This window comes from Bacillus cihuensis (genome assembly GCF_000504145.1).
GTDB lineage: Bacteria > Bacillota > Bacilli > Bacillales > DSM-1321 > Peribacillus > Peribacillus huizhouensis.
This window is the reverse complement of record NZ_KI632497.1, coordinates 493,599-724,284: the sequence shown is the minus strand read 5'-3', so window position 1 is coordinate 724,284 and position 230,686 is coordinate 493,599. Positions and strand designations below refer to the sequence as shown.

Here is a 230,686-nt window from a genome sequence, read left to right as displayed (position 1 = left end):
TCTACAACAGGAGATGGTTTCTCAAAAGTTGACATATTCTTTGAAGCAGGATCGGATATGAAGCAAGCCAAACAAGACGTTCAAGATGCATTAAATCGTGTAACAATGCCTCCAAATATATCAAAGCCTACCGTTTCGCAACTTAATACATCTATGATTCCCATTGCTAATATAGCCGTAACTTTTGAAGATGGAATGACGCCAGATAATATGGCGTTAGCACGGGAAAAACTCCAACCGTTATATCAAGATATAAAAGGTGTCTCGAGCGTTGATTTGTATGGGATTACAGATTCCATCATATCCGTCAAAATTAATAATGATAAATTAGCTGAAAAACAAATTTCACTGCAAGCAGTTATGGGTGTTCTTCAAGGTCAAAACACAGCCTTGTCCGTCGGCGAAAAAATCATTGATGGAAAAACAAGCAACATTAAGGTGATTGGTGACATAACTAGTTTAGAGAAGTTGAAAGGATTAATGGTAGCTCCAAATGTAACGCTAGGAGATATAGCAGCGATTACAGAAACAAAGAATGCGAATTTCATTAGTCGTTTTAATGGGAAAGATAGTTTAGATATAAGCATTACGAAGGATAGCCAATCAAATGCAGTGACAATAAGTAAAGAGGTAGAAAAAGTAACGAAGGAAATAAATGAAATATATGATCAACAAGAGTCTGTTGTTTACATATCATCTGCTGACATGGTACAGACCTCTGTACAGACAATGATGAAAGAAGTCCTGCTTGGTGCACTTTTCGCAACCATTGTCATTATGGTATTTTTACGAAATATCCGGTCTACTTTTATTACCATTGTATCGATTCCACTATCACTTTGTTTTACACTATTCTTGCTGTCGTGGTCTGGTATTACATTGAATATTTTAACACTTGGCGGAGTCGCTGTTGCAGTAGGGCGACTTGTTGATGACAGTATTGTTGTCATCGAAAACATTTTTCGAAAAATGCAAACAGAGAAATTTTCTGTTCAAATGGTCATTGATGCAACTAAGCAAGTAGGAGTTGCTATTACCTCCTCAACATTAACAACAGTGGCTGTTTTCTTGCCGATGAGTTTGTTGAATGGAGGACTTCAAGAATTTCTTTTACCATTTGCTTTAACGGTCACGTATTCCTTGCTTGCTTCCCTCATCGTCGCATTGACCGTTGTACCTTTAATGAGTGCGGGTTTACTGAAGAATACAAAGCTTCCTGAACATAAACCGGCAGTACATTTCCCCAAAATGGTTACTTGGTCATTAAATCATAAATGGATTGTATTCTTGATTTCATTCCTTCTTTTTATCGGTTCGATCGGAACTTATTTTGTCATCCCTAAGGGTGCGGTTGATAATTCTTCTGCTGACTATGTCGTTGCTACACTAAGTTATCCGAATGATACACCTATTGAAGAAGTAAAAGAAAAGACGATTGAACTAGAATCATGGGTAAGTGGAATGGATGAGGTCAACTATGTATTCTCACAAGTAGGGTCTCCGGCTGAAGCAGCTCAGTTCGGCTATGTTGGATCACCTACCGAAGCGACCTTAAGTATTTTGTTACATGATAAAGAAGACACAGAAAAGATACTAGATAAAGTGGAAAATAAGAAAAATGAATTTCCTGATGCTCAGTTAGAGGTATTCGCTTCCTCGTTTATGATGGGAGGAGCTAGTACGAATGTCACAATCGATGTAATCGGGGAAAATGTAACTGACCTTGAAAAAACAGCCGACGCTATTAAAGAAAAAGTAGAAAAAATTGATGGCGTGGAAGAAGTGACAACCAATCTAGATGAAAAGAAAACTGTTTATTCCTTAACAGTAGACCCTTCAAAAGGGAATACAGAACAAATCGCTCAACAAGTTGGTATAATGTTAAATCAAACACCAATTGGAACGATCAATTTGAATGACAAACAAACACCAGTGTTGTTGGAGCCTATTCTTGATACGAAAACAACTGAAGAATTGAAAAATATTCCGATTTCTACAGCTACCGGGCTCGTACCAGTATCGTCTATCGCTTCATTACAAAGTGAAGAGCGTTCAACTAACCAGTTCCATAAAGACGGAGAAACCTACTTACGGGTAACGGCTTCTGTCGATCCTGCAAAGCTGTCTGAAATATCAAGCAAGGTGAATCTTGAGATATTCGGGGATCAAAAGGATCAAGTAGGGATGGACCTTCCAGAAGATGTTGACGTTTTAATTGGAGGCGCTAGTGCTCAGCAAGCAGATGATTTTATGGATTTATTTCTCATTATGCTTGTTTCCATCGGTATTGTATTTTTAATTATGGTCATCACCTTTAAATCGGTTAAAGCACCCATTGCTATTCTCTGCTCTCTTCCGCTTGCAGCAATCGGAGCTGTTTTAGGAATTGTCATAAGCCGAATATCAGTAGATATAACTGCACTTCTAGGGGCATTGATGCTCATAGGAATTGTCGTGACAAATGCAATTGTTCTTTTAGATCGCGTTAAACAAAACGAACAAACGATGATCATTCGGGAGGCGTTGGTAGAAGCAACAGCTACTAGAATGAGACCGATTTTTATGACAGCAATCGCCACAATCTGTGCAATGATTCCATTATTATTGAAAGAAACTGAAACTGGAAGCTTAGTCTCACAAAGTCTAGCCATTGTGGTCATTGGAGGCCTAGCCATGGCGACCTTACTGACACTAATCGTCATCCCATGTATTTATGAGCTACTTTATTTTAGGAAATCAAAGAAACAACGGGCTGTTGAAAGTGTTGAACAAGAAATTTCATTATAATTAATGGTGTCCTAATAGGGTTTGACCTCGCACTCTAAATACGGTATATAGGAGCAAAATTTAAAATACTAACTATAATCTGTATATAGCAGTTGTGAGGCCAAACCCTTTGCATAATTAATCCATTTAGTGTTGTGTTATTAAATCGGTTTTTTTGATAGATAAGCTACTTTCAACGTCATTTAAGATGGTATCAAGCAGAAGGTGAGCATCTTTATGCAACTACATAGTTCATTTTATTAAAAGTAAATTATATCCTTTTGGTTATAATTGTAACTTCTATATTTATGTATAATTGAATATAATTTGTTAGTGGCATAAGTAAAGGAGGACACATCTATGATTGAAAACCAAGCAGGATTTTGGGTGCGTTTTGGCGCACAGGTGATTGATGCACTTATTTTTATCGTATTAGGATTAATATTAGGAGCAATTTTTTCGAATGGGACATCTGAATGGTTGAGCAATATTATTTCATTTTTATACGCTTTATTGCTTCCTATCTTTTGGTATGGTTATACAGTTGGGAAAAAGGCACTTGGTGTTCGGATAGTGAAGCTTGATGGGAGCCAGGTCACATTCTGGACGATGATTAAGCGTTATGTCATTGCAGGGATTGTATATGGACTGCCTTCATTTCTAGGGATAATTGGCTTTATTGTATCATTTGGTGTTTCTGGATTTGATGTCTTCATGAGTGAAGATCTGATGTCGGATGCGGTAGTAAGTGAATTATTTAAAGGGTTTGCTTGGCTATTCATTGGCTTGTTACTTTCAGGTGTTCTCTATGTAATTAGTGCTTTCATGATTGGACTACGAGAAGATAAGCGCGCGATTCACGACTTAATTGCTGGCACATATGTAACGAAAAATAAGCCGTAATTAAAAATAATCGATTGGATCAAAATAAATGAATTGATTATATTTTATTGTTATCACTTTAACATTCCAAAGGAAGAGGATCAGGCAGTTAATGTCTGGTCCTCTTCTTATTCGTGAAACTACATGAAAGGCCCATTTCATTGATCGATACACATCTAGAGAATGTTCATCCTGTCTCGCCAATTTGCTTTCTGGGGTATATTACTTGAAAGTATTCAGTTGGCTACTTGGAGATATACGAATTTCCTGTAATCCAGAAACGCCATGGATAGTCCTTTGCTTCACCACTGTTTCCGATGCCGATTCTAGGTCCACTAGAAATATGTTTGGGTAATATACCTGGTGTAATATAAATCGGTGGTTTCGTATAGCACAAGCCGTAGTCCTGCATCGTAATCCCAAGTGCCTTTGTTAATTTCCCGGGGCCATTCGTCAGCTTCTTCTCAGTTTGCAAGCCACGCCTTTGCTGCATCAATTCAATCCCCTCGATTGGTTCCAAAGCTCGAATGAGGATGGCTTCGGGTTTATCAACTCCACCACTCGTGACATTTACCAGTGTATGAGTATGCATTTGGTACGTATATACCAATCCAGAATGGCCAAACATTATTTCTGTCCGCTTCGTTCGCCGATTGTTAAAACTATGGGCGGCGCGATCTTCAGGTCCTATATAAGCTTCTGTCTCGACGATATATCCTGAACAAATGCCTTCAGATGTCTCTTTTACCAATAAACAGCCAAGTAAAGATTTTGCGAGATCCAAGGTTGATTTTTCATAAAAATCTATGGCTAATGCGTGAAAATTTGTCATATGTATTCCTCCACTGGTTAGCAGTTTTTAAAAAAGGCTGTTTTCACATACTTTGTTGCTTTTCAATCATTTTCACACTAATAACCCGGGTTGATTTCCGTTGTAGAGGCGGTCTCAGAAGCCTCCTCAGTGCTTTGCACTTGCGGGGTCTCCCTCAACACGCTTTTCCCGCAGGAGTCTCGCACCTGTAACGAAGATCAACATCTGTTCGAATTGGTTTCTTGCTAAAAACAACAATCTTTACGAAAAGAGCCTTAAAAAACAATTTAATTTCATTTATCCCACATTAATGGGTCAGTAAAACCCCCACTGATAGAAGTGCACTTTATTGAAATGTATTTATGAAAATATCTTAATTGCTAAATAATAGCATAGTTCATTTAAATCATCTTATAATAAAGTGAACCTTCCATCATTGGTTTTTGTTTTCAATGATGTATTGTTAAACTGGATCGTAAAGAATATTCAAATAGGATGTGTCTTACATGAATAAACAAATAGGATTTATTGGCTGTGGAAAAATGGGACAGGCGATGGTTTTAGGGATGATTACAGCGGGTGTTGTTCCAGCTGACTCAATAAAGGTAAGTACAAGCTCAGAAAATACGTTACGAATGGTTAGGGAAAAACTTCATGTTCAAGGATCGCTAAATAATCAAGAGATTGCCCAGTTTGCAGATATCTTATTTTTAGCAGTTGAACCATCAAGTTATGCGAAAGTGATCGAAGAAATTAAATATGATGTGAAAGAAGAGGCTATTATTATAATGATTGCAGCAGGCATTTCCATTCAAACGGTGGAGTCTGCTTTCGGTAAGGCAGTTAAATTGGTAAGGACGATGCCAAATACACCCTCATTAGTTAGAGAAGGAATGACGGTATTATCCATCAATGAATTAATCACTGAAAAAGATTTGGCGGATGTAGAAGAAATCTTGAATGCGTTCGGAAAAACAGAACTGCTGAAAGAAGAATTAATGGATGCAGTGCCTGCTATTAGTGGTTCTTCACCCGCCTACGTCTATATGTTCATTGAAGCATTAGCTGATGGCGGAGTCAGAGATGGTATTCCGAGAAAGCAAGCGTACAAATTAGCTGCCCAAGCTGTACTCGGAGCTGCGAAAATGGTGCTTGATACCGAAAAGCACCCTGGAAGTTTGAAGGATGATGTATGCACACCAGGAGGATCAACGATTCGAGCTGTAGCTGCATTGGAAGAAAGTAATTTCAGGGCATCGATCTTGAATGCTATGAAAGCATGCACTCGGAAAAGTAAAGGATTAGATGACGAATAAAGAATGGGAGAAAAGCCAGTTGCGATTGGCTTTTTTTTTTCGAGCAAACTATACGAAGTTTATTTCTATAACAGGAGTGTGAATATATTTAATTTTCCGTTAATATGAATTAAGATTAAGTTGGACAACGATTAATGAAGGGGAGAGACATTATGGTAGATTACGTGAAAGTACTGAAAAGTCTATTAGCAGAAGACCGGGTAACGATTAATCAAACGGTATTGGAGCAGCACAGCCGGGATGAGTCCTATCATACTCCACATTTACCAGATGTCGTCGCATTTCCAGAAAGTAAAGAGGAAGTAAGTGCATTATTAAAATTCGCAAATGAACAGGAAATTCCTGTCATTGCTTTTGGACTCGGCACAAGTTTGGAAGGGAATGCGATTCCTTCTAATGGTGGCATTTCACTGGATATGTCACTGATGAACAAGGTGATTGAAGTACGAGAAAAAGATTTTTTAGTCAAAGTTCAGCCGGGGGTTACGCGCACACAACTCAACAAGGCTCTAAAGAAATATGGACTGTTCTTTTCGGTTGACCCAGGTGCAGATGCAACTCTTGGTGGGATGGCAGCGACAAATGCTAGTGGAACAACTGCGGTTAGATACGGGATCATGCGTGATCAAGTTCGTGACCTTGAAGTAGTATTAGCCAATGGGGAAATCATCCATACCGGAAGCTTGGCAACGAAATCTTCGTCAGGGCTACATTTAAATGGGCTGTTTGTCGGTTCAGAAGGGACTCTAGGTGTATTCACCGAATTGACTCTTAAAGTGTATGGCATTCCTGAAGAAATTGTCGCAGGTAGAGCCTCATTTCCTTCAGTAAAGCAAGCGCTTTCAGCTGTGAATGGAATTATGTCTGCTGGCATTCCAATTGCAAGAATTGAACTAGTTGATGCGCGTTCAATTACACAGGTGAATACCTATATGAACAAGTCTTATGAAGAAAAACCGACTCTATTCCTTGAATTTCATGGCAACGCAGCAGGCTTAGCTCAAGATGTAGAGTTTGCAAAGGACATTGTTCGTGATTTAGGTTGTGAGAATATTACGTTTGAAACTGATTCTATCGCTAGAAATGAATTATGGGAAGCGCGGCATAAGCTGGCATATGCTTTGATTCATAGTTCACCTGGAAAGAAGCTTATGTCTACTGACGTCAGTGTTCCACTACATGAATTATCGGAGGCGATTTTGAACACTCGCGAAAAAATTGACCGATCGAAAGTAGAAGGAGCCATTGCCGGTCATGTTGGGGATGGCAACTATCATGTGCTCTTTATGTTGGATTTGACAGATCCAATTGAAGTAGCCGAAGCGAAGCGGTTAAATGCAGAAATTGTTGACTATGCACTTAGTCGTGGTGGAACATGTACAGGTGAACATGGGGTTGGAATAGGCAAAAGGATTTACCAGCGTCGCGAACATGGAAATGCATATGATGTCATGTTAGCGATTAAGCAAGTTTTAGACCCGAAAGGGATACTAAATCCAGGAAAAATATTTTTGGATTAAATAGAATAAACCATCTCGGCTTCTAAATAATGAGTGATCTTAAAGTCAGGATAACTTTTCGTGCGGTTGTTTCTCATTATATTCATAAATATAGGAGTATAGGATAAGGTAAAATAAATGCGTTTAACCTTATTCATGATAGGAGCGAGAAAGATTCATGCATGACGAATTTATGCAGCTTGATCACCGACCTTTTCCATTGCCTTCTTTACCTTGGTTATTGAGCCAAGTGTGGGAGGACTTATTATTTATCCATTATCCAATGGATCCGAATGTTTTAAGGAATTACGTACCACTTGAACTAGAACTTGATGTTTATCAAAATAGGGCATGGATCACGATTATTCCATTTAGGGTCACAAAAATGAAGGGAAGGGGAATACCATCCCTTCCATTGCTGAATGCCTATTTGGAGATAAATGTGAGAACATATGTAAAGTATAAAGATATCCCAGGTATCTATTTTTTCAGCCTAGATGCGAATCATCCCCTCTTTGTGATTGGACTAAAAACCGCGATAGGGCTTCCTTATAAACATGCCAATATGGAATTTAAGCAGATGAAAAATGCTTTCCAATTTAAGAGCTATAGGCTATCAGATAAAAACACCTCAGAAAAAATAAATCTAACTTATCAGCCGGGAAATGTGTTGTTTGAAACACTGCCAGGAACTTTAGATCACTGGTTGTTAGAGCGATATTGTATGTATTCGTTTTTGGGGAAATATCTCATTAGAGGAGATATTCATCATGATCAATGGAAGGTGTCAAATGCGACAGCAACCACTTCAATCAATACAATGATATCCTTTTTATCTGCTGATAACTGTCCGAATACTCCTAGTTTACTGCATTACTCAAAGCAAAGAAGAGTTTTCTGCTATCCACCGAAGAGGGTAGGAGAGAGATTGAAGTAAGTAAAAATCTAAAAAAATGGGAAATAGCATTGTAGTCGAGCGAACAAAAAACAATCTTCGCTAAGTAGAATTCAATATAAACATCTAATGATGTCGTTTATTGATTATTCGAATATCAACATAGTAAAACAGTTACTATAAAAAGGCTATATTAAACCTCATTGTTGATTTTTGCACTCTGTTGATTAGAATGAATGCCTTACGTTCCAATCAACAGACAAGTTTAACAAAGCAAAAAAAGAAAGCTTCCACCCCAAAAATGGGAAACTTCCTTTTTGTAATTTCTTGCATTTCTTAAAGAAGATGATCAATGACTATTTTGAAGATACGCTTCGAACATATCGATAATTTCAATAAACCTTTCTGCTTCCCTAAATACATGATCAGCTAGAAGAGGGTGGATATTACTTTTTATCCGGCATGCTTCGATTAAATCTCGCGCTGTTTTCTTGAAGTCCCTTAGTGAAACGACGGAAACTCTGTTTTGGTCTAGAAGGGCAGGGCAGGTGTTTCAAATTCTGGTCTTATATGCTCCAAATCCATTGCTTGGTACATCAGTTGATCAAAATCATGACTAAAGTCTAATGACCTAGTTACAAATTCATTTGCCATTATCCCCCCTTTTTTTTATCACAAGCTACTTTCATCTATATGTGATACTTCTGGAAGTCATTCATTTTAGCAGGGGGGTCCAATATTTTGCTGGATAAATGAACAAAGGCACTTAATGAACAGTGACGGCCCCGCTTGAAACTTGTAGGTTCACAGGATGTTTGCCAGAGCCATACGTTCCCTCAAATTTCTTATCTGATGTTATTTCGTTTTTTAACTGAAAGTTATTATGAATGACACCACTGCTAACTTTGCCATGAAGAGTAAAATCCGCGTCTTCAGGTAAATCTAATTTGACGGAACCTGAACTTACTGTAACATCAGCTGGACCGGTTAATTCATCAAGTTGGATATTAAGCAGGCCAGACGAAACCTCAGCTTGCAGTTCACCACTATAATGTTTGACAACCAGTCTACCAGAGCTCACGTCAAAGTCTCCAGCATTTGATGTAACAGAGTTCACTTCAAAATTTCCAGATGAAACTACGGAAGTAAAGGTATCTACCGTAAGATTGGATAAATCTGCGTGTCCTGATCCGATGTTTATTGAAAGATCTTTAAGTTCCATTGGATGATTCTTTGAGTCACCAGCAAACTTTAAGCTGCCAGATGACACGGAAATGTCCATGCTTTTATTGTAATCTTCAGGAATATAAACCGTAAGTTTAGGGGAACTGAAAAATCCAATTTGCTCAAACCATTTACGCTTGTATTCTATTATTATTTTATTCCCTTTTTGTCTCACGTTGACAGTACCCTTGCCACTTAACTTAGCTTGTATATTTGACCTTTTTTCTGGGACGACTATCGCCTCTACACTTGAAATGTGAAAATCAAGTGTATCTATTTCTTTTGTTATTTTTGCCTGATTTGATTCCGCATGATTAAAAAGCGATGGAATTGTATTGGATATTGTAAATAATAGGCCAATCCCGATAATCACAAGAAAAATCATTAGATAATTTTTCACAATAAAACCTCCGTTAGCGATTTGTTTTCGATAAGTTTATTTTAGGGAAATACTGTTGTTTAAACAATGAGCGGAGGAATTATTTATTGCTAAGACTTGAGGCGTATTAATCAACTGAAACTTCCATCATTGTTTTTCACTGAAGGTTAATTAGATTGGGATAAACGTAAAACTAAAGATGAACGTAATAATCTATCGATAAATATCAAATTTTTGAAAGAATGTTCAAAACAAAAGGGTCCGGACCCACATCTACTATAAATCGTTTAAGACGTGAACATGTCACGATAAACGGTGTATAGAGTGTGAAGCCAGACCCTTTGAGCAGACTCTTATCACTGTTTTTTTCATTTGTGAGTAGTTCTAAGAGGGTTTTGATGTTTTAGGTCGTTTATGCATTAATATTTTCGTTTTTTAATGCGGTTTCAACGTGTACGTACTTAAAGCCGAGGTCTTTGGCTACTGCCTCGAAGGTAATTTCGCCGTTTGCGACGTTTACTCCTTTTGCCAGAGCTTCGTTTTCAAGAATGGCTGTCACGGCTCCTTTATTGGCAATCTGCAGTGCGTACGGGATTGTTACATTTGTTAAGGCAATTGTTGAAGTAGTTGGGACAGCTCCAGGCATGTTTGCGACGGCATAATGGACTACTCCATGCTTCACATATGTCGGTTGATCGTGAGTGGTAATTTTGGTGACCGTTTCAAAAATTCCACCTTGGTCAACTGCAACATCAATGACAACAGAACCAGGAGACATCGCTTTTACCATTTCTTCTGTAACAAGCTTAGGTGCCTTTGCCCCAGGAATCAATACGGCACCAATGACTAAATCAGATTCAGATACAGCTTGTGCTATATTATATGGGTTAGAAATTAATGTGGAAATTTGATTACCAAAGATATCATCTAATTGACGAAGACGGTCAGGGCTGAGATCAATAATCGTGACATCTGCTCCTAAACCGACGGCTATTTTCGCCGCATTCGTACCGACAACTCCACCACCGATAATTGTTACTTTTCCACGTTTTACACCAGGAACACCACTTAATAAAATTCCTTTACCGCCATGAGGTTTTTCTAGAAATTGAGCGCCTATTTGTGCAGCCATTCTACCTGCAACTTCACTCATTGGCGTCAATAATGGCAGCGTGTTGTGCACGGAAACTGTTTCATAGGCAATTGCCAAAACACCACTATCTTTAAGCGCTTTAGTTAAATTATAGTCCGCAGCTAGGTGTAGATATGTGAAAAGAATTAAATCTTTTCGAAAATATTGATATTCTGACGCGATAGGTTCTTTTACTTTAAGAATCATTTCCGATGTGGACCAAACATCTTCGGCTGTTTCAGCAATAATAGCTCCAGCAGCTAGATAAGATTCATCTGAAAAGCTGCTTCCTACACCAGCATTTTTTTCAACATATACTTCATGACCAGCGTTACGTAAAGCGACAACACCGGCAGGAGTAATAGCAACACGATTTTCGTTGTTTTTTATTTCCATAGGGATTCCAATTCGCATAATTAAATCACTCCATTTCAAAAGAAAATTACTCTTTGTACACAAATTATAACTGCATCAGAAAAAATATGATATGTGAAATTAGAAAATTCTAAAATGAATATTTGTGGAATTTCACAAACACTCAATGAATCTGTTTTTGCTTTGCTTCTAATCGCAGCAAAATCCGGCGTTTCCGATAAAGCATATTACCAACTTCAGCTACGTCTGCAATCATGCTCCGATTGGTAAAAGCTCCAAAGACCATCCCGGCAATCGGAATCATTTGCAGGAGTTTCTTCCAACCAAATTGATCGCGATATGTATAGACGACTTCACGCCAACCTTGAAGCTGACTTACCATTTCCTTCCGACCAACTTGTTCATTGCTGTGAAATGAGGATAAATCATTTAATATCGCTTCTTTGCCAACGATATCTGCTGTCGCAAATTGCAAGCACTTAACAATAAAAACTCGTTCTTCTTTATCTTTCGGATCAAAACCATATGCTAGTGAGATATCCTGTAAGGTTTTTAAAGACAAACTTAATAATAAAGGGACGTCAATGGTCAGCGTGAAAATCCCTCCAATTCCAGTAGATGCCCCTTGTACTGTTGCAAGCTTGCTATTGGTTTTTTTTATGTCTTCGCTTACAGAACTCATGACATGTAGCGAAACATTTGCGCACTCTTCCACAGATTTAATGGATTTTCCTGGGATATAACCTTCAATTCGCTTAAAGACGGACTGTTCTTTCGTTAAATACTGCCCGCCACTTTGAACGAAGCTTCCTAATTCATCCAGAAAGAGAGCGATCTTGTCTTGAATAAATGCCGGGGTTGCTTTATCAAGTAACTTAAAGGGTAAACGTCCAATTTTCTCCCAAAACCATAACCCTTTTTGCTCCTTTTCCCATTTGTTTATAATTTGCAGTTCTGATTCTAAATATTCTTTTGATTCATTGTTCAAGGATTATCCCATCCTTTTATTTTTTTCTTAAAAAGTCTTTATAATGCCTAATTTTTAATTCGAGAAAGATGGTCATTTTTTGCATAGGATCATTCAGACGAACATGTCCAATTTCTACAATTCGTTTCAAGCGATAGTTAAGTGTATTTACATGGATATGCAGCTGTTTTGCGGCATCATTTTGGCTGCAGTCTCTATCAAAATAAACTTCAAGCGTCCGCAATAACTCGGTCTGGTGTTTTGAATCATATTTTTCTAATTTAGTTATCGAGGGATGCACTTGTTGAACAGCTGATCTTTGTTGTAAAAAATAATCGAACTCTTTGTATAATCCCAGGTCTTCATAATAAATAATCGAGGTGGTATCCTCAGGAAATGCCATTTTAATTTTTAAGGTATAAAGGGCTTCTTGATAGCTATTAATCCCGTTGGAAAGATGAGAGTAGGAAAGGCCTGAGCTGCCTAGAATTCCTTCCACACCGAAGCGGCTTTTCATTTCCCTAATGAAGAAAGGAATAAATGAATGTACCGAAGTAGAAAGTTGTTCGACATCGTCTGTAACATTCAATAAAATGAGCTTGTTCTGATCAGTCATAAATAAGTACACTCTAATCTTTTGCGTGATAGTAAGCATATAAGAAATATGTCGTTCAACTTTTTCATCAATGATTTCTGGAAATTCGAATACGATGATGGAAAAGAGGGTTGGTATCGGAAGCGAATACTTAGATAGGGCTTCTTTAATATCATTTTCTCCTTGGAAATGGCCGGTAAGAAGTCTCCATAAGAATTCCTTATTATTTGCATCTTTCTGTTGTTTCTTTAATTGATGCTGTAGCAGCTGATTTTTGGCTTCCTGGGCTGCTAATTGTAGAAATTGTAAATCTTCTCCTGTAAATGGCTGATTCACTTCAAGAACCCATATAAACCCTAGTACATCTTTGTTTTTCCGTATCGAAACAGCAGCTCGATTCCCGAGACCAACACCTTCAATAGAGCTGACTTTAATAGGAACATCCCCATCTAAAAGGGCAGGAATGACGCCCTCATTCCATAAGCGATTAATTACCTTTTCAGGCACTCTTCTGCCAAGTATTGTAGAAATTCTCGCTAAATCGGTCGTATCTTCATGCCTACTATAAGCTAGTAATCGATGGTTGCCGTCTTCGATGGTAACTGGTCCGCCCAGAACGGAACTGATTCGGTCAGCAAATTCCATCATATCACCAAATAACCCTTTGAAAATGTCTCGATTTTTCTCCCCACCATGCATATGATTAATTTCCCCTTAATAAAAAGTTATTTTTCATATATTTAATTTTAATCTACTTTTTGACATATAAGAAAGAATTAGTTTTATAAAAAGGGGGAAGTGAAAAAATTGGCAATAAAAAAACCCTTCCGCTTAATAGCACGGAAAGGAGCTTAAAAGTATTATAAAAATAAATGAAGGATGAAGTAAATCAAACCTGCAAGCGTTGCTGAAATCGGTAATGTGATAAACCAAGTAATAATCATGCTCTTGGCAGTACCCCATTTCACACCTTTAATCCGGTGAGCAGAACCGACACCGAGGATAGATGAAGAGATAACATGAGTTGTACTAACCGGTAAGTGAATAAGTGTTGCTCCGAAGATAATGGCAGCACCAGTTAAATCGGCAGCAACTCCATTTACAGGACGGATTTTCATGATTTTTCCACCAACAGTTTTAATGATTTTCCAACCACCGACTGATGTACCAAGACCCATTGCCAGCGCACAAGAGAATTGTACCCAGAATGGAATGTCACTGGATGTTGTGTAGCCATTTGTTATTAAAGCAAGAGTGATAATTCCCATAGCTTTTTGAGCGTCATTTGTTCCATGTGAGTACGATTGAAGGGCTGCCGTAGCAATTTGAATCGTACGGAATTGCTTGTTAGTTTTTGTTAAATTATTATTTTTAAAGATCACTTTAATAATGGAATAAACGATAAATCCAACCGCAAATGCGAGAATTGGTGAAATGATTAGAGCTTGAAGGATCTTTAAAAATCCGCTCCATTTAATTTCTGTAAAACCAGCCGCTGCAATCGCTGCGCCTGCAATTGAACCAATCAAAGCATGAGAAGAACTGCTAGGAATTCCGTAATACCAAGTGATTAAATTCCAAGCAATGGCTGCAATAAGGGCAGCAAGAATGACAGTGGAACCATTCGGTATGGTAAACGGGTCAACGATGTCTTTTGTTATGGTTTTGGCAACGCCTGTGAATGTCATAGCACCAACGAAGTTCATTGTTGCAGCTAAGATAATCGCATGGCGTGGTTTAAGAGCTTTCGTTGAAACAGAAGTTGCAATGGCATTGGCTGTATCATGGAAACCATTGATAAAGTCAAATCCAAGTGCAAAGATGACGATTAATAACGTTAATAGAAATAAACTATCCATATGTGGAAGACTCCTTACGCGTTTTTCATGATAATAGTTTCAAGTGTATTGGCGACAGTCTGACAATGGTCAGCAATTTCTTCAAGGCTTTCATAAATTTCTTTATATTGGATAATACGAATTGGATCTTTTTCAACTGAAAACAGATTTTTAATGGATTGACGTTGAATTCCATCACAAACTGATTCCAAATCTTTAATTTTAATCGCGTGTTCACGAATATCTAATAATTTTTTTGTTGTTAAAAGGTCAACAGATTTTTCAATTTCATACGTACATTCTTTAATCGCTTCGACAAACTTCAACATATATTCATCCGCATGGATAATTGAATACATTTCAAACAAAGCAGCGCAGTGTTCAAGGCCATCTAACACATCGTCCATGCTCATTGTTAGTAATAGGATATCTTCACGCTCAATTGGCGTAATGAAGGCATTGTTTAAGTCTGTAATAACGCCATGGACCATATCATCGCCTTTATGCTCATACTCTTTCATCATTTCTGAGAAAACCTTAAGATCGCTAACATTCTTCAATTTAAAATCATGAAAATAATCAGCGCTCTCTTTTAAATTTTGAGAAATATTAATAAGAGCATGTGCGAACTTGTCTTTCTTTGATTTGAAAACCATTTGAAAACCCCCATAAAAGCAGAATTGGTATAGATTTAACATTTAAAAGGCAATAGCCTATGTATAGTATTAGCGAACTTATTGTAACGAATTCTATTAGTTATAGGGAAGATATTTCGACGAAAATTTACAAAAACTTAACAAAACAAATACAGAAAATTTAAAATACATTATAATGTGTGCTTTCTACATCAATAAAGATCAATTATAATATAAGGTTATGCATTTCTTGGGAAATGGATATAGACAAAACGGTTCTTTTCTTTTACCTGTATTAATGGACAGAAAACCCCCGATTAGTGAAATACAGTGAAACTTATCGAGAGTTACGCAGAGGTATAGTTTGCGCCAACAGATTGTGGGGCACAAAGAAGAAGACATGAGGACGCGGTGTACATAATCTGTGAGTATTGAAACTTAGATCTAGAGTCGATTTATCTACGCTGTGCGGAGATAGTAACGACTATAGAACGGGAATAACAATCAGTACGAGTGAAGAACTCCCTCTGCTACTGAATTTCACTTTATCTAAACCATTTCTTTAGAAGAAGAAACCAGTTAATGGTATAATCTTTGTAATTATAGAGGAGGTTATTCGATGATCAAAAGTATAAGCGAAACTATCACATTACATAACGGTGTAGAAATTCCACAGCTCGGTTTTGGTGTTTTCAAGGTTGAAAATGGAAGTCAAACTGTTGAATCAGTAAAGAAAGCGTTAGAAGTAGGATACCGTTCCATCGATACTGCTGCTATTTATAAAAATGAAGAAGGTGTGGGGCAGGCAATTAAAGAAAGCGGAATTCCTCGTGAGGAACTTTTCATCACATCTAAAGTTTGGAATACGGATCAGGGGTACGAATCAACCTTAAAAGCATATGAAGCAAGCCTTGAACGACTTGGACTTGATTATTTGGATTTATACTTAATTCATTGGCCGGGGCAAGATAAATATATTGAAACTTGGAAAGCACTTGAAACTCTTTATAAGGAAGGCCGTGTACGTGCCATCGGGGTAAGTAACTTCCATGTTCATCATTTGGAGAACTTATTAGCAAATGCAGAAATTAAACCAGTTGTAAATCAGATTGAGCTACATCCACGTCTTTCGCAGCCTGAAATTAGAGAGTTTTGTAAAAAGCATGATATTAAAGTTGAGGCATGGGGTCCGCTTGGTCAAGGACATCTTATTGATGAACCAACCATCAATCACTTAGCTAAAAAACATAATAAATCTGCCGCGCAAGTCTTAATTAGATGGCATTTACAGCATGGTACGATAGCTATACCTAAGTCAATTACTCCATCTAGAATTGAAGCGAATGCTAAATGTTTTGACTTTGAATTAAGCTTGGACGAGATGAACAAAATTGATGCATTAAATCTCAATGAGCGTTATGGATCAAACCCTGACGAAGTGAAGTTTTAAATAAAGTGAAACTTTAATCAGTGGGGTTACACAGCCCGTTAATGCGGGATAAAAACCTGTAACAAGCAGATCGTTGCTTGTTTCAGGTTTTTTTATGTTTGAGGGTTTGACTTTAAAACTCGGTTCTAGCTCAAAGAGGGAAATTAGCTATACCCGCTTTGCTCAATAATAATCATTGAAATAATTACATTTTTTTATTCAAATTTTTTTGGTTTTAGAATGTGAAAAGGGGGAAAGTAACTATATAAGACGGCAAGTAATGATTCGGTATTAATTATCCGAGTGGGGTGAAGGGTGACTTTGCAGTTGATTAGTTTAGAACAAGGATATTATTCAATATTATAGGAGTAGGTCACCCGAATTTGATTGGACCCTAAAAAGCTGCCGTTCAATAAAAGTAAGAGAAAACTTTAACTCTTAGCTTTTAGAATAAAAAAATTTAAGGAGGAATTAAATAATATGAGTTTTCTTTGGTCATTAATTATTGGTGGGATTATCGGTTGGTTGGCAGGAATGATTATTGGACGTGATGTGCCGTTTGGTATTATCGGAAATATTATCGCAGGTTTCGTGGGTGCTTGGTTAGGTTCATTAATTTTAGGTAATTGGGGACCTGTTGTCTCTAACTTCGCGATTATTCCATCATTGATAGGTGCTATCGTCTTCGTATTTATCTTAAGTCTAATCTTGCGTGGTACACGTCGCGCTTCATAGACCTATCACCATATAAAAAAGGGATGCCAATTTGGCATCCTTTTTTTATATGGTAAAAATAGGCAGTTCATCTAAATAAGGTGCAGGTATACATAGTTTTTCTTCAGTAATAGGATGAATAAATTCAATTTTTCGGGCATGTAAAGCTTGTCGATGGTAAGTTTTCTTTCCCCCATACAATGTATCGCCTGCTAATGGGTGTTGAATATGACTAAAGTGAACCCGTATTTGATGGGTCCGTCCACTGTCTAATGTACAGCTTACCATTGTTACATTTTTTTTAGGAAAAAATTTTAGAACTTTATAATGAGTGATTGCTGTTTGTCCAGTTAGGGATGCTCTTCTTCTGGTTGCGTGATGGCGGTCTCGGCCTATCTTTGCATCGATGCAACCTTGTTCACTATTCATTTTCCCTTCTACTAAAGCAACATAGGTCCTAGTTATTGTACGATCTTCTAACATTCGATCTAGAATTGCACCAACAAAGGGGTTTTTCGCAAACAGCACTGCACCTGTTGTATCTTTATCAAGGCGATGGATATGTTTGATAAACGGCTTTTGATTCGTTATTGCTACATGATATGCAACTCCATTGAGGAGTGTATTAGTTTGTTTGGGGTTTGTTGGATGGGTATCCATACCTGCCCGTTTATTAGCAACTAAGAGGTGATCATCTTCATACAAAATATCGATTTGGAGATCATTCGGCACCGGTAAATCAGTGAGAGGACATTCGAATACGGGAATGCCAAGCATATCACCTTCCTGTAGAGGTTTAGTCCACTGAGCCGTTTCTCCGTTAATTGTTACCTTTTTACTCATTCGCCATTCATGTACCAGTTTTTTTGGTGCTTTCCAATAGTCTTTCATAAGTTTTTCTATTGTTAATTCATTCCATTTTTGAGGTGCAGTAATTACCAAATTATCTTGATTTCGCTTATTATTAAGCACTTTTTCCACCACTTTCGACATATTAATAAATAATTCGACATAATACAACATTTTCTGACAGGCTAATGGGATTTTTATGAATCTTTCTACCTAGAAATAAAAAATAAGTGGTGATATTTCCCTCCCTTTCTTCCTGATTCTTATGGTATTCTATTGGAAGAAACTGAAACCATTATCATACTTATTGATTTACAAGGGTGGGTTGTTCGTGAAGATTGTTTACTCTTCTACTTATGAACAAGAACAAAGAATAGAGAATCTTGTTTCATATTTTTTTGATTTTGTTTTTCCGAAGTATTTTCCAGAAACTGAAATCGCACATTTTAAAAAAATTGGAGTGCTGAAGTCTGAAGCATATGCAGAGACGTTAAAAAGAGCGTACCAGATTATGACTAGTTTGCAAGTTATCATCACGATTCTAGAGAGAAATGGAAAAAATGAACAGCGTTCGGTTAAAACGAAAATGGAATTACTATTAAGCAAAAATATTCAATTACTTAATGAAAACGGTATGTTTTTCCCTTTTTTTAGCAATCACTTTCTACAATCAAATGATGTAAATGAAGAAAACTCTTCAATGCTTTATGAAGAGCCGACAAGACAATTTTTAAACTAGTCATTATCCTTCATTTTACCTAAATAAGAGGCTGACGCAAATTCGTCAGCCTCTTAATCATTTTGCAAAGGAAAAAATCTTAATTATCTTTTAGTGTATTATTAGTGAACAAGTACTTAAAAAGGAGCTTCTTTTCATTAATTAACGCCATTGTTTTCAAACCATTGTTTAAACGTTGCTTCATCATTTTCACCCATGATGCGGGCTTGTTCCACGCCATTTTTATAGTAGACAATTGTTGGTGTTGCCTTTATATTGTAATCATTCCAGCCTTGTTCGAATTCAAGAAGATTGTATTGAACAAGGTCGATGCCCATTTCTTCAGCGAGTGGAGCCACAATGGGAGTGGTTCTTTGGCAATGTTCGCAAAGAGGACTGAAGTAATAAACAGCCACATCCTCTTTTGCTTCTAGCTTCTTATTTAATTGCGCTGGAAGGATGATGTTTTGATAGTTTGGATCATCCAATTGATCTATAGTTGCTGGCTCAAGCTTGTCCGTACCATATGGATTATCTGTTGCCTTTAATTTTTCGTCTTTTTGCATAGTCGTTACAATTCCTAATGTTGCGAACAACGCTAAAATAACGACTAGAAAAATAATGATTTTTTTCATGCGTACTCCTCCTTGGATTTTTTCCAGATGATAGTGCTACAGATGAAGATTAGGACGAATGCAGTCAAAGCAAGGAACGGTATGGTAATAAAGCCGAACCAGTTAATATACTGCCCTGTACACGGAACCCTTCCACAAGAAACGGCATGATCTCCGAAGAAAGAAACTTTTTGAATTAAATAATGATAGCTTGAAATAAGAGCTCCAATCCCGGATAGAATCATGGTATATAAACTAATACGATAATCTTTTCTTGCAACCGCAATCCCTAATAAGACAGTAAATGGATACATGACAATTCTTTGGAACCAACATAGGCTACATGGCTCATATTGTTTAATCTCGGAAAAGTACAAGCTGCCAAGCGTTGCGATGACAGATACTGCCCACGCAAAGAATAAATAGTTTTCACGCTTATCTTTTATCATTTTTCATCTTCTCTCCACCTATTGTTTTTTCATAAAAATTATAGTATGTCCAAAGCCCTTCTGTAAAATAAATATACTTACTAAAAGTTATTAAGCAATATTGCTTGTACGAAAGCGGATTGATATTTAAGGAATTAGGGGTATCGAAACCAGTTGAACAAGTTTTCAAATGAAGTGAATGGTGCGATGACTAAACAAGAAGAGAGGTCTAGAAAAGGTGTGCTTTGAGATTCTAAATCAGTAGAAAAAACATCTTTGTTTGCTGCCTTTTTTAGTTGTAATGGGCTTTGATCACTACTTTGGAAACTGTCGCTTTTTCTACTTCTTTTTTTTATACAAATGTGGTACGGTAAAAAGGAAATATATCCAAATTCGAATTTTCTAAATATTATCCATGTAATTGAAAAGGGGACTGTGCCTGTGAATTGGAGAGATACATACGTAAAATGGATAGAGGATCAAAATTTAGACAATGAATTACGAGTTTTGCTTGAGCAATTAGAAGGCGATGATGCGTTACTTGAGGATGCGTTTTATAAAAACCTTGAGTTTGGGACAGGTGGAATGCGTGGGGAAATTGGCGCAGGAACGAATAGGATGAATGTCTATACAGTTCGCAAGGCAACGTTGGGACTAGCTCAATATATAGAATCATTTGGTGAGGAAGCGAAAAAGCGCGGTGTAGTCATTGCCTATGATTCTCGTCATAAGTCACCAGAATTTGCCTTAGAAGCAGCCAAGACCCTTGCGACTTCTGGAATTAAAGCCTACCTCTCAGATGAACTGCGCCCAACTCCAGAATTGTCCTTTGCCGTTCGAGAATTAAATGCGACAGCGGGAATTGTGATTACTGCAAGCCATAATCCACCTGAATATAACGGTTATAAAGTATATGGTCCTGATGGTGCTCAATTGCCACCAGCTGAGGCAGATAAAGTTATTCAATATGTGAATGCAATTGAAAATGAACTTGTTCTTCAAGTTGGAGATACTGAAATATTAAAGGAAAAAGGGCTTATCGTTTCCATTGGAGAAGAGTTAGATACAGCTTATAATGAACAATTGTTAAGCATTCCAGAAAGTCCATTACTTGCAGCGGAAACGGATATTTCAATTGTCTTTTCACCGCTTCACGGTACAGCTAACAAATCTGTGCAACGTGCATTGAAAGATCTAGGATATAAGAACGTTCACGTTGTAAAGGAACAAGAGTTTCCTGATCCGAACTTTTCTACTGTTTCCTCGCCAAATCCAGAGGAACCAGCGGCATTTGAATTGGCCATAGAGCTTGGTAGCCAAGTAAATGCGGATCTATTAATAGCCACCGATCCAGATGCTGATCGTCTAGGAGTCGCTGTGAAAGACTTGGATGGAAAATATGTGGTTTTAACTGGAAATCAAACGGGTGCATTGTTCTTGGACTATTTATTAAAACAAAAACAACTAAAAGGTACATTGCCTGCAAATGGCGTTGTATTGAAAACAATAGTGACTTCTGAAATCGGCCGTACAATTGCTGCCAGTTATGGGTTAAAAACCGTAGATGTCCTTACTGGGTTTAAATTCATTGCCGAGAAAATTGGTCAATATCATCAAACAGGTGAACACCAGTTTTTATTTGGATATGAAGAGAGCTATGGCTATTTAATTAAAGATTTCGCTAGAGATAAAGATGCCATTCAATCTGTTGTTCTAGCTACAGAGGTGTGTGCGTATTACAAACAACAAGGCATGACATTGTATGAAGGGTTATTAGAAGTTTTTGGAAAATACGGCTTCTATTTGGAAGGATTACAATCACTTACTCTTAAAGGAATTAATGGGGCTAGACAAATTCAAGGTATATTGAATGAGTTTCGTGAAAATCCACCAAAAGAAATTGCTGGTAAACATGTAGTTGTACAAGAAGATTACCAAAGCAGTCAAAAGTTCTTTTTATTAAAAAATGAACAAACTCCAATTGACCTACCTAAATCGAATGTACTAAAGTATTTTTTAGAAGATGGCACCTGGGTATGTTTACGACCATCAGGTACGGAACCGAAAATCAAATTTTACTTTGGTATTCAAGGAAAGACGATGAAAGATGCGGAAGAAAAATTGTCAGTAGTGATGGAAGACTTCATGACAAGTATTCAACAATTGATTTAATGAGCGTTTAGGTAAAGAAGAGAGGATGTCTTATAAGGGTCTGACTTCGCACTATAATCAGTATTAGTGTCTCATACACTTAATTAATACTGGATTTAGTTGCAAGGTCTATCTCTTTAGGACATCCTCTCTTCTTGTATATATTTTTCCAATTTGCAGAAGCTATTGCAAAACTAGCTTGGAAGCAACTCAAAATAATCTGTTGTATTTTCAGCTGCGTGATCGAGATAACGAAGTAATGTATATAAATGTGTTTCAATAAGCCTGTAGTCGTGATTAAAGTGGTAGGCGTGTAAAAAACGTTCAATCTTTTTTGAAAGAAAATGATCTTTCGTACGGACCATTAAAATAAGCAAATTATCCCATTCTGATCTGTGTGTGTAAAACAAAGCTCTGTCATAATCCGTTTTAGTCATAAAAGTTCCTCCTTACTAAGGAGCTATTTGTAGTTTGTGTAAACGCGCTCGTTCATTACAATGTAAAATGTGGAGATGTCGCTGAAACGGGATTGTTGCTTTTTACCTGGTTAAAGAAATTTTTGCACCATTAAACTGTCACATCAGTAATATTCCCTTATTAAAATTGAGTAGGTGGGGTTACCACCTGATTAAACGTAGGTGGTGCATGTATGAAAAGATTCATCGTATCCATAGTAGGAACCTTGATTTTGCTTAGTTATCCCCTTCAAGTTGAAACAAAAACAAAAACTCCTGTTTATTCTGTTTTGCAATATGAAAAAGAATTAATGGATTTGAAAAAGCGCTACCATCTTAACTTGATGTCGATTGGTCACTCTGAAAAGGGAAAGGATATTTGGGCAGTTAAGCTAGGAAAAGGAAAAAAATCTATTTTGATTAATGGCTCGCATCATGGCAGAGAATGGCTCTCTACCTTATTAATCATGAAAATGATCAAAGCATATGCTAAAGCTTATGAATATAATGTAACCATTGATGGGTATCCCACAAATATATTAGATGAAGTCAGCCTTATATTTGTTCCTATGGTAAACCCAGATGGTGTTCAAATCCAACAGGGGGATTTATCCGCATTTGACCTCAAGGAAAAATGGGCATTGTTTAGGATGAACAACTTTAGCACGAACTGGTCAAGGTGGAAAGCGAACGCAAAAGGGATAGATTTAAACCGTCAATATCCTGCTGGGTGGAATGAAGTGGATACAAATACACAGACACCACAATATCAATTTTATAAAGGAAAGAAACCACTAGAAGCTTCTGAAACAAAAGCTCTCTACCTGTTTACTAAACAAATTAAACCAATACTTGCTGTTTCTTATCATACTTCAGGACGAGAAATTTTTTGGTATTACCATAATAAGCCGGAGAATATCTTACGTGATTATAATCTAGTGAAAAAAGTGACGGCCCAAACAGGATATAAACTGTCGATTCCTAAGGAAAATGCCAATGGAAGTGGATATACAGATTGGTTCATTAACGAGTTTGAACGACCAGCTATGACGATTGAGTTAAGCCATCTTGTCGATGAAACGAGCCCTCCTATTGATGTGATTTATGAAGAATGGAATCGCAACCGTTCTGTTTTATTGATGCTTGCATCAGAAGCATATTCAACACTTTAGAATAAGGAGAAAAATATGATCCATACTATAAGATATACCATTGTAACAGGAGGGAAAAGATGAAGAAAATCATAGGAATACTTATATTCATTCTCAGCTTTAGTACGTTCCAACCAGTTATGGCACAAACTCCAGATTATGAAAAATACGGTAAAATCGCGATTGCTGTTGTTCAAGAAAATTATCCGGCTGAAGAAGTCACTGACTATGAATATAAAGGCCGAAAACAATTGGAAAAAGATGTAGTCGAAGATGATTTTCTTTTCTTGGTAGCTGAAGGTGGAAAAGAATTCAATGTGCTTGTGAAAATCAAACATAGCCTAGCTAATAATAAGCTATTAAATTTAACAGTTGAAGAAAGTAAATAAAGAGAATTGTAAGACATAGCTGGAAGCTGTGTCTTTTTGTATTGAGGACACAGGATTAGTGAATTTTTCCTTTGCGTTATGGTCACTTGTTTGGAAAAAAGTGAAAGGCTTTTAATTAGAGCCATGCCAACTTCCGTCATGTTCCCTCGTTTTTTTCATACATTAATATAAGGAAGAAAAAAGGGGGAGAGGCGGATGAATACAGCTGATCAGAAAGCCTTGGAAAATGCGATAAGTGAAATTACAGAGATTGCAGAGGGGTTCGGATTGGATTTCTATCCGATGCGGTATGAAATTTGCCCGTCAGAAATCATCTACACATTTGGTGCGTATGGGATGCCAACTAGATATTCTCATTGGAGCTTCGGAAAACAATTTCATAAAATGAAGATTCAATATGACTTTGGATTGAGTAAAATATATGAATTGGTAATAAATTCGAATCCTTGCTATGCATTTTTGTTAGATTCAAATTCACTCATACAAAACAAATTGATTGTTGCGCATGTTCTTGCTCACTGCGATTTCTTTAAAAATAATGTACGATTTCAGAATACGAAGCGTGATATGGTCGAAAGCATGGCAGCCACGGCTGATCGGATTCGTCAATATGAGATTCTACATGGTAAAAAAGAGGTTGAAACCTTTCTAGATGCAGTATTGGCCATTGATGAACATATTGATCCGTCTTTAATCCGGCCAAAACTATCTTGGTCCAAGGAGGACGAAGACAATGATGAGGATGAAATTAAGCCTATTGCCTCCGCATATGATGATTTATGGTCTTTGGATCATACTGAAAAACCAATCCGTAGTGTTGGGAAGAAGAAAAAGAAATTCCCTCCACAGCCAGAAAAGGACATCTTACTATTCATTGAACAATACAGCCGCGATTTAACAGAATGGCAAAGGGATATATTAACAATGATGCGTGAAGAAATGCTTTATTTTTGGCCACAGCTTGAAACAAAAATTATGAACGAAGGCTGGGCATCTTATTGGCATCAAAGAATCGTTAGAGAATTGGATTTGACAACGGGAGAAGCTTTGGAATTTGCCAAGCTAAATGCCGGAGTGGTTCAACCGTCACGTACAAGTATAAATCCATATTACCTTGGGTTGAAAATTTTTGAAGATATTGAAGAACGATATAATAATCCAACTGATGAAATGAAGAAACTTGGCGTCAAGCCGAATTCTGGGCGTGAAAAGATGTTTGAAGTTCGAGAAATCGAAGCGGATATATCATTTATAAGGAATTATTTGACAAAAGAATTAGTGACAAGGGAAGATATGTATCTGTTCCAAAAACAAGGAAAAGATTACAAGGTAGTAGATAAAGCATGGGAGCATGTGCGGGATCAGCTCGTTAGCATGCGAGTAAACGGTGGCTTTCCATATATTACGGTTAATGATGGTGATTATTTGAGAAACGGTGAGCTTTATCTGAAGCATTGGTATGAAGACATTGAGCTGGATTTGAAATATTTAGAGAAGGTTCTTCCTTATATTTACCAGCTTTGGGGACGCACTGTTCATTTGGAATCGGTAATGGAGAAAAAAGAAGTACTCTTTTCGTATGATGGAAAAGGTGTTCATCGGAAATATTTATAAAGTGAAACTTCAATCAGTAGGGGTTTTACTGCCCGTTAAAGCGGGATAAAGGGTAAGGATGTCTTATAAGGGTCTGATCTCATTCTAAATCAGTATGAAGTGTTTCTTATACTTATATCTTAAACTGATTTTAGTTTTGCTGGTTCTGACCTTTTGGGACATCTTTTGTTATTTAGCCAAATGTAGAATTATTAGAAGTAGATGTATTGATTCAGTTCTTACAAATTAAAGAAAGATTGCCAATAGGGCTTGTTATCTTGAAACCAGGAGCTTACACTTTACCTAACTTGCAGGGGAGGGATAAAAAAATGAAAGCTAAATATTTAATAATTATGATGATCTGTATTTTGCTTGGGTTAGTGTCAGCGTGTTCAAATACCACTATGGAAGAAAAGAAAAATGATAACGAAGAAGAACATGTTGGACATGTTATTGGCGATATTCGGGAAGAAACAACTGGAGTGAACGAATTGCCAAAATTTTTGGATGATAAGCCAGATGATATGAAATTAATCTATACCGCCGTTGCCAATCATAAAGAGTTGCTTGAAAAAATTCCTTGTTATTGTGGATGTGGTGAAGCAGTAAACCATAAAAATAACTATGATTGCTTTATTTTTGAAAACAAAAGTAATGGTGCAATTACTTGGGATGATCATGGAACAAAATGTGGTGTCTGTTTAGAAATAGCTTCACAATCGGTGATTGATTATAGCGAAGGAAAGTCTATTAAAGAAATTCGAAAAGCCATTGATAAAAAGTATGAGAATGGATACGCTAAGCCCACACCAACTCCAGAAGTTTAAAAATGAGACCATCCATCTATCATTTACCTGCCATAAATGCTTGATGGAAGGTCTGCTTTTTTTTGTATCGAAAAAGTGGCTGAAATTTAATAACATTCAAACAATTATTTGACTATTGAAATCATGCTTTATATACTAATAATCAAACAAACATTTGAATAATGGGGGGTGGAAAAATGAAGCAAACAGATGTATGTGAAGTAACTTGTGTCGATGAGCCAAAAGTAAAAAGAGTTAAAGAATCTGTATCTAATCAAAATACAATGGCTGTCTCACAAATTTTTAAAGCGTTATCTGATGATACAAGAATTAAAATCGCGTTATCGTTATGTGAAGAAGATGAATTATGTGTGTGTGATATTGCCAATATTGTTGGATGTACAACAGCAACTGCCTCACATCACTTAAGGCTACTTCGAAATTTAGGATTAGCTAAATATAGGAAAGAGGGTAAATTAGTCTTCTACTCTTTAGATGATGATCATGTTAGGCAACTAATCCAAATTGCATTTACGCACCAAAAGGAGGTGGAAGTGCATGAATCATAAATTAGACATTTCAGAAGAAAAAACAGTATATAGAGTTCAGGGCTTTTCTTGTGCAGGCTGTGCTGCAACATTTGAAAAAAACGTCAAGAACTTGGATGGGGTAACGGATGCGAGTATAAATTTTGGAGCATCGAAAATCACGGTGATTGGTAAAACCTCAATCAAAGCGCTAGAAAAAGCGGGTGCGTTTGAAAATTTAAAAGTGACGCCTGAAAAACAACGAATTGAAGTTGTTAAAGAGCCTTTTTTGAAAAAGCATTCAACTGTTATCGGTTCGCTGGTCTTTTTATTATTAGGATATCTTTATGGACAATTGAACGAGGTAGAAAGTGTGCCGACAATATTAGCTTACGTAATTTCTATGATTATTGGTGGTTATCGTCTATTTACCACAGGATTTAAAAACTTGATTCGTTTTCAGTTTGATATGAAGACATTAATGACGATCGCGGTAATAGGCGCTGCTGTTATTGGGGAATGGGGGGAAGGAGCTACCGTTGTCATTCTTTTCGCAATCAGTGAAGCATTAGAATCCTATTCAATGGATAAGGCTCGCCAATCGATTCGCTCCTTAATGAATATCGCCCCGAAAGAAGCGTTAATTCGCAGAGGTACTAAGGATTTCTTAGTAGAAGTGGATGACATTAAAATTGACGATATTATGATTGTTAAGCCGGGCCAAAAAATTGCGATGGATGGAGTCGTAGTAAACGGTCAATCGACTATTAATCAAGCGGCTATTACAGGTGAATCGGTGCCTGTTGCTAAAGAGGTGGATGATGAAGTATTTGCAGGAACATTAAATGAGGAAGGTTTGCTTGAAGTACGGGTTACTAAACTTGTGGATGACACAACGATTGCTAAGATTATTCACTTAGTTGAGGAAGCACAAGCGGAACGAGCCCCTTCTCAAGCTTTCGTGGATCGATTTGCAAAATACTATACACCCGTGATTATGTTAATAGCCTTAGGGCTAGCTGTTATTCCGCCGCTAATGTTGGATGCTGATTGGAACAAGTGGGTTTACCAAGGATTAGCTGTATTGGTGGTAGGCTGTCCTTGTGCCCTAGTTATTTCAACGCCTGTTTCGATTGTAACAGCAATCGGAAATGCTGCCAGAAATGGTGTCTTAATTAAAGGAGGAATCCATTTGGAGGAGATGGGCTCAATTAAAGCCATCGCTTTCGATAAAACGGGGACATTGACGAAAGGTGTACCTGTTGTAACGGATTATCTCCCACAAACAGATATGAACTCGGATGAGCTTCTAGCCATTACTGCAGCTTTAGAGAACGGGTCTCAACACCCATTAGCCTCAGCTATTATGAAAAAGGCAGAAGATGAAAGGATCTCTTATAAAGAAATTAGTATCAAAGACTTCATAGCCATTACAGGGAAGGGCGTAAAAGGACAGATTAAAGATGAGACGTATTATGTAGGAAGTCCCTATTTATTTAGTGAAATAATTCAGCAAGGAATCCCGGAAACAATGGAAGAAACGATCACTGAATTGCAAAATCAGGGGAAAACAGTCATGTTGTTTGGTACTTCAAATCGTGTGTTAGCCTTGTTAGCGGTCGCGGATGAATTGAGGGAAAGCAGTAAGGCGGTTATAGAAAAGCTTCACTCACTAGGTATTCAGAGAACGATTATGTTGACGGGGGATAATGTAGGTACAGCAAAGGCAATTGGAAACCAGGTTGGTGTTTCTGAGATTGAGGCTGAGTTACTTCCCCAAGACAAATTAGCTTTTATTAAGGATCTGAGAAGTAAATATGAAAAAGTAGCTATGGTTGGAGATGGTGTAAATGATGCGCCGGCACTTGCTGCATCCACGGTCGGAATCGCAATGGGCGGTGCTGGAACTGACATTGCTTTAGAGACGGCGGATGTCGCCCTAATGGCAGATGATTTAGAAAAACTGCCATATACGCTAAAACTCAGCAGAAAGGCTTTATCAATTATCAAACAAAACATCACATTTTCATTAGGCATCAAGCTAGTAGCTTTATTATTAGTAGTACCTGGATGGTTGACACTTTGGATCGCTATTTTCGCAGATATGGGTGCTACAATACTTGTTACTCTCAACAGCTTACGGCTTCTTAGATTAAAAGACAAATAAATGAGAAAGATGCTTCAGAGGGATGATACTACAGATAGTTTAAATGTATTGTAAGGGGAGCTTGCGCTACGTTGAATAACAAGTGGAATATCTTTATTTATAAGTGGTGGGCACCAGTATATGATTACGTCTTTAATACGGGATTGTTTTTAAGAGCGAGAAAAGAAATTTTTGATGTAGTAAGTCCTGAACAAGGAAGTAAAGTTCTAGTTATTGGTGTTGGAACCGGAGCGGACCTTCCTTACCTTCTCAATAAGGGATATAAGATTACTGCAATTGACTACTCTACAGATATGTTGAAACAGTCAAAAAAGAAATTTGCTGATCCATCGATAACATTTAGAGAAATGGATGCGCAGCAGTTGCTGTTTGAGAATGAAACATTTGATTTTATCGTCGCTAACTTAACTCTAACAGTTGTACCAGATGCGAAAAAAACTATAAAAGAGATGGTCAGAGTATTAAAAAAGAATGGAAGATTCTTAGTGTTTGATAAGTTTGTACCAAAAAATAAAAAGATGAGTATAGGGCAAAAAGTATTGCGTCCAATCATTAAAGTAATCGGTACTGATATCGGGCTAGATTTTTATGAAGTTTACAAAATTGTCGAAAATGCTTGCGAAATTATCGAGGATAAACATGTTATGATGAAAGGGTTGTATAGAAAAATATTAGTCAAAAGAAAGGATCGATAATGAAAAAGTTACTCTTTATATTGATATGTATGTTCATATCAATCCCTACAATGGCAAGTGCACACACTAAACTAGTTTCATCCAATCCTAAAGAAGGTCAAATTGTGACCGACGAACTTAAAGAAATCACGCTCGACTACGCAGGAACGGTTGAAAAACTAAGCACCATGAAGGTATTGAAAGATGGAATAGAAGTACCACTTTCTCAAATCCTAGTACAAGACAAGCAAATGGTTGGAACACTATCTGCACCACTTGAGAATGGTTCATATATCATTGATTGGAATATTGTGGGGGAAGACGGGCATCCCATAACTGGCAAGGTTTCATTCACTGTACAAATAGAACAAACGAGTGATAGAAATGAAACAACATCACCAAAAGTAGAAGAAAACAAACAAGAGAATGAACAGCAAGATAAAATAGAGACTCAAACAGAAGATCAAACAAAAGATCAAACAAAAGATCAAACAAAAGATCAAACATCTACCAAAACAGTAACAACAATTATTACAGTACTTCTTTTAGCCATTTTAATCATGGGTCTAGTTGTATTGTTCAAGAAGAAACGTAAATGATGAATATACTAATTCCGATTTCGGAATTTGGAAATTATCTGATGTTTTCGATTTTGGCCGGACATATCGCATTGCAGTTTGTACCAGAAGAAAGTAAGCCAAAGCTGAATGTCTCTAAATCTGTATTACTACTTTCAACTCTTGGTGTCATTATTTTTACTTTAATGCCGATTGTGAAAGTCATCTCCTATTTTACGGACAGTGTAGGGATGCAGCAGGCGACCATGACAGTACTAACTGAATTTCAGATTGGAAAGTCGTGGGTTTTCATAGGTTTTATGGCAACGTTTTTGTGGATGACCATCTATGTAAAAGGATCTAAATATTTACAAGCATTGTTGTTATTCTTAATGATTCTGGGAGTAGGATATGCTAGCCATAATGCATCGCTGTCTTTTTGGAAGGGGCTATTCTCTCATACGACACATTTTTTAATCGTTTCTTTATGGACAGGTATACTCATACATATTTCATGGTTTTCAAAAAATCATTCCTCTTGGTTAAAATTTTTGCGCTGGTTTACACCATTTGCTATCGTCTGTTTAGTCGTAATTGTACTAAGTGGATTTATGTTGATGATACCTATTGTAGAACCGAAAGATTATGTGAAATCTTGGGTCTTACCCTATGGACAGATGCTGTTGCTAAAACATATTAGCATTATACCTGTCGTTGTTTTTGCTTTTGTTAATGGATTTCTAGTGAAAAAAGCAATGAATCATTCTTCTTTCAACCCACGTCCGTGGTTAATTTGTGAAAGTATTTTATTAATGTTTGTATTCTATTTCACCGCTGTAATGGGGACATTATCGCCCCCTCATGCGATTGATATGACAGTTATTTCTGAAGGTGCCTCTACATGGGTAGAATGGATATTAGGTAAAGATATTGTTGTTCCGTTGCATGTACAGTTCATACCATTTTTTCAAACTATATTGTTAATCATTATGTCATGTGTATTTTTGGCGATGATTATTGTAAGTTTTAAAAATAGAAAACCATATATAGGATTGCTATTCGGAATAAGTTTTATGGTTGCCATGTATATGGGATTGATGTTATCAATGACAGTATAGATCCATATACAAATATGTTGTTATTATTTCTAAATGTATTTCAAAGTCATCTTCTTGTTAAAGGAGGATGGCTTTTTCTTGTAATTTAATGTTTAGGCTATGTTAAAGCTCATTGTTGTTATTGGGACTATGTTGATTGCAGCGCAAGACGTGAGACACCTGTGGGAGATACGAGTCTCCCGGACCGCCCGCGGAAAGCGGACGCCTTTCGTTTCAATCACCTGGCAAGTATAACATACCCAATTTTTAAGACCACATAGCCTATTTAAATGAAAAGTTCTGGTGAAAGGATATTTAGATTGTCGATGCTACACATTTAGTTGGAGTTATTTCCAATAGGCTATGGAGAATGAAGCGAATTTTGAATGGGATCATGTATAATAAATATTACCAATATGTATTAGGGAGAATGTGAGTAAAGATGATTATTTATACGATTGCTGTTTTCTTACTTGCTGGATTAGCAGAAATTGGAGGAGGTTATCTCATTTGGCTATGGCTTCGTGAAGGAAGGCCCTTTTATTTGGGAATGTTAGGTGGACTTGCTCTAGCTTTATATGGAGTTGTTGCTACGTTTCAAACATTTCCTTCGTTTGGTCGCGTTTATGCAGCCTATGGGGGGGTATTTATTATACTATCAGTTTTATGGGGATGGGGAGTCGATAAAAAAACTCCAGATTTGTACGATTGGGTAGGTGCTGTCATTTGTTTAATTGGTGTGTCTGTTATGTTATGGGCACCAAGGCAATAATGGGTCAAGCAAAGAAAACGAATATAAGGTATAAAAAAGTAATATTAATTAAATTACATAACTGTTGTATGAAGCAGGGGATGTAATGAGTAACAAAAAATTTTAGCTTAGATTGACTTTTTCTTCCGAAGTTTCAAATAGAAATACATTATAACATGCAAAATTACAGCTTTTGTCTAAAAAATGATTGAAGTTCGTCTTGTTCTATGTTTTTTTCTTGTATAAGTAAGAATACTATTTATGGATAACACCTATACAATTGAGAAACAATATCTTTGTCTCCTTTGTCGCGACAAAGTTAGCTTTCTTCGTTATTGAATGCTTGAGACTCGTCCTTTACCATTAAATCATGATAATAATGAAGGGAAGAGAGAAAATGGCTCAACTTAATATAAAAGTAGCTGTACAAAAGTTCGGTAATTTCCTTAGTTCGATGGTCATGCCGAATATTTCAGCTTTCATAGCGTGGGGGTTAATTACTGCACTTTTTATTCCTACAGGGTTCTTTCCAAGTGAAAGCTTGGGTCAGATGGTTGACCCAATGGTTAAATACTTGCTGCCTCTATTAATAGGGTATACAGGCGGTAAGATTGTACATGATCAGCGCGGTGGTGTTGTTGGGGCTATTGCAACAATGGGTGTCATCGTAGGCGCAGAGATTCCAATGTTCCTTGGTGCCATGGTTATGGGGCCGCTTGGCGGTTATGCGATCAAGAAATTTGATCAGTGGACTGAAGGGAAGGTCAAAGCTGGCTTTGAAATGCTTGTTAATAACTTCTCAGCAGGTATACTTGGTGGAATTCTAGCTATTCTATCTTTTAAAGCAATTGGACCTGCTGTTACTGTGTTTACAGGATGGTTAGTCAGTGGCGTTGATGGGCTCGTAGCGGCAGGATTATTGCCTTTAACAAGCATCATCATTGAACCTGCTAAAGTCTTGTTCTTGAATAATGCAATTAATCATGGTGTTCTTTCACCAATTGGTATTGAACAAGTTAAACAGACTGGACAGTCGGTATTATTTCTACTTGAGGCAAACCCAGGACCTGGTATCGGCGTCTTGCTTGCTTATAGTATTTTTGGAAAAGGGACAGCTAAGAAATCAGCACCAGGAGCTGCTATTATCCAATTCTTTGGCGGAATCCATGAGATTTACTTCCCATATATATTAATGCGTCCGATGTTATTTTTTGCCGTTATACTGGGCGGAATGAGTGGCGTATTTACATTAGTTCTTTTAAATGGAGGACTATTCGCTCCTTCATCACCTGGTAGTATTCTAGCAATTGCCGCGGTTACTCCACATCATACAAGTGCGTTTATTGCGAACTTTGCAGGCGTCATAGTAGCTGCAATTGTATCATTTATTATTTCTGCTTTTGTTCTGAAAACAGGTAAGCAAACTGAAGAAAGCCTGGAAGATGCAGCAAAAAAAATGCAAGAAATGAAAGGCAAGAAAAGTTCGGTTGCAGATGTATTTGTCTCACAAGGTACGATGCCGGATAACGTGAATAAAATCTTCTTTGCATGCGATGCCGGAATGGGGTCTAGCGCAATGGGGGCTTCTCTTCTTCGCAAGAAAGTGAAGGAAGCAGGAATGGATATCGCTGTTACCAATACAGCTATTAGTAATCTCCCGTCTGATGCACAAATTGTCATCACACAAGAAGAACTGACACCAAGAGCACAGAAACAAGTACCGAATGCTTATCACATTTCAGTGGATAATTTCTTATCAAGTCCAGAATATGATCGATTAATCAGCCAATTAAAGTTTCCTGCCAATGCAGAGCTTCATGAAATCGTTGAAGAGGCTGAAGAAGTCGTACCTGGTAACCCTGATAGTGAGAATGACAATGATAGCTTACTTCGTCCGGAAAATGTATTTCTTAATCAAGAGTTCGCTAATAAAGAAGAGGCCATTCGCTTCGCTGGACGAGCATTAGTGAACGCTGGATATGTTGACGAAAGTTATATTGAAGCCATGATTGCTCGAGATGAAATGACTTCAACCTATATGGGAAATGATGTTGCGATCCCACATGGTACTGAAGAAGCGAAGAAAGCGGTCCTTAAATCGGGCTTTACCGTTTTACAAGTACCAAATGGAGTGGACTTTGATGGCCAAAAAGTACGATTGATTTTCGGAATTGCAGGAAAAGATGGTACACATCTTGAGATATTATCTGGAATAGCTGTGACGTGTTCCGATATGGAGAATATTGAAAAGTTAGTTGAAGCGAAAACAGCCCAAGAATTAATGGATATTTTAGGTAAAGAATAAATAATTTTATGTAACGTATTAGAAAAGTGTCATGTATATGCGCTTTTCTATTCCCTTTTATCCCGCATTAACGGGCAGTAAACCCCTGCCTCAAAACTTAGAGGAATCGAAGAAGATTAGGTAGGGGATAACTGCCCGTAAAAGCCGGATTGGTTCAACTAATATTCAGTTTGAAACTGAACACACTGATTGAAGTTTCACTTTATTTATGAGAAATGATTCTTATAACAAGTATGGTTTCTAGCGCAAGGCGGCGATCGGCTCTGGAGTCACAAGACAAACAAACTGGGGAGCAGAACACTCCCAATGCAGCTTGCTAAGTCTTGTGCTTTTCGCCGGAACCTGCGCCTGGCGCTTTTCTAATGAAATGAGCTGGTATCATGTATATTACCTCAAGGGAAAAAGCAATTATTGAATTAATTATTAAAACATCTGGAAAACATACTGCTTTTTCTATTGCAAATTATTTAAATGTAAGTGTCAGAACCATTCATCGCGATCTAAAAGCGATCGAAAAAATTCTCCAGTCATATAAGCTTGATTTAGTCCGTAATTCAGATAAGGGACTCATGATTGAGGGAAAGAATGAACAAATATTTCGACTGATCCAATACTTAATGGGGATCCAGACAATTGATGAAACACCAGAGGAAAAAAAACTGCAGCTGCTCATTGCACTTTTGCAAGAAGAATCATATAAAATCCAGTCGTTAGCCGCTAGTTTAGGTGTCAGCATTACAACATTGACTGCCTACTTGGATGAATTAACAGAGTTACTAACACATTCAGATGTGCAAATAACAAGAAAAAGAGGAGTAGGGGTTGAGCTTTTCGGAACGGAAGTAAATAAACGAAAAGCCTTGGCAAACTACTTCTTACTGTATTTTAGTGAAGAACTTATTGAGAATTTATTTTTATTGCAAACTGGGAAATACTCGAAAGAAATGGTCTTGTATTATTTTCTTCCTGAGTATTTTCTTACTATTGATCGTTTAGTTATGGCTACTTTAAATCGTTTACAAACACGTCTTGCAGATGGCGATTATATCGGATTAATTGTTCATATGTGTATTACGATGCAAAGAACAGAAGCTGATTATCTGTTAGAAGATTATATAGACTATTCTTATGAACTAACTGAAGAATATAATTTAATCGTAAACATATGTAAGGAATTAGAAAAAACGTACTCAGTAGTATTTACAGAATCTGATTTCATTTATTTGGCAGTTATTCTTAAAGGTTCCAAGCTTCAAGCAGCTGATACTATTCCTTATGATAGTGTTGTACTTAGTCAAAAGGTAAAAAGTTTCATCCGAAATGTGTCTTCAAAGTTACATGTAGATTTAACCAAGGATTTTTCTTTGTATCAAGGGCTTCTCGCTCATATGGAACCTTCTTTGTTTCGGCTTAAACAACAAATGAGACTTTTTAACCCGCTTAAAGAGGAAATCAAACAAAAGTATCCGGTTCTATTTATGGCCGTACAAAATAGCGTAGAAAAGGAATTTGCAGAAATTGATTTTTTCCCTGAAGATGAGATTGCGTTCATTGTCTTGCATTTTGGATCAGCTCTCGTTATGAGAGAAGAAGCAATATCAATAAAAGCGCTAATCGTATGCCCAACCGGTATTGGCACTTCCAAGATGTTAGCAAGCCGAATAAAAAAGGAAATTGCAGAGATTGATACAGTAGAAATAAGTTCGATTAAAGATCTTCAGAGGCATGGAAACTTAAAAAACTTTGATGTGATTATCTCCACCGTCCGGCTTCCTTTTATCGACATTGATAATATTCTAGTATCTCCACTGTTAACTGAAGAAAATATATTAACAATCAGGAAGTTTTTACGGAATAACATCGAGAAATTAACAAAAAATAAGCATTATAAAACATCGGCGCCAACAGAATCTTCCACGCCCCGTGTAGCAAAGGGTGGGATTAGGGAAATCTTACAAGAGTTGAAGGACGTACAAGAAAGTATCCTTGCTGTTCTAAATCATTTTCGAGTGTATCGGAAACCTCATTTAAAAGGCTATGAACAAGTCATTGAAGAAATGGTATGGATGGCGGCAGAGGAAAACCTTTTAATTCATCCAAATGAAGTGTTTGAATTGTTAATGGATAGGGAAAGAAAAGGCGGGCTTGGTATTCCGAACACAGGAATGGCGCTTTTTCACTGTAGGAGTGAGAACGTTCATGAGCTGATTTTCCAAATCGCCCATTTAGAAGAGCCTTGTCTAATAAAAGGGATGGACGGCAATGACATGTTTATGAAGAATCTGCTGTTAATGTTAGCTCCAGAGGAATTAAGTGTAAGTAAGCAGGAGATCGTCAGCTTGATAAGTACAAGTTTAATTGAAAATAACGAATCAATTATGATTTTCTCCTCGTCGAATGAGGACATGATACGCGAAAAATTAGAGACCGTTTTTCTAGATTATTTACATACTAATTTAATAAGGGAATGATATGAATGAAACAAGTAGTACATTTTGGAGCAGGAAACATTGGAAGAGGATTTATTGGAGCTCTTTTTTCACAGTCTGGTTATCATGTAACGTTTATTGATCTTGCGGATCAAATCATTAATCAGTTAAATGAGAAGAAGAAGTATCAGGTTAAATTGGCCACAGATCAGAAAGAAGCTGTAACGATAGAAAATGTATCCGGATTAAATAATATGAGACAAGAAAATGAAGTTATTGAAGCGATAAAAGGTGCGACTTACTTAACGACTGCAATTGGACCGAATATCCTACCACGTATTGCGCCATTGATCGCAAAGGGCTTGGCTGCTCGAGTTAAAGAAAATGATGAAAAAATCTATGTAATTGCCTGTGAGAATCAAATCTCGGCAACAGACTTATTAAAAGGCTATATATTAGATAGTTTAGATGAAGAGACTAAAGAAAATTTATCTGGAAAAGTCTATTTCTTTAATTCTGCTGTTGACCGTATTGTTCCAATCCAAAACAATCAAGATTCTCTTGATGTTTTAGTTGAGCCTTATTATGAATGGGTTGTAGAAACAAGTGAAAGCATTCCGCCAATTGAAGGGATGACTATTGTTCCAGAACTTGCACCATTTATTGAAAGAAAGCTTTTTACAGTGAATACGGGGCATGCTGTAATTGCGTATCTTGGTTATCTTGAGAATAAGTCGACGATTGACCAAACATTGGTCGATGAAAGGATTTTCGAACAAGTTCTAGCAACTCTTGGTGAAACTGGTGCCTATTTAATCAAGCGATATGGTTTAAATCCAGAGGAGCATCAACAATATATTAATAAAATTATTAATCGCTTTAAAAATGCTTATTTAAATGATGATGTGACTAGAGTGGGACGCTCACCTCTTCGCAAGCTTGGAGCAAATGACCGTCTAGTGCGCCCAGCTACTGAAGCAAAAAAAGCTGGATTATCTTACACGAATCTTACGAAGGCAATCGCTTCAGCCTTGCTTTTTGATAACAATGAAGATGAAGAAGCAGTACAATTGCAAGCTATGATTCAAGAACATGGTGTCGGGCATGTGCTAAAAGAAGTAAGTGGATTAGATGAAAATAGTGAAATTACGCAGGAAGTTATTAAGCATTACAATGTATTAAAAAAATAAATATATGTTTAGTTTTTTCTATCATGGCTATGTTAAAGTTCGTTGTTGATTTTGGCAATATATTGATTGGAGCGGAAGGTGTGAGACTCCCGCGGAAAGCGAACGCCTTACGTTTCAATCAATAGGCAAGTTTAACAGAGCCTTAATCCTAAAATTTTCATTATTAAAACACCGTTCTAACAAGGACGGTGTTTTTAATAGGGTAAGACGAAAACAGTATGTTAAATTTTCGGTTTAATAATACTATTATTAAACTGAGTATAATCCCACTTTTTATTACTTGTAGCAATTATGTTGCACGAAGTAAACATTTTTCGAATACTCTATATAAAAAGGAGAGGGAAAGAGATGTCTTATTCACAGCGAACTCAAAAGAAAATAGTTGGGTATTCAGCGATCTTTAGGAAACTTGGAATTATTACTGAACAAGAATATAATCAAATTAAGCAAACTTATGTTGTCAAGAATGCTGATTAAAGTTTGTCAAATAAAAGGGATAATAAGGGCCAGGCTTAACACTCTAAATCAGTATGAAGTGTTTCATACACGTATCTTACTTTGTTTAGTTGTTCTGAAGTCTAACCCTTTTATTCTTATGTAAATCTCAAGGGAATGACAAAGATTACATAAAAAAATCCAACAAAAGTTGCTGGATTCAGATAAGGAGAAAAAGGTAAGTTGCTTATTCTTTATAGTATATGATAAAGATGAATAAATTATGAATAAAATGAGAAGATTCTATGAAAATAGCTCTCTAGAACTTGTTCTAGTAATTTGGATTTGACGGAAAGACTTGTATATTATACTCTAATTAGAGTATAGACTGGTCGTATCGTAGAAGAGTAGATTGGCTAACAATTGTTTTATAGGTGACAGTTACTTGTCAGAATGAAACGGATGCCATTGTCTGGTATCCTTTTTAGTATGTAGGACATGGAGACAGGGCTTCCCGACCTACTTAAATAGCCAAATCTACTGTGTAAATATACTACCTTTATTAAGAAAATACTCCAAAATCCTGCTCCGCACCACCACCATTGAGATTAGGTGAGTGTAGGGTGCTGATGGATCTTCATAGTAAATGAATGGTGGCGTTTTAACGCCATAGGGGGTTAATATGCAATTGTTAGAAGATGGAGGTATTACAAATGGAATCCATGATTATGGATATGATCGAGGCTTTTAAAGGTTTGGGCTATTTTGGAATCATGCTTGCTTTGACCTTTGAATTTGTACCAGCAGAGCTTGTGTTGCCGCTTGCAGGCTATTGGGTGTACGAAGGAGATATGAATCTTTATATGGCAATTTTCGCGGGTTCGATTGGCGGTGTGTTAGGACCTTTAACATTATATGCATTAGGACGTTATGGCGGTAGACCGATTGTTTTGAAATTCGGTAAATACTTTCTTGTGAAAGAAGTACATATTGATAAAGCAGATCATTTTTTTAAACAATACGGTGGGAGTGTGGCTTTTTTCGGACGATTTATACCGGGTGTCCGAACAGCTATATCTATCCCATGTGGTATGATGAAGATGAATATTTGGAAGTTTATTGTATATACCTATGTGGCTATGCTACCTGTCACAGCTATTTATGTTTATCTAGGCTATAAGCTCGGTCCTCAGTGGGAAAAGGCCGGTGCAATCTTCGGTCAATATGCAAACCTTCTTCTCATCCCAATTGCAATTATCATCATTTGGATGTTTGTGAAGGCAAAGAAAGTGAAGAGAGCAAACTAAATTGAAACATTAGCTTGTTGAGAGAGTCATTTTTATCTCTGCAAGCTTTTTCCTTTTTCTAACAGACTATCTTAGAAGCATTTTTACCCATATATCATAAGTGCCCTTCAAATGGACTTAATTCATACGACGAAACAATAATTAGATTTAGAGCGAAACACAATGAAGAAAGGCGCGTATACAAGCGCCTTCCATGATTATTTAAGTTTATTTCGCATTTATGGGAAGTCAAGGCCCACACCTCATGCTTATGAGGAACAAAGAAGGTAGGTGGGGGACTAACAATCATTGGAATGAATCCCAATGCATATTGAAGTTTCCCTTTATTAGCAGCCATAGCCTCCTGGGTAACCCCCTGAATAGCCTCCACCAAAGCCGCCGACGAATCCACACCCTATAATAATTAAAAGAATAAATAACACAATAATTAAAGCAAAACCATTATTGAATCCACCGCAATCGCGATCTTCTACGCAAGACATAGTAAATCCTCCTCAATATTGAAAAGCTTTATAGTGGCTTAGTAAACTTAAATGATCTAAGCTAATTCATCATATGTCTAATACCCAAAAATGTTTGTCTGTTTTAAAATTGGCGTTGGATGATGCTGTTCAAGACCGGTTGACCTATAGTAGATCAAAAGATTTCATTTAGGATTAGTCTTTTTCGATGAGGATTCCGATTAAGTTGCGAATCTGTATAAACGCAAATTCCAAGAGAAATCGAAAAAAGTATGTTTGGGGAATAATAGTAACAAACTTATAGAAATTATATTGCAGATTCGTTTTGTGCAATTCCGTTGAAACAAATTCTCTTTTCATCCATACTAAACATGATTGGATTTATCCCGCATTAACGGATGGTAAGCCCGATTTAGATGGGCATCTAGCGTCCGTAGCTGTAATTTATTTAATATAAGGCTCTGTTAAATTTACCTGTTGATTGAAACAAAAGGTGTTCGCTTTCCGCGGGAGTCTCACGCTTTCCGTTCCAATCAACATAGTGTCAAAATCAACAAAGAGCTTTAATATGGCCTAATAAAAATATGTTTTTTAGGGATAGGAGGATTTAGTATGGGGCATCACCACGGACATTCACATGATCACGGTCATCACCATCATCACTCAGCAAACAAGAAAGCATTACTGAGTTCATGTTTATTAATTTCCATTTTTATGGTGGTGGAAGTAATAGGAGGATTTATCACGAATAGCCTTGCGCTATTATCGGATGCTGGCCATATGCTTAGCGATGCTGCTGCATTAGGGTTGAGCTTTGCTGCGATTAAACTTGGTGAACGAAAAGCGACACAATCAAAATCATTTGGGTATAAGCGATTTGAAATTATCGCGGCTGCTTTAAATGGTCTCACATTAATCGTAATCTCTGTTGTTATTTTTATTGAAGCAATTCGTCGTTTTCAAAACCCGCCTGAAGTTCAAAGTGTCGGCATGCTGACAATTGCTGTGATAGGGTTGATTGTAAATATTATCGCCGCTTGGATATTAATGAGCGGTGATAAAGAAAATCTAAATGTCAGAAGTGCTTTTTTACATGTTATCGGTGATTTGCTCGGTTCGGTCGGGGCCATTGTTGCTGCTCTGATCATCTATTTCTTCGGTTGGGGCATTGCTGATCCAATTGCAAGTATTATTGTTGCGATCTTAATCATTATTAGTGGCTGGAGGGTCGTAAAGGAATCATTCCATATATTAATGGAAGGTACACCTGCTCAAGTGAATGTAAAAGAAGTAAAATCTGCATTATTAAAAATTGCCCATGTTAAGGATGTACATGACTTGCATATTTGGTCTATTACATCTGGCTATATGAGTTTGAGTTGTCATATTGCTATAGACAAAACAGTTGGTCATGACACCGTACTTCATGAAGCGCAAAAATTGCTACATGATCAATTCAGTATTGAGCATAGCACACTACAAGTCGAATGCTATGATAAAGGATGCCCAACCCCACATGAAACATGTAATTGATTGGCTGAAGATTGTCTCGCGAAGGGTCTTGCCTACATTTAAAAATCGTAATGTATGGGACAACACTTTAGTGTTGCGGTAACAGGGAAGTCCTATCTCTTGCTAGCTTTTTTCTTTTTTATCTGATGTTGTATAAAAGGTTTTGATTTTAACATCATACTGACACATTTGTCCTATATACTGTCTTAAAATGATCCATCAGAGCGAAGTTTTCTGATGGATTTTGCTATAGTCTTAGGACTTGTGACCAACGACTAGCACTTCGGTGATAAATTCACTATACTTTTATTCAAGGAAGTGAAGAAGGTAATGAAAAAGATATTAATTGTAGAAGATGAAATCGCCATTTCAATGGTGTTGAAAGCATATATGCAGCGAGCAGGATATGAAGTCATTCAAATATACGATGGCTCGCATGCTTTAACGGCATATAAGGAGCATGAACCTGATCTTGTACTCCTAGATGTCATGTTACCTGGAATGGATGGGTGGACAATATTGGATAATATCCGTGAGAGTAGCTCTTGTCCGGTTATCATGTTGACAGCACTTGGAGATGTGGATTATCGCTTGTCTGGATTTAAATCTGGTGCAGATGATTATATAACAAAGCCCTTTGTAGCTGATGAGGTTGTTGCAAGAGTACAGGCAGTACTTAGAAGATCCCCCGCTTTTGTTGATGAGGAAACTGCAAATTTTAAACAAATAGGAAGCTTGAAGATTGATTTTAATTCCTACCAGGTTCATTTAAATGAAGAAGAGATACCTTTCACCCCGCGTGATCTATCATTATTCATGTTCTTGGTGAAACATCCTAACCACATTTTTACGAGAGAGCAATTACTCGATCAGGTTTGGGGGATGGATTACGACGGTAGTGATCGAGCTGTTGATCTTGCAATTAAGCGAATAAGGAAATCACTTGAAAACTGGCCCGATACAGAAGGGGAAATAAAAACATTACGCGGAATGGGGTATCAGCTCCTTGTCTATGAAAATTAAGAAAAGAACGACACTTATACGCTATTGGACAACAAGATACTTAATAACACTGACAACGGGTTTGCTTATATTATCAGCTGTTTCGTTTTGGTGGATGGAAAAGACTGCTTTAGAATATAGGCTCAATTTGTTGAAGTACTTAGCTGAAGAAACAGCAGACCGTGCAATAAAAGGAAACGGACAAATCGTTGTTGGGCCGGTTCTGGCGAAAGCGATTGAAGAACGGGAAAAAATGATTAATCTAAATAAAACACCGATTATTTACATTGTAGAGCCAGATGGGGAAATTATTTCTACCATACCTCAAATTTATATTGATAGCAGTTCAAGTAAACTTCCAGCTGCTATAATGACTCATAAACAAACGGTTCAGAATGTAAAATTTGAAAAAGAAAACGAAGTATATATCGTGAAGTCTCCAATCATAGATCATGATGAGATAAAAGGATGGGTGATTATCGCCCAGGAAGAAGCATCTTTAAATGAAATTAACACCGATCATGGTCTACTTGCTGTAATGATGTGTGGTCTGTTGATTCTTGGTTGGGGTGTTATCTATGCCCTTTCTCGAAAAATCTCGATACCGATTCAACATGTAGCGAATGCTGCGGCGCAAATTCGTGAAGGGAATTATGATATCCAACTAAAAGAAGAAGAGATACGAGAAGAGGAAATTTATGAGTTGGTCGAATCATTCAAAGAAATGACAAATCGGTTAATTCAAATGGAGAAATTACGAGCCGAATTACTTGCAGGGGTTACACATGATTTAAAAACGCCAGTCACATCTATTAGTGGCTTAATTCAGGCAGTCAAGGATGATGTTGTGACGGGGGAAGAAAGTAAGGAATTTTTGGATATATCGCTTAAAGAGACCCATCGATTGCAAAGAATGATTGAAGATTTACTCGATTATAATTCGCTTTCAGCTGGATCATTTACTATGCTCATGGCAAATACCGATATTAAGGAATTTCTTCGAGAAATGGCGTATCGCTGGAAAATGACACAAGAGGAACAAGACTTTGATCTACGCGTTCAAGTGCCTGATCAAGCTGTAATTGGCAATGTTGATTCCTTCAGGCTCCAACAAATTATTATCAATCTGTTGAATAATGCAAAACAAGCGTTAGTAGAAAATGGGAAAATAGACGTTTGCTTGTATGAAGAGGAAAATGAAATTCGAATTGATGTGAAAGATAATGGACGAGGTATCCCAATACACGAGATAAATTATGTCTTTGAGCCTTTTTACAGAGGTGAGAAGAAGAAGCTCAAAGTAAGGGGATTAGGGTTAGGTCTACCATTCAGTAAAATGCTATCCAAAGCGCAAAAAGGAGATATTACACTAAAAGAGAGCGATGAAAACGGTACGACCTTTACGATTCATCTTAGAAAAGCGGAGACATAAGATTTAGAAAAGGTTGAGACTTGTCTCATAACCAAAGGGTCAGATCTCAATCTACTTTATAACGTTTTAATAGCATAATAAACGGTTGTAAAGAGTGTTTGCGGTCTAGGACATCCCAAATGCCATCTTTACGGATAAGATTTCGAAAACGAAACAATTGAAAATGTTTTAAACATGAAAAGAGGCTGTCTACTAAGACAGCCTCTTTAATAAAAAGTTAGGATTAATTGATCAAACTAATTGCTCTCCATAATTGAATATGGCGAACTTGGCGAGGCAGGAAACGTCCCATTTCTTCTTCATTATAGCCGGCATGTAAATTCTTTTCATCAAAGATAATAGGTCGGCGAAGTAAATCTGGGTTCTTTTGAATGATCTTGCAAAGTTCATTTAATGGTGTTGTATTAATATCAATATTTAAATTTTTGAATTTTTTTGAGCGTGTTGAGATTATTTCATCTGTGCCACCTTCAGTTTTACGAAGGATTTCCTTAATTTCTTCAACGCTTAATGGTTGTGCATACAAATTGCGTTCTGTATAGGTAATATCGTGTTTGTTTAACCATGATTTTGCTTTTCTGCATGCTAAGCTGCTTGGAGTAGTATAAATAGTAACCAATTCAATCGACTCCTTCTAGAAAATTTAATAGTTTTAATTATTCAATGTATAGTTGTTGTTTGTTTAATGATGAAGTAACTGTTAAATTACGAAACTCTCATCGGAAAAGTACGTTACCTTTTTCACTAAGTTCTACGGTGAGAACATTGATTTGCTTTTCTTGATACTCTTACTTTACCGTTTGTTTGTGTCAGCTACATGTCAGACTTCTATATTTTTTAGAAAAATTATTTTTGCTACTTTTCTCCTGTTTTAATAGCTTGTATAATCCCCGCCTTAAAATTGTGAAGAAATAGAAGGGAGAGAAAACAATCTAATCTAGCTGTGACTCCTAGTCTGTCAGAGGAGCATAAGCATTAATACTCTGTGGCATATGCTTGGCTCGGACTGTCAGAGGATGTGAGCGAGCTTACGAGACGATCCTACACCAGTCGGCAGTAGAACGGGTCTAACAATCAGTGGGTGATGAAGAAAACCCTTATTGATTGAAGTTTCACTTTATAGAAAATTATTCTTTCATCTTCATTTATGGTATAATCGACGAACACTATTGAATGAATGAAATGAGGAACGATTTTGTTAACCTTTGAAGAAAAATTAAAGATTATTGAAGCATTTCCAGAATTAACAAGAAAAAATGTTTCGCTTGGACGAGTGAATTTTCATTATGAAGAAAGCTTGCATGAGAAAAAAATTGTAGTGCAGCACTTACATCCGAATGGAAATGGATTTGTGTTTGCAGGACATTTGCCTAGGAAAGAGAGAGGGCCGAAAGGGTTCGTGAACATTAGAGATTTTTCTGAGGACGAGTTGAAGAAAATTATTGCATCAAGCCTTCATTACTTATCAGAACCGTTTGCTGAAGTGGAAGAAGCAGAAGAGGAATTTGCCCACCTTGAAGGTACCTGGATTGGTCGTGACAAACACGAGCTTACTTTAGTTCATGAGGACTTGTTATGGAATATTTATTCTGGAACTAATATCGAGGAATGCTTTGAATCTCCGATTGAGGCAGAGCGTTATTTAATGGAAGAACGCTTCAGGAAAAAGAAGTAAGTTAGATGTAGAAAAATAGGAGAAATTGTCGATAGTTTTTTTGGCAATAGCCTTGTTTTTTAAAAGAAATACATGGTATACTATAATCAATTATTTTTGTTCGGAATAAGATTCATAGAAGGAAGTACCTATATGGTTTCCTCTTGAAGACATTATCCTAGATCAAGAATAGTAATAAAAGGATTTTTTCCAAACAGGAGGCACTATACATGGTACAAGGTAAAGTAAAATGGTTTAACGCAGAAAAAGGTTTCGGTTTCATCGAAGTTGAAGGTCAAGACGACGTATTCGTACACTTCTCAGCTATCCAAGGAGAAGGCTTCAAAACTCTTGAAGAAGGTCAAGAAGTTTCTTTCGAAATCGAACAAGGCGCTCGTGGACCACAAGCTGCTAACGTTCAAAAATAATTTTTGAATTCTCTAAGAAAGAGGCTCCGGTTTGGAGCCTTTTTCGTGTTTGAAGAACTTGTTAAAAATGTGGCAGCTCATCCAAGTTATTTTCTTTTATCCCGTCCGGTTCACTTCGTAAGATATCTCGTCCATATTTATGAAATACATCTACATGAGCAAGTTTTCCATTCTTTGCTTCAGATAGAGCGGTAGGGTAATCTAACTCTCTGCCAGTATTTGTTTTGACAGCTATGATATTACCATCATCGTTTTTCCGAACGGCTTCAATAAACTCCTTGCCATCATCAACCTCTACATTTATCAGATTATCTGTAGTTTCTTGCTGCCTATATTGATTGTATGCATCTTCAAAACGATCCATTTTGAAAGCCACCTCCTATACACATAGAATAAACAAAGACAAAAAATGTATACATAGGAATATAGCAAATTCGCATTTGTATATCCCGCAATAACGGCTAGTATGACTCCCAGCATCCAGGTTGGGAGGAATAGCAACTGTCTATTTCTATTCTAGTTGCGGCCACTAGAACGACAGAGGATATAGTATTACAAGCTTATGCACGGACTATCACAGGTTTTGATGGCGTTTCTGTTGCTCACGGGACATGAGCAACGGAGACGATCCTACATCAGTCGCCTCATATTTTGAAGTATAAGCCCGATTGGTGAGGCGCAATGAAACTGGCTGATAGTTTACGCGGGTTTAGGGGGCTTCCCATAACGAAAGAGTCAAACCCTGCAACTACAATTGATAGGCTATTTTAAGCGGAAGTAGCCTATCAATTGTGGTTAGAATGCGTGATTTGACTCTATCGAAAAAACTTTATTTTACAAGCTTATTTTGTTGAACTCTTAATTTCTCTTTGTAAATTTCCGTGAATTTTTTTATTCGCGATAGATCAGATTCTTGATACATCTGCTCAATCTTCAAGGTAACGGCTAATTGTGTGTTAGCGAAGAGCATGTCACGGAAACGGTTTACAGCTCCGCAAAAATGATTGTAGTTTGTTTCACCTGTGCCAAATACCCCTGTGACTAATTGCGATACTTGAGCAATTTCTAATTCCTCATACAATGGGCTGATTTTTGCAGGTAAATCGCCATCGCCCCAAGTATAGGTACCAACCAATAAACCTTCATATTGAGAAATTGTGCTAAGGTCAAAATCCTTTACTCTGAATAGCTTCGCTTCTGGCAAAAAGGAATAAATGGCTTCTGCGAGAGCTTTTGTATTTCCGCCCGCAGAATGGTACACAATTGCTGTTTTCATAGTTCATCGAAGCCATTACTTGCATTGACCTGGCTATACGTTCTAGATTTTTGTTCAAAGAAGTCTGTCTTGGTCAATCTAATTGATTCATCATCAAAAGTCTTAATCCAAGGCATTGGATTTTCTGGATATTCTTTGTAGAGATTATCCAATCCAAGCATGCGCAATCGTTTATTAGCAATATACTCAATGTATTCGTAAAACTCTTCTAAATCAAGATCTGCTTTTCCTTGAATGTCTTCAAGCATGTATTCAGACCACTCTTTTTCTAGATCAACAGCTTTTTCCAAAGTTTCATAAATAAATTTCGTGTTGCTTTCATTGTTCAGCTCTGGATATTCATACATTAAAATTTGTATCAGCATTCCGACAAAGTCAAAATGAACCATCTCATCACGATGAATATAGGAAATCATCGTCGCAGAACCAGTCATTAAGTTTTGGCGGCCTAAGTTGTAATAGAAAGCAAATGCAAGATAGAAATAAATGCCTTCAAGATTCGTAGAATGAACTAAAGCTTCGAATAAATGTTGTGGGCTAGGTTCATCAACGAACTTCTGATAAGCATCTACAATTGGTTTATTTCGTTTTATAACCTGCGGATGTTGTTTAATTCGATCAAACAATTGCTTCTGCTTATCAAGAGGGACTAATGAAGCAAGAATGTAAGAATATGATTCGTTATGAATGGACTCTTGTTGCGCCATGTTTGCCAGGATTGCTTTTACCGCAGGATCCTTAACATATCGTAAAAATTCGATCAATGTCGGTGTTTGTAAACTATCTAGACCTGCTATCATCGTGATAATATCCAGAAATGCATCTTGAATATCTTCGTCTAGCTCGCCCCATTGCTTCTTGTCTTGAATCATACTTACACTTGATGGCTTCCAGAAGTTGTTGATTAATTGTGTATATATATCATAAAATTTCTCGTACTGAATATCATTCCACAGGAGGAAACCTGAACCTTCCCCTTTGAATACACCAGTAGCCTTTGTAGGATATGTAGGTTCTAACAATCGGATCTTATTAATGTGGTATGTCATGTAATCGCTCCTTTGTTATTAGAGGGTGTTCAAAATCCCAATAAAAATTCTTAGTAAAAGAAAAAGACTGCATCGAAATACAAGTTGACGAATGTTTAATGCTAGACTTTGTAGATGATTGCTCCTTGAATTTATTGGCATGGATCTTTCTTATTGAACACTCATTGATAGGGAATATAAGTTCGTATTAAGCTCGTATAAAAAGGTTGTCCCAAAAGGGTCTTGACCTCACTCTCTATACACCATTTAATGTGTCTTTTACAAGTCATATAAACGATATATAGAGGGTGAGATCTGACCCTTTCGTTATGGGACAGCCTCGAATGTGTACTAATATGTTGCTGCCGATAAAACTCAAATAGCTAATAAATGTTCCTTGAGACAATCAGCAGGCATACGCTTTTAACTTAACTTGAACAGCTTTCGCAAGCATTATCATATTCAGAAGAAGTGGAACGAACATAGTAAGTTGACTTCATTCCACTGCTCCATGCGCTCATGTGTATATCAAGTAAATCTTTTGCTTTAATCGTGTTATGGACGTAAAGGTTAAAGCTGATCGCCTGATCGATATGACGCTGACGAGCTGCGTTATGACGGATGCTTTCTTTTTGCGATAAGTGGAATCGAGTTTTTTTATAGTATTCATAGGTTGATGGCGTTAATCCTGGAGCCGTTACCTTGAACTTAAAGTTTTTCTTTTCTTCGTAAAATTCAATTTCATAAAGCGGGTCAATCCCATCTGTTGAATTCCCGATTTTCGCCGTCGAGGAATTCGGGGCAATTGCCATCAAGTATCCATTTCGGATGCCGTGCTTTTGTACTTGTTCTTTTAAAGCTGTCCATGATTCATCTTGGTAGTTTCTAAGTTCGAAGTAGTTCCCAGTATTCCAGTCAGAACCTTCGTAATATGGATAGCTACCTTTTTCTTTTGCTAGCTCATTTGATGCTTTAATTGTAAGAAAAGCAATTTTCTCATAAAGTGTGTCAGCAAACTTAACAGCTTCGTCTGACTCCCAGTAAATATTTTTCTCTGCAAGCAGGTGATGCCAGCCAAATGTACCTAGACCAATCGCGCGGTACCGTTTGTTTGAGATTTCTGCTTGTTTGACAGGAAGATTATTTACGTCGATTACATTATCAAGCATTCGTACTTGAATTGGGATAAGTCGGTCTAGAACATCATCTAAAACAGCGCGTGGCAGATTGATAGAAGAGAGGTTACATACAACGAAATCACCGCTCTTACGAATCATGACAACATCGCCATCTTCTGTCTCGTATTCTTCAGTAATTGAAGAAGGGCTTAAGTTTTGCGCGATTTCTGTACAAAGGTTCGAACAATAAATCATACCTTTATGTTTATTTGGGTTTTTTCGGTTCACTTCATCCCGATAAAACATGTAAGGAACGCCTTCTTCTAACTGAGAAATCATGATACTTTTCATAATTTCAATTGCGTTGATTTTCTCAAAAGCATAGTTTGGAAGTACACCGTTTTTGGCTGCTTTTACAGCAAGTGCGTAATGATCACGGAAGCTACCTTCGCCTTTTTTCTCATCATAAAAATCTTCAAGAGAGAAGCCAAGTGTTTGTTTAACCGTATGTGGATCAAACAAATACCATTCATCGCGATTTTCTACAGCTTCCATAAAAAGATCTGGAATGCAAATGCCAGTAAAAATATCATGCGCTTTCAGACGATCATCGCCATTTTGTGTTTTTAAATCTAGGAAACTCATAATATCTTTATGCCATGCATCAAGATAGATCGCAATTGCACCTTTTCTCTGTCCGAGTTGATCAACGCTTACTGCTGTTTGGTTAAACAGACGAATCCAAGGAGTCGTTCCTGAACTGTTTCCTGAGAAACCACGAATGTCTGAACCGAGTGAACGGATTTTACCGACATAAAGTCCAACTCCGCCGCCAAATTTTGATACTTTTGCAGCATCATAGTTTGATAGATAAATACCGTCAATAGAGTCTTCAATTGCGTCGATAAAGCAAGAGCTTAACTGTCCGTGTGTTTTCCCCGCGTTCGAAAGAGTCGGTGTTGCAACGGTCATATAGAGGTTTGACATCGCCCAGTATGCTTCTTTGACAAATTGCAGTCGATATTCTTTCGGTTCAAGACGCATAATTTCCATTGCAATAATCATAAACCGTTCTTGGGGCAACTCATAGACAGCGTTGTTCGTTGGGCGTGCAAGATATCGATCGTTTAACAAATAGAGACCGATATAAGAGAAGAGCTTGTCTTTTTCAGGATCAATGGTTGAGCCTAATTCGTCAATTTCTTCTTTTGAATAAGCGTCAAGCAATTCAGCTTTATAAACTGGGTAGCGTTGCCCGTCTTGGACACTTGACATTAAGTGAATCAATTCGTAAAGTGAGCCGTATTTCATTCCTTTATAGCCTCGATTAGCCTGTGCTTCACGATACATGGCGTTCAGTAACTCAGCTGCTGCGACGAACGTCCAGTCTGGAGAGTCAATGTCGACACTCTCAAGTGCCATTTGGATGAGTTTTTTTGAAGTTTGCTCTTCTGTAGGCCCATCTTGGCGATCAAGCCACTTCATAAAGCGTTTCTTATATTTGTCCATGTCCAGCTTGCCTTCAAATTCTTTAGACAGGTGGTTCAACTGTAGTGAACTTTCATCTTCTGTTAAATTTTCCACATCAGGAAAGGCAAAAGAATTATTAATTGGTAGGTTCATAGAAAGTGCTCCTCCTTAAATACATCAAAAAATCGTAGCGTTATTTGTAAAAAGCCGATTCGTAATTTCTCACATGGTGAGTGAATCAAAAAATCTCGCAAAATAAAAAAAAGTTAGTTTGCAGACGATCTTTTCATTTACTCACATAAGTTAGAGAGTCACTATATCTAGTTAGGTGAATTTGTAAGGTTCTGTCGAATGTACTGTCCGGTTCTGGGTAACTGGATTTTAGCATCAAAAGCTTGACATCTATATATAGATATTTCTTAGGTTTTCAATATCTATATATTGTGATTCGCTATTTAATATCGTAATGGATAAATAAAAATAAATCAAATCTTGATTTTTATAAAAAGTATAATTCTTGCTAAAATAATTGTTGAATAAGTGCTTGAATGGCTTATTCTATCAAATGGTTGATAGAATGAGCAAGGATGATGTTAGGCTTAAAAAAATAAATTTATATGAAATAGCGGAATGTACAGCACAACAAATGTTTTCAATAAATTAGGCAGGCGAAATTAAAAAAACTTGCAATTTTGAAATGTGTTTTGCACAAGACTTTATGCTAAAATAAAAGAACTGAAATAATTTTAATTTAAAGGAGCAATAACGTGGAAAAAGTACTTGTTTTCGGACACAAAAATCCAGATACTGATACAATTTGTTCAGCAATTGCCTATGCTGATCTAAAAAAACAATTAGGTATGAATGCTGAAGCCGTTCGACTAGGCGAAGTAAACGGTGAAACGCAATATGCACTTGATACATTTAAATTCGAAGCACCTCGCTTAATTGTAGCAGCAAAAGGAGAAGCTTCTGATGTGATATTAGTAGACCATAATGAACGTCAACAAAGTGTAGATGACATTGATCAAGTTCGAGTTATTGAAGTAATTGATCATCATCGAATTGCTAATTTCGAAACGAGTGATCCGTTGTACTATCGTGCTGAACCAGTTGGTTGCACAGCTACGATTCTAAATAAAATTTATAAAGAAAACAATCTTGAAGTTCCAAAAGCAGTTGCAGGGCTGATGCTTTCTGCGATTATTTCTGATTCATTATTATTTAAATCACCAACATGCACAGAACAAGATGTTGCGGCTGCCATGGAATTAGCAGAAATTGCTGGAGTTAATGCGGAAACATATGGTCTTGAAATGCTTAAAGCAGGAGCAGATCTTAGTGATAAAACAATTTCTCAACTCATCTCGCTTGATGCTAAAGAATTCACAATGGGAGATGCTAAGGTTGAAATCGCCCAAGTAAACGCAGTCGATGTGAATGAAGTGTTAGTACGCCAAGCAGAATTGGAAACGGCAATTGAGGCTGTCATCGCAGACAAAGGATTAGACTTGTTTCTATTTGTCGTAACTGATATTTTGACAAACGATTCTGTCGGACTTGCACTAGGTGCACAAGCTCAAGCTGTGGAACGTGCGTATAATGTCACATTGAATAATAAAATTGCTGTACTTGAAGGTGTTGTATCACGTAAGAAACAAATCGTGCCTGTGTTAACAAACATTTTCACGAATTAATCAATAAAAGAGAGGCTGCCCTAAAGGATCAGGACCTCACATCGCCTATATATCGTTTATATAACGTGTACATGACACAATAAACGGTGTATAGAGTGTGAGTCTGAACCTTTCAGGCAGCCTCTTTGTTTGGATTAATGTACTGTCTCAACTTTATCTGCAGCTAGTTTCTTTAGCAGTTGTGAGCTTTCTGTATCAAGACCTTTAAGTTGGACCGTTTTACCATGTGCTCGGTATTTCAAAATGATCTTATCCACCGCTCCTACTGCAGAATCGTCCCATACTTTCGAGCGGCTAAAATCAATTACAACATGATTGGTTGCTTCTTTTAGGTCAAATTGTTTCACAAAATCTTGTACGGAAGCAAAGAATAAAGGGCCACTTACGTGGTATAAGGTTTCTTTGCTGTTTTCACCGGCTATCTTTTCAACTTGCACTTTAGAAGCTTTTGCTGAAAAGAAAATCATGCTTAAGATTACACCAGCAAATACGCCCTTGGAAAGATCATTTGTGTAAAGAACAACGATTACTGTCACCAGCATGACCAATGTGTCCGTGATAGGTGCAAGATGTAGCTTTGTTAGTGATGACCAATCAAATGTCGCGATCGAAACCATGATCATTACGCCAACCAGGGCAGCCATTGGAATTTTCACAAGAACATCATTTAAAAGAACAATTAAGGTTAACAAGAAAACCCCAGCAACAAAGGTAGAGAGTCTGCCGCGACCGCCAGATTTAATATTAATGCCAGATTGTCCAATCATGGCGCAACCAGCCATACCACCGAAGAACCCACTAACGATATTCGCGATTCCTTGACCTCGTGCTTCTGTGTTCTTATTACTTTCCGTGTCCGTTAAATCATCTACAATTTGAGCAGTCAATAAACTCTCTAATAGTCCTACAAATGCTAATGCAAGTGAATAAGGAAAAATAATCATGAACGTATCCATCGTAAAAGGAACGTCAGGAAGGAAAAACGTTGGTAAAGCTTGCGTAAGTACCCCCATATCTCCGACAGTCCGAACAGTAGCTCCTGTCATAACAGCAATGATAGTTATGACAATAATAGCGATAAGTGGTGAGGGTATGACTCTAGTTACATAAGGAAATAAATAGATAATCGCAAGTGCGAAAGCAGTCATCACGTACATCACCCATGATTCACCGACAAAGTGAGTCAATTGAGCAGAAAAAATTAAGATTGCCAGTGAATTGACGAAGCCAACCATAACTGGTCTTGGAATAAATTTCATCAGTTTTCCAATTTTAAATACACCAAGGAAAATCTGGATGATCCCAGTCAAAATAGTCGCAGCTAATAAAAACTGCAGGCCGTGATCTTTAACCAAATCAACCATGACCAGTGCCATTGCCCCAGTCGCGGCTGAAATCATCCCGGGGCGGCCGCCCACAAAGGCAATAACAATTGCAATACAAAACGAGGCATACAAGCCAACCATTGGATCTACTCCTGCAATGATTGAAAATGCAATCGCTTCGGGAATTAAGGCCAAAGCAACAACAATGCCCGAAAGAATATCTCCGCGTGTATTGCCAAACCATTCTTGTTTTAATCTAGCGGTATTCAAATAAACACTCCTTATATAAAAAATAACTTGATTAAATAGTAAACATGTGGATTACAATAAAATTGATTATAACATGTGACTATGTTAATGAATAGAGTTCATGTCACTTCATATCCTTTTATCCCGCGTTAACGGGGTAAAACCTTCACCTCATGTCTTAGGGAGGCGAAGAAGCGTAGGTGGGGGATAACTGCTGGCTATTAGCACGTCTGAGGTTATAAGCTGTTTCTCTGTGGCAGAGTACACCATTATGCTTGTCAGGGCTGGGCAGTCGCCTCGCTTTTTGAAGTGAAATACCGGTTGGTGAGATACAGTAAAAGCTACCAATGCTTGAGCAGGAGTTTAGTTGAACTTTATAGTGAATTGCTAGTTGTTTCAAAAAAAGTCAAAGTATAATCTTCTAAAGTAAAAACTCAATTGTTGTTTCTTAGAAAAGTCGACTCTTATCTTAATAGTAATGTTATACAACCACTTACATTACGTAGCTTAATTTTTGCTAAGTGCCCCTGGCAAATGATATTGTTGATTCTTGTTGTTAATCATGTGGGATGATTTTCAATCAAACTGATACAAACATGGAATGGAATTTCAGCAATACATCATAGAGGACAATGTAAGAATATCTTATGAAATTCAGCAGGAGTTTTCCCGATCACTGCTGAACTGATAAAGTATAGAAATCGAGGGGGAGAGAGTCGATGGGGAAAATTTTATTAACATCAGCTGGCTTTTATACAGATGCAATTAGAAGTCGTTTTTTGCATTGCATTAAAATCAATCCTGAAGATGCGAGAATTTCCATAATAACGACTGCTTCAAATACAGAGAAGTGGAATAACGAGTTTGTTTTAAAGACATTGCGAGATTTTCACGAAATGGGAATGAAGAATGTTCGTATTGTAGATATTGAGTTTGAAGAACCTGAGATACTTCGCCAATCAGATGTTATATTTTTGAATGGAGGTAATCCATTTAATTTACTGTATCATCTCAAGGAGAGCGGGGCTGATAAGATTATTCGAGAGTTTGCTGAAAATGGTGGACTTCTTGTCGGGGTGAGCACTGGTTCGATTGTTCTTGGCCCTGATATTAAACTGGTAGAACATTTCTTTCCAGAAGAAGCAATAGAAGGATTAGAAGAATTAACAGGGTTAGGAATAACGGATGTGCGTGTATTTCCACATTATGGTGATGAAAGATTGTATCCAGATAAACAAGGAAGAAAAATTGAAGAACGTTTGTTGGAGTTTGAACGGGCGCATCGTTGCTCTGTTAATCGTTTAAGAGATGACGGTGCCATTGTTCTTTAATGTGGATCATGAATAAACTTTTATGGAATGTAAATGTTATGTAAATTAGTTGAAAATAATGATCTTTCTATTATATGCTTTATTAATAGAAGTAAAGTGCTTTCTATATTGGTTTTAAAGGAGGATAAATAATGAATGTGCGTCAAGGGTTTGAAGAAGAGCTTTTTTCACTTAAAAATTTGGTGCTTGAAATGGGTACAAGAGCAGCAAATGCTTTGCATGAATCCATAGAGGCTTTAGTCGCACAGGATATTAATCGAGCGCTAAAAGTTATTGACAATGATTATAAAATTAATCGAATTAATCAGGAAATAAACGAGAAAGTTATTTGGTTGATTGCTAAGCAACAGCCTGTTGCATCAGATTTAAGGAGAATTATTTCAAGCATTAAGATTTCTACAGATTTAGAAAGAATAGGTGATTTAGCTGTAAATGTTGCAAAATCTACTATTCGCATTGGCGAAAAGGAATTATTTAAACCGTTATATGACATTCCTTTAATGGCTGAGAAAGCAGCTACAATGTTAAATCAAGTTATGCTCGCCTACGATGTACAAGATGAAGAGAAGGCAAGAGAAACGGCAGAGCTCGATAATGAAATTGATGAAATGTATGGTCGACTGATCCAGGAATTGCTAGAATATATCGCGCAAAACCCTGAACTAACGTCCCAAGTTACACAATTATCATTCGTTTGTCGCGATCTAGAAAGAGTTGGTGACCACGTAACCAATATTTCCGAAAATATTGTTTTCATGGTAAAAGGACAATTGTACGATTTAAACAGTTAAGTCTGTATAATAATTCCGAGAAATTTATAGAGGGAACATTGTAAGGCGTGTGAAATGGCACACGTCTTTTTTTGATATCTCACAAATAATGTTTTCATAATAATGCGAAAATGATAAAATTATAATGTGAAAATTAGTGGATGAATGGTTGCTGATATTTTCCAATAAGAGGCAAGCAAGAATCTTGCTCCTAACAGAGAAATAAAGTGATTCGGCTAGAAAAATATTGAAATCTGTCATATTTCATCTAAATTCAACATGATCGCGGTACAAATAATACTTTGAGCAAATTTCTAAAGCTAAATATATGTCAAGATACCTGACAGCAAGAAGCATATGAATACGCTTGGGATGGAAAAGGAATGACAAGTGGAATTATGTGAATGAAATAATACATATGGATGAATGAGACAATAATTTTGAATCATAACGGAGGATGTACAATGAAGATACGCGAGTTTACATTAGGAGACTATGTAGAGGTAGCAAATGTTTGGGAACAGGCAGGGATTACATTATCAGTTTCGGACTCATTAAAAGGGATTGTACATAAAGTAGGAAGGGATTCAGAGCTATTTTTAGTTGCAGAAGAAAACGAGAAAATTATTGGATCTGTAATGGGCTCGTATGATGGACGCCGGGGCTGGATCAATCATTTAGCTGTTCATCCTGATTATCAAGGAAAACGAGTAGGTAAATTGATTATGGAGGAATTAGAACAGAGGTTAAAAAGAATCGGTTGTAAAAAGATCAATCTTTTGATTGAATACGATAACTCCAAAGTCATTGGCTTCTATGAAAATCTTGGGTATAACACAGATGAATTGGTATTTATGGAAAAATGGATTAAGTAAAGAATGATTCACATAAAGAAATACTAATGATGAGGGCTGTCCCGAAACAAAAGTGTCAGATACTTTTGGGACACCCTCTTTTATTTGTTTCTCTTTTTCATTGTCTGGTGCTAAAAAAACAGCTATTTTATGATACGTAATTAACTTATTAATAAATCATATTCCAAAGTAGAAAAGAAAATGCTTATAATTTGGGGATTGAATGCAATCATATAAAGCATTAAAATAAATGAGTCTTTTGTTAAGCGCACCTAGAAATGAGGTTTAAGAATGTCGAAAGTGAAAGAAGTTATACCTGGTTTAGTTTTATGTATCGTAATCGCTTGTTTTTCCATTTTAGTCGCAAATAAGTTCACTTTATTTGGAGCAGGAACTTTTGCGATTATTGCCGGGATTATTGTCGGTAATATTGGTACTGGCAAGATTAAGCGGTTCAATGCAGGAACGAAATATTCAGAATCTAAATTACTATATTATGCAATTATTTTATTAGGCGGTACTATCAGTTTTCATTCTATTGTAGAGATTGGTTTATCTGGAGTGATTTTTATTCTGTTACAAATGGCTGTAACGCTTTTCGCTGCACTTTGGATTGGAAAAAAGTTAGCACTACCAGAAAACTTTCGACTATTAATGGCGAGCGGGAATGCTGTTTGTGGATCTTCAGCGATTGCAGCAACGGCTCCTGCTATTCAAGCTGAGGAAAAGGAGAAATCACTTGCCATAACAGTTGTCAATTTAACCGGCACTGTCCTTATGTTTATTTTGCCTCTTATAACAACTCTATTATATAAAAATGAGATGCAGCCTTCGTCAGCGATGATTGGAGGAGTGCTTCAGTCAGTTGGACAAGTTGTAGCAAGTGGAAGTATGGTAAGTGAAGTTGTAAAGGAAGAAGCTGCCGTTTATAAAATGGTAAGAATCTTATTGCTTAGTGTTGTCATTTACGGGTTGATGAGATATAGCAAGAAAGCCCCTGTTGGGAAGAGTAAAAAAATAAAATTGCCAATCCCTTGGTATATTTCAGGATTTTTGCTTCTATGTGCATTACATAGCATATTTGCTTTTCCGATTCTCTTGCAGGGAATAATACAAAATACTGGATCCTTTCTTGAAGTAATCGCTCTTGCGGGAATCGGATTAAGAGTTCAACTGAGAGATTTAGTTGAACAAGGTGGGAAGGTTGCCATCTATACTGGTCTATTGACCATCGTCCAAATACTAGCGGCTGCGCTTCTGATTGCATGGCTTATTCTCTAGAAAGAAAAGAAACTTGATTTAAGATTGCCAAACAAATGGGGAAATCTCTACTTGTTAGTCCGATTAAATGGAGGATATAAAGTAAAAATGAGGAAAGGATCTGATCCCTTCCTCATTTTTATATTATGAAACGATTTCAGTAGAAGGCTGTGCCTTTGATTGTTTATGCACTTGGGCATGTTGAGGAAACTCTTTCACTTCGTTTGCTGCCTTTACTGTTTTGTAGATTTCTATATAACGGATGTGATGGTCTTCCATATCTTTTATTTTGAAGCAATACTCTTCATGTTCGATGATGTCACCTTGTTTGGCCTCGTAATTCTCTGATAAGATCCAGCCGCCGATTGTATCCATATCTTCATCGATGATTTCAAGTCCAATCAAATCATTCACTTCACTTATTAATACTTTGCCATCAAGAATATAATGATCTTCCTTCATTTTCTGAATCTCAGGAATTTCGTCAAGGTCAAACTCGTCTCGAATATCGCCCACAATTTCTTCTAGAATATCTTCAACTGTCACTAATCCGGAGGTTCCGCCGTATTCATCCATTAAAATGGACATATGAACACGTTCTTTTTGCATCTTTACTAGTAAATCGTGAATGGGTATTGTATCAATCACTCGAATGATTGGACGGATGTACCGTTCTATCGTTTGAGTAGGCTGTGTTTTATTAGCAATCATTTCGGTGAAAAGTTCCTTAATATTAACCATCCCAATAACATGGTCTTTATCGCCGTCAATCACAGGATAGCGGGTATATTTCTCTTCTGACATTACGCTAAAAAATTCTTCTATCGTATCATTAATCGATAAGGTAACAATCTCAGTACGAGGTACCATAATTTCTTTGGCGATCCGGTCGTCAAATTCAAAAATTTTATTCACATATTTAAACTCTGATTGGTTAATTTCGCCATTTTTATAGCTTTCAGACACGATTATACGAAGTTCTTCTTCTGTATGAGCCAATTCATTTTCTGAAACAGGCTCGACTCCAAACATTTTTACGAGCAATCTAGCTGAACCATTTAAAATCCAAATAAATGGATACATGATTTTATTAAATAAAATCAATGGTCTGGCTACTAGTAAGGTTATTTGCTCAGCTTTTTGAATGGCTACAGTTTTCGGTGCCAATTCGCCAACTACCACATGAATAAAGGTAATAAAAGCGAAAGCAATGGCAAACGATATGAAATGTGAAACAGAAGTTGGAATGTCAAATTGCGTCAATAAAGGTTTAAGTAGCTCTACAATCGTCGGTTCACCAAGCCACCCGAGTCCGAGAGCAGTGACAGTAATTCCTAGCTGACAGGTTGAAAGGTATTCATCTAGGTTGGAAATAACATGTTTAGCTGGAACTGAATTGGTTCGTCCTTCATCAACTAACTGATCAATTCGTGAACTTCTCACTTTCACAATTGCAAACTCCGAGGCTACAAAAAATGCCGTCAAAGCAATTAAAATGGCTATGAAAACCAAGTTTATTATGTCCAAATAGTCTCCCTTAACTCGTCATGAAGACGAATAAGGAGTCCACCTCCTAAAATAGTAAAGAATAAGTTGTTTAGTAACTTCATTTGTTTTGCACCGTGCAAATTAAGCGCAGGGACCAGTGGCATACGGACGGGAAATCACGTCGACCTGTCTGCCGATAAAAATGTTTCTACCAGCAAATTGGTCAAGGAAAAATTGCTTGTTTATTCGTCCATTAATTAATACCCCATCATATCACCCCTGCTTCAAAATTAAGTAAATATGTTCATTATAGAAAAGGAAAGTCAAATCGTCAAACTGTAAAAAGGACCGAATTTCGTCATTATTTCAGCTATATGACTGTTTATAAACAAATATTAGCGCTTTTTAAGGGATTTCATATATATTGGGAATAAAAGAGTCTGAATTTTATTACTTTAAACATGTGTATAATTCAATGACAAATGGAAACTATTGCTTAAAGTATGATACAAAATGAAGAGTCAGAAGACCTGATTAAAAAAGTAGTAATAAGGGCATCAATATGTATGGTATTGGAAACTACTCAAAAGTTATGCGGGATCATAGTCGTATCTGGACATTTGAAGAAGCGGGAAAATATTACGTTGTTGTTCATGTAACGATAAACAGCTTGCCAGTGATTGAGATTGCAAGTAAATAATGAGATGGATATGAATATAATCGGTTTGAACTGGGTATTAGTTGCAATATAACATATTACGGAAAATCCAAGTGAGGTGAATTCAGATGGTAAATCATTGTATTTTGAAATTTAGAAGTAAAGGTATCAAAATTGCCAAAACGAAATCTCGTCATGATATTTTCTCGAATTTATACGAAGTAGATCCGAGTTTGTTAGATTTAAGTACCCAGAAAGATCAATCCTCACAGTCAAATGATATCATTAAATAAGCCGAGGCTTAAGCTCGCCCATAGAAAGGATATTACCCACAACAACTATATTTTGTTTATCCCGCTATACCGGACAGTAAAACCCCGATTAGTGAGATACAGTGAAACTTATCGATGATTTTTAGCAGAGGTAAAGTTTGAGGCTGGACCCTTTGGGGAAAGCCTCTTTTTTCGTTGCGTTCCTAGAATAAAAATAGAGCCAAGCTTATATACTATGAATAAAACAATGAAGACTAGGAGTTAATTATGTCAAATTTTATTATGAATATATTAACGTTTTTTCAAGAAATGGGTTACGTAGGCATTGCATTAGGCTTAATGATTGAGATTATTCCTAGTGAGCTTGTGCTAGGGTTTGGGGGTTATTTAATTGGTACTGGTGTAATTAATTTTTGGGGTGCACTGCTTGCTGGTGTCATTGGGGGGACATTCGCACAGTTGTTTTTGTATTGGGCCGGTTATTTTGGAGGTCGGCCATTTTTACTGAAATATGGGAAGTATATTTTCATAAAAGAAACACAAATTGATGCTGCAGAACAATGGTTTGAGAAATATGGAGTAGGTGTCGTATTTACTGCGCGCTTTATCCCAATTGTTCGCCACGCAATTTCGATTCCAGCAGGGATAGCTAAAATGTCATTCGTGAAATTTACTGGCTATACGATAGCTGCTATGATTCCATGGACGGTCCTGTTTTTATTACTAGGTAATATGTTAGGTGAGAATTGGACTCAGATTAAACATATTGCTCAGCCGATCATTGTCCCTATTATTATTGTTGCGGTAATCGGAGGCATAATTTATACGATATGGAAAAGAAAACAAGAACCACCAATCGTCATTGTAACTAAAAGGAAATAAGTGAAACATCAATCAGTGGAGGCTTTCTTCATCCCCCACTGATTGTTAGTCCCGTTCTACTGTCGCTAAGATCGCAGCGACAGCTTCAATCAATCGAGAGTACGAACCCGATTTAACGAACTCAGCCTAAGTACGCCGCGTCCTGCGGCAACGTCTGAGTGACCCACATCCTGTGGGCCTCAACTAAACCTCTGCCACACGCATCGGTAAGTCACTGTAACTGACCGTTAAAGCGGGATAAAGCTAAATCAAAGGGTCTAATTCCCTGATAGAGTAGATCCTTTGAGATAGCCTAAACAGTACAAGTGCTATGGTGTTTTTAATATTTCATTGGACATTTGAACTTCTATCGGGACTCTTTTTATTTCAATATAGCGAATCATATGATCTTCCATTTTATTTACTTTGAAGATAAAGGATTCTACCTCGATTACATCACCTGTTTGGATATCGTAATTTTGAGTTAGCATCCATCCGCCAATTGTATCGATATCATCGTCTTCTAAGTTAATCCCAAGTTTATCATTGATTTCAGTAAGAAGGATTTTACCGTCAACGATAAAATGGTCTTCTGTTATTTTGCGGACAGGAGGGATTTCATCAACATCGAATTCGTCGCGGATTTCACCGACAATTTCTTCTAATATATCTTCAACGGTTACCAATCCTGCCGTACCGCCGTATTCATCCATCAGTATTGCCATTTGAATCCGTTCTTTTTGCATTTTTATGAGCAAATCTTGAATTCGGGTATTTTCTATCACCCGGATTATAGGACGTGTAAATGATTCTAAAGTGACGCCTTTCACGTTTTTATTTTTAGTAATATGAGAAAAAATTTCTTTTATGTTCACCAGTCCAACAACATGATCCTTGTCCTCTTCAACAATTGGATAGCGGGTGAATCTTAAGTCTTTGGCATGTTGAATAAATTCTTGTAGCATATCATCTTTTGAAAAACTGATAATCTCGGTACGAGGAACCATGACTTCTCTAGCAGTTCGGTTGTCAAAATTAAAGATGTTATTCACGTATTTAAATTCTGACTGATTTATTTCTCCGCTTTTGTAACTATCGGATAATAATAATTTCAACTCTTCTTCTGAGTGTGCAACATCGCTTTCTGAGGCCGGCTTCATACCGATAATGCTAGTAATAAAACTTGCTGAATGGTTTAATACCCAAATAAACGGAAACGCAATCTTATGAAACCAAATGAGTGGTTTTGATACGAACAGACTTACCTGTTCAGCTTTTTGGATAGCGATTGTTTTCGGTGCCATTTCTCCAACGACAACGTTTAGAAAAGTGACGATTGAAAACGCGATAAGAAAGTTTAGAACATGAACGAGTTGCTCTTGTACATGGAGTACGTCAAGGATAGGTTTGAGAATATGCCGCATCGTTGGCTCCCCAAGCCAGCCTAAACCTAAGGCAGTAATAGTAATCCCCAGTTGGGTAGCGGATAAATATTCGTCTAAATTAGAGATAACCTGCTTGACTGCTGGTGCTTTTGGGTGCTGATTCTCAATTAATTGATTAATTCTTGAACCACGAACACGGATAATAGAAAATTCTGAAGCCACAAAAAAAGCGGTTAAAATAATCAGTATGATCACAAAAAATATTTTTACAATGTCCAAAAGTTAAGGAACGAAAAGAATTCGTAAAGATGTAATAAAACTTGTTTAAACTCACGTATTACTAGATTGTACGAATTATTTCGTACCTGTCACCTCCCAAAAAATAATATAAAAATGAAAAAGAAATCTCTGGCGGAAATAAATAATTAGGAAATAATTCCACCCATATTGTTTATCCCAAATTAACGGGCAGTAAGACCCGCACCTCAAGGCTTGGAGAGAATCGAGGAAGCATAGTAGGGGAATAACTGCCAGTTAACGCCAGATTGGTGAGATAAAGTGAAACTTACCGCTGTGATGTTAGCGACAGTAGAAAGGGATTTACAATCAGTGGGGAATAAAGAAAACCCTACTGATTGAAGTTTCACTTTATATATAGCTATTACCTATTTCTAACGATACCTAACTTTATTTTATAAAAAAAATTGATATTCTCAAAATTAAACGGACGATTTCAGTCGTCGTATGATGACAGAATAAAAAAAAGGATATCCCAAAAAAAGATGCCCCAGCACTGATCATACAGTTTATCCCGCATTATCGGGCAGTAAAAACCCCACTGATTGAGGTTTCACTTTAATTTGGTGCCAATATTTTACATAAACTGTAACTAGTAGTTATGGGGTCTTATCTTTATGGAACTTCCTCAATTAGATATTCGGAAATATAATGGTATCATGTGGTAATAATTGTTAGTCAAACACAAGGAATTCTAATCGTAAATGTTGTTAGTTCATCATTCGAACTGCATGACAAAGAACCTTGATTTTTTTCAATGATTTCTTTGCATACAAATAATCCGAGACCTGTACCACGTTCCTTGGTTGTAATGAACGGTTTGAAAATATCACGAATTATATCCTCTTGAATTTTTTGTCCGTTATTGGAAATATTCATGGTCAATTGTTTCGAGATTTCTTCTGTTGTAGAAATATTAATGATAGGATTCGAATTCTCAAAGGATAATACATCTAATGCATTTAAAATAATATTTAAAAGAACTTGACGAAATTCTTCTTTAGAACCAGAAATAAAAATATTGTCCGCAAGATTCGTAGTAACCTTGGCATTTACTTCTAGAATACTTGGGTAGAGGAATTCAATCACGTCATAAATTAAGTGACCAATATTGAAGATATGTTTTTCTGCTTCGTTTGTTTCCTTTTTTGAAATATCTAAGAATTGAGTGATCCTCGAATTTAGCTGTTGAAGTTCAGATGAAATAATGTCCAAATATTTTATGTCTGGTGTTTCAGCTTGAAGGAGCTGAATAAATCCCATGATAGAAGTAAGCGGATTTCTAAATTCATGAACAAAACTGGACGTCATTTTGCCGAGAAGAGTTAATCTTTCTTTATGAGTTTGACTAAGAGTCTCACATTGCCCCATATTTAATTCGGAGTTTAATTCAGTATAATAGGAAATCGAATCGTATAAAAACTGATCAATACAAGAATTGACTAATTTTAAGATAGATTGATTTTCTGCTGAAGACATGTTCTGGAGCAATAAATGATGAATAAGGATGGCGCGTCCGCTTGAAACATGATTAATAAAATCCACAAATGGTGTTTTAGCCTGTATTCGTTCTGCTGCTACGATGTGTGCAAGTTGTTTTATCATCTTATCTGTATGAGCATCTTTGTGCATAAAACTTTGGATTAATAACTCAATAAAATGTTCAAAATGTAAGGAATTTTTATCGGAAAAAGGATCTTCAGGTGAAAGGATTTGTTCATTCCATTCATTGATGATTTTGTTTTTGTTAGTTATAAGAAAGTCAATCGCTGATTCTTTAATTGATAACATTTAAACCTCCAATTAAAAAAATCCGACATAATATATGTAAATTTCGCCAATAGATTTAAAAATCCTTTTTTTTACTTGATTGTCAATTAAAAAATTACCTTTTATTCATATAAATTGATAGGAGATTTTAAAGGTTATCCCGCATTAATGAGCAGTGCGACCCTACCACAGGGCTTAGATGTATCGAGAAAGCGTAGGTGGGGGACAACTGCTCGTAAAATCCCGATTAGTGAGATTCAGTGAAACTTACCGCTGTGAACTTCAGAGGTTTAGTTGAGGTCCGCAGGATATTCGTCACTCAGACGAAAGACTAAAGGACGCGGCATTATGTTAGGAGGAATAAATGAAAGATTTGTTCACTAAAATACTCAATAAAAACAATTTGTTCTTTTTTTATCATACCGGTCTCATATTATTTTCCGCAGTTCTGCTTTTCATTATTTGTGTGCTAACTTTTTACAAACCTGATATTAGCCTTTTAACAACAGAGCTTAAGCGTTCAACAGAAATTTATGATGTGGAGTTAAAGCTTGCTAGTAAAATAACCGCTAATAAAACAGAAGGAGTTTCGATAGACGATATTCCTGAACATGTAAAAAATGCTGTAGTCGCCATTGAGGATCATCGGTTTTATAAGCATACTGGTATTGATTATCAAGCGATTTTTCGCGCCGTGTATGTGAATATGAAAGCAGGCAAAGTAGTTGAAGGCGGAAGTACAATTACTCAACAATTAATAAAAATTGCTTTACTAGAACAGAATCGTACATTTAAAAGGAAGCTTGAGGAATTTTTTATAGCGAGAGAAGTAGAGAAGGAATACACCAAAGATGAGATATTAGAAATGTACTTAAATCAAATTTACTTTGGTCATGGCGCCTGGGGGATTAAAAAAGCAGCTCAGATTTATTTTGGTAAAGATGTGAATGACTTATCATTATCGGAAGGAGCTATGCTTGCAGCTGTTATCAATATCCCGACAAAGCTGGATCCATATAATCACTATGATGCTGCACTAAAACGGAGAAATCTTGTTCTGTCGAGGATGGCAACGAATGGATATATCGATGCAGAGCATGCAAAACAAGCTAAAAGTGAAGAAATTGTTTTATCCCATAATCAAAAAGGAGATCAAGTAAAAGGGAAATATCCTTATTTTGTCGATGCGGTGCTAACAGAGGCTTCGCAAAAATACAATTTGGAAATCGATGAACTACTGAGAGGTGGTTATAAAATATACACAACACTTGACCAACATATCCAGCAAGCAGTTGAAGAAGTATATGAAAATGATGGAAACTTTCCAAAAGGAGTGACGGATGCTCTTGTTCAAAGTGGTATGGTGTTGATCAATCCGAAGACGGGCGGGATAAATGCTTTAATAGGAGGAAGAGGGAAGCACCAATTCCTCGGTTACAATCGAGCGACTCAATTAAAGGCATCACCGGGATCTACGATAAAGCCGTTAGCTGTGTATACACCAGCTCTCGAGGAAGGATATCAGTTAACTGATTTATTAGTTGATGAAAAAATGAGCTTTGGAGGATATGAACCATCTAATGCAAATGGTCAATATTTAGGTGAAGTTCCGCTATACGAAGCACTAATAAAGTCATTGAATGTTCCAACCGTCTGGCTTGTGCGAGATTGGGATCGAAAAATCGATTCATGCATTAGAACGATTTGCCATTCCGTTAACTGAAAACGATCGGAATTTATCACTAGCACTTGGTGGAATGGAAAGGGGAGTATCGCCACAGGATATGGCTGAAGCCTATTCTACCTTTGCGAATAAAGGCAAACGATTTGAATCTCACACTATCGTGAAAATAGAGAATGCACAAGGTCAAGATGTTGCGGTATGGAATGAAAAAAGTACGAAAGTTATCGAGAAAAAAGTCGCAGACCAAATGAACCGATTGCTCTTAGGAGTCGTTGAATATGGCACGGGAAAGAATGCCGCAGTTGACGGCTATGAAATTGCCGGTTAAACGGGCTCTGTTCAAGTGACAATTCCTGGTGTCAAAAGTGGTGTAAAAGACCAGTGGTTCGTAGGGTACACACCTTCATTAGTCGGAGCGGTCTGGGTGGGGTATGATCGTTCAGATAAAGATCATTATTTAACCACGCATAGTAGTCAAGGAACAGCACTTATTTTTCAAAAAGTTATGTCGAATGTTCTTGAAAATCAGCAAGCGGAATCTTTTCGTGTAGAAAGTTTGGAACAGTTAATAGAGGAACGAAAAAAAGAACTCGAAAAACAAGAACGAGAACAATATTGGCGTGATAAAGGAAACGAACTAAAGGATTCTTGGAAAAAATGGTGGGACAATTTGCTAAAGTGATAAAGTAAAATTAATCTCTAGGTTTTAAAGATCAAGGGAAACTTCAATCAGTGGGGGCTTCATCCCCCATTGATTGTTAATCCATTTCTACTATCGCTAAGATCTTCGCTTTCGCATCGATCAATCGACAGCACGAACCCGATTCAATGAATCACAGCTAAGTATGCCGTGCCCTTTAGTCTTTCGTCTGAGTTACCCATCCTGTGGGCTCACAAACTACATCTCTGCTCATGCATTGGTAAGTTTCCCTGTATCTCACTACTCGAGCTTTTACGGGCAGTTATCCCCCATCTAAGCATATTTGAAATCTCTAAGCCTTGAAGTGGGGGGATTACCCGTTAATGTGGGATAAACGGTGTAAAGATTATGACCCTTTTGGGGAACCCACCTATTAAATAATGAGATAATTTGTTGAAATTGTATTGAAAAATTAGGTTAATAAGAAAACCAATTACCACGATGGCACCAATAATCATTAGAATTGATCTCATTCACTTCCTATTATCATTATCGAATACTAAATGTTAATGTATCGTAAGAATGTGATTTAGCGACAATAGAACGGGACTAACCATTAGTAAGGGATGAGACAGCCTCCTATGATTGAAGTTTCCTATTATTATTCAAGTAAATCTTGTATGAGGTTTCTCGATGTTGTTGGCTAGGCTGACAACAATTATTAATTTTGGCTAGGACATACTGAGTATGGTTACCGGATATATGTATTGTTAGTTGGTTGCACTCTTTTAAAGTAAGCATGAAAGAAACAAGTTTAGATAAACGTTCTGGTTCCACAGTGCGCGTTTCACATTGGAATGTAATCGAGCCGGAATAGTCTTTTATGATTTGGAACAAATCCATAATTTGTCGGATATTGAGTTGTTTGTTAATCGTAATTTGAGATTTAGTTGGTTTCATAATTAAAGCCTCCTTTTATGGAATTATTTAAGTTAAGTTTTGTTCTTCGATTTCCCATTGTTTATATTGGATATGATAGGTATGTACCCCTGGTTCTATTAAATAAAACCTTTTAAGTGGGTATTTTATTAGGAGAACCTAGTTTTTAGAATCCTGAAATTCTATGTTGGTTAAGGGATATTATAGGTTGTTAGCTAAATGTTAAAAAGTAGTAGTTATATATAGAAAGGAAGACATTCATGTTAACTTTAATAAAAAATGGTGAAGTGTATGCTCCAAATTATCTAGGGAAAAAAGACGTTTTGTTGGTAGGGAAGCAAATCGGTTTCGTGCAAGATAAAATTGAAAAGCCAGAACATTTCGTTGAAATGGAAGTAATCGACGCCACTGGAAAGTTAGTCGTTCCAGGATTTATCGATGCACATGTTCATCTCATTGGCGGTGGTGGAGAAGGTGGTTATAAGACGCGAACGCCGGAAATTCAGTTAACAGATGCTACCCTTGCAGGAATTACAACATTAGTCGGAGTTATTGGAACGGACGGGACGACGAGGACGATGCCCGCATTATTGGCAAAAGCGAGAGCGCTTGAAGAGGAAGGCATCACCTGTTTTGTCCAAACAGGCTCGTATCAAGTACCTGTAAAAACATTGACAGGTAAAATAGAAGACGACCTGATATTAATTGATAAAATTATTGGTGTTGGGGAAATTGCGATTGCTGACCATCGTTCATCGCAGCCGACTGTGAAAGAAATGGCTAAACTCGCTTCCCAAGCTAGAAATGGGGGCCTTTTATCAGGGAAATCAGGTATCGTGAATATCCATGTAGGAGATAGCCATGATCATTTACAGGTAATCGAGCAAGTAGTGGAAAAAACAGAACTGCCAATCAGTCAGTTTTATCCTACACATATCAATCGTAATCGTCACCTATTTGAAGCAGGGATCAAATATGCCAAAAAGGGCGGTTATATTGATTTCACAACAAGCACAGTCCAACAATTCTTGAATGATGGAGAAGTGAAAGCAAGTACAGCTTTAAAACAAGCGTTGGATGCAGGAGTCGATCCTAAGAAGATTACGTTTACCTCTGATGGCCAAGCGAGCCTTCCGAATTTTGATGGAGCTGGAAAGTTGCTAGGGCTCAATGTCGGAAAGTGCATGTCTCTTTACGAATCGGTTGTAGATGCAATAATTGAGGACGGTGTGTCGATAGAAGATGCGATCAGAGTTGTAACTGAAAATCCAGCAAATATTTTAAAATTACAGGGAAAAGGGCGCATTGAAGAAGGCTTGGATGCGGATCTTTTGTTAATGAACAAAATGACTTACAAAATTGATACGGTTATTGCAATGGGAAGAAAAATGGTTGAAAATGGTGAAGCGATTGTAAAAGGTACTTTTGAGAATTGAGAGGACTAGAGCAAGTGTGCGAATCCACTTTTTAATATTTATTCATTTACTTGTGTCACTTACCTAATTCAAACATACAATAAAATCAACCCATGAAAGTACCTCCGAAAAAACAAAAAGGAGATGTTTGAGTATGTCAGGTTGTGTAGATGGTGGTTTTGGATTTGGTGGAGGTTTCGCCTTTATCGTTGTTTTGTTTATACTTTTAATCATTGTTGGATGTAGTTGTGCCGGTGGCTTCGGCGGCGGTGGCTTCGGCTATGGGGGCGCTCCAGGATACGGATATGGTGGACATGGTGGATACTGCTGATAAAACATTAATAAAAAACCGACCTAATTTTGGGTCGGTTTCTTCAATTCTTATTTTAAGACTCTGTTAAATTTTAATGTTGATTTTTTGATAAAATTTTGGAGGAACTCTTATTTTTGCAAGTTCCCCTATACTTATAAACAAAAGTCTCTTAGTTGAATATAATTCTACAATTTAATCCCATTATTTTTTGATTGGATAATGTAGTGGTTATTCGATTCCCACTTATAATGACCTACATTAAATTCGTTTAGGTTTATTAAATCCTTGAAATATTTTGGGATAGTGCAATCCCAACTTAAATTTTCTATTTTAAGCGGGAAATTGTCATCATTAGGATTAGGAGTGTGGATATAGACTGCATCTAAACCTGCATCTTCATCAACTAATCCAATCCACAATTGATAAGGTTTATCGAATGTTCGGAGCTTTTCTAATAAACTGTTATATAAAACTATATGTGCTTTTATATACTCTCTTCTTATTTTCACACTATTATTCCCAAACCCGTAAAAATCAAGATGGGTATGCCAAGTATCAAACCAACCTTCCTGCCCAAAGTCTAAATCATATTGCTCTACATCTAACTCTCGCCACAAGTTACGAAAATAACGCTTTTTTCCACGAAACTTTTTCAATGATAGTTTCCCCCTATTTAACAAGTTTATATTTGCTTATTTTGGACAATTGAAAAGGACTACACATTGAATTTTGACATCCGCAAACTATCATATGTGTCTGTCATTTCAAATACAAATGATGTTAATATGTTGTTTTGTGCTTTCGTTACTACGACTATCGACAAATAAAAACCAAGCAAGGTAATTATCAAGATATTTTGTAGCCACACCTTTAAAACGGGAATGGAGACCATTGACATTTTTGGATGTGATACAAGCCCTTAATAACGTGTTTGCCACCGTCTGATTTAATTCGGTAATTTTCTAAACCTTTTTCTTTTGCATTGGTTTTGTAGGCTCTCCAAGCATCTGTGACAAGCACGTTTATTTAGTTAATTTAAAACCAATTAAAGTTTCGACTTTTGTTTTTACAATTCGCCCCATACAAGCAATTTTGGAGACAGTTGCTTTTGTACGGTCTGAGAACACAAACCTGTTTGTGGCTTATTCCCCTATGTTTGGACTTTCCGCCACGTTTGCGAGGTTTGCGTTAATTAATGCGCCTTTGTCCCTTTTGAGAGTATAGGAAATAGGTTTCGTCAATTTCAACGATACCTTCAAAATGTTCAACATCCAACATCCATTTGCTTTAAAGCGTTCAGCGATTTGTGTCTCCAATAAAAAAGCGTAACCCAAGTAACCCCTACGATTCCAGCCGACTTTCGCAGGGAATACCCTTTGAACATACAATCAACAAGGTAATCCATTCGTTGCCCTTCCGAGTACGGTACAAAACAGTGTCGGTGAAGGTTATACCACAGCATTTACAGTGATACCGTTGCCGACCATTATATTTCCCGAACCGAACAACGTGTTCTGATGAACACTGGGGACACTCAAATCCTTCCTTGAAGGATTAAACGCCCACCAGCAAAGGAAGAAGGTTCAACATAGCGTTTAACCCATTGATAGATTTGTTCTTTATTGGTGTGTGGTAATTTGTCGATATACTTTAACAAGTTGCTAAACGCTTGCTCACCTTGACCCCCCGAATACTTGTTCTTGTGTTGATTATATCAAGATTTCGGACAGGACAGAGCCTATTTTAAAAGAAGCACATTGATTTGATACATGGTAGTCCGAATAGAGGGAAATTAGGACTGGAATCGCATCCATAAAAAGTAAAATTCCTAAAAATACATAGATGTGGAAAAGTTAAAACCCTTTGACATAAAAAAACAGGAGCATTAAACTCTCGTTTGAGATAGTATGTACGTATATATATATATTAAAAGAAGAAAGGGATTGGGATGAAGATGAAATGTATTTCAATTGATTTAGATGGGACGTTGTTAACTTCTCGAGATGAAATTACCGAAGGAAGTATAAGGGCTTTAGAAGAGTTAACTGAAAAAGGTTATCAGCTCATTTTGAATACGGGCCGTGCTCATGCGGATGTAGTGAAACTAGAAGCTGTACAGAAGTTGGTTGTCCCGATTTTTTGTGTTAATGGTTCTGTTCTATATTCAGAAAGCGGTGAGATATTATATGAAGCAACCCTTTCTATTTCGACATATAAAAAGATATTCTCTGTTTTACAAAAATTAGACGTGGGTATTCTTGTCTATACGAATTATGGTGGGTTCCCTTCTACATTGCCACCTCTACATCATAAGAGCAAAGAAGAACTAAATACTCTATTTCAAGAATATAATTACGATGACATTTTAAAATATGACAATCTTAAAATCTATAAATTAATTGCATTGGTCCACCAAGAAGATGTGGAAAGAATTGAAGAAGTAACAAAGGCATTAGCGGGTATCGATGACGTTACGATGGCTTCTTCATTCCCCAATAATTTAGAAATTACTTCACATGAAGCACATAAGGGGAAAGCGTTGTTTCGATATCAAGAAATTATGAACCTATCGTTTGATGAGATTTATGCTTTTGGAGATGGGGGCAACGATCTTGCCCAATTTGAGGTAGCAACTAAATCAGTTGCGATGGGAAATGCTCCCCTTCATATTCAACAAAAAGCGGATTTAATTACAAAGACAAATGATGAAGATGGGTTTGCTTATGCAGTGCGTCATCTTTTAAAATTAATAAGTACAGAAGAGGAAATAGTCGTGTAATAGCAAAGTTTAAAAATATATATGATTAAATAATGAGGATGTCCCATAAAGGTCTGACTGCGCACTCGCCATCTAGCTTGTAGAGAAATTTACATTTTATGTAAACTGTTGGATGAATTGCGGAGTTTTCCCTTTTACGGGACATCCTTATTTTCGTGCTATCTAGATATTTGGTCGAAATTGAAGAACAATCGGAAATTACTTGTAAACAAATAAATCGTTTAGAAAGATAAAGAGATTCTAATGTATTTAGGCGTCAGACGCTTAGACTTGCCTTCAGGCGTAGATACTTATAAAGTGATGTACAATATGGTCGTTTATATGACATAAGGAGTCGACGTAACATTTTGATTAACATCTCAATGCGAGAATTCAGCACTAAACAAGGGGAAAAATAAAAAGTCAACAAAAGATAAAATGTACTTTCAAATCCAACTAATATTCTTTATGATAGGGGATATGAAAAACACCGAAGGGATATGTAATCAATGTGGAGTAACGTAAGAAGCAGGCTGGAGAAACTGTCACCTGCAAAGATTATTACAGGCTATTATCTAATGGCCGTAACTGTATCAATTCTATTATTCAGTATTCCAGCGGTCCATAAGCCTGGGGTTGAAGTGGCCTTTATCGATACTGTCTTTACAGCTGTCAGTGTGGTAAGTGATACAGGTTTAACTGTTTTTAATATTTCTGAAACATATAGTGTATTTGGATATTTTGTCATTATGATCGTCTTGCAGTTCGCAGGACTCGGCATTATGGCGATTAGTACATTTCTCTGGATGATTTTAGGTCGGAAAATTGGATTGCGTGGACGTCGTCTTATAATGGCCGATAATAATCAGTTAGCATTATCAGGACTCGTTAAATTAGTAAAAGATATTTTAAAGCTCATTCTTCTTATTGAGCTTTTAGGGGCACTTGTTTTAGGGGTGCATTTCTTAAACTATTATCCAACTTGGAAAGAAGCTTTTCTCCATGGTTTGTTTGCATCTGTAACTGCGACAACTAATGCTGGAATGGATATAACTGGTCAATCCCTTGTTCCTTATGCGAGTGATTATTTTGTACAATTGATAACCATTATACTAATCATTCTTGGGGCAATTGGATTCCCTGTTTTAATTGAAGTAAAGGAATTTTTATTTAGGAAAAAGACGGAACTTGAAAATCCTTTCCGTTTTTCACTATTTACAAGATTGGCGACAACAACATATGGAATTCTTCTCGTGTTGGGGACAATCCTTATTTTGATCATTGAATACCAGCATTATTTTAAGGGTATGACATGGCATAAAAGCTTTTTCTATGCTTTATTCCAAGCAGCAACGACTAGGAGTGCGGGATTATCTACAATGGATGTTACTGAATTTACGATGCCTACGCTTTTAGTCATGAGTGTTTTAATGTTTATTGGTGGATCGCCGACCTCGGTGGGGGGAGGTATCCGAACAACGACATTTGCTTTAAATATATTATTTATTTATCATTTTGCTAAAGGAAATCGTGATATTAAAGTGTTTAATCGAGAGCTTCATCAAGATGATATTATGAAGTCACTGGCCATTTCTTTACTGGCTCTTGTCATGTGCTTTATGTCGGTTGTCGCAATCAGTATTTCGGATAGTCAAAATCAGCTTATTGCCATAATATTTGAAGTTTGCTCGGCCTTCGGTACGGTAGGCTTATCGATGGGGATTACCCCGGATCTTAGCATTTTTGGGAAATTTGTTCTAATGATATTGATGTTCATAGGAAGAATTGGTCTTACTTCATTCTTATTTATTATTGGCGGCAAGAAAAAGGAAGCAAATTATCATTATCCGAAAGAAAGAGTTATTATAGGTTGATAGAAAAATTCGGGGACCGTTTTTAGGAGACCCGGATTTTTTTATTTGAATCCAAGAAAAAAGGGAGCTTTCTAATATGGGCTTAAAAGATTTTGCTCATTGTTTCACAACCATACTTTTTGGTCATTGTGATCCAGAAGTTGAATTTGCGCGCCATACTGTAACCGTTGTCGCTATTAATAAATAGACTATGTTAAAGTACATTGCTGAATTTGGTATAAGTTGATTGGAGCGAAAGACGTGAGACTCCTGCGGGAAAAGCGAGACCTCACAGGCGCACAGCGCCGAGAAGGATCCCGATCCGCCCGCGGAAAGCAAACGCCTTTCGTTTCAATTAACAGACAAGTTTAACAGAGCCAAAAAATAAATCCTATATTTACAAATAAAACAGATTAGTGTAGTATTTAGTTAAATACTTAAATGAATTCGAAAGGAAAAAACCTATGAATAATGCGTTTAAGGCCCTTTCTGATCCAACCCGAAGAAAAATCTTGGACTTATTGAAGGATCGAGATTTAACGGCAGGGGAAATTTCCGATCATTTTAATATGACAAAACCGAGCATTTCTCAACACCTCAAATTATTGAAAAATGCCGATCTTGTGCAGGATGAAAAAAAGGGTCAGTTTGTTGTATATTCGTTAAATACGACGGTGTTCCAGGAATTAATCAGCTGGGCACTGGAGTTTATTGACAAAGGAGATGGACAGAAATGAAGAAGCATCTTTTACCTGGATTATTGATTGCGGCCACTGCTATCTTATGGTTTGTTTTCTATCAACAGTTGCCAGCGCGAATACCGATTCATTGGAATCTCAATGGAGTCGCAGATGGGTATGCAACGAAATTTAATGCACTGTTAATAAATCTAGGCATGATGATCTTTCTACACGTATTGCTGATTTTTTCACCTAAATTTGATCCGAAGAGGAAGAATTATCAGAAATTTTCAAGACCTTATTCTATGATTACAATGGCGATTTTATTTTTTCTTTTTTTGTTAAATGCCCTCGTTATTTTTACTGGAATAGGCTATGACATCCCTATTGGAAAGGTGGTTCCATTTATCGTTGGCATCTTGTTTATCGTGCTGGGAAATTATATGCATTCTGTCAAACCAAATTATTTTATTGGGATAAGAACACCTTGGACATTAAGCAATGATACCGTTTGGAAAAAAACGCATCGCTTTGGGTCACGAATCTTTATTCTAGCTGGTGTATTATTTATGCTTATTCCTTTTTTACCAAGTCTATTGGTTGGAAAATTCATGTTTTCCGTTATTTTTCTAATCATCCTTCTACCTATTGCTTATTCGTATTGGATATTCCGAAGAACGGATCTAGGGTAGTCCTTTGTGACTCCTTGGAACAGTCCATGAATGAGCGATTCTAATTGCTCACGTTAGGCTTCATTGTTCTCTTTTATTTAGTTGTAGTATTATACTCTGAGAATATCCGTGATAAAGAAGATGCAATGGAACTGTCTGTAAATGCTAATGCAGTTAAAAAAACACAAGAAACCATGCAGCAATTTACATGGTTTCTCTCATCACTTGTCTAAGATAAAACTACCTTCGGTTAGATCCTCCATACCGATCTTCCCAATTAGAACATTCATATAATACATTATCCATGAAATTATCCCAATAACAATGGCTATACTTGTGACAGCAATTTTTATTCGAATGCTTGCAAGAATGATTCCTATTTCCGTGACTCATGAAAACACCTCCTCTACACAGATATAGTATATTCTTGGTTCGAAAAATTGATTGGACAAGTCGACATATTAGACTTATTTCAAACATGTATGAATTTAGGATGAAAGGGGCTTCCATTAATATAAAAAAAATAACGGATTTTACAATCGTTTCATATAATTAATTATTTACCTAAATAACTAAATGAGAAGGAGAGAGGCATTATGGAATATATTCAACTATTATTTCCAATTATTATTTTTGAACTCATTTTAAAAGGGATTTCAATCAGGGATTTACTCAAACGAGAGAGGGGCGAGGTGAAGGGGAAGAATAAACTCGTTTGGGTGCTAGTAATTTTACTGATTAGCACGATTGGACCGATATTCTACTTAATATACGGAAGAAAAACTGATTGAGATTCGGGAGGAGAGAGGTATTATGATATATTGTGAGAATGTAACGAAAAAGTATAATTCATTTCAGGCGCTAAATGGAATTAGTTTTACAATTGAAGGAAATGGCTGTTTCGGCTTTCTCGGAAGAAATGGTGCTGGAAAGACGACAGCAATCCGAATCTTGGCAGGTCTTTTAAAGCCTACCTCGGGAATTGTGAAAGTGAATGGATTGGATGTGGAACAGGAGAAAGAAAAATTAGCTGAAATAATGGGTTATTTGCCTCAGCATCCTGCATTCTATGAATATATGACAGGGAATGAATGGATGCAATGGGTTGGCCAGCTATTTCGTTTGGAGAAGAAGACGGTTGAAGAGCGGACAGAAAACTTATTGAAGGATTGTGGAATATGGGAGGCTCGCAATCGGAAAATTTCAGGATACAGCGGAGGCATGAAACAAAGATTGGGGCTCGCTCAAGCATTAATGAACCGGCCTAAATTGTTAATTCTTGATGAACCTGTATCTGCTTTAGATCCTGTTGGGCGTCATGAAATGTTAACAATGATCATGAAGCTAAAGGAAGACATGATGATTTTTATGTCAAGTCACATTCTAGAAGATGTTGAAAAAATAGCTGATCACATCATCATGATTGATAAAGGAGAGATCGTTTTGTCATCTTGTATGCAAGAACTAAAATCAACATATACAAGTCCAGTCATTCGATTTTCCCTTTCGGAAGCAAAGCAAGAATTAACAAAGGTACTAAATGAACAGGAGTGGGTCATGGATATTCAAGTGAACATGGCAGACTATATCTTGCATGTGAAGGATATGACAATAGCAAGTGCCCAATTGCCAAATTTAATTTCATATTCAGGTGCCATGCTAGTTTCTTATCAGGTAGACACACCATCTTTGGAAGATATCTTTTTAAGGAAGGTGCGTTAATATGACGACTTTCATAAGTATGTTCCAAAAAGAATGGAAAGAACTGATGTGTACGTACAAAATTATTTACGTACCGATTGCCTTTGCTATCTTAATGATTAGTTTCCCACTATCAATGAAACTTTTACCCGATTTATTAGCGAGTGAAATGCCTAAAGGGGCTGTCATTGAAATACCAGAACTACCAACATCAGAAATGATGTCAGCTGCATTTAGTAATTTTGAACTGATGGGTGTCATCATATTAGTTCTTATTTCAATGGGAAGCATTGCCGGTGAAAGAGAAAAAGGAGTAGCTGCGATGGTGCTTGTCAAACCAGTCAGTAGAGCTGTTTACTTACTCGCAAAATGGTCAGCATATTCATTGTTAGCTGTTGGGAGCTTTATCTTCGGTATGCTGTTAACTGCTTATTATACGAACTTATTATTCTCAGAGAAACTAATTTGGGCAAATGCTACCGCTGGCATCCTGCTTTATCTACCGATTATCGTTTTAATTATCACATTTTCAATCAGCGCATCATCGATTTCTAAAACTCCGGTTACAGCTGGGTTTACCGCTGTGGTCCTGTATTTGCTGACCATGAATATCCCTAAACTTTTTCAATCATCCTGGGCAAACAATTTGCCGCATGGTTTGGTGAATGGAGCTAATGAGTTTATGAAAGGGAACATAATTGAATTAGCAGGACCTTTACTTGGTACAGTTTTGTTAATCTCTCTTGTTTTAACTGTTGCCATTACTCAATTAAAAAGGCAGGAAATATAATAGAGAAAGTATGAGGATAGCCTAGGAAGCTGTCCTTTTTCATGTTTATCCCGCATTGACGGTCGGTAATTTCCCCTACCTCAAGGTTTAGTGGAATCGGAAGCGTTGGAGGGGATACCTGCCTAATCTAGTTTCCGCTCCTAGCCTTCTTAAGGTCATAAGATAATCCTCTGTGGCAACGCTGTATTCCGTCTGACTATCTCAAAATGTGATGGCGTCTATGTTGCTCACAGGCCATGAGATCTTAGCGACTGTAGAACGGGATTAACAATCAGTAGGGGATGGAGAAAACCAAAGTTTCACTTTATTAAGTAATGAATAAAAGGGACCTTAATAAACAGGTAGGTTAAGTAGATTATTCGGGGTTTAAGGCGATTGAAAAGGACTAAAGTAATATAGACGGAGCTAATCAATTTTCGATATTCTATTTGTAATCGTTTCCAAATAGGAAGTTTTTTCTTAATTAGGTAAGAATATGAATTACTATTAAGGAGGAGGAGTGTAATGAGTCAAAGTATGAAAATGATTTGGATGTATATGGTGACTATTGTAATCCTTATTTCTCAACTAGTAGTAGCAAGTCCTGTTCTAGCAAAGAAAAAGAATACTATGGTCCAAGACTTGATTATTTTTCAAAATATTCCTCAAACTGAAACGATTGCAGGGAATCTATTTGTATTAAAAGCGATTTATAAATATGAAGATGGTCACTTTGAACACACAACTTCAGAGGTAAAGTGGCAATCAACGAATCCGAAGGTAGCAAAGGTTGATCAATTGGGGAACGTAGAGTTTACGGGAACGAAGGGTAGTGCTCAGATTAAAGTCTCGAAAGGAAAATTAAAGGATCAGATTGGTGTTCGGTACAAGGAGCAAGGTGAGCTGGTGAAGAAAAAAGGGAAAAGATATGACGTTATCGATCAAGCCATAAAAAAAATGACTTTGGAAGAAAAGATTGGACAAATGTTGATGCCAGACTTCCGAACGTGGAAAGGTAGTGATGTAACGAAAATGCTTCCAGAGATTGAAGCACTTGTTAAGAAGTATCATTTAGGTGGGGTTATCCTATTCCGAGAAAATGTCGTATCAACTGAACAAACAGCGAGACTTGTTGCAGATTATCAAGAAGCAGCTGATAAATATGGAATGCTTGTGACAATTGATCAGGAAGGTGGGGTTGTTACACGGCTACAATCTGGAACTGATATGCCTGGAAATATGGCATTAGGGGCCACTCGTTCTACTGAGTTAGCTTCAAGGGTTGGACTTTCGATTGGAGAGGAATTAGCTTCACTCGGCATCAACATGAACTTTGCTCCTGACCTAGATGTGAATAATAATCCTGATAACCCAGTGATTGGTGTTCGATCATTTGGAGAGAATCCAAAGCTTGTCGCCAAACTTGGGACTGCCTATGCTAAAGGTTTGCAAGCAGCTGGAGTTGCGGCCACGGCCAAGCATTTCCCGGGGCATGGAGATACCGCAGTCGATTCTCATCTTGGTCTACCTGAGGTACCCTATGACAAAGAAAGGCTAAAAGAGGTTGAACTTTATCCTTTCCAAATAGCAATGGAGGCAAATATAGATACGATTATGACGGCGCATGTTACCTTCCCAAAAATCGATGATACAAAAGCCATTTCGCAAAAAACGGGAGAGGAAATTGCGCTCCCTGCAACATTGTCCTACAAAGTCTTAACAGAATTGATGAGAAATGAAATGAAATTTGAAGGAGTTATCACGACAGATGCGATGAATATGAACGCCATTGCCGAGCATTTCGGATCAGTCGATGCGGCAATTCGTGCTGTAAAAGCGGGCACTGATATCGTCTTAATGCCTGTTGGCTTGGAGGATGTTGCCAGTGGTTTAGTTAAAGCGGTAAAAACGAAGGACATATCAGAAAAACGAATTGAACAATCTGTTGAAAGAATTCTCACTTTGAAATTGAAGCGGGGAATTATGAAGGAAGAATCCCCACAGCCAATTGAAGAAAAAATCGCTTATGCACGGAGTATTGTTGGCTCTCTAGAGCATAAACAAATTGAAAAAGAAGTTGCTGAACAATCGATAACGCTTGTAAAAAACAATTACGTATTGCCGTTACAACTTAATGAAGGGGATGAAATTGTCGTCCTTGGACGAACATATCTCATTGATTTAGCAAACGCGGTTAAAAAACACCATCAACATGTAACGGTTGTTGAGGCGAATGCAGACTATACTCTATCACCTGAACAATGGAAAAGGATTCGTGATGCTAAAGTCGTTATTATAGGATCACTTACATCGACAGTGGCAGGTCGTTCAATTGATAATCCACAAATGAGAATGATTAATCACGTAATTGCTGAGACAAGTGCACCAGTAATCGGAATTGGCATCCGTAATCCATATGATGTTATGGCATTTCCGGAGATTGATTCGTATCTCGCCATGTACGGATTTAGACCGGCAAGTTTTGAAGCCGCTGGAGCAGCTATTTTTGGGAAAATTACTCCTCAAGGAAAGCTACCAGTCTCTATTCCAACACTAGACGGTGGAATGCTATATGAATATGGTCATGGACTAACCTTTTAAAGGAGGAGGGGGAATGTTGAAGAAAAGGTTCATTGCGATTTTGACCATGGCTCTCGTTCTTTCATCATTATCCTTTACCTGGGCGGAGAGTGAAAAATCAAACAAGGATAAAGGAATAACAGATAAAAATTTCAAATTAGGCGTTGAAGTATTGCTTTCAGAACAAAAGAAGTTACTGCAAGGAAAAAGAGTGGGACTGATCACGAACCCAACTGGAGTGGATCAAGAGCTTACTAGTATTGTTGATCTCTTAAATGAAGAAGATGATATTAAACTAACTGCTTTATTCGGACCAGAACATGGTGTCCGTGGCTCTGCACAGGCTGGCGAATATGTGGAGTTTTATACCGATGATAAAACAGGTATCCCTGTTTATAGCTTGTACGGTCAAACACGAAAGCCAACACCTGAAATGCTAGAAAATATTGATGTGCTTTTGTTTGACATTCAAGATGTCGGAACACGATTCTATACGTATATTTATACGATGGCATATGCAATGGAAGCAGCAAAGGAAAAAGGTATCCCATTCATCGTTTTGGATCGCCCAAATCCATTGACCGGATCTAAATTTGAAGGGACCGTGTTAGACATGAAGTATGCTTCTTTTGTAGGGAATTACTCCATTCCACTAAGGCATGGGATGACAGTAGGGGAATTGGCGCGGCTGTTTAATAGCAAGTTCAAAATCGGTGCGGATTTAACTGTTATCAAGATGAAAGGCTGGAAGCGGGACATGTATTATGATGAGACACCTTTGCAATTTGTCCTGCCTTCGCCAAACATACCTACACTTGACACTGCTATCGTCTATCCGGGCGCAGCTTTGTTTGAAGGTACGAATATATCAGAAGGAAGAGGTACAACAAAGCCTTTTGAACTAATTGGAGCACCATTTATCGATGGAACGGAGTTAGCCGAGCAGTTAAACGCGCTCAAATTATCTGGGGTAACTTTCAGGGCGGCATCCTTTACACCGACAACTTCTAAATTTGCCAACCAATTATCACATGGGGTACAGATCCATATAACAGATCGGAAGAAGTTTCAATCATTTGAAACAGGTGTTCATATGGTAAAGGCTGTTCATGATTTATATCCAAATCAGTTCCAATTCCGTGCACCTAATAGCACAGGCATCTCATTCTTCGACCAACTTGTTGGCAATGGTTGGATTCGACAAGGAATTGAAGAAGGGCGAAGCGTGAAAGATATGAAGAAGCAGTGGGAAAAAGGATTAAGTGACTTTAAGAAAATAAGATCTCAGTATTTACTTTATTAATAGTAAAAGGCTCAATAAATGAAAGGTCATCCAATCATAATGAGGATGGCCTTTATTTGTTATGTATGAATCTGGAAATTTTTCTATTTAAGTAATGTAAGAAACTTTTTTTAAAAGGAGCGATATTCTCTAGACCTTTCGCGTATAAAGTACTACTTGAGGACCGGAGAGACAGTGCTTTGATGCCATTTGCTATAAGTATCCACATTTCATCATATAAATAAGAAGTTTTTTAAATGTGTAATAAAAGATGTATCGTGCAAACTTGGAAAGGTGGGTTCATGAATTTCAACATAAATGTACGCTGGCGCGCAATTCTCAAATCTCGCTCGAAAAGTGCAGATTCTGGCACGAAAACCTTTCATTCTGGAGCGCAAATTTAATTACCGGATTGAAATGTTTGAAAAGGAAGGGGGATGCCCACGCCAATTCCGATGTAGCCTCTAATAATCGCCAGCACCGCAACAATTAGTTACGATTTTTTATAAAAACCGTAATAAAGGGCGGATCGTACAAATTTAGAAAGGTAGTTTAATGAATTTAGGTGTAAATTTGGCTCAGGCTAGCAAATCTCAAACGATATTCAACTTTCGCTTCTTCTTACAATTGTAATATTAAGATTTTTTCGACATATTTTCAAAATCTTAATATTATTCGAAAAAAAGAATGGTAAACTTAAAGTAATGACTGGGGAAGGGGGGATTTGATGAGCTTTAATCAAGTTAAGAGTGAAATTGTATCGTGTCTCAAAGCGTGTGTAATTGCTATCATGATTGTTATAATTTGCCGTACCTTTCTATTTACACCCACTTTGGTGAGTGGTGAATCCATGATGCCCAATTATCAAGATGGTAACTGTGTAATCATCAGTAAAATGAGTGAGATTGATAGGTTTGATACAGTCGTCTTTCAAGCGCCTAGCGGGGATGGAAACTATGTGAAACGAGTAATCGGTCTGCCAGGGGATAGAGTGGAAATGAAAGATGACCTTTTATATATTAATGGAGCACCGCATCCTGAATCCTATTTATTGAAAGCAAAGGAACATCTTAATGGGACAACAGTGCTTACGGGAGATTTTACATTGCAAAGTGTGACGGGACTTTCGACAGTCCCTGATGGCTATGTATTTGTTTTAGGAGATAACCGTTTGATTAGTAATGATAGCCGGTATTTTGGATACATTCCCACGAAATCTATTATTGGAGAAGTGAAATTCAAAGTGTGGCCACTTCAACAGAAGGAATAGATAATTGATCATGAAGATATTTTTTCTTCTTGTGTAGTCAGGCCACCCTTTATGGTATAAATATTTCTAAAAAAACTTACAATTGCAAGCCATTTCTCGGGATACATGCCAATAAAACGGCTCTGCGTATTCATGGAATAGAGAAGTAGACAATCCAAGACACCTTCCTTCATATTATTTAGGTCATAAAGAAGAGCGTGGGGAATCGTGTAGAAAGAATGTATTTGGTAAGGGTTTAATATAGTATATTGTAAGTTGTTCTCTTCTGCGTACTTGGATAATAATGTTTTCTGAATGATAAAGCTTTCCTGTCGGCTTGTATCATTAATAGCATAATTAGGGTTTATGAGAATAATACCGTTCATTTTTCCACCTCGAGTTTTTAAGACTTAGTTTTACCTGAGTAATGATATTTATACAGATAAGAAAGTACTTCGTAATAAATTTGTTAATAATATACAAAAAATCAAAAAATAAATTGACAAAAAATTTTACCGGTAGTAATCTAATTAACATAAATGTATAAAAAATCCAATGAATGGGAGGCGATCGTGATGATGACAATAGCTATGCGAGTCCATAAACGTATCTATTTGAATACAATCACAGCCTACCCATGTACTTTGTCTTGACGTTTTGACAGAGTTATTAACTGGTGCTTAAACAAGTGCAGGCTGCGAGATTATCGTGGCTTGCGCTTTTTCTATGGTTTGCGTTCTTGTTTGAACGTAAAGATATGTAAAAGCTTTCGCTAAGTGGCGGGAGCTTTTTGTTTTTTGAATAAGGTGCATTCGCATCCTTTCAATATAAGCAAGATCAACCTTAAGGAGGGACAAAAATGAAAGTACTTAAAAAGGTGAGACAATTCAATGTAGGAGATCCAGAAAGCGGTTAGACAAAGCAGATTTAACAACAAGGGAGGAAAATAGATGTTTTCGATTTTTAGAAAATTATCCTGGTACTTTAAGGAACAATGGAGACGATATTCAATTGCGATTTTCTTTTTATGCTTAGTAAATATTATGGAGGTCATTCCGCCAAAGCTGATTGGGATGGTAATTGATGACATTAATAATGGAGTATTAACGAGTGAAGGGATTATTCGATATATCGTTTATTTAATAGCAGTTGGGATGGCAACCTATGTCTTTGGCTATTTATGGAGTTACTTACTGTTTGGTGGCGCTCACTTGGTCGAACGTAAGTTAAGGACTGGATTTATGGGCCATCTTTTGAAAATGACCCCTACATTTTATGAAAAAAATAGAACAGGCGATTTGATGGCCCGAGCTACCAATGATTTGAAAGCTATTTCCATGACGGCCGGATTTGGGGTCTTAACTCTTGCTGATGCTGTATTGTTTACTTTAACCATTCTGCTTGTGATGGGCGCTACGATCAGCTGGACGTTAACACTCACAGCCGTTTTACCTCTTCCAATTATGGCAATCATGTTGCAAGTATATGGCAAAAGAATTCATAAACGTTTTACAGATGCACAATCTGCTTTTGGTCATTTAAATGATAAAGTACTTGAATCCGTTGCGGGAGTTCGGGTAGTTCGGGCTTATGTGCAGGAACGAGAAGATGAACTCAGTTTCAATAATATGACGGAAGAAGTCTATAAGAAGAACCTAGAAGTAGCGAAAATCGATTCACTGTTTGACCCGACTATTTCTATTCTTATTGGCATTAGTTATTTGATTGGTCTTGGATATGGCGCTTATATGGTGTTCCAGCAGCTGATTACACTGGGTAACCTAGTAGCCTTTAACGTTTATCTCGGCATGTTAATTTGGCCTATGATTGCGATGGGCGAACTAATTAATATCATGCAACGTGGGAATGCATCACTTGATCGACTCATAGAAACGATGTCCTATGAAGTAGATGTTAAAAATGATCCTAGTGCAAGGATAATTGGTCAGCCAGAAAATCTATCATTTGATTCTGTCCATTTTATGTATCCTTCATCTGAAGTAGTGAACCTAGACAATGTATCTGTAACAATTGAACGTGGTCATACATTAGGCATTGTCGGTAAAACAGGAAGTGGGAAAACGACATTTGTTAAACAACTTTTACGGGAATACCCGCTTGGCGAAGGGGTACTTTCGATTGGCGGTTTGCCATTGAATCAGCTAAAGATTGAAGAACTTCGGAGCTGGATTGGCTATGTACCACAAGATCAATTTCTTTTTTCAAGATCCATAAAAGATAATATTTTGTTTGGCAAGAAGGATGCAACTGATGAGGAGTTAGCGAAGGCTATTCGTTTGGCAGATTTTGAGAAAGACCTTGAAATGCTACCTGAAAAGCTTGATACACTTGTTGGTGAGAAAGGGGTTGCTCTATCAGGCGGGCAAAAACAACGGATTTCGATTGCCAGGGCATTGATTAAAGATCCAGAGATTTTGATTCTCGATGATTCACTGTCTGCTGTGGATGCGAAAACAGAAACAACCATCATCGAAAATATTCAAAGTGATCGTACCGGAAAAACGACGATCATCACAACCCATCGTCTGTCTGCTGTTGTGCATGCCCAATGGATTATTGTTCTTGATAACGGTAAGGTGATTGAAGAAGGTAGGCATGAAGATTTACTTGCTTTAGACGGTTGGTACAAGGAACAATTTGAACGTCAACAGGTAGAGGCGGGAACTGGGGTGAATGTATGAAAGTTGTAAAAAAACTATACCAGTATGCAATTCTATATAAAAAATTAATTATTGGCGCGCTTATCATGTTATCTATTTCCGTAGCCGCGGATTTAACAGGACCTTTCGTTGCAAAGAAAATCATAGATTCCCATATTCTTGGTATAGAATCGGAGTGGTACGAAACAGAAAAAAGTAAAGACGCCGTATTTTACCAAGGGAATTGGTATAAACGAGACGACTATTTTAATAATCAAGAGACGAGAGGAAAGGAAATCAGGGTACTACAGGTTGGGACTAAATTTGTCTTTGTTGAGGACATTGTACCGTTTGAAGGTAGCCGGAAGTTGGATGGGGTGACTTTAACAGTTACGAAAAATGGGCAATCTGAGAAATATCCTGCAACTGTTTTAGGAAAAGAAGATTTGTTTGCCTTTTATCAACCGGAGATTGCTAGAATTCTCATGCTCGTCGTTTTTTATTTCAGTCTCGTCTTAATCTCCTCGTTGCTTCAATTTTTCCAAAGCTATTATTTAAAAAAATCAGCAAATCGAATTATCCAACGGATGCGTAATGACCTGTTCACACATATGTCAAGGCTGCCGATTCGCTATTTTGATAACTTACCAGCCGGGAAGGTTGTTGCAAGGATTACAAATGATACAGAAGCAATCCGTGAACTGTATGTTACGGTACTGGCGAATTTTTTCTCAAGTACGATTAATATTGTCGGTGTATTCACTGCCTTATTTATTTTGAATCCACCAATCGCAATGACAGCTCTCGTTCTTGTTCCAATCCTTATGATTTGGACAATAATTTATCGGAAGTTTGCTTCGAAATATAACCATATCATTCGAGCAAGAATCAGTGATATTAATGGTATGATCAATGAATCCATTTCAGGGATGACGATCATTCAAGCATTTAACCAAAGAAAAGCTGTAAAAGAATCATTTGAAAAATTGAATCACGAGCATTTTACGTATCAAAATAAAATGTTGAGCTTAAATTCACTCACTAGTTACAATTTAATTGGCATATTAAAAACCATTGCATTAGTACTGTTCATCTGGTATTTCGGTGGGATGTCAATGACCGCTTCAAGCGCCATTTCTTTAGGAATGCTGTATGCGGTTGTAGATTTTATCAATCGTTTATTACAGCCAGTACAAGGAATCGTCAATCAGTTCGCAAACCTGGAGCAAGCTTTGGTGGCGGGAGAACGGGCTTTCGGCTTGTTGGATGAACCAGGAATTTCAGTTGAGGATGAAAGCATGCCGCGTTACAAAGGAAATGTAGAATTTAAGGATGTATCATTCGGCTATAAAGAAAATGAATATGTGTTAAAAAATATTACGTTCCAAGCGAAGCAAGGGGAAACCATTGCCTTGGTGGGACATACTGGATCAGGAAAAAGCTCTATTATGAATTTACTATTTCGGTTCTATGATACGAATAAAGGACAGATCATGATAGATGGGAAAAATATTCAAGAAATTCCTCATCAAGCTTTAAGGGAGCACATGGGTATTGTGCTCCAAGATCCTTATTTGTTCACAGGCACAATTGCCTCCAATATTAACCTTGAAAATGAAGCGATTACTCGAGAAGCAATTGAAAAAGCACTACGTGATGTTGGCGGCGATAAAGTATTAAGTCATCTATCGAAAGGATTAGATGAGCCAGTGATTGAAAAAGGCAGTACGCTTTCTTCTGGACAGCGTCAGCTCATTTCATTTGCCCGGGCACTTGCCTTTAACCCAGCCATCCTCATTTTAGATGAAGCGACTGCAAGTATTGATACTGAAACAGAAGCAATTATTCAATCTGGCATGGATGTCTTGAAAAAAGGTAGAACAACCTTCATCATTGCACATCGACTCTCAACGATCAAAAATGCGGATCAAATTCTTGTCCTTGATAAAGGACGCATTTTTGAAAAGGGGAATCATGATGAATTGATTGCTCTGAAAGGAAAGTATTTTCAAATGTATGAATTACAGCAAGGCCAGAAGAATGAGGTTGCAGGATAACAAGAATTATCGAATAAACGGTTTTTTGCTAAATGGCTCCTCTTAAATAGGTATGGAGCCGTTTTTTAATCATTAACAGGCAGTAAAACCCCCACCTCAAGGCTTAGGGAGATGAAGAAGCGTAGGTGGGGGATGAAAGAAACTCTCACTGATTGAAGTTTCACTTAATATAAATTGAATAAAATAGCGGCAAGATTGTAGATATGCGTTAAAACAAAAAAAGCATTTCTATTTAGTCATACCTTCTTATTTTCAGCATATATAGCATGTAATTGCTACTTAAAAAGAATCCATTGTATTTCCTTTAATTGTGTAGTATTTTCATATAAAATGGAAATAAACAGGATTGGTAGAAAAAGAATCCAATTGAATGCAGTGAATGGAGCGGTTTGATGACTCAACCGATATTATTAATCGCACTATCTTATGCTTTTGGCTGTATAAATGGAGCCTATTATTTTAGTAAATGGAAGATGGGAAAAGATATTCGTAAACTAGGGAGCGGGAATGCTGGTGCAAGAAACGCAGGACGGCAACTAGGAAAAAAAGGTTTTTTTTTTACGGTAGTCATTGATGCTATAAAGGTGTTTATGGCTTTGTTCATCGTTAATACCCTAATAGAAGAAAGTGAATTGGTCATGCTAATATGTGCTTTTTGTTTATTGATCGGACACATTTGGCCAATCCAGCTCCAATTTCGTGGCGGCAAAGGAGTCGTCGTTTTTTTAGCCGTTACCCTTTATCTTGTCCCAGTCGCTATTTTGGTGACAGGAATTGTTATGGGAATCGGATATGTAATGTTTCGTAGAATTACAATTCCTGGATTAATCTCAATGATGACAATTCCGATTACTGCTTATGCAACAGGGCATTCATGGACTTATTCAATAGGCTTTCTGTGTATGCTGATTATTGTCCTACTCGTTCATATACCGAACAGCAGGAAGAAGAAAACTAAGAACGACATAGGAGAGTGAATATAGTGGAAGTTGTTTATAAAATCGCTTCAGAGCAATCTGAGTTCGAGCAAATTTATAAACTTAATTATCAAACATTTGTGGAAGAAATTCCTCAACATAATCAAAACGAACAACAGCGATTAATTGATCGTTTTGACAAACAAAATACCTACATAATTGCCAAGAAAAATCAGGAAGTCGTTGGGATGATCGCTGTTCGATCCAATCGACCATTTTCATTGGATCAAAAACTGACGAATTTGGACGACTATTTACCGAGCGATGCTAATCCATGTGAAATAAGACTACTTACTGTAAAAAATGAATTTAGGAAAAGCCCCGTTTTTTATAAATTGGTTGAATTGCTAGTTAGCTTTTGCTTAAAGAAAAAATATAATATGGCGCTTATATCAGGTGTTGAACAGCAAATTCCTTTATACAAAAGAATGGGATTTAAAGCATTTGGTGAAATGGTCGGGACAGAACAAGCTAAGTTTCAGCCGATGTATTTGACAGTTGAGCAATTTGAAAACTCAACAAAGGTTTTCAAAAGACTCATAGCCAGGAATTCCAAAGTAGCTAGCAAAATTTCGTTTCTTCCTGGTCCGGTACAGCTTCATCCTGAAGTAATCAAGGCTATCGCTCTACCTGCTATCTCACATCGCTCAAGCGGATTTATGAATCAAATGGACAAGATACGGAACGTTCTTTGTAACATGACAAACGCTAAGTATGCAGAAGTTGTTGTTGGGACTGGCACATTAGGAAATGATATAGTGGCTGCACAGCTTTCTCAGATCGAAGGGACTGGTTTAATTTTGGCAAATGGGGAATTCGGTTACCGGCTAATTGACCATGCCTCACGCTTTAATTTGTCATTTTTAACGATTGAAAAAGAATGGAATAAGCCCATTTCGATTTCCGAGATCGAACATTGCTTAAGAGAAAATCCAAATATTAAATGGGTCTGGACCGTGCATTGTGAAACCTCAACCGGCTATTTATATGATTTGAACAAAATCGAGGAGCTTTGTCTGAAGTTTGGTGCTGAATTATGTGTTGATGCATGCAGCTCGGTTGGTGTTGTCCCTGTGTCCTTTAAAAATGTATTAATGGCCACGACTGTCAGTGGTAAGGCTTTAGGATCCTACCCCGGCTTAGTCATTGTTTTTCACCGGGATAAGCTACGTCATAATGATAATCTGCCAAGATATTTAGATATGGGAATGTATCAGGAGTATGATGGTACCCCATTTACACATTCTTCTAATCTATTAAACGCATTACATGTTGCATTGCAAAAAATAGATTTCAGCATAATTGAACCAAAAGCGATATTCATTAGAAAGTTTTTAAAGGAAAATGGTTATAACTATTTAGGAAACGAAATGTATTCACCAGGTATTATCACGATCAATTTACCAACTTATCAATCTTCAAAAACATTAGGTGATTTCTTGAAAAGTAAAAACATCCTAACAAGTTATGAAAGCCACTATTTATTAAAGCGCAACTGGCTCCAAATTTCGTTAATGGGTCATCATAGTGAAGAATCAATTCGTCTTCTACTTTGTGAGTTGACGTTTGCGAAAACAGACTTTGCTAGTAAGGTGTGATGAAATATGACGATGAAAGAGACGAGGGTGACTCCGAAACTACTGTTTTTATTTGCGTGTACATGTATGTGGTTGAAGACCGTTATCGTTTCATTTATTGGTTTTGATATTGCCATTCATTCTTGGTTCGATGCTCTGCTTCTTATTGTCAATCCAATCGGTTCACTGCTTTTATTAATCGGATTTAGCATTTACTTTACAAAAAGACTTCATATGAAGTGGCTTTTAGTGATTATGCTATTCATAACAGGATTGCTTTATGGAGATTTATTGTATTACCGTTTTTATATTGATTTTGTGACCGTTTCTATATTGTTTCAATTTAAAAATGTCGGGGGAATTGGTCCAAGTACGTTTGAGTTGATGCAAGTGTGGGATTTACTCTTATTTGTAGATGTATTAATCATTGCCCTTTTTACAAAAAAAATCATCAACCAACCGAATGAGATAAGTGCCCGATTTAAAAAGCGGTTTATTGGCTTCAGTACATTACTACTTATTTTATTAGCAGGACTTGGGTGGCTTCGGTCTCCATATCTTTTTTCTGCCTCGTTTAACAGAGAACTGATGGTTAAAAGCATCGGTCCTTACAATTATCATCTGTATGACATTGCGATGGGGCTTCGTCCTACTATTGATCGTGCAGTGGCTACACATGTCGATACTGCGAAAATCGAGGAGTACATGGCGAGTAAAAAGGATGATACCACGGATTTATTCGGAATAGCAAAAGGAAAGAATGTTGTGTTAATCAGTATGGAATCTACACAAAACTTTGTAATCAATCGAAAAGTGAATGATCGAGAAATCACACCATTTTTGAATGACTTGATAAAGGAAAGCTTTTATTTCAATCAAATTTATGATCAGACTGCACAAGGGAAAACATCAGATTCCGAGTTTATGATTGATACGAGTCTATACCCGCTGTCTGGAGGGTCTGTCTTCGTTCGACGTCCAGGTAATACGTTTACAAGTCTACAACGTCTTTTGCGAGAGAATGGTCAATATTATTCAGCTTCCTTTCACGGAAATGACGCATCCTTTTGGAATCGCGAAAAAATGTATGAGAACCTTGGCTACGATCGCTTTTTTTCCAAGCAAGATTATGTGGTAACCGATGAGAATTCGGTTAATTATGGTATTAAAGATATTCCTTTTTTTGAGCAATCTGTGGAGCTTATGAAAACAATGCCTGAACCGTATCTGGCAAAATTGATTACATTAACGAATCACTTTCCATTTTTGTTGGATGAAACTGACCAGCTAATTGCAATGGGAAATACTGACGAAGATGTCGTAAATCGGTACGTGACAACGGTTCGTTATCAGGACGAAGCAATTAAGCGGCTATTTCAAACACTTAAGGATCATGGAATGTATGAAGACACAATCTTTGTGTTATATGGGGATCATTACGGGATTTCAAAAAAATATGAAGTGGCGTTAAGTCAAATGCTAGGTGATGAATATTCGCCAATTAATCACATTCAATACCGCCAAGTACCAGTGATTATCCATATTCCTGGTGAGCGCGGGAAAACGATTTCAGTCCCAGGCGGAGAAATTGACATTCGGCCAACTCTTTTACATCTCTTAGGAATAAAAACAGAACAAACAATATCGTTTGGTCACAACTTGTTTACAAGATCTCCAAATCATCCCGTGATTTTCAGAGATGGCGGTTTTGTAAATGATACGTATATTTTCCAAGATGGGGTTTGCTATCGTAAAGGATCGGGGGAACAGTTGAATAATGCTACATGTGAACCATATCGGCAAACTGTATATGATGAATTAGGGTTGTCTGATGAGATTATATTTGGAGATTTATTGCGGTTTACCAGTACAAAAGATTAAAAAAAGAAGGTGTCCAAGGGTCAGGCCTCGCAACAACTAAATACAGTATATTAGGATACTATGAAACATTCCATACTGATTTAGAGTGAGAGGTCAGACCCTTTTGACACTCTTCTTCAAGAAAAAATTTATTAAACGGTAAGTACCAGTTTACTTTTTTCCAAGGCTTCCGAAAAATCTTTAATCAGGTCATCTGGATTTTCAAGGCCCGCTGAAAGACGAAGTAAGCTTTTCGTGATGCCTCGTTTTTCACGTTCACAGTCAGGCATTGCAGCGTGTGACATCTTCGCTGGATAAGATAAAATCGTTTCGACAGCACCAAGGCTTACAGCAAAAACTGGTAGAGTAACATTAGAAACAAAGGAGCGTAGCACATCTTCATTTTCTAATTCAAACGAAAATACTGCACCAGCTGATTTCGCTTGTTGCTTTTGCAAAGCAAATTGTGGATGGCTGTTAAGTCCTGGATAATGAACTTTTTTTACAAGGGGATGGGATTCCAAGAATGCCGCGATTTTTTGAGCGGATTGCACAGAGTGCTCCATTCGAACATGCAATGTTTTCAGACCTCGCATGACAAGCCATGCATCTTGTACGCCAAGAACAGCTCCGAATGAATTTTGCAGAAATCTGAGTTTTTCTGCTATTTCTGGATCCCGTACGACAGCAAGGCCGGCAACGACATCGCTATGTCCTGATAAAAATTTAGTCGCGCTATGAAGGACTATATCTGCTCCCAATGTTAGTGGCTTTTGCAACGCTGGCGTTAGAAATGTATTGTCAACAAATGTTAATGCACCAATTTGTTTCGCAATACAACAGATTCCATGAATATCGGTTACCTTCAAAAGGGGATTGGAAGGAGTTTCGATATAAATGGCTTTCGTATTAGGTTGAATGGCTGACTTCACATTTGCTATGTCAGTCATATCAACAAAGCTATGTTCAATATTAAAGCGGGAAAGTACTTGTGTGACCATCCGAAATGTTCCGCCATACACGTCTTCAGATACGATCACATGATCGCCAGCTGATAAAAGCATTAAAGCAGTAGAAATAGCCGACATTCCTGATGCGAAGGCAAATCCATTTGTACCTTCTTCTAGTCCTGCAATGATCTCTTCTAACGCTTCGCGAGTGGGATTCCCGCTTCGGCTGTAATCATATTTCCCAAACTGGTCACAATCAAATTGATGGAAAGTGGAAGCATGCTGAATCGGCACGCTAACTGCTCCGTTTCTTGAATCAAATTTATGGTTATTATGGAGAAGCAATGTTTCAAAGCTGAAATGGTCGGCTGTCATGCTAAAACCTCCTTTTTCATCTTAGCGAATGCTTGATCTAGATCATGGATAATATCTTCCGATGCTTCAATACCTACAGAGAATCGAAGCAGCCTATTACATATACCATTTGCGAATCTTATCTCTTCAGGGATGTCTCCATGTGTTTGTGTGGCAGGGTAGGTAATAAAACTTTCCGCTCCGCCAAGGCTTTCAGCAAATGAGATAAGGTTCAAGCTTTGCAAAAATGAATTCACATATTGTTCATCGCTTACTCGGAAAGAAAGCATTCCGCCTTTTCCTGGATAGAGAACATCTGTAATGGATTCATGGGTAGAAAGATAATCTGCAAGTTTCCGTGCGTTTTCTTGATGTCTTTCCATTCGCAAAGAAAGTGTCTTCATACCACGCATTAACAGCCATGAATCGAATGGACTTAGTACTGCACCTGCACTATTATGGTGATGTGCTAGAGCTTCAGAAAGATCTTTACCTTTTGATACTATGAGTCCGGCAAGTACATCATTATGTCCGCCTAAATATTTTGTAGCACTGTGAATCACAATATCGGCGCCGTTTTCTAGCGGTTTTTGCAGAAGAGGTGTATAGAATGTATTATCCACGATTAATAAGACATCGTACTGTTTTGCAATAGCTGACACTGCATCAATATCTGTTTCCTGCATTAGCGGATTCGTAGGCGTTTCAAGAAAAATCGCTTTTGTTTGAGGGGAAATACTGTTTTTAATCTCGGCTATGTTATTTGTATCAACATATGTACATGTTAACCCCCATTTTTTAAAATCCTTTTCCAGCAATCGATAGGTGCCGCCGTATAAATCATTGCTGACAATCCATTCATCACCAGACTGGAAAAGGGAAAGAACTGTGAAAATGGCAGCCATTCCAGAGCTGCAAGCAAATCCTTGATCGCCACCTTCAAGATTAGCTATCGCTTGTTCGAGCAGCTGACGAGTTGGGTTTCCTGACCGAGAATAATCATATCCAGTTGATTGGCCAATGCCATTATGGCGATATGCAGTAGAGAAATATACAGGAGGACTTACTGTACCAGTTACAGTTTCACTTCGATTCCCTAATTGAGCTAATTGTGTATCAATTTTCACTATCGTTCACGGCTCCTTTTCTAGAAAATAAAAAAAGTCTTCTTTAAGAAGAAGACTTTATAAGCGCATAAGTATGCAGTCTCTTCTTATCTACCAAGCATAAATAGCTTGATGGAATTAGCACCTTGGCAATATGTTATTATTGCTGGTTGCTGAGGCGTCACAGGGCCATTCCCTCGACCTCTCTTGATAAGAAATCCTGATTATTTAGTTAATTATGAATTTACTATACTTTATCTTTAATGTCAATTAAAAGCAAATCCATATTTATGTATTAAGAAACGATGGACAGCTTTTTTTTTATTTGCTTTTAAATGCAAAACATTTGTACAATAATAATGTATGTAGAATTTTTAAAAACTAAAGCGCTAACAAAATAAAGGGGATTCCTACTAAGTAGGACTGTATTAGCGTTATAACAGAGATTTGGAGGAGAAGAAATGGAATACAGAATTGAGAAAGATACAATGGGGGAAGTAAAGGTTCCTTCTGACAAGTATTGGGGTGCACAAACTGAAAGAAGCCGTAACAACTTCAAAATAGGCTATGAAAAAATGCCGATTGAATTAATTCATGCGTTTGCTTATGTAAAACAAGCGGCAGCTAAAGTGAATTTTGATCTTGGTGATTTATCTGAAATGAAGAAAAATGCCATAGTAAAAATATGTGGAGAAATTCTTGAAGGTACATTGGACGAGCATTTCCCACTCGTTGTCTGGCAAACGGGTAGTGGTACACAAAGTAATATGAACGTAAATGAAGTCATCGCAAACAAAGGAAACGAATGGTTGAAGGAAAATGGCAGTGATGAAAAGCTTCATCCAAACGATGATGTGAACAAAGGGCAAAGCTCAAATGATACATTCCCAACTGCGATGCATATAGCGGCGTATGTTGAAGTAGCAAGCAAATTGGTTCCTGCGATCAAAGTGCTCAGAGATACATTTGCTGCGAAAGAACAGGAATTCGCGGATATCGTAAAAATCGGTCGTACACATTTACAAGATGCTACACCAATCACACTTGGGCAAGAAATCAGCGGCTGGAGAGCGATGCTTGATAAATCACTTTATATGATTGAGGAGAGCAGCAAGCATATTTTGAATTTGGCACTTGGTGGAACAGCCGTCGGAACAGGAATTAACTCTAAACCAGAATTTGCTGCACTTTCTGCACAACAAATGGCAGCTGATACTGGATATGATTTTGTTACCTCGGATAATAAATTCCATGCATTAACAAGTCACGATGAAATTGCCTATGCACATGGTGCCATCAAAGCACTTGCTGCAGACTTGATGAAGATCGCAAACGATGTAAGATGGTTAGCGAGCGGTCCAAGAAGTGGTATCGCAGAAATCGCAATTCCTGAAAATGAACCAGGAAGTTCAATTATGCCTGGTAAAGTAAATCCAACTCAAAGTGAAGCATTAACGATGATTGCGGTACAAGTAGTCGGAAATGATACAGCTATCTCATTCGCTGCAAGCCAAGGAAATTTTGAATTGAATGTATACAAGCCTGTAATCATTTATAACTTCTTACAATCGGTAAAACTATTGACTGACGGAATTCACTCATTCAATGATAACTGTGCAGTAGGAATTACAGCAAACTTAGAAAAAATTAAAGAAAATGTTGAACGTTCATTAATGCTTGTAACCGCACTTAATCCACATATTGGTTACGAAAAAGCAGCTGAAATTGCAAAAACTGCATTTAAAAACAACTCAACATTAAAAGAAACAGCTCTTAAACTAGGTTACCTAAACGAAGAACAATTCGAAGAGTGGGTAAATCCGCAAAATATGGTGAATAACTAAGTAGGTAAAAGTGAAGTAGCTGAGACAATGAAAACAACCAAGTTAGAGATATATTAAGAGGGGTCTAGCCACGTACTCAATACTCTGTACCAAGAGTATTATCACTTATTATTTCTGTATATATGAGTGCGTGGTTTGACCCTTTGGTTTTGATTCGATGAAAATAGGAGGAAATGAATATGACATTATGTCCGCTTTGCAATGGACTACGAAAGATTTATGTTGCATGCCCAGAATGTGATTCCGAAATGAAGGATATGGGAAAAGCAATGGACTATGATGATAAGTATAGCGCATATATGGACATAGATATCTTAAAGCAAAATGATGGTTTTCCAGAATCATTAAAAAAAGGTCAGTGTCCACATATAATGAAATGTTTGAAATGTCAACATGATGAAGTTATCTTGGTTAAGGAATAAATAAAAAAGCGAATCGAGCTTTCGGTATGAGAGAGTCGATTCGTCAGAAACAGCATACTTTATTCTACTAGACCTTATCTTATTTATGAATTACTCATTTTCGCATGATTTGTTCTTGGGCTATTTTTATCATTTCTTTGACCATATTGCCACCAATCGTTCCACCAATTTTCCCTGCTTGTTTTGAAGTAAGTTGGCCATTGTATCCTTTTTTTAGTGGTATTCCTTGTTCTTCGGCGATTTCGAATTTTACATTGTCAGGTTCAGTCATATTCACATCGTATCCCTTTGCTTTCATGATACGACCTTTTAGTTGATCTAAACCTTCTCGTGCTTCGGGAACTAAAATTTTTTTATTTCTGGCCATTTTTTATCCCTCCTCATATCTAAGGTTCCCATAAAGAGAAGGTTCACTCAGCAGAAATTTATAGTAAAGCTACTTTTGCCGGATCGGAAAATCCATTGAATAAATACATGACTAATTTTGTTACAACGTATGAAATATGGTACAAGGTGAACGGGAGTATTAGATTCGTAGTTCATGTTAACTGCAATAATTCGATTTAAGGGTGTGTTTATCATAACAACTTATATAAATAATATTCATTAACGGGTTCTCCATTAATAATTAGCGAATGGACTTTCTCACCTTCCAAGACAAAACCCATCTTTCGATATAAATTGAATGCTTTGATGTTGTCTTTAATAACCGTTAATCCTAATCTTGATATTTCATTATTTTTTGCCCACTCGAATATTTGATTGAATAATTTAGATGCGAAACCTTGCCCTTGAAATTCTTCAAGGACACCTAACACGAGATAAGCGGAATGTTGATTTCTTTTTAGATTTCCGCCAAATGCTGCGATAAAACCTACGAGATTATATTCACTTTCGGCAACAAAGATGATTGATTTCTTTTCAGATAATATTCTTTCGATGAACTTGCTCTGTTGTTCGAGTGTTGTGTTTCTTTCACCAGGTTCAAATAACATAAAATTAGAGTCATCAATTTTTTTACTTAATTCGATAAAACTTTTTGCATCAGGTACTTCAATAGGTCTAATCACCACATATTACTCCTCTCTAGCTTTTAAAACAGGTTCAATTAAGAATTCAAAGGGAGAATTATTTCAAATATTTTTATTCCATTTATTAAAGAAGGCTCTATTAAACTTGCCTGGTGATTGCAAAGAGAGGCTTCCGCTTTCTGCGGGCGGTCCGGGAGCCTTCTCGGTGCTGTGCGCCTGTGGGGTCTCGCATTTTTCGTAGGATCGCTCCAATCAACATAGTGCCAAAATCAATAATGAGTTTTAACATAGCCTAAAAGAAACAATAAAACAAAAGAGGGTGACCCATAACGAAAGAGTCAGACCCCACAACCACCATATACAGTTAAATTGAGTGAAAGTACAATAATGAACTGTATATTGTGTGTATGGTTAGACATTTCAGGGACACCTTCTTTATGTTCATTTTATCCCGCATGTTCGGGCAGAACCCCACTGATTGCGGGTTCACTTTATCTTAACAAAAAATTATAGTATTTTCCTATCTTATGCTAATTGCTGCTCAGCGAATTCACGGTATAATTTATGCGATTGTGTTAATTCATGATGGGTTCCGATGCCTGTTACTTGTCCTTTTTCGATGAAAATGATTTTATCAGCATCGACGATTGTTGATAATCGATGGGCGATGACGAATGTAGTTCGTCCTTCCATTAATCGTGTTAATGCTTGTTGTACAACACTTTCTGATTGGCTATCTAAGCTTGCTGTTGCTTCATCCATCATGAGAATTTTAGGGTCACGTAAAAAAGCACGGGCGATAGCGATCCGTTGTCTTTGGCCACCTGATAGTTTTACACCACGCTCGCCAACTTCTGTGTCCAATCCTTTCGGGAAAGCTTCAATAAATTGATCGGCGTATGCCATTTTGGCTACTTCCCATAGACGTTCATCAGTTATTTGTGTTGAATCGTTCAAACCATAACATAAATTATCGCGAATTGACCCAGCCATCATGGCACTTTCTTGGGATACATACCCAATTTGACTACGCCATGAATCAAGTGATAAGTGATTAATTGGCGTGTTACCGATTCGTATTTCTCCCGTAGTAGGTTCGTAAAATCGTTCGAGTAAGCCAAACATCGTTGTTTTTCCGCTTCCGCTCGGTCCGGCAAAAGCTATCATTTCACCAGGACGAGCTTGAAGTGAGATATTTTCAAGAACAGGCTCATCCTCACTATAAGCAAATGCCACGTTTGAAACTTGTATTGTCTCATTTGTAATATCCATTTCTATGCCCTCTTGCCCAGACTCCAATGGTAGTTCCAAAATCTCGATAATTCGCTCTGTAGCACCTTTTGCTTTTTGTAATTGTGTAAAGAACATCGCAAAGGAGGTGATCGGCATAATAATTTGGAATAAATAGAGTAAAAAGGCGATAAGTGAACCAGTTGACATCGATCCATTTGCTACCCGCATACCGCCATAACCAATAATCATTACAATGACAACCATAATGACGAGGTACATGATTGGCCCGATTAAAGCAAAAATGCGAGCTTCCTTTAATCCGTAACCAAGTAATTTATCAATGCCTGTTAATCCATTTGTTTCTTCATTTTGTTCAGCGGTTGAGGATTTCATTAAACGTATTTCACTAAGTGTTTGTTGGATTTGTCCTGTGAATGAGGCTGTTTCATCTTGTAAACCACGTGAAATCTTTGCCATTTTTCGACCGAGTGGAATCATAATGACTAATGTAATAGGTACAGAAATTAACATCAGAAGTGTCATTTTCCAATCCATGACAAATAAGATGATGATAGCGCCGATAATAGAAATAATACCTGTGATAAATTGTGGGAAATGATTTGAAATTAAATCTCGTACGACGCTTGTATCGTTAACGACCCGACTTACCGTTTCACCACTTGAGTTTTTATCAAAATAGCTTACTGGCAATCGAATTAATTTTAACCACATGCGGTCACGTAGCCTTGCGACAATTTTATGGCCGACAAAGCTTAATAAATAAATGGAGATCCCGCTAATAATCGCTTGGATGATAAAAGCTGCTCCTATAGCAATCATAATAGGAATGCTTAAAGATGCAACGGAAAAACCATCTACTAAATTCTTAGTCAATAACGGTACGACAAGACCAGCAATAGTGGTCAGAAGACTTGCAGTTAAACCAGTAATGAGGGCAACCCTTGGGATATTCGTTGATAAAATAAGGGAAATAAATGGCTTTAAGCCATTCTTCTTTTGTTCCATTGTAGAAAACTCCTGTCAGTGTAATCTTTTTTGTTTTGAGTTAGGTAGATTGGCAAACAGATTGCGTATTAATGTGAAAACGTCATAATACGTAACATTATTGGAGTGTTGCATTCGACCAAGAGGGGATTGATTTACGTTAATGATATATTTTTCTGTTATCTTTTTACAGCCGTTATTGTGTGTGCCTCCAAAAGCAAGCAGGTCAATAGTCAAAAATTGACGTACCTGATCCAGAGATCCCAATGGCTGTTACAAAACAGCCGGGTGGAAAGAATACAGATACGTTCTTTAAAAGATGTTTGATTAGGTTGTGTATTCTCAAATACTGGCCTGACCCGTTTCGTCGATACTTATTAGGGAGATGCTCATTTCGTAAGAAAGCTCCTTTAATGAGATGCTATTGTTCCAATAATTCTAGTAAACTTCTTTCACCATCTATAGTCCCTCCATTATGACTAGCACCAGGGTCCCATGTCAATAATATGGTCAGTCTCACGCATGAATTCAACATCTTGCTTAATAACGAGTATGGTATTGCCCAAATCTCTCAGCCGTTTCATGACATTTATCAATACTTTAGTATCCTTTGGATGCAGCCCAGCAGTCGGCTCATCAGGAATGTATAGCACCTCCGTTAGATCAGAATCTATAATGATGCTCACCGAAGTCGCTGTGATTCGCACCCTGGCAAAGTGATTGTTTGTCTGGCGAGATTGTTATCAACATGGGCTCCATATATTGCCGCTGACATTCTCTAAATACTATTTTTGTAATAAGAAAAAGTTAGTGAATTATTCCGTCATTTAATTTTAGTATCCCGCATTAACGGGCAGTAACTCCCCGACTCAAGGCTTAGAGGAATTCGAAGAAGCGTAGGTGGGGGATAACTGCCTAATCTAGTTGCGGCTCCTAGCACCTCGAGGTCATAAGCTGTAATACTCTGTGGCAAACTACGCCACGCTGTATTCCATCTTATGCTTGTCGGACTATCACAAGATGTGATGGCGTCTCTGATGCTCACAGGACGTGAGCGATCTTAGGAGACGTTCCTACATCGTCGCCTCACTTTTTGAAGTAAAATCTCGATTGGTGAGATACAGTGAAACTTACCGATGCGTGAGCAGAAGTAAAGTTTGCGCCCACAGGATGTGGGTCACTCAGGCGTTGCCGCAGGACGCGGCGTACTTAGGCTGAGTTCGTTAAATCGGTTTCATAGAGTCGATTTATCTACGCTGCGCGGAGATATTAGCGACTTTAGAACGGGACTAACAATCAGTAGGGTATGAAGAAAACCCCTACTGATTGAAGTTTCACTTTATTATGTTTAAACAAGGAATGAAGCATCGTTGATAATCGGATCGATATTGTTAACACTATAAAATAGTGCGACATTATGAATCTTTGGAAATCATTCTTTCAACTAATTATATCCCGAGACGTAATCTTAGTTTTATAGCTGGAAATGTGATTTATTTAACTTGAAAAGAGCTTGAAGAAAAATTTTCTCCAAGCTCTCTTAAAAGATATTGTTTATCCGTTATGAACACAATAGCTAAGCTCACAAGCAAAAACGTTTGGAAAAAATGAATTTGTTCATTATTTCTTCGTCTTGTTTGCTACCTCAATCGCTTTATTCGTTGCTTCTACTGCTTTATCAAGCTCTTCTTTCGGATTGCCGCCTTGGTATAGGTTCTCTAAGGCAGTAACGACTTGCTGCCTTGCTTCCGGGAAAACGGATATAAGTGCTCCTTGGGTTGCGACAGAAGGAATCGTTGCTTGGAGCTGATCGACAGTTACTTTCAATTGTGGAGATTCTGCCCATTTGTCTTTAACAATTTGTTCGTCATAAGCTGCAGGATTGATTGCAAAGTATCCTGTAGCAACATGCCATTTTGCTTGAGCTTCAGGTGTTTGTAAGTATTTCATAAACTCCCAAGCTGCTTCTTGGTTTGCCTCGCTTATTCCTTTAGACATCCAAAGAGAAGCGCCGCCAATGACTACACCTTGTCTTTCTGTTTCATCCGCATAAGGAATGAAGCCAACACCGACATCGAATGGAGCATTTTTTATAGTATCTGTAACACCAGCTGATGAATCCATATACATAGCAACTTTGCCAGTTTGGAAAGCAGCACGGATATCATCCCAGTTTGTTCCGAAGTTTCCGAAATGACCGGCATTATTTAAATCATTTAATAGGTTAAATACCCGTAATCCTTCTTCACTGTTAAAGGTAGCTTCTGTTGCTTGATCACTGCGTCCATTATCGTTATTCACGAATAAACCGCCTTGGGTAGCCACTAATTCTTCAAAAAACCAACCATATGTCAGCATAGAAAAACCAAAACGTTCTGTATTGCTCCCGTTTTTCTTTGTAAGTGCAGCTGCCGCTTCTTTAATTTCATTAAACGTTTTCGGCGGGTTTTCTGCATCAAGTCCAGCCTCTTTAAATGCCTCTTTGTTATACAGTAAAACAGGAGTAGAAGAGTTAAAAGGCATAGAATATAATTTATCGTCCAATTTGTAGTAGTTTAAGATATTTGCCTCCAATTGATTAATGTCATAGTTGTCACGATCGATAAAAGACTGAACGGGTTCAATATATCCGCTATCAATCATATATTTTGTACCAATTTCATAAGTTTGGACAATGGCAGGAGCATCTTTCGTTCCGCCAACACTACGGAATTTTGGTAGAAGTTCTTCGTAGCTGCCTTGGAACTCAGGCTTTACAATGTATTTATCTTGAGATTCGTTAAAGTCATTCACAACATCTTCAATTGCTTCCTGACCTGAACCTGACATCGCATGCCAGAACGACACTTCAACAGGTCCACTTTCTTCGGTGTTGTCTTCGCTAGAGTTGTTAGAACTTTCATTTTCGTTATTCTTACTTTGACTCGCACTATTCGAACAGGCACCTAATAAAAATAAACAGAGAAATGAACTGAACATCATGAACCATTTCAACTTTTTAGCCATACTAGAAACACTCCCTATTAATGGATTAAGTATATTTTTTAGTAAAAAGACTGACCGGGCAAACAACTAGTGGGGGATGAAGAAAGCCCCTACCGATGGAGTTTCACTTTATTTCAATGCACCTTGTGTTAGACCTTTTTGCAATTGCTTTTGCCCAAGGAATAACAATAGTAAGGTTGGAATGATTACAACGATTACACCTGCCATTACCACCCCCCAATCGGTAGCTGTTTCTTGTGTTTGTAGCTGTTTTAACCCAATTTGCACTGTTCTGACAGAATCATTGGTAGTAACTAGCAAGGGCCAAAGATATTGATTCCAAGTTGATAAAAACGAATAGACTCCAAGTGTCACTAAGCTGGTTTTTGAGACAGGAAGAACTACTTTGATAAAAAACTGAACGGTATTCAGTCCTGCAATTTGTGAAGCTTCATGAAGCTCCTTTGGAATGGTTAAGAAGTTTTGCCTTAGCAGGAAGGTTCCAAAGGCTGCTGCAAAAAATGGAAATGTTAGTCCTTGATATGTATTGAACCAGTCTAGCTTCAAAATGGTTATGAAGTTAGGAATCATAGTTGCTTCCCAAGGAATCATCATTGTTGAAATAAATAGAAAGAAAATGAAGTTTCTTCCTTTAAACTGAATGAATACGAACGCATAAGCGGCCATAGAACAGACGATGAGCTGCCCAATCATGACACTTGTAGATACAATAAAACTATTCAATAAGTATTTCAAAAGTGGTAGACGGTCAAAGACTTTCAAGTAATTTTCCAAATGGAAGGCCGCTGGAAAGAACTTACCGTGCAGAATTTCATCGCTTGACATGAAAGAAATCATGAATGCATAGAGAATCGGAAAAAACAACAAGAAAGCAGAAAAGAACAAAAGAAGGTAAAGTAAAAGTTTGTTTCGTATATTCATTGATAATGCACCTTCTTTTCACCGAGCTTGAATTGCAAAATCGTCAATAGTAACACACAGATAAAGAGGACAACCGCCTGGGCACTTGCTGTACCAAATTGATAGTTTATGAATGCATCTTTATAAATGCCATACACAATTAGATTAGTGGATTCAGATGGTCCGCCTTTTGTTAAGATATCGATTTGTCCGAACGTTTGGAATGAATTAATTAGTGAAATCGTAATGATAAAGAAAAGGGTAGGCGAAAGCATTGGAATGGTGATTCTACGTAATTGATACCAGTAGCTCGCCCCGTCAATCCTGGCACTTTCATATAAATGCTCATCAATATTTTGCAATCCGCCAAGAATGATTAAAAATGAAAAACCAAGATTTAACCAAATCGTTGAAACAGATACAGAAAATAGAGCCCAATCAGGATCTAGAAGCCACTGAATCTCCGCAATGCCAAATAGGTTTAAGACACGATTGAACATCCCGGTGCTCGGATGGAATAAAAATAACCAGACAACAGATGATGCAGCAACGGAAATTCCCATAGTAGATGAATAAATTACGCGAAAGAACCCAATTCCTCGTAATTTTTCATTGGCCATTAATGCCAGAAATAGTGCAATAATAATCCCTGCTGGCACGGTGTAAAGAACAAATAATAAAGTAGCTTTAATGCTTTTATGAAAGCTTTGTGAGGTTAGTAAATCCTGATAGTTATCAAGGCCTACGAACAAGGCTGCCTCACCTTGCTGATCGGTAAGGAAAAAACTTAAATAAATCGTTTTAAACATCGGATAAAAAATGAATACAGAAAACAATAAAAAAGAAGGAAGTAAATATAAGAAAGCGACTCTTGCTTTTTGCGTCTGCTTCCACAAACTTGTTTTTTGGTTGAGGGAGAGGTTTGGCGTATCATGAAGTGCTAGTTTCATATCATAACCTCTTGCTCGATAATATGTCGCTCTATTTTCGCCGGCGCCTTTATTAGCCCGCCCGTTTTTTTATCGAAAAGACAGATTGAATTATAATCGATTTCGATAGGGACGATATCATTTACAGACAACCGCCATTGACCGTTCCATTTGGCTAACCATTCTTTTCCACCTAAATGAAAGGCGAAAATAGTTTCAGTTCCAAGCACTTCTACGTTTATAACCTGAACTTGCATTTTAATTGTATTGGTTAATCTATTAGAAGAATGTAAGATATGTTCAGGACGAATGCCCACGGTAAGCTGCCTGTTCCTCACTGCTGGTTGATCCTCTGGTTTGATAAAAAACCTTAGGTGATTATCAATATTAATTTCTCCAGTTTTCCAATTATTTGTGCATGAAACGAGGTTCATCGGTGGTGAGCCAATAAATGTAGCGACAAAAGGATTGGCCGGGCGGTTATAGATGTCAATCGGTTTGCCGATTTGTTGAATTTCTCCATTATGTAAAATCATCATCCGATCACCCATTGTCATCGCTTCAACTTGATCATGAGTGACATAGATCATTGTAATACCTAAGCGGCGCTGAATCTGCCGAATCTCAGATCGCATATGTGCTCGCAGCTTTGCATCTAGATTGGATAATGGTTCATCCATAAGACAAATGGGTGACTGGTTGACAATTGCTCTTGCTAAAGCAACGCGTTGTCGTTGTCCACCGGAGAGTTCGCGAGGCTTTCGTTGTAAATAACTCCCTAGTCCCAGCATGTCAGCGGCTTCACTGCACCGTTTTTTGCGTTCGGACTTTGATATCTTTTTTACATGTAAACCAAAGATAATGTTCTCTTCAACCGATAAGTGTGGATAGAGAGCATAATTTTGAAAGACCATTGAGAGATCTCGTTTGCTAGGAGGAAGATCGTTTATTTCTTTTTCACCGATTTTAATCACACCATCAGTAATATCCTCAAGTCCAGCAATCATTCGTAAAATGGTACTCTTACCACAACCAGATGGTCCAACAAGAACAAAAAACTCCCCAGGTTCAATCGTGACACTAATACTCGAGATGACATCTTGCTTCCGGTCATATGTTTTTGAAATGTTTAGAAGTTCTACTTTTTTCAACAATCTCAACTCCTTCACTTTAAATACCAGTGTAAGAAAAGAATATGAAGAAGGTGTAAATATTTTGAAAATAATAGGTAAAATATAGAATGTGGATTATAATTGTGAAAATTCAACACAATTGAATGATTTAGTGCTGAATATGGTGAGAAGGGGCAAAGTGGAATGCGCAAAACGAAAACAGGAGTATTGGTTATTTTGTTCATAGCCGTATTTCTACTAATAAGTTCCGATGAAGAACAAAACGAAGCTGACTTGAACTCGTTTATTGTAATTGGCCATCGCGGAGCATCAGGCTATGCACCTGAGCACACGATTCTCTCTTATGAATTGGCGTTAAAGCTAGGTGCGGATTATTTGGAAATCGATTTACAGATGACGAAAGATGGAAAGTTAGTTGCGATGCATGATAATTTTGTTGATCGGACAACAAATGGTAAAGGAAAAGTATCATCCTATACACTCGCAGAACTTCAAGAACTTGATGCAGGGTCGTGGTTTAATAAAAAACATAAAAAGTTTGCTGATTCAGTTTACGAAAATTTGAAGGTGCCTACATTGGAGGAAATATTTGACGCTTTTGGGGAGACAGCCAATTACTATATCGAAACGAAGAATCCTGCTAAGTATCCTGGAATGGAAAAAGAATTACTAAAATTATTAACTGAGCATGGTTTAATTGGGTCAAATGCTACAAAAGGTAAAGTAATCATTCAATCATTTAGTGAAAAAAGTCTTCGGAAAATTCATATAAGTAATCCAGATATTCCGCTCATACAATTAATAAAATATAAAGGCAGAGCAAACGTCTCAAATAGTCAAATTAAGAAATGGAAAGAGTATGCAAGTGGGATAGGACCGAATTATCGAATGATAGATGAACACTACATCCATACGGTTAGAAAGGCTGGCTTGTGGATTCATCCGTATACAATTGATAACCATGAGGATATGAAAAGATTAATTGGCTATGGCATTACAGGTGCTTTTACTGATTTGGCTGATCAGCTAGTCCAGGCAAGCAAAGAGGTACCAACACCGACAAATTATGAATAAAAGTAGGCAACATAGTAAAAGCCATATAAGAGGTTGTACAATAGTCAGATAAAAAAGCTTGCGAATTGCATCAAAGCTCATAAATGTTCCTCTGTTAAAATTGCGCACTTCCTCTGCGCAACACAGAGCCCGTAAAAGCCCGATTAGTTGAACCAATCGGGTTCGAGTTGCTTTATCGTTCGTAGCAGAGCGGAGATATTCGACACTAGAACGGGACTAACACTCAGTGGGGGATGAAGAAAACCCCACTGAGTGAAGTTTTACTTTATCTTCCTTTGCGAACACGCACTATAAGAAGCTTTTTTTAATTAGATTTGTTGTGAAAAGTTGAAAGGAACTGTTGAATGGATAGAATCCATGTCCAACGGGTTCCGATGATCCACCCTAAAATAGAATAACCTCGTTAAAAAGAGTACTAAAGCCCTGGTAGACACATACAGGGCATTTTTTATTAGTTCTTACGGATCCCAATCTTCCGACCAGCCTCATTAGGCATGGGGTGGAACCGATAATCGTTTGCCATATTTTCAATCCGTCTTTTGATAGTTATTGGAAATGGAGCAGGGCGCCCTTCGGTCATATCCATTCCCATCAACATTTGCTCACTTGTTGCTAAGCGGTCACCTTTGTCATTTACCATAACGAAAAACACATGTAGTCGTTTTAAGTCGTAGTCTAACAATTGGATTGTGACATGAAGGACTTGACCTTCATGTGCCTCTTTTATATAACAGAGATGTGTTTCTAATGTAAAAATTGAAAAGTGATATTGATTACGGAAGTCAACATCGATTCCTAACTCTATCATTAGACGATCAACTGCCATGCTAAATACAATTGCATAAGCAGAATCGGTCATATGTCCGTTATAGTCAATCCAATCATTTCTGACGATGTCTTTTAGTAGTGGTTTTACGGTTTGAGACATTTCACATACTCCTTTATTAGACATTAGATGGTTAGCTTTTGTTGTAGAGTCATTATTAGAAAAAGCTTGTTATGCCCCATTCCCGACCAGTTAAGAGATAAGAAGTTTCTATTTTTTATACTCTCCCGCTTAAGTTTGCTCCTGGCCAATATTTTTCTAGTAGTTGAAGGAGTTCAATCAGAAAATGATCGCGACGTTGTTCAAGTTGAGATATTGAACGTCCAGCTGTTTGTTGTTGACAGCCAGCCACAACTTGGTTAGTTAGCTCCTCCGTTAATTCAGGTGCAACGAGTTTTGTCCAAGGGAGTTTTAATGCAGGTCCAAATTGCTCGAGCATATGTTTCATCCCTTGTTCACCGCCAGCAAGGTGCAGAGTTAAGAAAGGACCCATTAATGCCCAGCGTAACCCAGGACCATAAATAATTGCCGCGTCTACTTCTTCTGTTGTAGCGATGCCATCATTTACAAGATGTAATGCTTCGCGCCATATTGCTTCCATAAGACGGTCTGCAACATGACCTTCGATTTCGTTGGAGATAACAAGAGGTTTCATCTTGATTGATTCATAAAAATGCACTGCCCGATTTATAACGTCAGAGGAAGTTTTTTTCCCACCAACAATTTCTACAAGTGGCACTAAATATACGGGATTGAACGGATGAGCAACAATGACGCGTTCAGGTTTTTTGCATTTTTCCTGTAATGTGCTAGGCATAATACCGGATGTACTTGATGCAATGATCGCATCGGATTTTGCATGTTGATCGATCGTTTGTATTAGTGTTTGTTTTAATTCTATGCGTTCTGGTGCGTTTTCTTGAATGAGATCTGCGTTTAAAACGGCCTTTGTAAGATTTGGTTCAAATGTAAGTCGATCTTTTGAAGCTTCGGCAGCTAACCCTTTTTTCAAAAGAGCTGGCCAAGCTTTATCGATTGCTGTTCGCATTCGTGACTCAGCAGATTTTGCTGGATCTGTTGCGATTACGTCATATCCTTGAGCAAGAAAACGAGCAATCCAACCATTCCCGATAACTCCAGTACCAACAACGGTTACTTGTTTGATCAACTTTGAATCCATATTATTCAGCCTTTCCGTGAGGGTTATTTAATTTGAGGTGTATTCTTGCTTCTTGTGGTGTCATCGGCTTTGTACCAAGACCATCCATGATTGTGACAACTTTGTCTACTAACTGGCTATTTGTTGCAAATACCCCTTTATCAAGGTAAAGATTGTCTTCAAGACCAACGCGGACATTACCACCAAGCAGCATGGTTTGAATCGCTATTGGCATTTGATAGCGTCCGATCCCAAATGCAGACCAGTGAGCATTTTTTGGAAGTTTATCTCGCATGTATAGTATTGTTTCGGCATCAGCGTCAGCTCCCCATGGGATACCTAGGCAAAATTGAAACATAGGGTCCCCGTCAATAAGACCTTCATCCATTAATTGTTTAGCAAAGCGAAGATGCCCAGTATCAAAGCATTCCAATTCTGGCTTAACACCACTTTGCTGAATGAGACGAGCTTGTTTACGAAGCCAATCAGTTGGGCTTATATAAAGTTGATCGCCAAAGTTAAGGCTACCACAGTCAAGTGTGCAAATCTCAGGTAATAATGTAGCAACAGGTTCATGTCGTTCCTCAGGTGTTTGAATATCAGTTCCTGGCCCACCGACTGCGGGGTTTTCTTGGCTAGGAATCCAGTCTCCACCACCACCTGCTGTAATATTAAGAATGACATCTGTATCGGATTCACGGACTCGTTCCACCACTTCACGAAAAAATTGCGGGTCATGACTTAGAGCACCAGTTTTTGGATCGCGGACATGAATATGGGCGATTGTTGCTCCAGCTTTTGCTGATTCAATCGCAGCAATTGCAATTTCCTTTGGCGTGATTGGAACATGTGAGCTCTTTTTGGTTGTATCTCCTGCACCTGTTACTGCGGATGTTACAATTACTTTTTTCCTCATATTAATCCTCCTGTCCTTCTATTTAAAAACTTTCACTTGTAGAGGTTGTTCAAATAGTGCGGTAATAAAGCTTGCGAATTGTATCATCACACACGATAGACCTTCTGTTAAAATCTCGCACGTTCTATGCAAGTCCAGTCCTCACGTATTATTGTATACGCGTAGACAATCGCTCTCAGAACTACTCTGCTCTTTTTATCTTCCTTTTCGAATCCGCACTTGTATAAAAAAAAGAAAATGGCCAGTGTTTCACCATTTTCTTTTATAGATAAGGAGTCAGAACTCACTTACCTTATTATTAAATTCAAAATAGTTCGTATTAAGATTAAGACAGCATGGGCAACAAGTGTTGAGTTTGCTATTAATCCACCACTAATTGGGTTCGGATCACAAGTATATTTAACTTTTCGTTCATTTTAGAAATGAATTATGGTTTTGGAACATACTTGAAAATTTCCCCGCTATCAAAGAATTCAACTAAGCTTGTTAACCAATTGTAATAATCCAACCATTCCTTAGTTTCTTTAAGTAAATCATTGATTTTTAGTTCTATTTCTTCCGTTAAAGATTCATTCTCGAGAATGGCCTTTAATTCGGTTGCTAGTTTTTTTTCGAACAGTTTATTTTTTTTTATGGACTTTTGCCAGTTGGAAGTGAATAACGATACAAAGGTTTGGTAATAGTCTTGCTCAACATTATAAAGGTCTTTACGGACGCCTTTTTCAAAGACTTTTTCCGCAATATTAAGATCTAGCATTTCACGAACCACTTGGCTCATGCGGGTTTTACTCATTCCTGTTGCTTCTGATAATTCATCAAGGGTCATTGCTTTTCTATTCATATAGATAATGCCAAGTACTCGACCAACTGTTGCTGAGACCCCGAAAGTGTGCATATTATCCGCGATTTTTTCGACAAATTGATCTTCCGCATGTTTAATTTTACTAAAATGTTTTTCAGCCACAAGGATCCTCCTTCCAATTGCCAGTTGCATATGTCACTGTATCACATTTGAGTAAAACTGGAAAATTAGTATTTGGAAGGAAATGAACCGATTGTTGAGCATTTATAAGGAATGTATTGCTTAAACTTTGTGTAGTAATAAATTTACGTAAATTTCGTGCAATTTGTAAAATTTATAAACTTTTTAATTTACAAACTTTACTTTACACTTAAGAGGTTACTAAAATTTTTTCACGGTTAGGTACTTACATTAAATAAATTGATGTAAGGAAAATAATGGAGGTGTGTTACATTTGCTGAAATTCGACCATGTTTCAAAAATGTATAAGGGAGGAAAAAAGGCAGTTAACAATTTGTCCTTAGAGTTTAAAAAAGGAGAATTTATTGTTTTTATTGGACCAAGTGGCTGTGGTAAAACGACAACAATGAAAATGATTAACCGCTTAATCGAACCTTCTGAAGGAAGCATTTACATTAATGGGGAAAACATTTTAGAGAAAGATCCAGTACAACTTAGACGAGAAATTGGGTATGTGATTCAACAAATCGGACTATTCCCTCATATGACTATTCAAGAAAATATTTCACTTGTTCCCAAGTTGTTGAAATGGCCGGAAGAAAAACGTCGTACACGTGCAAGAGAGTTGTTAGAGCTTGTTGATATGACACCAGAATACTTAGAGCGATTTCCACATGAACTAAGTGGTGGGCAACAACAACGGATTGGTGTGCTACGAGCATTAGCAGCTGATCAGTCACTCATTTTAATGGATGAGCCATTTGGTGCATTAGATCCTATTACAAGAGATTCGTTACAGGAAGAGTTCAAGAAATTGCAACAAAAACTAGGAAAAACAATTGTGTTCGTTACTCATGATATGGACGAAGCCCTTAAATTAGCTGATCAAATTGTTATATTACGAGATGGTCAATTGGTGCAGGTAGGTACTCCTGATGAAATATTACGAAATCCTGCAAATGATTTTGTTGAAGAGTTTATTGGGAAGGAACGGTTAGTTCAAGCTAGACCTAATATTCAAACAGTTGGGCAAGTAATGAACCCAAATCCAGTTACTGTGACAGAGGACAAAACGTTATCTGAAGCCATTCAAATAATGAAGCATCATAGGGTAGATGCTTTGTTGGTGATTGATGAACAGCAGGTACTTAAAGGGTATATTGATGTTGAAATTATTGATCAAACCCGTAAAAAAGCGACACATGTTGGTGATGTTCTGGTAAGAGAATTACTAACAGTTGATAAAGATACACTTGTTCGTGATACAATTCGAAAAATCTTGAAAAAAGGGATGAAATATGTTCCTGTGATTGATCAAAAACAACGTCTTGTTGGGATTGTTACTAGGGCAAGTCTTGTTGATATTGTCTATGATTCTATTTGGGGCGAAGAAGAGAGTATACAATAATTGAAAGGAGGGAGAAGTGATGGATCGTATTATTGAATTTTTTACTAATTATGGCGGCGAAATGTTATTTAAAACTTGGGAACATTTATATATTTCATTAATTGCGGCACTATTAGGGATCATTGTAGCTGTTCCACTTGGGGTTGCACTAACTCGTTTTCCAAAAAGTGCAGGCATTGTGATGGGGATTTTAGGCATTATTCAAACGTTTCCGAGTTTTGCAATCTTAGCCTTTTTTATTCCAATTCTAGGTGTTGGTAAAGTTCCAGCGATTATCGCTTTATTCTTCTATTCAGTCTTACCTATCTTGAGGAACACATATACAGGTGTCAATGGTGTTAAACGAAGTTTGCTAGAAGCAGGACGAGGGATGGGTATGACTGGATGGGAACGTATCCGCTACGTTGAAGTGCCATTAGCTATTCCGATTATTATGGCAGGTATTCGTTTGTCCACTGTATATTTAATAGGTTGGGCAACTTTAGCAGCTTATATAGGAGCTGGTGGACTAGGTGATTACATTTTTAGTGGACTTAACTTATACCAAGCCGAATTCATTGTTGCTGGAGCGGTTCCGGTTACTATTTTAGCTTTATTGGTTGATCTTCTTTTAGGTCGTATTGAAGAAAAAGTAACACCTAAAGGAATTAGAAAAATGAAAGAAGCTGTTTAGGAAGGGGGAGCATGAAACTTGTTAAAAATATATAAGAGTTTACTAGTTGCATTAGTCTCTTTGACTGTTTTCATTAGTGGTTGTTCTCTTCCAGGCTTGAGTGGGCCGGCTAAGAATACGGTTGCTGTCGGGACGTTGGGTACATCAGAATCACAGATTATGGGGAACATTGTTCGCCTTATGATTGAACATTACACGGATGTCCACGTAGAAATGGTCAATAATTTAGGTTCATCGATCGTCCAACATAAGGCGATGATGAACGGAGATGTTGATATTACTGCGACACGTTATACAGGGACAGACTTAGCAGGTGCGTTAGGAATGGAGCCGGTAAAAGATCCACAGGAAGCTCTTGAAATTGTGCAACGTGAATTTGAAGAACGATTTGATCAAACATGGTTTGATTCATATGGGTTTGCTAACTCTTATGCATTTACGGTTACGAGAGAATTGGCTGAAAAAGAAAATTTAAACACAGTATCAGATTTAAAAGCATTTGCTTCTGAGTTGAAGTTAGGTGTAGATAATTCCTGGTTGAAACGAAAAGGAGATGGCTATGAGGGTTTCGTCTTAGAGTATGGATTTGAATTTGGCAAAACGTATCCGATGCAGATTGGTTTAGTTTATCAAGCGGCAGCGAATAAAAAGATGGATGTTGTGCTTGCATATACGACAGATGGCCGTATTAAGGCATTTGATTTAAAAGTATTAGAGGACGATAAGTACTTTTTTCCGCCATATGATACTTCAGTCGTTGCGAGAAATGATGTATTAGACAAACACCCTGGTCTTCGAGACATCCTCCAAAAACTAGCAGGTGCAATTGATACAGAAAAAATGCAAGAGTTGAACTATGCTGCTGATGGAGAAATGAAGGAACCATTAATCATTGCAAAAGATTTTTTGGAAGAACACAATTACTTTGAATAATTAGGGGGTGACTATCGATGGAAACGATACAGGAGGTTTTATATTATTATTCTCAAAACGCAGGATATGTGTGGGAACAATTTTACCGACATTTTTTAATGGCTGCTTATGGTGTTATCTTAGCAGCGTTCATCGCAATACCTGTTGGAATCTTAATTGCTCGATACCATAAGTTAAGTATCTGGGTAATGTCGCTAGCAAATATTATTCAAACGATCCCAGCATTGGCAATGTTAGCTGTACTCATGTTGGTAATGGGACTTGGAACGAATACAGTTGTGTTTGCCCTGTTTCTCTATTCTCTTTTACCAATTATTAAAAACACGTATACAGGCATTCAAAATGTTGATCATGCTTTACTAGAGTCCGGGAAAGCGATGGGGATGACCAAGTTACAAGTGTTACGAATGGTTGAGCTACCGCTTGCTTTGTCAGTTATTATGGCAGGCTTACGAACTGCGTTAGTTATTACAATAGGTATTGCCACCATTGGTACGTTCATTGGTGCCGGCGGATTAGGGGATATCATTTTACGGGGTACAAATGCTACAGATGGGACAGCAATTATTTTAGCAGGTGCAATTCCTACCGCATTGATGGCTGTTATCGCTGATGTTGTGATGGGTTGGATTGAACGAAAGTTATCACCAATGAAAAAGAGAAAAGGTACCGTAAAGCTAGTTGAAGAGCCTGTAGTATAGCATTTCCATTATTTGGACCAAAGAGGATTCAGTATCGATAGTTTTGGTTCGAAAAATTTCTGTAGTTCTAGCCTTGTTCCACTCCTAATTGGAGTTGGATTTGTAGTAAAAATCTAGATTTTCTTTATTTTAGATGGTGGCTTTATAATGCCTTAACGTTTGGTTTGGTATAAAAGAAATCCATCTGGAATAATCTTCGGATGGATTTTCAGTTAAATTATTATTTGCACTTAGTAAGAAAAGAGGAGGAGTTCATGTGTCTATAGTACAAATTTTACTAGAGAAAGATGTTCCTTGTACGTTGCGGGATGGTACTGTTTTATATGCAGACATTTATCGTCCTAATATGGATGGAACTTTTCCGATTTTGCTGACCCGACTGCCTTATAATAAAGATTTGCCTATGTATTCGCATCGGTATCTCGATACAAATCGAATGGTGCAGAATGGATATGTAGTCATTGTTCAGGATGTCAGAGGACGCTTTGCATCTGAAGGTGAATTTGTCCCATTTTTGTACGAAGCGGAAGATGGATATGACACTGTGGAATGGGCGGCAGAACTCCCTTTTTCAAATGGAAGAGTGGGGATGTTTGGTTTATCCTATTACGGCTTTACACAGTTGTTGGCTGCTACGGAACGACCACCACATTTACATGCGATCGCTCCTGCCATGACGTTATATGACTGGCGTGAGAACACAGTAGAAAGGGGTGGGAAGTTCTTAGTCGGTTCTTCAGAAACATGGGCACTTGAATCAATAGCACCAGATCAGATTAATCGAAAATATAAAGACCCGAAACAGCATGCTGAGATGATGGCAAAAATGGCGGAACATTACAATCGGATAGAAGAATGGTATCTTTACAAGCCGATTCAGGATTGGCCTCCACTTAAAGAGCTAGGTGTAGCTGACTTCTTCTATGATCTTGTTGGTGATAAATGGAGTGAGGATCAATGGGATCGAGTGAATATTACAAACAAATATCACAACATCGAAGTTCCGGCATATCATATTGCTGGCTGGTATGATAACTTTTTACAAGCAACGATTCAAAATTATACCAAGTTGAGTGAAATGATGGATTCCGATCAACGATTAATCATTGGTCCATGGGGACATGGTTTATTTAGTTCTATACTAGGTGAAAGGTCTTTTGGCATTCATGCATCTGGCGATTGGATTGATCAAAAAGAAGACCTGACTAATTTACATATCAGATGGTTTGATCATTGGTTAAAAGACAAGAATTCGGCTTTGTTTGAAGAAGCACCGATTAAATTGTTTGTTATGGGAATTAATAAGTGGCGTAGTGAAAATGACTGGCCGTTAGCTCGAACAAAATATACTCCTTTTTATTTACATAGTGGGGGCTGCGCAAATACTCGTTTCGGCGATGGATTTTTAAGTTGTGAAAAACCAGAAAAGGAACCAGTCGATACATTTATGTATGATCCTGCAAATCCAGTTCCATCGAATGGGGGAGGAACTTTGTTTGCAGGGGTTAACACGTTGGGACCGCTTGATCAACGAGAAATTGAAAGAAGAGATGATGTATTAGTTTATACATCAGAGCCTTTAGAGCGAGCACTGGAAGTGACAGGTCCAATTAAAGTGATTCTTTGGGCAAAAACAGATGCAGCGGACACTGATTTTACCGCAAAATTAATCGACGTTATGCCAGATGGAAAAGCGTATAATTTAACAGATGGTATTGTTCGTGCGATGTATCGAAATGGACGGAAGCAGGAAGAAGCTTTAAATGAAGAAGTCGTACAATATGAGATAGACTTATGGGCAACAAGTAACGTGTTCCTACCTGGCCACCAAATAAGAGTGGAGATTTCGTCTAGTAACTTTCCACGCTTCGATGTAAATTTTAACAATGGTACAACCACGCTGGACGGCACAAAGTATACCACGGCTAATCAAACCATATATCACAATGTGGAATACCCGTCACATATTTTGTTACCGGTCATCCCAAACAACAAAAACTAAAATAATATCAAAAGAGGGAGTCTCAAAAAGGTCTGACTTTGCACTCTATATCAGTATGTAGTGTTTCATACACGTAGCTTATATTGTATTAACATTTTGTGGGGGCTGCGCCTTTTGTTAGTCAGGTGGAATTGGTAAATAGTGAAGTAGCGAAAAGTAACCATTGCGCTGATAATGTTTGTTTATGGGTGTCTGGTAAAAGAGTGTTGGAAGCACAGATAAAAATTACCTGTAAAAAAGAACGATTAGCGGATGAGTTCTAACCAAACAAAGAGGGTGCCCATATGGTCACCCTCTTTGTTTGGTTAGCTTTTTCCGTTGATAAGTTGATAGCACAACTCCTCCCACAATGAATAGGGATCCTAATAATTCTACACTTGTAATTGGTTTGGATAGTAAAATGAATCCTGTAACCATGGCGACAAAAGGCTCTAAATTAGACAATATCGAGGCCTTTGAAGCATCAACATGTCGAATGTTGTTATTCCAAATAAGTGTGGCTATCCCATGCACAATAACAGCTGTTCCGATTAATAGAGCCCAATCAGATATTTCAAAACTAATCTGAATAGGATCGTCTAATGAAAAAGCAAATGGAATCGATATAATAAATCCTACAAGATTTGAATATAAAGTAATCGTAAGAGGGTCTACTCTTTGAGAGAGTACTCTCGTCATAATGATCATAATTGCGAAAGTAATCATCGTTACAACGATCCATAGTAAACCATTATCAATGTGAATCGTTGATAAATTTCCTTTCGTTACAACAAAAAAAATGCCGATGATTGCAAGAATGGATCCCATTAACATGCGAATTGTTAATCTTTCTTTTAAAAATATAGCGGCTAAAAAGCTAGTTAAAATAGGAGTAGTAGCTAAAATTAATGCAGATGTGGTTGGATCAGCTGTTTGTAATCCTACAAAAAAAGACCATTGATTAATAAATACACCAATAACCCCGAGAACAAAAAGCCAAATTAAATCTGCCCTATTCACGCGTATAAAAGCCTTTTTAAACAAAGATAAGCCAATTAAAACTAGCACAATAAACAATAGTCTCAGCATAGTTAGCATAGTTGGAGAGAAATCTTGAACTAATATTTTTCCAAAGACAAAATTACTTCCCCATACGACAACACATACAATGAGCCAAGAGTAAGCCTTTAACATCTAAATCATCACCGTTCCTATAACAAAATTCCATTGGTCTATTATAAACGTAGTTGCTAGTTCCGTATACAAAATTGTCCAGTTGGATTTGATTTGTAAAATTGTGATTATTATTAAAGCTTATTTTCAACTTTTTTCAGTTGGACAATTATGGGTAGCTTATACTTCTGATCATAATAAAGTGAGCATTTTTTTCGTTTATATCCTGTATTTACTGGTGGTAGTACCTTCACTTCATCTTTTGGTAGAGGATCGAGACAAAAGAGATAGTGAATAACAAAAGCCCAATAGATAGAAGTTTCACTTTATAAAAAAATTGATTAAAATCCCCAACAATGTTTTTTGTACTCCATCATTAAATAAAGGGATAGATGAATTTGTAAATTAGGGATGGATGAAAATGGCGAAAAGATATCGAGGGAAAACATTAAGTAAACTCCCTTCAAAAGGGAGAGGGGTTTGTCCATTATGTGGGAGGAAAAGAATAAAGTTATTATACTCTCATAAAACTGAAACGAAAAACATTATTCAAGTATGTAAAAACTGTCGAAATAAATAAGTTCATAAAGGTTGCTTCGGCTCCTTTTTTTATGAAGGACATGGGGACGGGGCTTAGCAAAGTCAGATGAGCTCCTCTACCTTCATAAGGTGATACAATTTATGAATCTGAACCTTTATCATCGTTGGACTATAGAGCAGACGCTCAAGGATGTTTTTATCATTTAAAGATACTTATGATAATGGAGCTATGTTCAATAAAAAAGGAGATAACCCAAGAAGGGTCAGACCCCGCAATAACTAAATACAGTAAAAGATAAGTGTATGAGACACTACTTACTGATTTAGAGTGCGAGGTCTGACCCTTATGAGACACTTGTATTATCTGACTGCTTCTTGTACTTGATTTACTCAGAGGCTGGTCTGATGCGTTGTTCTGTTTCGACATCGAAGAAATGAGCTTTGTTCATATCAAGAGCCATTTCCAAATTATCGCCTGCTTGAACGATGGTACGTGCATCAACTCGTGCAACGAAGTCTTGACCGCCTAGTGAAGAGTAAAGCATGAACTCAGCCCCCATTAACTCAGATACTTCAATGTGAGCATTGATTTTTGTTGCTGGAGAAGATTCGATGAACAATGGCTCATCGTGGAAGTCCTCAGGGCGAATTCCTAAAATGATATCTTTTCCGACATAGCCTTGATCACGCAGAAGCTTCATTTTGCCTTCAGGAATTGCAATAGATTGATCGCCAATTTTTACAATACCATTTTCTAGTTTACCGTTTAAGAAGTTCATGGCAGGAGAACCGATGAAACCGCCTACAAAAACATTTTCAGGTTTTTCATACACATCTTTTGGTGCACCAACTTGTTGGATGATTCCGTCTTTCATAACGACAAGGCGTGTAGCCATCGTCATTGCTTCAGTTTGATCATGGGTAACATAAATCGTCGTTGTGTTTAAGCGTTTGTGCAATTTAGCAATTTCGGCACGCATTTGCACACGAAGCTTCGCGTCAAGGTTCGACAAAGGTTCATCCATCAAGAATACTTTTGCATCACGGACGATTGCGCGGCCAAGGGCAACACGTTGACGTTGACCACCAGATAGAGCTTTTGGTTTACGGTCTAAGTATACTTCAAGGCCGAGAATTTTTGCCGCTTCTTTCACGCGTTGATCAATTTCAGCCTTTGGCATTTTACGAAGTTTTAGTCCAAATGCCATGTTATCATATACAGTCATATGTGGATACAATGCATAGTTTTGGAAAACCATCGCGATATCACGGTCTTTAGGTGGAACATCATTCACACGTTTTCCATCAATGTAGAAATCACCTTTTGATATTTCTTCAAGTCCTGCAATCATACGTAATGTTGTCGATTTACCACAACCGGAAGGTCCTACGAATACGATAAATTCCTTATCTTCAATTTGTAGATTGAAATCTTCTACTGCGGTTACTTTATTATCATAGATTTTAAAAATATGTTCTAATTGTAATTCAGCCATTTAACTAACCTCCCAAATCTCTTGTCTATGAAACTATTATATTGAAAGCGTATTCAAATCGAAATGGACAGGGTGCACAAAAATGATAGCGTGTTTTTATGCAAGGTGCCATATATTTAAAATTCTGATAACAAGATAAGCAAATAAGCGGGTAATGCATGATTAAAGGCTCGTACATCAAGGCCCGTTTTATCGATAAATTTATCAATACGATATTGTAGACTATTACGATGAATATAAAGTGTTTTCGCCGCTAGACTTGCATTCGAATTACATTCAATATACGTCTTTACTGTTCTAATTAGTTCTTTATCTAGCAATGTTTCACCGAGTAATTGAGTGATAAACCATTTTTTTTCGTCTTCTTGCATACCTTTTAGAAAAATAAAAGGAAGTAAATCAGCAAGAACGATCATTTTCTGATTTTGAATAAGTTTTTTTGTTTTAAGATAGTATTTCTTTTCCATTTCATAATGAGAGGCTAATTCATTATCTACTAAATGAAAGCAGCCTAGGAAAATTTCAATCTTTGTATAAAAATCACTTTCTAGTGTTTGAAGCATGGCTATTAGTTCTTCTTTTTTTAGACAATCTCCTGTGTTACCTTCAATTAAAGTACCAGATTTATCTCCCGTCCAAATTAATACTGCACTTGAAGAAACGAATGACAATAGTGCTTGTTCAAAATCAAGATAGGAAAAATCATTATGATCAAAGTGGAAATGGGTGAAACGCACATGTTCCCAGCGTGTTTTGGGTATTATACCATTTTTGTGTAGCAAAAATTCACTCCAAGTCAGTTTGGTGAAAGTATCATTTCTACCGTCGAATGAATCAGTATGAAATAAGAGACTGAGAAGGTTTATTTCTGCAGGTGTAATGGCTGTTTTCGGTATCCCGATTTCAAAGCCCGTATCATCTCTAAACCACAAGTATTGTTCTACATTAGACACTTCCTGCTTATGAGAAACCGAATTTGGAAATTTGTTAAGTAATTTTTCTAACATCATAGACTGCCTTTCTTGTTTGTATTACTGGGAATTTTCATTATCCCAGTTTAACAGGATGTAATAAAACTCCTACAATAAGGTGAGGGATAACTGCAAGCGAATTCTCGATTGGTGAGATGCAGTGAAACTTACTTTATGGTTTTCGATGGTAAGGTTTTCGCCCTCTGGATGTAAGTCACTCAGACGAAAATACTAGAATAGGACCTAACCATTAGGGGGGGTGTGAAAACCCTCACGGATGGAAGTTTCACTTTATTATAACGAAGTTTCAACTATTAGGAAAATTCAATGCGCTTTCATGAGTAAGAGAGGAATGGAAAGTCGTTTGAAGAAGTTTCTTTTCTGTGGAAAAGGGGCAGTGCTTCGCCAAATCAGCTCCGCACCGCCACCTTCAAAAGGTTATACAATTTGAGCACCTAAACTTTTTTCATCGCTTAAGTTTTAAAGCAGACGCTTAACGGGAAAAAAGGAACCTCCACTTCAAGGCTTAGATGAGTAGGTGGGGGATAACTGCCTTAACAATCAGTAGGGGATTAAGAAAATTCCCTACTGATTGAAGTTTCACTTTATGAAGAAAAAGACAGACCTCGCTATGAGACCAGTCTATTTCGCTTCCTGCTAGTTACTTACGTTTGGGGGATCTTCATCATTAAAATCATGTGTCTCCTCAATATTTTGCTTGCTTCCTGATTGATAGACATTCCCACCTGCCATACCTTCATTAATAATTCGATCAACATCAAAATAGGCCGAATCTTTTCCCTCGTACTCAGTATCTTTAAGGAATGTAAACTTCTCCTTCATGTATGGATCCTCCTATAGGGTAGCACTTAGCTCGTAACGAATAGTCATTTAGAAGTTTGCCTATTCCTTGTCAGAGTTGTTCATAGTGCTTTTCAATTGACTATAGTTTGACCGAAGAAAAGGGCATTATTCATAAACGTGAAAAATCATTAATTCGTGAATCATGCTTGTTAGCTGTATCAAATCAGCACGAGTGGGTTCTGAATTTAAATATTCAATTCTTCCATCTGGATGATAAATGGCTTGATACTGTTTTTTATGATAATAAAATGAAATCGTCCATCCGGGCAAATGATGGTCTTTATATAACGGTGCCACCTGGAAATGAGTGATCAAATGGATACCTCCGTAAGTGAGATTATAAGTATTATAAAGGAAGAACACTCAGATTTGCTATCTTGGAAGAAGCTTTGGTAAACCGATTTCTCTGAATATTTGTCGCAAATGCTTATGACGGGCTCTTTCAATTTCCGGCTCATCGAATTGCATGGGCTTTGTATTCACTTCATAAATAAAAAGATTCCCATTTAGATCCTCACCAATATCAATTGAAAACTCTCCGAAAAAACCAAATGCTTTGGAAAGGATGATTCCGCATTGTTCAGCAATCGTTTTAAATTGCTCGTCAAGTTCTGCTGATTGTAATCGATTATATGGATAAAGCTTTCCGCCTTTAGGAATATGGGTGGTAACTTCCTGGGATTGAGACAACCGTACAGCTTTGCCTGTTACAAGATGGACTCCATTCTGATAATGAACAAGGATTCGATAATCGAAGCGATGGCCACGTATTTTTTTCGGTTTTATTGCACGCTGAGCAATATATTTTTTACGTAATAGTCTGTCACTTTCGGATTTCCAAAAATGATCGAAAGCAGGGTATGTTTCCGTGCCATTCGTTTTTTTAACAATTAGCTCTGAAGTGTTTGTTAAGGAAAGTGCTGCAATGCCGTAACCGCGATTTCCTTTACCTGGTTTTATATAAATTTCGCGATGATGTTCAAGAAAATCTTTAAGTACTTGCGATGAAGACAGTAGAATTGTTTCAGGTAAAAATCTACTAAGATCTGGACTTTTAGCTAACGCTTCAAACATATCGTATTTATGAAAAAACCCTGGATTGAAAATGGCAATATTACGAGCTTTAAAGTCATTTAGTAATGATTGGAATGTAGAGGTCTCTTCAAATGAACGGAAGGGAATTCGGTTATAAATGACACATGGCTTTGGCACCGAAACCTTCATCCATTTACCATATTCAACACTATATACAAGACCACGTCTGGTATTTGTTAAAGCATCTTCAGCAGTAAAAATAAATGAGAAGATCCCATGCTTTAAAAGCTCTTGATGCAAGTCATAAAATAATGGTAGGTTTCCAGCGATTCCGAAGTCGTTCTTTTTGTTTTGACAGGTCATGATTCCTACAGTCAAAATACGGTTTCCGTGTTCCAACTTTGTTTGTACGGAAAAGGAGGGCAATGGAACTTCTTCACTAAAAGGAATTTCTCTAAGATCTTGACCAAAATAGGCCTTTTGACCAGAAGAGCGATGCTTCCACAATTGATTGGTTAAATCATAATACAATTTCATTTCTGTAAGCCGCCAGTGCTGGCGAGTGATTGCTCGGTTAAATAGACAGCATAGTCAAGAGCGAGTTTCCTTGTTAATAATTCAAAATCTTGTAATTTAGGGTGCGAAAAAATGGATCGACCTGGCTTTGAATTGGCTTCAAACATCCAGACTTGCCCTTGTTTATCTAATCCTAAGTCAAAACCAATTTCCGCAACGATTCCGTCTATATGTTCTTCGATGGCCTCACTTAAGATAAGGGCAGCTTTTGACAACTGTTGATGCACTTCAAATACTGTATCATCATCACCAAATAGTTCATCGAGAGTCATAATAGTACCACCATTTTTCACATGGGTTGTGAGGCTCCCCTCACCAGCAATTTTTGCGGCAATTGCAGTAACTTGCCAATCCCCATCAAGGTCTTTATTCGTATGGACCCTAAAGTCGATTGGACGGCGGTTATTACGTATTAATGATATTCCTTGTTGTACGATTAAATGGTCAATTCTTTTGTTTTTAAATACATGCTTCAGCATCGATTCCAGGGTAGAGAAGCGTTTTAATCGGTTTTCATTTTCATGATCACGATAACGACAGTAATACATGTCATCATGCTTATCATAAAGAACTTGGTGTATCCCTAATCCAAGGCTGCCGTGAATCGGTTTTATATAAACTTGACGATGTTCAGAAAGTAATGTTTCAACAATTGAAAAAGACTGAAATGGATAGGTGACAGGTAGGTAGGGAGTCGCACGTTCATCATCTATTAAACGTTCATATACATCCCATTTATTAAAAAAGCCTGGATTATACCAAGGAATGGAAAAGTCGGTTTGGAATTTTCGTTTCACTTCTTTTGGACCAGCTTTATTCTCTGTTTTTCGATTAGGTAAACGGTCATAGATGACATTAGGAAAAGGAAATTCACAAATGTCCCATTGATCGTCCTGATACACATAGCCACGAATCGTTTCTTGTTCCCAGTTGATATGATTTTCACCAAAAATGAAAGGGACGCATCCAGTCGTTTTATTCAAAGATAAAAGCTTAGAAAAGAATGAAGAGCGTTCACCTAATGGTTTCGTTAAAAAAGGTCCAAAGCCAGCAGAAAAGATGCCGACTAATGGCCCAATATGAATACTATTCTGGTAAGGGAACACATGCAAGGAAGTTTCTGTTTCTGGAAAGTATAACGCTTCAGCAAGAGAGCGTGAAAGTGCAAAGGTTTGCCGAATGGAGGGGTTGCTTCTTATGTCAGCTTGATGTGAACGATGTCCAAAGCAAACAGATTCCTTATCAGTAAAATTTACGATTCCTTCTAGCTCAGATGGATAATAAAAAACATCTCCCACCATATCAGTTATTTCAAATGGATAGATTTTCTTCATTGAATTCACCTGCTTTCACTAAGTTGTCAGAAAGATATTTACAATAAGCAATTGGAGCTTCATATAGGACATCTTTCTTTTCTGGTTGCAGAGTTTCAATAATTTTTCGACCAGGTTTTGAATTGATATCAAGAATCCATACTCGATTTTTTTGATCAATTCCAAGATCAATACCTAGCTCAAAAAGCGGCTGAAATCTTGATTCAAGCTCTTCGGGCAGTGTACGAAGAAGATGCCCAATGGTCAGCTCAATATATTTTTTATGGGGATTGTCAATTTGGTTGATAAATTTTTCATAGGATATAATTTTACCGCCTGTCGCTAAGTTTGATGTGATACAACCCTTGTTCCCTTGACGAATGCCTCTGCCTTGTTCCACCCATTGATTGTTTGCGTCTTTTTGCAGGAGAATGCGCAGATCAAATGGTTCGTTTTCAAGATTGAATAATGGTAAATAAGGTTGAATAAGGAATTGGAATTTTTTTAAGAGTGATTCAATCCATCTAAGAAGCTGCTGTTTTGATTTGAAGTTTCTTTCATATCTTTTTTCCTGTTTGGTCATCGTTACCAGTGTACCGTCTTCAACCTTAGACAAAAGATAAATGCCGATTCCTCTTGATCCGAATAACGGTTTTAGAAGAATCTGTTCATTTTTATGAAGATGATTCCATATGGTTTCAGCATCTGTCGCCTGATAGGTTTGAGGTAAATAGGCTTGAAGCAACGGCAAATCTTTAAGTTCGCTATAAACTTGCCATTTACTAGGAAGGCCATGACCGAGAAATTGAGCCTGCTCTTTTAGCCAAGTTATTTTTTTTCGTGCAATTTGATCGTCTCTTATTAATCCATGAAAGCTGCGATCATAGATAAATGTTGGGATAGGAAACTTTTCAGGCTCCCAAAGGTTAGCTTGCGGATTGTACGATTCACCTTGTAAAGTTTTGCTTGCTATGTCAATACTAGATGACTTGAATCGAAATACCTTCAAGTTGTTTTTACTCGCTCTTTTTGCAATTTCAGTACTATAACGTTGTTCTTTTGATAACTCGGATAACATGATCCCTAGGGAAATCATAGTTCCCGCTCCTTTCCGATGATAACGATTAGATGAGGTTAAGGCGCTTTACTTACATACAATTTGTTCATATATTCAACGATGTTTTTTACAGAGGGGCGAATTTTCTCAGAGTCTACATGGTATTTCTTCGAAGGTTTTGAATTCACTTCAATAATCCAAGGATGATTATCCGAATCAAGTGCCAAATCAATGCCAAGTTCCCCGAATAAATCATCTCGTTTGTTGTCAACAGTTTTGGCAATGGTTAAGGCAAGGTTGGATAAGCTTTTATAAATACGAATTACTTCTGTTCGCTCGAATACAGTGGAGAGAAATGCTGATGCATTTTTCATTTCGCCTCCTTGAGCGAGATTGGATACAATATGTCCAGCGTTGCCAAGTCTTGCGACAATGGATGTGATCGACCATTCTTGCTTTTTATTTTTATTCAGTAGGACTCGAAAATCGGTTTTATGTCCATCAATATCGAGTAATGGGATGCCTCTTTGAACGATATAGGCGCTCTTTTTCGTATTTCTCATGAGGAACCGATAAAGTCGTTCCTCAGTTTCGATGAGATGAGTATCTTTGCTATTACTTGAATGTTCTATGACCCATCCTTCTGAAACACGTGATAGCTTACATATATTACGACCTTGACTTCCAAACACGGGCTTTACAAATACTTCGTTATAAATTTTTAAAAAAGTAACAAAATCTACTTCGGATTGGAGTAGGATCGTTTCAGGCAAATATGGGGCTAGTGATTCATCAGTTAATAAAAGAGTGTGAGTGTCCCATTTAGATAGAAAACCACCATTGAAAAAGGGAATGGAAGCATCGGTTAAAAATGTTTTGAAACGATTAAATGATTCAGAGTTTTCTAGTTTTCTTGAATGGATTCGGTTATACACAACATCAGGAACGGGCATGGACATCCGTTCCCAGCCTTCATCATTTGGAAGGTATCCTGTCACTTCCTTTGGTTCAACTAGTGTTTGAAGATGAATGATGAAAAAAAGAAACCCATTCATGCAACAAAACCTGTATAATTCCCTAAAAAAAATTTCTAGTTCTCCAAACCCATTCTCCTCACTTAGTCTTTGATCGGTTAAAAGTGCAAGTATAGGTCCAATTGAAAGCTGCGTATTTATTGGGCAAAAGCCTATTTGTACAGAGTATGAACAATTAGGTAGAGTTAGAAACTGCAGTACATTTTCAGGAATCCTAAGTTGTGATAGGCTATCTTGATGGGTACATACAAACACATCTATTTGTTTGAATCCTACTTCTAATGAGATACGGGTGGAGTCTTTGATCTGCCACTTTTTTAACAGAAATGGAGGGACATAAATAGTGGGAGTACGACCCGCAGTTCTTTTATCTGCAATTATTGAAACTTTGTCGTATAATATTTTCATCGTCAATCCCCGTTTACACTCAGTTTAGAAAAGTCCCACCACCAAATTTAGGCGATTTTGCTATTCTGGGTTATTGTATGTTCAAAGAATAAAGAATGTGTACAGCAGCCTATTAATATTTGTGATACAGTAAACTGTCATCAGCGGTGTCATTCTCGATGGGGTAGTTATATTCGAATATAAGGAGAATCTTCATGAATTTATTGTTAACCATCATTTTTATGGTCTTGATTGGTGCCATTATAGGTGGTTCGACCAACTATTTAGCGATTAAGATGCTATTCCATCCGTACAAGGCTGTATATTTATTCGGAAGACGGCTGCCCTTTACACCAGGTCTATTGCCTAAACGCCAAGCGGAATTGGCAACACAACTTGGGAAAGTGGTAGTTGAGCATTTACTTACTCCAGACAGTATTCAAAATAAGATCATGAACGCTTCCTTTAAACAGGATATGAAAGAATGGATGCAAGGAGAAGTAAAAAAAGTTGTATCAACTGATAAAAGTTTGAATGAGATGTTAACTCAATTTGGAGTACAGCAACCTGGAGAAAAATTGGAGAAATATGCCCAAAAAATTGTATTGAATAAATATAATAATTGGCTTACCGCACATCGCCACCAAACTTTGGATGAAGTATTACCTCCCCAAATCAAAGAAAAAGCTTCAGAAATGATTCCGACTCTTTCCATGTGCATAATGCAGAAGGGAAAAGAATACTTTAACAGTGAGGAAGGGAAAGCACGTCTAGAGTTCATGGTTGACGACTTCTTGAAAAACAGAGGCATGTTTGGCAACATGATTCAAATGTTCGTAGGAAATGGCAAGCTTGTTGATAAGGTACAACCAGAACTTATCAAATTACTTGAGCAGAAGAAAACGGTAGAGCTTTTTACAGTTCTAATGGTTGGTGAATGGAGTAAAGTAAAGCAATGGGAGTTTAGTAAGGTAGAGAATATGTTAGGAAATGAAAAAATTCAAACCTTACTTTTAGAAAAAATGGCAGAAATACTCGCAATTGAAGAAATGATGACTAAACCACTGAAAGAAATTACGAATGATCTGGAAGAGTTAATTATTGAAAAAATGGTCCCAGCTGTCTTTGAGCAAGGTGTTGGCTATTTAAGCAACCATCTTACTCCATTAATTGCAAAGTTACAAATCGAAAAAATAGTCGAAGAACAAGTTGCAGGATTCCCGATGGAGCATCTTGAAAAAATTGTGTTATCGATTGCCAAAAAAGAATTATCGATGATTACATATTTGGGTGCTTTATTAGGTGGTATTATCGGAATCGTTCAAGGATTAATTGCTGTTTTTATGTAATTTTCAAGTTCGATTTGGTATAGTGAATAAGAGAAATTCGAGAATGGGGGAATAGGAATGAGTAATCTATATGATTCAGCATATGATTTAGAAAAAGCAATCCGTGAGAGCAATGAATATAAGGAGTTAAAAAGCCTGTTTGATCAAGTTAACAGTGATCCATCTGCTAAAGGGATGTTCGAGAACTTCCGTAATTTGCAGATGAACCTACAACAAAAGCAAATGACTGGACAAGAAATCACGCCAGAAGAAGTCGAGCAAGCGCAAAAAACAGTGGCGTTAGTCCAACAACATTCAACCATTTCAAAGTTGATGGAAGCAGAACAACGAATGAGCATGGCAATTGCTGATTTAAACAAAATTATTATGAAACCGCTAGAAGATCTTTACGGTTCTCCACAACAATAATATTGCCCCTGTTAATTCGGTGTCCTATTCATATCAGGGTCCAATCCAACAAATAAAAAAAGGGAGTCTCATAAGGGTTTGACCCTTGCTTATGAGACTCCCTTTTTTATTTCATTTTTTTATGGGTAGATTTTAATTATTGAGATTGTAGAACCGTCGTAGTTCGTTTGCTCGATTGTACCAGTTAGTTGTAACCATTCGTCAAGAGGCAAGTGTGCAACGTCCCCTCTTGCCATAATACCGTATACGGTTGCGTCGGCAACACAACAGGTTACTCCATATCGTGCAACAATGATTTGATCGTGAAGTAATTTCTTTTGCAAGGCTGAATATTCAGTTTCTGAAATTGGATCTGGTTTTTCTGTAGTCCATTCAGTATTGTAGTCATTTACACTAGGATTAGCAGCTGAAACAGTTGTATCTGATTGTGAACTAGCGCCAAGTTTGATCGTTCGGTTCATTGCTACGGAACTATCGAGCATGATTATTTACCAACTCCGAGAAAAGTAACAAAAAGACAAAAAAGCAAAATAATAGGAAAGTTGAACAGTCGTTTAGTAGCTTAAATAAATGGGTCACAATAAAATTACTACCTTAATTCTAGTAGCCCTATCAATAGGATATGCAAGTTTAGTAGATTGAGACTTAAAAAAGATTAACGGGAGCAAAAATGAGCTATAAGATATAATTCATAATTATTACGTTTTAATGAGTTGTGATTATATGAATAGTCATTAAATATAAATCATAATCATTCCAATTTATAAAATTTACAAAAGAGAATAGTATCAAATTACAGATTCAGCTCCTGATTGAAAAAAACATTGAATGATACCTCGCATGAAAAAGCGGATCAATCCTGCCAACTTTTATAAAGGGTGGCTGATAGTTTTTTTATAAAATCAAATCTAATAGGACTGTTTTTAGCCTATAAATGTACCTCGTTTCAATGCAACTTGGTTTTACTTATATTGTGAAAAATTCTTCCTATTCCAATGTTCTACCGTTAATTTTTTCTTCATAAATTGGAATAGAAGGGGTGGTCAACATGGTGTATCGCTTACTAGCCGTGAATATTGATGGGACATTGCTTCAATCGAATGGCCGTTTACATAAATCCACGAGGGAAGCTATTGAATATGTACATCAAAAAGGTGTGAATGTAGCCCTTGTAACGTCAAGAAATTATCTTTCAGCAAAGAAAGTAGCAAAAGCATTGAAAATAAATCCAATGCTGATTGCTCATCATGGAGCCTTTGTCGGTTCAACAATTGAAAATGCAATTTTTGTGAAAAGAATTAGTGAAGAATTAACACTGGAAATAGTTCAGCTGCTTGAAAAAACAGAATGTCAGATACAATTAATCCGAGAAAAATCATTGATCGGAAATCGCATGAATCTCCCTGAAAATTTGCTAGGAAAAACGATCATCTACAAAAATGAGCCTAGTGTATATTCGCAGCACTTTGTTAATCTTTTAAGCGAAGAGCTAAAAGAACAGCCATTTTCACCTGTGAAAATCGATGTGATTTTTAAAAGTCGTAAAGATTACGCTGATTTGCACATTTTACTAAAAGAACTCTTCCCTGAAGTGGAAGTAATGGCAAAACCTTACCAAAGGTTGACGATTGTTCCAAAAGGTGTTTCAAAATGGAATGGAATCCTTTATTTAGCGGACTATTTAGGTGTTAAAAGAAATGAAATTGTCGCAATTGGTGATGATGAAGATGACTTCGAGATGATTTCTGAATCAGGCCTAGGTGTTGCGATGGGCAATGCTCCAAATAAGGTAAAGCTTGCTGCTGCATGGGTAACTCGTACGAATGATGAACATGGTGTGGCCTATATGCTGAGGGAGTATTTTAGAAAGCAGTACGATATTGAATTTTTAACGAAGATGAACTTATTGAAATAATCCACCACAAGTAAAATAGGTGAAATATATCATCCATGATTGAGCAGATTATTCTTCTTCTTCGAAATTAATCATTATAATAAAAGATTAATAAGTGAAGAGGAGTGACAGGATGAAACAACGATATCTTTTTGAATACGAAGTGCTTTCTACTCAGAAAAAAGGTGAATTTAGCCAAGTAGCAGAAACAGAAGAACAGGCGAAAACATTGATCCACGAAAGAATCGTCGACTTGGAGTTCACTGAGGATGAAGATGTGTTAATTGGAAAGTTATTAAAAGTATTAGACGCTGAAAAACAAATTTTTCAGTGTGAAGGCTGCGAATCTTAATTTTTTCATCTGTCTATTCTAACAAATCGATAAAAACACATGGTTTTGAAACTCGCCATGTGTTTTTTGTTGTTGATTCCGTATTAACGGGTAGGAAAATAAGACGGGATCGTTAAGGGAATTACCTCTTATGAATTAGAAAATGATTAAATATACTTAGTATTTATAACCCGAGTGTGATGATTCATAATGATGAAATAGTTCTGTTTTTAAAATAAAATGGAATATTAGAACTTATTGACTTATATTATCCATTTATTTTGGATAAACTTATAGGACAAACTACTACCGCTCAAGATTTACCTCAGGTAAAAAATACGACGTCTATCAAAATAGGTCAAAATAATGAAACGGAGAGGGGAGAGATTATGGGGGTCCAAGAAAAGAAAATTTTTGTGAATTTACCTGTTAAGGATTTGGAAAAATCTATAGACTTTTTTACTCAACTAGGATTTGAATTTAATGCTCAATTTACCGATGAAAATGCGACATGTATGGTTATCAGTGATCATATATTTGTCATGTTGTTAGTTGAAGAATATTTTAAAAGTTTTATTAAAAAAGAAGTTTCTGATGCAACTAAAAGTACAGAAGTTATTTTGGCACTATCTGTTGAAAGTAAGGAAAAAGTTGATGAGCTTGTCGATAAGGCTTTAGCAGCAGGTGGTAAGGCTTCAAATGATCCGGTCGATCATGGGTTTATGTATCAAAGGAGTTTTCAAGATCTAGACAGTCATCAATGGGAGTTATTTTATATGGATGAAAGTACAGTTGCTTAAGCTTAATAATTGATTTTTAAAGAACTACAAGGCATCATAATAGAGAACAAAATTTAACATAAATATTTAAAATTAATTACATGGGTACATTCAAATATCATTGTAATTTTCTACTTATCAATATTTATAGGAATTTTGTTCGCTTTTTCTTAGCCTTACTAGGTGACAGATATAGAGATAATATGTTATGGTGTCATTTCTACATACTATTTAAGATTAAAGGACGAGGTGTATGACTATGAACAAAACTGAATTAGTAAGTGCTGTAGCAGCACAAGCAGAATTAACAAAAGAAGACGCTAAAAAAGCTGTAGATGCATTGATTGAAACAATCTCAACTACACTTTCTAAAGAAGAGAAAATCCAATTAGTTGGATTTGGCACATTTGAAGTACGCGATCGAGCAGCTCGTACGGGTAGAAATCCACAAACTGGAGAAGAAATCCAAATTGCTGCTTCTAAAGTTCCTGCATTTAAGCCAGGTAAAGAATTAAAAGAAGCTGTTAAATAAATCTTTTTATAATCGTGTAAAAATACTCTGGGGATGAGATAGTCTCCAGAGTATTTTCTATTTAAAAAAGTTTTTTTGTAAAACGCTAACTTTTTCCATAGTAATTGGTAGAAAATATTTTTTCGATGGATGTGAAATTCTTTTAAGGTTGATTGCTAATAAAAGGCAAATCTTTTTGTGAGTTTTTTGAGATTAGGTGCTAATCTGTCTACAGGTTAGATGTTTACAAGAATATACCTGTTACTAATAAGAAATCAACTTATGAAAGATCTTCTTTTTCGAGTAACGTGGCAGCATAGTTGATGAATTGTATAGAGCCCTTTAGGTTTTAATCGACCCAAGTTGTTAGACGCTTACATAGAATTTCAATGAAAACAATAGAAAAGGGACTCCCATGGGTTTTCGTAACCATAGAGAATCCCTGACAATTAGTTTTATGATTGAATGAATGGCCTTTCCTTCAAATGGGCAGTATGCTCTTTCATATGAAGATAAAAAAGTTCATAGCGAACCCATTTGAGCGGGAACTTAAAGGCAAGTTCATTTTTCTTGTTATACAAAATGACATGCTTCTTGTTATATTCTACTTTCTTGATCTCATGCAAACCGATACTTTGCAGTTTTGTTCCATCTTTCTTTATGAGCTGCTGACCGGTAATTAAGATATTTCTCTTCTTATTTTTTGTGAATTCGAAAATGAACAATGCCGCTCCAATTAAGGTGAAAAAAATGGAAGGCAGAAGGGAGCCTTCAAATCCGGTAATAGCCGCCCTAATCCAGTGGGTAATTAGAAGGGCCAAATAGAACCATGCTCCATTGCTGAGCTTTGGCGAGCTTTCATAATAAACACTGTTTTCATATTCTAGCTTTTCCTCAGCTCTTTTTTTGAAAAAGGTCTGCTTATGTTCTTCAATGCTACCCGAATCGAATTCTACAAAATCGGTATATGTACCGTCCCATAGATTTGCTGTGTCATCGCCATCTTCAAGGGCATAGCCGCCTACCCATGCAGCATACACACAGCCGTGCTCTCTGAAACTCGTCAGATAATAGCGTACTGGCTGTCCATAAGCATTTTCAGTTTCCACTATATCGATTATCTGGATGTCATCGGGTAAGCGGATTATTCCGTTCTCATCCTCAGGTAGGTTGATAATAGTGGAGAAGAGCCTGGTTTTGGCCAAATGAGGCTGCTTTCCTTCAGGGATTGGATAAAGATTTTCCAAATTCTTTTCACACAGTTCCCAATATGCCATTTCTGCACTTTCGATATGCTCTGCACATTCCAATAAAGTACTTTGCTTAAAAGGAAGGTTTTTTGCTATACATACAAGGAGGGCTTCTGTCTTGATCAAAGGATCACGGAAATCAAGCGCCATCTCGAGCTCGTTGCCAATTTGCGGAGTATAATAATATTCCATTAAACTAATAAATAGCCTCATTTGGTTGCGGACAACAAAGTAGCTGTCCTTCCAAGCAGAATAAACATATTTTGTTGAATATTCGGGATTAAATTTTATGTAATCCTGTTTCACAGCTTGATAGTCTTCGAGTAAGAAAGAGAGAACAGTCTCTTTTTTATATCCCTGTTCATAGCTGGATTTGTTAAGAGACAATAATAAGTCATATAGCTTGAACTTATAATGGTTTGAATGGAGCTTGTCAAGTGAGGTATCAAGGATTCCTTTAATAAGCACAGGATAGGCTGCTAACTCCCTAGCTGGAATAACGAAATCCTCTGTCTGCATCAACTTGACGATCTTTTCTTCGAGAAAATAAAAAATATCATCATCTTCTGTCGACAGCAAAAATTCAATGACCCTTTCTTTAGCCTGTAGGTCAAAATCGTCAAAATACTTTATCAAGCTCTCTATGACTTCAGGCATTGGAAAATCGCAGACAAAATCGATTAAATAAAAGGAAGGGTTGTCCCATTGATCCACACGCTCTGGAAATTTGGAAGCCGCAGTTTTTATGATATCCTTAAGAACATCCATTTGGACCTCGAGCCCATCCTGATGCTTATATTGAAAAAGCTGGTCAAGAGCCTCGTATCTTTTTTCGGGGATTTTGCTTTTCACTTGCCTTAAAATATTACGCAGTTTTAATTCAATCAAGTATCTCACCCTGTCTTCCAATCTTCTATTTTACTACAAATACCAATCTATTTTATATCTTTAATAGTTTTATAGTCAAACCCCAAAATGGATCTTCAGGGAGGGTTTATAAGTTAATTTGTAAGCGTTAAAAACTTATTTTGGACCGCAAAATTTAATGTCAGCAAGAAGGGTGCGGATTCCAATTTTTTAGTTGAAAAAATGCTGGATTAGTCGCTAGCAAATTGCTTTGGCTGTTGTTAACATTGACCGAACTAGTCCAATTCTGTAAAATGAAAAGGATATTTACGAAATAAAATTAAACAGGTGATCATTTTGCAAATTGAAATAAAGGGATTACATGATGAGCGGTTTGAACGTCCGCTTCGAAATATTGCGAACTTATTTTATGAAGAATCGGAAATTGTTTTTGGTGACGTGAAAGATGCAGATTTTGAAGTAACCCTGCATTATGAAGTTACCGATAAAATTACCGTATCTGCATCGCTACTAGATAGAACTACGGAAAATAGCTATTTAGCTGGTTATTCCCAAGATCTAATTCCAGCAAATACAGATAAAGAGCAGTTTAAACAAGTGAAGCGGGTTGTTTCCCATGTGTATTTGGATGTGCTTCAACAAGTCACAGGTATCACACAGAAATGGGGCATCTTAACTGGAATCCGTCCAACCAAACTCCTCCATAATAAGCTTCAACAAGGGCTTCCGAAAGAACAAGCACATGCTGAACTTCGTGAAGATTATTTAATTTCTGATGAGAAAATTGAACTGATGCAGCGTATTGTCGATCGACAATTGGCAGCCATTCCGGACTTATATGAATTGAAAAAAGAAGTGAGCATCTATATTGGGATTCCATTTTGCCCAACTAAATGTGCCTATTGTACATTCCCTGCCTATGCGATTAATGGCAGACAAGGATCTGTGACTTCGTTCCTCGGCGGTCTTCATTATGAAATTAAAGAAATGGGCCGCTGGATGAAAGAACATAATGTAAAAATCACCACGATTTATTATGGTGGCGGTACCCCAACAAGTATTACTGCAGAGGAAATGGATATGCTGTACGAAGAAATGTATGCAAGTTTCCCAGATGTTGAAAAGGTTCGTGAAATAACAGTTGAAGCAGGGCGTCCGGATACGATTACACCAGAAAAGCTAGAAGTATTGAAAAAGTGGAATATCGACCGAATTAGTGTGAATCCGCAATCATATATTCAGGAGACGCTGAAGGCAATCGGGCGCCATCATACGGTTGAAGAAACGATTACGAAATTCCATCTTTCAAGAAAGATGGGCATGAACAATATTAATATGGATTTAATTATTGGGCTTCCTGGAGAGGAGCTTCCTGAGTTTCAGGTTACTTTGGATGAGACGGAAAAGCTGTTGCCAGAATCACTAACTGTTCATACGTTATCGTTCAAACGTGCTTCAGAAATGACACGCAATAAGCAAAAATATAAAGTAGCTTCACGTAAAGAAGCTGAGAAAATGATGCGAACGGCCGAGAGTTGGGCTGAAAAGCATGGTTACACGCCATATTACTTGTATCGCCAGAAAAATATTCTCGGTAACCTTGAAAATGTCGGTTATTCTTTCCCTGGTCAAGAAAGTTTGTATAATATCATGATCATGGAAGAACAGCAAACCATTATTGGGCTTGGCTGTGGGGCAGCGAGTAAGTTCCTTGACCCAGTTACAGGGAAGATTACTCATTTTGCAAATCCTAAGGATCCTAAGTCATACAACGACAATTTTGAACACTATACGGAGAAGAAAATAGAGATTCTTGAAGAACTGTTTGGGGTTGTACAAAAATAACAGAAGCAGAACCCTAGACCATAACAGAAATGGTGCTGAGGGTTCTTTTTTTACTTAGGCTCTTTTCGTAAAGATTGTTGTTTTTAGCAAGAAACCAATTCGCACAGATGTTGATTGTAGTGGAAGGTGCGAGACTCCTGCGGGAAAAGCGTGTTGAGGGAGACCCCGCAAGTGCAAAGCACTGAGGAGGCTTCTGAGACCGCCCGCGGAAAGCGAGTACCTGCAACGGAAATCAACCCGGGTTATTAGTGTAAAAATGATTGAAAAGCAACAAAGTATGTGAAAACAGCCTTTACTTAAAATGTAATAAGCGTTGCTTCCAGGATTTATGTATCAAATCGGGAAAATACTTATTCTCGTACAAGTGGCATTGTACAGCATCGAAATGACCCGCCTGATTTAATGATTTCAGACATATCTACTTCAATTACCTCATATCCCCTTGTGCGAAGTTGATTATTCACGCCCTTATTGCCGGTAAGACTGATGATTTTTTTTCTGCCAATTGAAAGAACGTTTGTCCCTAAAGTGAATTGTTCACAATCATTAATTTCAATCAGGTCATACCGTGAGTGAAGCAAATCAATTTCTTCTTTTGCAAATGCTTCTGGAAAAAATAGTGCTTCAGTTTCAGAGATGATATTGAATACACAATCTAAGTGTAGAAATTTATTATTAAACGGTAAAGCGATGATTTCAAAATGCGGTAGAAGATTTTGTAGCTGTACGATAGACTTTTCATCGGTTCGAGAACTAACGCCAATGTAGATAGATTTTCGATCAATTAATACATCGCCACCTTCAATATGCGCCATTGTTAAATCGTAAAATGGAACTTCCACTTCCTCAAGCCAGGATTTCAATACTTTGTCCTCACCTTGTCGCAAATGATTTGCCATTTTTGCTACAAATACTGTTTTTCCAATAGTAAAACCAATGTCACGTGTGAAAACTTGTTCAGGAAACTTTGCACGGGCGGGAAGTTGATATACTTTTACATCTAAATCCTCTAATTGTTCAATAAATTGCTTATGTTGCTGCATAGCCAACTCTCGATCAATGTTTTCATTTTTATATTGCTTTTGAGTTTCATTAATCACTTCACGGATTTCCATATATTGTGGCTCACAGACAATTACTTTTTTTAAAATATTGTATTCATTCATACAGTAGTTAACAGTGTTATGATCTACTAACATATTTCTCCTCCTAATTTAACTTTTTCTTGTATTCTTTCCCTTTTTCCTTCACAGTAAACTAATATGGCGTTAACACGCCACCATTTACTATGAAGGATATGTCGTTTTTCATACACGTATCTATTACTGTATTTAGTTGTTGTAGGGGGCTGTTATGATCCTTTTGAGAAGCTCCTTTTGTTTACGTATTTAAGGGTGAAAGAGAAGAAGTTTACCTGCGGATGAAGTACAACGGTGTGTTTTCTGTTCATAGTTTTTTTCAATTAATAATCGCTGACCTATTTTTTTTGCCATGTCATCATTTTCAGCTGTAAAAGCCTCATCTAACAATTTTTCCCCTGATGATTCAAAGACTGTCAATTTATAAATATTGCTCATATAAAACACTCCTTTATATTCTTGAAAATTATTTGTGATTAATTTGCAATTTTCATAATATTATACCACTTATACAACTTTATTTTAGGGCATACGTATTGTACATGGATAGGAATTTCGTTAAGATGATAGTGGAATGGTGTTTTATCCCATCTTATTGTATGTAACACATCTAAATTATTCTGGGTAAGAATCGAAAAAAGGTGTCGTGAATTTAATAAATTCCCACCGATAGAAGTATCACGTAAAGGGGGTAATTAGTTGGCTTTACAAATTAAAGGAGTAACAAAAAAGTTTGGAGAATTTACCGCTGTCAATAATCTTAATTTCACAATCCCTGAGAAAGAAATGTTTGGTTTTTTAGGCGGCAATGGGGCTGGTAAAACAACAACATTTCGGATGATACTTGGTCTGCTTGATCCAACAGAAGGAGAAATTGTTTGGAATGGGAAGAAGATCGATTATGCGAGCAGCTCTTTAATTGGCTATCTGCCTGAAGAACGTGGACTATACCCGAAGTTAAAAGTGCGGGAACAAATTGTTTATCTAGCAAGATTAAGAGGAATGAACAAAGCAGATGCTTTAAAGGAACTTGAGTATTGGCTTGACCGTTTTAAGGTTCCAGAATATATTGATAAGCGTGTTGAAGAGCTTTCTAAAGGAAATCAGCAAAAAATTCAGTTGATCGCTTCCATGATTCATAAACCGGAATTGCTTATACTTGATGAACCATTTAGTGGTCTAGATCCAGTGAATGTAGAGATGCTCAAGGAAGCGGTCATTGATTTGCGAGATAGCGGTACGACGATCGTTTTCTCGAGCCATCGAATGGAGCATGTTGAAGAAATGTGTGAGCATCTTTGCATTATGCATAAGGGATCACCTGTAGTTGAAGGTAATCTTAAAGAAATTAAGCGTTCATTTGGAAAAAAGAATGTGTCGATTCGAGCTGATTTTGATTTATCCTTCTTGGATTCTTATCCTGGTGTAACGAAAGTCAAGACAACGATGGAAGGTAGAATTCTACAGGTTACGGGTGAGGATGTTGCAGAAAAAATCATTCGTGAACTTGTTCCAAGGGGATTTGTTCGGAAATTCGAATTGGAAGAACCGTCATTGACCGATATCTTTATCGAAAAAGTAGGTGCAGCCTATGAATAAATTTTGGATTGTGCTTTCCCATACCTATTTATCAAAATTAAAAACGAAATCTTTCATTATAACTACAATTATTATGATGGCGTTAGTTCTTATTCTTTCTAACATGACGAATATTTTGAAGGCATTTGGAAGTGATGACCAAGACAAAGTTGCTATCATCGATCAAACTGGAGACCATTTATTTGAGGACTTTAAAGCTGAAGTAAAAGCTGTTAACGATGACATTACGATGATCGCTTCCAAAGATGAAGCAGCTGCAAAGGAAATGGTAACGGATGAAGAAATTAGCGGCTATTTACTTCTTGAAAAAGACGTGACCTATGGCTTAAAAGGAACGTATAAAGCCAATCAAATATCAGATTCGATGATAAGCAATGATTTATTACACGCGCTTTCTCAATTGAAAAGCAAGCATACTGCGAGTGAATTAAACTTAACGGACCAACAAATCGTACAATTGAATACACCACCAGCTTATGAATCAATCGCTCTTGCAGAAAATGCAAAATCAGAGGAAGATCTGAATCAAGCTCGGGGGCTTGTCTATGTGCTTTTGTTTGTCATTTATTTCGGTGTGTTAATGTATGCAACCATGATTGCGATGGAAGTGGCTACAGAAAAAACGTCAAGAGTGATGGAAATCTTAATATCAAGTGTTCCACCGATTACCCAAATGTTTGCTAAAATATTAGGTGTTGCCTTGCTCAGCCTTACCCAAATGATTTTATTTTTCGGAGTAGGTTATGTCTCGGTTAAACAGAATTTGGCTGAAATGAATGAAGGATTTTTTGCGTTTTTTGGTTTTGGTAACACGAATATTTCCACCATTATTTACGCGATCATATTTGCTATGCTTGGTTATCTTTTGTATGCGACACTTGCTGCTTGTCTTGGCTCTGTAGTAAGCAAAATAGAAGATGTACAGCAAATGATCTCACCGATGACGATGCTTGTTGTCATTGCCTTCCTAATTGCGATGTTTGGACTGGGCAATCCTTCAGCTAGTTATATTACGATCACATCATTTATTCCATTTTTCAGTCCAATGATTATGTTTTTACGAGTTGGTATGCTTAATGTTCCTTTCTGGGAAATCGCCATAAGTATCGGTTTACTAATCGTGACGATTATCTTGCTAGGTATGATAGGGGCAAAAATCTATCGCGGTGGCGTTCTAATGTATGGAAGCTCGAAATCTTTAAAAAGTATCAAAAACGCTTTGCAATTATCAAAGAAAAGGGTCTGACCTCATACTCTATATATTGTTTATAGCGTCTTCATGTCATATAAACAATAAATAGTAGATAGGGGGTGCTGCCCCTTTTTTTCTGACCTCACAATTTATCCACTGTTTATTATGTTGGTTAGTCATATAAATAATAGATAGTAGATGTGGGGTTTGACTTTTCCATGAGTGAAAAAATGGGAAAGTGTGTTCTGCTTATGCTACAATTAGGGTAAACTATTTGACAAGAGAATCAAATATGGAATTGAGGAATGAATATGAGACCGGTTGTTTTTTTACATGCGGCAGATTTACATTTAGATAGTCCATTTACAGGACTAAAATCTGTACCTAAAGCATGGACAGACGAAATGCGGGAAAGTCCGTTCAAAGCATTTCGCAATATTATCGGTACAGCCATTGAGCAGAAAGTGGACTTTATGCTTTTATCAGGTGACTTATTTGACGGTGAAAATAGAAGCTTACGTACTCAAGTGAAGTTTCGCAGGGAAATGGAGCGTTTGAAGGCGGCTGGAATACCTGTATATATTATTCACGGTAATCACGATCATCTGGGCGGAGCATGGATACATGTGGATTTTCCTGATAATGTTCATGTATTTTCGGAAAAAACCGAAATGAAGTTGTTTCAAAAAAGTGATGGTACGCTAGTTCATCTTTACGGATTCAGCTATCCGAAGCGACATGTAACTGAGAGAATGATTGATACATATGCAAAGATTGAAGGTGCGGATTACCATATTGGACTTCTACACGGGAATTTAGAAGGCGTTACAACTCATAGTCCATATGCGCCGTTCACATTACGAGATCTCACAGACAAGCATTTCGATTATTGGGCGCTTGGTCATATTCATAAAAGGGAAATTATCTCAGAACAACCGCTTGCCATTTATCCTGGAAATATTCAAGGCAGAAATCGCAAGGAAAACGGGGAGAAGGGCTGCTATTTGATTGAACTTAATGGTTCAGATTGGAAACAGCAATTTATTCGTACCTCAGAAGTGATTTGGGATACAGTAACTGTCACGATTTCCGAGGGATACACATTTGATGCGATTTTAGCGGAATGCAAACATATTTTGATGAAATATCATCCATTTAAAGAGAAGTACTTACTTGATCTTATCCTAGATGGAAGGGATGGTCATGATTCTAATATCCTTCGTGAAGATTTTCTAGATGATGTTCTATCAATATTACAAGAGCAGGCAGAAGATGAGGAATGGAATGTCTGGCCATATCGGATAACTTTTCATAAGGACACTATGCCAGTTGTTTTACATGACACGCCGTTTACATCAGAGCTCCTTTCAAAAGTAGAATGTTTTACGGAATACGATGAAGCGCTCAATCCTTTATATCGACATGGGATTGCTAAGAAATGGCTTGATTCACTGACGGAAGAAGAGCAAGGGAAAATTCTAAAAGACGCCAAACGGATGCTTTTGCAAATGCTGCAATAAGGAGAGAGTGCAGTTTGAAAATCAAAGAAATATACATATACGGCTATGGAAAAATGGAAAATATGCGGTTTACAAACATGTCAGGTCTGCATGTGTTTTTCGGGAAAAATGAAGCTGGCAAATCAACAATAATGTCGTTTATCCACAGTATCTTATTTGGCTTCCCAACAAAAATTCAAAACGAGTTACGATATGAACCAAAAATGCATGCCAAATATGGAGGGCTGCTTATTGTTGCAACAAAGCAATATGGCGAGGTAAGAATTGAAAGGGTAAAAGGAAAAGCGACGGGGGATGTAATTGTCACGTTTGAAAATGGTGAAGTGTTTGGGGAAGAAATGCTTAATAATATTATGCAAGGCATGGATAAGGCCTATTATCAATCGATTTTTTCTTTTGACCTACAAGGTTTACAAAGACTACATATGCTAGGAGAAGGAACCATAGGCAAGTATTTGCTTTCGGCAGGTTTAGTTGGCAATGATAAGATTTTGGATGTAGAAGGGAAACTGCAAAAAGAGCTGGATTTAAGGTTCAAACCTTCTGGACAGAAACCGCTGCTTAATAGTCAAATGAAGCAGCTGAAAACACGTCAACAAGATATGAAAATCGCAGGTGATGATCAGCTTACCTATAATGAATTACAAATTGAGTTAAAAGAAATTAACGAAGAACTGGAAGAGCTGAAGAAACAATTTCAGGTTAATGAAGAACAGCTCTTTTATACAGGAGAATATCTTCGAATCAAGCCGCTTATTGAAGAGCAGGCTGTCATCAAATCGAGATTGGCTCTGTTAGGTGATCAATTGTTTCCAATTGATGGTTTAAAACGGTTTGAACAGCTAAGTTCTATTTTGCTGCAGCTTGAGGCAAAGCAAGCTTCATTTCAACAACAGATTGACGAACTGATGATTGAACGGGAGAAGATGTTCGTATCCCCTTTTTTAGAAGGAAATAAAGAAAATATCGAAACAGCTATCGAGAGTTCTGCGCTTCTTGAACAATTAGAGCTCGATAAACATCAAGCAGAAAAAGTTTTCGAACTAGTAAATAAGGAAATCGATCAACATAAGGCTGATTTGTCTTTTAAAAGTAGTGAAGAAGCAATCTTGGGGCTTGATTTCAGCTCCTTTAAGAAGGACAAAGTAAGAACGCTCGCTCAAAAAAAACGAGTGTTAAGTAATGAAAAAGAGCAACTTGATGAGCGATATAAACAAGTAAAAGGCCGTTTAGAACAGTCTGAAATGCGGCTGACAGAACTTAAGAATCGACGCATGCCAAAGGAACAAAAGCTCAAGTTCGAGACAGCACAAGATCAAAATCAACAAAAACAATATGATCAAGTGAAAAAAGATATGCTAGATGAACAAATTGCGAACCTGGATCGGATGTATAAAGTTCAAGAAAAAAAAGAGCGGGATCAACATAGTAAAAAGCGAATAATCTTTGTTTTTATCAGCATGGTTCTATTAGGCATTTCGTATTATTCGTTTATTATTAAACAGCCTATACTTACTGTTTTCTTTGCAGCTGCACTATTTGTTATTTGGACAAGATTTTTCTTTTTTAAGGAAAAGAATACGTTAGTTGAATACAAGAGGCAAATTTCTGAGGTCAAAGAGAAGCGAACTTCCCTTGAGAAAGAAGAAGCTCATTTTCAATCTATAGAATTTGAAACTGATTCAGTTCGGCGTCTACTTGAACAAGAACGAGAATTAGAACGTTTAATAGCTAATGAAGCATTTAAGATGGGAGAACGAGAACAAGCATTTGATGATGTGATACATGATTTTGAAACTTGGGAAGTATCGTGGAATATAGTTCAGGCGGAAGCTATGAATATCGCGAAACTATGGGGGCTTCCGAATGAAGCGATCCAGCATGACTTAGAGCAAATCTTCAGCTCGCTTGAGAAATTAAAAGTGAAAGTGGAAGAGAAAAACGAAATCCGTAATAATATAGAGCATATACATTTGGAAATACAAAATAGGAAGAAAGCGTTGTTTTATTATACCAGTGAGTTGGAAGAATATCCGGGTACTTGGCAGGAAGCTCTCACTATTTTGAAACGAGCGTTAAATGGTTTGTTCGAAAAACAAATTCAACTGAAACAGAATTTTGAGGAAAAATCCAAAACGGAAGTTGCACTTGAGAATCACAAATCAGAAACGGATTATGTAACTAAGCAAATACAAGAATTAATAGACCAAGTTGGTGCGGCCGATGAAGGTGATTTTCGGAAAAAAGCATTTGATGCTGAAGAAAAGCTACAACTTCTCAGCCAGCTGAAGCTTATCATTGTCCAACTTGAGCAGGCGCGTTTACAAGGAGAACAACTCACTTGCTATATCGAAAAAGACATTAGCAAGTATACGATTGAAAATCTTGAAACAATTCGAACTGAAATCACTAGTAAACATGAACAGCTGCTAGAGAACCAATCTGATTTGAAACACAAAATTAAACAGCTTGAAGAAGGCGGTTTATATGATGAAAGAATGCATCAATTTTATGAAGCGCGCCGAATATTTAACGAAGAAGCAAAAGACTGGGCCAAATATGCCGTAGCACGTAGTTTGCTGAACCAAACGATTGATACATTTAAAAAGGAACGTCTTCCTAGTGTGATAAGCAAAGCAGAAGAGTATTTTACCTATTTAACGGATGGACAGTACAATCGCATTTTTCTGAACCATGATTCGGACGGATTCACTATCCAGCGCTCTGATCATTTGATTTTTGACGTCAATGAAGTGAGCCGTGGTACTCAAGAACAAATATATGTAGCATTCCGACTTGCGCTCGCAGACTACACATTCAAGGATGATTCTTTTCCTTTGATTATTGATGATAGCTTTGTGAATTTTGACAGCAAACGAACAGCAAATACGATTGCTTTACTTGAAAAAGTTTCTGAACATAGGCAAATAATTTTCTTTACATGTCATGAACATCTGCTCAACCACTTTTCAAAAAACGGTTTAACGTATTTGTCAACTCCTTTAGGAGCTTCTTTATAAGCAAAAAATTAGAACAGATTTATCTAGCATCAATGGAAGTAACACCCCTACAGGCTGAGTTCGATAAATCGGGTACGTACTGTCGATTGATTGAAGTGAGAGCGAAGATCTTAGCGACAGTAGAACGGGACTAACAATCAGTGGGGGATGGAGAAAACCCCTACTGATTGAAGTTTCACTTTATCATGAAAATCGAAGAAGTTGAAACCGTAATATTGCAAGATATGGTATACTATTGATACTGAAATTGGAACGGAGGTATGTACACATGCAAAAAGGCATCATTCACTTCGGTGTTGGTGATTCAATGGATACATATATGTATATAAAAAGTAGTACAAAAGCAGTGGCTAGTAATGGCAAGCCCTTTCTTACGCTGATTCTTTCTGATAAAACAGGAGAAATAGAAGCAAAGTTATGGGACGTTTCCGAGGACGATGAGCGCAATTTTTCAGGTGAAAAAACGGTCAAAGTGTTGGGGGATGTTCAGAATTTCCGAGGTCGCAGCCAGTTGAAGATTCGAAATATCCGTTTGACGACTGAACAGGATGGTGTGACCCCAGCCGATCTTATTCAAACGGCTCCATTGAGTCAAGATGAAATGATGGGGAAAATTACACAGTATATTTTTGAAATGAAAAACCCGAATATCCAAAGAATAACTCGTCATTTACTGAAAAAATATCAAAGTGATTTCTTGACATTCCCAGCTGCAACGAAAAATCACCATGAATTTTATTCAGGGCTTGCTTATCACGTAGTATCAATGCTTGATTTAGCGAAAGGGATCACAGCTTTATATCCAACACTTGATAAAGATCTTTTATATGCAGGAATTATCTTGCATGACCTTGGGAAAGTGAAAGAGCTATCTGGCCCTGTGTCGACTGTTTATACAACTGAAGGAAATCTACTTGGTCATATTACGATTATGGTCAATGAAATAGGCAAAGCAGCTGATGAATTGAACATTCATACCGAAGAAATCATGATTCTGCAGCATCTTGTCTTGAGCCATCATGGCAAAGCAGAGTGGGGGAGTGCCAAACCACCTCTAGTTCGTGAAGCAGAGGTTCTCCATTATATTGATAACTTAGATGCAAAAATTAATATGATGAATCGTGCTCTAGAAAAGGCTAAACCAGGCGAATTTACAGAAAAAGTATTTGCACTAGAAAATCGATCATTTTACAAACCAACATTTTCTGAATAATGATAATTGCACCATGCGAAGATTTTGCATTGGTGCTTTTTTTGTAACCATTACCCCAATATTTGACCTAGAACCTGAAAAAGTAGTCATATATTTTTGCTTCTTGCATATTCTTTTAGTAATACGAGAGGGACAAGGTCCCTGAAAGGAGCAAGCACATGCCAATCTGGGTTTGGATTATTTTTGCAGGAATCTTAGTTAGTGCTTGGATGAGTGTATATACAGCAAGACAGGATCGGAAAAAAGAAAATGAGTGGATTGAGCAGGAAGGGCAAAAGTATATTGAGCGAATGAAGAAGGAACAAGAAGGCAGGAAAAAAGAGCAACAGCCAGGAATGGAACATTAAAAAAGAGGATGTCCTAAAAGCGTCTGACAACATACTCTATAAATCGTTTACTAAGTCATTTAAACGATATTGAGTAGATATTAGTCAGATTCTTTTAATATGGACAGCCTCTTTTTTTTTAGGGTTTTTAGAGTTGAGATGTATATGGCTTTTCTACATCTAGCTCCAAGCACTAATTATGTTTTTTACTTTTTAGCTGGTGTAGCTGGTTCTTGTTCTTCATTTTTAAATGTGTCTTGTAACTCTTTATCTTTCACTTTTACATCTGCATCTTTTACTTCTTTAGAAAGGGCTTTTTGAACTGTAGCAGCATCAAGTTTAGCAAGCTTTAATTCTTTTTCGATCTCAGCCTTTGAATCTTCATAAGATTTTTTCTCTTTTTTATCTAGAAGTTGAATGATATGGAATCCATATTGGCTTTTAACTGGTTCGCTGATTTCATCTTTCTTCAAAGCATAAACAGCTTCTTCAAATTCAGGAACCATTGCTCCTTGTCCAAACCATCCAAGGTCCCCGCCTTTTTCAGCACTTCCAGTATCTGTTGAATATTCTTTCGCTAACTTAGCAAAGTCTTCTCCCTTGTTAAGCTTATCTTTTACTTCTTTAGCAGTTGCTTCATCTTCAACGAGGATGTGTCGTGCGTGAATTTCAGGCTGTTTCTTTTCATAGGCAGCTTTAATATCAGCTTCAGTTACTTTAACACTAGCAGTCGCTGCTTTTTCTTGGAGCATTCCGCTCTTCATTGTACGCTTAAAAGCAGCTTCATCGGCAAAGCCATTTGAAGTGAGTGCCATTTCAAAGCTATCACCAAATTGCTTTTTAACCTCGTCCACTTTTTTGTCTAGTTCTTTATCAGTTACTTTATATTTATCTGAAAGAATTTTTTCATATACTAGCTCTTGCAAAACTGCATCGCCGTATCGATCTTTCATTGCATCGTAAAGCTCTTCTTTCGTTATGTCTCCCGCTTTGGAAGTTGCCACCACTTTAGAATCGCCGCCGTTGCTACAAGCAGCTAACCCAAGTAGACCCGCAATTACCGTTATGGATAAAGCCCATTTTTTCATTTAGAACAACTCCTGTTTATCTAGATTCGTGGCTGATTTGTGAATCCACAAATCTTACTATACCATATTTGGAAGATTTTCAAAAATTAAAGTGCGGATTTTGCTTCTTAATTTAAAGAAAGTAGGCAACCGCCCATCCAACTTTTATCCGTTTACATATGATGTAATGATCGTTCACACATATTGGTTTCGTGTACATTAGGCAGTCCGTTCCTTAATAAAGACTGTCTACGAATATAAAGGAGGTAATATAAATGGGCTTTGGATTTGGCGGAGGATTTGCTTTGTTAGTAGTATTGTTTATTTTATTAATCATTGTTGGTGCTGCTTTTTGTAACTAAATACCACATCTAATTAAAAAACGGAAAAAGTCCACGCTTCTTAAAGATAAGCTGAATAGAATATCGTAGCCGTTAAAGGGTCGGTTGTAAAATTGCAACCAGTTTTCTATAAACGGGATTGATCGTACCATTGAAAGGAGGATACACAATGTCTGGAGGAGTCGGCGGAGGTTTCGCTTTGATTGTTGTACTTTTTATCCTTTTGATTATCATCGGATGTTCATGTATATAAAATTGGATACTAAAGAAGGTGAACCGTTAACGGGTTCACCTTTTTCGCGTGATAAGCAAAAGCATTTCTTTTTCGCATCGTTTGTTGTCTGACCTTACATCTGCCCATAGGGCTACCATTTTACTTTGTGAAGGGTCAGAAACGGTTACGGTTATTCTGACCGCCTTACATATTATTTTTTATGTAAAGGATATTTCAACATACGAGGACAATAGTAAAATCGTAATTAAGATATTAATAGTCCGAAATACTTTCGTTTGGCGGTCTTCAGGTATTTCTTTTTGGATACATAATGAGTTTGTCATTCTGTTAATATTATATAGAATTATGGCCGAGAAGATGATAAACACGATTAATATCACTCCTGAATCCCTCCCTCTAAAACAAGTCTGTATTATTACGATACCAAATAATTTCAAAAAAAGATACTTAAAACTTTTTATTTAGTTGTCTTTATCATTCGTATATATCCTATTATTCTTTAAAAATAAGAATGTCATATCCTTGTTCAGTTTCTTCTACATAGCTTTGTTCAGGTGAACCCTTCATGCATTTAATCGCAATAAAATCAGAAACGCATAGTCCTGTGTGAATGGAAAGCAGGATGGCAAAATAATGAGCGTAATGTGGGAATTCGTATGCGCCACCAATAAGAACACTCGTTAATACAAGAAAAGGAAAAAGTAAAGTTAATCTGTATAGTCGTTTTGGAATGGGATCACCTATTTTGAAAGAAATGAGAGGAAGAACCCTCCATTTAATATAAAACACCGGTTTAATTTTTGGATATTCCAGAATACAAGGACAGCAGTGCATCAGTTTATGAATTGGGTATAAGAAAAGCGCTGAAAAAAGTAAAATCCAGCCATAATCATCATGCATGGAGACATTAGGAAAAAACACACTCATGCTTAAATAAATGACAATAAAAGAAAAAAACATGGTCATCATGGATAGAAAGAAGATAAATTGATTCCCGAATTGCCTATCCAAGTTGATTGACTTCCAGCTATTCAAAAAATTCGCCTCCACAAGCGGGATAATAAGGATAATAGGGTAAAGCTAATATGCTTTTTAATAAAATCCTTCCCATACTTTACGATGATTAAGCAAAAAAATCAATAGAATATTATATGAAATAATCTGTTTGCGCTTGCAATCGTGGAGAAGTCAAAGAAATCATGTATAATGGAGAAAAGCGGTAAATGTAGAAGAATGGTGGAGGCTTTAAATGCGAGACTTAGAGAGAGAAATTAATAGACTGAAATTTCATCAAACACTCTTATTAAACATTATTCGGAACCCGAATGCACAATTAGATGTACTCTTTTTTGAAAAAAATCTCACCAAAAGGGAAGCTCATGAAATTTTAAAAGTATGTGATAAGTTGAGCAAACGGTATGAAATAGAAAAAGCGGAAGGGTATATACATTTTCAACCGCTTTTTAACTGTCTGACAATGGAATTAACAGAAAAAGTAACAGTAAATGAATTGATCGAAGCTTGTTTAAAGCAAGGATTATATGATTCTTTTATGAAAGAGATGGAGAAAATTGCAAAGAATTAAACAGCCTCAGTTTCTTTCTCTGACTTTTTCTTTGCAATTTTCCCTTCTTCTACGGTAAATTCTTTATCGATATTATCAAATGACCGTTCAAATATCCCCATAAAATCTTCGCCATAAATATTTCGGATAATGGCCATCATCTCCATCATATCAGGGAATTTCCCGTATAGCTCTCGCATTGGAAGAGTTCCTGAAAGTACCGAATTGCTAGCAGGATCATACTGTTCCATTAAATCTAATAAAATCCTTTCTCCCTCTAATGTAATTTGAATATACGTATTACGTTTGTCATTTTCTTTCTTTGAAAAAGTTAATAAGCCGCGTTCTTCTAATTTTTTGGAAAAATTAAATGCGGTTGAAACATGCATAACGCCGAATTTTGCTACATCTGAAATGGAAGCACCATTTAAATGGTAAGCAATCCATAAGATGTGATGTTCGTTAATGTTTAAATCAAACGGTTTAATCCATTGTTGCCAATCTTTTTCGGCTGCCTTCCAAAGTGCTTTACTTAATTGAGCAATTCTCTGGCTGAAGATCATAGCATCTTTCATAGTATAATTTTTTTCCTGCATGAATACACTCACCTACTTATCAGAATTCTCTAGTTTTATTATGACAATAAAGTAAAGATTAATAAAGCTAAATTTGCGAAATTTTTAGAATTTTTCATGTAAATTTTTTATATCAGCTTATGTAGCTACTAAAAGGTAGAAGTGCCGGCATGATTACGTGTTCAAAAAATTGTTTTTTTACTTATAAATATGTACACTTTGTTTTGTTGCAAAAAGATATTACGCAAGCCGGCATTTTTTTATAGTTTTTCATGATTCACTTTTAGGAGTAGCAATTATTTCGAGTTCTTGAATCGTTGCTTCGATTTCTTTCATACTTTTCGCTATTTCTTCTGAATTTGGTTCAATATCCTGTTTCCAGCCTTCAATTAAAATCCTCACATCTTCTATAAAAGCTTTAATTGTCTCTGTGCTTATTTTTGAAGCGTGTATGGCATCTTCTTTTACATTCATCAACTGGATTTTCAGCTCTTTAATGGAGTTAGAAATTTCAGTTGTATTTGCTTTCACTCTACTGCGAAGCTCTGTTCCAGAACTTGGTGCGGTAAGGAGAGCAGCTGCAGCACCTACAATGGTGCCTGTTATTATGCCAAAAACAATTGATTTTGTCCTCAAATGACCACCTCATTTTCTTTTATACTAATTTCGCCTTATAGTTAAAAAAACCTGCTAGGAAAATAAAATAAAAGTTGAAAATCTTTTTATTAAAATACCATAAACTGCTTATTAGTAAAAGAGTTAGTTTATATATTCTTTATATCACAAAAGTATTTTTTTAAACATCTTTATTTTGTTTTCAATATATAAAAATAGTTTACAAATTGAAAAATCATAATAAAGTGAGGTTTGACATATACATACAAAACAGATATGGCGCGCTAAGACAACCACCTTTTACCATTAAGGGCGAATCACTGTAGCACGCTACACCCACCTCATCACAATGGTCGCGTGCGGAGCCGGAATTTGAGGTGCTTACTGCAAAAAAATAAGTATATCTGCTAAGTAGACTGTCTAGATTAGTAAGTCGCGCAGACCCGTCCCCATGTCCTTCATACAAAAAGCTATTGAAAAAGGAGGAGTAGCGTCTTGTTTTTTTTTATATTATCACTCGCGTTATTAATGGCGTCATTCTTCTATTTGGCCATTTTACAAAGACCAGGCATGTTTCCCTCAAAAAAAATAATAAAACAAAGAATGCTAATTTTAGGTGCTGCAAGTATTGCTTTCCTTCTTATTGGCCTATTAATCCAACTTGTCATTTAATCTGATGGTTTTAAAAAAACACCGGAAAAACATCCGGTGTTTTGGAATAGTCTTTGTTATATATTAGCAGGAATGTTTGATCTTTTAACAAGTCCGTTTACAATTGGATAAATGATTGCCATGGCAATTACATTTAAAACGATTGCTGGTAGAACGGCCCCTGTGAATAGAATCAGAAAGGATTTTGGCAAACCTGCAAGGAAATATGCGGAAGTAAGGAATACTGTTCCAGAAATAATCGTTCCAACTGCCGTTAAAATACCGGTGCTAATAATTGATTTAGTAAACTTTTGAATAGCGATAAACATAAAATAAAATAAAAAGGCAGTGATAAATTTATCGATGATATTCGGTAAAAATCCTCCAGGGAAGGTTGATGTAATTCCGGAAATGACACCTGCGGTTACCGCTACAAGAAAAACATTTTTCTTTTCTGGAAATAAGATTATGGCTAAGAACATCATAGTCAGCATCATATCGGGTTTAACTCCAAAAGCAATTCCAGGAACAACTAAATGCAGAACTGCACCTAACCCCATTAATAAGGACAATGACACTAGTACTTTCGTATTCATTTCTCATCTCTCCCATTCTCGTCTCGTCTAAAGTATACCTCTCCAATAGTGCACTATTGCCTATAGCGAGAAGTTTAAAATAGTATATCATGACTACCCTTTTTTTAGAAGTGATTTCACACAAAGCATTGAAAAATTTTTTACTTATGCATTAAACAAGGCTTTTTCTTTATTTTGGTAGGTTTCTTTAAAGCTTGTCATGAAATCAGCAAGCTCTTGGCAATGTTCAAGTGGAACAGCATTATAAATGGATGCACGGCAGCCTCCGACAGATCTGTGCCCATTCAAGCCGATAAATCCAGCTTCTTTCGCCTTTAATAAAAATTCCTGCTCAGATTCTTTGCTAGGGAGGGTGAAGGTAACATTCATATGAGAACGGCTCTCACGCTCGGCATGGCCTTTATAAAAACCATCGCTTGAATCAATGGCATGATAAAGCAATTCTGCTTTCTTCGCGTTATTTTCTTCAATTTTGGCAATACCGCCTAAATCCTTTGCCCAATCAAGAACAAGAGAGAGGAGATAAATAGCTAAAGTTGGTGGCGTATTATATAGAGAATTACTAGCTTGATGTGTATGGTAATTCAACATAGTTGGAATTTCTTCCAAAGAATTAGAAATAAGGTCTTTACGAATGATGACAACGGTAATACCAGATGGACCTAGGTTTTTCTGAGCACCGGCATAGATTAAACCGAATTTACTGACATCGATTTTTTTACTCAAAATGTCACTGGACATATCCGCAACTAAAGGTACGTTTTTTGCATCCGGAAATTCATTCCATTGAGTTCCGTAAATGGTATTGTTCGAAGTGATATGTAAATAAGCTGCATCTTGATTGTAGGCGATGTCAGAAAGTTTCGGGATGGATGTATAATTGACCTCTTTTGTAGACGCTACAACCCTAGTTGCCCCGATTTTCTTCGCTTCTTGTAGAGCTTTCTCCGACCAACTTCCAGTTAGAACATAATCCGCTTGGCTATCGGCTTTTAGTAAGTTCATTGGAATCATCGAGAACTGAAGGCTAGCACCGCCTTGAAGGAAGAGCACATCGTAATTTTCTGGAATATCCATTAGTTCTTTAAGCGTTTGAATGGCGTGATTATGGATTGTTTCAAATGTAACACTCCGATGACTCAATTCCATGACCGACATCCCTGTGTTGTCGATATTTAACCATTCAGATTGTGCTCTTTTTAAAACATCTTCTGGTAAAGCAGCAGGACCTGCATTAAAATTACGTGCTCTTTTCATATTTGTTCCTCCTTGTAATATGTGAAAGGATTTGATTGTTTCTATCCTATCAGAAAATGTTTAGGAGTTGAAAGAAAAAAAGAGTGTTTAATGAAATAATTTTGATTTAATTGAAATTTCCTTTAAATCATAAAAAAAATTCACCGTTGAGGTAGGCTCAGGTGAATTTTTTTATGGTTAATTTTTCATGTTCTCTGAAATGGATTGTGCCAATTCCTTTAAATCTTCAGGTGTGTATTCGCTCGTATGAGTTTTCCAAACTGCTCCGAATCCATCACCTTCACCATAGCGTGGAATTAAATGAAGATGGTAATGGAAAACAGACTGTCCAGCAGCTTCACCGTTATTGTTAATAGTATTCAAGCCAATTGGATTGAACGCCTTTTTTAGTGCACGAGCAATTTCTGGCACCACTTCAAAAATATTTTTTGCAATGTCAGGTGTTAATTCATATACATTTTCTTTATGTATTTTTGGGATGATTAGTGTATGACCTTTCGTTACTTGACTAATGTCAAGAAAAGCAAGTACATGTTCATTTTCAAATACTTTTGTACTTGGGATATCTCCATTAATAATTTTACAAAAAATACAATCGCTCATCTTTAACATCCTTCCCTAGTTAATGTATAGTGGTAATCTTATCCTATCATAGCTATATGAAAGTCGGAAAGAAAAAAGAAACAGGATGCAGCTGATTGCTGCACCCTGCATTCTTGAAAAAGGGGCCATACTTCAATACGTTTAATTACATAGACTTTTCTTTAACAAACACCTCATTTACAAAAAGTAAATTTTAGCGTTTAAAAAAGTTTTTGCATTCAAAGCTACCATCCCCTATATCTCTAAAGTATTAAAACAGTAAAGCATATTGGATTGTGCATGAATGTTTATTTCATCTAATGTTCGCAAAGCAACCATCCCCTTGCATCAAACGTTGGTTTATTGAAGTTTCTGGTTTATTCCAGTTAGTTGTCTTTAACAAACACCTCATTGTAAAAATGATTAACATCATAAGTTTAATGAAGAACCCCTTCTTCACTACTTATGATAGCCACGATTTACATTTTGTATACACAATAATTTTTAAAGCAAATAAATAATTCGCTGTTAAAAAGAAACAGGATGCAGCTAATAGCTGCACCCTGTGATTCTTGAAAAAGGGGCCAAACTTCAAATACGTTTAATTACATAGACTTGTCTTCGACAAACACCTCATTTACAAAAAGTAAGTTTTAGCGTTTAACAAAGTTTTTTCATTCCATGCAACGATCTTTTATTACCTTAAAGTTTTGTAACAATAAAGCAAATTGAATCGAGCATGAATGTTTACTTCATCTAATGTTTGCAAAGCAACCATCTCCTTGCATAAAAACGTTTGGTTGATTGAAGTTTCTGGTTTCATTCAGTTAGTTGTCTTTAACTGACACCTCATTTTACAAGATGATAAAATCATTCGTCTAATGAAGAACCCCTTCTTCAAAACTTATGATAACCGAAATCTAAATCTTATATACATTAAATTTTTAACATTCAACAGTAAAAAACTTAAGCTTTCTTTAACTCGATAATCAAAACGGAATTTGCTAAAATGGAACTAACGTACATTATAGAAGGGATCGTTGATATGTCCTTATTAGAAATAAACAACCTAGTCGGAGGTTATACAAGAATTCCTGTTTTAAAAGGGATCAGCTTTGACATTCAGCCGAATCAGCTTGTTGGTCTTATTGGGTTGAATGGAGCAGGAAAGAGTACAACAATTAAACATATTATTGGCTTGATGGAAGAGAAAAGCGGATCTATCACAATAAATGGAAAGACATTCGCGGAAAATCCCGATGAATATCGTAAACAGTATACTTATATTCCCGAAACCCCAATTCTTTATGATGAGCTTACACTTGAGGAACATTTACGGTTAACTGCTATGGCCTACGGTCTTCCTGAAGCTGTGTTTAAGGATAGGATGGAGAAATTATTAAAGGAATTCCATATGGAAAAACGTTTATCTTGGTTTCCAGCCCATTTTTCAAAAGGTATGAGGCAGAAGGTCATGATCATGTGTGCGTTTCTTGTTCAACCATCCTTGTATATTGTGGATGAACCATTTGTTGGGCTTGACCCACTTGGAATCCAGTCATTGCTTGATCTTATGCAAAGTATGAAAGAAAGCGGTGCAGGGATCTTAATGTCAACCCATATCCTTGCGACAGCAGAAAGATATTGTGATTCCTTCGTTATACTTCACAATGGAGAAATTCGTGCAAAAGGTGATTTAGAACAGCTCCGCAGTCAGTTTGACATGCCGGGGGCGACGCTTGATGATCTATATATCCAATTAACAAAGGAAGAGTCTAAAAATGAATAGCCAAGGGTTATGGAAGGAGAGATTCCTCGGTTACAGCCAAGAAATGCAAAAGTATTTACGATATATTTTTAACGGACATTTAATGTTTGTAATGGTGATTGGTTTAGGTGGGCTCGGTTTTTATTACAGCGAATGGGTAAAAACGTTGACTGCTGATTTTCCAGCAGCTTGGATCATGGCAATCGTTCTTGGTTTTTTCTTAACAAGAAGCCCGATTATGACATTTTTAAAAGAAGCGGATGTGGTGTTCTTATTGCCACTGGAAACAAAACTTAGAATGTATTTTAAACAGTCCATTTTGTTAAGTGCGATGATGCAGGGGTTTATTTTGATCATTGTGTATATTGTCTTCCTACCAATGTATACAAAGGTAACAGAACTTGATTCCGCTTATAGTCTTTTTCTTATCATCTTGTTACTTGCTGTAAAATATTTGAATATACATATTCATTGGTACACGCTGAAATATACGGAGACGTCGGTAATCAAAGTTGATTTCTTTATTCGATTATTAGTGAATATAGTTTTACTCTATTTAGTTTTTGCAAAAGCGAGTCAATTAGGTGTAATACTATGCCTGCTTTTGGGCGGTTTATTCATCTATTATAGAAATGCAACGATAAAGAAGGGCGTTAAGTGGGAGCGATTAATCGAACTAGAGGGCAAGCGGATGATGTCGTTTTACCGTATAGCGAATCTATTCACTGATGTACCTAAGCTAAGAGGAAAAGTGGCCAGACGAAAATGGCTGGATTGGTTATTTACCTTTATTCCTTATCGTCAAAGTTCAACTTATACATTTTTGTATGCTCGGACGATGCTCCGTGCGAATGACTATGTAGGCTTACTAGTAAGGTTGACTGTCATAGGATCATTTGTATTGCTTACCTTTCCTTCAATAATTGCAAGTATCCTCGTAACGATCTTGTTTCTTTATATGACAGGAATTCAAATTCTTCCAGTTTGGAAACAGCATGAGTTAAAAATTTGGGTATCTTTATATCCATTGCCTGCAAAATTACGAGAAACAGCAGTTATACAACTTGTATCTAGCTTTTTACTTTTTGAAGCAATCGTGTTTGCCTTTGTATTACTTATTGCAGGAAATTGGCAAGGTGCTAGTGCATCATTCTTAGCGTCAATAGTATTTCTTCTAATATTTAGAGGTTATTCTGCAAAAAAAATAAGGAGTTTCTAAGATACAAAACTCCAATGGTGTTTTTAGCCACCATGAAGGAAAATCATGGTGCGGGACCCTCACCTCATCACAGTGGTGGCGGTGCATAGCCGTCTTTTGTAGTACTTTCAAGTAGATCTGCATAATAGATTGGCTAGATTAGCAAGTCCTAATCCCTGACCCATGTCCTTCATTCAAAGACTGGAGATGATTATAATCGATACGTATGAACAAATCATCAACCGCGAGCTTATGGCATGGAAAAAGAAAATTTTACGGAAATCGGGTACCTTTGAGCGGATTTCCAAAACAGCACAAAATAAAATGAACACATTCATTCCCAAAAAAGTACATGGCGTCATTACCGAAAGCGTCCGAAATCTTGTTGAAGCTGTCTTAAAAGGGTCCAAATTCGTTTCAAAGGAAAGAGATGTTTCTACTTTGAGTTTGCAGCAAAAAGATCAATGGGTGAAGGATACAATTGGAACCTATAAGAAAACAGCAGTAATTGAAGGTGCTGGAACAGGTGCAGGTGGTCTTTTGCTAGGCCTTGCTGATTTCCCGTTATTATTGACGATCAAAATGAAGCTTCTCTTTGAAATAGCTGGTTTGTACGGCTTCGACGCAAAGAAATACGAAGAACGTTTATTCATCCTTCATATTTTTCAACTAGCTTTTTCTAGTGAAGAAAAGCGACGAGAAACGCTTTTGATTATTGAGAATTGGGATCGGACTAATCATACCAAGGAATTAGACTGGCAAGAGTTTCAGCAAGAGTACAGAGATCAAATTGATTTCGTCAAAATGTTTCAGCTCGTCCCAGGGATTGGTGCGGCAGTAGGTGCCTATGCCAATCATCAATTACTAGAGCAACTAGGGGAAACAGCGATGAATGGGTATCGCCTACGAATTCTTTCTGAAAAAGCATAGTAAAAAGAAGGGTCTGACCTCGCATGCATGGCAGTTTATAGTATTACTTATACTATGTAAACTGTATGAGAGCTTGCTTGGTCTGACCCTTTGTTATGAAATATCGTCTTTTTTACTCTATTTTCTTAAACTCTATTCTTTGATTTAATTCGAATCCAAGGACGCTCATCTTCCCATTTTAATGAAATCGGCAGACTAAAAGTCTTTTCTAATAACTCCTCAGTTAACACTGCTTTTTTTTGTCCGTTTGCAATAACATTCCCTTTATTTAATAGTAAAGCGTGTGTTATAGACGGAATGAGTTCTTCGATATGATGGGTTACATATAATAGAGTGGGTCCTTCCTTTGATTGGGTCAATCTCTCAATCGTGGAAAGGAGCTCTTCTTTTGAATAGAGATCTAAACCATTACATGGTTCATCTAGGATAAGTAAGCTTGGAGAAGACATGAGCGCTCGAGCAATCATCACTTTCCTTTTTTCTCCTTGAGAAAGGGACGAGTAAGCCTGGTCAGTTAAATAGCTTATTCTGAACTGCTGTAAAAGTTCTCTTGCTTTATCAATATCATTTTCCGTTACTTCTTCATATAAACCAACCGAAGCGTTTTTCCCACTTAATATGACCTCAATAGCGGTATCACTTGGACGGGAGTGAAATTTTTCATCTAATGAAGTGCTTACCCACCCAATCTTTTTACGAAGCTTAGGGATGTTTGTTTTACCGAATGTATTTCCCAAGACGGTAACTTGACCTTTATTTGGCCATTGATAACCCGTTATGATCTTTAAGAGAGAAGTTTTCCCAGATCCATTTAACCCTAATATGGCCCAGTGTTCTCCTTTGTTTACATTCCAGGAAATACAATTCAAGATATTCTTATGATCTCTGTTCCATATAATTTCGTTCAGTTGAATCACATTACTTTCCATCTCTTGAATCATCTAAACTCCTCCTAAGTTTAAGTTTCAAAAGTTAACCTGATATGAGATTTTAGAGCGGTTCATAAAACTCATCATGTACGTATTGGTTGTAGTAGAGTTGCTTATTTGTTTTCACTGCTTTGGTGATAAGATAGTGCTGCTGTGCCCAATGTTTTAGCGGCAATTAGCATCGCTTTCTCATCGATGTCAAATTTAGGATGATGATGGCCGTAGGCGAAATCAGAATATGGCTTAGCACCAGTGAAAAAGAATGTTCCTTTCACATTTTGTAAATAATATGAAAAGTCTTCTCCAGTCATATCAGGTAACGTTTCTTCAATCGTTTCCACTTCTGATACAGTAGCAGCTGCTTCTATAAGTAAATGTGTTTCTTTTTCATGATTGACAACAGCAGGGTAGCCATAATCATATGTATATTCATATGTGCAATTTCCAGAAAGACATGTTCCTTTAACAATGCGTTCAATTTCTTCTGCTATAAAGGCACGTACGTCTTCATTAAATGTCCGTACAGTGCCGCCAATGGTTGCTTTGTCGGCTATCACATTAAAGGCGTTTTCAGCCATAAAGGATGCAATAGTTACGACGGCAGAATCGAGAGGACTGACACGTCTGCTGACAATTTGCTGTAGGTTTGATACGAGTTGAGCGCCAATTACAATGGCATCTTTCGTTTTATGTGGCTGTGCACCATGTCCACCTTGGCCAAAAAGAGTTATTTCGAATCGGTCAGCAGCTGCCATAAAAGGTCCGACTCGATGTTGGATTGTTCCTGTTGGTAGGGTTGCCCAAAGATGGGTGCCGAAAATAACATCAACTCCATCTAAACAGCCATCCTCAATCATTGGTTTAGCGCCGCCTGGAGCGTATTCCTCGGCATGCTGATGAATAAATACATATTCACCCATTAGTTCATCTTTCATTGAATGAAGAACTTTTGCTAGAATCAACAAGGTAGCTGTATGCCCATCATGCCCACATGCGTGCATGACACCAGGAACAGTTGACTTGTAAGGAACATCCTTTTCATCTTGTATTGGTAATGCATCAAAATCAGCACGTAGTGCGACGGTTTTACCTGGTTTAGCACCCGTAATTCTTGCCACAACCCCATTGCCACCGACACCAGATTTTACTTCAATGCCAAGTTGTTGATAAAAATTAGTAATATAAGCAGCCGTTTTCGTTTCTTGAAAAGAGAGCTCAGGGTGTTGGTGTAAATAGCGTCGAATGACGACCATTTCTTCATAAGATTCTTCTAATTGGGTATGTAACGTAGTAATCATATTTTACCTCCGGAATTGAGTGAATAATTGGTATATAGGAAATAGTATAGCATACAATGTTTGGAAAGAAGGTCTAGCTGTTTTGCCAAATTCTTAGTCAAATAATCGGAGGGGAAAATGAGAAAAGTTGATGAGAAGAACGTACCGATTCTTCTAATTGTTTTTTTTATGTGTTTAGCTATTTACTTTATCGTTTCAACAGCTGTTCAAAGCGGCCAGCCATTGAAGTTGGATCAAGCCTTTTTACCTTTCATTTCAAGTATATCTGGTACATGGATGTATGGTTTTTTTTATAAGCTTACAGAAATGGGTTCAACCATTATACTTGGAGTTTGTGCGTTGATTGTAGTCGTTTGGCTGTGGATCAAGAAAAAAGATTATCTCGCGATGGCTGTCGTTTCGATTGGAGTTGCCGGGTCTGATCAGCTGAATCGGTTTGTGAAAGGAATTATCGAACGTGACAGGCCGAGTATTAATGCAGCGATTGATGCGGTAGGGTACAGCTTCCCGAGTGGACATGCAATGGTGAGCATTACTTGTTATGGTTTGGCTGTTTATTTTATTGGGAAACATATTAAGTCAACAATTTGGAAAAACTCGTTTAGAATCGTTCTTTGTTTACTCGTTCTGCTAATCGGTTTAAGTAGAATTGTCTTAAAGGCACATTACCCGACTGATGTATTGGCAGGATATTCGCTTGGGGGAGCTATTGTGATCGTATGCGCTCTGTTTTATACATGGTTTACGAATAAAGGTCGGGAGTATTCCAAAAGGGTCTAACCTTACACGCTATTACGGTTATTGTGACATTAGACGTCCAATAACTTTAGAGTAGATGTGGGGTCTGACCCTTTCTTGTTTTTTTATCCCGTTTAACGGCAGTAAGTCACCCACTGATTGAAGTTTCACTTTCTCTTGAATAGTATTCATTAAATGTCGAATACTTAAAACAAGGAGGGATTATCTTTGGAAAATCACGCATTTTCGGAATTGAGGTTAATAAATTCATTACTTCTAGGGGTATTATTAGCTGCTAATTTAGGCTATTATTTATCTCTATCTACAGCTCAGTTTCCTTGGTTAGCGTATATAGGAGCAGCTGTTGGATTGGCAATCATATTGATTTTGTGGATTGGTAAGCGTTCGACTTTGTTTATTTTCGGTTTTTTTGCAGCGACAATTCTTAATACATTACATTATGAATGGCATCATTTATTTTAATAAAGTGGACATTATAAAGTAATTCGTGTTTATGATCTTACGATTTAGCATAAATTTAGATGGGAACAATACGATTTTTAATAAATTTTGATGTGTAGCGAGATAGTTAAACTCCGTGTATGGGAAAAATCATTATTACTTACTTTTCGACTAATTTTTAGATAAACTACCTATTTCCAAAAATGTAACAGGAAAAGGTAGTTTTTGTTTTCTAGCATAAGTTGTTATGTCTAAAGAAGACTTAGAAATGTTTAAAGTTGTTCGATTTTGTAAAGAGTGTATGTAGTAGTAACATAAATTGAGAAAGGATAGATAATTATGAAACGTTTCCTTTTTTTAAAGATTTTTATAGGCATGATGTTTGTATTAGGGGCTTGCGGAAGCGGCAATGACAATAGTGATAATAATGGTAATAGCGATAGTGGTAGCAATGCTGAAAAAAGTGACGAGAGGTCAATCTCAGATGAAGGGTTGAATCAAGAAGGGAATCCAGCTAATGCAGGTGTAGAGCAAAATACCCCTCAAGAAAAGAGTAAAGGTGAGGGTGAATTGGTAACTGTTGAATTACAAAATAGTGAAAATGTGAAAATTGGGTCAGTAAATCTGGAAGAAACCGATGCAGGGGTACGCATCAGTATAGAGGCATCGGATTTGCCACCAGGAATACATGGCTTTCATATTCATGAAACAGCGTCATGTGTTGCACCTACTTTTGAAACAGCAGGAGGACATTTTAATCCTACAAATGCGAGTCATGGTATAGACCATGAAGGAGGACCACATGCTGGTGACCTTCCTAATATTGAAGTAGGAAAAGATGGCACGATTAAAGAAGAAATTATAGCTAAACATGTTACATTAAAAACTCATCAAGAAAATTCATTGTTCGATTCAGATGGCTCGGCACTTGTGATTCACGCAAAAGCAGACGACAACAAATCCCAACCAGCCGGTAATGCAGGAGATCGCATCGCATGCGGTGTGATTGGTGAATGATAATGAAGCTAGATAAGAGTGAAGGATGCCTAAAAGAGTTTGACCCTTTTAGACATCCTTCTTCTGTTTCGTTTTAGAAGATGTTATCGGATGATTTTAGGTATCTTCGGCTGCTAAAGGAAAGTGATAAGAAGAATGGTTCTTACATTAAAAACATTGCAACTACGGTCGTAACTACTAAACCAATCGTCACTGGCAATAGATTTCTTCGTGCTAGTTCAAATGGGTCTACGTTACATATAGCTGCTGCTGGAATTAAAGCCCAAGGAATGAGCGTACCGCCACCGACCCAAATGGCAGAAATTTGACCAAGTGCCGTTAAAGTAGCTGCGCCACCTCCAATTGCTGTAGCAAATAATTTGGCTACCGAACCTGCTAAGGAAATGCCTGAAAAACCTGAACCGTCTAATCCTGTTATAGCACCAGTAATTGTTAATGTAACGGCTGCAACTTCTTTTGATAAGGGCACTAGTGCTGCCAACCCAATCCCAAGATCATTTACAATCCCTTGTGACGTTTTTGGCAGATGATTTCCTAAAATTTGCTGAAAGCCAGAATCGCCTAAATAAAAGAAAGCTGCAATAGGTATGACTGGCCCAAACACTTTAAAGCCGAATTGAAATCCTTGAATTAGATAAGCAGTAATTTTTTCAAAACCTTGCTGTTTATGTGCAAAAAGTGCAAGAATTATCAAGATGAATACAGCTGTTCCACCTATTAAAGCTGTAGCATCACCGCCTTGCAGCTTCAATACGCTCATGGCGAAAACATCAAGTGCAAAGGAGATTGGTATCAATATTGCGAAAAATTTTTTCTGTTTATTAGATAATAAATCTTCTGATTGAGTATTTTCATTTTCTACATGAATGTAGGTGCTTTCAGGCAATGACCCACGCTTCATGTCTCTGCGAAGAAAAAAGAATGCCGTAATAGTAGTGACAAGCCCCATTGTGATAACGAGAGGAATACTTGCACTAATTACTTCTCCAACTGGAAGAGAAGCAGCATCAGCTGTTAATTTAGGTGCCGCCTGAATGATAAAATCACTTGATAGAGCAATACCGTGACCGAACAAGTTCATTGCCATGGCAACGCCGAGACTAGGCAAACCCGCTCGTAAAGCTACTGGTAATAAAACAGCCCCAAGTAATGCAACGGCTGGAGATGGCCAGAAAAACCATGAAATCCCCATCATTATGATTCCAATCGTCCAATAAGCTAGTGCAGGTGTCTTTATTAAACGTGTAAACGGTGAAATCATCACATTATTTATTCCTGTTCTCGTTAAAACTTGACTCATAGCTACAATGATAGAAATGACGAGAATAGTTGACATTAACTCGGTAATTGCAAAGATGAAGCTATTAAATATCCCACTAACTGAAGCAGCAAGACTGCCTGTTGCAATGAGAGCAAGTGAAAATATCCCAAGTATACAGATAAGTGTCGTATCCCGCCTTCTTACCATAAAGCCTATAATCAATACGATGAATACAACATAAATCCAATGCAGCGCTGTCCATTCTACGCCCATAAAGAATCCTCCCCAGTGATTTTCATACAGAATATGATGGGTGATTGGAAGGGTGTTTGGCCTGCCTGGATTTTTAAGAATGACGAAGCCTTGAACCTAAACAATAGCAATCTAAATGTTTATGAATGGATTAAAATTAAAACGGTTGTCTAAGTGCAGCTTAGATCAACCGTTTAATTGGTAGGAAGAAAAGATTTTACCTTAAGAAATGTAATGGCATAACCCAAAGAGTAGATTGCATAGCGAAACACTTTTTATTCCGCATTAACGGGCAGTAAACCCCCACCCCAAGCCTTAGAGGAATAGTAGGTTCTTAAGCTGTAATACTCTCGCCGTATTCCATCTTATGCTTGGTGGACTATCACAGGATGTGAGCAATCTTAGGAGACGTTCCCACACCAGTCGCCTCGCTTTTTGACGAAGGTTCTTTTCGTAAAGATTGTTGTTTTGAGCAAGTAACAAATTCGCGAAGATGTTGATTGTAGTGGAAGGTGCGAGACTCCTGAGACCGCCCGCGGAAAGCGAGTACCTGTAACGGAAATCAACCCAGGATAGGAGTGTGCATATTATTTACAAGCAATAAAGGATATGAAAGCCGTAAAAGCCCGCTTGGTAAGATACAGTGAAACTTACTAGAGTTACGCAGAGGTAAAGTTTGCGCCACAGGATGTGGGTCACACAGACGAAAGACTAAAGGACGCGGCGTACTTAGTCTGTGATTCATTGAACCTTAGCGACAGTAGAACGGGACTAACAAACAGTGGGGAAAAAAGTCCCCACTGTTTGAAGTTTCACTTTATGGACTCTGTACAAGTTGTTCTTTGAAAACTGAAAATAATACGTTCTAACGGGAGGAGCGTCTGTTGGGTGAAAGCTTCAACATTCTTTGCCTTTAGACGCTTAGATGTGGCTAATTCTTAGTTTAAATAGAGCGTGTAGCTTGTTTTGCTTACGCAATAACTAGTGAATAAACTGGCGGTTGTAGGAATCCTTCACTTCAAATTTAGAAAATTAAGTGGAAGGTAATTCGATTCATTGGTCTTCTTCGGTTATTAACGAATATTGTGTCACATAAGCTGGTCCTGAAAAAATCTTTTTATTCAAGTCGGGATTATCAAGTGACTTATCATTTTTACTATGTGCAGATTGAAAGGAATTGGAGTTTTTCCAATTCGTGAATGCCCGTTGATCTACCCACATGGTCAAAATAACATACGTATCTGAATTCAAAGGTCGCAAAATTCTCAGCGCCGTGAAGCCAGGTTCTTTTTCAATTAGGCCAGCTCGATTTTTAAACCGGAATTCAAATCCTGGGCGGCCTTCCTCTGTAACTGGAATATTGTTCATCACAACATACCCATCTTCCTTTAGTTCACCACGTCCATCCACTACTTCAAATTTTCTTGGAGACGAAAAGATGGTTTTACCCGGTGTCTCATGCAATAAAAGAGCATGTTCTGCATTTCCCATAAAATAAAGTTTTTTATCTACGTGCTTTTCTTTTACTTTTTGTAGAAATTCTCGTGTCCCAGTCGTAATAAATACGTTCATTATTTTCCCACCTTTATTTGATTTAGTAACATTTGCAAACATCTTGGTTAAATAATAGCAAGAATAAACCATCAATACAAAACAATACCTATTTGCTTATCCTTATTTGTGAAAGTTTATTGAATAGTATGCTTTGTTTTTTTATTCATTCATTAAAATTCTGATCATTTCTTCAAATAAAACATCCAAGAGCGCCTGCTAAAAAGATCAACGATGAAAAAGGTTTCGGTTTTATAAACTGCAACACCTTATGAAGGTGGCGGTGCGGAGCTGATTTTGCGAAGCCCCACCCCATTTCCACAAAAAAGTCGAATTAGTGACAATGTCAAAGGAGTCCTATACTTCTAGAACGGAATATCATAAAGTAGTAAGCAGTTGCATTTGAAAATAATCTGACTTCTGTTATTCTAATGTTAGGAAGACGATGGTTCGAAAGGTGGATACGAATGGTTAAGATTACAAATGATACTTTTTTAAAGGCTGCTAAAGGGGAAAAGACAGCCCACGTTCCAGTCTGGTATATGCGTCAAGCTGGAAGGTCACAGCCGGAGTATCGTAAAATTAAAGAGAAATATTCCTTATTTGAAATTACTCATCAACCCGAATTATGTGCTTATGTTACACGATTACCGGTGGAACAATATGATGTTGATGCTGCTGTTCTTTATAAAGATATTATGACACCGCTGCCAGCACTTGGCGTTAATGTGGAAATTAAATCTGGAATCGGTCCAGTGATTGATAATCCTATTCGTTCAATTGAAGATGTAGGTAGACTTGGTGAATTAAACCCTGAAAATGATATTGCTTATGTGTTGGATACAATTAAGTTGTTAACGAAAGAACAGTTAACTGTGCCATTAATTGGTTTCTCAGGTGCGCCATTTACAATTGCATCGTATATGATTGAAGGTGGACCATCGAAAAATTACCATAAAACAAAGGCGTTTATGTATACTGAGCCTCAAGCTTGGTTTGCCTTAATGGATAAGCTAGGTGACATGGTCATTACATATGTTAAAGCCCAAATAAATGCAGGTGTAAGCGCAATCCAAATCTTTGATTCCTGGGTAGGTACGTTAAATGTAGAGGATTACCGAAAGTATATAAAACCAATCATGAATCGCATTTTCTCTAGCTTACGTGAAGAAAATGTACCTTTAATCATGCATGGAGTTGGTGCCAGACATTTGGCTTTAGAGTGGCATGACCTCCCGCTTGATGTAGTTGGTTTAGATTGGAGATTACCTATTAGGGAAGCAAGAGAAATGGGTATTCATAAGGCTGTACAAGGAAATCTTGATCCTTCTTACCTTTTAGCGCCATGGGAAGTGATTGAAGATACAGCGAAGCAAATCCTCGATCAAGGCATGGAGCAACCAGGCTTTATCTTTAATTTAGGGCATGGTGTTTTCCCAGAGGTTGATCCGGAAACACTGAGGAAGTTGACTGCTTTTATACATGAATATTCTTCATGGAAATAAGAACAGTTTAGGGGAGCTTGCGGCTTTATGGTCATAAAGTATATAAAGTAAGACAGTTTATTCTAAGATGAGGTGTTAACGACAATGGCAAGAGTGAAAATGGGTCTTTTAGTAATGGCTTACGGAACTCCGTATAAAGAGGAAGACATTGAACGGTATTATACACATATTCGTCATGGAAGAAAGCCTTCAGAGGAAGCACTTGAAGATCTCCGCGGACGTTATAAAGCAATAGGCGGAATTTCTCCACTTGCCAAAATTACAGAAGGTCAAGCAATAGGGCTACAAAATATGTTGAACGAAGCGCAAAACGAAATTGAATTTAAAGCATATATCGGCTTAAAACATATTGAGCCTTTTATTGAAGATGCAGTACAGCAAATGCATGCTGATGGAATTACAGAAGCTGTAAGCATTGTTCTTGCTCCGCATTTTTCTACGTTCAGTGTAAAATCATATAATGAGCGTGCGAAAAAAGCAGCTGAAGCGCTTGGAAATGTAACGATTACATCTGTTGAAAGCTGGTATAAAGAACCGAAGTTTATTCAATTTTGGGTTGATCAATTAAATGAAACGTTTGCGAAAATGACACCGGCAGAAAAAGATCATTATGTTTTAATTGTTTCGGCTCATAGCCTGCCAGAAAAAATCTTGCAAAATGGTGATCCTTATCCAAAACAATTGGAAGAAACAGCTAAGCTAATCGCTGAAGCAGCAAATGTTAAGAATTATGAAATAGGTTGGCAAAGTGCTGGACAAACACCAGAGCCTTGGCTAGGTCCAGATGTTCAGGACTTAACGAGAGAACTTCACGCTCAAAAAGGCTATAAAGCTTTTATATACATACCAGTCGGTTTTATCGCTGAACATTTAGAAGTTCTTTATGACAATGATTATGAGTGTAAGGTTGTAACCGATGAAGTAGGGGCAAGCTACTATCGTCCCAATATGCCGAATGTAGATCCTGCATTTATTGACGCATTGAAAACGATTATTATGAAAAAATTAAATCTGCAATAATGTGAAACTTCAATAGTGGGGGTTTTGACTTTCCGTTAATGCGGGATAAAAACATCTATGAGCGCCTGCTCTAAAATCAAAGATGAAAAGGTTCAGGTTCTCAAAATTTCATAACCTTATGAAGGTGGCGGCGCGAAGCCCCGCCCCTTTTCCACAGAAAACAAAGCAAGAGGATGATTCGATAGAGATCGATTCTTATAAGAGGCTGGTCCAAAACGGAAGGCTAGACCCCCATCTATATCGTTTAAATGACATGGAATAAAAACGATGTATAAAGTGAGCGGTCAGGCCTTTGGGACCACCTATCTTAAGGGATGAATGATTTCATGAAATATCCTCTTTTTTGATGATTTCGTGTTGAAATATATACTAAAAACATCATTACTAATTGTCATAAATAGAATATGTAGAGTAAAGGAACTGGTAAAAGTTAATTTTTCTCATTGTAACAATGTACCGTAATAGTCATTGCAATATAAGAATTAATTTGTTAATATAACATTGTACTTAATGACTAGATTGTTCATTTGGTCAGTTTGGGGTGGGATATGTCAGTTGATCGCAAAAAATTAATTATCGAAGCAGCGACAAAATCTTTTTCACTATTTGGGTATAAAGCTACAACGATGGATCAGGTTGCCAAGATTGCCAATGTAGGTAAGGGGACCATTTATACGTTTTATGCAAATAAGGAGGAATTATTTAAAGAAATTGTTGATAATATGATTGTTGAGATGGAGAAGGAAGCTAACGACGCTATAAATCCTGAGCAACCATTTATGGAAAACCTTCATCTTACACTCTATCGTCTATTAGAATTTAGGCGTGAACATCAATTGATGATAAAATTATTTCAAGAAGAGAGAGAAATAAGAACGCCAGCTGTATTGGAAATAGTTGAGGAAATTGAAAATGCAATTATTTCTTTTATTGCCGAGAAGATTAACATTGCAATCCAGAAAAAGTACATTAAAGATTGTGATCCTGAATTGACAGCATTTCTTATGTTGAAAATGTATATCACTCTTATTGTTGATTGGGAGAGAATACGGAAACCTCTAAGTAAAGAAGAGATAGCGGAATTGTTCGACCTATATTTATTTAAGGGATTATCATTTTAAAATGGATAATCCTCATTTTTTTGGAGAGTGATGACCGAATGAACAAATCGGTCATTATGAATCTAGGAGGCGGTTTATGTTGAAAAGAGAATGGAAGACGATTTTTACAAATCGAAAAATGCTTATTTCTATAGTGGCGATATTATTTATTCCGATTATGTATGGTGGCGTGTTATTATGGGCATTTTGGGATCCGTATCAGCAGTTGGACGATCTGCCTGTTGCCATCGTTAATAATGATCAAGGTGCTGAACTTGATGGGAAAACCTATGAAATTGGTAAGGAATTTGTTAAGAATTTAAAGGAAAGTAAGGATTTTAACTATAAATTTGTAGATCATGAAACAGGGTATAATAATTTAAAAGATCAAAAATATTATTTACTTGTTGAAATTCCTGAAAATTTCTCTAAAAATGCAACAACCTTGCTTGATAATAAACCGAAAAAGTTGGAATTAAAATATGTGCCGAATGAAAGCTTTAACTTCTTATCGGCACAAATCGGTGAAACTGCGATACAAAAAATTCAAATGAACCTTCAAGAAAAATTGACCGAAACCTATGCAAAAACGATGTTCGACAGCTTAACAAAAATGGCAGATGGATATCAAACAGCAGATGAAGCAGCAGGGAAACTGTTAACTGGTGTAGCAGATGTAAATAATGGTGCTAAAACACTTGAGGAAAAATTGGCGCTAATAGCTGAGAAACAAGTTGAATTTACTGGTGGTGCGATTAAATTAGAAAGTGGCACTAAAGAGCTCAAAGCAGGAGTTGGAACCCTTACTAATGGGCTTGGTCAGCTTTCAAAGGCTCAAACTCAGCTAGTGGATGGTGCAAAGAAAGCGGAAGATGGTACAAGAAGCTTACAAGTTGGCATTCAACAAGCGCACCAAGGACTTAGCACTATTGTGCAGAAAATGGATGAAGCTATTTCGGGTACAAGTAAACTAAATGAAGGTTCAAATCAAGTGACAAATGGACTTAAGCAGCTTCAAGATGGAGCGAATTCGGCTTATAAAGGAGCGACGGACGTTAAAAATGGCGTAGCCGCTCTGCAAAATCAATTAGCTCCAGTACTTGCATCGCTACCTGAAGAAAACCAAATTGCACTTAAGCAAGCTTTAGAACAATTAACTCAAGGAACAGCTGCTCTCGAAGCTGGTAACGAGAATATTGCTGCTTCAGCAGGGAAACTTGCCGCTGGTTCAGCAAATGTCTCTAGCAATCTAGCAGCATTAACCGAAGGACAAAAGGCTCTTCAAAACGGATTACAGGAGCTAAATAACGGAGCAGCTAAATTAGAAACAGGTACAGATCAGTTGCTTAGTGGACAAATGCAGTTAAGTTCTGGACTAACGACGTTCTCAAGTAAATTGAATGAAGCGAAGGCAGGCGGAGATAAACTTGTCGTTGGAGCTAGTAGCTTAACGAGCGGAGTTAAACAATTAGAGGAAGGTTCGAAAGCATTAGCTGACGGTTCCACAAAATTAGTAGATGGATCAAAGCAACTTGCTAATGGTACAACAGATCTTAAAGAAGGTTCACAAACATTTAAAGATGAACTAAATAAAGCGGCGAATGAATCTGAAGGATTACATCCTACGGAAGAAACGTATAACATGGTTGCCAAACCAGTAACGGTAGATAAAGAAGGGATCAACAAAGTGCCGAACTATGGAACAGGTATTGCTCCATATTTCTTATCACTAGGTTTATTTGTAGGGGCATTAATGCTTTCTATTGTCTTTCCATTAAGAGAACCTGTTGGTATTCCGAAAAATGGATTTACATGGTTCTTAAGTAAATTTGGTGTTATCGTAGCGGTTGGGGTTGCTCAGGCAATACTTGCTTCTGGATTACTCATAATCCTTCTAGGACTTAAAGTGCAGAGTGTACCACTATTCATTTTATTTTCAATCATTACAAGCTTAACATTCATGGCTCTAATCCAATTTCTAGTTACAACAATGGATAACCCAGGGCGTTTTCTAGCAATTATCATTTTGATTTTGCAATTGACAACAAGTGCCGGTACATTCCCGGTGGAATTAATCCCGTCACAGTTGCAATGGTTAAATCATGTATTGCCTATGGCATATTCTGTGCGAGGGTTTAAGGAAGTCATTTCAAGTGGAAACTTCAGTCTAATGTGGACGAATGGCTTTGTTCTGTTAGCGTTCATGGTTAGTTTTCTTGTGCTTACAACTCTTTATTTTGTAGTGAAATATAAAAAAAACTACTCAGAAATGAACGACACAATTCAAGAATTAGAAGCATAAACAAGAAGGTCTAACTTCACACTATATATACGGTTTATTTGTGTCATATAAACCGTATATAATAGGTGTGGGGTTTAGACCTTTTCATTATGGTTCAGCCCGTTCGTGTAAAGGTTTAACTCTAATAGGTAAAAGATGAAAAGTACTGGGGAATACGATATATTTAATATATAAGTATAAGTTTATTCATAGGTTTTGATGCCTACTGTAAGCTACTATCCACTCTAATGTCTAACTTTTTGGTTGAACGAAGCACATGCGTTTCTCTTATTAAAATAATCACAGGAGGGGATTGGAGTATGAAAATTACTGTAATAGGTTGCTGGGGAGGCTATCCGGCTAAAAATGAAGCATCTTCTGGCTATCTTGTAGAATACGAAGATTATAGGGTATTGCTTGATTGTGGTAGTGGTGTTTTGGCTCAGCTTCAAAATCATATGCAGCCAGAAAATTTAGATGCTGTCGTATTGAGTCACTATCATCCGGATCATATTGCAGATATTGGTGTACTTCAGCACGCATTGCTAATCGGAAGCTTCTTAGGGAATCCGAAAAAAACATTGCCAATCTATGGTCATCATTTAGATGAATTAGAATTTAAGAAGCTAACTTATAAAGACATTACAAAAGGGATTGCGTATAAAGAGGACGAGCCTCTTCAAATTGGACCTTTTACTTTTACTTTTTTAAGAACAAAGCATCCTGTCCCTTGCTTTGCCATGAAAATTGAGGTAAATGGCGAATCAATTGTCTATACGGGGGATAGTTCGTATATGGAAGAGTTGTCGATTTTTGCAAAAGGTGCGAAAGTGTTATTATGTGAGAGTAACCTTTATGGACATACAGATGGCCGTCAGGCAGGACATATGACAGCAAGAGAAGCGGGGATGATTGCCCATCTTGCGGAAGCCCATTTACTCATGCTTACTCACTTGCCGCATTATGGAGATTTACAGCAATTGAAAAAAGAAGCAGGAGAAGTATTTAAACGTGAAATTGCCATTGCTAGAGGTGGCATGGAATTTCAATTATAATTTTTCGGGTAACATTAAGGAGGAAGCATTAATGATTTTTGTTGATAATAAAGGGATTAACGATCCCCAAGTGAATCTCGCTATTGAAGAATACATATTGAAAAATCTTGATATAGATGAAACGTATTTATTGTTTTATATCAACGGTCCGTCCATTATTATCGGTAAAAACCAAAATACAATTGAAGAGATCAATACAGAGTATGTCGAAAAGAATGGAATTAAAGTGGTTCGAAGACTTTCAGGTGGTGGTGCTGTCTATCATGATCTTGGAAACTTGAACTTTAGTTTTATTACGAAGGATGACGGTCAAAGCTTCCATGACTTTAAGAAATTTACGGAGCCTGTTGTTAAGGCGCTTGGCAAGCTAGGGATTAACGCAGAAATTAGCGGGAGAAATGATATTTTAGCTGAAGGTAAAAAAATATCCGGTGTTGCCCAATTTAGTACAAGAGGTCGAATGTTTACTCATGGTACGCTTTTGTTTAATTCCGAAATGGACCATATTGTCTCTAGCTTAAAAGTGAAAAAGGACAAGATCGAGTCGAAAGGTATTAAATCGGTTAGAAGCCGTGTAGCCAATATTGCAGAGTTCCTTGAAGAACCTATGACAATCGAAGAATTTCGCTCTCTAATTCTTGAATATATATTTGAAGGAAACGAAACAATTCCTGAGTATGTTTTAACGGAAGAGGATTGGACAAAGATTAATGAAATTTCTAAAGAACGCTACCAAAACTGGGATTGGAATTATGGGAAATCACCAAAGTTCAACTTGCAGCATTCACACCGTTTTCCAGTTGGATCCATTGATATTCGTTTAGAAGTGAATAAAGGGAAAATTGAGAACTGTAAAGTATATGGAGATTTCTTTGGTGTTGGTGATGTAAGTGAAATTGAAGAGAAACTTATGGGGATTCGCTATGAACGGACTGAAATTGAGCGTGTCTTAGCAGATGTAGATGTGAAGCATTATTTTGGTAATGTAACACAAGAAGAAGTAATCAACCTTATTTACTAATAGAAAACCTAAAAAGCCGTCATCTTTCGTTAGTTCGATTTAAGACGGCTTCTAGTTTTCCTAAGAAGTGTTCTGAATTTCCAACTTCATTGAAATAATAAGGCTCTTTTCGTAAAGATTGTTGTTTTTAACAAGTAACAAATTCGAGCAGATGTTGATTGTAGTGGAAGGTGTGAGACTCCTGCGGGGGAGAGCGCGTTGAGGAAGACCCCGCAAGTGCAGTACTGACGAGACTCCTGAGGCCGCCCGCTTAAAAGGGAGTACCTGTAACGGAAATCAACCCAGGATAGTAGTGTAAATTTAATTTAAAAGCAACAAAGTATAAGAAAACAGCCAATAATTAATAGCGTACTATGCACGAGTCTTCTTTAGGTTGAATATATAAATGGAATGATTGAATCCCCATATTATAACGGAAGGATTTAGTCTAATTACGATGTATGAAAAAAATATTGCGAAATGTAGTTGGCTTTTGATTTATCTCTTCTTGACTATTTCTTTTAGAAATGAGTTTTATCCCGCATTAATGGTAGTAATCCCCCTAATGATTGAAGTTTTACTTTATGCGCTAAAATGGTTTAGGACAATCTGGATTTGAAAAATCACGGATCGAAACAGAGGCAAATATTTCATCACTATACCAAAAAATATGACTAAATTATCATCATACCCCTTAACAGTAACAGTATTTTCACTTGATAAATATCTTCATATTCGCTATGATTAAATTTAAAAATTTTAGGTTCGAAAAGGGAGAAAAATTGAGAGGAGAGAGCGGATGAGAGATGTGACCCTTCTTGATATATTTCAGCATCATATTACACAGAAATATTTAAACCGCTCTGGATTAGCGCACGCCATTGCTGTTGCATACCATGCCTTCTACTTGGCAAAAGAGCAGAATGTGGATGTCGACATAGCTGCCAAAGCCGGTTTACTTCACGACATGGGACATTTCACATGGTATAGAAACGGAAAGTGGGACTATGACCTTTATAAACAAAATGATATTCATGCAATAAAAGGAGCAGAAAGAGCACATAAGCTACTTATTCGACTTGGAGAAAATCCAATCCAGGCCAAAACCATATCCCTCGCTATTCTATTCCATACTGATTCATTTTTACCTACAAATGACATTGTACGCACGCCGCTTCAGCAAATTGTAAAATGGGCCGATGAGAAAGACGAAGAAAAAGGCGGTCTTCATCATTATCGAAAAATTGACTTTGAACGTGCGAAAAAAAGCATTATTCGTCTTGATGATATGATTGAAAAAGTTAGAAATAAGCCGTCATCCTAAGATAAAGGATGGTGGCTGTTTTGATTGAAAGATTAAAAAGAAACTTTAATAATCCCAGTAATTGATGAAATGTTAGATAGTTTTTAGGCAATGTTAAATAATAGTCTATTATAAAGAGGCTATCCATAAAACTAATCAACGATTTAATATGGCCATTTGTATGAATGACATGGGGACGGGGCTTTGCGACTTACTAGTCTATCCAATCTACTTAGCAGGTTTCCTGATTTTATTGAGAAAGCATCCATAATTCCAGCCTCGCACCGCCACCATCATGTTAAGCGAGTCTAGCTTATTATGGGATTGTCATTCATGGTAAATGGCGGCGCTTTAACGCCAATTTTGTTTTGGATATTAAACTTACCATTTCAATATAAAGAAATGGTTCTATCTTGTCCGTGATGTACTACACTTAAAGTAGGAAGTTATGAGGAAGGGGCTGAATTATGGTAAGAAAATCGGTATTAACTGCAATCATTTTATTTGGTTTATATGTAGCTGGTATGTATGTGTATATATTTTATGGAGCTCAATCTATAATACCTGAAGTATTAAAAGGGACGGTTGCTGATCCAACTGTTTTTTTGAGTGAAAGGGAATGGATATTGAGTGAAGAGTATTCTAAAATTAGAAATTTCTTGTTTTTTGTGGCGATGCCATTTGATTGGTTATTTTACTTTCTTATTTTGACATTTGGAATTTCCCGAGGAATCGAAAAGTGGTCTTTATCGCAAAGTAAGTGGAAAATTCTTCAAAATGCTATTTATTTATTTTGGTTATCTTTGCTGAGTTATGTGGTTATGTACCCGCTTAATTATTATCGATACACTTTAAGCAAAAGCTATGGAATAAGTACACAGTCTTTTTCTTCATGGATGAAGGATGGACTGATTGGGTTTTGGGTCGATTTCGGGACGATGATTCTTATTGTCTCTGTTTTATATTGGTTAATGAAAAAAAGCGCGAAGAAATGGTGGCTGTATGCTTGGTTATTAACGATTCCTTTTTCATTATTTATCATGTTCATCCAGCCAGTAGTTATCGATCCACTTTATAATGACTTTTATCCGCTAAAAAACAAGGAATTAGAAATAAAGATATTAGAAATGGCAGATAAAGCGAACATTCCAGCAGAGCATGTATATGAAGTAAATATGGCGGAAAAAACGAATGCTTTAAATGCATATGTCACGGGAATCGGCTCCAATTCCCGAATAGTTTTATGGGATACGACCCTGAATCGGTTAAATGAACAAGAAATAATTTTTATCATGGCACATGAGATGGGGCACTATGTGGAAAAACATATTTATTTCGGAATTGCAGGATATCTAGTTTTAACGCTTGTTGGCTTATGGTTCACAGCGAAATTGATGAATTATTCCATTAGACGCTGGGGGAAAGTGCTAAATATATCAGAAGTTAGTAGCATTCGTTCATTCCCGTTATTTTTATTGATTACTTCTGTTTTATTGTTCGCTTCCAGTCCTTTATCAAATTTTGTGTCAAGGTATCAAGAAAGTCGCGCAGACCGTTATGCGATTGAAATGACTCAAGATAAAGAAGCTGCAGTCAGTTCCTTTCAGGAGCTGACGAGAGCTGGATTAAGTCAAGTAAATCCTCCCTTGCTTGTAAAATGGTTTCGCTACACACATCCTTCCATGTTAGAGAGAATTTCAACGCTTGACCGTTATGAGACGAGTAATCTGAACGAATGATGGTGTCAAAAAGGGTCTGATCTCGCACTCTTTTCACAGTATATAGTAGTAGTAAAATAGTGACTAAAATCTGTATATAGTTGTTGTGGGTCTGACCCTTTTGTTATGGGGCAGCCCTATTTGTTTGACTGATCAGCGACAGTTTTATCTTATCTTGTCTAACTTAAAAAAATTTCCTATATAATCTGAAAAAACTTTTATATTATTTTTCCTTTATTTCTCTATTATAATAATCACAAGTAGAAAAAATATCTAGGCTGATCAGTCATTCCTGTAAATAGAGGAGTCTTTTTAGGATAGAAATGATCAGAAAATGTCACTGGTTTAAAGGGAGAGTAGTTATGCGCAATATTTTGACCATAATAGTTGGTTCCATCATTGTGGGAGTTGCTTACAATTTATTTTTGATTCCCCATCAAATATTAAGCAGTGGACTTAGCGGGATTGCGATTATGCTTGGGATCATTACCCCCTTCAATACTGGAATTTTGAACTTCGCGCTTAATTTGCCTTTATTAATTTTCGGAGTTATGAAATTAGGTAAACGTTTTATTGGGTATACAATTTTGTCAGTCATCGTTCTTTCTGTTACTTTGTATGTGGTTCCTGTTCAAGCAATTTCAAATGAAGCGATTCTGTCATCGCTGTTCGGCGGTGTTATTACTGGAATTGGGATAGGAATTATTTTTCGGGCATCCGGGTCTTCGGGTGGCTTTGATATTATTGCGATGCTGCTTACAAAGAAGAGAGATTTTCCACTAGGAGCCTTAATCTCCGCAATGAATGCTGTTGTTGTTATCGCCTCTGGTTTTGTGTTTGGTTGGGATGCGGCTCTTCATACGCTCGTTGCAATTTATGCAACAGGGAAGATCATCGATACGATTCATACGAACCATATTAAATTAACATTGATGATTATTACAAATAAGGGTGATGAGATGAAGGAGAAACTGCTCGCTAATCTTTATCGAGGGATTACTGTAATGGATGGTAAGGGTGCATATACTGGGGAAGATCGAAAAGTTCTTATGACTGTGATTACTCGCTACCAGTTAACAGATGTTAAGTTGATGATTAATGAGATCGATTCGAATGCGTTTGTTAATATTACGGAAACGACCGAGGTAATGGGCATGTTCGACAGAGGATGATAGCAGAAAAGTGAAGTTTCATAAAGGTCTGACCGTGCACTCTTCAAACACGAATTTTTTACTGTATGAAGAGTGGCCGGGTCAGACCTTTTTCTTTTTAGGTAACTTTTATTTAGGTTCTAGAGAAAATTGTTTCCTTTTGTGTCTCATTAAGCTAGCCACTGAGTCAAAGAACGATCTCAATTGAATGTCAACAAGGTGTCTGTGTTTCTAGTTAAGGACTGAAAACGTTTATTAATATTAAGTACCAAACATTTCTAAAACTTTGTTTAATTCATTGCTCAATTGTAGAAATAAAGGCTTATTCCTCTCATCAAGTGCTTGGTCGATTTGCTGTTCAAGCTGTGTTCTTTTGCTAATGAGTATAGATTCGTGAATAATCATCTCAATGAATGTATCCTGCAGTGTAGCGTCCTGATTTTTCTTGTTGGCCAAATAAGACTTTACTAATTCTGAAGGTAATTTTTCATTTTTCATGAAGATCCACTCCTGACCTTTTTTTTATTATATGGAATCATCAGGATAAAAATCAATAATAATTTTTAAATTTTCAAAAATATTTAAAAAATCATCAAATGTTTACAATTTGTAAATTTGTTACAAGATTGATAAATTGACTAAAAATGGGTATATTTTACTATTTTTAAATGATATTATTGGTTCCGAACGATTTAACAAGGAAGGGGAAATGAAGAATGACAAAATCGAAACAAGTATTGATTGAAAATTATGAAATTAACCCATTTACATGTTTCATTAAACCAATAGTATACGGTAGCAAAATCTATTCGCAAGCTATCGAAAAAAATGGTGAATTTATCTCGCCGTTTAAACCTTTAGTCATTATTAAGAAAAGCTGTGAATACTTTGGCAGCAGCTATGAAGGCAGGAGAGGCGGAACACGACGATTAATTGGCGCGACACATAAAGCGCCAATCATCATAGATCAGACAAATCCTATTTTCTTTTTTCCAACTACTTCACCGTTAATTGATGATTGCATTTGGATTGCGTATCACCATGTAATAGATTTCAAAGAAAAAGACAATGGGATGGTACAAGTATATTTTCATAACAACATCACCTTAGAGGTGAATATGTCAATTGGTTCATTCACGAATCAAATGCAAAGAACTGCCATGCTAGAGTCCAAGATTATAAAAATAAATAAAGAGATAGGGAAGATGGCTTATGGTTTGCACAGTTTACATAATAATATGGAAGCTTCAGAGGCTCTTCGTAGTTATTCAGCTGAAAAAAGAGCTAAAGATTGAGAGAAGGAACGGGGACATGATGAATCTGTATGTTTCTTTATGTCTCCACAGATAAGATATGAAAGGGACATTTAGGTAAATACTTCTTTGAAATAGCTTCGCAATAATTCTTCTACTTTATTTCTTAAACGTGGATTGAAATAATTATGATGCTCTTCATATCCTTTGTATAAAAAGCAATACATCGTAAATTCCTGATCTCTCTTTAGCTCGCTAACCTTAATATTTTCTTTTCTTAAGTATTTTCTAACTTGAACCAAATCGGATTGAACCAAATTCAATGCTGCTTCGACCATCTCTAAGTAAGGCCTTTTCATCTTAAGAGAACTTCCCTCAATTATTTGTAAATCACGGTTGAAAATCGTAACGACCATAGGAAGATAGAGTGCTTTTTCAATGATAGTACGGTCGTATTCTGGAATTCGAGTCATTATCATCCCTCTTTCTGACAATACTCATGTGAAGTTTTTAAGAACGTTTGTTCTGTTTGATTAATAATAATGGAAAATGCATCAATAATCAAGTTAAAATTAAAGGAAAATGTGAATGGATGATTATCAACTGCTCAGTGGGGAAATATGAAAATGAGATGAATTTCAGATTGTCTTAAATCATTTATTTGTTGCACAAAATAGCGTTTTAATTTATGTTGAAAAGTATGTGAATAATTAGGAAACTTCACATTAATCGAACATGCGGATGACTCATAGTGAAGGTCAGGTGCTTTGGGAAGTCTCCATGTTTATCACATATGAAGTGAATTAAAGGGCGAAAATGCATTCATCTAAACTGACTACTCCACGATATAAAGTGAAACTTCAATCAGTGGGGCTTCATCCCCCGCTGATTGTTAGTCCCGTTCTAGTGTCGCTAAATCTTCGATAAAGCGGCACTACGAACTAAGGTTAAATGTTTTCACAGACTAAGTACGCCGCGTCCTTATGGCTTCGTCTGTGTGCCTCGCATTCTGTGGGCCTCAACTAAACCACTGAAGATCAACCGGTAAGTTTCACTGTATTTTACCAATCGTGCTTTTAAGGGCAGGTTATCTCCACTACGCTTCTACAATTCCTCTACGCCTTGAGGTGGGGGGATTGCCTGTTAATGCTGTATTAAGTAAGAGATAGCGCATTAGATTTTTTGACATTGAGGAGATTGAAATGGATTTGGAGTATATTCGTAATTGGTTTACATTAGAAAATATATTGGAATTAATTGAACAGTATCGTTCGTTCGGACCTTTGCCAGGAATCTTTTTACCGATGATTGAGTCTTTCCTTCCTTTTTTACCGCTCTTCGTATTTGTGTTTGCAAACGCAAGTGCATTTGGACTATGGCTCGGATTTATGTATTCATGGATTGGGGCTGTTACGGGATCGCTACTTGTCTTTTTCTTATTTCGCCATTATGGGCACCGAAGGCTATTGAAGTTTCTTCAAAAAAATAAACAGATTAAAAAACTTATGCATTGGGTAGAGAGACATGGATTCGGCCCGCTCTTTCTTCTTCTTTGTTTTCCCTTTACTCCTTCTGCCCTTGTGAATATTGTAGCTGGACTTTCAAATATTAGACCGATGCCATATGCACTTGCATTATTAGGTGGTAAAATGGTCATGATTTTTACGATTAGTTTTATAGGGTATGATATAAGATCATTATTCCATGAGCCCTTACGTACGGCGATCGTCATCATTATTATCTTTGTTTTATGGCTTGTTGGGAAAAGAATAGAAGCAAGGTTAAACAGGAAGATGAGTAGGGAAAATGAGTGATGGTAGTGGAACAAAAACCTTAAAATGTGGGAATATGCTTGTCTTTCACATACATACGTATGATTGATTAAAACGCTGCTTTACCAATCATTGAACAAGAAAAATTATTGATTTCATAGTATAATAAGTAAAAAGGCATTGGGGATCCAATGTCTTTTTTTGATACGAAACTTGATATAAAGACTGAAAAGATATAGAGGATATATTCTAGAAAAGGGGGCAAGGTAATGGCGCTGAGATTTATTACTGGACGATCGGGATCGGGAAAGACGGCAAAGGTGCTGAATGAAATACGTGATAGACTTTGGGAAGACCCAGCTGGAAAACCGATTATTTATTTAGTTCCGGATCAAATGACATTTCTGTCTGAATATAAATTAATTAAAACACCGAATCTAGAGGGAATGATGCGAGCACAGGTATTCAGCTTTAGCCGTTTAGCGTGGCGAATCCTCCAGGAAACAGGTGGGGGCAACAGGCACCATCTGGATAGTGTCGGAGTGAACATGCTCATCCGCAAAATTATGGAAGGAAAAAAGGATGAGTTAAAGATGTTTCGTCGTTCAGCGGACAAGCCTGGTTTCGTAATGCAAATGGAAGAAATGTTGGCTGAGTTTAAACGCTATTGTCTCAATCCTAAAGATATCAATGATTTTAGAGAGTATTCTTTACAACAATCATCAGATGCCGTTCGTGATAAACTACATGATTTAGAGTTGATTTATCAAGCATTTGAAGATGAATTGGTAGGTAAGTATTTGGATTCGGAGGATTACTTTCGTTTATTAATTGAAAAATTAGCTCAATCAAGTTATATAGCAGAAGCTTCGATATATATAGACGGTTTTTATAGTTTAACGCCCCAGGAATTGCAAATTGTAGAAGGATTATTGAAGCTAAGTAAGGATGTAACTGTTGTATTAACGCTCGATCAGCCGTATAGGGTATCCCCACCTGATGGGTTGAATCTTTTCAGGCAGACTGGTCAGACCTACTTCAATATTTATCAAAGGGCAGTGGCTTTAGGAGTTATTGTTGAGAATGATGAACATTTAGAGAGTGCGCCCCGTTTTAAAGGAAACCCAGGATTGGCGCATCTTGAAGCCAATCTTACTGTGCGTCCAGCACAAGAGTTTAACGAGGATACGAGCGTCACAGTCGTACAGGCGTTGAATCGAAGAGCAGAAGTAGAAGGAGTTGCTCGGACAATCTTGCGGCTTGTTCGTGACGGAAATCACCGCTTTCGGGATGTGGCTATATTGGTCCGAAACGGCGAATCCTATCATGATCTGATAAACACGGTTTTTTTGGATTATCAGATTCCTGTTTTTATCGATACAAAAAGAACAATGTTGAATCATCCGTTAATTGAACTTATCCGCTCTACTTTAGAGATTTTGAATACGAATTGGCGTTATGAACCAGTATTCAGAGCCATTAAAACTGAACTTCTGCATCCAATCGGCCTGAACACTGAAAGTATGCGTGAAAAGGTAGACCGTTTGGAAAACTATGTACTCTCTCGTGGAATCAAAGGGAATAGATGGTATTCGAAGGACCCGTGGATCTATAGAAGAATAAGAGGGTTGGAGCTAGAGGAAAGACGCCAGACTAACCAGGAAAAGCAATTGGAAGATGAACTTAACGAACTAAAGGAACTTTTTAATTCTGCCATTTTACGTTTATCCAAACGCTTTAAGCGTGCCCAAACAGGCCAGGAAATGTGCGAATCGCTGTATTTATACTTAGAAGAACTGCACATTCCAGAAAAGTTGGAAAAGTTGAAGGTTGAAGCAGAAGAGAGAGATGATCTGATCAGTGCAAGAGAACATGAACAAGCTTGGGATGCGATTGTTAATCTGCTTGATCAATTCGTAGAATTACTCAGCGAAGAGAAAATGACACTAAAGCAGTTCTCAACCATAATGGAAAGCGGTTTTGAAACATTAAAATTCTCCCTCGTTCCACCAGCAATTGACCAAGTGCTTGTCGCAAGCCTTGACTTATCAAGGCTAGATGACATTCGTACTGCATTTGTCATGGGGCTAAATGAAGGTGTTTTACCGGGTAAGGCTGGCAAGGATGGGATTTTATCAGACCAGGATCGTGAAAACCTAGCTGTTAACGGATTTGAGCTTGCACCAAGTTCAAAGCTACGTTTATTAGATGAGGAGTTTATAGCGTATAAAGCTTTTGCAACACCATCAGAATCACTCTATTTAACGTACCCACTCGCAGATGAAGAAGGGAAAGCACTGCTTCCTTCTTCTTATATTAAGCGGGTAAAGGATGTACTTCCGAAAATGCAAGAAGCGGTGTTCATGAATGATCCGTCAGACTTGGATGCAAGTGAGCAAGCAGAATATGCTGCGAATTACGATGTGGCTTTGTCTTATTTAACGGCGCAGCTCCAGCTTAAAAAGAGGAATTATCCAGTTCATCCTGTATGGTGGGATGTTTATAATGCCTACATGGATCATGAAAGGATGAGGCCAGAAGCAGTTCGAGTACTGTCGAGTTTATTTTATCAAAACAAGACGAAAAGAATATCTGCAGAAACGAGCAAAAAAATCTATGGAGAAAACATTTTAGCCAGTGTGTCTCGGATGGAATTATTCAATAGCTGCGCGTTTGCTCATTATGCTGCCCATGGATTAAAACTAAAAGAGCGTAAGATTTTTCGTTTGGATGCTCCTGACATTGGTGAAATGTTTCATGGCGCGTTAAAAATAATCTCGGATTATTTATATGAACGAAACATATCCTGGTCATCTTTAACAAAGGAACAATGTTTGATGCTTGCAAGAAAGGCTGTTGAACGGCTCGCACCGAAGTTACAAAACCAAATCTTATTGAGCAGTAACAGACACCATTATTTAAAGAGAAAGTTAGAACAGGTAATTGGGCGAGCTTCCATCGTCCTAAGTGAGCAAGCAAAGCAAAGTGGCTTTGTACCAGTAGGGTTAGAGCTAGGATTTGGAAAAAATGGTCAGTTACCACCGCTTTCATTTGAGTTGAAAGATGGAACAAAGATGGAATTAGTTGGCCGGATTGATCGGATTGATAAAGCAGAAGAAAATGATAGTGTTTATTTGCGAGTGTTAGATTATAAATCCAGTGAGAAGGATTTAAATTTAAGTGAAGTGTATTACGGATTAGCCCTGCAGATGCTCACATATTTAGATATCGTGATTACTCATTCAAATACTTTGGTTGGAAAAGATGCATTGCCTGCTGGCGTACTTTATTTTCATGTTCATAACCCGGTTGTAAAAAGCAAGGGGATGGTCGAGCTTTCGGTACTTGAGCAAGAAATATTTAAAAGTTTTAAAATGAAGGGTCTGCTTTTAGGTGATCCAGACGTTGTTCAATTAATGGATCAATCATTGGAACAGGGTGTTCTAAGCAACTCAAATATGATTCCAGCCGGTTTAAAAAAGGATGGAACATTGCAAGCTAAATCTAAGATTGCAAGTCAGGAAGAGTTTTCGCTCTTGCAAAATCACATCAGACATTTGTATCAAGAAGCGGGAAATGAAATTGTTGGAGGTAACGTAGAGATTAATCCTTATAAACTTAAGGATAAAGTTCCTTGTACGTTTTGTACATTTAAGTCCGTATGCCAATTTGACCAATCCACGGAGGATAATGAATATCGATTATTGTCTGCAAATAAACAAGATGAAGTATTGAATGTATTAAGAAGGGAGGTTCCGACACATGAGTAAGACGAATATCCCAGTAAAGCCTGATCATGTTACATGGACTGATGACCAGTGGAAAGCGATCTGGGCAACAGATCAGGATATACTCGTGGCTGCTGCTGCTGGGTCGGGAAAAACAGCCGTTCTGGTGACTCGTATTATTGAAAAGATTTTATCTGAAAATAATCCAATTAACGTAGATGAACTATTGGTCGTTACCTTTACGAATGCCTCAGCTGCAGAAATGAAGCATCGAATTGGTGAAGCATTGGAGAAGTCAATTTCAGATAACCCAAAATCACAGCATTTACGAAAGCAACTGAGTTTAATCAATCGTGCTTCAATCTCGACCCTCCATTCTTTTTGTTTAGAAGTGATTCGGAAGTATTATTATTTAACAGATATTGATCCTGGGTTTCGGATTGCAGATTCTACAGAAGCCGAACTGCTTCGCGATGAAGTGATGGAAGAATTGCTTGAGGAACACTATGGTCAAAGTAATGAGAATTTTTTTAGATTGGTGGATGCATTTACTAGTGATCGTAACGATGCAGCTCTACAGCAGATTATCCGTTCGCTTCACAATTTTTCCCAATCATACCCAGACCCTGAATCATGGTTACAACAAGCAGCAACAATGTATAACATCACCGAAGATGCAGAGATTGAAGATCTGCCATTTTGGGACTCATTAAAGTTTGATATCTCTATGCAGCTTCAATCGGCTCGGGATTTATTGGAGCAGGCGCTTGAGTTGACAAAATTGCCAAGCGGTCCCGCGCCAAGAGCCGAAAATCTGTTGGATGATTTAAGGATTGTAGAACGATTAGAAAAAGCCAATGCAGAGTCATGGGAAAAAATGTATGAAAGTATGCAAACTTGGAAGTTTACAACGGCGAAGAGATGCTCGGGAGATGCGTTCGATAAAGATCTTGTTGAGCTGGCTACTAAGCATCGGAATAAAGCAAAGAAAATTCTTGAAACAGTCAAGGGTGAGTTATTTTTGCGAAAGCCTGAGCATTATCTGCAAGACATCCGAGAATTAAAAGGGTATGTCGAAACATTGGTTGTGCTTGTCAATCAGTTCAATGCGCGGTTCAGGATAGCAAAAGCAGAAAAGAACATCGTTGATTTTTCCGATTTGGAGCATTATTGCTTAGCCATTTTAACGGAAAAAGTGGAAGGTTATAACCGCACGCCATCCCAAGCGGCATTGGAGTACCGTCAGCAATTTAAGGAAGTATTAGTCGATGAGTACCAGGATGTCAATTTTGTACAGGAATCGATTTTGAAACTGGTTACAGCTGATGGGGAGAACACGGGGAACATGTTTATGGTAGGTGATGTCAAGCAATCCATTTATCGTTTTCGCTTAGCAGAGCCGAATCTTTTTCTTGGTAAATACAAGCGATTTACCCGTGATGGGGATGAAGCAGGATTACGAATTGATTTGAATCGTAATTTCAGAAGTCGTAAAGAAGTACTAGATGGAACCAATTACTTATTCAAACGGTTGATGGGAGTACTCGTTGGTGAAATTGAATATGATGAACAAGCCGAATTGAAAAAAGGAGCAGATTATCCGGAGGATTCCGAATATCCGATTGAATTATATTTAATTGATGGTGCTAGTCCAGAGGAAGCAAGCTATAAAGGAGAAGAAAGTAACGGAGAAAATGTCGAAGGTTTTGAAGAGGATGAATTGGAAAATGCACAGCTTGAAGCAAGGATGATGGCAAAGCTTATACAAAAAGCAATATCTGAAAAACAGCAAATTTACGATAGCAAAACAGGATCATATCGTTCTGCAACGTATCGTGATATTGTCGTCCTACTGCGTTCTATGCCATGGGCACCACAAATTATGGAGGAATTCAAGAAACAAGGAATTCCAGTGTATGCAAATTTATCGAGCGGCTATTTCGAGGCAACTGAAGTGGCCATAATGCTTTCACTGCTGAAGACAATTGATAATCCACAGCAAGATATTCCGCTCGTATCTGTATTACGCTCACCAATCGTCGGCTTAAATGAAGAAGAGCTTGCACAGGTGAGATTATTCAATTCAGGCAGCTATTATGATGCATTGGCAGATTTTTACCGGAAAGCCGATCATAATCTATATCCTGATGTTTATGAAAAAGTTTCTCTGTTTTATCGAAACTTAACCAAATGGCGGAAAATGGCTCAGCAAGTATCTTTGTCTGATTTAATATGGCAACTTTATGGTGGAACGAGATTTTATGACTTTGTTGGTGGAATGCCGGGAGGGAAGCAACGGCAGGCGAATTTACGTGCCTTATATGACCGTGCAAGACAATATGAAACAAGCTCGTTTAGAGGATTATTCCGCTTTCTGCGATTTATAGATCGAATGCAGGAGCGCGGAGATGATCTTGGGGCGGCTCGTGCACTCGGGGAGCAGGAAGATGTGGTTCGCTTAATGACGATCCATTCATCGAAAGGATTGGAGTTTCCACTCGTATTTATTGCGGGGCTTTCCAAACAATTCAACATGATGGATCTTCGTAAGTCTTATTTGCTAGATAAAGAGTATGGTTTTGCTAGTGACTATGTGAACCCAGAGCTGAGAATTTCCTATCCTTCTCTTCCGCAAATTGCATTCAAGAAAAAGAAACAGCTTGAAATGATTGCAGAAGAAATGCGTGTATTATACGTAGCGATGACTCGCGCTAAAGAAAAGTTATATCTAATCGGAACGCTGAAGGATCTTCGGAAAAGTGCTTCAAAATGGATCGGCGACGCAAGCGGTTCAGAGTGGCTGCTTAAAGATTATGTTCGTGCTAATGCTCGTAGCTATATGGACTGGATAGGGCCTGCTTTAATACATCACCGAAGTAGTACTCCTTTCTTGGAGAGCATGGGCTATGCCTTAGACCATGATAATAATATAGCGAATCATCCATCACATTGGATTTTGACAACGATACAAAGAGAACAGCTTCAAATACAAGAAGAGGAAACTGAAAACGTAATGGAAAATTGGCTCGGCCATGTTAAGAACGCTGAGAAAATTGAAATAGAATCAGAATATCACGACAAAATTATGTCTCAACTTGAATGGACATATCCTGAAAGAGATGCTAGTGTAAACCGTTCGAAACAATCTGTTTCGGAGTTGAAACGACAGCTTGAAATTCGGGATGAGCAAAGTTCTACAGAACTGTTGCGTAAATTTAAACGGCCGATATCTAATCGACCTGCATTTATGCAGGAAAAATCATTAACACCTGCTGAAAAAGGGACAATCACCCACTTGGTGATGCAACATATTCGCGTAAAAGAACCGGTAACGATTGAATCCGTTGAACAATTATTGAACGAGCTAATCAGAAAAGAGTTGTTAACGGAAGAACAGAAGAACGCAGTTAACATCGAGGTAATTCTCTCATTCTTTGATACTGAAATTGGCCAGAGAATGCAAAGTGCTTCTGTTATTCGCAGGGAAGTTCCGTTTACATTGGCGATACCAGCAAGTGAAGCGTACTCTCATTGGCATGGAGAAGAAGAAACTGTTCTTCTTCAAGGTGTAATTGACTGTATAATTGAAGATGAAGACGGGCTTGTTTTATTAGACTATAAAACAGATGGCATTACGGGTCGTTTCCATAATGGATTTGAAGGTGCAAAAGAAATATTAGCTGACCGTTATCGGATTCAACTGCAATGGTATACGCGCGCAATTGAAGGGATATTGAAGAAGAAAGTGAATCATCGCTATTTATTCTTCTTTGATGGCGGACATTTGTTAGAAATAGAATAGATTAATGAATGAATGGAAAAGGGGTCGGACCTTGAACTCTATACACAGTAATGTTGCATTTACTTATTTAGAACTGTATATAGTAGCTACGAGGTCCGCCCCTTCTAATTTAGTTATTCCCGGCAATAGGCTGATCAACACCAGCCAAATCAAGAATATTACTTCCACTTAGTCCATTTGCGTTAAAAATAAAGAGTCCCGTATTACCAGAACCAGAACCTGTTACAGATTTTGATGAGCTTTTCGGAGAAATGGCAAGCGAGTCACCAAATTGAACAATTCCTCCACCATCAATACTAGTTACTTGAACAGGACCAACGATAGCTGGCATGAAAATCATCCTTTTAAAAAAAATTTAGTATGAAAAAATAGAAAAAATCACATAGACTTGTTTTTTTTTAGTTAAATAGAAACTTAAATAATTCAGAAAACTGAATGTCACCCACGGGCTAATAGGATTAAGTCTTTAGTTCATCAAAGTAATCAGGTGAGGTTTCTAATGGTTATACTTGTAGATCTTCGTTTTAGAGTTGAATAGTTCCTTCAGGTGGAGTACTAACATCTGATAGTTTCTTTGAAATATCGCGAATATGCATCACTCGGTTGCGCATCCTAATGTGGTCGGTATTCCCAATCCTAGCTACGGATGAAGAAGATATACCTTTAATCTTAATTGCACCTACAGAGATAAACGGTTGAAGCTGGTTCGTATTGATAACCATCGGCTCCACTATTGGCAAAAAGGTAGGATAAGATTGAAATATTGGATAATCGTTGAAATCTTTGTCATCGGTGTGCAAAATGTCTGAACGGCGTTGAATGGCTAATACATCATTCCCTCCATCAATAAATTGACAATCCCCAATTTGAAAAAATGAACTAAATGAAATGATCGTGATATTAATTCTCTCGACCTTTGAAATTCTAGAAAACATCCTATCATCCTTTTGGAGTTAGAGGGGCGAATGCAGTGCCGATAATTAATGATTCGGGTGGTGTATCAAAAGCAGAAGCAAGTTGGATTGTTTGCACATCTCCGATTAGAAATAAAGACGAGCTGGCTACTATACTGACGTCGATTTGCCCAACGCATAATTCACCATTGGTAATATTAAACTCCATGATTTGAATTCCCTCCTGGCTGTTTGTTTGACGCAATAATAAAATTTCGAACTGCGATGTGAATATCAGTATTGAGTTTTTCGATAACTTTTTGTTTAATCTGTTCGTGAAGATGTGGTGAACGTTCAGTAGGTGATGTTTGGTCTAAATATTGTTCAATTCTCTGCTGAAGCTGCCTTTCAAGATCATTTTGAATAAATTCATGATATGATGGGTCAACCTTAAAACCAAGTTCACTTTCAGTATCTTTAATCAGTGTATCAAGATTGGTAAGAATATGATTGTGAATATCGTGAATAAGTTCATTTCTTGCAGGAAACATGTATGGCTCAAAAGTTGAAGGATTCGATGAAGGTACAGCTAACTCTTCAATATTGCTCAGATCATTTGGATTTAAACCGATGTTCAAAGTTCCTTCAAGTGTTTCCACTTTCAATTGATCAAATTTATATTCAATTCGTTCAACATTGACAGTTGGTTTTGTTTTTAATTGTTCCAACTGTTCCAACAAGGATTGAACCGTGGACTCGAGGTTTTCGATGCGCTTATTTTGAGTAGAGAGATATTTCTGCATTTGAATAGTATAGTTGTAGAATTCATTCATCGTTCCAATCACCTCGCTTTTTTTGCCAAATGAAACTAGTTACATGTTTTATGAAAGACTAACATATTGGCTAATTTCTAGACACTTTTGTCGGTGGAAGTATAACTGCTTGCTGTCCGGTAGGAAGTGAAAAATCTGACTCTAGTTGTGGTGCAGGTTCAGTATATCCACCAGTATTAGCGAGCTGAGATAGAGGTTTAATGATACCAGCACTGCCAATTTGAAAAACAGAGGAATTCCCAACACTGGTTATTTTAATGCTATGAATGTGAATGTTTTGCTGAATATTAAAAATCATCAAGATTCCCCTCTCTGATACGTTAAATATTGAATAGTATTGGTTGATCAGTCACATCTGGATCATACGTATTTGTCGTACTGTTTCCGTTATATAATGAAATGTTATCTCCAGTATTGAATGAACCAGCACCAGCATAAGTTTTCGAAGTAGAAAATGGCATTACTTTATATACATCTCCAATATTGAAAACGCCGCTGCTTCCAAGGCTGATGACTTGAACGACCCCAACGATGGCCGGCATAAATAACTCCTCCTAAAAAAATTTACCTGCCATATACTATGTAATTTGTGCAACGATGTGATTCAATCGCCTAATCAATGCTTTAGAAATCTTTAATGAAAGAAGTAATGGAGCTGAATTTGAAAGAAATATATCGTTATTAAACAATTGAGTGTAAAATATTAGAAAAAGGAGAAAAACAGGGAGCTGAATAATAAGAATGAAACAAAATAGACAAATAAGTGATGGTAGGCAAAGAATTCAAAGTATTGATAGTTTAAGAGGACTAGCTATATTGGGGATCTTGCTTGTAAATATGCCTGATTTTCATTCACCTTTTTTACATGTAAATCCAATTGAATGGTGGAATAATGACCCAGATCGTACAATCTACATAATCGTTGATTTATTTGCTCAGGCAAGCTTTTACCCGATGTTTGCGTTTTTATTTGGTTTTGGCGCTGTGATTCTTGCAGAGCCAGTCCAAAGCAGAAATACGTCATTTCCAGTTGTATTTTCTAGAAGATTATTCTTTCTTTTGATAATTGGTTGCATTCATGCCTTTCTCATCTGGCATGGAGATATTCTAATCAATTATGCACTGATCGGTTTTTTATTTCTGTTATTTTATAAAATGAGCGGGAAAACTCTCCTATGGGTTGGTTCTCTTCTCTTCGCCATTCCGGCGTTATTGCTCTGCTTATTGATGATGGTCGTATACGTTACAATGCCCGAAGAGGCTGCTATAATAACTGATTTAGATATGGTTCAGGCGTCTATTAAAGCGTATCAAACAGGTACTTTTACGGAGATTTTTCAGCAACGCTTTGTGGAGTGGTACATGGTAAATAATTTAGGAAGTAGTATCATTCTTATCATCTCAATATTTCCCTTGTTTTTGATCGGTGCAGGCTTTGCGAAACTTAAGTGGCTGGAGAGAACGAGAGAGCATCAGCGAAAACTAACGATTATTACTGTTGTTTGTTTAGTTTGCGGCGGTTTGCTTAAAGCAAGTCCGTACATTGCAGACTACAATTATTTTACGGTATCTCTTCAAGATATGATTGGCGGTCCAGTGATATCAATTTTTTATATTACTGCACTTGTACTACTCATGCAAAATAAATCCCTTGCAAAAATTTTAACACCACTAGCCAATGTCGGTAGATTATCCATGAGCAATTATTTGCTACAGTCTATTATTGGCACATTATTATTCTATTCGTATGGCTTTGGGTTATATGGTAAAATTTCTTTTACAACAGGAGTCGTACTAGTTGTTGTTATTTACTTTTTACAGCTCATACTCAGTACAATTTGGTTGAAGCATTATTACATGGGCCCTGTTGAATATGTCTGGCGATTTGCTACTTATGGTACTCGTCCAATGATGAAAAAGTAAACATAGCAAAGGGGATACTGATTATGAAATTCGGAACGGTAAAAGTGAATGGGGAGAGTCAAGTTGTACTCGTGAACCGTACAAATGTATTGCTACTGCAAGCTGCTGCAATACAAATGGGTGAAGTGATACCGGCAACACTTCTCGAATGTATTGCACAGGGTGAGTTTTTTTTACAAAATATAAAGAAAATTGAACAATGGGTATCCAAGCAAGAGAACAAATCAAAATTTTATGCCGATGATTTCGTTTGGGAAGCTCCAATTCCGCGTCCAGCAAAAAATATCTTTTGTGTAGGTAAGAATTATGCCAAACATGCTGTTGAGATGGGTAGTGAGGCAGATATACCTGAGCATATTATTGTATTTTCAAAAGCGCCCACGGCTGTGATTGGTCATGAGGCAAACATTCCTCGTCACGAAGATATAACAGGCGAACTCGATTATGAGGGTGAACTTGCTATTGTCATTGGTAAGAAGGGTAAAGGGATAAAACAGGATGAAGCGCTGAATTATGTGTTCGGGTATACGATTGTAAATGATATCACTGCAAGAGACCTGCAAGTAAATCATAAGCAATATTTACTTGGTAAGAGCTTGGATGGTTCATGCCCGCTTGGTCCGGTTATTGTAGAGAAGTCCGCGATTAAAAATCCTAATCAGCTTGATATTGAAACCCGAGTCAACGGTGAAATCAGACAGCAATCCAATACCGAACAATTTATTTTTCCAGTTGAAGAAATTATCGCGATTCTTTCAAAAGGTATGACGCTTGAACCAGGTGATATCATCGCCACAGGGACACCTGCTGGAGTAGGTAAAGGCTTTAAGCCGCCGAAATTTTTGCAAAAAGGGGACGAGATTTCGGTGAAAGTCAAGGGAATTGGAACACTTACAAATACTGTTCACTAAATGTTCAATAATTCCTGTAGCTGAGAATATAGTTTTGTTTTTAGATATTTGTCTATGATATGATGAAGGAGAAACTTTTAAGGGGGGCAATATATTTTGACACACTTAACACATGCGCATATTACCACTTGGGTAATCGCTATTATTCTACTATTCGTTGCACTAGCTATGCATAATAGTGGAAAAACTAAAGGATTCAAAATCGTACATATGATTAATCGGGTATTTTACATCCTTATTATCCTAACTGGTGGAGCTTTGATGGGGTCTGCATTTGGTTTTTATTGGCTGAAAATGGTCTTAGGATTTATTGTTATCGCCGCAATGGAAATGATTTTAGTTAGAACAAAAAAAGGGAAAAGTACAGGAGTAATGTGGGCGTTATTTGTCATAGTTTTTTTGATTATTGGATATTATGGATTCTTCATCTTACCAAAAGGTGTATAACAATCCAAGATGAAATATATTTAAGAGGATGTCTCATAAAGTCTGAACCTTTCAACTTGCAGTATAGAGTGATACACAATCCGTGTAAACTGTGTAAAGAAGTTGTGAGTATGAAGCTTTACTTATGAGGCATCCTCTTTGCTATTTTTTGTTGAGTACTAGGAATGTTTAGAATTGATTTTTTCAATGATAATCCGTTTTCCTGTATTTATTGTGAATTCAAAACGGTCATGATTAGTAGATGTATAAAAGAAATGATGCTGTACAGAGCATACGGAAAGTTCGTTGTCGAAAACTAGGAAATTCACACCAGTTTTTGGGGATGCTCCTTCTGAAAAGTCAAGCTGATTATAACAGTAAATGCAATCGTGAATCGAGAAATCTAATGAATTTAAACTCGTGATAAACTGGACGAATGACTCTGTCTCTATTTTTTTCAATAATCTTTCAAATGATCCTAACAATGGTTTACGAATTTTTACTGTTTCTCCGTCATATAAATGGACCATATCGTTGTAGATTTTCACAAAGCCGTTTTCTTCAATGATTCCTCTGTACCAATTTTTTCTCCGATAGATATCTATCTCTAAATTTGCATACTCTTCTAAAGAAGTAGCTTCGTCGGTTTCATTATCAAAAAAAACCCATTGGTGATTGATATTCTCAACCGTTCCTTCTAAAAATGAGCGATGTTGATGATTGATTAGGTTCATTCGTTGTTGATCATTCATAATTTACCTCCAAAAATGGATTACCTCCCCTTCTTTTTAGACAAAATGTCTCTTTTTTAAACCATAAAGCATAGATTTATTACCCCAATTTTAATTAGAAGAAACAGAAAAGTATAGAATGAGCAAGAAAATTGGGTAATAACTCTGGATAGACATTTATTATCTTTCAAAGCACCAGTGGAGTACGACAATTTATATATCCTAATCGTAATTAGCGATCTTTCTTGAGGATAACCTTTACATACCAAAAATTTTACTTTATCGGACAAATAACCATTCATCAACTTTTGCATAGGCTATTTTATACTCTCGCTGCATGGCTCATTTGAGAATGTGTCAATGTAGGGCTTGAATAAGGAATCAGCAGATAAAGTGAAACTTCCACTAGTTGGGGGATTTCCCACTAATGATTAGTCCCGTTCTTGTGTCGCTAAATCTTCAGCTAATGCTTCGATAAAGCAACACTACGAACCTGATTTAATGAATCAGACCAGACTAAGTACGTCTCGTTCTTCGGCAACGTCTGTGTGACCCACATCCTGTGGGCGCAAACTTTATCTCTGATTACGTATCTACGTATCTGTATGTTTCACTGTATCTCGCCAATCGGGGTATTACAGCCTGTTATAAACCGGGATACATCTAAGAAATACTAATAGGGCGAATTGTATAGTAAATTTTGCGATGCTGATTGAAAGGATGAAGGTTATGTGTGGTATTACAGGTTGGGTTCACTTTCAACGAGATCTGCGCAAGGAAAGTATGGTTATAGAACAGATGACGAATACACTGGTCAAAAGAGGTCCAGATGAACATAATATTTGGCATGATTCCCATGTGTTGTTTGGTCATCGCCGATTGACTGTCGTCGATTCAGAAGGTGGCAAACAGCCAATGGCAAAAGAGAAAGATGGTAATTCTTATATCCTTTGCTACAACGGTGAACTTTATAATACTGAAGATCTTCGTAAAGAACTACTATTAAAAGGATATTCCTTTAAAGGTCATTCTGATACAGAAGTTTTACTAACTTCTTATATAGAATGGAAAGAAAAATGCGTGGATTTTTTTAATGGCATCTTTGCCTTTGCTATCTGGGATGTGAACGAGCAAAAATTATTTATTGCGAGAGATCGTTTAGGTGTGAAGCCGCTTTTTTACACAGAAAAAAATGGCGGTTTTTTGTTCGCTTCAGAGCTGAAGGCCATTCTAGCGCATCCTGAAGTGAAGGCTGAAGTAACAAGAGAAGGTTTGGCTGAAATATTTGGGTTAGGACCATCACGTACGCCTGGTAATGGAGTATTTCACGGCATGAAGGAACTTAGACCTGCGCATGCATTAACTCTGTCGCAGCAAGGGCTTCGAATATGGCGTTATTGGAATGTGAAAAGTATGGAACATCAAGATACGCTTGAAGAAACATCTGAGAAGGTGAAGTTTCTTGTTTGCGATGCAGTGACTCGCCAGCTCGTTTCGGATGTACCATTATGTACGTTCCTATCAGGTGGTGTTGATTCTAGTGCAATAACAGCAATCGCTGCGGATTCCTATGAAAAAACTGGAAAAGGAAGGCTGCATACGTATTCGATTGATTATGAAGGTAATGATAAGTTTTTTCAATCTAATGAATTTCAACCAAATTCTGATGATAAATGGATTAAGCTAATGTCAGATCAATTCAACACCGTCCATCATAATTCAGTCATTACTCAGGAAACATTAATTGATTATTTAACCGAGGCCGTCAAAGTAAGAGACTTTCCCGGAATGGCAGATGTAGACTCTTCCCTATTGTGGTTTTGCAAGGAAATCAAACAAGACTTTACCGTAGGTCTTTCGGGCGAATGCGCAGACGAAATATTTGGGGGATATCCGTGGTTTCATCGGAGTGAAGATTTGAATCGCACAGGGTTTCCATGGATGCGCTCCACAGCAGAACGAGTTTCATTGCTAAAAGAAAATTGGCGAAGCAAATTATGGCTAGAAGAATATGCTGAAGCTAAATACTTGGAGACGCTAGCAGAAATGCCAAGACTTTATGGAGAAACAGGCGAAGAAGCAAAAAGGAGAGAATTATTTTACTTGAATATTGTATGGTTTATGACTACGCTGCTTGATCGGAAAGATAGAATGAGCATGGGGGCAAGTCTTGAGGTTAGGGTGCCATTTGCCGACCATCGTCTAGTGGAATATGTTTGGAATATCCCATGGGAAATGAAAATGACAGGAAATCGGGAAAAAGGAATTTTGCGAAAAGCGTTAGAAGGCCTGCTGCCAGAAGAAATCTTATATCGTAAAAAAAGTCCCTATCCGAAAACACATAATCCAGTGTACACGAATGGAGTTCAATCATGGCTAAAGCATATACTTGAGGATCGGACCTCGGTTCTTCATGAGTTTTTTGAGAAACAAAAGCTTAACGACTTGATCGAAACTAAAGGGGAAGCGTTTAAAGAACCGTGGTTTGGTCAGCTCATGTCCGGTCCACAGCTTTTAGCACATCTGGCTCAAATCGATGTGTGGTTTAAGACATATGGAATTCAAGTCATTGAATCATAGAAGACTAGAATTTGTCCCGCGTTAACGGGCAGGAAAACCCTGATTGGTGAGATACAGTGAAACTTACCGATGCGTGAACAGAGGTTTAAGTTGAGGCACACAGGATGGGGGGCACTCAGACGAAGACATGAGGACGCGGCGTACTTAGTCTGATTTCGTTGACCTTAGTTCGTACTGTCGATTAATTGAAGGAATGCAAAGATCTTAGCGACAGTAGTACGGGACTAACAATCAGTGGGGAATGAAGAAAACCCGCTGATTGAAGTTTCACTTTATGTGATACCATATAGCGATTAAATCTTCTGTTAAAGAGGGTTTGGAGTATATTTTAAGTTAATGTAGAAGGGGGAGAGGTGTCAGACCTCGCACTCTAAATCAGTATGTCGAGTATCATACACTGTATTTAGTTGTTGTGGGGTTTGACCCTTTTTTTGTGAGTCCCTCTTATTTTTTTGATGTAATAATCTAGTGTTTAAGGCATTTTCAGATTAATCTTATAAACTAAAATTAAAAAGTCCTAAAATTTCACTTGTAAAAATCAAGAATAATTGTATAATTAGTTTATAAAGTAGTGCAATCGGTTTCACAAATTATTCCTAGACCTAAGAAAGCTAAAAGTCTTTATTTTTGAAGAAATTTTCAAAGATAAAGATACACAATTTTATTATTGGGATAATTTGATAGCGTTTACATATTTGGTTTCCAGCAACAAGTGCGCAAACGATTGCTGACTTAAATCAAAACGCAAATGGGGGTTAAATCATGAAAAAGGCACTGTCTATTTTTATGATGCTTATGTTGCTTCTAGGTATACTTGTTGCATGTGGAGCTCCTGAACGGGAAACTAGATCAAAATCTCCAGACGAAACAAAAAATAAAGATAAAACAGCTGAGGAAGCTAAGCCAGAAAAACTAATTGTGTGGGAAGACATTGATAAAGCTGTAGCCTTAAAGCCAGCTATTGCATCTTTTGAAAAAGAATATGGCATTAAAGTTGAATTTCAAGAGTTAAACATGGCTGATAAAATGCGCGATCAATTACGACTAGATGGTCCAGCCGGAAAAGCTCCTGATGTCGTGACATTGCCTCATGACCAAATTGGTCAAGTGGTAATTGAAGGGTTGATTCAAGAAATCAATGTATCAGATGATGTACTTGATACATTTACTGAATCATCTGTAAATGCTCAAATGTATGATGGGAAATTATTCGGTTTGCCCAAAGCGACTGAAACACCTGTATTCATTTATAATAAAGCATTAATGAGTAAAGCTCCGGCAACGATGGATGAACTCTATACTGAAGCAAAAGCATTAACAAAAGGCGGCCAATACGGATTTTTGGCGCTTTGGGATAACTTTTACTTTGCACATGGTGTAATTGCAGGGATGGGAGGCTATGTATTTAATCAAACTGATAATGGCCTTGATCCAAAAGATCTTGGTTTGAATAACATCGGTGCGGTTGAAGGAGCAAAATACATCCAAAAATGGTACAAAGAAGGACTATTCCCTAAAGGAATCATCGGGGATAACGGGGGGTCTACTAAAGACGGTTTATTTAACCAAGGTAAAGTAGCCTCTGTTATGGATGGGCCGTGGGCATTCCAAGGAATGAAAGATGCTGGAATTGATATCGGTATCTCTGAGTTGCCAACATTGCCAAATGGTGAGCATATGAAAACTTTTATGGGTGTTAAAGGCTGGAATGTGACAGCATTTACGAAACATCCATACTGGTCAACAAAACTAATCGAATGGTTGACAAATGAAGAAAATGCAAAAATCCGATTTGAGTTAACGCAAGAAATTCCACCTGTCAAAACGTTAATCGAGGATCCGATTATTACCGATAATGAAGGAGCTAAAGCTGTGGCCATTCAATCACAATATGCTGTTCCAATGCCCAATATTCCAGAGATGGCAGAGGTATGGGAGCCAGCAGGATCGGCATTACAAACGATTGCAACTGGAAAAGCTGAACCAAAAGCAGCGATGGATGATGCAGTAAAATCAATCGAAACAAACATTACAACAAACCACCCTTCTGAATAATGGAATATAACTGCAGGAGCCAAGAAGTAATAATGTTAATGGTCAGAACCCTTTAAGGAAGATAATTAGGTTGGAAAGCGGCGTTAAGCCGTTTTTTAACCCCTTCAGAGGCAAGCGTTTGCGCACTCAAGAGGCTCTCTATTTAGTGAAGCCATTTGAAATCCAATATTAATGGTTAAGTAAACAGGGATCAATAATACTCTCCTACTGAAAGGGAGGCAGATTGATATGGATGGTATAAATCCAGCAATTAAACACGGCAGAAATGCTGCACTTTTATCGATCATCCCTGGATTTGGCCAGTTTTATAATAAACAATATGTAAAAGGATTTATCTTTCTTCTGTTAACAATCGCCTTTTTCGCTAGTTTCTTAGATACATTGAATTGGGGATTTTGGGGATTATTCACACTAGGAACCATTGCTGGGCTTGATCATTCAATTTTCTTGCTGATTGATGGGATTATTGCCTTAATCATTTCGGTGATTGGACTTGGTATTTATATAGTCAATATTTACGATGCGTATAACTCGGGGAAAAAGCGCGACCATGGATTAGCGATTTCTTCAGTCAAGGAACAATATCATAATTTACTAGATAGTGGCTTTCCTTATTTAATGGTGTCACCAGGTTTTCTGTTATTAATCTTTGTTGTCATTTTCCCGATATTATTCGTTATTTTATTATCTTTTACGAATTACGATTTATATCATTCACCGCCAGCAAAGCTAGTAGACTGGGTTGGGATACAAAACTATATCGATATTTTTAAGTTGGACTTATGGCGCAAAACATTTTTTGGCGTTCTTGGATGGACGATTGTATGGACATTTGTGGCAACAACTCTCCAGGTGGCACTTGGTATTTTCCTAGCGATACTTGTCAACCAAAAAGATTTAAAAGGTAAAGCGATTATCCGGACGGTATTTATACTACCATGGGCAGTGCCGGCTTTTGTCTCAATCCTCATTTACTCAGGAATGTTTAATGAATCATTCGGTGTTATTAATACAGGCATTCTTCATGCATTTGGTATTGATCCTGTTCCTTGGATGACTGAAGAAAACTGGACTAGGCTTGCTCTAATATTTATTCAGACATGGTTAGGATTTCCATTTATATTTGCAATGACAACTGGTGTTCTTCAATCGATTCCCGATGAATTATATGAAGCGGCAAATGTGGACGGAGCGACCATTTGGCAGAAATTCATGAAGATTACCTTACCGATGATTTTATTTGCGACAGCACCGATATTGATCACGCAATATACCTTTAATTTTAATAACTTCAATGTCATCTTCTTATTTAATGGTGGTGGTCCTGCGATTCCAGGTCAAAACGCAGGCGGTTCAGATATTTTGATTTCATGGATTTATAGTCTTACTATGACATCTGCTCAATATGGGAAAGCGGCTGCTATTACCATGCTATTATCAATAGTTGTTGTGACAGTTGCACTTTGGCAATTTAAACGATCTAAATCGTTTAAAGAGGAGGGGATGAACTAATCATGGGTATGAAAAAAAACAAAATGATTCGCTTAACTGTTTCGTACCTGATCATCCTTCTGATGTGTGTAGTCATTATTTATCCACTGCTATGGGTAATCGGTTCTTCCTTTAACCCTGGTCAAAGTTTATCAGGCGCATCAATGTTTCCGAAGAATCCAACAATCGCACACTATGCGCATTTATTCAACCCGGAAAAATCAAATTATCTTTACTGGTACATGAATTCTCTTAAAATTAGTATTATTACAATGATTTCGACAGTCATTCTAACATCGATTACAGCGTATTCCTTCTCTAGATATCGTTTCATTGGACGGAAAAATGGACTGCTTACGTTTCTAGTGTTACAAATGATCCCTAACTTTGCCGCATTAATTGCGCTTTACGTATTGGCGGTTCGTACAGAGTTAATTGATACACATCTCGGATTAATTTTAATTTATGTTGGCGGTCAAATTCCGATAAACACGTGGTTAATGAAAGGCTATTTAGATACAATTCCTAAAGAGCTTGATGAATCGGCAAAAATAGACGGAGCAAGTCATATGAGAATATTCGTGCAAATCATCATGCCGCTTGCTAAACCGATCATTGCTGTTGTTGCTTTGTTCGCATTTATTGCTCCATTCGCTGATTTCATCTTAGCAAGAATTATGCTAAGAAGTAATGAGAAATTTACAATGGGGGTTGGCTTATATGAAATGGTAGCGAAACAATTCGGAAATGAATTTACGACATTTGCAGCAGGGTCTGTCTTAATTGCCCTACCGATTGCAATGTTATTCCTCTGTTTCCAAAAATACTTCGTTTCAGGTTTGACGGCAGGGGGCACGAAAGGCTAATCTTAAAGGCGTGAAGAAGTTACATAAGGGGGAAGCAGAGATGAGAAAAAAAGCATTTTCACTCATCTTGCTTTTGTTCTTACTTATTTACGCCCTACCCGCAGGTGCTGTTGAAAAGGAAGAACGAACATGGCAAGATGAAAGCGTTTATTCATTAATGATTGACCGTTTTAATAATGGGGATACAAAAAATGATAAAGAGGTGGATGTAAATGATCCACTTGCTTATCAAGGTGGTGATTTTGCCGGGATCATAGAGAAGCTTGATTATATTAAAGATATGGGATTTACAGCGATTATGCTGACTCCAATCTTTGATAATGAGGCTTTCGGCTATCACGGGTACTGGATTAAGGATTTCTATAATACGGATGAGCATTTTGGAACGATCGATGAATTCAAGAAGCTTGTAGCAGAAGCTCATAAGCGGGATATGAAAATTATCCTTGATTTTGTAGTCAACCATGTAGGACCGAATCACCCTTGGGTAAACGATCCAAAAAAGCAGGATTGGTTCCATGAAAAGAAAGGTATCACAAATTGGAATGATCAGAATCAAGTGGAAACTGGCTGGTTACATGACTTACCTGATTTAAATCAAGATTACCCAGAAACACGTGCGTACTTATTGGATGCTGCTAAATGGTGGATTCAAGAAACCGATGTTGATGGATATCGCTTAGATACAGTAAAGCATGTAGATAAAAGTTTTTGGAATGATTTTTCTAAAGCAGTCAAAGAAGAGAAGAAAGATTTCTACTTGATTGGTGAGATTTGGCTAGATGATCCTACTGTCATTGCTAGCTATCAAGAAACTGGTATTGATGGCTTTATGGATTTTTCACAAAACGCCAGCATGCGAGATGCTTTTTCTAAGCCTGATCAATCATTGAATTTTGTTTTCACTGCACTAGATAGAAACGAAAAGTTATTCACGCATCCGGAATGGAATGGGAAATTTATAGATAACCATGATATGACCAGGTTTACTCATGAAATTGCTGCAAATAATGAAAATCAAGAGACTCGTTGGAAGCTTGCTTTAACGTATATGTATACAACACCAGGAATCCCAATCATCTATTATGGTTCAGAAATTGCCATGAACGGTGGAAATGATCCAGACAACAGAAGATTTATGGGCTTTAAAGCTGACCCTGTGTTAATTGATTATATTACGAAATTAAGTGAAATAAGGCAGCAGCATCCGGCACTAATGAAGGGTGACTTGGAACTGCTTCATGTTAATGATAGTACAGCTGTTTATAAACGAACTTTTCAAAATGAAACAATTATTGTTGCAATTAACAATTCATCGAAGTCACAAACGATAGACGTAGACGCTAATAAATTGGGAACTGACAAAGAGTTAAGAGGATTGGTTGGATATGATTTAGTACGCAATAATGATGGGAAATATCCGATTATAATTGATCGTGAAAAGGCTGAGATCTATACGGTGTCAGAAAAATCAGGCCTGAATATTCCGTATTTGATTACAATGGGAGTTGTCATTTTTGCATTTGTTATGTTCATTGTCTTCATTTTGAAAAGATCAAAGCGTAATCGATCTTTCAAATAGCAAATGAGCCTCTCCCGTATCTATTTTAAAGGCCGATCATAAGTATATTCAAAATTTCAAATGGTACTTATAAGAATTTCACTTAAAAGAAAGCCGATACAATGAGAATCGGGAGGGGATTTAATGAAAAAGCAATGGTGGAAAGAGGCAGTAAGTTATCAAATTTATCCGAGAAGTTTTATGGATAGTAATGGCGATGGCATTGGGGATATTAAAGGAATTATGTCTAAGCTTGATTATCTTAAGGAACTGGGGATTGATGTGATTTGGATTTGTCCATTTTTCAAGTCACCAAATGCGGACAATGGTTACGATATTAGTGATTATCAAGATATTTCTGGGCAATTCGGTACGATGGAGGAATTCGACGAGCTGTTGGCAGAAATACATGCACGTGGAATGAAGTTAATTTTAGATTTGGTATTAAATCATACAAGTGATGAGCACCCATGGTTTATCGAATCAAGATCATCGAAGGATCATCCTAAACGTGATTGGTATATTTGGAAAGAAGGAAAAGGGGATTTACCTCCAAACAATTGGGAAAGTATCTTCTCTGGAAGCTCGTGGGAATACGATGCTGTAACAGATGAATATTATTTACATCTTTTCGCAACAAAACAGCCAGATTTAAATTGGGAGAACCAAGAAGTTCGCAAAGCTTTGTATGACATGGTAAATTGGTGGGTGGATAAAGGAATTGATGGTTTCCGTGTTGACGCAATCAGTCATATAAAAAAACGGGAAGGATTCCCAGATATGCATAATCCATATGGCCTTAGTTATGTACCGGCATTTGATATGCATACAAACCAAGAAGGGATTCAAGATTTTCTCAAAGAATTAAAAGAAGAAACATTCGCCAAATACGATATTATGACTGTTGGCGAAGCAAATGGAGTCGGAATTCATCAAGCAGATGATTGGGTCGGTGAACGAAACGGGAAGTTTGATATGATTTTTCAATTTGAACATCTTGGCCTTTGGAGAAAAGGAATTGACAAAGACGTTGATGTTGTCCAACTAAAGGAAACTCTTTCAAAATGGCAAACTAGTTTGCATGAAAAAGGCTGGAATGCTTTGTTTTGGGAAAATCATGATCAGCCTAGAAGCGTGTCAAGCTGGGGAAATGATACGGATTATTGGAAAGAAAGTGCAAAAATGCTTGCAGCTTGCTATTTCTTTATGCAAGGAACTCCATTCATTTACCAAGGCCAGGAAATTGGCATGACGAATGTCCAGTTTGAATCAATTCAAGATTATGATGATGTCGGTATGATTAATTTTTACAATATTGAAGTGGCTAAAGGTACTCCCCATAATGATGTGATGGAAGTAATATGGAACAGTGGGAGAGATAATTCAAGAACGCCAATGCAATGGAATGATTGTGAAAATGCAGGCTTCACGGAAGGAACTCCTTGGATGAAAGTAAATCCAAACTATAAATCTATAAACGTTGAACAGCAGAAAAAAGATTCTGATTCGATTTATCATTTTTATAAAAAAATGATTCAGCTTAGAAAGAATCATGAAGTGTTTGTGTATGGTGAATATAAGCTGCTGCTTAAGGAGCATCCTTGTGTATATGCATATACTAGGTCAATAGACAATCAAACTGCGGTTGTGCTTAGCAATTTCAAAAATGCGGAACAAACAATTAGCCTATCGGAAATCAAAGTAGAAGCCTCACAGCTACTGCTAACGAATTATTCAGATAGTGATGCTTGTCTCACAAATGAAATAATCCTACGTCCTTATGAAACAAGAGTCTACTTGTATAAATAAGATTAGGCGGAGCGGATTAGTAAGTATCGCTCCGCTTTTTTATATTTACAGCAGACGCTCATGGATGTTTTTTATAATTAAAACCCTGACGGTGCGGAGCTGTTCTTGCGAGCCACGTTCCTTAACCACAGAAAAAAATTAGAAAATGGATGCAAAAACGTAATTTCAAAGGTATGATAGTTACATAATTTTTATTTAGTATTAAAATTAAATGTAAGCGCTTAGAGAGGAGTGATGAATCATGGCAATTACAATAAAAGATGTTGCAAAATTGGCGAGTGTTGCCCCCTCAACTGTTTCACGTGTCATCGCAAATAATCCTCGAATAAGCGAAAAAACAAAGGTTCGTGTCCGAGAAGCGATGGTAGAGTTAGGGTATCATCCAAATTTTATTGCACGAAGTCTTGCGAGTCAATCTACTCAAGTTATCGGCCTAGTATTACCAAACTCTTCTGATGTTTTTTTTCAAAATCCATTTTTTTCAACAGTCCTTCGAGGATTAAGTGAAGGTGCTCATGAAAAACAATATGCATTGCAAATGAGTACCGGAAAAACGGAAGAACAAATTTATCAAGATGTTGTCAATATGGTTCAAGGTGGAAGAGTAGATGGTATTATTCTACTTTATTCGCGAACAGATGATAAAATTTTGAAATATTTACGTGATCGTGAATTTCCGTTTGTCGTCATTGGCAGACCATATGAGTGGGAAGAAGAAATTACTCATGTGGATAATGATAATTACCGGGCTTCTCGGGAAGCGACGGAATATTTAATCAATCTAGGTCACAATAAAATTAGTTTTATCGGGGGGAACAAAAACCTAGTAATGACAATGGAGCGCCTGCAAGGGTACCAAGAGGCTTTAAAAAGTGCAGGACTTCCAATTGTTCCTGATTATATTAGACATGATGAATTCTTACTTGAACGAGGCCAAGAGGCTATACAGGGATTATTATTATTAGAAACACCGCCAACCGCACTACTTGTAACTGATGAGTTAATGGCAATAGGAGTTGTGAACACATTAACGAAACTAGAAGTAGAGGTACCAGCGAATATGTCTATTGTCAGCTTTAATAACGCCTTTTTTTCTGAGTTAGCTAGACCACAATTAACTTCAATTGACATAAATATATTTGACTTAGGCTACCAGGCTGCGAAAAGCTTGATTCAGATGTTATTAAACCCTAAAGAACCAGTGAAGCGAATTATCGTTCCTCATCAGCTGATTGAACGGGTTTCCTGTACGAACGTGCAAAGTATAAAAAAATAAAGTTTAACTAATATATAGCGGGGCTCCACCCCTCGATGATTGTTAGCCCGTTCTACTGTCAATAGATCAAAGCACAAGCTTCGATCTATTGACAGCATGAACTAAGGTTCAATGTATCATAGACTAAGTTCGCCACGTCCTTTAGTCTTTCGTCTATGTGACCCACACCCTGTGGGCGCAAACTATACCTCTGCGTAACTCTAGGTAAATTTCACTCTATCTCACCAAAACCACATTAAAGAGATGTCTCAAGTCAGACATCGCAGTCGCATACAAGAGAAGTAAAACACGATTTACTGTATGTTAAAACGATGACCGTTTGAGACATCCTGATTAATCATCCATTTATGACAGTGCCGCCATTTACATGTATTGTTTGTCCACTAATATAACTTGCATCATCACTTGCTAGAAACACATAAGCACCTGCAAGCTCTTTAGGTTGACCAGCTCTGCCCATTGGGGTATCCGCTCCGAATTTAGCGACATCTTTTTCATCGAATGAAGCTGGAATTAAGGGTGTCCAAATTGGACCTGGCGCCACATTATTGACACGAATTCCATCTTTCGAAATGGAATTGGAAAGAGCTCTTGTAAAGGAAACAATAGCTCCTTTTGTAGAAGAGTAATCGATCAATTTGGGATTTCCTTCATACGCAGTGATGGAAGCTGTATTAATGATACTGCTGCCTTTTTTAAAATGTGGCAGTGCTGCCTTGGTTAGGTGGAACATAGAGAAGATATTCGTTCTGAATGTTTTCTCAAGTTGCTCGGCTGTAATATCAAGGAAGTTTTCCTGAACATGCTGCTCCCCAGCGTTATTTACTAGAATATCTAATGTACCAAACTCCGCAATTGTTTGATCTACTACTTTTTTGCAAAAAGATTCATCTCCTATATCACCTGAAAGTAGAAGACATTTTTGACCTTCATTTTCGATAAGTTCCTTTGTTGTTTCTGCATCACTTTGTTCCTCTAGATAGACAATTACAACATTTGCGCCTTCTTTTGCATAGTAAATAGCGACTGATTTACCGATTCCACTATCACCACCTGTAATAATCGCAGTTTTCCCTTTTAATTTTCCGCTTCCTTGATACTCTGAACAGACGGAATCTGGTTTTGGATGCATTTCTGATTCAACACCAGGTTGATGACTTTGGTGCTGTGGTGGAAATGTTTGCTTATTTTGCTTGTCATTGTTAGCCATATATAAACCTCCTAAATCTTAATATCTACATCTTTCATATTCCTTCGAATTGAAAAATAAAAACGTGGAAAAATTTGGAGTAAACATTAGAACTGAGGCAGGAAAGGATTTCGAGAGAATAAAGAGAACGGTGCCAGAGCCAAAATCTACTAAATATCTTTTAGATAACATGTAATTGACATGTAAAACGGTGTATAGAGTGTGAGGACTTCCCCTTTTTGGAACGTAGCGTCATAATCCTACTTTGTTAAAATTACATATCATTCCCTTAATTACAGCAATAATTAGCATAATCGCCTAACTAAGAAAAAAGCAACCTAGGAAGTTAACGGACGTACTTCCTAGACTGCTTATCTTTATTACATTAGCGATAATTCATAAACTGTACATCAATAGACAAATCTGCACCACGGATGGCAGAGATAATGGCTTGCAGGTCGTCTCGGTTCTTACCGGTTACACGAATTTGATCATCTTGAATTTGGCTTTTCACCTTCAGGCCACTATTTTTAATTATTGTATTAATTTTCTTGGCCTGATCTTTATCAATCCCTTGGATAAGCTTTGCACGCTGGCGAACGGTACCGCCTGAAGCACCTTCAATTTTACCGTAATCCAAGTTTTTGATAGGAACATTACGTTTTACCAATTTACTGATCAATACGTCTTTTAGTTGATCAAGCTTGTATTCATCATCAGAAACTAGAACAAGCTCTTCTTTGTCGAGTGTAATCGTGCTAGAGCTTCCTTTAAAATCATAACGAGTTTGAATTTCTTTCATTGCCATAGTTACAGCATTTGTTACTTCTGAAAAATCAACTTGTGAAACAATATCAAATGAACTATCTTTAGCCATTTTTTACCTCCTGCAGTACGTTTATTTCTACTATTATAGTGAATGTGGCTATGTAACACAACTAAAGTGCATACATGAAGTTGTGTTATATAGATAAAGTGAAACTTCAATCAGTGGGGTCTTACTGCCTGTTAAAAGCGATAAAAGCAGTAAATTATAATGACGTTTTTGGTAACTTATTTAAGAAAAATAATGCAACGGTTCCTGGTCCTGCATGAGAGCCAATAACTGCACCAATCGAATTTATTACAAATCTTTCTGTTCCAAATTCGTCTTGAATAGCTTGCTTCCATTCAAGCGCAGTCTCTTCATTATCCGCATGGCTGATTGCGATGGTTTGTTTGTCTAAATTTGTCCCACGTTCATGCATAATTTCAATAACTCGTTTTAATAATTTTTTTTTGCCGCGGATTTTTTCAAGGGGAATCAATTTACCAGCTTCAACATGAAGCAGTGGTTTGATGTTCAAAAGCCCACCGACTATTGCAGAAGCTTTTGAAATTCGCCCGCCGCGTGCAAGGTACTCGAGATCGTCAACTGTGAATAAATGTTCCATATGTTCGGCTTGGAAAGTGATATTCTCTACTAATTCTTCCTTTGAAGCGCCATTGTTAGCAGCATTAACCGCAGATTTAACGACAAGTCCATATCCAAGGGAGGCACATTTTGTATCGATAATTTCTAAATCAAGATCAGGATATTCTTCTTTTACTTGATTTCGGGCCATTACAGCCGTTTGATATGTACCTGATAATTCAGATGAAAAAGCGATATATATCCCTTGTTTCTTTTCTTTAGCTAACTCCGTAAATAATTCAATCAAATCTTCTGGAGCTGCTTGAGCGGTTTTAGGAGATTTTCCGGTACGCATGGCCTCATAGACTTCATTCGGCTTAATGGTTTTTAGATCTTGATAATTTTCTCCGTCAAGCAGAACTTGTAATGGAATAAAGCGAATGTCATTCTCTTTATAGTAAGACAGTGGCAAATCGCTTGCACTGTCAGCAAGGATGGCGATTGTCATGATTACACCTGCTTTCTAAAACTTGAATATATATGACTACTCATAGTGTAGCATGTCAATGAAAAAAAACAATCCACTTAAGCATGGAATAACAGCTTAAGGGTAGAAGGATACTATAGATAAAGATTGGGGGCAAAATATGTCTATTTTAGAAGTAAAGAAAATTATTATTGTAATAATCGGTGCGCTTTTTAACGCGGTTGCTATGAATCTGTTCCTGATACCCGCCAACATTTATGCAAGTGGGTTTACAGGAGTTGCACAATTATTATCTACTTTACTTAAAACATATGCACCGTTTGACATTTCAACAGGAATTATTTTGTTTGTCTTAAACGTTCCGATTACGATTATTGCTTGGCAAAAAGTCGGTCGCTCATTTACGGTATATAGCTTTATTAGCGTCGGTTTAATGACTGTATTTATGGAAGTAATTCCTGTTTATAAAATGTCACCTGATATTTTATTAAATGCAGTATTTGGTGGAGTTATAGCAGCTATTGGGGTAGGGATTACTCTGAAATACGGGGCATCGACTGGAGGAATGGATATTATCGCAATGCTCCTTTCCCGTGTTAAGGATAAGCCGGTTGGTACATACTTATTTCTACTGAATGGAATCATCATCGTGACTGCAGGCGCAATATATGGACCAGAAAAGGCGCTTTATACGCTTGTTACCCTTTATACTTCAACTAGAGTCATCGATGCTATCCACACACGTCACGAGAAGCTTACAGCGATGATTATTACGAAGAAAGGAGAGGAGCTTAAGCGTGCCATTCACTCAAAACTAGTTCGCGGCATTACTACAGTCCCAGTAAAAGGGGGGTATACAAACGAAAACAAAGAGATGATATTAATCGTGATTACCCGCTATGAGCAGTATGACTTAGAGAAGATCATCAATGAAGTGGATCCTAAAAGCTTTACGAACATTCTTCAAACAACAGGCATAGTTGGCTTGTTTCGAAAGGAGTAAAAAAGAGTCGGACCCACACTCCTATATACAGTTCAATTAGCGTGTTAATGAACTATGTATAGAGTATGGTGTCAGACTCTAAGACTTCGTTTAAACTTCTAGTGAGTTGGCGCTTGTCCAATTTTAGTTTCTAGCTTATTCTGTAACTCCCTTAACTGAACTTGTTCCGCCTCAGTTGAATTGGCATAGGCAGATGAGAGTGCATTTTTGGCGATCTCCATTGTTTCCTCTTGGTTTTGATCACTATTTACTGCCTCTTCAACAAATTTACGAGCTTGCTGAAATAGTTTGTTTGCCATTATAATCCACCATAGCTTTGTTCAGACATAAGTTGAGTTCTTTTTTCTTCAGCTTCAGCGTACGTAGAATGATAAGGTATTCGTTCAGCATGCTGCGAGACTGTATTCTTCCCTTGCTGTACAAAACGTTTGGATTTACTGCTTTTACCCATTCCTAATCGCCTCCGTATTCTAAAGCTTCCTGAGATTGTGCTAAAGAAGTGTACAATCTTTTTCATCAACCTCATTAATAGTTTGGCTACTAAAGCAAGAATTAAAAGAGGGAAAAAATAGAAAGTTTAGGACATGATATCCTTATAATTTCAGGTTGAACCTCTCCTCAAGGAAAACAGCAATTCCATCTTCTTCATTCGTTAGTGTTGTTGCATTGGCAAGTGTTTTCAAATCATTAATGGCATTGCCCATCGCCACGCCTGTCCCAGCATACTCAATCATTTCGATATCATTATCTTCATCACCAAAAGCAATGATGCGATTCTTTGGTATATCTAAATATTTGGAGACACGGTCAAGACCAACCGCCTTATTCAAACCGGTTCGGACAATTTCGATAACATGGAATGGATCAGCCCAGCGGCGATGGTCAATTACTTCAGCGTGGACATCGGACAAATGTTTTCTGATCATATCTACATATTGTTGTTCAGTATGGATTAACATACTTGTAGGTGGCACAGACAGAAAATTACGCAAATCACCAGTAGTAATATTCGTACTACCCATTTGTAAAATATCAATTAGTTTTTCGTCATGATAATGAAAGAATACATCATCGCGTACTTCGGCAATAATGTTATGATACGTAAAATTTTGTACAGCTTCTACAATCTCTTTTGCAACTTCTATATCGAGAGGTGAATGAAAGGCCCCAAAAGCGCTGTTCTTAGGATGATGAACGAATGCACCGTTAAAATTTACAATTGGAGTCTGTAAATCAAGCTCGCGATAATAGGGTTCACTGGAACGATACGGTCTGCCTGTTGCAATCATAACCTCATGACCGTCATCTTTTAATTTTGCTAATGTTCTTTTTGTCCGATTGGTGATGTTTTTTTCATTTGTAAGTAATGTACCATCAAGGTCTAAGACAATCAGATGTTTTTCAGTCATTTAGTCACCTTCAATTTCTAATTTTTTATTGGATATACTATTCATATTACCCTTATTTGTAAGCAATGTTAAATGTTTTTAATTTTCTTTCAATTTAGTAAGGTAAGAGTAATCATTTTGAAAACTTTTGCTAAGAAAGTAATTGCTTAATTAATAAGCAGAAATTTGATATGATGTAGTTATCGAAGTAGATGAAGGAGTGAATATTGGATGGACCAAGATTTAAAAGATAATATAATGGGTGCATTAGAACAAGTTATTGATCCAGAACTTGGAGTTGACATAGTTAATTTAGGTCTCGTGTACGATGTTGATATGGACGAAAATGGGTTAGCAATCGTTACGATGACGCTAACCTCTATGGGATGCCCGCTCGCTGGAACGATCGTGGATAATGTGAAATATGTCCTTGAAGACATTCCGGAAGTGAAGGACTCGGATGTAAACATAGTTTGGAATCCACCTTGGTCAAGAGACCGTATGTCAAGATATGCAAAAATTGCATTAGGTATAAAATAAACTTATGAAAAGAGGGTGTCTCAAATGGAAGGTCAAACCCACAGCTGCTATAAATTGTTGATACATAACGATTTATAGTGTGAGAGGTCACCTTTTGAGACACCCTCTTATATTTATTATTCTGGAGAATTATTCATTCTTGCATTTTGTTCAGCCTTCTTTTGCCGCCAATAAGCTAATGTGTTTTTTAAAGATGCATATCCGCCAATAGCCGCATTTCCATAAAAAAACCCCATAAATATTCCTGCCATTAAATCATGACGATGACTAATTAAAACTGAAAACAATAAACCTATTATCACAGCGATCGTTGGAACATACTGTTTCGGGATATGAAAAAAGATCTTGATTAGTTGAGTTAGAATGATGACAACGGGTACAGCAATAACACCATCCCAAAAATTTGTATGAATTGTTGGAAAATCCATTTATGTTCACCTGCTCTCTTATTTAATAGTTGGATTTCAGATTCAATAGGCTGTAATATCCCTACTTAAATTTAAAAAAACAGGTAAAACAGCGCGAACCCCTTTATCGTCAGTAGAACTGGATAACCATCAATCGAGTTGAAAACTCCCAGCTTGGGAGTTTTATTTTATTATTTGGATGAAATATGAAATTTAATCATCCGAATGAATAAAGGACGATAGTTAAAAGTCGTCAGAATAACCGATAGCATAATTCGTGAGATACTCCCTTTGTAAAAAAAAATAGGAATTATATAATGAAAATGCGGATGTTTAACAATAGTTTAAAAAATTCTATCTTTTTATAAAAATACATTTGATTTTATTTTTATTCAGTCATATAATACTATTATTATAGAATCGTAGGGAAGAATACAATGGAGATGATAACTTGAACGTTTCAATAGTTGGTGCTACAGGCTATGGTGGATTAGAACTTATACGTCTTTTGAAAAATCATCCAAACATGAAAATTGCCTCTTTGCATACATCGTCTAAGTTTGATAGGAAAATAAGTGATGAACATACACATTTATTGCATGAAGATTTTGTATTAGAAGATATTAATCCTGAAAAAATCGCCGATACATCGGATATCGTTTTTCTCGCAACACCATCAGGCGTTTCAGCAGAACTTGTATCTGATTTTTCTAAATTGAATGTTAAGGTTATTGATTTATCTGGTGACTTGCGCTTGAAAACACCAGGTGAATATGAAAAGTGGTATAAAAAAACGGCTGCACCGCAGAAAGTCATTGATTCAGCTGTATACGGCCTTTCAGAGTGGAATGCAAACCAAATTAAGGAAGCAAACATAATCGCAAATCCAGGCTGTTATCCAACTGCGGTACTGCTTGGTCTTGCACCATTATTCTCAGAAGGGTTAGTTAAAGATGTGATTATTGATGCTAAATCAGGGGTATCTGGAGCAGGCAAGTCTCCATCAGAAATGACCCATTTTAGCGATATGAATGAAAATTTTAAAATATATAAAGTCCATGAGCATCAGCATATCCCGGAAATTGAACAACAACTTTCTACGTGGCAACAAAACATGCAGCCCATTACTTTTACAACTCATCTTGTCCCAATGACGAGAGGAATTATGGCGACTATGTATGTCCAGGTTAATAAACACTTTTCTACACAAGAGCTTTATGATTTATATCAAACGATTTACGAATCCCATCCATTTGTAAGAATTCAAAGGGTAGGGCAGTTCCCAGTCACGAAACAAGTATATGGTTCAAATTTCTGTGATATCGGGATGGCATATGATGAAAGAACAGGAAAAGTAACAATTGTCTCGGTTATCGATAACCTTGTTAAAGGGGCAGCCGGGCAAGCAATTCAAAATGCAAATATTATGATGGGCTTGGATGAAACAGCAGGTTTATCCACAATTCCCATTTATCCATAACTATTCGGAGGTAAGTCATGAAAACACTACAGCGTGTTGCATCTATAAAGAAAATTGATCAAGGAAATATCGTTACACCACAGGGGTTTAAAACAGCAGGTGTTCACGCTGGATTACGCTATTCGAAGAAAGATCTTGGGATCATCTTATCGGATATTCCAGCTTCAGTCGCAGCTGTTTACACACAAAGTTTAATCCAAGCAGCTCCCCTTGATGTGACGAAGGATAGCATTCAAATGGAAGGGAAGTTACAAGGCATCATCGTTAATAGTGCTTGCGCCAATGCTTGCACAGGCAAACAAGGACTAAAAGACGCCTATGAAATGAGAGATCTTGCTGCTTCAAAATTCGATTTAGCGCCACATTATCTTGCAGTTGCTTCAACAGGTGTTATTGGCGAATATATGAAAATGGAAAAAATTAAACGTGGGATCGAATTGTTAGAGCCATCACCTGCGGACAAAGATGCTATTGACTTTGAACAAGCTATCTTAACAACAGATACCGTAACGAAGAATTGTGCGTACTCAGCAGAAATTGATGGAGTAACGGTCACGATGGGTGGAGCAGCTAAAGGATCGGGCATGATTCATCCGAATATGGCTACAATGCTTGGATTTATTACGACAGATGCAGCTATTGAATCGAGCGATTTACAGTTTGCTCTTTCAACTATAACGGATCAGACGTTTAACCAAATTACTGTTGATGGTGATACTTCAACAAATGATATGGTACTTGTATTAGCTAATGGCAAAGCTGGCAATCAATCTTTATCACCAACACACCCTGAATGGGATACTTTCATTCAATTACTGAAACTAACGAGTGAAAGCTTAGCTAAACAAATTGCCAAAGATGGTGAAGGGGCAACGAAATTAATTGAATGCAATGTTTCCGGAATGGAAACTAAACAAGCTGCACAAATAATTGCAAAAACAATCATTGGTTCTAATTTAGTAAAAACAGCAGCTTATGGAGCGGATGCGAACTGGGGAAGAATTATTGCGGCAATGGGACGTAGCGGGATTGACTTTAACCCGCAACAAGTCACGATTGCTTTCGGAGATATTGTTGTATTAGAAGACGGTGAGCCGGTAGATTTTTCGGAAGAAATGGCTAAAGCTTATTTGGAACAAGACTTACTCGTGATAAATGTTACGCTTAAAGAAGGTTCTGAAAGCGGAACAGCATGGGGCTGCGACTTAACCTATGATTATGTGAAAATCAATGCGAGCTATCGATCATAAGGAGTGTGCAGAATGAAAACCTTAGTTATTAAATGCGGCGGCAGCATTATTGATGAACTGTCAGATTCTTTTTTTGAAAGTATAAAAGAACTGCAAAACCGTGGCTGGCAAATGGTCTTTGTTCATGGCGGTGGTCCAGATATTAACGCCATGCTTGAGCAAAGTAAGATCACACCAGTCTTTGAAAATGGGTTACGTAAGACTACAGCTGAGGTATTGGAAATTGTTGAACTGATGCTTTCAGGTAAATCAAACAGAAGTCTAGTGCATAAACTTGAATCCCATGATATTAAAGCAATTGGTTTAAATGGATCTGATGGCAAGATGTTGATAGGAGCCTACATTAATGAATTGGCTTTAGGAGCCGTTGGCGAGATTAAGAAAGTGGATACAGACTTATTAGAAATGATACTACAAAAAGGGATATGTCCTGTATTAACTCCAATTTCAATAACGGAATCAGGTCAGAAGTTGAACGTGAATGCTGATATGGCAGCAGGTGCAGTGGCGAAAGCGCTTGGTGCGCAAATGTGTTTGTTTGTTACCGATGTGAAGGGTGTTTTAAAAGAAGGCAGCTTACTCTCACAGCTTACAGCAACGGAAGCTAATGAAATGATTAAAGAAGGTACCATTTATGGCGGCATGATTCCTAAGGTTACCACTGCGCTTTCCGTTTTAGAAAAAAGTATACCAGAAGTGATGATTGTAAGTGGAAAGACTTGTTTCTATCAAAATAACGATTTTATTGGAACGAAATTTGTTACACAGGAAGGGGTATATATATGAGTTCATTATTTCCAACCTATGATAGTTGGCAGATTGAACCAGATGTGGCAAAGGGATCTTGGTTAACGAGTAAGGATGGGACGAAATATCTGGATTATACATCTGGAATCGGCGTGTTGAATCTTGGGCATTGTAATGAAACAGTAAAAACAGCCGTAGAAAAACAGTTAGCTGCATTTTGGCATACATCAAATATGTTCGAAAACTCAAAGCAGGAAAAAACAGCTTCATTAATCACTAATGCATCTGGTCTCGGTCATGTTTTCTTTTGTAACAGTGGTGCGGAAGCAAATGAAGCTGCAATAAAGCTAGCAAGGAAAGCAACTGGGAAAAATAAACTTATTACTTGCACTCAATCGTTCCATGGACGTACATTTGCAACGATGGCAGCAACAGGACAGGAAAAGGTTAAAGTTGGTTTTGGAAAAATGCTTGAAGAGTTTGCTTATATCCCATTCAATGATGTAGCTGCATTGGTAAACAGTGTAGATGCAAACACAGCTGCAATCATGATTGAAATTGTCCAAGGAGAAGGCGGGATTCATAAAATAGAACAGGAATTCCTGGATGCAATTAAAACAGCAAGTGAAAAATTCGGAATCTTAGTAATTATTGATGAAATCCAAACTGGAATTGGCCGTACTGGTAAGCCATTTGCTTTTCAACACTATCAAATTGAGCCAGATATTATCACAATCGCTAAAGGATTAGGAAATGGCCTTCCAATCGGTGCAATGGTAGGAAAGAAAGAGCTTGCTAAGCATTTTGGACCAGGTAGCCATGGATCAACATTTGGCGGAAATCCAGTTAGTATTGCAGCAGCAGAAGCGACACTTCAAGTAGTGTTCGAAGACGATTTTCTTTTAGAGGTAATTGAGAAAGGTAACTATCTTATCAATCAATTACATGAAAATTTGAAGGATATTGAAATTGTGAAAGAGATACGCGGGATGGGGCTGATGATTGGAATTGAATTAGTAAATGCTGGTCAACCGATTTTACTAGAACTCCAAAAGCAAGGAATTCTTGTCCTGACAGCCGGTCCAAATGTAATTAGATTACTACCACCATTAACGACAAATAAAACTGAGTTGGATTTATGTATAGAAAAAATTACTAAAGTTATAGCAAGCAAACAGCCAGTCTCATAATGACTGTATTTTTACTTACTTAAATGAATAAAAATACTTCATTTTATATAAAAATGCAGTCCTGCATAGGAGTGATATTATGAAAAACTATTTACATTTATCAAATGGTCAATCATTTGAAGGCAAATTACTAACAAAAGAGATGAAAGATACCGTTCAAGGAGAAATTGTCTTTTTCACAGGGATGACAGGCTATCAAGAAGTGCTGACAGACCCTTCATATAAAAATCAAATTGTCGTATTTACGTATCCGCTAATTGGAAATTATGGGATTAATAATGAAGACTTTGAAAGCAGAAAACCTCATGTAGCTGGTGTAATTGTCTATCAAGGAGATATGAGTTATTCACACTTTCAAGCTCGCCATTCTTTAAAAGATTATTTGGATAAGTGGAATATTCCATTGCTTAGTCAGATCGATACGAGAGCGGTCGTTAAGACCATTCGAACGTCAGGTTCTATGGAAGCAGCGATTACTCCAGATCCATCATATAAAGTGGTAACGGACTATTATGAAAATACCCAAATCGTTTCAGAAGTTTCATCTAAGGAAATTACGAGTTATGGAAACGGAACAAAGCATATCGTCCTTTTTGATTTTGGCTACAAAAAATCAATTTTGGATAGTTTACTCAGTCAAAATTGTCAAGTAACGATCGTGCCTTACGATACGGACCTGCAAACGATTCAAAACCTAAATCCGGATGGTGTTGTTCTGTCTAATGGGCCGGGTGATCCGAAGCAGCTGAATCATTTATTTCTGAATTTCAAAAACATTCTTACACAATATCCGGCGATGGGCATATGCCTTGGCCACCAACTTGTAGCTCTTGCATTTGGCGGTGATACGAAGAAAATGCTTTTTGGTCATCGTGGGGCGAATCAGCCGATTGTTGATTTGAAAACAAAACGGGTGTATATGAGCTCACAAAATCATAGCTATGAAGTGTCAGAGGGGAGCTTATCAAACACAGGGTTACAAGTACGATTCCGCAATGTGAATGATGGGACAGTTGAAGGGTTGGTTCATGCAGAGTTACCAATTATTACGACACAGTATCATCCGGAAGCAAATCCAGGACCTGTCGAGAGTGTAGAACATTTTACTGATTTTTTACAAATGATAAATGACTATAGTGGGAGAGAAAAAGCATATGCCTAAGAATCATTCCATCCAAACCATCTTAGTAATTGGCTCAGGACCGATTATTATCGGGCAAGCAGCAGAATTTGATTATGCCGGTACGCAAGCATGTTTAGCGCTTAAAGAAGAGGGTTATAGAGTTATTTTAGTAAATAACAACCCTGCTACCATTATGACTGATGATATGAATGCAGACGCAGTATATTTTGAACCATTAACTTGTGATGTACTTGAAAAAATCATCGCAAAAGAAAAACCTGATGGATTGCTTGCTACATTAGGCGGACAGACTGGATTAAACCTTGCGTATCAACTTCATGAGGCAGGAATTTTGGAAAAGTATGGCGTTACATTGCTCGGAACTCCAATTGACTCCATTAAAAAAGGAGAGGACAGGGAGCTTTTTCGCCAATTAATGTTTGAAATCAACGAACCAGTTCCTGAAAGTATGATTGTTCATACCTTTGATGAGGCGGTTGCTTTTGCTGAAAAAATTGGGTTTCCGATCATTGTTCGGCCTGCGTATACACTAGGTGGTACTGGTGGCGGTATTGCAGAAGATATGGACGTATTCAAGGATCTTGTACGAGGCGGATTACAAGAAAGCCCGATTACACAATGTCTGATCGAGCGAAGCATTGCTGGTTTTAAGGAAATTGAATATGAGGTCATGCGAGATAGCAATCAAACCTGTATTACGATTTGTAATATGGAAAATATCGATCCTGTTGGCATTCATACAGGTGATTCCATTGTTGTGGCTCCATCTCAGACACTTTCCGATGAAGAATATCAAATGCTACGCTCGGCTTCAATTAAAATTATTTCAGCATTAGGGATTATCGGTGGCTGTAATATTCAATTTGCTCTTGATCCGAATAGTAAAAGCTACTTTTTAATTGAGGTAAATCCTCGGGTAAGCCGTTCTTCAGCACTTGCGTCAAAAGCAACAGGATATCCAATTGCTCGTATTGCAGCCAAATTGGCTGTAGGCTATCATTTGTCAGAACTAATCAATCCTGTTACAAAGAGTACGTATGCAAGCTTTGAGCCGGCACTTGATTATGTAGCGGTGAAATTTCCGAGATGGCCATTTGATAAATTTCCAACAGCAACGCGCAAGCTAGGAACGCAAATGAAAGCAACCGGTGAAGTAATGGCCTTACATCGAAGTTTTGAAGGTGCTCTTCAAAAAGCGGTTGACTCACTAGAGCTTAAGACATTAGGGATTCAATTAAATTCATTAAAAGACAAATCGATTTCAGAATTATGGGATATGCTTTATGCCCAAACAGATGAACGAATTTTTGTGATTTTAGAATTACTTCGCAACAATGTTACAATAGAAGCCATTCATGAAGCGACTAAGATGGACTATTTTTTCTTAGCAAGTTTCTCATCGATTATAGAACTGGAAAAGAGTCTTGAAGCTAAAAAACTTGATCATGTAACGAAGGAAGAGTTCATGTTCCTAAAGGAAAAAGGTTTTTCTGATCGTTATTTAGCATCTGTTTGGGACACATCAGAACTTAATGTGAGAAAACAGCGAATCTTGTTAGGGGTTACAGCTGCATATAAAACGGTTGATACATGTGCAGCCGAATTCGAATCGCATACAAATTATTATTACTCGACATATTTTGGAGAAAATGAGCAGGAAAAGTCAAATAAACAAAAAGTATTGATTATCGGGAGTGGGCCGATTCGGATTGGTCAAGGAATTGAATTTGATTATTGTTCTGTCCATAGTGTTTATGCCCTTCAACAAGAAGATGTAGAAACCATCATGATTAACAATAATCCTGAAACAGTAAGCACAGATTTTGCTACGGCTGATCGACTTTATTTTGAACCATTGACGCTTGAATATGTTTTGAATGTAATTGAGGCTGAAGGGATTCAAGATGTAATCGTTCAATTTGGTGGTCAAACGGCAATTAATCTTGCAAAAGGACTTGAGGAGTATGGTATTAATTTATTAGGAACATCTTTTGATATTGTTGACCAATTAGAAGATCGTGATCGATTTTATACATTATTGCAAAAGCTTGATATTCCTCATGTTCCTGGTGAAATGGCAAATAACGCCCAAGAATTACTGAAGCAAGCAGAACAAATAGGCTTTCCTGTTTTATTACGACCTTCCTATGTAATTGGCGGTCAAGGAATGGAGATCATTCAAGATCTTCAAAGTTTAAATAACCGTTTGAACAATGGCTCAACTCTTGTTTACCCTGTCCTCATTGATTCTTATATTGCTGGTCAAGAAGCAGAGATTGATTTAATTGCGGATGGAAGTAATGTCTATATTCCTTTAGTTGCAGAACATATTGAAAAGGCCGGCGTCCATTCCGGAGACAGCCTCGCTATTTTTCCAAGTACTACTATTTCAACAGAACTGAAAGAAAAAATGGTTGAATATGCGAAGAAAATTGTAGTAGAGCTTGGCTATAAAGGACTAATGAATATTCAATTCGTTATCCAAGGTCATAAAGTTTATGTGCTTGAAGTAAATCCTCGTGCAAGTCGAACAATCCCTTTAATTAGTAAAATTAGCGGTGTTCCACTTGTACAAGTAGCGACAAAAATATTGCTTGGGAAATATTCTTTGTCGAATTTATTAGGAAAAACGGGTCTAGAAGATGATTTTTCGTTTTCGGCAATTAAATACCCAGTATTTTCAACATTTGCTCTAAGTGGACTCGATTCGAAAGTCGGACCAGAAATGAAATCGACTGGTGAAGGGATTGCTATTGCGGAAACAGTCAATGAAGCACTAGCGAAAGTTTATCATGGCCAACGAGACTTGAATAAAAACGGTTTATTCATTTCCTCAACAATCCATCTTAGTAAGGAAACGTTAAATCGTGTGATGGATGCAGGTTTGGTCATTGCGGATGGTCATTTCGAATCATGGCTTAAAGAAGGTAAAGGAGCGGCAGTATTATCGTATGGAAAATCTGCGGAAGATCAGCAATTACGATTATTAGCAGCAAAATACCGTATACTCGCTTTTTCTGAAGAAGAAACTTTCCTTGCATACTTACAATCGCTGACTGAAAAAGAGATAAAAATCGCATCATTACAACATTGGCTTCACTTAAATAAAAAAGGAGTGACACATGCATGAGTACAATAATCAAGAAAGGGAAAATCATTCAGCAAAAGGATTTTCTTACATTAGCTAACGTGTTTCCCGATTCAATACTTGAACTGCTTAACTTAGCTAGTACTATTAAGGAAAAATGGGCAGCGGGTGATGAATACCATCCTTTAAAAGGAAAAACATTAGGGATGATTTTTGAAAAATCATCGACAAGGACAAGAGTATCATTTGAAGTTGGTATGCTACAACTTGGTGGTCATGGTTTATTTTTAAGCAGTAATGATATTCAAATAGGTCGTGGGGAGACAGTTTCGGATACAGCAAAAGTCTTATCCCAATTTGTTGATGGGATTATGATACGAACATTCGGTCATGAAAAGATTGAAGAGTTGGCAAATGCTGCAACCATTCCTGTTATTAATGGTTTAACGGATATGTTCCATCCTTGTCAGGCTTTAGCAGATTTATTAACAATTCAAGAAGTAAAAGGAAAGCTTGCAGGCCTGAAGATGGCGTATATCGGCGATGGAAATAATGTCGTACATTCTTTAATGATAGCCTGTGCAAAAACTGGAATTGATTTTTCCATAGCTTGTCCACCTGGATACGAGCCGAATAAAGAGATTATTGAATACGCGAAAAAAGAGGCTAAGCAACAAGGGTCTGAAATTCTAGTGACACATTCTCCAATTGAAGCAATTGAAGGTGCTGATATTGTTTATGCAGATGTTTGGACATCTATGGGGCAAGAAGCTGAAAATGCTGTGCGACTAGAAGCATTTAAAAAGTATCAAATAAATGCAGAGTTAGTGAAACATGCAAAAGAGGACTATATTTTTATGCATTGCCTACCTGCTCACCGTGAGGAAGAAGTGACAGCTGAAATCATTGATGGACCAAATTCTGTAGTTTTTCATCAAGCAGGTAATCGACTACATGCGCAAAAAGCGATTTTGGTCGATTTACTTCAATAATTTGCGAACCATTTTCTAAAAATAACCATAGATGGTCACACACTTTTTTGGAAACACTACTAGAGCAATCAGAAAAAGGAGTGTGATGATCATGGGTCAAAATCATCAATTTAAATTTGGCCAAAAAGCGCCGAATAACGGGGTTTATATTGAAGAAGGTGAAACAGGCAGCTCAGTAATTAATCCAAAAAAAGTGAAATTGAGAGCAGGAGACGCGTTTCCTGAAAACTCGAATCATAATCGGGTTTGGACGTATCAGCGTAAGCCTTAATCTAATCAAGTATAATTGGGTCGGAACTCATACTAAGATATATAGTAAATGCGTGTTTAAACAAGCATTTACTGTAATCGTAGTGGAGAGTCTGGCCCTTTACTTTTATCCCGTATTAACAGGCAGTAAAACTCCCACCGATTGAAGTTTCACTATATATTCATATAATAAGTTTTTCAAAAAGACTGGTCCTCATGTACTATATACGCGAAAGATTAGAGACATTCGCTCCTCTAACTTCTAGGCTCTTTTTTTCCTCTTCTTTTGAACACGCCCTAAAAGGGTTCTTCCTTTACTTTATTGAGTTTTATTTTATAATAAAATTAAAGGTCAAATAAGGTCAAATATAAAAATGTCATCTAGCTTAATGTTGGAGGGATTCTTATGGATATGGAAAAAATGACAGAGAAGTTGCAGCAGGCCTTTATAACAAGTCAAGATTATGCTCTTTCCCGAAATAATCAGGAATTGAATGAGCTACATGTTTTATTAGCTCTTTTTAATCAAGATGAAAGCATGTTAATGAGAATTCTTTCAGAGAGTGGTCAACTGATCAATCCATATAAAGCATCGCTTTTAGATGAGCTAAACAAATTACCGCAAGTTACAGGGAATACTGAAGAAAAAGGAGTCTATTTAGCGCCATCGCTACTGAAGACTTTAGAAGTGGCAGAGTCTGAAAAGGACCGTTTTTCTGATGAATATTTGTCTGTCGAGCATATCATACTGGCAATTCTTAAAGAGAATAGCCATTCTACTAAGAGGCTATTTTCACCATTTAATGTAAATTATCAGATTGCATTACACATCATCAAGGAGATTAGGGGGAATCAAAGAGTGACTAGCCAAAATCCTGAAAGCACTTATGAAGTATTAAAGAAATATGGCAGGGATCTCGTGGCAGAAGTAAGATCGGGGAAAGTCGATCCTATCATTGGACGAGATTCAGAAATTCGAAATGTCATTCGTATACTTTCAAGAAAAACAAAAAATAACCCAGTACTTATTGGAGAACCGGGTGTTGGGAAAACGGCGATTGTCGAAGGTCTTGCACAAAGAATAGTTCGGAAAGACGTACCAGAAGGATTGAAAGACAAAACAGTATTCTCGCTCGATATGAGTGCACTGGTTGCTGGAGCAAAATTCCGTGGTGAATTTGAGGAACGCTTAAAAGCAGTTCTTCACGAAGTCAAAAAGAGTGATGGGAAAATCCTGCTATTTATTGATGAAATCCATACAATTGTTGGTGCAGGTAGAACTGATGGCGCACTTGATGCCGGGAATATGCTAAAACCGATGCTCGCTCGAGGAGAATTGCATTGTATCGGTGCAACGACACTAGATGAATACAGGAATTATATTGAAAAAGACCCCGCACTTGAAAGAAGGTTCCAACAGGTTCTTGTTTCGGAACCAGATGTTGAGGATACGATATCAATTCTTAGGGGATTGAAAGAACGGTTTGAAATCCACCATGGTGTTAGGATTCATGATCGTGCCATTGTAGCAGCATCTATCCTTTCTAATCGCTATATTACTGACCGATTTTTACCTGATAAGGCGATTGATCTAGTAGATGAAGCCTGTGCCATGATTCGGACTGAAATTGATTCAATGCCGACTGAGCTAGATGAGATTACCCGAAAAGTCATGCAACTTGAAATTGAAGAAGCGGCACTACGAAATGAAAGTGATGAACCTAGCAAAAACAGATTAGCCATTTTACAAAAAGAATTATCCGAACAACGTGATCAGGCAAACGCAATGAAGGCACAATGGCAAATGGAGAAATCATCCTTACAGCATGTGTCTGAGCATCGTGAACAATTGGAAAAACTTCGCCGTGATTTAGAACAAGCGGAAAATGATTATGATTTAAATAGAGCTGCCGAATTGCGCCATGGTTTAATTCCACAAAAGGAGAAAGAATTGGCATCTCTTGTTGCCAATCTAGAAGAAGATAAACATGACAACCGTTTATTGCGTGAAGAAGTAACCGAAGAGGAAATTGCCTCAATCGTTGCACGATGGACAGGTATTCCTGTTACGAAATTAGTGGAAGGGGAAAGAGAAAAACTGCTACGACTACCGAACATTCTGAGTGAGCGAGTGATTGGGCAGGAAGATGCAATCGAACTTGTTTCAGATGCAGTCATCAGGGCAAGAGCTGGCATAAAAGATCCCAATCGACCAATTGGTTCTTTTATCTTTTTAGGTCCAACAGGCGTAGGAAAAACGGAGTTGGTAAAGGCGCTAGCAGAAACTTTGTTTGATAGTGAAAACCAGATGATCCGAATCGATATGTCTGAGTATATGGAAAAACATTCAGTTTCCCGATTAATCGGGGCACCTCCAGGCTATGTGGGATTTGAAGAAGGGGGTCAGCTCACCGAAGCAATTCGCCGTAAGCCATATTCTGTCATTTTGCTTGATGAAATTGAAAAAGCGCATCCAGACGTTTTTAATATCCTTTTACAAATGCTTGATGATGGCAGAATTACAGATTCACAAGGCAGAACGATTGATTGTAAGAACACAGTCATCATTATGACATCAAATATCGGCTCGCATTATTTATTACTGTCTGATAATCGTCAAGGTACAATAGAAGAAACGGTGAAAGAACAAGTGATGAATGAGCTGCGTAGCCATTTCCGGCCTGAATTCTTAAATCGTGTCGATGATATTATTTTATTTAAGCCCTTATCGAAATCTGATATTGGAAAAATTGTTGATAAAATGGTCTTTCAACTTCAGGAACGCATTGAGGATCAGCATTTAACGCTCAAGATCACAGATGAAGCCAAGGAATTCATTGCCGATCAAGGGTATGATCCTGTATATGGAGCACGACCACTTAAACGATTTATCCAAAAACAAATTGAAACAAAGCTTGCAAGAGAGATTATTGCAGGTAACGTATCAAACGAACAGCAAATTGTATTTGATTATGACGGGGAGAAGATTTTGCTTGTATAAAGTGGAACTTCAAAAATTAACAAGCACTAGAACTTGGGGGGAATTTGAAAAGAGGCTGACAATTGTCAGCCTCTTTTACGTGCTTCATGTTTAAATTAGTGGCTTGTCTTTTCAACTGAATCATTAGGAAGGATAGCAGGTACAATCAAAATCAAAATAGTGCTTACTACTCCTAAAATAGATGCAGTTGTAAAATTGTATGCAACACCAATCATGGAACCGGCAACATATGTTAGCATATGCATTAATATGAATGCCCAGAAAAAAGTCATAAAGTAACGCACGGATACTCACCTCATTCTATTACATTATTTTAATCTTACCATATTTATGATTTCGATAAAACGGGTATTTTGTTTTTTTGTTTGCACTTGATCATTAAACTAAATTATGTGTCTAGTAAATATAATCAAGAAGCAAGAGTTTTTTGGATTAAATAAAGAATTGACTGATATTATCGATAAAGGCATAGTTAAACCATTCGGATCTTACTGCCCGTTATGCGTTGGATAAAAATATTTTTCATCAAGAATTATATGACACAATAAGATTTACACGGTATCATAGGTATAACACACTTCCAATTGAAGGGAAAAGCCATAATATATAACAAGAATTAATTTAAAGGAGTAATATAAATGGACCAACGTACTTTTCAAATGGACGGACAGTGGAGTATTGTTTATTATCCATTTAGACCAAGTGGGTTTTCCATTCTTCTTATTGGTGACAGTGGTCACTTCGTTTGTGAAGGGGATAGTTATTGGCTTCAACACCCGAGCAGACGTGGTATTCTGAATCATTTAAAAGATTCTGGCTACACACTCTTTTCCTCACATCTATATGGAGCAAATTGGGGGAGCAAGAAGGCAGTTGAATTAGCGGAAAAACTTTATTTCATGATGATGAAAAGTGAAATCCTAAATGATAAGATCCATATACTAGCAGAAGGGGCAGGTAGTTTAGTAGCATTAAAGCTTCTTGAGTTAATGGATGACAAAATTCGTTCTGTCGTTTTAATTGATCCTTGGTTATCGATAAAGTCACCATTACTGAAAGAAAGGGAAAATAAGCTGTACTTTAAAAAGTGGCTTCGAGAGGTAGCATTCGCCTATGACAGAAGCGTAAACGAGATTGAAGAATATATTGAATCTATGCCAGATCATCCAATTCCATCACATACACCTCTGAAAATTATTCGAGTTTTGGGTAACAATGATACAGCTCAGACAAACCATTATAAACAACTCAATGAACAAAAAAGAAAAAATCTAGAGATGATTTATTTACTTCCTGAAAAAAGATATAAAATACCTTATCAAATACAACAGTTTTTTAAGAAAAATGAAGATACAATTTGAATTTAGAACCATTTACAATAGATTAGGCATACGATACAGCGTGTAAAGGGAAGGTTCTAGTCATAACCTAGTCCTAGATTAGGGGGGACATGATGGATCAAACGATAATTATAGGCATGTATCAATTTGTCGGTTTTCATTTAACAAAACATCTGTTAGAACTTGGTCATGATGTGATAGGTATAGATTGGGAATTAAATGACGAGAAAGAGCTCGAAATCGGTAGAAACGCAAATTTTACTTTCGTGAAGCCTAGCAGTTTATCGGGCATAAATGTATCAAATGAGACGACGATTTATATTTCTTTGTATGATTTTAACAAACGACAAGTAGGTTTATCAATGGAAGCGACAGAAGAAATTCTTCTTGCTTTTCAAAATTGGGGGATGATCCCGAACGAAAAACAACCAACGGTAGTTCTCCTCTATCCATTGGGAGCAGAAAAGGAGAAGATCCATACTATCGTTGAACAATCCGATTGGATGAAGGTAATTTATTTACCAACGATTTATGGACCAGGTCAGCAAGAAGAATCAGTGTTTGAGGTAAGTATTCAGAAAAAAAATCGTTTGGAAATTGAAAAAGCGTTAGAATGTGAATACAAAAAGGATGCCATCTTCATTGATGATTTATTAGCAAGTTTTCCTGAAATTACAATCTTGAACGAAAAAAAGATTACTGTAAGAAGTAAACTAAAAAATCAATGGTCACAATGTGCTAAGCTACTATTTCATCCTGAACTGCTTGAAGAACGTAAAGCAGATGCGGAAGTTGTTTCAGCACATCAAACCTATGTGTTTGAAATAGACAATAATATTACACCAGAAGAAGGCATTGCATTACAGATACTGCATCATAATCGTTGACTCGTGATTAAATTTTGACTAAATCATAAATAGAATAGGTAAATTCCTTTTCATTTCTCTTATGTATGGGTATTATAATCAATATGAATATCTAATACATGAAGTAAGAATGCAAGCTACCCTTTGTAAAAACTCTCTTTATACAATTTTGCCATAATGATTGTTAGTTGGATTGTCAGTCGTGATAATTGGTGAAAGGTACGAAGACAGTCAAGGGTCTTGTGTTTTTTGAGGAGGATTAGTCATGCAGAATGATAAAACAATGGAATTTATGGCAATTGCGATGAAATACTTCCCAGAAGCTAAAGCGAAGCTTGAAGAATCTGGTGTAGAACTGTCTATGGAAATGGCAATGCCTTTTCTTGATATTTTCAAAAATGTCATGAATGAAGCATATGAACTCGGAAAAAAAGATGCAGCAAATCAGCAATAATAAAACAGGGTGGAATTTTTGTATTCCACCCTGTTTTATTATTTATCTTTATTTTTGAAAAAATGAGCGATAAGCGGATTGAATTTTTGAAGGGAAGGCTTAGATTTCTCATAGAGCGATATTAAAGTATCCACGTTTTCCATCAATTGAATGTAATCCATATTAGTAGTAGCTTCATCCGCAGTAGATTCTTTTTCAGTTTCAGGTTCTTTTCTCTTTGAAAACATCATCTTTGAGAAAAAATCTGTATCACGGGACTGATTACGATCCGTCATGTTTGAATTCCTCCTTTCATCTCAATGTTATTGTATGGGGATGGTTGGCTCACTGCTTAGGCTCTTGTCCAAAACTTTTTCTAATCTTAATCTTGTACTCTTTTTATTCATTCTCTTGCAACATGAGCATCTTTATTATAAAATTAGCACCAGGTAATAATAATTGATGATAATAACAATGCATTAATAATAGATAGGGGATGGCAGAATGAATGCAGGGATAATCGGAATTGGACGCTATTTGCCCGATAAAGTGTTAACGAATGTAGATTTGGAAAAAATGGTAGAAACGTCAGATGAATGGATTAAGACTAGGACAGGGATTGAGGAAAGAAGAATCGCTCCTGATGATATGGATACATCAGATATGGCATATGAGGCAGCTTTACAAGCAATCAAAGATGCGGAAATAGACGCTAAAGATATTGATTTGATTTTAGTTGCAACTGTTACGCCAGATCGACCGTTCCCTACTGTAGCATGTATGTTACAAGATAAGCTTGGCGCATCGAATGCTGCTGCAATGGATATCAGTGCGGCTTGTGCTGGATTCATGTATGGTATGGTAACTGGTGAGCAATTCGTTAAAACAGGAACATATAAACATGTGTTAGTTGTCGGTGTTGAAAAGTTATCTAAAATTACTGACTGGGAAGATCGCAATACGGCCGTTTTATTTGGTGATGGCGCAGGTGCAGCAGTAATTGGTCAAGTATCTGACAATCGAGGTATTCTTTCATTCGAACTCGGTGCAAATGGAGCAGGCGGAGATCATTTGTATCAAGATACTGGCAGTACTATTATCATGAATGGTCGTGAAGTATTTAAGTTCGCGGTTCGTCAAATGGGAGAATCATGTATAACAGTTCTTGATAAAGCTGGATTATCAAAAGAAGAGGTAGATTTCCTAATCCCTCATCAAGCAAATATTCGAATTATGGAAGCGGCTAGAGAAAGACTTGGTCTTCCAATTGAGAAAATGTCTACTACAATTAGAAAATATGGAAATACTTCCTCCGCCTCAATTCCAGTTGCGCTGTTTGAGGAACTTGAAGCTGGAAAAATCAAAGACGGCGATCTAGTTGTCATGGTCGGCTTTGGCGGCGGATTAACTTGGGGAGCCATAGCTATGCGCTGGGGAAAATAATATAGGACTGGCGAGAGTAATTTTTAAACAATGAAGGGAGTATACTGAATGACGAAAAGAAGAGTTGTTGTAACGGGAATTGGTGCTGTTACCCCACTAGGGAATACTGCAAAAACAACATGGGAAAATATAATTGAAGGTAAATCAGGTATCGGTCCATTAACGCGATTGAATGCAGATGAATATCCTGCAAAAGTAGCGGCAGAATTAAAAGAATTTAACGTTGAAGAATATGTTGATCGTAAAGAAGCTCGAAAGATGGATCGTTTCACGCATTATGCTGTAGCGGCTGCCACAATGGCTGTCCAAGATGCTAATTTAGAAATTAATGATACAAACGCTGATCGAATTGGTGTATGGATTGGTTCAGGAATTGGTGGAATGGAAACGTTCGAAAACCAACACGAGACCTTTTTAAATCGGGGCTATAAGAGGGTAAGTCCGTTCTTCGTTCCTATGATGATTCCAGATATGGCATCAGGTCAAGTATCGATTGCTCTAGGTGCTAAAGGGATCAACTCATGTACAGTAACGGCATGTGCATCTGGAACAAACTCA

At 37.2% G+C, this 230,686-nt stretch carries 206 protein-coding genes, 3 pseudogenes and 1 riboswitch (2 of these 210 only partly in view); of the genes and pseudogenes, 127 read left to right on the top strand and 82 right to left on the bottom strand.

Translation table 11 applies throughout. The features are described 5' to 3' along the window. Positions 1–2,787: the 3' portion of an efflux RND transporter permease subunit gene (locus V179_RS0121630; RefSeq protein WP_028393333.1), read on the top strand. 246 nt of this gene lie to the left of the window's left edge; only the last 2,787 of its 3,033 coding nucleotides appear in the window; its start codon lies off the left edge, out of view; the stop codon is at positions 2,785–2,787. Positions 2,788–3,126: 339 nt separating this feature from the next. Further along, on the top strand, positions 3,127–3,669 hold the full coding sequence (locus V179_RS0121625; RefSeq protein ID WP_051405075.1) for an RDD family protein: 543 nt from the start codon (positions 3,127–3,129) through the stop codon (positions 3,667–3,669). A gap of 223 nt (positions 3,670–3,892) precedes the next feature. Here V179_RS0121625 and V179_RS0121620 read toward each other — a convergent pair whose 3' ends face one another. Next, positions 3,893–4,480, bottom strand: a complete 588-nt coding sequence (locus tag V179_RS0121620; protein ID WP_028393331.1) for a DNA-3-methyladenine glycosylase — start codon at positions 4,478–4,480, stop codon at positions 3,893–3,895. 485 nt (positions 4,481–4,965) lie between these two features. On the opposite strand from V179_RS0121620, the gene proC reads away from it, so the two are divergent. The 3 genes from proC (at position 4,966) to V179_RS0121605 (ending at position 8,211) form a co-directional block, all read left to right on the top strand. After that, positions 4,966–5,775, top strand: coding sequence for a pyrroline-5-carboxylate reductase (proC, locus tag V179_RS0121615; protein WP_028393330.1), 810 nt, complete (start codon positions 4,966–4,968; stop codon positions 5,773–5,775). A gap of 152 nt (positions 5,776–5,927) precedes the next feature. Next, positions 5,928–7,295 (top strand): FAD-binding oxidoreductase, encoded by a 1,368-nt coding sequence (locus tag V179_RS0121610; RefSeq protein WP_034302158.1) that lies wholly within the window; start codon positions 5,928–5,930, stop codon positions 7,293–7,295. Positions 7,296–7,452: 157 nt separating this feature from the next. Beyond that, the gene (locus V179_RS0121605; RefSeq protein WP_028393328.1) at positions 7,453–8,211 is read left to right on the top strand and encodes a YqjF family protein; all 759 of its coding nucleotides are present in this window, start codon (positions 7,453–7,455) and stop codon (positions 8,209–8,211) included. A 307-nt stretch (positions 8,212–8,518) separates the two neighbouring features. Here the strand turns inward: V179_RS0121605 and V179_RS30270 are convergent. The 7 genes and pseudogenes from V179_RS30270 to V179_RS0121570 all read right to left on the bottom strand — a co-directional run. Further along, positions 8,519–8,814, bottom strand: a pseudogene (locus V179_RS30270) (DUF2935 domain-containing protein); the annotation flags it as partial. A gap of 121 nt (positions 8,815–8,935) precedes the next feature. Beyond that, a complete protein-coding gene (gene liaG / locus V179_RS0121595; RefSeq protein WP_028393327.1) occupies positions 8,936–9,793 on the bottom strand; it encodes a LiaG family protein in 858 nt (285 codons plus the stop codon). A gap of 391 nt (positions 9,794–10,184) precedes the next feature. After that, on the bottom strand, positions 10,185–11,318 hold the full coding sequence (ald, locus tag V179_RS0121590; RefSeq protein WP_028393326.1) for an alanine dehydrogenase: 1,134 nt from the start codon (positions 11,316–11,318) through the stop codon (positions 10,185–10,187). Between the two features lie 124 nt (positions 11,319–11,442). Next, complete coding sequence (locus V179_RS0121585; RefSeq protein WP_028393325.1) at positions 11,443–12,267, bottom strand: EcsC family protein; 825 nt, start codon at positions 12,265–12,267, stop codon at positions 11,443–11,445. Positions 12,268–12,283: 16 nt separating this feature from the next. Further along, on the bottom strand, positions 12,284–13,540 hold the full coding sequence (locus tag V179_RS0121580; protein ID WP_028393324.1) for a helix-turn-helix domain-containing protein: 1,257 nt from the start codon (positions 13,538–13,540) through the stop codon (positions 12,284–12,286). 161 nt (positions 13,541–13,701) lie between these two features. Then, positions 13,702–14,700, bottom strand: a complete 999-nt coding sequence (locus V179_RS0121575) for an inorganic phosphate transporter (RefSeq protein WP_028393323.1) — start codon at positions 14,698–14,700, stop codon at positions 13,702–13,704. 14 nt (positions 14,701–14,714) lie between these two features. Beyond that, the gene (locus V179_RS0121570) at positions 14,715–15,335 is read right to left on the bottom strand and encodes a DUF47 domain-containing protein (protein ID WP_028393322.1); all 621 of its coding nucleotides are present in this window, start codon (positions 15,333–15,335) and stop codon (positions 14,715–14,717) included. Positions 15,336–15,933: 598 nt separating this feature from the next. Between V179_RS0121570 and V179_RS0121565 the strand changes: the two genes are divergently transcribed. Next, the gene (locus V179_RS0121565) at positions 15,934–16,764 is read left to right on the top strand and encodes an aldo/keto reductase (protein WP_028393321.1); all 831 of its coding nucleotides are present in this window, start codon (positions 15,934–15,936) and stop codon (positions 16,762–16,764) included. Between the two features lie 459 nt (positions 16,765–17,223). Then, on the top strand, positions 17,224–17,478 hold the full coding sequence (locus tag V179_RS0121560; RefSeq protein WP_028393320.1) for a GlsB/YeaQ/YmgE family stress response membrane protein: 255 nt from the start codon (positions 17,224–17,226) through the stop codon (positions 17,476–17,478). Positions 17,479–17,523: 45 nt separating this feature from the next. On the opposite strand, the gene V179_RS0121555 is transcribed toward V179_RS0121560, so the two are convergent. After that, positions 17,524–18,429: an RluA family pseudouridine synthase gene (locus V179_RS0121555; protein WP_235179187.1), complete on the bottom strand. Its 906-nt coding sequence runs from the start codon at positions 18,427–18,429 to the stop codon at positions 17,524–17,526. A 208-nt stretch (positions 18,430–18,637) separates the two neighbouring features. Here V179_RS0121555 and V179_RS28480 point away from each other — a divergent pair, with 208 nt between their 5' ends. Then, on the top strand, positions 18,638–19,045 hold the full coding sequence (locus V179_RS28480; RefSeq protein ID WP_051405074.1) for a DUF5365 family protein: 408 nt from the start codon (positions 18,638–18,640) through the stop codon (positions 19,043–19,045). Positions 19,046–19,182: 137 nt separating this feature from the next. Here V179_RS28480 and V179_RS0121545 read toward each other — a convergent pair whose 3' ends face one another. Together V179_RS0121545 and V179_RS0121540 are read right to left on the bottom strand one after the other, a co-directional pair. Further along, positions 19,183–19,659, bottom strand: a complete 477-nt coding sequence (locus V179_RS0121545; RefSeq protein WP_028393318.1) for a thioredoxin family protein — start codon at positions 19,657–19,659, stop codon at positions 19,183–19,185. After that, on the bottom strand, positions 19,656–20,087 hold the full coding sequence (locus V179_RS0121540) for a disulfide oxidoreductase (RefSeq protein WP_028393317.1): 432 nt from the start codon (positions 20,085–20,087) through the stop codon (positions 19,656–19,658). The genes V179_RS0121545 and V179_RS0121540 overlap by 4 nt, the downstream gene beginning before the upstream one ends. A 420-nt stretch (positions 20,088–20,507) precedes the next feature. On the opposite strand from V179_RS0121540, the gene V179_RS0121535 reads away from it, so the two are divergent. Next, entirely contained in the window at positions 20,508–22,238 is a 1,731-nt protein-coding gene (locus tag V179_RS0121535; protein ID WP_028393316.1) for a phospho-sugar mutase, read from the top strand. A gap of 173 nt (positions 22,239–22,411) precedes the next feature. On the opposite strand, the gene V179_RS0121530 is transcribed toward V179_RS0121535, so the two are convergent. Further along, positions 22,412–22,654, bottom strand: coding sequence for a YhdB family protein (locus V179_RS0121530; RefSeq protein ID WP_028393315.1), 243 nt, complete (start codon positions 22,652–22,654; stop codon positions 22,412–22,414). A 212-nt stretch (positions 22,655–22,866) separates the two neighbouring features. Here V179_RS0121530 and V179_RS28475 point away from each other — a divergent pair, with 212 nt between their 5' ends. The 15 genes from V179_RS28475 to V179_RS0121455 all read left to right on the top strand — a co-directional run bounded on the left by V179_RS28475 (position 22,867) and on the right by V179_RS0121455 (position 40,050). Then, the gene (locus V179_RS28475) at positions 22,867–23,844 is read left to right on the top strand and encodes a M14 family zinc carboxypeptidase (protein ID WP_034302154.1); all 978 of its coding nucleotides are present in this window, start codon (positions 22,867–22,869) and stop codon (positions 23,842–23,844) included. 59 nt (positions 23,845–23,903) lie between these two features. Next, on the top strand, positions 23,904–24,212 hold the full coding sequence (locus tag V179_RS0121520) for a DUF3889 domain-containing protein (RefSeq protein WP_028393314.1): 309 nt from the start codon (positions 23,904–23,906) through the stop codon (positions 24,210–24,212). Positions 24,213–24,407: 195 nt separating this feature from the next. After that, positions 24,408–25,826, top strand: a complete 1,419-nt coding sequence (locus V179_RS0121515; RefSeq protein WP_028393313.1) for a SpoVR family protein — start codon at positions 24,408–24,410, stop codon at positions 25,824–25,826. 308 nt (positions 25,827–26,134) lie between these two features. Next, positions 26,135–26,632, top strand: a complete 498-nt coding sequence (locus V179_RS0121510; protein WP_028393312.1) for a PCYCGC motif-containing (lipo)protein — start codon at positions 26,135–26,137, stop codon at positions 26,630–26,632. Between the two features lie 176 nt (positions 26,633–26,808). Continuing rightward, positions 26,809–27,180 carry an ArsR/SmtB family transcription factor gene (locus V179_RS0121505; protein ID WP_028393311.1) on the top strand — a complete coding sequence of 124 codons (372 nt, stop codon included), beginning with the start codon at positions 26,809–26,811 and terminating at the stop codon, positions 27,178–27,180. Then, positions 27,170–29,305, top strand: coding sequence for a heavy metal translocating P-type ATPase (locus tag V179_RS0121500; protein ID WP_028393310.1), 2,136 nt, complete (start codon positions 27,170–27,172; stop codon positions 29,303–29,305). Before V179_RS0121505 ends, V179_RS0121500 begins: the two co-directional genes overlap by 11 nt. A 71-nt stretch (positions 29,306–29,376) precedes the next feature. Next, positions 29,377–30,000, top strand: coding sequence for a class I SAM-dependent methyltransferase (locus V179_RS0121495; protein WP_028393309.1), 624 nt, complete (start codon positions 29,377–29,379; stop codon positions 29,998–30,000). Then, positions 30,000–30,578: a copper resistance CopC family protein gene (locus tag V179_RS0121490; protein ID WP_028393308.1), complete on the top strand. Its 579-nt coding sequence runs from the start codon at positions 30,000–30,002 to the stop codon at positions 30,576–30,578. Before V179_RS0121495 ends, V179_RS0121490 begins: the two co-directional genes overlap by 1 nt. Further along, positions 30,575–31,654, top strand: a complete 1,080-nt coding sequence (locus tag V179_RS0121485) for a copper resistance D family protein (RefSeq protein ID WP_235179184.1) — start codon at positions 30,575–30,577, stop codon at positions 31,652–31,654. The genes V179_RS0121490 and V179_RS0121485 overlap by 4 nt, the downstream gene beginning before the upstream one ends. A gap of 421 nt (positions 31,655–32,075) precedes the next feature. Continuing rightward, positions 32,076–32,405, top strand: coding sequence for a YnfA family protein (locus V179_RS0121480; RefSeq protein ID WP_200868692.1), 330 nt, complete (start codon positions 32,076–32,078; stop codon positions 32,403–32,405). Between the two features lie 376 nt (positions 32,406–32,781). Further along, complete coding sequence (locus V179_RS0121475; RefSeq protein ID WP_028393305.1) at positions 32,782–34,689, top strand: PTS mannitol transporter subunit IICBA; 1,908 nt, start codon at positions 32,782–32,784, stop codon at positions 34,687–34,689. 380 nt (positions 34,690–35,069) lie between these two features. Then, a complete protein-coding gene (locus tag V179_RS0121470) occupies positions 35,070–37,160 on the top strand; it encodes a BglG family transcription antiterminator (RefSeq protein WP_028393304.1) in 2,091 nt (696 codons plus the stop codon). Between the two features lie 5 nt (positions 37,161–37,165). Next, positions 37,166–38,308 carry a mannitol-1-phosphate 5-dehydrogenase gene (locus V179_RS0121465; RefSeq protein ID WP_028393303.1) on the top strand — a complete coding sequence of 381 codons (1,143 nt, stop codon included), beginning with the start codon at positions 37,166–37,168 and terminating at the stop codon, positions 38,306–38,308. A gap of 348 nt (positions 38,309–38,656) precedes the next feature. After that, positions 38,657–38,785: a hypothetical protein gene (locus V179_RS32090; protein ID WP_268745211.1), complete on the top strand. Its 129-nt coding sequence runs from the start codon at positions 38,657–38,659 to the stop codon at positions 38,783–38,785. 671 nt (positions 38,786–39,456) lie between these two features. Then, positions 39,457–40,050, top strand: a complete 594-nt coding sequence (locus V179_RS0121455) for a DedA family protein (protein WP_028393302.1) — start codon at positions 39,457–39,459, stop codon at positions 40,048–40,050. 371 nt (positions 40,051–40,421) lie between these two features. Here V179_RS0121455 and V179_RS30265 read toward each other — a convergent pair. Next, positions 40,422–40,532, bottom strand: a pseudogene (locus tag V179_RS30265) (YjcZ family sporulation protein); the annotation flags it as partial. Positions 40,533–41,123: 591 nt separating this feature from the next. Between V179_RS30265 and V179_RS0121440 the strand changes: the two are divergent. The 3 genes from V179_RS0121440 to V179_RS0121430 all read left to right on the top strand — a co-directional run bounded on the left by V179_RS0121440 (position 41,124) and on the right by V179_RS0121430 (position 44,457). After that, on the top strand, positions 41,124–42,044 hold the full coding sequence (locus V179_RS0121440) for a cation diffusion facilitator family transporter (protein WP_028393300.1): 921 nt from the start codon (positions 41,124–41,126) through the stop codon (positions 42,042–42,044). A 309-nt stretch (positions 42,045–42,353) separates the two neighbouring features. Further along, on the top strand, positions 42,354–43,046 hold the full coding sequence (locus tag V179_RS0121435) for a response regulator transcription factor (RefSeq protein ID WP_028393299.1): 693 nt from the start codon (positions 42,354–42,356) through the stop codon (positions 43,044–43,046). Further along, on the top strand, positions 43,036–44,457 hold the full coding sequence (locus V179_RS0121430; protein WP_235179200.1) for a HAMP domain-containing sensor histidine kinase: 1,422 nt from the start codon (positions 43,036–43,038) through the stop codon (positions 44,455–44,457). The genes V179_RS0121435 and V179_RS0121430 overlap by 11 nt, the downstream gene beginning before the upstream one ends. Positions 44,458–44,680: 223 nt before the next feature. Here V179_RS0121430 and spx read toward each other — a convergent pair whose 3' ends face one another. After that, entirely contained in the window at positions 44,681–45,076 is a 396-nt protein-coding gene (gene spx / locus V179_RS0121425) for a transcriptional regulator Spx (RefSeq protein WP_028393297.1), read from the bottom strand. Positions 45,077–45,652: 576 nt separating this feature from the next. Between spx and V179_RS0121420 the strand changes: the two genes are divergently transcribed. Both V179_RS0121420 and V179_RS0121415 read left to right on the top strand, forming a co-directional pair. Further along, the gene (locus V179_RS0121420) at positions 45,653–46,132 is read left to right on the top strand and encodes a hypothetical protein (protein ID WP_028393296.1); all 480 of its coding nucleotides are present in this window, start codon (positions 45,653–45,655) and stop codon (positions 46,130–46,132) included. A gap of 209 nt (positions 46,133–46,341) precedes the next feature. After that, entirely contained in the window at positions 46,342–46,539 is a 198-nt protein-coding gene (locus tag V179_RS0121415; protein ID WP_028393295.1) for a cold-shock protein, read from the top strand. A 61-nt stretch (positions 46,540–46,600) separates the two neighbouring features. On the opposite strand, the gene V179_RS0121410 is transcribed toward V179_RS0121415, so the two are convergent. The 4 genes from V179_RS0121410 to V179_RS0121395 form a co-directional block, all read right to left on the bottom strand. Further along, positions 46,601–46,903: a DUF3892 domain-containing protein gene (locus V179_RS0121410; RefSeq protein ID WP_028393294.1), complete on the bottom strand. Its 303-nt coding sequence runs from the start codon at positions 46,901–46,903 to the stop codon at positions 46,601–46,603. A 465-nt stretch (positions 46,904–47,368) separates the two neighbouring features. Continuing rightward, positions 47,369–47,815: a flavodoxin domain-containing protein gene (locus tag V179_RS0121405; protein ID WP_028393293.1), complete on the bottom strand. Its 447-nt coding sequence runs from the start codon at positions 47,813–47,815 to the stop codon at positions 47,369–47,371. Beyond that, positions 47,812–48,864 carry a ribonucleotide-diphosphate reductase subunit beta gene (locus tag V179_RS0121400; protein WP_028393292.1) on the bottom strand — a complete coding sequence of 351 codons (1,053 nt, stop codon included), beginning with the start codon at positions 48,862–48,864 and terminating at the stop codon, positions 47,812–47,814. The genes V179_RS0121405 and V179_RS0121400 overlap by 4 nt, the downstream gene beginning before the upstream one ends. Positions 48,865–49,271: 407 nt before the next feature. Further along, positions 49,272–51,584 carry a ribonucleoside-diphosphate reductase subunit alpha gene (locus tag V179_RS0121395; protein WP_028393291.1) on the bottom strand — a complete coding sequence of 771 codons (2,313 nt, stop codon included), beginning with the start codon at positions 51,582–51,584 and terminating at the stop codon, positions 49,272–49,274. Positions 51,585–52,198: 614 nt separating this feature from the next. Between V179_RS0121395 and V179_RS0121390 the strand changes: the two genes are divergently transcribed. Next, on the top strand, positions 52,199–53,128 hold the full coding sequence (locus tag V179_RS0121390) for a manganese-dependent inorganic pyrophosphatase (RefSeq protein WP_028393290.1): 930 nt from the start codon (positions 52,199–52,201) through the stop codon (positions 53,126–53,128). Between the two features lie 134 nt (positions 53,129–53,262). Here the strand turns inward: V179_RS0121390 and V179_RS0121385 are convergent, their stop codons facing one another. After that, a complete protein-coding gene (locus tag V179_RS0121385; RefSeq protein WP_028393289.1) occupies positions 53,263–54,723 on the bottom strand; it encodes a SulP family inorganic anion transporter in 1,461 nt (486 codons plus the stop codon). 698 nt (positions 54,724–55,421) lie between these two features. On the opposite strand from V179_RS0121385, the gene V179_RS0121380 reads away from it, so the two are divergent. The 4 genes from V179_RS0121380 (at position 55,422) to V179_RS0121365 (ending at position 58,938) form a co-directional block, all read left to right on the top strand. Further along, positions 55,422–56,033, top strand: a complete 612-nt coding sequence (locus tag V179_RS0121380) for a Type 1 glutamine amidotransferase-like domain-containing protein (RefSeq protein ID WP_028393288.1) — start codon at positions 55,422–55,424, stop codon at positions 56,031–56,033. Positions 56,034–56,164: 131 nt separating this feature from the next. Beyond that, positions 56,165–56,824 carry a phosphate signaling complex protein PhoU gene (phoU, locus tag V179_RS0121375; RefSeq protein WP_028393287.1) on the top strand — a complete coding sequence of 220 codons (660 nt, stop codon included), beginning with the start codon at positions 56,165–56,167 and terminating at the stop codon, positions 56,822–56,824. 443 nt (positions 56,825–57,267) lie between these two features. Further along, positions 57,268–57,678 carry a GNAT family acetyltransferase gene (locus tag V179_RS0121370; RefSeq protein WP_028393286.1) on the top strand — a complete coding sequence of 137 codons (411 nt, stop codon included), beginning with the start codon at positions 57,268–57,270 and terminating at the stop codon, positions 57,676–57,678. 270 nt (positions 57,679–57,948) lie between these two features. Beyond that, positions 57,949–58,938, top strand: coding sequence for a YeiH family protein (locus V179_RS0121365; protein ID WP_028393285.1), 990 nt, complete (start codon positions 57,949–57,951; stop codon positions 58,936–58,938). Positions 58,939–59,061: 123 nt separating this feature from the next. Here the strand turns inward: V179_RS0121365 and V179_RS28470 are convergent, their stop codons facing one another. Beyond that, entirely contained in the window at positions 59,062–60,444 is a 1,383-nt protein-coding gene (locus V179_RS28470; protein WP_034302147.1) for a hemolysin family protein, read from the bottom strand. 747 nt (positions 60,445–61,191) lie between these two features. Between V179_RS28470 and V179_RS31135 the strand changes: the two genes are divergently transcribed. Together V179_RS31135 and V179_RS0121345 are read left to right on the top strand one after the other, a co-directional pair. After that, a complete protein-coding gene (locus V179_RS31135) occupies positions 61,192–61,356 on the top strand; it encodes an Lmo0850 family protein (RefSeq protein WP_154664023.1) in 165 nt (54 codons plus the stop codon). 246 nt (positions 61,357–61,602) lie between these two features. Next, on the top strand, positions 61,603–62,217 hold the full coding sequence (locus tag V179_RS0121345) for a DedA family protein (protein ID WP_028393284.1): 615 nt from the start codon (positions 61,603–61,605) through the stop codon (positions 62,215–62,217). A gap of 308 nt (positions 62,218–62,525) precedes the next feature. Here the strand turns inward: V179_RS0121345 and V179_RS0121340 are convergent, their stop codons facing one another. Both V179_RS0121340 and V179_RS0121335 read right to left on the bottom strand, forming a co-directional pair. After that, on the bottom strand, positions 62,526–63,860 hold the full coding sequence (locus V179_RS0121340; protein WP_028393283.1) for a hemolysin family protein: 1,335 nt from the start codon (positions 63,858–63,860) through the stop codon (positions 62,526–62,528). A gap of 696 nt (positions 63,861–64,556) precedes the next feature. Further along, positions 64,557–65,669, bottom strand: coding sequence for a histidine kinase N-terminal domain-containing protein (locus tag V179_RS0121335; protein ID WP_028393282.1), 1,113 nt, complete (start codon positions 65,667–65,669; stop codon positions 64,557–64,559). A 343-nt stretch (positions 65,670–66,012) separates the two neighbouring features. Between V179_RS0121335 and V179_RS28465 the strand changes: the two genes are divergently transcribed. Genes V179_RS28465 through V179_RS30825 form a run of 3 tightly spaced genes read left to right on the top strand, consistent with a single transcriptional unit; the run spans position 66,013 to position 68,014 of the window. Then, entirely contained in the window at positions 66,013–67,371 is a 1,359-nt protein-coding gene (locus V179_RS28465; RefSeq protein WP_051405073.1) for a transglycosylase domain-containing protein, read from the top strand. Further along, positions 67,289–67,660: a penicillin-binding transpeptidase domain-containing protein gene (locus V179_RS32085; protein ID WP_152534794.1), complete on the top strand. Its 372-nt coding sequence runs from the start codon at positions 67,289–67,291 to the stop codon at positions 67,658–67,660. The genes V179_RS28465 and V179_RS32085 overlap by 83 nt, the downstream gene beginning before the upstream one ends. A gap of 15 nt (positions 67,661–67,675) precedes the next feature. Continuing rightward, positions 67,676–68,014 carry a hypothetical protein gene (locus tag V179_RS30825; protein WP_051405071.1) on the top strand — a complete coding sequence of 113 codons (339 nt, stop codon included), beginning with the start codon at positions 67,676–67,678 and terminating at the stop codon, positions 68,012–68,014. A gap of 597 nt (positions 68,015–68,611) precedes the next feature. Here V179_RS30825 and V179_RS0121325 read toward each other — a convergent pair. Beyond that, entirely contained in the window at positions 68,612–68,932 is a 321-nt protein-coding gene (locus tag V179_RS0121325) for a hypothetical protein (protein ID WP_028393281.1), read from the bottom strand. Between the two features lie 239 nt (positions 68,933–69,171). Between V179_RS0121325 and iadA the strand changes: the two genes are divergently transcribed. Beyond that, positions 69,172–70,347: a beta-aspartyl-peptidase gene (gene iadA / locus V179_RS0121320; RefSeq protein WP_028393280.1), complete on the top strand. Its 1,176-nt coding sequence runs from the start codon at positions 69,172–69,174 to the stop codon at positions 70,345–70,347. A gap of 133 nt (positions 70,348–70,480) precedes the next feature. After that, positions 70,481–70,657, top strand: coding sequence for a YjcZ family sporulation protein (locus V179_RS32540; protein WP_084552453.1), 177 nt, complete (start codon positions 70,481–70,483; stop codon positions 70,655–70,657). 167 nt (positions 70,658–70,824) lie between these two features. On the opposite strand, the gene V179_RS0121310 is transcribed toward V179_RS32540, so the two are convergent. Beyond that, positions 70,825–71,295 carry a hypothetical protein gene (locus V179_RS0121310; RefSeq protein ID WP_028393279.1) on the bottom strand — a complete coding sequence of 157 codons (471 nt, stop codon included), beginning with the start codon at positions 71,293–71,295 and terminating at the stop codon, positions 70,825–70,827. 59 nt (positions 71,296–71,354) lie between these two features. Continuing rightward, positions 71,355–72,296: pseudogene (locus V179_RS30255) on the bottom strand (IS1595 family transposase). A gap of 291 nt (positions 72,297–72,587) precedes the next feature. Here V179_RS30255 and V179_RS0121300 point away from each other — a divergent pair. From V179_RS0121300 to lepB, 11 genes are all read left to right on the top strand, one after another. Continuing rightward, complete coding sequence (locus tag V179_RS0121300; RefSeq protein WP_235179182.1) at positions 72,588–73,418, top strand: HAD family hydrolase; 831 nt, start codon at positions 72,588–72,590, stop codon at positions 73,416–73,418. Between the two features lie 488 nt (positions 73,419–73,906). After that, entirely contained in the window at positions 73,907–75,271 is a 1,365-nt protein-coding gene (locus tag V179_RS0121295; RefSeq protein ID WP_028393276.1) for a TrkH family potassium uptake protein, read from the top strand. Between the two features lie 443 nt (positions 75,272–75,714). Beyond that, positions 75,715–75,987: an autorepressor SdpR family transcription factor gene (locus tag V179_RS0121285; RefSeq protein WP_028393275.1), complete on the top strand. Its 273-nt coding sequence runs from the start codon at positions 75,715–75,717 to the stop codon at positions 75,985–75,987. After that, the gene (locus tag V179_RS0121280; protein ID WP_028393274.1) at positions 75,984–76,622 is read left to right on the top strand and encodes an SdpI family protein; all 639 of its coding nucleotides are present in this window, start codon (positions 75,984–75,986) and stop codon (positions 76,620–76,622) included. Before V179_RS0121285 ends, V179_RS0121280 begins: the two co-directional genes overlap by 4 nt. Positions 76,623–76,666: 44 nt before the next feature. Beyond that, positions 76,667–76,834, top strand: coding sequence for a hypothetical protein (locus V179_RS31130; protein ID WP_154664022.1), 168 nt, complete (start codon positions 76,667–76,669; stop codon positions 76,832–76,834). A 363-nt stretch (positions 76,835–77,197) separates the two neighbouring features. Further along, positions 77,198–77,392, top strand: a complete 195-nt coding sequence (locus V179_RS0121270) for a PLD nuclease N-terminal domain-containing protein (RefSeq protein WP_028393273.1) — start codon at positions 77,198–77,200, stop codon at positions 77,390–77,392. 22 nt (positions 77,393–77,414) lie between these two features. Beyond that, a complete protein-coding gene (locus V179_RS0121265; RefSeq protein ID WP_028393272.1) occupies positions 77,415–78,323 on the top strand; it encodes an ABC transporter ATP-binding protein in 909 nt (302 codons plus the stop codon). 1 nt (position 78,324) lies between these two features. Continuing rightward, a complete protein-coding gene (locus V179_RS28460; protein WP_051405070.1) occupies positions 78,325–79,092 on the top strand; it encodes an ABC transporter permease in 768 nt (255 codons plus the stop codon). A 522-nt stretch (positions 79,093–79,614) separates the two neighbouring features. Beyond that, on the top strand, positions 79,615–81,672 hold the full coding sequence (locus V179_RS0121255; RefSeq protein WP_028393271.1) for a glycoside hydrolase family 3 protein: 2,058 nt from the start codon (positions 79,615–79,617) through the stop codon (positions 81,670–81,672). 16 nt (positions 81,673–81,688) lie between these two features. Next, on the top strand, positions 81,689–82,954 hold the full coding sequence (locus tag V179_RS0121250; protein ID WP_028393270.1) for an exo-beta-N-acetylmuramidase NamZ family protein: 1,266 nt from the start codon (positions 81,689–81,691) through the stop codon (positions 82,952–82,954). A gap of 706 nt (positions 82,955–83,660) precedes the next feature. Continuing rightward, positions 83,661–84,203: a signal peptidase I gene (lepB, locus tag V179_RS0121245; RefSeq protein ID WP_028393269.1), complete on the top strand. Its 543-nt coding sequence runs from the start codon at positions 83,661–83,663 to the stop codon at positions 84,201–84,203. An 8-nt stretch (positions 84,204–84,211) separates the two neighbouring features. On the opposite strand, the gene V179_RS28455 is transcribed toward lepB, so the two are convergent. Then, the gene (locus tag V179_RS28455) at positions 84,212–84,568 is read right to left on the bottom strand and encodes a hypothetical protein (RefSeq protein ID WP_051405069.1); all 357 of its coding nucleotides are present in this window, start codon (positions 84,566–84,568) and stop codon (positions 84,212–84,214) included. Positions 84,569–85,132: 564 nt separating this feature from the next. Here V179_RS28455 and V179_RS0121235 point away from each other — a divergent pair. The 5 genes from V179_RS0121235 to V179_RS0121215 all read left to right on the top strand — a co-directional run bounded on the left by V179_RS0121235 (position 85,133) and on the right by V179_RS0121215 (position 93,334). Next, on the top strand, positions 85,133–86,884 hold the full coding sequence (locus V179_RS0121235) for an ABC transporter ATP-binding protein (protein ID WP_028393268.1): 1,752 nt from the start codon (positions 85,133–85,135) through the stop codon (positions 86,882–86,884). Further along, positions 86,881–88,899, top strand: coding sequence for an ABC transporter ATP-binding protein (locus tag V179_RS0121230; RefSeq protein WP_028393267.1), 2,019 nt, complete (start codon positions 86,881–86,883; stop codon positions 88,897–88,899). Before V179_RS0121235 ends, V179_RS0121230 begins: the two co-directional genes overlap by 4 nt. Positions 88,900–89,291: 392 nt before the next feature. Further along, positions 89,292–89,876 (top strand): glycerol-3-phosphate acyltransferase, encoded by a 585-nt coding sequence (locus V179_RS0121225; protein ID WP_034302144.1) that lies wholly within the window; start codon positions 89,292–89,294, stop codon positions 89,874–89,876. 5 nt (positions 89,877–89,881) lie between these two features. Next, positions 89,882–91,474 carry an aminotransferase class V-fold PLP-dependent enzyme gene (locus tag V179_RS0121220; RefSeq protein WP_028393265.1) on the top strand — a complete coding sequence of 531 codons (1,593 nt, stop codon included), beginning with the start codon at positions 89,882–89,884 and terminating at the stop codon, positions 91,472–91,474. A 6-nt stretch (positions 91,475–91,480) separates the two neighbouring features. Continuing rightward, complete coding sequence (locus V179_RS0121215) at positions 91,481–93,334, top strand: LTA synthase family protein (protein ID WP_235179180.1); 1,854 nt, start codon at positions 91,481–91,483, stop codon at positions 93,332–93,334. A 131-nt stretch (positions 93,335–93,465) separates the two neighbouring features. Here the strand turns inward: V179_RS0121215 and metC are convergent, their stop codons facing one another. Further along, complete coding sequence (gene metC, locus V179_RS0121210; protein WP_028393263.1) at positions 93,466–94,638, bottom strand: cystathionine beta-lyase; 1,173 nt, start codon at positions 94,636–94,638, stop codon at positions 93,466–93,468. After that, positions 94,635–95,747, bottom strand: a complete 1,113-nt coding sequence (locus V179_RS0121205) for a methionine biosynthesis PLP-dependent protein (protein ID WP_028393262.1) — start codon at positions 95,745–95,747, stop codon at positions 94,635–94,637. Before V179_RS0121205 ends, metC begins: the two co-directional genes overlap by 4 nt. Positions 95,748–95,827: 80 nt before the next feature. Further along, a riboswitch (SAM riboswitch) is annotated at positions 95,828–95,940 on the bottom strand. A 244-nt stretch (positions 95,941–96,184) separates the two neighbouring features. Here V179_RS0121205 and fumC point away from each other — a divergent pair. Further along, the gene (gene fumC / locus V179_RS0121200; protein WP_028393261.1) at positions 96,185–97,567 is read left to right on the top strand and encodes a class II fumarate hydratase; all 1,383 of its coding nucleotides are present in this window, start codon (positions 96,185–96,187) and stop codon (positions 97,565–97,567) included. A 179-nt stretch (positions 97,568–97,746) separates the two neighbouring features. Then, a complete protein-coding gene (locus V179_RS0121195) occupies positions 97,747–97,989 on the top strand; it encodes a hypothetical protein (RefSeq protein WP_028393260.1) in 243 nt (80 codons plus the stop codon). Positions 97,990–98,083: 94 nt separating this feature from the next. Here the strand turns inward: V179_RS0121195 and V179_RS0121190 are convergent, their stop codons facing one another. The 7 genes from V179_RS0121190 to V179_RS0121155 all read right to left on the bottom strand — a co-directional run bounded on the left by V179_RS0121190 (position 98,084) and on the right by V179_RS0121155 (position 107,244). Continuing rightward, positions 98,084–98,356, bottom strand: a complete 273-nt coding sequence (locus V179_RS0121190; protein ID WP_028393259.1) for an alpha/beta-type small acid-soluble spore protein — start codon at positions 98,354–98,356, stop codon at positions 98,084–98,086. A gap of 211 nt (positions 98,357–98,567) precedes the next feature. After that, the gene (locus V179_RS0121185; protein WP_034302141.1) at positions 98,568–99,062 is read right to left on the bottom strand and encodes a GNAT family N-acetyltransferase; all 495 of its coding nucleotides are present in this window, start codon (positions 99,060–99,062) and stop codon (positions 98,568–98,570) included. 483 nt (positions 99,063–99,545) lie between these two features. Next, positions 99,546–101,279, bottom strand: a complete 1,734-nt coding sequence (locus tag V179_RS0121180; RefSeq protein WP_028393257.1) for an ABC transporter ATP-binding protein — start codon at positions 101,277–101,279, stop codon at positions 99,546–99,548. A 1,599-nt stretch (positions 101,280–102,878) separates the two neighbouring features. Continuing rightward, positions 102,879–104,264 carry an ABC transporter substrate-binding protein gene (locus tag V179_RS0121170; RefSeq protein ID WP_051405068.1) on the bottom strand — a complete coding sequence of 462 codons (1,386 nt, stop codon included), beginning with the start codon at positions 104,262–104,264 and terminating at the stop codon, positions 102,879–102,881. 108 nt (positions 104,265–104,372) lie between these two features. Beyond that, positions 104,373–105,185: a carbohydrate ABC transporter permease gene (locus tag V179_RS0121165; RefSeq protein ID WP_028393254.1), complete on the bottom strand. Its 813-nt coding sequence runs from the start codon at positions 105,183–105,185 to the stop codon at positions 104,373–104,375. After that, a complete protein-coding gene (locus V179_RS0121160) occupies positions 105,182–106,114 on the bottom strand; it encodes a carbohydrate ABC transporter permease (protein WP_028393253.1) in 933 nt (310 codons plus the stop codon). Before V179_RS0121160 ends, V179_RS0121165 begins: the two co-directional genes overlap by 4 nt. Further along, on the bottom strand, positions 106,111–107,244 hold the full coding sequence (locus V179_RS0121155; RefSeq protein ID WP_028393252.1) for an ABC transporter ATP-binding protein: 1,134 nt from the start codon (positions 107,242–107,244) through the stop codon (positions 106,111–106,113). The genes V179_RS0121160 and V179_RS0121155 overlap by 4 nt, the downstream gene beginning before the upstream one ends. A gap of 165 nt (positions 107,245–107,409) precedes the next feature. Here V179_RS0121155 and V179_RS28450 point away from each other — a divergent pair, with 165 nt between their 5' ends. Beyond that, positions 107,410–108,300, top strand: a complete 891-nt coding sequence (locus V179_RS28450) for a glycerophosphodiester phosphodiesterase (RefSeq protein WP_051405067.1) — start codon at positions 107,410–107,412, stop codon at positions 108,298–108,300. A gap of 451 nt (positions 108,301–108,751) precedes the next feature. On the opposite strand, the gene V179_RS0121145 is transcribed toward V179_RS28450, so the two are convergent. The 4 genes from V179_RS0121145 to V179_RS0121130 all read right to left on the bottom strand — a co-directional run bounded on the left by V179_RS0121145 (position 108,752) and on the right by V179_RS0121130 (position 112,195). Further along, a complete protein-coding gene (locus V179_RS0121145) occupies positions 108,752–109,228 on the bottom strand; it encodes a thioesterase family protein (RefSeq protein WP_028393251.1) in 477 nt (158 codons plus the stop codon). A gap of 115 nt (positions 109,229–109,343) precedes the next feature. Beyond that, positions 109,344–110,306, bottom strand: coding sequence for an L-carnitine dehydrogenase (locus V179_RS0121140; protein WP_028393250.1), 963 nt, complete (start codon positions 110,304–110,306; stop codon positions 109,344–109,346). Between the two features lies 1 nt (position 110,307). Continuing rightward, on the bottom strand, positions 110,308–111,201 hold the full coding sequence (locus V179_RS0121135; RefSeq protein ID WP_028393249.1) for a BKACE family enzyme: 894 nt from the start codon (positions 111,199–111,201) through the stop codon (positions 110,308–110,310). Between the two features lie 427 nt (positions 111,202–111,628). Then, entirely contained in the window at positions 111,629–112,195 is a 567-nt protein-coding gene (locus V179_RS0121130) for a GbsR/MarR family transcriptional regulator (protein ID WP_051405066.1), read from the bottom strand. 262 nt (positions 112,196–112,457) lie between these two features. Here V179_RS0121130 and V179_RS0121125 point away from each other — a divergent pair, with 262 nt between their 5' ends. The 5 genes from V179_RS0121125 (at position 112,458) to V179_RS0121105 (ending at position 117,900) form a co-directional block, all read left to right on the top strand. Then, positions 112,458–113,591: a betaine/proline/choline family ABC transporter ATP-binding protein gene (locus V179_RS0121125; RefSeq protein WP_028393247.1), complete on the top strand. Its 1,134-nt coding sequence runs from the start codon at positions 112,458–112,460 to the stop codon at positions 113,589–113,591. Between the two features lie 19 nt (positions 113,592–113,610). Continuing rightward, the gene (locus tag V179_RS0121120) at positions 113,611–114,264 is read left to right on the top strand and encodes an ABC transporter permease (protein ID WP_028393246.1); all 654 of its coding nucleotides are present in this window, start codon (positions 113,611–113,613) and stop codon (positions 114,262–114,264) included. An 18-nt stretch (positions 114,265–114,282) separates the two neighbouring features. Then, positions 114,283–115,197: an osmoprotectant ABC transporter substrate-binding protein gene (locus V179_RS0121115; protein ID WP_051405065.1), complete on the top strand. Its 915-nt coding sequence runs from the start codon at positions 114,283–114,285 to the stop codon at positions 115,195–115,197. A 17-nt stretch (positions 115,198–115,214) separates the two neighbouring features. Further along, positions 115,215–115,898 (top strand): ABC transporter permease, encoded by a 684-nt coding sequence (locus V179_RS0121110; RefSeq protein ID WP_028393244.1) that lies wholly within the window; start codon positions 115,215–115,217, stop codon positions 115,896–115,898. 256 nt (positions 115,899–116,154) lie between these two features. Then, positions 116,155–117,900: a CocE/NonD family hydrolase gene (locus tag V179_RS0121105; RefSeq protein ID WP_028393243.1), complete on the top strand. Its 1,746-nt coding sequence runs from the start codon at positions 116,155–116,157 to the stop codon at positions 117,898–117,900. Between the two features lie 288 nt (positions 117,901–118,188). On the opposite strand, the gene V179_RS0121100 is transcribed toward V179_RS0121105, so the two are convergent. From V179_RS0121100 to V179_RS0121055, 9 genes are all read right to left on the bottom strand, one after another. After that, positions 118,189–119,073: a DMT family transporter gene (locus tag V179_RS0121100; protein WP_028393242.1), complete on the bottom strand. Its 885-nt coding sequence runs from the start codon at positions 119,071–119,073 to the stop codon at positions 118,189–118,191. Positions 119,074–119,978: 905 nt separating this feature from the next. Next, the gene (locus V179_RS0121095; RefSeq protein WP_028393241.1) at positions 119,979–121,088 is read right to left on the bottom strand and encodes an ABC transporter ATP-binding protein; all 1,110 of its coding nucleotides are present in this window, start codon (positions 121,086–121,088) and stop codon (positions 119,979–119,981) included. 116 nt (positions 121,089–121,204) lie between these two features. After that, positions 121,205–122,098 (bottom strand): PucR family transcriptional regulator, encoded by an 894-nt coding sequence (locus V179_RS29275; protein ID WP_051405064.1) that lies wholly within the window; start codon positions 122,096–122,098, stop codon positions 121,205–121,207. Positions 122,099–122,716: 618 nt separating this feature from the next. Next, positions 122,717–122,902, bottom strand: coding sequence for a hypothetical protein (locus V179_RS0121080; protein ID WP_028393240.1), 186 nt, complete (start codon positions 122,900–122,902; stop codon positions 122,717–122,719). 126 nt (positions 122,903–123,028) lie between these two features. Beyond that, positions 123,029–123,238, bottom strand: a complete 210-nt coding sequence (locus V179_RS0121075) for a DUF5342 family protein (RefSeq protein ID WP_028393239.1) — start codon at positions 123,236–123,238, stop codon at positions 123,029–123,031. Between the two features lie 57 nt (positions 123,239–123,295). After that, positions 123,296–124,495, bottom strand: a complete 1,200-nt coding sequence (locus tag V179_RS0121070) for a YheC/YheD family endospore coat-associated protein (protein WP_051405063.1) — start codon at positions 124,493–124,495, stop codon at positions 123,296–123,298. Continuing rightward, complete coding sequence (locus V179_RS0121065; protein WP_028393237.1) at positions 124,492–125,868, bottom strand: YheC/YheD family endospore coat-associated protein; 1,377 nt, start codon at positions 125,866–125,868, stop codon at positions 124,492–124,494. Before V179_RS0121065 ends, V179_RS0121070 begins: the two co-directional genes overlap by 4 nt. After that, positions 125,846–126,943 (bottom strand): YheC/YheD family endospore coat-associated protein, encoded by a 1,098-nt coding sequence (locus V179_RS28440; protein WP_034302137.1) that lies wholly within the window; start codon positions 126,941–126,943, stop codon positions 125,846–125,848. The genes V179_RS0121065 and V179_RS28440 overlap by 23 nt, the downstream gene beginning before the upstream one ends. Positions 126,944–126,981: 38 nt before the next feature. Further along, a complete protein-coding gene (locus V179_RS0121055) occupies positions 126,982–128,346 on the bottom strand; it encodes a YheC/YheD family endospore coat-associated protein (RefSeq protein ID WP_028393236.1) in 1,365 nt (454 codons plus the stop codon). A 194-nt stretch (positions 128,347–128,540) separates the two neighbouring features. On the opposite strand from V179_RS0121055, the gene V179_RS0121050 reads away from it, so the two are divergent. Together V179_RS0121050 and V179_RS0121045 are read left to right on the top strand one after the other, a co-directional pair. Then, the gene (locus V179_RS0121050) at positions 128,541–129,674 is read left to right on the top strand and encodes a DUF445 domain-containing protein (protein ID WP_028393235.1); all 1,134 of its coding nucleotides are present in this window, start codon (positions 128,541–128,543) and stop codon (positions 129,672–129,674) included. A 57-nt stretch (positions 129,675–129,731) separates the two neighbouring features. Continuing rightward, positions 129,732–130,082, top strand: a complete 351-nt coding sequence (locus V179_RS0121045; protein ID WP_028393234.1) for a YlbF family regulator — start codon at positions 129,732–129,734, stop codon at positions 130,080–130,082. A gap of 119 nt (positions 130,083–130,201) precedes the next feature. Here the strand turns inward: V179_RS0121045 and V179_RS0121040 are convergent, their stop codons facing one another. Then, positions 130,202–130,564, bottom strand: a complete 363-nt coding sequence (locus V179_RS0121040) for a TIGR03943 family putative permease subunit (protein WP_028393233.1) — start codon at positions 130,562–130,564, stop codon at positions 130,202–130,204. Positions 130,565–131,130: 566 nt separating this feature from the next. Between V179_RS0121040 and V179_RS0121035 the strand changes: the two genes are divergently transcribed. The 4 genes from V179_RS0121035 (at position 131,131) to V179_RS0121020 (ending at position 133,618) form a co-directional block, all read left to right on the top strand. Beyond that, positions 131,131–131,997 (top strand): Cof-type HAD-IIB family hydrolase, encoded by an 867-nt coding sequence (locus tag V179_RS0121035; protein WP_028393232.1) that lies wholly within the window; start codon positions 131,131–131,133, stop codon positions 131,995–131,997. A gap of 112 nt (positions 131,998–132,109) precedes the next feature. Further along, a complete protein-coding gene (locus tag V179_RS0121030; RefSeq protein ID WP_034302133.1) occupies positions 132,110–132,328 on the top strand; it encodes a hypothetical protein in 219 nt (72 codons plus the stop codon). 368 nt (positions 132,329–132,696) lie between these two features. Further along, positions 132,697–133,107, top strand: a complete 411-nt coding sequence (locus tag V179_RS0121025) for a VOC family protein (protein ID WP_028393230.1) — start codon at positions 132,697–132,699, stop codon at positions 133,105–133,107. Positions 133,108–133,345: 238 nt separating this feature from the next. Further along, entirely contained in the window at positions 133,346–133,618 is a 273-nt protein-coding gene (locus tag V179_RS0121020; RefSeq protein WP_028393229.1) for an HU family DNA-binding protein, read from the top strand. A gap of 434 nt (positions 133,619–134,052) precedes the next feature. Here V179_RS0121020 and V179_RS0121015 read toward each other — a convergent pair whose 3' ends face one another. Next, positions 134,053–135,735: a hypothetical protein gene (locus tag V179_RS0121015; RefSeq protein WP_028393228.1), complete on the bottom strand. Its 1,683-nt coding sequence runs from the start codon at positions 135,733–135,735 to the stop codon at positions 134,053–134,055. Between the two features lie 315 nt (positions 135,736–136,050). On the opposite strand from V179_RS0121015, the gene V179_RS0121010 reads away from it, so the two are divergent. After that, complete coding sequence (locus V179_RS0121010; RefSeq protein WP_028393227.1) at positions 136,051–137,559, top strand: coproporphyrinogen III oxidase; 1,509 nt, start codon at positions 136,051–136,053, stop codon at positions 137,557–137,559. Positions 137,560–137,909: 350 nt separating this feature from the next. Here the strand turns inward: V179_RS0121010 and V179_RS0121005 are convergent, their stop codons facing one another. Continuing rightward, positions 137,910–138,758: a dimethylarginine dimethylaminohydrolase family protein gene (locus tag V179_RS0121005; protein WP_028393226.1), complete on the bottom strand. Its 849-nt coding sequence runs from the start codon at positions 138,756–138,758 to the stop codon at positions 137,910–137,912. A gap of 189 nt (positions 138,759–138,947) precedes the next feature. Next, positions 138,948–139,136, bottom strand: a complete 189-nt coding sequence (locus V179_RS0121000) for a YhzD family protein (RefSeq protein ID WP_034302129.1) — start codon at positions 139,134–139,136, stop codon at positions 138,948–138,950. Between the two features lie 261 nt (positions 139,137–139,397). On the opposite strand from V179_RS0121000, the gene V179_RS0120995 reads away from it, so the two are divergent. The 6 genes from V179_RS0120995 (at position 139,398) to V179_RS0120970 (ending at position 147,589) form a co-directional block, all read left to right on the top strand. Next, complete coding sequence (locus V179_RS0120995; RefSeq protein WP_028393224.1) at positions 139,398–140,297, top strand: ABC transporter ATP-binding protein; 900 nt, start codon at positions 139,398–139,400, stop codon at positions 140,295–140,297. Further along, positions 140,290–141,543, top strand: coding sequence for an ABC transporter permease (locus V179_RS0120990; RefSeq protein WP_028393223.1), 1,254 nt, complete (start codon positions 140,290–140,292; stop codon positions 141,541–141,543). Before V179_RS0120995 ends, V179_RS0120990 begins: the two co-directional genes overlap by 8 nt. A 257-nt stretch (positions 141,544–141,800) precedes the next feature. Next, positions 141,801–143,009, top strand: coding sequence for a metallophosphoesterase family protein (locus V179_RS0120985; RefSeq protein WP_028393222.1), 1,209 nt, complete (start codon positions 141,801–141,803; stop codon positions 143,007–143,009). A 14-nt stretch (positions 143,010–143,023) separates the two neighbouring features. Next, complete coding sequence (locus V179_RS0120980; RefSeq protein WP_028393221.1) at positions 143,024–146,029, top strand: ATP-binding protein; 3,006 nt, start codon at positions 143,024–143,026, stop codon at positions 146,027–146,029. Positions 146,030–146,297: 268 nt separating this feature from the next. Beyond that, positions 146,298–147,242, top strand: a complete 945-nt coding sequence (gene yhaM / locus V179_RS0120975) for a 3'-5' exoribonuclease YhaM (RefSeq protein ID WP_028393220.1) — start codon at positions 146,298–146,300, stop codon at positions 147,240–147,242. A 158-nt stretch (positions 147,243–147,400) separates the two neighbouring features. Continuing rightward, the gene (locus V179_RS0120970) at positions 147,401–147,589 is read left to right on the top strand and encodes a sporulation YhaL family protein (RefSeq protein WP_028393219.1); all 189 of its coding nucleotides are present in this window, start codon (positions 147,401–147,403) and stop codon (positions 147,587–147,589) included. A 185-nt stretch (positions 147,590–147,774) separates the two neighbouring features. Here V179_RS0120970 and V179_RS0120965 read toward each other — a convergent pair whose 3' ends face one another. Next, the gene (locus V179_RS0120965; RefSeq protein ID WP_028393218.1) at positions 147,775–148,656 is read right to left on the bottom strand and encodes a peptidylprolyl isomerase; all 882 of its coding nucleotides are present in this window, start codon (positions 148,654–148,656) and stop codon (positions 147,775–147,777) included. Positions 148,657–148,910: 254 nt separating this feature from the next. Between V179_RS0120965 and V179_RS30250 the strand changes: the two genes are divergently transcribed. Both V179_RS30250 and V179_RS30245 read left to right on the top strand, forming a co-directional pair. Then, a complete protein-coding gene (locus V179_RS30250) occupies positions 148,911–148,997 on the top strand; it encodes a YjcZ family sporulation protein (protein WP_084552451.1) in 87 nt (28 codons plus the stop codon). 148 nt (positions 148,998–149,145) lie between these two features. Beyond that, complete coding sequence (locus V179_RS30245) at positions 149,146–149,229, top strand: YjcZ family sporulation protein (RefSeq protein WP_084552450.1); 84 nt, start codon at positions 149,146–149,148, stop codon at positions 149,227–149,229. Between the two features lie 179 nt (positions 149,230–149,408). Here the strand turns inward: V179_RS30245 and V179_RS30240 are convergent, their stop codons facing one another. Together V179_RS30240 and V179_RS0120950 are read right to left on the bottom strand one after the other, a co-directional pair. Next, a complete protein-coding gene (locus V179_RS30240; RefSeq protein WP_084552460.1) occupies positions 149,409–149,588 on the bottom strand; it encodes a hypothetical protein in 180 nt (59 codons plus the stop codon). Positions 149,589–149,703: 115 nt separating this feature from the next. Next, entirely contained in the window at positions 149,704–150,246 is a 543-nt protein-coding gene (locus tag V179_RS0120950) for a DUF3267 domain-containing protein (RefSeq protein ID WP_028393217.1), read from the bottom strand. A 214-nt stretch (positions 150,247–150,460) separates the two neighbouring features. On the opposite strand from V179_RS0120950, the gene V179_RS0120945 reads away from it, so the two are divergent. Next, positions 150,461–150,796 carry a DUF1878 family protein gene (locus tag V179_RS0120945; protein ID WP_028393216.1) on the top strand — a complete coding sequence of 112 codons (336 nt, stop codon included), beginning with the start codon at positions 150,461–150,463 and terminating at the stop codon, positions 150,794–150,796. Here V179_RS0120945 and V179_RS0120940 read toward each other — a convergent pair. After that, positions 150,793–151,371 (bottom strand): HTH-type transcriptional regulator Hpr, encoded by a 579-nt coding sequence (locus V179_RS0120940; RefSeq protein WP_028393215.1) that lies wholly within the window; start codon positions 151,369–151,371, stop codon positions 150,793–150,795. The genes V179_RS0120945 and V179_RS0120940 overlap by 4 nt on opposite strands. Positions 151,372–151,620: 249 nt before the next feature. Next, positions 151,621–151,986 (bottom strand): YtxH domain-containing protein, encoded by a 366-nt coding sequence (locus V179_RS0120935; RefSeq protein ID WP_028393214.1) that lies wholly within the window; start codon positions 151,984–151,986, stop codon positions 151,621–151,623. A gap of 474 nt (positions 151,987–152,460) precedes the next feature. Here V179_RS0120935 and V179_RS31125 point away from each other — a divergent pair, with 474 nt between their 5' ends. Then, positions 152,461–152,637, top strand: coding sequence for a hypothetical protein (locus V179_RS31125; protein WP_154664021.1), 177 nt, complete (start codon positions 152,461–152,463; stop codon positions 152,635–152,637). 56 nt (positions 152,638–152,693) lie between these two features. Here V179_RS31125 and V179_RS0120925 read toward each other — a convergent pair whose 3' ends face one another. The 3 genes from V179_RS0120925 to V179_RS0120915 all read right to left on the bottom strand — a co-directional run bounded on the left by V179_RS0120925 (position 152,694) and on the right by V179_RS0120915 (position 155,072). Further along, the gene (locus V179_RS0120925; RefSeq protein WP_028393213.1) at positions 152,694–153,212 is read right to left on the bottom strand and encodes a tryptophan transporter; all 519 of its coding nucleotides are present in this window, start codon (positions 153,210–153,212) and stop codon (positions 152,694–152,696) included. Between the two features lie 144 nt (positions 153,213–153,356). Beyond that, positions 153,357–154,469, bottom strand: coding sequence for a 3-phosphoserine/phosphohydroxythreonine transaminase (serC, locus tag V179_RS0120920; RefSeq protein WP_028393212.1), 1,113 nt, complete (start codon positions 154,467–154,469; stop codon positions 153,357–153,359). Positions 154,470–154,646: 177 nt separating this feature from the next. Beyond that, the gene (locus V179_RS0120915; RefSeq protein WP_028393211.1) at positions 154,647–155,072 is read right to left on the bottom strand and encodes an HIT family protein; all 426 of its coding nucleotides are present in this window, start codon (positions 155,070–155,072) and stop codon (positions 154,647–154,649) included. A 1,024-nt stretch (positions 155,073–156,096) separates the two neighbouring features. Here V179_RS0120915 and V179_RS0120910 point away from each other — a divergent pair. The 3 genes from V179_RS0120910 (at position 156,097) to V179_RS0120900 (ending at position 158,947) form a co-directional block, all read left to right on the top strand. Continuing rightward, complete coding sequence (locus V179_RS0120910) at positions 156,097–156,840, top strand: ABC transporter ATP-binding protein (RefSeq protein WP_028393210.1); 744 nt, start codon at positions 156,097–156,099, stop codon at positions 156,838–156,840. After that, positions 156,833–158,038 carry an ABC transporter permease gene (locus V179_RS0120905; RefSeq protein ID WP_028393209.1) on the top strand — a complete coding sequence of 402 codons (1,206 nt, stop codon included), beginning with the start codon at positions 156,833–156,835 and terminating at the stop codon, positions 158,036–158,038. The genes V179_RS0120910 and V179_RS0120905 overlap by 8 nt, the downstream gene beginning before the upstream one ends. Before the next feature lie 195 nt (positions 158,039–158,233). Further along, positions 158,234–158,947, top strand: a complete 714-nt coding sequence (locus V179_RS0120900; protein WP_028393208.1) for an EcsC family protein — start codon at positions 158,234–158,236, stop codon at positions 158,945–158,947. Positions 158,948–159,072: 125 nt separating this feature from the next. Here V179_RS0120900 and V179_RS0120895 read toward each other — a convergent pair whose 3' ends face one another. Then, entirely contained in the window at positions 159,073–159,888 is an 816-nt protein-coding gene (locus V179_RS0120895) for an ABC transporter ATP-binding protein (protein ID WP_034302124.1), read from the bottom strand. 101 nt (positions 159,889–159,989) lie between these two features. After that, positions 159,990–161,174: a M20 family metallopeptidase gene (locus tag V179_RS0120890; RefSeq protein ID WP_028393206.1), complete on the bottom strand. Its 1,185-nt coding sequence runs from the start codon at positions 161,172–161,174 to the stop codon at positions 159,990–159,992. A 117-nt stretch (positions 161,175–161,291) separates the two neighbouring features. Here V179_RS0120890 and V179_RS28435 point away from each other — a divergent pair, with 117 nt between their 5' ends. From V179_RS28435 to V179_RS0120875, 3 genes are all read left to right on the top strand, one after another. Next, positions 161,292–161,954, top strand: coding sequence for a phosphatase PAP2 family protein (locus V179_RS28435; RefSeq protein ID WP_051405062.1), 663 nt, complete (start codon positions 161,292–161,294; stop codon positions 161,952–161,954). A 186-nt stretch (positions 161,955–162,140) separates the two neighbouring features. Further along, on the top strand, positions 162,141–162,395 hold the full coding sequence (locus V179_RS0120880; protein WP_028393205.1) for a hypothetical protein: 255 nt from the start codon (positions 162,141–162,143) through the stop codon (positions 162,393–162,395). A gap of 318 nt (positions 162,396–162,713) precedes the next feature. Then, positions 162,714–163,391, top strand: a complete 678-nt coding sequence (locus V179_RS0120875) for a superoxide dismutase family protein (protein WP_028393204.1) — start codon at positions 162,714–162,716, stop codon at positions 163,389–163,391. Positions 163,392–163,533: 142 nt separating this feature from the next. Here V179_RS0120875 and V179_RS0120870 read toward each other — a convergent pair whose 3' ends face one another. Then, complete coding sequence (locus V179_RS0120870; RefSeq protein ID WP_028393203.1) at positions 163,534–164,925, bottom strand: hypothetical protein; 1,392 nt, start codon at positions 164,923–164,925, stop codon at positions 163,534–163,536. Between the two features lie 1,032 nt (positions 164,926–165,957). Continuing rightward, positions 165,958–166,476 (bottom strand): antibiotic biosynthesis monooxygenase family protein, encoded by a 519-nt coding sequence (locus V179_RS0120860; RefSeq protein WP_028393202.1) that lies wholly within the window; start codon positions 166,474–166,476, stop codon positions 165,958–165,960. A 446-nt stretch (positions 166,477–166,922) separates the two neighbouring features. Here V179_RS0120860 and hemE point away from each other — a divergent pair, with 446 nt between their 5' ends. From hemE to V179_RS0120815, 9 genes are all read left to right on the top strand, one after another. Further along, positions 166,923–167,960, top strand: a complete 1,038-nt coding sequence (gene hemE / locus V179_RS0120855; RefSeq protein WP_028393201.1) for a uroporphyrinogen decarboxylase — start codon at positions 166,923–166,925, stop codon at positions 167,958–167,960. An 84-nt stretch (positions 167,961–168,044) separates the two neighbouring features. Further along, on the top strand, positions 168,045–168,980 hold the full coding sequence (gene hemH / locus V179_RS0120850; protein ID WP_028393200.1) for a ferrochelatase: 936 nt from the start codon (positions 168,045–168,047) through the stop codon (positions 168,978–168,980). Positions 168,981–169,528: 548 nt separating this feature from the next. Further along, a complete protein-coding gene (locus tag V179_RS0120845; protein ID WP_028393199.1) occupies positions 169,529–170,101 on the top strand; it encodes a TetR/AcrR family transcriptional regulator in 573 nt (190 codons plus the stop codon). A gap of 76 nt (positions 170,102–170,177) precedes the next feature. Continuing rightward, on the top strand, positions 170,178–172,382 hold the full coding sequence (locus V179_RS0120840) for a YhgE/Pip domain-containing protein (RefSeq protein WP_028393198.1): 2,205 nt from the start codon (positions 170,178–170,180) through the stop codon (positions 172,380–172,382). Positions 172,383–172,681: 299 nt separating this feature from the next. Beyond that, on the top strand, positions 172,682–173,416 hold the full coding sequence (locus V179_RS0120835) for an MBL fold metallo-hydrolase (protein ID WP_028393197.1): 735 nt from the start codon (positions 172,682–172,684) through the stop codon (positions 173,414–173,416). A gap of 31 nt (positions 173,417–173,447) precedes the next feature. Continuing rightward, positions 173,448–174,437, top strand: a complete 990-nt coding sequence (locus V179_RS0120830; RefSeq protein WP_028393196.1) for a lipoate--protein ligase — start codon at positions 173,448–173,450, stop codon at positions 174,435–174,437. A 778-nt stretch (positions 174,438–175,215) separates the two neighbouring features. Further along, positions 175,216–175,740, top strand: a complete 525-nt coding sequence (locus V179_RS0120825; RefSeq protein ID WP_028393195.1) for an HD domain-containing protein — start codon at positions 175,216–175,218, stop codon at positions 175,738–175,740. 446 nt (positions 175,741–176,186) lie between these two features. Next, positions 176,187–177,458 (top strand): M48 family metallopeptidase, encoded by a 1,272-nt coding sequence (locus tag V179_RS0120820; protein ID WP_028393194.1) that lies wholly within the window; start codon positions 176,187–176,189, stop codon positions 177,456–177,458. Between the two features lie 341 nt (positions 177,459–177,799). Next, complete coding sequence (locus tag V179_RS0120815; protein ID WP_028393193.1) at positions 177,800–178,609, top strand: YitT family protein; 810 nt, start codon at positions 177,800–177,802, stop codon at positions 178,607–178,609. 240 nt (positions 178,610–178,849) lie between these two features. Here V179_RS0120815 and V179_RS0120810 read toward each other — a convergent pair whose 3' ends face one another. Then, complete coding sequence (locus tag V179_RS0120810; RefSeq protein ID WP_028393192.1) at positions 178,850–179,086, bottom strand: IDEAL domain-containing protein; 237 nt, start codon at positions 179,084–179,086, stop codon at positions 178,850–178,852. Between the two features lie 218 nt (positions 179,087–179,304). On the opposite strand from V179_RS0120810, the gene V179_RS0120805 reads away from it, so the two are divergent. Beyond that, positions 179,305–179,883: a competence protein ComK gene (locus V179_RS0120805; protein ID WP_028393191.1), complete on the top strand. Its 579-nt coding sequence runs from the start codon at positions 179,305–179,307 to the stop codon at positions 179,881–179,883. Between the two features lie 71 nt (positions 179,884–179,954). Here the strand turns inward: V179_RS0120805 and V179_RS0120800 are convergent, their stop codons facing one another. Beyond that, positions 179,955–180,314 (bottom strand): hypothetical protein, encoded by a 360-nt coding sequence (locus tag V179_RS0120800; protein ID WP_028393190.1) that lies wholly within the window; start codon positions 180,312–180,314, stop codon positions 179,955–179,957. A gap of 729 nt (positions 180,315–181,043) precedes the next feature. Here V179_RS0120800 and V179_RS0120795 point away from each other — a divergent pair. From V179_RS0120795 to addA, 3 genes are all read left to right on the top strand, one after another. Further along, positions 181,044–181,655 (top strand): TVP38/TMEM64 family protein, encoded by a 612-nt coding sequence (locus tag V179_RS0120795; RefSeq protein WP_028393189.1) that lies wholly within the window; start codon positions 181,044–181,046, stop codon positions 181,653–181,655. 227 nt (positions 181,656–181,882) lie between these two features. Next, complete coding sequence (gene addB, locus V179_RS0120790) at positions 181,883–185,383, top strand: helicase-exonuclease AddAB subunit AddB (RefSeq protein WP_028393188.1); 3,501 nt, start codon at positions 181,883–181,885, stop codon at positions 185,381–185,383. After that, positions 185,376–189,143, top strand: coding sequence for a helicase-exonuclease AddAB subunit AddA (addA, locus tag V179_RS0120785; RefSeq protein ID WP_028393187.1), 3,768 nt, complete (start codon positions 185,376–185,378; stop codon positions 189,141–189,143). Before addB ends, addA begins: the two co-directional genes overlap by 8 nt. Positions 189,144–189,252: 109 nt before the next feature. Here the strand turns inward: addA and V179_RS0120780 are convergent, their stop codons facing one another. The 6 genes from V179_RS0120780 to V179_RS0120755 all read right to left on the bottom strand — a co-directional run bounded on the left by V179_RS0120780 (position 189,253) and on the right by V179_RS0120755 (position 191,411). Continuing rightward, a complete protein-coding gene (locus V179_RS0120780; protein WP_028393186.1) occupies positions 189,253–189,474 on the bottom strand; it encodes a spore germination protein in 222 nt (73 codons plus the stop codon). A 193-nt stretch (positions 189,475–189,667) separates the two neighbouring features. Then, a complete protein-coding gene (locus V179_RS0120775; RefSeq protein WP_028393185.1) occupies positions 189,668–190,078 on the bottom strand; it encodes a spore germination protein GerPE in 411 nt (136 codons plus the stop codon). Between the two features lie 4 nt (positions 190,079–190,082). Continuing rightward, positions 190,083–190,265: a hypothetical protein gene (locus V179_RS0120770; protein WP_028393184.1), complete on the bottom strand. Its 183-nt coding sequence runs from the start codon at positions 190,263–190,265 to the stop codon at positions 190,083–190,085. Beyond that, positions 190,255–190,839, bottom strand: a complete 585-nt coding sequence (gerPC, locus tag V179_RS0120765) for a spore germination protein GerPC (protein ID WP_407637266.1) — start codon at positions 190,837–190,839, stop codon at positions 190,255–190,257. Before gerPC ends, V179_RS0120770 begins: the two co-directional genes overlap by 11 nt. A gap of 100 nt (positions 190,840–190,939) precedes the next feature. After that, a complete protein-coding gene (locus V179_RS0120760) occupies positions 190,940–191,167 on the bottom strand; it encodes a spore germination protein GerPB (RefSeq protein ID WP_028393182.1) in 228 nt (75 codons plus the stop codon). Between the two features lie 22 nt (positions 191,168–191,189). Then, positions 191,190–191,411 carry a spore germination protein gene (locus tag V179_RS0120755; protein WP_028393181.1) on the bottom strand — a complete coding sequence of 74 codons (222 nt, stop codon included), beginning with the start codon at positions 191,409–191,411 and terminating at the stop codon, positions 191,190–191,192. Between the two features lie 199 nt (positions 191,412–191,610). Here V179_RS0120755 and V179_RS0120750 point away from each other — a divergent pair, with 199 nt between their 5' ends. From V179_RS0120750 to V179_RS0120740, 3 genes are all read left to right on the top strand, one after another. Next, positions 191,611–192,792, top strand: coding sequence for a DUF418 domain-containing protein (locus V179_RS0120750; RefSeq protein ID WP_034302116.1), 1,182 nt, complete (start codon positions 191,611–191,613; stop codon positions 192,790–192,792). A 23-nt stretch (positions 192,793–192,815) separates the two neighbouring features. Continuing rightward, positions 192,816–193,703 (top strand): fumarylacetoacetate hydrolase family protein, encoded by an 888-nt coding sequence (locus V179_RS0120745; protein ID WP_028393179.1) that lies wholly within the window; start codon positions 192,816–192,818, stop codon positions 193,701–193,703. A 96-nt stretch (positions 193,704–193,799) separates the two neighbouring features. After that, the gene (locus V179_RS0120740) at positions 193,800–194,150 is read left to right on the top strand and encodes a YisL family protein (RefSeq protein WP_034302113.1); all 351 of its coding nucleotides are present in this window, start codon (positions 193,800–193,802) and stop codon (positions 194,148–194,150) included. A 158-nt stretch (positions 194,151–194,308) separates the two neighbouring features. On the opposite strand, the gene V179_RS0120735 is transcribed toward V179_RS0120740, so the two are convergent. Further along, positions 194,309–194,881 carry a DUF2777 family protein gene (locus V179_RS0120735; RefSeq protein WP_028393177.1) on the bottom strand — a complete coding sequence of 191 codons (573 nt, stop codon included), beginning with the start codon at positions 194,879–194,881 and terminating at the stop codon, positions 194,309–194,311. 708 nt (positions 194,882–195,589) lie between these two features. Here V179_RS0120735 and asnB point away from each other — a divergent pair. The 7 genes from asnB (at position 195,590) to V179_RS0120700 (ending at position 206,498) form a co-directional block, all read left to right on the top strand. Further along, entirely contained in the window at positions 195,590–197,440 is a 1,851-nt protein-coding gene (asnB, locus tag V179_RS0120730) for an asparagine synthase (glutamine-hydrolyzing) (protein WP_028393176.1), read from the top strand. A 762-nt stretch (positions 197,441–198,202) separates the two neighbouring features. Beyond that, entirely contained in the window at positions 198,203–199,495 is a 1,293-nt protein-coding gene (locus tag V179_RS0120725; RefSeq protein WP_028393175.1) for an extracellular solute-binding protein, read from the top strand. A gap of 228 nt (positions 199,496–199,723) precedes the next feature. Further along, positions 199,724–201,007, top strand: a complete 1,284-nt coding sequence (locus V179_RS0120720) for a carbohydrate ABC transporter permease (RefSeq protein WP_028393174.1) — start codon at positions 199,724–199,726, stop codon at positions 201,005–201,007. Positions 201,008–201,009: 2 nt separating this feature from the next. Then, a complete protein-coding gene (locus V179_RS0120715) occupies positions 201,010–201,852 on the top strand; it encodes a sugar ABC transporter permease (protein WP_028393173.1) in 843 nt (280 codons plus the stop codon). A gap of 40 nt (positions 201,853–201,892) precedes the next feature. Further along, positions 201,893–203,434 (top strand): alpha-amylase family glycosyl hydrolase, encoded by a 1,542-nt coding sequence (locus tag V179_RS0120710; RefSeq protein WP_028393172.1) that lies wholly within the window; start codon positions 201,893–201,895, stop codon positions 203,432–203,434. A gap of 123 nt (positions 203,435–203,557) precedes the next feature. Continuing rightward, positions 203,558–205,222: a glycoside hydrolase family 13 protein gene (locus tag V179_RS0120705; protein WP_028393171.1), complete on the top strand. Its 1,665-nt coding sequence runs from the start codon at positions 203,558–203,560 to the stop codon at positions 205,220–205,222. Positions 205,223–205,463: 241 nt separating this feature from the next. Then, positions 205,464–206,498: a LacI family DNA-binding transcriptional regulator gene (locus V179_RS0120700; RefSeq protein ID WP_028393170.1), complete on the top strand. Its 1,035-nt coding sequence runs from the start codon at positions 205,464–205,466 to the stop codon at positions 206,496–206,498. 337 nt (positions 206,499–206,835) lie between these two features. On the opposite strand, the gene V179_RS0120695 is transcribed toward V179_RS0120700, so the two are convergent. From V179_RS0120695 to V179_RS0120685, 3 genes are all read right to left on the bottom strand, one after another. Further along, the gene (locus tag V179_RS0120695; RefSeq protein ID WP_028393169.1) at positions 206,836–207,708 is read right to left on the bottom strand and encodes an SDR family oxidoreductase; all 873 of its coding nucleotides are present in this window, start codon (positions 207,706–207,708) and stop codon (positions 206,836–206,838) included. 364 nt (positions 207,709–208,072) lie between these two features. Next, a complete protein-coding gene (locus V179_RS0120690; protein ID WP_028393168.1) occupies positions 208,073–208,564 on the bottom strand; it encodes a YajQ family cyclic di-GMP-binding protein in 492 nt (163 codons plus the stop codon). A 154-nt stretch (positions 208,565–208,718) separates the two neighbouring features. Continuing rightward, positions 208,719–209,588 (bottom strand): DegV family protein, encoded by an 870-nt coding sequence (locus V179_RS0120685; protein ID WP_028393167.1) that lies wholly within the window; start codon positions 209,586–209,588, stop codon positions 208,719–208,721. 139 nt (positions 209,589–209,727) lie between these two features. Here V179_RS0120685 and V179_RS0120680 point away from each other — a divergent pair, with 139 nt between their 5' ends. After that, the gene (locus V179_RS0120680; RefSeq protein WP_028393166.1) at positions 209,728–210,570 is read left to right on the top strand and encodes a YitT family protein; all 843 of its coding nucleotides are present in this window, start codon (positions 209,728–209,730) and stop codon (positions 210,568–210,570) included. 98 nt (positions 210,571–210,668) lie between these two features. Here V179_RS0120680 and V179_RS0120675 read toward each other — a convergent pair whose 3' ends face one another. From V179_RS0120675 to V179_RS0120665, 3 genes are all read right to left on the bottom strand, one after another. Further along, complete coding sequence (locus V179_RS0120675; protein WP_028393165.1) at positions 210,669–210,869, bottom strand: DUF3813 domain-containing protein; 201 nt, start codon at positions 210,867–210,869, stop codon at positions 210,669–210,671. Next, positions 210,869–211,021 carry a hypothetical protein gene (locus tag V179_RS31390; protein ID WP_180320065.1) on the bottom strand — a complete coding sequence of 51 codons (153 nt, stop codon included), beginning with the start codon at positions 211,019–211,021 and terminating at the stop codon, positions 210,869–210,871. The genes V179_RS0120675 and V179_RS31390 overlap by 1 nt, the downstream gene beginning before the upstream one ends. 142 nt (positions 211,022–211,163) lie before the next feature. After that, positions 211,164–211,979 carry a Cof-type HAD-IIB family hydrolase gene (locus V179_RS0120665; protein ID WP_028393164.1) on the bottom strand — a complete coding sequence of 272 codons (816 nt, stop codon included), beginning with the start codon at positions 211,977–211,979 and terminating at the stop codon, positions 211,164–211,166. Positions 211,980–212,189: 210 nt separating this feature from the next. Here V179_RS0120665 and V179_RS0120660 point away from each other — a divergent pair, with 210 nt between their 5' ends. Further along, positions 212,190–212,498, top strand: a complete 309-nt coding sequence (locus V179_RS0120660; protein ID WP_028393163.1) for a metal-sulfur cluster assembly factor — start codon at positions 212,190–212,192, stop codon at positions 212,496–212,498. A gap of 116 nt (positions 212,499–212,614) precedes the next feature. Here V179_RS0120660 and V179_RS0120655 read toward each other — a convergent pair whose 3' ends face one another. Next, the gene (locus tag V179_RS0120655; protein WP_028393162.1) at positions 212,615–212,926 is read right to left on the bottom strand and encodes a hypothetical protein; all 312 of its coding nucleotides are present in this window, start codon (positions 212,924–212,926) and stop codon (positions 212,615–212,617) included. Positions 212,927–213,356: 430 nt separating this feature from the next. Here V179_RS0120655 and argC point away from each other — a divergent pair, with 430 nt between their 5' ends. The 9 genes from argC to clpB all read left to right on the top strand — a co-directional run bounded on the left by argC (position 213,357) and on the right by clpB (position 226,046). After that, a complete protein-coding gene (gene argC / locus V179_RS0120650; protein WP_028393161.1) occupies positions 213,357–214,385 on the top strand; it encodes an N-acetyl-gamma-glutamyl-phosphate reductase in 1,029 nt (342 codons plus the stop codon). Positions 214,386–214,402: 17 nt separating this feature from the next. Then, positions 214,403–215,635, top strand: a complete 1,233-nt coding sequence (argJ, locus tag V179_RS0120645) for a bifunctional ornithine acetyltransferase/N-acetylglutamate synthase (RefSeq protein ID WP_028393160.1) — start codon at positions 214,403–214,405, stop codon at positions 215,633–215,635. Between the two features lie 12 nt (positions 215,636–215,647). Beyond that, on the top strand, positions 215,648–216,421 hold the full coding sequence (argB, locus tag V179_RS0120640; RefSeq protein WP_028393159.1) for an acetylglutamate kinase: 774 nt from the start codon (positions 215,648–215,650) through the stop codon (positions 216,419–216,421). Then, positions 216,418–217,572, top strand: a complete 1,155-nt coding sequence (locus V179_RS0120635; protein WP_028393158.1) for an acetylornithine transaminase — start codon at positions 216,418–216,420, stop codon at positions 217,570–217,572. The genes argB and V179_RS0120635 overlap by 4 nt, the downstream gene beginning before the upstream one ends. Positions 217,573–217,651: 79 nt before the next feature. Continuing rightward, positions 217,652–218,734 (top strand): carbamoyl phosphate synthase small subunit, encoded by a 1,083-nt coding sequence (locus tag V179_RS0120630; RefSeq protein WP_028393157.1) that lies wholly within the window; start codon positions 217,652–217,654, stop codon positions 218,732–218,734. Beyond that, complete coding sequence (locus tag V179_RS0120625) at positions 218,727–221,846, top strand: carbamoyl phosphate synthase large subunit (RefSeq protein WP_028393156.1); 3,120 nt, start codon at positions 218,727–218,729, stop codon at positions 221,844–221,846. Before V179_RS0120630 ends, V179_RS0120625 begins: the two co-directional genes overlap by 8 nt. Then, complete coding sequence (argF, locus tag V179_RS0120620) at positions 221,843–222,796, top strand: ornithine carbamoyltransferase (protein WP_028393155.1); 954 nt, start codon at positions 221,843–221,845, stop codon at positions 222,794–222,796. The genes V179_RS0120625 and argF overlap by 4 nt, the downstream gene beginning before the upstream one ends. Positions 222,797–222,887: 91 nt before the next feature. After that, the gene (locus V179_RS0120615) at positions 222,888–223,067 is read left to right on the top strand and encodes a YjzC family protein (protein WP_028393154.1); all 180 of its coding nucleotides are present in this window, start codon (positions 222,888–222,890) and stop codon (positions 223,065–223,067) included. Positions 223,068–223,451: 384 nt separating this feature from the next. Further along, positions 223,452–226,046 carry an ATP-dependent chaperone ClpB gene (clpB, locus tag V179_RS0120610; protein WP_028393153.1) on the top strand — a complete coding sequence of 865 codons (2,595 nt, stop codon included), beginning with the start codon at positions 223,452–223,454 and terminating at the stop codon, positions 226,044–226,046. A 95-nt stretch (positions 226,047–226,141) separates the two neighbouring features. On the opposite strand, the gene V179_RS0120605 is transcribed toward clpB, so the two are convergent. Continuing rightward, positions 226,142–226,330 carry a YjzD family protein gene (locus V179_RS0120605; protein ID WP_028393152.1) on the bottom strand — a complete coding sequence of 63 codons (189 nt, stop codon included), beginning with the start codon at positions 226,328–226,330 and terminating at the stop codon, positions 226,142–226,144. Positions 226,331–226,684: 354 nt separating this feature from the next. Here V179_RS0120605 and V179_RS0120600 point away from each other — a divergent pair, with 354 nt between their 5' ends. The 3 genes from V179_RS0120600 to V179_RS0120590 all read left to right on the top strand — a co-directional run bounded on the left by V179_RS0120600 (position 226,685) and on the right by V179_RS0120590 (position 228,706). Next, a complete protein-coding gene (locus V179_RS0120600; RefSeq protein ID WP_028393151.1) occupies positions 226,685–227,407 on the top strand; it encodes an alpha/beta hydrolase family protein in 723 nt (240 codons plus the stop codon). A gap of 92 nt (positions 227,408–227,499) precedes the next feature. Then, positions 227,500–228,273 (top strand): hypothetical protein, encoded by a 774-nt coding sequence (locus V179_RS0120595; protein ID WP_028393150.1) that lies wholly within the window; start codon positions 227,500–227,502, stop codon positions 228,271–228,273. A 244-nt stretch (positions 228,274–228,517) separates the two neighbouring features. Continuing rightward, entirely contained in the window at positions 228,518–228,706 is a 189-nt protein-coding gene (locus V179_RS0120590) for a ComZ family protein (protein ID WP_028393149.1), read from the top strand. Between the two features lie 38 nt (positions 228,707–228,744). Here the strand turns inward: V179_RS0120590 and V179_RS0120585 are convergent, their stop codons facing one another. Next, positions 228,745–228,981, bottom strand: coding sequence for a hypothetical protein (locus V179_RS0120585; RefSeq protein ID WP_028393148.1), 237 nt, complete (start codon positions 228,979–228,981; stop codon positions 228,745–228,747). A 208-nt stretch (positions 228,982–229,189) separates the two neighbouring features. Between V179_RS0120585 and V179_RS0120580 the strand changes: the two genes are divergently transcribed. Continuing rightward, the gene (locus tag V179_RS0120580) at positions 229,190–230,128 is read left to right on the top strand and encodes a beta-ketoacyl-ACP synthase III (RefSeq protein ID WP_028393147.1); all 939 of its coding nucleotides are present in this window, start codon (positions 229,190–229,192) and stop codon (positions 230,126–230,128) included. A gap of 48 nt (positions 230,129–230,176) precedes the next feature. Continuing rightward, a protein-coding gene (gene fabF / locus V179_RS0120575; RefSeq protein WP_028393146.1) for a beta-ketoacyl-ACP synthase II crosses the window boundary here: on the top strand, positions 230,177–230,686 show its 5' end (the start). Its footprint extends 732 nt past the window's final position; the window shows 510 of its 1,242 coding nt (coding positions 1–510); it begins with the start codon at positions 230,177–230,179; the stop codon falls past the right edge of the window.

Excerpts from the sequence above, each read along its gene's own strand:
- V179_RS0121625 (WP_051405075.1), top strand. The coding sequence starts at position 3,127 with ATGATTGAAAACCAAGCAGGATTTTGGGTGCGTTTTGGCGCACAGGTG.
- V179_RS0121620 (WP_028393331.1), bottom strand. The coding sequence starts at position 4,480 with ATGACAAATTTTCACGCATTAGCCATAGATTTTTATGAAAAATCAACC.
- proC (WP_028393330.1), top strand. The coding sequence starts at position 4,966 with ATGAATAAACAAATAGGATTTATTGGCTGTGGAAAAATGGGACAGGCG.
- V179_RS0121610 (WP_034302158.1), top strand. The coding sequence starts at position 5,928 with ATGGTAGATTACGTGAAAGTACTGAAAAGTCTATTAGCAGAAGACCGG.
- V179_RS0121605 (WP_028393328.1), top strand. The coding sequence starts at position 7,453 with ATGCATGACGAATTTATGCAGCTTGATCACCGACCTTTTCCATTGCCT.
- ald (WP_028393326.1), bottom strand. The coding sequence starts at position 11,318 with ATGCGAATTGGAATCCCTATGGAAATAAAAAACAACGAAAATCGTGTT.
- V179_RS0121580 (WP_028393324.1), bottom strand. The coding sequence starts at position 13,540 with ATGCATGGTGGGGAGAAAAATCGAGACATTTTCAAAGGGTTATTTGGT.
- V179_RS0121575 (WP_028393323.1), bottom strand. The coding sequence starts at position 14,700 with ATGGATAGTTTATTTCTATTAACGTTATTAATCGTCATCTTTGCACTT.
- V179_RS0121570 (WP_028393322.1), bottom strand. The coding sequence starts at position 15,335 with ATGGTTTTCAAATCAAAGAAAGACAAGTTCGCACATGCTCTTATTAAT.
- V179_RS0121565 (WP_028393321.1), top strand. The coding sequence starts at position 15,934 with ATGATCAAAAGTATAAGCGAAACTATCACATTACATAACGGTGTAGAA.
- V179_RS0121560 (WP_028393320.1), top strand. The coding sequence starts at position 17,224 with ATGAGTTTTCTTTGGTCATTAATTATTGGTGGGATTATCGGTTGGTTG.
- V179_RS0121545 (WP_028393318.1), bottom strand. The coding sequence starts at position 19,659 with ATGAAAAAAATCATTATTTTTCTAGTCGTTATTTTAGCGTTGTTCGCA.
- V179_RS0121540 (WP_028393317.1), bottom strand. The coding sequence starts at position 20,087 with ATGATAAAAGATAAGCGTGAAAACTATTTATTCTTTGCGTGGGCAGTA.
- V179_RS0121530 (WP_028393315.1), bottom strand. The coding sequence starts at position 22,654 with ATGACTAAAACGGATTATGACAGAGCTTTGTTTTACACACACAGATCA.
- V179_RS28475 (WP_034302154.1), top strand. The coding sequence starts at position 22,867 with ATGAAAAGATTCATCGTATCCATAGTAGGAACCTTGATTTTGCTTAGT.
- V179_RS0121520 (WP_028393314.1), top strand. The coding sequence starts at position 23,904 with ATGAAGAAAATCATAGGAATACTTATATTCATTCTCAGCTTTAGTACG.
- V179_RS0121515 (WP_028393313.1), top strand. The coding sequence starts at position 24,408 with ATGAATACAGCTGATCAGAAAGCCTTGGAAAATGCGATAAGTGAAATT.
- V179_RS0121510 (WP_028393312.1), top strand. The coding sequence starts at position 26,135 with ATGAAAGCTAAATATTTAATAATTATGATGATCTGTATTTTGCTTGGG.
- V179_RS0121505 (WP_028393311.1), top strand. The coding sequence starts at position 26,809 with ATGAAGCAAACAGATGTATGTGAAGTAACTTGTGTCGATGAGCCAAAA.
- V179_RS0121500 (WP_028393310.1), top strand. The coding sequence starts at position 27,170 with ATGAATCATAAATTAGACATTTCAGAAGAAAAAACAGTATATAGAGTT.
- V179_RS0121490 (WP_028393308.1), top strand. The coding sequence starts at position 30,000 with ATGAAAAAGTTACTCTTTATATTGATATGTATGTTCATATCAATCCCT.
- V179_RS0121485 (WP_235179184.1), top strand. The coding sequence starts at position 30,575 with ATGATGAATATACTAATTCCGATTTCGGAATTTGGAAATTATCTGATG.
- V179_RS0121480 (WP_200868692.1), top strand. The coding sequence starts at position 32,076 with ATGATTATTTATACGATTGCTGTTTTCTTACTTGCTGGATTAGCAGAA.
- V179_RS0121475 (WP_028393305.1), top strand. The coding sequence starts at position 32,782 with ATGGCTCAACTTAATATAAAAGTAGCTGTACAAAAGTTCGGTAATTTC.
- V179_RS0121470 (WP_028393304.1), top strand. The coding sequence starts at position 35,070 with ATGTATATTACCTCAAGGGAAAAAGCAATTATTGAATTAATTATTAAA.
- V179_RS0121465 (WP_028393303.1), top strand. The coding sequence starts at position 37,166 with ATGAAACAAGTAGTACATTTTGGAGCAGGAAACATTGGAAGAGGATTT.
- V179_RS32090 (WP_268745211.1), top strand. The coding sequence starts at position 38,657 with ATGTCTTATTCACAGCGAACTCAAAAGAAAATAGTTGGGTATTCAGCG.
- V179_RS0121455 (WP_028393302.1), top strand. The coding sequence starts at position 39,457 with ATGGAATCCATGATTATGGATATGATCGAGGCTTTTAAAGGTTTGGGC.
- V179_RS0121440 (WP_028393300.1), top strand. The coding sequence starts at position 41,124 with ATGGGGCATCACCACGGACATTCACATGATCACGGTCATCACCATCAT.
- V179_RS0121435 (WP_028393299.1), top strand. The coding sequence starts at position 42,354 with ATGAAAAAGATATTAATTGTAGAAGATGAAATCGCCATTTCAATGGTG.
- V179_RS0121430 (WP_235179200.1), top strand. The coding sequence starts at position 43,036 with ATGAAAATTAAGAAAAGAACGACACTTATACGCTATTGGACAACAAGA.
- V179_RS0121415 (WP_028393295.1), top strand. The coding sequence starts at position 46,342 with ATGGTACAAGGTAAAGTAAAATGGTTTAACGCAGAAAAAGGTTTCGGT.
- V179_RS0121410 (WP_028393294.1), bottom strand. The coding sequence starts at position 46,903 with ATGGATCGTTTTGAAGATGCATACAATCAATATAGGCAGCAAGAAACT.
- V179_RS0121405 (WP_028393293.1), bottom strand. The coding sequence starts at position 47,815 with ATGAAAACAGCAATTGTGTACCATTCTGCGGGCGGAAATACAAAAGCT.
- V179_RS0121400 (WP_028393292.1), bottom strand. The coding sequence starts at position 48,864 with ATGACATACCACATTAATAAGATCCGATTGTTAGAACCTACATATCCT.
- V179_RS0121395 (WP_028393291.1), bottom strand. The coding sequence starts at position 51,584 with ATGAACCTACCAATTAATAATTCTTTTGCCTTTCCTGATGTGGAAAAT.
- V179_RS0121380 (WP_028393288.1), top strand. The coding sequence starts at position 55,422 with ATGGGGAAAATTTTATTAACATCAGCTGGCTTTTATACAGATGCAATT.
- phoU (WP_028393287.1), top strand. The coding sequence starts at position 56,165 with ATGAATGTGCGTCAAGGGTTTGAAGAAGAGCTTTTTTCACTTAAAAAT.
- V179_RS0121370 (WP_028393286.1), top strand. The coding sequence starts at position 57,268 with ATGAAGATACGCGAGTTTACATTAGGAGACTATGTAGAGGTAGCAAAT.
- V179_RS0121365 (WP_028393285.1), top strand. The coding sequence starts at position 57,949 with ATGTCGAAAGTGAAAGAAGTTATACCTGGTTTAGTTTTATGTATCGTA.
- V179_RS31135 (WP_154664023.1), top strand. The coding sequence starts at position 61,192 with ATGGTAAATCATTGTATTTTGAAATTTAGAAGTAAAGGTATCAAAATT.
- V179_RS0121345 (WP_028393284.1), top strand. The coding sequence starts at position 61,603 with ATGTCAAATTTTATTATGAATATATTAACGTTTTTTCAAGAAATGGGT.
- V179_RS0121335 (WP_028393282.1), bottom strand. The coding sequence starts at position 65,669 with ATGTTATCAATTAAAGAATCAGCGATTGACTTTCTTATAACTAACAAA.
- V179_RS28465 (WP_051405073.1), top strand. The coding sequence starts at position 66,013 with ATGAAAGATTTGTTCACTAAAATACTCAATAAAAACAATTTGTTCTTT.
- V179_RS32085 (WP_152534794.1), top strand. The coding sequence starts at position 67,289 with ATGTTCCAACCGTCTGGCTTGTGCGAGATTGGGATCGAAAAATCGATT.
- V179_RS0121325 (WP_028393281.1), bottom strand. The coding sequence starts at position 68,932 with ATGAAACCAACTAAATCTCAAATTACGATTAACAAACAACTCAATATC.
- iadA (WP_028393280.1), top strand. The coding sequence starts at position 69,172 with ATGTTAACTTTAATAAAAAATGGTGAAGTGTATGCTCCAAATTATCTA.
- V179_RS32540 (WP_084552453.1), top strand. The coding sequence starts at position 70,481 with ATGTCAGGTTGTGTAGATGGTGGTTTTGGATTTGGTGGAGGTTTCGCC.
- V179_RS0121300 (WP_235179182.1), top strand. The coding sequence starts at position 72,588 with ATGAAGATGAAATGTATTTCAATTGATTTAGATGGGACGTTGTTAACT.
- V179_RS0121295 (WP_028393276.1), top strand. The coding sequence starts at position 73,907 with ATGTGGAGTAACGTAAGAAGCAGGCTGGAGAAACTGTCACCTGCAAAG.
- V179_RS0121285 (WP_028393275.1), top strand. The coding sequence starts at position 75,715 with ATGAATAATGCGTTTAAGGCCCTTTCTGATCCAACCCGAAGAAAAATC.
- V179_RS0121280 (WP_028393274.1), top strand. The coding sequence starts at position 75,984 with ATGAAGAAGCATCTTTTACCTGGATTATTGATTGCGGCCACTGCTATC.
- V179_RS0121270 (WP_028393273.1), top strand. The coding sequence starts at position 77,198 with ATGGAATATATTCAACTATTATTTCCAATTATTATTTTTGAACTCATT.
- V179_RS0121265 (WP_028393272.1), top strand. The coding sequence starts at position 77,415 with ATGATATATTGTGAGAATGTAACGAAAAAGTATAATTCATTTCAGGCG.
- V179_RS28460 (WP_051405070.1), top strand. The coding sequence starts at position 78,325 with ATGACGACTTTCATAAGTATGTTCCAAAAAGAATGGAAAGAACTGATG.
- V179_RS0121255 (WP_028393271.1), top strand. The coding sequence starts at position 79,615 with ATGATTTGGATGTATATGGTGACTATTGTAATCCTTATTTCTCAACTA.
- lepB (WP_028393269.1), top strand. The coding sequence starts at position 83,661 with ATGAGCTTTAATCAAGTTAAGAGTGAAATTGTATCGTGTCTCAAAGCG.
- V179_RS28455 (WP_051405069.1), bottom strand. The coding sequence starts at position 84,568 with ATGAACGGTATTATTCTCATAAACCCTAATTATGCTATTAATGATACA.
- V179_RS0121235 (WP_028393268.1), top strand. The coding sequence starts at position 85,133 with ATGTTTTCGATTTTTAGAAAATTATCCTGGTACTTTAAGGAACAATGG.
- V179_RS0121230 (WP_028393267.1), top strand. The coding sequence starts at position 86,881 with ATGAAAGTTGTAAAAAAACTATACCAGTATGCAATTCTATATAAAAAA.
- V179_RS0121225 (WP_034302144.1), top strand. The coding sequence starts at position 89,292 with ATGACTCAACCGATATTATTAATCGCACTATCTTATGCTTTTGGCTGT.
- V179_RS0121215 (WP_235179180.1), top strand. The coding sequence starts at position 91,481 with ATGACGATGAAAGAGACGAGGGTGACTCCGAAACTACTGTTTTTATTT.
- metC (WP_028393263.1), bottom strand. The coding sequence starts at position 94,638 with ATGACAGCCGACCATTTCAGCTTTGAAACATTGCTTCTCCATAATAAC.
- fumC (WP_028393261.1), top strand. The coding sequence starts at position 96,185 with ATGGAATACAGAATTGAGAAAGATACAATGGGGGAAGTAAAGGTTCCT.
- V179_RS0121195 (WP_028393260.1), top strand. The coding sequence starts at position 97,747 with ATGACATTATGTCCGCTTTGCAATGGACTACGAAAGATTTATGTTGCA.
- V179_RS0121190 (WP_028393259.1), bottom strand. The coding sequence starts at position 98,356 with ATGGCCAGAAATAAAAAAATTTTAGTTCCCGAAGCACGAGAAGGTTTA.
- V179_RS0121180 (WP_028393257.1), bottom strand. The coding sequence starts at position 101,279 with ATGGAACAAAAGAAGAATGGCTTAAAGCCATTTATTTCCCTTATTTTA.
- V179_RS0121170 (WP_051405068.1), bottom strand. The coding sequence starts at position 104,264 with ATGGCTAAAAAGTTGAAATGGTTCATGATGTTCAGTTCATTTCTCTGT.
- V179_RS0121165 (WP_028393254.1), bottom strand. The coding sequence starts at position 105,185 with ATGAATATACGAAACAAACTTTTACTTTACCTTCTTTTGTTCTTTTCT.
- V179_RS0121160 (WP_028393253.1), bottom strand. The coding sequence starts at position 106,114 with ATGAAACTAGCACTTCATGATACGCCAAACCTCTCCCTCAACCAAAAA.
- V179_RS28450 (WP_051405067.1), top strand. The coding sequence starts at position 107,410 with ATGCGCAAAACGAAAACAGGAGTATTGGTTATTTTGTTCATAGCCGTA.
- V179_RS0121145 (WP_028393251.1), bottom strand. The coding sequence starts at position 109,228 with ATGTCTCAAACCGTAAAACCACTACTAAAAGACATCGTCAGAAATGAT.
- V179_RS0121140 (WP_028393250.1), bottom strand. The coding sequence starts at position 110,306 with ATGGATTCAAAGTTGATCAAACAAGTAACCGTTGTTGGTACTGGAGTT.
- V179_RS0121135 (WP_028393249.1), bottom strand. The coding sequence starts at position 111,201 with ATGAGGAAAAAAGTAATTGTAACATCCGCAGTAACAGGTGCAGGAGAT.
- V179_RS0121130 (WP_051405066.1), bottom strand. The coding sequence starts at position 112,195 with ATGCAACTGGCAATTGGAAGGAGGATCCTTGTGGCTGAAAAACATTTT.
- V179_RS0121120 (WP_028393246.1), top strand. The coding sequence starts at position 113,611 with ATGGATCGTATTATTGAATTTTTTACTAATTATGGCGGCGAAATGTTA.
- V179_RS0121110 (WP_028393244.1), top strand. The coding sequence starts at position 115,215 with ATGGAAACGATACAGGAGGTTTTATATTATTATTCTCAAAACGCAGGA.
- V179_RS0121100 (WP_028393242.1), bottom strand. The coding sequence starts at position 119,073 with ATGTTAAAGGCTTACTCTTGGCTCATTGTATGTGTTGTCGTATGGGGA.
- V179_RS0121095 (WP_028393241.1), bottom strand. The coding sequence starts at position 121,088 with ATGGCTGAATTACAATTAGAACATATTTTTAAAATCTATGATAATAAA.
- V179_RS29275 (WP_051405064.1), bottom strand. The coding sequence starts at position 122,098 with ATGATGTTAGAAAAATTACTTAACAAATTTCCAAATTCGGTTTCTCAT.
- V179_RS0121080 (WP_028393240.1), bottom strand. The coding sequence starts at position 122,902 with ATGAAGGAGAAGTTTACATTCCTTAAAGATACTGAGTACGAGGGAAAA.
- V179_RS0121070 (WP_051405063.1), bottom strand. The coding sequence starts at position 124,495 with ATGAAATTGTATTATGATTTAACCAATCAATTGTGGAAGCATCGCTCT.
- V179_RS0121065 (WP_028393237.1), bottom strand. The coding sequence starts at position 125,868 with ATGAAGAAAATCTATCCATTTGAAATAACTGATATGGTGGGAGATGTT.
- V179_RS28440 (WP_034302137.1), bottom strand. The coding sequence starts at position 126,943 with ATGATTTCCCTAGGGATCATGTTATCCGAGTTATCAAAAGAACAACGT.
- V179_RS0121055 (WP_028393236.1), bottom strand. The coding sequence starts at position 128,346 with ATGAAAATATTATACGACAAAGTTTCAATAATTGCAGATAAAAGAACT.
- V179_RS0121050 (WP_028393235.1), top strand. The coding sequence starts at position 128,541 with ATGAATTTATTGTTAACCATCATTTTTATGGTCTTGATTGGTGCCATT.
- V179_RS0121045 (WP_028393234.1), top strand. The coding sequence starts at position 129,732 with ATGAGTAATCTATATGATTCAGCATATGATTTAGAAAAAGCAATCCGT.
- V179_RS0121040 (WP_028393233.1), bottom strand. The coding sequence starts at position 130,564 with ATGCTCGATAGTTCCGTAGCAATGAACCGAACGATCAAACTTGGCGCT.
- V179_RS0121035 (WP_028393232.1), top strand. The coding sequence starts at position 131,131 with ATGGTGTATCGCTTACTAGCCGTGAATATTGATGGGACATTGCTTCAA.
- V179_RS0121030 (WP_034302133.1), top strand. The coding sequence starts at position 132,110 with ATGAAACAACGATATCTTTTTGAATACGAAGTGCTTTCTACTCAGAAA.
- V179_RS0121025 (WP_028393230.1), top strand. The coding sequence starts at position 132,697 with ATGGGGGTCCAAGAAAAGAAAATTTTTGTGAATTTACCTGTTAAGGAT.
- V179_RS0121020 (WP_028393229.1), top strand. The coding sequence starts at position 133,346 with ATGAACAAAACTGAATTAGTAAGTGCTGTAGCAGCACAAGCAGAATTA.
- V179_RS0121005 (WP_028393226.1), bottom strand. The coding sequence starts at position 138,758 with ATGTTAGTAGATCATAACACTGTTAACTACTGTATGAATGAATACAAT.
- V179_RS0121000 (WP_034302129.1), bottom strand. The coding sequence starts at position 139,136 with ATGAGCAATATTTATAAATTGACAGTCTTTGAATCATCAGGGGAAAAA.
- V179_RS0120990 (WP_028393223.1), top strand. The coding sequence starts at position 140,290 with ATGAATAAATTTTGGATTGTGCTTTCCCATACCTATTTATCAAAATTA.
- V179_RS0120985 (WP_028393222.1), top strand. The coding sequence starts at position 141,801 with ATGAGACCGGTTGTTTTTTTACATGCGGCAGATTTACATTTAGATAGT.
- yhaM (WP_028393220.1), top strand. The coding sequence starts at position 146,298 with ATGCAAAAAGGCATCATTCACTTCGGTGTTGGTGATTCAATGGATACA.
- V179_RS0120970 (WP_028393219.1), top strand. The coding sequence starts at position 147,401 with ATGCCAATCTGGGTTTGGATTATTTTTGCAGGAATCTTAGTTAGTGCT.
- V179_RS0120965 (WP_028393218.1), bottom strand. The coding sequence starts at position 148,656 with ATGAAAAAATGGGCTTTATCCATAACGGTAATTGCGGGTCTACTTGGG.
- V179_RS30250 (WP_084552451.1), top strand. The coding sequence starts at position 148,911 with ATGGGCTTTGGATTTGGCGGAGGATTTGCTTTGTTAGTAGTATTGTTT.
- V179_RS30245 (WP_084552450.1), top strand. The coding sequence starts at position 149,146 with ATGTCTGGAGGAGTCGGCGGAGGTTTCGCTTTGATTGTTGTACTTTTT.
- V179_RS0120945 (WP_028393216.1), top strand. The coding sequence starts at position 150,461 with ATGCGAGACTTAGAGAGAGAAATTAATAGACTGAAATTTCATCAAACA.
- V179_RS0120940 (WP_028393215.1), bottom strand. The coding sequence starts at position 151,371 with ATGCAGGAAAAAAATTATACTATGAAAGATGCTATGATCTTCAGCCAG.
- V179_RS0120925 (WP_028393213.1), bottom strand. The coding sequence starts at position 153,212 with ATGAATACGAAAGTACTAGTGTCATTGTCCTTATTAATGGGGTTAGGT.
- serC (WP_028393212.1), bottom strand. The coding sequence starts at position 154,469 with ATGAAAAGAGCACGTAATTTTAATGCAGGTCCTGCTGCTTTACCAGAA.
- V179_RS0120915 (WP_028393211.1), bottom strand. The coding sequence starts at position 155,072 with ATGAGCGATTGTATTTTTTGTAAAATTATTAATGGAGATATCCCAAGT.
- V179_RS0120910 (WP_028393210.1), top strand. The coding sequence starts at position 156,097 with ATGTCCTTATTAGAAATAAACAACCTAGTCGGAGGTTATACAAGAATT.
- V179_RS0120905 (WP_028393209.1), top strand. The coding sequence starts at position 156,833 with ATGAATAGCCAAGGGTTATGGAAGGAGAGATTCCTCGGTTACAGCCAA.
- V179_RS0120895 (WP_034302124.1), bottom strand. The coding sequence starts at position 159,888 with ATGATTCAAGAGATGGAAAGTAATGTGATTCAACTGAACGAAATTATA.
- V179_RS0120890 (WP_028393206.1), bottom strand. The coding sequence starts at position 161,174 with ATGATTACTACGTTACATACCCAATTAGAAGAATCTTATGAAGAAATG.
- V179_RS28435 (WP_051405062.1), top strand. The coding sequence starts at position 161,292 with ATGAGAAAAGTTGATGAGAAGAACGTACCGATTCTTCTAATTGTTTTT.
- V179_RS0120875 (WP_028393204.1), top strand. The coding sequence starts at position 162,714 with ATGAAACGTTTCCTTTTTTTAAAGATTTTTATAGGCATGATGTTTGTA.
- V179_RS0120870 (WP_028393203.1), bottom strand. The coding sequence starts at position 164,925 with ATGGGCGTAGAATGGACAGCGCTGCATTGGATTTATGTTGTATTCATC.
- V179_RS0120860 (WP_028393202.1), bottom strand. The coding sequence starts at position 166,476 with ATGAACGTATTTATTACGACTGGGACACGAGAATTTCTACAAAAAGTA.
- hemE (WP_028393201.1), top strand. The coding sequence starts at position 166,923 with ATGGTTAAGATTACAAATGATACTTTTTTAAAGGCTGCTAAAGGGGAA.
- hemH (WP_028393200.1), top strand. The coding sequence starts at position 168,045 with ATGGCAAGAGTGAAAATGGGTCTTTTAGTAATGGCTTACGGAACTCCG.
- V179_RS0120845 (WP_028393199.1), top strand. The coding sequence starts at position 169,529 with ATGTCAGTTGATCGCAAAAAATTAATTATCGAAGCAGCGACAAAATCT.
- V179_RS0120840 (WP_028393198.1), top strand. The coding sequence starts at position 170,178 with ATGTTGAAAAGAGAATGGAAGACGATTTTTACAAATCGAAAAATGCTT.
- V179_RS0120835 (WP_028393197.1), top strand. The coding sequence starts at position 172,682 with ATGAAAATTACTGTAATAGGTTGCTGGGGAGGCTATCCGGCTAAAAAT.
- V179_RS0120830 (WP_028393196.1), top strand. The coding sequence starts at position 173,448 with ATGATTTTTGTTGATAATAAAGGGATTAACGATCCCCAAGTGAATCTC.
- V179_RS0120825 (WP_028393195.1), top strand. The coding sequence starts at position 175,216 with ATGAGAGATGTGACCCTTCTTGATATATTTCAGCATCATATTACACAG.
- V179_RS0120820 (WP_028393194.1), top strand. The coding sequence starts at position 176,187 with ATGGTAAGAAAATCGGTATTAACTGCAATCATTTTATTTGGTTTATAT.
- V179_RS0120815 (WP_028393193.1), top strand. The coding sequence starts at position 177,800 with ATGCGCAATATTTTGACCATAATAGTTGGTTCCATCATTGTGGGAGTT.
- V179_RS0120810 (WP_028393192.1), bottom strand. The coding sequence starts at position 179,086 with ATGAAAAATGAAAAATTACCTTCAGAATTAGTAAAGTCTTATTTGGCC.
- V179_RS0120805 (WP_028393191.1), top strand. The coding sequence starts at position 179,305 with ATGACAAAATCGAAACAAGTATTGATTGAAAATTATGAAATTAACCCA.
- V179_RS0120800 (WP_028393190.1), bottom strand. The coding sequence starts at position 180,314 with ATGACTCGAATTCCAGAATACGACCGTACTATCATTGAAAAAGCACTC.
- V179_RS0120795 (WP_028393189.1), top strand. The coding sequence starts at position 181,044 with ATGGATTTGGAGTATATTCGTAATTGGTTTACATTAGAAAATATATTG.
- addB (WP_028393188.1), top strand. The coding sequence starts at position 181,883 with ATGGCGCTGAGATTTATTACTGGACGATCGGGATCGGGAAAGACGGCA.
- addA (WP_028393187.1), top strand. The coding sequence starts at position 185,376 with ATGAGTAAGACGAATATCCCAGTAAAGCCTGATCATGTTACATGGACT.
- V179_RS0120780 (WP_028393186.1), bottom strand. The coding sequence starts at position 189,474 with ATGCCAGCTATCGTTGGTCCTGTTCAAGTAACTAGTATTGATGGTGGA.
- V179_RS0120775 (WP_028393185.1), bottom strand. The coding sequence starts at position 190,078 with ATGTTTTCTAGAATTTCAAAGGTCGAGAGAATTAATATCACGATCATT.
- V179_RS0120770 (WP_028393184.1), bottom strand. The coding sequence starts at position 190,265 with ATGGAGTTTAATATTACCAATGGTGAATTATGCGTTGGGCAAATCGAC.
- gerPC (WP_407637266.1), bottom strand. The coding sequence starts at position 190,839 with ATGCAGAAATATCTCTCTACTCAAAATAAGCGCATCGAAAACCTCGAG.
- V179_RS0120760 (WP_028393182.1), bottom strand. The coding sequence starts at position 191,167 with ATGATTTTTAATATTCAGCAAAACATTCACATTCATAGCATTAAAATA.
- V179_RS0120755 (WP_028393181.1), bottom strand. The coding sequence starts at position 191,411 with ATGCCGGCCATCGTTGGGGTCGTTCAAGTCATCAGCCTTGGAAGCAGC.
- V179_RS0120750 (WP_034302116.1), top strand. The coding sequence starts at position 191,611 with ATGAAACAAAATAGACAAATAAGTGATGGTAGGCAAAGAATTCAAAGT.
- V179_RS0120745 (WP_028393179.1), top strand. The coding sequence starts at position 192,816 with ATGAAATTCGGAACGGTAAAAGTGAATGGGGAGAGTCAAGTTGTACTC.
- V179_RS0120735 (WP_028393177.1), bottom strand. The coding sequence starts at position 194,881 with ATGAATGATCAACAACGAATGAACCTAATCAATCATCAACATCGCTCA.
- asnB (WP_028393176.1), top strand. The coding sequence starts at position 195,590 with ATGTGTGGTATTACAGGTTGGGTTCACTTTCAACGAGATCTGCGCAAG.
- V179_RS0120725 (WP_028393175.1), top strand. The coding sequence starts at position 198,203 with ATGAAAAAGGCACTGTCTATTTTTATGATGCTTATGTTGCTTCTAGGT.
- V179_RS0120720 (WP_028393174.1), top strand. The coding sequence starts at position 199,724 with ATGGATGGTATAAATCCAGCAATTAAACACGGCAGAAATGCTGCACTT.
- V179_RS0120715 (WP_028393173.1), top strand. The coding sequence starts at position 201,010 with ATGGGTATGAAAAAAAACAAAATGATTCGCTTAACTGTTTCGTACCTG.
- V179_RS0120710 (WP_028393172.1), top strand. The coding sequence starts at position 201,893 with ATGAGAAAAAAAGCATTTTCACTCATCTTGCTTTTGTTCTTACTTATT.
- V179_RS0120705 (WP_028393171.1), top strand. The coding sequence starts at position 203,558 with ATGAAAAAGCAATGGTGGAAAGAGGCAGTAAGTTATCAAATTTATCCG.
- V179_RS0120700 (WP_028393170.1), top strand. The coding sequence starts at position 205,464 with ATGGCAATTACAATAAAAGATGTTGCAAAATTGGCGAGTGTTGCCCCC.
- V179_RS0120695 (WP_028393169.1), bottom strand. The coding sequence starts at position 207,708 with ATGGCTAACAATGACAAGCAAAATAAGCAAACATTTCCACCACAGCAC.
- V179_RS0120690 (WP_028393168.1), bottom strand. The coding sequence starts at position 208,564 with ATGGCTAAAGATAGTTCATTTGATATTGTTTCACAAGTTGATTTTTCA.
- V179_RS0120685 (WP_028393167.1), bottom strand. The coding sequence starts at position 209,588 with ATGACAATCGCCATCCTTGCTGACAGTGCAAGCGATTTGCCACTGTCT.
- V179_RS0120680 (WP_028393166.1), top strand. The coding sequence starts at position 209,728 with ATGTCTATTTTAGAAGTAAAGAAAATTATTATTGTAATAATCGGTGCG.
- V179_RS0120675 (WP_028393165.1), bottom strand. The coding sequence starts at position 210,869 with ATGGCAAACAAACTATTTCAGCAAGCTCGTAAATTTGTTGAAGAGGCA.
- V179_RS31390 (WP_180320065.1), bottom strand. The coding sequence starts at position 211,021 with ATGGGTAAAAGCAGTAAATCCAAACGTTTTGTACAGCAAGGGAAGAAT.
- V179_RS0120665 (WP_028393164.1), bottom strand. The coding sequence starts at position 211,979 with ATGACTGAAAAACATCTGATTGTCTTAGACCTTGATGGTACATTACTT.
- V179_RS0120660 (WP_028393163.1), top strand. The coding sequence starts at position 212,190 with ATGGACCAAGATTTAAAAGATAATATAATGGGTGCATTAGAACAAGTT.
- V179_RS0120655 (WP_028393162.1), bottom strand. The coding sequence starts at position 212,926 with ATGGATTTTCCAACAATTCATACAAATTTTTGGGATGGTGTTATTGCT.
- argJ (WP_028393160.1), top strand. The coding sequence starts at position 214,403 with ATGAAAACACTACAGCGTGTTGCATCTATAAAGAAAATTGATCAAGGA.
- argB (WP_028393159.1), top strand. The coding sequence starts at position 215,648 with ATGAAAACCTTAGTTATTAAATGCGGCGGCAGCATTATTGATGAACTG.
- V179_RS0120635 (WP_028393158.1), top strand. The coding sequence starts at position 216,418 with ATGAGTTCATTATTTCCAACCTATGATAGTTGGCAGATTGAACCAGAT.
- V179_RS0120630 (WP_028393157.1), top strand. The coding sequence starts at position 217,652 with ATGAAAAACTATTTACATTTATCAAATGGTCAATCATTTGAAGGCAAA.
- V179_RS0120625 (WP_028393156.1), top strand. The coding sequence starts at position 218,727 with ATGCCTAAGAATCATTCCATCCAAACCATCTTAGTAATTGGCTCAGGA.
- argF (WP_028393155.1), top strand. The coding sequence starts at position 221,843 with ATGAGTACAATAATCAAGAAAGGGAAAATCATTCAGCAAAAGGATTTT.
- V179_RS0120615 (WP_028393154.1), top strand. The coding sequence starts at position 222,888 with ATGGGTCAAAATCATCAATTTAAATTTGGCCAAAAAGCGCCGAATAAC.
- clpB (WP_028393153.1), top strand. The coding sequence starts at position 223,452 with ATGGATATGGAAAAAATGACAGAGAAGTTGCAGCAGGCCTTTATAACA.
- V179_RS0120600 (WP_028393151.1), top strand. The coding sequence starts at position 226,685 with ATGGACCAACGTACTTTTCAAATGGACGGACAGTGGAGTATTGTTTAT.
- V179_RS0120595 (WP_028393150.1), top strand. The coding sequence starts at position 227,500 with ATGGATCAAACGATAATTATAGGCATGTATCAATTTGTCGGTTTTCAT.
- V179_RS0120590 (WP_028393149.1), top strand. The coding sequence starts at position 228,518 with ATGCAGAATGATAAAACAATGGAATTTATGGCAATTGCGATGAAATAC.
- V179_RS0120585 (WP_028393148.1), bottom strand. The coding sequence starts at position 228,981 with ATGACGGATCGTAATCAGTCCCGTGATACAGATTTTTTCTCAAAGATG.
- V179_RS0120580 (WP_028393147.1), top strand. The coding sequence starts at position 229,190 with ATGAATGCAGGGATAATCGGAATTGGACGCTATTTGCCCGATAAAGTG.